The following is a 225,394-nucleotide window of genomic DNA, read 5'->3' on the forward strand; positions in this document are numbered from 1 at the left end:
CACGCCACCACCCACGTGTCGCTGCGCCAGGCCATTGAAGACCTGACGCCCACGCGCATGCGCGCCGTGCTGCGCCTGGCGGGTTCGTTCGCCAAGGCCCTGGGCCGGGGCGACCAGCCGGTGGCTGTGTCGGGCCTGAATCCGCACGCGGGCGAAAACGGCATCTTCGGCAGCGAAGACGCCGACATCCTGGCCCCCGCCGTGGCCGAAGCCAATGCGGCCGGAATCCTGGCCGCCGGCCCCATCCCGGCCGACGCCCTGTTCCCGCAAGCCGTGCGCGGCAAGTGGCAATTCGTGATCGCCTGCTACCACGACCAGGGCCACGCGCCCTTCAAGGCCGTGTATGGCGATGACGGCGTCAACATCACGGTGGGCCTGCCCGTCGTGCGCGTGTCCGTGGACCACGGCACCGCGTTCGACATCGCCGGCAAGGGCATCGCGCGCGAAGACAGCCTGATCCTGGCCGCCGAGCGCGCCGCGCATCTGGCCCCGGGCTGGACGCATGTATGGGAAACTGCGCGGGCACAAACCGGAGGTTGATTTCCATGGCGCCCGCCACGCACGACGCATTGCCCACTCTTGATCGCTCAGGCGACATCCCGCTGCACGCCCAAGTGGCGACGCTGCTGCGGGGATTCATCCGGTCGAACAAGCTTGCGGCGGGCGCCGTGCTGCCCAGTGAAGCCGCGCTGTGCGTACGCTTTGGCGTGGCACGCAGCGTGGTGCGCCAGGCGCTTGCCGCGCTGGCCACCGAGGGGCTGATCCAACGCGAAAGCGGACGCCCCGCCACAGTTGCCGCGCAGCAGGAACACCGCCGGCTGGTGCAGCGATCCACCGGCCTGTACGAGCAGTTCGCGCAGTCCGGCGTGACCTTGCAAACGCGCGTGCTGGCCTTTGCGCGCGCCGAACCGCCCGCCGATGTGGCCGCGTTCTTCGGCACGGAAAAATTGCTAATGCTGGAACGCTTGCGCCACGTGGCCGACGCGCCGCTGGCCTATGTGCGCACGTGGTTGCCCGTCGATGTGGTGCCCGGCCTGCGTGCCGAGGACCTGACCGACGCTTCCCTGCACGGCGTGTTGACGCGCCGCTTTGGCCTGCGCCCCGGCGCGGGACGCAACCAGATCCGTGCGGTGGCCGCCGACGCCAAGCTGGCCAAGCTGCTGGATACGCAAACGGGCACCCCCTTGCTGATGCTGCAAGGACAGGGCATGGACCAGCATGACCGGCCGCTGGAGTGGTTCACCACCTGGCACCGCGCCGAACAACTGGTGTTCGACGTGGACGTCAGCAACGGCCATGAAAGCGTGCATCCGCGCTTGCAGGATGCGCCAGCGTCCGTTGACGCTGATGACGGCGCATCGGCCACGCAACACGATCCCCTGGCGCGGGCAGAAGCCCTGGTCGCCGAACTGTCGGCGGAACTGGCCCGGCTACGCAGCCAGGCCTAGCCGCGCGGATGCGTCGGGCGCGTCACGCGCTGGCTGCCGCCATCACCTGCTTGGCCAATGCCTTGCGGTCCACCTTGCCCACCGCATTTTCCGGCAGGCGCTCCACCCACAAGACCTCACGCGGCACGTAGATGCGGCCCAGTCGCGCCTGAACCTCGGCCAGCAGCTCGGCCTCGACCCCGGCGGCCTGCTGCGCGCCCGGCATGGCATCCCCCTTGGGCTGTACGAAGATCACCGGCACTTCGCCCAGGTCATCATCCGGCGCGCCCACGACGCAGCACGCGGCAACAAAAGGCAGCCTCGTCACCACGCCTTCGATCAGGGCGGGGGAAATGTTCTCGCCCCCGCGAATGATCACGTCCTTGATGCGGCCCGTGATGCTGAGGTAGCCCGCATCGTCAAAGCGCCCCAGGTCACCGGTGCGCAACAACGTCGGCGCGCCATCGTCGCCGTTGTCCACGCCCAGATAGCCCAGCATCAAGCTGTCGCCCGCGATGCAGATCTCACCTTCGCCGCCAGGCGCGGCCTCGGACCCATCCGGCAGCCGCAGCGTGACGCTTTGCCCGGCCAGCACCGTACCGACCGACCCCACGCGGCGCGCGCCGGGCGGGTTCATCGTGGACGTGCACGTGGCTTCAGACAGACCGTAGGACACTACCAGCGGGCAACCCAGGAAGGCTTCGATGCGCCGATGCAGCGCTTCGGTGATGGGCGCCGATCCGCAACGCGCAAAGCGCAGGCCCGCCAGGCTGGCCGCGTCGAATTCCAGTTCGAGCATGCGGGCGTACATCGTGGGCACGCCCGTGATGATGGTGGGACGGAACGCGCGCAACAGCCCCGGCATGTCATCCGCGCGAAAGCGGCCCGCCAAGGCCACGCTGGCGCCCGCCAGCAGCGGCGCGAAAATCTGGTTGTTCAGCGCGTTGGTGTGATGCAGCGGCATCACGTGCAGCAGCCGGTCGTCGGGCGTCAGGCCGGTATGCGCCAACACGCCGCGCGCGTTGTTGATCAAGCCTCGGTGACTGAGCAACACGCCCTTGGGATTACCGGTGCTGCCGGAGGTGAACAGCAGCAAGCCGGGTGCATCCGGCGAGATCTCGTCGGTGCAACCGAGCGCCGACGCGTTGTCCGGACGCGCGGAATGTGCCGGGCGTGCCACGTCCGCCAAACTTGCCACATCCGCCATGTTTGCCACGGCTGTCGAGTCCGCCGCGTTTGCCACACTTGCCGCCTCCAGCACTCGCGACGGCGCCAAACCACTGGCCGCCGCGGTCGCCGTGTTGGCCTCGTCATGCACCAGCCATGTCAACCCCACAGCCGCCACGCGCCGCGCCGTTTCCTCAACCGACAACCTTGGCTCCAACGGGCAAGGGCACGCCCCCGCCGCCATCACGCCCAGTATCGTCAACACCTGATCCAGCGACCGCTCCATGGCCACCGCCACATAGCTGCCCGGCGCGACCTCGGCCGCGCGCAAGCCCCTCGCAATGCGCGCAACGCGGCCGTGCAGGTCGGCATAAGTCAGCGTGGTGTCGGCCGTGACGATGGCGGGGCGCGCGGCCCATTCGGGCTGGCTCCAGGCGCGCGCAAACGCCGCCACCAAGGTGGGTTCGGAAAGCGTCATGTCGGCCTCCCTCCCTAGCGCAGCGCGACGGCGGCGTCGCGTTCGAACTGACCGTCCGCGTCCAGCTCGCGCAGCGCGCGCGCTTCCTGCTCGGTTGGCGGCGCGGTGGGCTCGGCGCCGGTCGCGTCGAATTCAAAGCCGGTGCGCTCACGCACTTCCGACAAGCTGGACTCCGGATGCCACGATTGCAGCGCCAGCCGCCCGTCGCGCTTGATGAACACGGCAATGGGCGTCACCACCCCATGAAAGCCGCCCCACGACGTCATGAAGTCCAGCTTGGGCACGAAGGTGCGGCGCGAATGCTCGGTGCGCCACGTGCAGGCGCGCTTGGCCGTGGGCAGCATCACCGCGCCGCCCCCGCCGCCAGGCAGCCGCACCTTGGGTTCATGCCAGTCGCCAATGCAGGAGTTGTTGGCGCAGCCCGCGCCATCGATCTGCGCCGCGCCCAGAAAGGTCAGGTCCATGCGGCCGCGCGTACATAGGTCGTAGAAGTCTTCGTTCGAGAAGATCGACGCGGTGTGTTCGGCCAGCACCGGGTCGGAACTGGAAATGGGAATTTGCGAGGGGCGCGGGTTCACGCCGCCCGCCACGTTGATGTAGACGAAGTCCCAGTCGTAGGCGCGCTTGGCCAACAGGCAGGCCAGCATCGGCATGGTGGAATTGACGCCGCTGAAGGTGATTTCATCGGGGCGGATGAAGCGCGCCAGGTTCGTCACGATGTAGGAAAAGCCCGACCATTGTTCAGCCATGATTGCCCCCTTGCACTTCGGGCGCGGCGGCCAGGTGCGCTTGTAGATCGCTGTTCTTGTCCATATAGGCCTCTACGGCCGGGTAGTCGATGGCGTAGTCGGGCCAGCATGAACCGGGCCAGGCGCTGCCCGGCGCCACCGCATAGGCCTGCACCATGAAGTACGGCACCAGCGTGGATTCCGGCTGCGCCTCGAACACCGCGCTGTCGACGACCTTCTCGGCCACTACCAGCACGCTGCCGGCGGCGCGCGACATGATGCGGTCCCAATGCGCCGTGCCATACACGCGCACATTGCCCAACGCATCCACTTCAGACGCCTGGATCACCGCGAAGTCCGGGCGGATGGCGGGCACCACATAGGTTTTCTGGTCGCTGCCGTAGGGGTCGTCCAGGCAGGCCCAGCCGTTCAATTCCGGTAGCCCGCTGCCATGCAGCCCGCCGCAGGGCTGAAACGGCACGCCAAACGCCGCCGCCCGCAAGCCCGCCGTGAGGCTGGCGCAGGCGTGTTCTTCCAGTTCGATCTCGCGGCGTTCCACCGCGCGGCGATACCACGGCGCCAGGCCGAAGTTGCCTTCCATGGCGACGATGCCCGCGCGCACGCGGCGCAGCACGCCGGCGCGGCAGAGTATGTCGACGTCGTAGCCTGGCGACTGCTTGACCAGTTCCAGGTCGCGCTTGCCTTGCCGGATCAGTTCGCGCACGAACGCGAACGGCCCACGGTGCAGAAAGCTGCCACCCAGCGCGATGGACGCGCCATTGGGCACCAGCGCGGCCAGTTCGGCCACCGTGCACTGCTTGTTGGGTTGATTGAAGCCTGAAGCCATTGTCTTCCTCCTGCTGGTTCTTGTGCCGTTAGCGCGCTTCTAGATAGGCGGCCACGCGGTCCTTCAAGCCGGGCGCCGCCGCCGAACGCACCAGGCGCGCCAGATCGGCGTCGGGCGTTTCCTGCGACAGCGCGGCGTAGAGCTGAATGCGGCTGGCGTCCGTCAATGCCTGCGCCGTGTCCGACGCCTGCTGTTCGATGTCGGGCCATTCCTGCGCCACGGCGAGCCGGGTCGCAAAGCCGTCGCGCAACGCTTCTTCCGCGCTGAACGTGGCGGCCTGCTCCAGCACCACGCGGGCGCGTTCGGCGCCCACCAGCGCGGCAAAGCGGCGCGTGCCCAGCACCAGCCCGAACTTCAGGCCCGGCATGCGAAACGTGGCGTCCGGCGCGCTGATGCGCCACTTGCAGGCGCCGAACACATCAACGCCCGCGCCGAAATTGCGGCCATGCGCCAGCGCCACGGTCAGGCAAGGCGACGCGGCCAGGCGTTGCAGCAGGGTCTCGATACGCACGAAGCGCAGCAACAGGTCGCCCTCGCTTTGCGACTGCCAATCCCCGAAGTCAAAGCCCGCGCTGAAATTCTTGCCTTCGCCCTTCAGCACGATCAGCTTGGCGCCCTGCGCCTCGGCTTCGTCCAGGGCGGCGATCAGCGCGTCCACCAGTTCGGCGGACAGCGCGTTCATCTTGTCGGCACGCGTCAGCGTCAGCACATGCCGCGCGCCCTGTTTGTCGATACGCAGGACGCTCATGCCACCACTCCCTTCCTGGCCGCGCGCAGGGCACCCAGCACTTCATCGTTGTGCTCGCCCAGCGCGGGCGGACGCAGGCGCAGCGCCGTGGTCTGGCCGTCAAAGCGCACGGGCAGACCGAAGGTGCGCGTTTGCACGCCGTTGGGCAGTTCCACCGGCTGCACCCAGCCCATGTGTTCCACCTGCGGGTCGGCCAGCACTTCGGAATAGGTATTGATCGGCGCGCAGGGCACGCCCGCGGCACGGAAGCGCGACAGCCAGGTCTGCGCATCGCCCTCGGCGAAGATGGCTTCCAGGATCTCGCGCAAGGCGGTCTGGTTGCGGGCGCGGGCGCTGGTGTCGGTAAAGCGCGGGTCGGCCAGCAGGTCGTCGCGCCCCACGGTGGCGCACACGCTTTTCCACAATGCCTGGTTGCCGGCGGCCATGCCGAAATAGCCGCCCTGGCAACGGAACGCCTGATACGGCGCGTTGCGCGGATGGGCCGAGCCCAGCTTCACGGGGTCTTTGCCGCTGCCGAAGAATTCCGACGTCTGCAGGGCGGCAATGCCCAGCGTGGCGCCCAGCATCGGCACATCAATATGCGTGCCCTGCCCGCTGGCCTGGGCCGCGCGCAAGGCCGATGCGATGGCGAAGGCGCCATACAGGCCGGCCGAAAAATCCGCCACCGGCACGCCGCATTTCACGGGTTCGCCGCCGGCCTCGCCGGTGACGCTCATGATGCCGCTCATGGCCTGGATGGTCAGGTCGAAACCGCCTTCCTGCGAACGCGGGCCCGACTGCCCATAGGCCGAGATCGAGCAATAGACCAGCTTGGGATTGGCCTCGCGCAGTTGCGCATACCCCAGTCCCAGGCGATCCATCACGCCGGGCCGATTGTTTTCGATCAGCACGTCGACGGTCTGCGCCAATTCGCGCGCCAGGGCCAGGTCTTCGGGGTTTTTCAGGTTCAGCGTCACCGACTTCTTGTTGCGGTTCAAGGACGCGAAATTCTCGCTGTAGCCGTCGGAAATGGGCGGCCAGCTACGCAGCGTATCGCCGCCCTCGGGGTTTTCGACCTTGATGACGTCGGCGCCCATATCCGCCAACAACATGCCGCAAAACGGTCCCGCCGCGACGTTGCAAATTTCCAGCACGGTGATGCCGGCCAGTGCCGAACTGGGTGTCATGTCTGACCTCTCATTATGAAAATTCAATATTTGGGATAAGCGAATCAGTATAAGTGCGCCGCTTGCAGGATGGCATCATGCCAGGCAATCCATGCAGCTTTCCGGACGGTTCCTAGTGCAATCCCTAGGTCTTGCGCTTAATTGTTGACCAGCATATCACCCTGTGGAATTCTACGTAAACCATTTATTGAAATGCGAATCCTATATTTTAGGATTTATAAAAACGGACCGCGGCGCACCCCGCGCAGGACGGTCCGGCACACCAAGGAGACATACATGAAGCAAACGTGGCGCATTGCCCTGGCTGGCGTGGTCCTGGCGCTGGCCGCCGGACCCGCCCTGGCCCAGACCTGGCCGGCCAAGCCCATCCGCATGGTCGTACCCTTCCCGCCCGGCGGCGCCACGGATGCCGCGGCTCGCATCTATGCGCAGCACCTGGGAGACTTCCTGGGGCAAGGCGTGGTGGTGGAAAACAAGGCGGGCGCGGGCGGCGAGATCGGTGCCGAGTACGTGGCCAAATCCGCCCCCGACGGCTACACCCTGTTGATGGGTGCCGTGGGCAGCCACGCCATTCATGCCGCCATGCCCGACAAGCCCGGCTACGACTTCGGCACCGCCTTCGTGGGCGTGTCCATGGCCACCAGCATGCCCATGGCGGTGGCCGTCAACAGCAAGGTGCCCGCCAACAACGTGCAGGAATTGATTGCGCTGGCCAAGAGCAAGCCCGGCACCATCACCTTCGGTTCGGCCGGACCGGGCACCTCGCAGCACATGGCTGGCGAACTGTTCCAGGTGGTGACCGGCACCCGGCTCATGCATGTGCCGTATCGCGGCAGCGGTCCGGCCATCACCGATTTGCTGGGCGGCCAGATCGACATGGTCATCGAAACCCTGCCCGCGCTGTTGCCGCAAGTGGCCAGCGGCAAGATCCGCTTGTTGGGTGTGACCACCGCCAAGCGCGCCACGGCCTTGCCCGACCTGCCCACTTTGATGGAACAAGGCGTGAAGGACTATTCCGTCGCGACCGCCTACGCGCTGCTGGCCCCGGCCGGCACGCCGCCCGCCGTGGTGGACAAGCTGTCGGCCGGCATGCAGAAGGCCGCGGCCATGGAGTCCGTGCAGCAAGCCGCGTTGAAGCTGGGCGCCGATGCAGTGGCGACGTCACCGGCCGACACCAGCCGTGTGCTGAAGCGAGAAGTGGCCCGCTGGGCCGACGTGGTGCGCATGTCGTCCGCCAAATGAAGCCGCTTGACGCCTATCCGGGGCTGGACTCCTCTTCGGGTTCCACCGCCACCGACGTGGCGATCGTGGGCGGTGGCTCGGTCGCCGTCAGCTTCCTGTATCAGTTGCTGCTGTCGCGGCAAGCGGACAGCGCGGCCCGCCCACTGGCCATCACCGTGTTCGAACCGCAAGCGGTGTGCGGCCCGGGCGGCGCGTATCAGGACGACCTGCCCAGCAACCTGCTCAACATTCCCGCCGGCAACATGTCGGCGCGCGCGGACCTGCGCATGGATTTCGTTGACTGGCTGCGCACGCAGGATCCGGCCTGGTTGCGGGGGTATGGCGTGGAGGCCATTGAGCCGTCGGACTTTCTTCCGCGCCCCTTGTTCGGCGCGTATATGCGTGCCGTGTATGCGCGTTGCCGAGAGCTGGCACTGGCGCAAGGCGTGGCGCTTGCCCAGGTGCAACGCCGCGTGCAGCGCGTGTCGCCGTTGGCTGACGGCAGCGTACGGATCGAGTCCGATGGCACCGCACCGTGCGTGGCGCGCTACGCGGTGCTGTGCAACGGCAACCTGCCGTCGCAGGCCTTCCCTGCCTTGCAAGGCGCACCGGGCTACTTCAACAGCCCGTACCCCGTTGCCGATCTGGCGCGGGAGATTCCGCCCGACGCCTCCGTGTGCATTGTCGGCACCAGCCTGAGCGCGGTGGACGCGGTGGCCGCCTTGCAGCAATCGGGCCATCGCGGCCCCGTGCTTTGCGTGTCGCGCAACGGCCGCCTGCCCTCGGTACGCAGCCCGCACAACCAGGCCCCGGCGGCGCTGCGTCATTTCAATCAAGAAGGCATCCTGCGCCTGGCGGCGCGCCACGGCGGCACGCTGACGCTGGAGGCGATAGCCGGCGCCTTGCAAGACGAGGTGCTGGCGCTGCATGGCGCGTTGGACGCGGAAGAGGTCTTCGGGCTTGCCACGGATGCGCAACGCGCCTTGGACGAAGAAATACGCCGATCATCGCAAGCAGCCCGGCCCTGGCAGGCCGTGGCGGCAGCCACCAACGCAGTGGTGGAGCAGGTGTGGCATCTGATGCCGGATGCCGAACGCCAGCGCTTTCAATCGCGTTGGCGCGCGCTGTGGATGGCGCGGCGCGCCACGTTCCCGATGCGCAATACCCAGAAGCTGCAAGCCCTGCTCAAGACGGGCCAATTGCAGGTGCGCGCGGGCTATGTGGATACGCAATATGTCGATGTCGGCCAGGAAGCGGCCGGCGGCCGTTTCCACACCCGGCTGCGCGACGCCGATGGCGAATCCACGCAGCACAGCCACACCCTGATCAATGCCACCAGCTTTTCAGTGGATGTGGCGCGCACCGATGATCCGTTGATCGCCACGCTGCTGCGCGAGGGCCACGCGCGCCCCGATCCCTTCGGCGGCCTGGCGCTGGATTTCGACACGGGTTGTTTGAAGACCGCGCGGGACGCGGTACTGGGCCAGGTGTCGGTGCTGGGCAGCCTGGCGGGCGGCACGTACTTCTGGACCACATCCATGGATGTCAATGCCAGGTTGGCGCGCGACCAGGCGGTGCGCATTGCGACGGCGCTTGCCCAGCCGACAAAAATCACTGATTCAGATAGCCCCGCCGATACCCCATCCCTTGCGAAATGGACTGCGCACAGGCCGACACATCCGGCGCCAACTGCTTCATCCTAGCGGCGCTCAGGCGGTCAAGCGGGCCGGAAATGCCCACGGCCGCCACGGCTTGGTCCAGGCTGTTGAACAAGGTCACGGCCAGTCCGCCCACGCCTTCGCGCCATTCACCGCGGTTCACGGCATAGCCCGCGCGGGCGATCTTGCGCAGTTCGTCTTTCAGCAAGGGCAAGGACACGATGGTGGACGGCGTGTGGCGCACAAGCTGATCGGCGTAGCGCTCGACATAACCTTCGGGCTGATACGCCAGCAGCGCCTTGCCGGTGGCCACGGCATAGGCGGGCGCGCGTCCGCCCACCATGGAGTACGCGCGGATGGGTTGCGGGCTGTCGATCTTGTCTACATACACGACGTCAAACCCGTCCAGCACCGACAAGTGCACCGTCTCGCCCGTCTGGTCCGCCAGCGTGCGCATGAACGGCGCGGCCAGCTTGCGCACGTCCAACTGCGCAAGCTGGCGCGCCGCCAGCTCAAACAGTCGCACCGCGCCACGGTAACCGCCGCCGTCGTCGTCCTTGATGACGTAGCCGGCGTGGATCAAGGTTTGCAGCGTGCGATGCGTATTGCTGCGGGTCAGGCCGACCCGCGCGGCCAGGGCGTCGATGGTGCGCGGCGGATTGTCCACATCCGTCACCGCCTCCAACACCATCAGCCCCTTCAGCAGTGTCTTGTCCATCTTGATTTTTTTCCTAATATTTAGGACGCGAACATAGCATGAGACAAGCCCGCCGGACAACGCGTGGCGCGCGCGGCGCGCTTGGTAGTCGCCATCTGGTCGCCACCACCTGGTAGCCCCCTAGCCGCCGCCAGCGGTAATGGTCGCGCGCACCGCCGCGGACCGATCCCACAGGTTGGGCAGACGGGGTGACGAATAGCCGGACACAAACGGCTTGGGCTGCCCCGTTTCCGGGTCATAGACATGGCGCGACACCGCGCCGATATTGCCGCCATACAAATGCACGCTGATCGACACGCGGTCCAGATAGGCGTTGGACACGCGATGGATGTCGCCCTCGTCCGGAGACAGGTGCTCAACATCGCCGGGCTGCAAGGTGGTGGCATCGCCCACCGGCAGCACGCGGCCATCGGCATGTCGCACGTAACGCTGGTTGATCTCGGCCCCGCGCAGCATGCCCACGTAGCCCCAGACTTCGTGGTCATGCACAGGCGTGAATTGCCCCGGCCCCCACACGAAGCTGACCAGGGAAAATCGCTCCAAGGGGTCACAGTGCAGCAGGTATTGCTGGTAGTACTGCGGATGGGGCACGGTACAGTCTTCTGGCAGCCAATCGTCGTGGCGCACCAGGTCGGCAAAGGCATCGCGCAGCGCGGGCGTTTGCGCCAGCGCATCGGGCGTGGCCAAGCGCGTTGCGGTGGCAATAAAGCGGCGAAGCCGGTCCAGGCCGGCGGAAGAATCGGGCATCGCGGGTCTCCTGTTGTCGAGGCAAGCGTTGGGGCAATCGTTGGGGCAATCCCAGATGAGAAAAGCAGTATCCATCATTCGGGATGCTTGCGCACGTTGGGTTGCGGACGACGAGGGCTGAAACAAGCAAGCCCTGCTTGACAGCTCCGGGCCACGGCGCGCAGCGTATGCACTGTATTCAAGGGTTGAAATGGAAAACACGCATCACGATATTCCCCAGGCATTGCTGGATGCATTGCGCAGCGCGCAGCGTGTCGTGGTTTTTACAGGCGCCGGCGTGTCGGCGGAAAGCGGCATCGCGACATTCCGCGACGCCTTGACGGGGCTGTGGTCACGCTTTGATGCGCAAGCGCTGGCCACGCCCGAGGCCTTTCGTGCGCATCCCGACATCGTCTGGGGCTGGTATGAATGGCGGCGCGCGCAAGTGCTGCGAGCCGCGCCAAACGCCGCGCACCATGCCATCGCGACGCTGGCGCGCCATGTGCCTGAATTGACGGTCGTTACCCAGAACGTGGATGACCTGCACGAACGCGCGGGCAGCACGCAGGTGGTGCATCTGCATGGCAGCCTGCACGCGCCACGCTGTTCGGCTTGCGCCGCGCCGCAAGCCTGCGCCAACAATGCGCCCGACGAACCCGACGAGGGCCGGCGCATTGCGCCACCCGCCTGCGCGCGCTGTGGACAGCCCGTGCGGCCCGGAGTGGTGTGGTTTGGTGAGAGCCTGCCTGGCGATGCGTGGAGCATCGCGCTGCGCGCGGCAACGCAATGCGACCTGCTCTTCAGCATCGGCACATCGGCCCTGGTCTACCCCGCCGCGGAACTCCCGCAACGCGCGCTGGCGGCGGGCGCAACGGTGGTGCAGGTGAACCCGAACGTCACGCCACTGGATGCGCAGGCGCATTGCAATCTGCATGGCGCGGCCGCCGAACTGATGCCGTGCGTGCTGGCGGCGGCCTTTGCATAGCCATGCACTTTGCTTAAGCCTGGTGAATATTTGTGAAGATCTTTACGACCCACATCGAGTAGAAACGAGCTAGCGCAGCAGTCGAGGGGAAACCCCAAATCTCGCCGCGTCGCCATCGGGCTACAGTGGCGATCGTGGTTTCGACCGTGGAGATCATCATCCCTTTTTCCTGGAGACTTCCCGACGTATTCGTACGTGCGTCGGATGGTACGCTGCATCGTGTCGTGCGCCACGCCACGACCACGGACGCTATCGCCAAACTTGAGAGCATCCCCAGCAATTACCACCTGGATTGCGAATGCATGCTTGATAACGGCGAGGCCATTACGTGGATCGGAAGCAATCGATATCGCCAAACCAATGGCAACGCAATATTCACCGCTGAACCCGATGTAACGGCCCCGACCCGCGAACGCCGCAAAAGTGGCGCCGCCAAACGGAGCGAAGTCGGCCCCGCCCCCGCAGGCTCGCACAAAAGACGCGCCCATGGGCACAACCCCTTACCACTTGCTGTTGTCAATCTAAAAACCGGCAACGATTGGAGTTTGATACGCGCGTGGCGCGAGCACCTCAATATCACTACTGCTGATATGGCTGCCCGGCTTGGCGTGGATCATTCCATTTACATTGAATTGGAACGGCCCCGCCCGCGCCCTCGACAGATTGTGCTGGACCGAGTTTCCGAGGCGCTAGGCGTGTCACCCGACCAGCTTGATGATTCATTGTTTGGGGGCCGCTTCCTGTAGTGCCGCGCATGCATCGCGCACGCGCGGTACGCAGAAGCGTCCACACCACTTTAGCGCCGCAACACCGCCGGCCCGTGGAGGTACTGAGTATGCTCGGCACCGCAAGAAGATTGACCGATGTGCTTGTCACATCGCCCGACGGCACCTTGTACCGCATCGAACGCTTCGTTGCGGATCTGGATGCCTATTCCGCGTTGGGCACCTCGCGCTTCGATCCCAAGACGCACTGTATCTGCCGGACAAGCTCTGGCGAAAAAGTCACTTGGCTGGGCGGCCAGGCCTACAAGATGATCAAGAGCGGCGTAGCGTTGACCGCGGTAGACCGACGACGAGGTGGCTGATCTGTTGCGCAGGCCACGGCTGATTTCGATCCGCCTTGCGCCAGACAAAAAAAAGCGGCTTGATGGATGACCATCAAGCCGCTTTGCATTGTGCGTTGCCGTTCGCTTTTACGCTTCGGCTGAACCACGACATGTCGAATATCGCGTGTTCAAAATAAGTTGGTGCGCCCGGCAGGATTCGAACCTACGACCCCCTGGTTCGTAGCCAGGTACTCTATCCAGCTGAGCTACGGGCGCCCCGAAAGAGGCGTGTTTATAACATGAAAAAATGGGGCCGCGCAAATTGGGGGGAAATATTGATGTACTTTGCTATCGTGCCCCACTGCACTTACATCAAACGCCCTGCATTACTTCTGCATCGCTCCCATGCATTCCACGCCGAGCAAAACAAAAAGGCCTTCGATCAATGATCAAAGGCCTTTCTATTTTCTTTGACGGTAACTTCAGTGTGACCTGAAATCTGGTGCGCCCGGCAGGATTCGAACCTACGACCCCCTGGTTCGTAGCCAGGTACTCTATCCAGCTGAGCTACGGGCGCTCCGACAAAGAGGCAAAATTATATCAGAACAATTTCACCATTACTGCATTTTTGCTGCTTTTTTTTACTGCTTTTTTGCTTGTTCTACTCAAAGTTTTTTAGCGATTCATTCGGCTCAACATCAGCACAATCAAACCACTTTAAAACTTGGTGCGCCCGGCAGGATTCGAACCTACGACCCCCTGGTTCGTAGCCAGGTACTCTATCCAGCTGAGCTACGGGCGCGCGTTCAAGCAAGCCTTGAATAATAGCGTGAATTTTTGCGGCGTGCAAGTTTGGGTGCGGTCAGAAAAGCACTACTCTAGTGGCCGCTCAACATAACGGCCTTGAACGTGAAACACCTGCTTGCTGATCTGGAACAGCTAAACGACTTCGACGAAATCATCGACGTGCGCTCACCGCTGGAGTACGCCATCGACCACATTCCCGGCGCCATCAGCGCACCGGTACTGAACGACGAAGAGCGCGTGCAGGTCGGCACGTTGTACACCCAGGTCTCGCCCTTCGAAGCCTCGCGCATTGGCGCCGCGATCGTCGCGCGCAACATCGCGCGGCACCTGGAAACCACCTTCGTCGATCGGCCGCAAGGTTGGCGTCCGCTGGTGTACTGCTGGCGCGGTGGCAAGCGTTCGGGTTCGATGACGGTGATGTTCAACATGATCGGTTGGCGTGCCCGGCAATTGAACGGCGGCTACAAACGCTACCGAGGCGCCACGCTGCTTGCCCTGGATACTCTGCCCAGCACGCTGCGCTGCGTGGTGCTTGTAGGCCCCACGGGCAGCGGCAAGACGCGCCTGCTGCACGCGCTTGAATCGGCCGGCGCGCAAACGCTGGACCTTGAACACCTGGCCTCTCATCGCGGTTCGCTGCTGGGCGCCGTGCCGGGCGTTGCGCAACCTTCGCAAAAGCGTTTCGACACGCTGCTCGCCGCGCGGTTGCGTGCCTTGGACAGCACGCTCCCCGTGTTTGTTGAAGCCGAAAGCCGCAAGATCGGCGCCGTGGCATTGCCACCCGCGCTGCTGCAAGCCATGCATCAAGGCGCGTGCATTGAAGTGGTCTGCACCCCCGAAGACCGCGCGGCGTTTCTGCAGCAGGACTACGCGCAATTATTCGACAACGCCGATTGGCTCAAGGAACAGTTGCAACGCCTGCTTGGCCTGCACAGCCGCGACGTCATCAAGGGCTGGCTACAGATGGTGGACGAAGGCCGCCGCCTGGATCTGGCCAGCGACCTGATCAACCGCCACTACGATCCGGCGTATGCCCGCAGTGGCCACGCGCACTACACGCAACTGCGGCACGCGATGCGGATGACGTTCAGGCCTAACGATGCGGATGTGGTGGCACAGGCGCGCGCACTGTTGGCGGCGATGCAGATGGAAGCGATGCAGATAAAAGCGATGTAAAAGCGAAATGAAAAAACCCCGCAATCACTTACGCGATTGCGGGGTTTTTATCTTCAACGCTGTACTTAAGCCAGCGCCGAAGCTTATCTGGCGGAGACGGTGGGATTCGAACCCACGATGCAGTTTTTAGCCACATACTCCCTTAGCAGGGGAGCCCCTTCAGCCTCTCGGGCACGTCTCCGAAAAGAGAACGAGATTCTAGCACGAATTTTTTGGCCGTTGCCCGCAAACGGGGCCATCATGCAAAAAAACGTGCCGGACCCGTTGCCTTTATTCCTTGGCGCCCGGCGCCTGGTCCAGGCCGAACGCCTTGTGCAGCGCGCGCACGCCCAATTCCATGTACTTGTCGTCGATGATGACGGACGTCTTGATTTCGCTGGTGCTGATCATCTGGATGTTGATGCCTTCTTGCGAAAGCGTCTGGAACATCAGGCTGGCCACGCCCACGTGCGAACGCATGCCGATGCCCACGATCGAGACCTTGGCAACCTTCTCGTCGGTGGACAGTTCACGCGCGCCCACGGCGGGAATGACTTCGCGCTTGAGCAGCTCGATGGCGCGCGCGAATTCATTGCGATTCACGGTGAACGAGAAGTCGGTGGTGCCAGCCACGGACTGGTTCTGCACGATCATGTCGACGTCGATATTGGCGGCGGCGACCGGGCCCAGGATGGAGAAAGCGATACCCGGTTTGTCGGGCACCGCCAGCAAGGTGATTTTGGCTTCGTCGCGGCTGAAGGCGATGCCGGAGACTACGGCGGCTTCCATTTTTTCGTCTTCCTCAAAAGTAATCAGCGTGCCCGAGACCATTTCTTCGTCGAGCGGAATGAGCGGGTCGGTCAACGAGGACAACACCCGGACCGGTACACGGTATTTGCCGGCGAATTCCACCGAGCGGATCTGCAGCACCTTGGAACCCAGCGACGCCATTTCCAGCATTTCCTCGAAGGAAACGACGGCCATGCGGCGCGCTTCGGGCACCACGCGCGGATCGGTCGTGTAGACGCCGTCCACGTCGGTGTAGATCAGGCATTCGTCGGCCTTGATGGCGGCCGCCACGGCCACGGCCGAGGTGTCCGAACCACCACGGCCCAGCGTCGTGATGTGGCCTTCGGGGTCTATGCCCTGGAAGCCGGTCACGATCACCACGCGGCCCGCGTCGAGATCAGCGCGCACGCGCGCATCGTCGATGGAGCTGATGCGGGCCTTGGTGAACGACGAATCGGTGCGCACCGGCACTTGCCAACCGGCATAGCTGCGCGCGGGCACGCCTTCGGCCTGCAACGCAATGGCCAGCAAACCGCTGCTGGCCTGCTCGCCGGTGGCGGCGATCATATCGAGTTCGCGGCCGTCGGGCTGGGGCGAAATTTCGCGCGCCAGACCCAGCAGGCGATTGGTTTCGCCCGCCATTGCCGACGGCACAACAACAACTTGGTGGCCGGCGGCATGCCACTTCGCGACGCGACGCGCCACGTTTCGGATGCGCTCGACCGAGCCCATCGAAGTACCGCCATATTTGTGAACGATCAGGGACATCTCGTACTCTGGCTGGAAACCCGCCGCAAAGTGGTGACGGGCAAAACCATATATTCTAGCGCGGCGGTAAAAATTTGCTCAATTTGTGGGAATTTACGTTCATTGGGCGGTTATTTTCCCGTGAATTCCTGCTGAAACCACAATCGCTATCCGCGCGGCTCGACCCAGACCCGCCCCCGATGGCAGCGCACGACATGGCCTGCCTGCTCCACCCGCAACTGGCGGTCATGGCCCAGGCTGTGCAGCTCGCGCAATTGGCGCAGCAGGTCGCGCAGGCGCGCATCCGTGGGCATGCGCGCGCCGTTTTGTTGCAGCCAGAAGCGCAGCACCTGCGCCTGGCGCGCCGGCGACAATTCGCGCCAGGCTCTCAACGAAAAGCTGGCGCCGTCTTCGCTCGGTTCCAGCCGCGCAAAATCCTCTCGCGCGACCTCGTCCAGGATCTGGGCAGCTTCGGCCATGTGGGCGGCGTGCCGCGCCACAATGGCGCGCCAGCCGGGCCAGCGGCTGTCCAGCACCGGCGCCAGCAGTTCGCGCACAGCAGCGCGTGTGTAGCGCGGGTCGGCATTGGTGGGGTCTTCTACCGGGCGCCAGCCGCAGGCGTCTTCGACGGCAGCGGCGGCCTGCAAGATCGTGGCGCGGTCCTGCCCCAACCACGGACGCAAATAGGTGGTGCCATCGCGAACAGAGGCGTCGGACATGGCCGCCATGCCCACCACCCCCGTGCCGCGCAGCAGGCGCAGCAACACCGTTTCAGCCTGGTCGTTGCAGTGATGCGCCAGCAGCACGTGGCTGATGCCCTGCGCCCGCGCAAGCTGCGCCAGCGCCGCGTAGCGGGCGTCGCGCGCGGCGGCCTCGATCCCTTTGCCCGCGCCCTGCTCCACCTGCACGCGGGCTTCCTGGACCGGTAGCCCCAGCAAGGCACCCAAGGCATGGACCTGCCGGCCCCAGTCGTCGGCGGCGGCCTGCAAGCCATGGTGTACGTGCAAGAGCGCCAGGCCGATGCCCAATTCACGCGCGACCGCCGCCGCATGCACGGCCAGCATGGCGGAGTCGGCGCCGCCGCTCAAGGCCACGCCGATGCGTGCCGGTTGCGCTGGCAATGCGAGCAAGGCCAGTCGCAACGATGTCAGCAGCGCGGGCGCCAAGGGCAGCGCGACGGACGCGCAACGCAACACGCCCGACTCGGCCGCAAGGGGCGTGTCGGGCGTGGGTGGCGTGTTCATGATGCAGGGCGCGGGCAGCGCGGCCGGGGCGCCGGCCAAGCGGCCAGCGCCTTTGCCGGCGTTAGGCGCGCACTTCCTGGTAGGCGCCGTAGGACAGCAGGCGTTGCACGCGCTGTTCCACCAACTGCTCGGGCGTCATGCCTTGCAATTGGCGCAGGGCGTCGCCCAGCGCGCGGCGCAACAGGCGAGCCATGACGCGCGGGTCGCGATGGGCGCCGCCCACCGGTTCGTTGACCACGCGGTCGACCAGGCCCAGGTCCTTCAAGCGCGGCGCGATGATGGCCAGGGCTTCGGCGGCGTCCGGCGCCTTGTCGGCGCTGCGCCACAAGATGGACGCGCAGCCTTCGGGCGAGATCACGGCATAAGTGGCGTATTGCAGCATCAGCACGGCGTTGCCCACGGCAATCGCCAGCGCGCCACCGGAGCCGCCTTCGCCGATGATCGTGCAGATCACGGGGACCTTGAGCTCGGCCATGGCATACAGGTTGTGGCCGATGGCTTCGGACTGGCCGCGCTCTTCGGCGCCGATGCCGGGGTAGGCGCCCGGGGTGTCCACGAAGGTGAACACGGGGATGCCGAATTTTTCAGCCAGGCGCATCAGGCGCAGGGCCTTGCGATAGCCTTCGGGACGCGGCATGCCGAAATTGCGGGCGGCGCGTTCCTTGGTATCGCGGCCTTTTTGATGGCCGATGACCATGCAGGGCGTGCCGTTGAACCGCGCCAGCCCACCAATGATGGATTGGTCGTCGGCGTACATGCGGTCGCCGTGCAGTTCGTGGAAGTCGGTGAACATTTCGCGCACGTAGTCCAGCGTGTAGGGACGCTGGGGATGGCGGGCGACAAGGGCCGTCTGCCAAGGCGTGAGCTTGGCGTAGATTTCCTTGGCCAAGGTCTGGCTCTTTTGCTGCAGACGTCCGATTTCGTCGGAGATGTCTACCGCCGAATCGGCCTGCACGTAGCGCAGCTGCTCGATCTTGTTTTCAAGTTCGGCCAGCGGCTGTTCAAATTCCAGAAATGTATTGCGCATGTAGTGTGGTTCCGTAGATGGGCTGCCTGGTGTGCATCAGTACTGGACCGGTGTCGGTTCCAGACTGCGCCATAAGTACCAGGTTGCCACGGTACGCCAGGGCTGCCACGCCAGCGAGACTTCGCGAGCCTCGAAGCGCGAGACAGGCTCGCCACTGAAATAGTGTAGCGAGATTGCCTTGAGCAACCCTGGATCATCCAGCGGCAGGACGTCAGGCCGCTGTAGATTGAAAATCAAAAACATCTCCGCCGTCCAGCGCCCGATGCCCCGGATGGCGACCAATTCAGAAATAACGGCTTCGTCGTCCATCGCCGCCCATTTTTCGGGGTGGACGCGGCGTTCGCCGAAGTGCACGGCCAGATCCAGCACGTATTCGGCCTTGCGTTGCGACAGCCCCGCCTTGCGCAAGCCTTCCAGGCCCACGCGCAGCACGGCCACGGGCGTGGGGCGCTTGCCCACGGCTTCGATGAACTTGGTCCAGACGCCGTCGGCCGCCTTGGCCGAGACCTGCTGGCCGATGATCGCGCGCGCCAAGGTCACGAACGGCGTGCCGCGCGAGGTCAGCCAGACCTCGGGGTGCTGGGGGATGACCTTTTTCAGGATGCGGTCGCGCCGCATCAGATGGGCAACGGCGGCCTCCCAATATTCAGGCTTGGGACCGTCGAGATCGGGGGTGGACATATCGGGCGTATCCACTGGGCTCACGCCCGTCGCCATTGCGTCAAGCCACCGGGCTTGTCATCGAGTTCGATGCCGGCCTCGCGCAGTTCGGCGCGGATGCGGTCGGCTTCGGCGAAGTCGCGGGCGGCCTTGGCGGCGGCGCGGGCGTCAATCAGGGCCTGGATGGCCGTGGCGTCCAGCGTGGCGCGCTGGCCTTGCTCGATGGCCACCGCCGAATAGCGGGTGGGCGACTGGAAATACGTTGCCGGGTCCTGCTGCAACAAACCCAACAGGGACGCCAGCGCCTTCAACTGGCCGGCGCTGCGCGCGCTCTTGCCCCGGTTGGTTTCAGACGCCAGTTCGAACAGGGCCGCAACGGCGCCCGAGCTGTTGAAGTCGTCATCCATGGCCGCCTTGAAGGCCTGGGCCTGCGGCTCGTTCCAGTCGATGCCCTGGTCGTCGGCGGGCACGTTCTGCAAGGCCTGGTACAGGCGGTCCAGTGCGTTCTGCGCGTCGATCAGGTTGTCGGGCGTGTAGTTCTGCGGGCTGCGGTAATGGTTGCGCACGATGAAGAAGCGCACCATTTCCGCTTCGCGCGGGTTCACGCTGTAAGTGGCGGCATCAGTAGCCGGGTCGCCCTGGGCGATGGTCTGACGGATGGTGCGGAAATTGCCCAGGGACTTGGACATCTTGTCCGAATCAACCATGAGCGGGCCGCAATGCATCCAGATGTTGGCCAGCGTGCCACCGAACGCGCCTTCGGTCTGCGCGATTTCGTTTTCGTGGTGCGGGAATTTCAGGTCGGGGCCGCCGCCGTGGATATCCAGAGGCAAGCCCAACAGGGATTTGCTCATGGCCGAGCATTCGATGTGCCAGCCCGGGCGGCCCATGCCGTAAGGCGATTCCCACTTGGTGTCTTCGGGTTCTTCGGCCTTGGCCGACTTCCACAGCACGAAGTCCAGCGGGTCGCGCTTGGCCGAGCCCACCGCCACGCGCTCGCCGGCGCGCAGGTCGTCCAGCGTCTTGCCGGACAGCTTGCCGTAGCCGGGGAACCCGCGCACGGCGTAGTTCACGTCGCCGTCATCGGCCTGGTAGGCCAGGCCGTTCTGTTCCAGCTTGCCGATGATGTCCAGCATCTCGCCCACGTATTGCGTGGCGCGCGGCTCGCGGTCGGGCGTTTGAACGCCCAGCGCCTGCTCGTCAGCGTGCATGGCGGCGATGTAGAACTCGGTGACTTCGCCGATGCGACGGCCGGTTTCCACGGCGCGGCGGATGATCTTGTCGTCGATGTCCGTGATGTTGCGCACGTAGTCGACAGCCAGGCCGCTGGCGCGCAGCCAACGCTGCACCACGTCGAACGAGATCAGCATGCGGGCATGGCCCAGATGGCAGAAGTCGTAAACGGTCATGCCACACACGTACATGCGCACCTGACCAGCCTGGGCCGGTTTGAACGGTTCTTTGGTACGCGATAACGTGTTGTAGATTTGCAGCATGGCGCTTATGAAGTGTCTGATTGCTTTCCGCGGCGGAATCGGAAAAAGTTGCCAGGGCGGGACGATACCCGCGCAGCTTGCCGCCATCGAGGGCCATCATCGAGGACCGCTCTCGAGGACATACTGCCCCCGGCTTTGCGACCCTCTGATTTGCAGGCTCTGGCCTGAGCTCGGACTCATGCCGAACCAAAAACGCAACCGGGGCTAAAATGGCGGTCGTCAAGTATAGCAAGCGGCCCGGTCGCACGTATCAGTGCTGCCCGGCCACGACTTTTAACGGATACCCACGTGACGATCAAGCCGCGTTTTTTTGTCGCCCTGCTCGCCCTGGCCCTTGCCGGCGCGCCGGCTGGAACCGCCCTTGCCCAGTCCATGGCTGGCGGCGGCGGGGCCAACCCGAACGCCACACGCACCACCCTGGACCCCATCCCGCCCGAAGGCGGCTGGGACGCCCTGGCCAATTTGTTGGAAGCAGCGAAACCCGGCGTCGACACGCGGCTGACGCCGTCGGCATCGCAGATCACCACCCGCATCGAAACGCTGCTGAACCGCGGCGACAACGAAGAAGCGCTGGCGATGATCGAAAAGCGCCAGGCTGAAATCAAGGACCAGCGCGGCACCGATGTGCAACTGATGTTCCAGCACGCGCGCGCGCTGGCCGCCCTGGACCGACCGGGCGAAGCCATCGACATCTATACCGAAATGACCACGCGTTTCCCGGAGCTTCCGGAACCTTGGAATAATCTGGCCGCTCTATATGCCAGCCGCGGAGAACTTGAAAAAGCGCAAGACGCCCTGCAAATGGCACTACGCGCTGATCCCGGCTATGCCGCCGCCCGAGCCAATCTGGGCGATCTGCAACTTCTACAGGCCCTGCGCACTTACAAGAAGGCCGCCAGCGATGGCGTGCCGGGCATGCAGGAAAAGGCCCGAGAAGTCGAAACCATGCTGAAGGATAAACAAGGCAAATGATGTCCCGTTACTCCCCCTTTCACCTGCTGCGCCTGACGGCGTGCTCGTTCGCGCTGGCCGCATTTGCCCCAGCGCTTGTCAGCGCCGCCCCAGCGGCCTCCTCCACCACCACTACTTCTGAAGGCACAAAAGCCATGAGCACCAATCCGCGCGTCAAGCTCGTCACGAACCAAGGCGATATGGTCATCACCCTGGATGCCGCCAAGGCCCCCAAGACCGTCGAGAACTTCCTGACCTACGTCAAGGAAGGCTTCTACAACGGCACGGTGTTCCACCGCGTGATCGACGGCTTCATGATCCAGGGCGGCGGCTTCGAACCCGGCATGAAGCAAAAGCAGACGCATGCCCCCATCGAAAACGAAGCCAACAACGGCTTGAAGAACGACAAGTACACCCTGGCGATGGCCCGCACCAGCGACCCGCACTCGGCCACGGCGCAGTTCTTCATCAACGTGTCCAACAACGATTTCCTGAACTTCACGTCGCCCACGCCGAACGGCTGGGGCTATGCCGTGTTCGGCACCATCACCGAAGGCACCGACGTGGTCGAAAAGATCAAGAGCGTGAAGACCGGCAACAAGGGCTTCCACCAGAACGTGCCCAACGAAGACGTGATCATCGAGAAGGCCGAAATTCTTGAATAAGATTGCCCTGCCCGGCCAGATCTGGCTGGCGTCCGACCTGCACCTGGGGCCGGCCACGCCGGCCACGTCCGAGGCATTCCTGGCATTCCTGGAAGCCGCGCAAGCAGACGCCGCCGCCTTGCTGCTGCCGGGCGACATCTTTGACGCCTGGATCGGCGACGACGTCATCCGCGCCGCGCCACCGTGGCTTGCCACGGTGCTGACGGCGCTGCGCGAGACGGCCACGCGCATTCCCGTGTGGCTGGGCCGCGGCAACCGCGACTTCCTCATTGGGGAAGAACTGGCCAATGCCGTGGGCGCCAGGCTATTGCCTGAGCCGGCACTGCTGGAAACGGATTTTGGCCAGGTGCTGCTGACGCACGGCGACGAGTTCTGTACGGACGACGCCGCGTATCAGCAGTTCCGCAAGATGGTCCGCAATCCGCAATGGCAGGCCGAGTTCCTGGCAAAAAGCATCCCCGACCGCCTGGCGATGGCGCAGCAGGCCCGTGGCGAAAGCCAGGCGGCCAACCAGACGAAGTCCATGGAAATCATGGACGTCAATGGCGCGGCCATCGACGCGATCTTCCGCGACACCGGCGTGCGCATGCTGGTGCACGGGCACACCCACCGCCCGGCGCGCCATGTGCTGGACATCGACGGCAAGAAATGCGAACGCTGGGTACTGCCCGATTGGGACTTCGACCACGTGTCGCCCCCCCGCGGCGGCTGGCTCACCATCGACCGCGACGGGCTAGAGTTCTACGACCTGGAAACGTAGGATGGGTGTAGCGCGGCAAGGCAAGGATAAGAATCCCGATGCCCCATCGCGCAAACCCATCAAGCAGCGTAGGATTTCCGTAGCAAATGCCGATTGATGGGTTTGCGCGTTGTCCCGCCTTCGCCCTAGCCAGCAACGTCTCGCGCCACACCCATCCTACGATGGGTATGGCGCGGCAAGGCATGGATAAAACCCCCATTCGCACAGCAGCCGTAGGATGGGTGTAGCGCGGCAAGCCATGGACAAGAACCCCATTCCCCACCGCGCAAACCCATCAAGCAGCCCCCCACCGCAGAATAGCTGCAGCCCGGCAAAGGCACGTTTACTTACCGCGCCAACACCACCTCAGCGCGTAAATATCCACGCCGCCACAATCCCGCCGAACACAATGCGGTACCAGGCGAACACTCTATAAGTATGGTTCGCCACAAACCGCAGCACCGCGCGCACCACTACCATCGCGCTCAGGAATGCCGCGATGAACCCCACGGCGATGCCCGACAAATCATGCTGGGTCAGCACGCCGAAGTTCTTGTACATATCAAAAACCGCCGCCCCCAGCATCGTGGGCATGGCCAGGAAGAACGAGAACTCCGTCGCCGTCTTGCGCTGAATGCCGGCAATCATCCCACCGATGATCGTCGCACCAGACCGTGACGTGCCCGGGATCATCGCAAAGCACTGCGCCACTCCCACGCCCAGCGCCTGCTTCCAGGTGATCTGCTCCAGCGTGTGCGCCGACGCCCTTTCATCGGATGCCGTATCGTCCGCCGCGCCCGGCGCGTCGCCCGGCGTGTGACGGGTCTTGCGCTCGACATACAGCATGATCAACCCGCCCAGCACCAGCGTCACGACCACCACGCCGGGGTGATAGAACACCGACTTGATGGTCTTGATGAAGATCGCGCCGATGACGGCCGCGGGCAGGAACGCGATGATCAGGTTGCGGGTGAACGCGACCTCGCTCGCCACGCCGGTCAGCGTGCCGCGGATCAGTTGGAGCAGCCGCGCGCGGAACACCCACATCACCGCGAGGATCGAGCCCAGCTGGATCACCACTTCGAACACCTTGCCGTCGCTGGACTGGAAATTGATCCAGTCGCCCACCAGGATAAGGTGGCCGGTGCTGGACACGGGGATGAACTCGGTCAGGCCTTCAAGAATGCCAAGAATGAAAGCCTTGATCAGGTAGAGCGCGTTGTCAGTCACGTTGGATAAGGGTCCGGTTAATCGTTGGCCAGAGGGGCTTCGTCCGACAGCATTTCCTGCGGCCGCTTTTCAACGCGCACCAGCGCGATCCGGCGGCCGTCCATTTCCAGCACCTCAAAGCGGAAGTGCTGGTGATGGGCTTCGTATTCGCAAACATCGCCTGGTTTGGGCAGGTGGCCAAAGCGCGACAGCAGGTAGCCCGCCAGCGTCGAGAACTCTTGCGCGTCGTCCACCAGGCCCTCGGTTTCCAGCACCTGTTCAACGTGGTGCAGGTCGGCTGCGCCGTCGATCTTCCAGATGTCGTCGCCGTCGGCCACGATGTCGGGCAATTCGTCTTCGTCAGGGAATTCACCGGCGATGGCTTCGAACACATCAATCGGCGTGACCAGGCCTTCAATGGCGCCGAACTCGTCAGCCACCAGCACCAGTTGGCCACGCGAGCGCTTGAGCGTGTCCATCAGGCGCAGAATGCCGATGGACTCGTGCACGATGATGGGATCGCGCAGGCGGTTGCGGCGCACGCGGCCTTCGGTGATCAGGTCCGCGACCAGGTCCTTGGCGCGCGCGATGCCCAGTACTTCGTCCAGCGAGCCCCGACAGACGGGGAAGAAGCTGTGCGGCGCCTCGGTCAATTGGTGGCGAATCAGGTCCGGGTCGTCATCGATATTGATCCACGACACATCCGTGCGCGGCGTCATGATGGACCGGATGGAACGTTCAGCCAGGGTCAGCACGCCGCTGACCATGTTGCGTTCTTCCACGCCGAAGGCCGGCATGGCCGGGCCGTCCATGTTGGGCAAGTCGGCCACGTCGCTGGCGGGTGGGCGCTTGCCCAGCATGCGCAGCACCGCCGAGGCGGTGCGCTCACGCATGGGACGGCGGGCGTCCAGCTTGAGCAGGTTGCGGCGCGCCACCTGATTCAGCGCTTCGATGGCCACCGAGAAGCCGATGGCGGCATACAGATAGCCCTTGGGCACCTTGAAGCCGAACGCTTCGGCCAGCAGCGAAAAACCGATCATCAGCAGGAAGCCCAGGCACAGCACCACCACGGTGGGATGCGCGTTGACGAAACGCGTCAGCGGCTTGGAGGCGATCAGCATGATGCCGATGGCGATGACGACGGCGATCATCATGATGGCCAGGTGGTCCACCATGCCCACGGCCGTGATGACGGAGTCCAGCGAGAACACCGCGTCCAACACCACGATCTGCGTGACGATCACCCAGAAGCTGGCGTACACGCGCGGCCCGGACGACCCACCATGCTGCCCGCCTTCCAGGCGCTCATGCAATTCCATCGTGCCCTTGAACAGCAGGAACAGACCGCCCACCATCAGGATCAGATCGCGTCCCGACGGGGACAAGGGGCCCACCGAAAACAAGGGCGTGGTCAAGGTGACCAGCCACGACATGACGGACAGCAAACCCAGGCGCATGACCAGCGCAAGGCTCAACCCCAGGACGCGCGCGCGGTCGCGTTGCTCTGGGGGAAGCTTGTCCGCCAGGATGGCGATGAAAATCAGGTTATCAATGCCCAGGACGATCTCAAGGACGACCAGGGTAAGCAAGCCGACCCACGCGGCGGGGTCCAGCAGCCACTCCATCAGGAGCTCCAAAAGTTACACGACCGGTAATCGTACATGGAAAATTCGTGACATGCCGGTGACGCGCCCCCCTCCGTTTGCCTGATGGCCATTGGCTTTGCGCCATGCGCAGGGCTTGCGGGGGCGCGTCGCGTCCAACAAAAAAACCGGCCCGAAGGCCGGTCTTCTTGAAGCCGGAGATACGCCGGAATCAGGCCGGGATCAGGCCGCCGACGGCGCGTTCAGCGAGCCCAGCATTTGCGTGAAGATCTTGGGCGTGGCGGCCAGCACGTTGCCGCTGTCCATCCAGCCTTGCTCGCCGTCGAAGTCGGCGATCAGGCCGCCGGCTTCCAGCACCATCAGACTGCCGGCCGCCAGGTCCCAGGGCTTCAAGCCCACGCCGCAGAAACCATCCAGGCGCCCGCTGGCCACGTAGGCCAGGTCCAGCACGGTGGAACCCATGCGGCGCACGCCGGTGACGTTTTCCGCCATATGGCGGAAACGCTGCGAACCCTGCTCGGGGTCGCCAGCATTGGGCCAGTGCGCGCCCAGCAGCGCTTCATGGTAGCGGGTACGGCTCGAGACCCGCACGCGGCGATCATTCAGGAAGGTGCCGCTGCCACGGCTCGCCGTGAACAGTTCGTTGCGCGAGGGGTCATAGATGACCGCCTGCGTGACTTGGCCGCGCTGCGTCAGCGCGATGGACACGGCGTAGTTGGGCAGGCCGTGGATGAAGTTCGTCGTGCCGTCCAGGGGATCGATGATCCACTGGAACTCGGCCTGGTCGGGACCTTGCAGCCCGAATTCCTCGCCCAGCACGGCATGATCCGGGTAAGCGGCATGCAGTGTCTCGACGATGGACTCCTCGGCGGCGCGATCGACTTCCGTGACATAATCGCGCGGCCCCTTGCGAGCCACGCTGAGTCGTTCCAAATCCATGCTGGCACGGTTGATAATGGTGCCGGCACGCCGGGCCGCCTTGATGGCGATGTTGAGCATCGGGTGCATAAAATTCCGTACGTATGCGGTGGGTTCGCGTGATGATAGGCCACTTGCCGCCCCCCGGATCCATCGTCGCCCCAACGGGGAAATCGACCCAAAAAACCAGGAAGGCGCGAAGCCAAACGCGCCATTTTAAATGACTCAAGCATTTTCACGTGTTCGCTTCATTATGGTGAACCCCAGCCACCCCGGAAACGTGGGTTCGGCGGCCCGTGCCATCAAGACAATGGGCTTCTCCGAACTGGTCTTGGTGGAGCCTAAATTTCCAGATGTAACCACCCAGCCGGAGGCCGTGGCCTTGGCCAGCGGCGCGCTGGACGTGCTGGAAAACGCACGCATCTACCCGTCGCTGGAAGAGGCACTGGCCCCGGTGACCATGGCCTTGGCGCTGACCGCCCGGGTGCGCGACCTGGGTCCCCCGCCCTGCGACATCCGCCAGGCGGCCGACCTGGCCCGCGCGCATCTGGCCAGCACGGCCGAGGGCGTGGCCGCCGTGGTGCTGGGCACCGAGCGGGCGGGGCTGACCAATGCGCAGATCGCGCTGTGCCACCGCATCTGCCACATTCCCGCCAACCCCGAATACAGCTCGCTGAACGTGGCCCAGGCGCTGCAACTGGCCGCCTGGGAATTGCGCTATGCATTGTTGGTGGAACAGGGTGCTGCCCTGCTGCCCGCCTCGACCGCGCAGGAACCGTCGCGCGGCGCCGAACCGGCATCGGGCGAAGCCGTGCAGGCGTTCCTGGCGCACTGGGAAGAGGCGCTGGTCGGCGTGCAGTTCCTGGACCCCGCCCATCCCAAGAAGCTGATGCCACGCATGCGGCACCTGTTTTCCCGCCCCGCGCTGACCCGCGACGAAGTGGACATGCTGCGCGGCGTCTGCACCGCCATGTTGGCCACGGCACGAAAAGGCCAGGCAAAAAAATAGGGATGGGCGCAATGCCCATCCCTGTTTCTGGTCAGCCCCGGCGGCAAGCCTGCCGGGGCAGCCCAAACATCAGTCCACCTTGGCGCCCGAAGCCTTGACCACCGGGGCCCAGCCTTCGACTTCCGACTTGATGAACGCGCCGAACTCAGCCGGCGTGGTCTTCACGGCCACGGCGCCCAGCTTGTCATAGCTGGTCTGCACGGCGGGGTTGTCCAAGGCCTTCTGCATGGCGGCGTTCAGCTTGGTGATCACTTCCGGCGGCGTGCCGGCCGGCGCCAACAGGCCGAACCACGACGACACGTCAAACCCGGCAAAGCCCGATTCCTGCATCGTGGGCAGGTCCGGCGCGCTCTTGGAGCGTTCGCTGGTGGTCACGGCCAGGGCGCGCAGCTTGCCCGATTGGGCGTGCGGCCAGGCCGACGGCATGTTGTCGAACATGAACTGCACCTGGCCGCCGATCAGGTCGGTCATGGCCGGAGCGCTGCCCTTGTACGGCACGTGCAGCACGTCAATGCCGGCCTTCATCTTGAAGAGCTCGCCCGCCATGTGGATGGACGTGCCGCTGCCCGACGAGGCGAACGCCAGCTTGCCGGGGTTCTTCTTTGCGTAGTCGACCAGTTCCTTGACCGACTTCACCGGCACTTGCGGGTTGACGACCAGGATGTTCGGCACTTTGGCGCCGAGCGCCACCGGCGCAAAATCCTTGGTCAGGTCAAAGTTGACGTTCTTGTACAGCGTCTGGTTGATGGCGCTGGTCACGGCCACGAACAGCAGCGTGTAGCCATCGGGCGTGGCGCGCTGGACGTAGTCAGTGGCGATGTTGCTGCCGGCGCCCGGCTTGTTTTCGACCACGAACGATTGGCCCAGGGACTCGGTGAGTTCCTTGGCCATGATGCGGGCGATGACGTCAGTGGTGCCACCAGCAGAAAAACCGACCACGATACGGACGGGTTTGTCAGGGTAGGCAGCATGGGCGGTACCCATGGCAAGTGCGCTAGCGGCGGTGGCCAGAACGGTAGCGGCGAAACGCCGCAGGCCAGGCTTTTGACCTGTAGTCATAGTGTCTCCGTGCAGGTACTGTCCATCAGATGGACGATTTGAATTATTGGATGACGCATTTTGATCTATACACGACGGGTGCATCAAGGTAGAGTCCACGCTACGGACAATGGTTTTCCCTTGACTATTCCGGAATAACCCTAACTTTTCAGAGATTTGCATGCCAGACAGTGATGCCGCGGCGGCAGGCCCACGGACTTTGCGGCGCGGACTGGCCGTGCTGGCCGCCCTGCGCGACCAAGGTCCCGACGGCCTTAGCGTGACCGATATCGCCCGCTTGACGGGCATACAACGCCCCACCATTTATCGTTTGCTGGCCGCCCTGCTTGACGCCGGCCTGGTGCTGCCCGTGACGGGCACCAAGAAATATCGCGCCCAACTGGCAGTGGACCCGGACACGCGCTCGCGCGACCCGCGCGTGCGCCAACTGCTGCCGGTGCTGCGCCGCCTGGCCGACCGCACGGGCGACGCCGTCTTCCTGGTGGTGCGCGAAGACGACGATTCCATCAGCCTGCATCGCGAGATCGGCAGCTACCCCGTCCAGATCCTGGCCACCTACGCCGGCAAGCGCCAGCCGCTGGGCGTGGGTTCGGGTGGGATGGCCCTGCTGGCCGCGTTGCCGGACGACATCGCGCGCGGCATCGTGGAACGCAACTCCGGCCGGCTGGACGAGTACGGCGGCATGACGCCGCAGGAAATGTACCGACTGATCGACAACACCCGCGCGCGCGGTTATTCGGTCGTGGGCAACCACGCGGTGCGTGGCGCGCTGGGCGTGGGCTGCGCGTTGCTGGACGCCCATGGTTCGCCGCTGCTGGCGGTCAGCGTCACGGCCATCATTGACCGCATGCCAGCCCAGCGCCAGCGTGAAATCGCGGGCTGGATCAAGGCGGAATTGGCGCGGCTGGTCATGCAGGCCTGATCGGCCCACCGCGGGCAAGATAAGAAAACGGGCGCCCGGATGAACCGAGGCGCCCGCTTGCCTTGAAGACCCAGCGCTGGCGATCAGGCCGCCGCGTCGGTCTTGTCCGCCGTCTTGGGGTTCTGGATTTCGCGCAGCGGAATCGGCGGCTGGAAGCCGGCCGCTTCCAGCGACGTGCGGATCTGCTGGTACAGGCCCCAGCGCAGGTCCCAGTACTTGCTGGTTTCAGCCCAGACGCGCACGTTCACGATGACGCCGCTTTCCTTGTACTCAAACACCTTCACCTGCGGTTCGGGATCTTTCAGCGCATCCGGACGCGCGGCCACGATCTCGTTCAGCTTGGCCAGCACCGCTTCCAGGTCATCGCCATAGCGCACCGGCACCGGGATATCCAGACGGCGAGTTTGATTGCGGCTGTAGTTGGTGATGGTGGCGTTCCATACCGTGCTGTTGGGCAGGGTCAGGTGGATGCCGTCCGCCTGGACCAGGCGGGTAAGAAACAGGCCGACCTCTTCCACCGTGCCATCGGCGCCCGAGCTCAGGGCCACGTATTCGCCCGCGCGGATGGGCCGCAGGATCAGCAGCATGATGCCGGCCGCGATATTCTGCAGCGTTCCTTGCAAGGCCAGACCCACTGCCAGGCCGGCGGCGCCCAGCACCGCGATCAGGCTCGCCGTCTGCACGCCAAAGCGCGCCAGCACCGCGATGACCGTAAAGATACGCACCGCCCAGACGACCGTGCTGTAAAACATCGGCACGATGGTCGGGTCGATCTTGCTGGAGCGCGTGGCGGCGCGCCGAACCCAACTGCCCAGCAACGACGACACCCACCAGCCGATGATCAGGATCAACAGCGCGACCAGCAGATTGATGCCCATCTCCACCAGCCTGGGGGCCCAGGCGTTGAATTCGTTCAAGGCGTCTTCCATGGAATCTCCAGCAAAAATGACAACCGAAAACTGTATCAGATGACGGATACGCAAAGGGGCGCGCCGCAGCCTGGCTATGTCAAGCTTTGTAAGCGATGCGGCGGGGGTTTGTCAGCTAGTTTGTCAGCTTGTTTTCAAGCCGGCACGATGCGGAAATGATTGTCCCAGGACAGCTCGCGTGACGGCGGCAGCACGGGCGTTTCGTGGCCCGCGGCATCGGTACGCAGCATGGCGCCCAGGCCGCTGCTGACCAGAAAGCCGGCTTGCCGCGCCGGCGCCACGCCGCAGCCGTCGGCCAGATGCGTGGTGCCCAGGCAGCGGCCGCTGGCGGCGTCCCAATAGATCACCTGCCCACCCACCGGACTGGACGTGGCCACGATGCCGCCGCCCGCGTCCACCGACACCGAGCCCACGTAGTTGCGCATGTTGCGCAGCGTCTCGGCCGGCCCTTCGAACAGTTCCAGCGGCGCGCCTCGGCGATGCCGTCCCACCAGCGCGGGCCGGTCGGCGGCCGGCCCCATGTATTGGCAGCCGAACCACACACAACCGTCGCCCGCCAGCGCCAGATGCCGGATCGACAAGCGATGCAGCGCGGGCGCCAACTCCACTTTTTCCAGCAGTTGGCCACTGGCAGCATCGATGTAGGCCAGCGACGGCCGCATCGTATCCAGGTTGAGTTCCAGCTTGCCGTAGTCGGGATGCGTCAGGATGCCGCCGTTGGCCACGCACAGCGTCTTGCCGTCGGGCATCAGCACGACTTCGTGCGGGCCGATGCCGCCGGCGTCGAATTCGCCGACGCGCCGCCATGCCCCGCCCGGCGAAGCATCGTAGATGCCAAGCACGCCGCGCCCGGCCTCGAAGTCATTTTCCGTGGCGGCCAGCAGCCGCCCGCCATCCACGAATGCACCGTGGCCAAAGAAGTGGCGTTCCTCGGGCACCGGCAGCGCCTGGGGCTCGCCGCCCTCGCCCAGCGAAAACGCCACGGCGAAAAACCCCGGTTGACGGCCAAACACCACGGCGCGCTGGTTCGCGGAATCAATGGCAAAGCTGTGGCCGCGCGCGGGCATCGGCACCACCAGGCGGTCGTGCCCGGCCTCGTCCAGCAGCACGGCTTCGTCGCGCCCGCCACGCTTGCGCGCGCTCAGGTACAGAGGGCCGCCGTCGGCGGGCAGCGCCGCCCTCGCGGCGGCGGGCGACAGGCCCAACGCCACGGCCATCGACAGGAAGCGGCGGCGGTCAATCACCATCAAGCGCATTGAATCCGATGGTGACGCCCAAGGCGGGCGCCAGGTTCTGGTCGATGATGTCCTTGGCGTTCTTGATGGTCAGGGACGCCAGCAGCAACAGGCGGCGGCCCTCTTCATCTTGCAACGCCGCATCCAGCGGCGCCGGCACGGCTTGCACGGTTTGCGCGGCGGCCTGCAATTCGCCTCGCACCGAGCCGTCCATCCACTCCTCGCCCGCCGGCAAGGGGTAGGCGCCGGCCTGGTAGAACGCCTGCAAGCCGTCCAGGTTCGCGGCCAAGAGGCGCGTGGACAGTCCGCTGCGCCAGAATGCCGCGCGCTTGGGCCGCGCGGCATCGGGCGATTCGCCCAACACCGGCAGGATCTTCACGTCGCGCGCAAACTGCAAGCCGGTCGACAAGGCCTTCATGGCTTCGGCCGCCACTTCCTGCGGATTGCGGTACAGGTCGTTGGCCGGCAGCGGCTTGGAGAACTGGCGGCCAAAATCGCCCTGCGCGCTCCAGGCCTGCGCCACATCGCGCGATATCGTGGTGACGTTGGCGGCTAGCGCGCGCGCATAGCCGCACGCGTAGGCGAAGGCGGGCGTGGCGCTCTGCGCACTTTGCCTGCCTTCCTTCAGCAGCCCCGGGTCGCCGTACAACACATATTCCAAGGCGGGCAGCCCCTGCACCGCCACGCTGCGGCCGGCCAACGCGCCGGGCGCCAGCAAGGCTTCGTCCTTGGCGGCGATCAGTTGCTGCACTTGCCGGGGCATCACGCCGCGCGTGTCGGGCCAGAAGGCCAGCCGCTCAAAGCGGTTGGCCTGCACCAGCGGCCCGAAGCGCAGGATTTCGACGCCCGACCAGGCCAGCGCCAACTGCGAGAACGCCTCGCCCACACGCGCGGCGCCCGCCGCATCCGGCTTGGCGCACCAGCCACCCAGCGCGCCGTCCAACGCGGCGGCGGCATCCGCCATCTTGCCCACGGCCGGACGCGCGTAATCCCGTGCCAGCCGTTCGCCCAGGTCAGCCGGCAACGCAGCTTGAGACTCGGCTTGCGACTGAGCTTGCGCGGCCGTTGGTGCTGCCAACGATGCCGCCGACACCAGCACGGCGGCCACGGCATGCTTGAACATCGCATGCTTGAACACGCACGGCTTGAACACGACAGGCTTGAATTGGGTCATCACGGCGTATCTTGCCATTTACAGCGACTCCAGGAAACGGATCAGATCGGCGCGCTCGTCAGGCGTCATGGCCACCACCCGGTCGCGCGAGGGCTTGCCCGCGCCACCATGCCACAGCACGGCTTCCAGCAAGGTGCGGGCACGTCCGTCATGCAGCCAGGTGGCCGACGGGTTCACGGTCTTGGTCAGGCCGATGCCCCACAGCGGCGGCGTGCGCCATTCGCGGCCATTGGCCTGGCCGTCGGACACGCCATCGGCCAGGTCGTCGCCCATGTCGTGCACCAGCATGTCGGTGTAGGGCCAGATCAGTTGGAAGCGATGCTCCGGCTGCCTGGCGTTGCGGCTCGTCACGTACTTGGGCACGTGGCACGCCACGCAATTGGCTTCGTAGAACAGTTTCTTGCCCGCCAGCACGCGCGCGTCGTCCGCGTCGCGGCGTTGCGGCACGGCCAGGTTGGTGGAATAGGTGGTGACGAAGTCCATCAGCTTGGCCGGCACTTCTTCCGGGCCAAAGCGCGGCTGCGCCCCGTGCGGCATGTCCAGGCACGGTTTCTGCGCGGGCGTGCAATCGCCCGAATGCTTGGGGAACATCGGCGTGGACAAGCCCATGTCGTTGGAGAACGCCGCGGCGCTCTGCTGTTCGACGGTGGGTTGGCCGGCCTTCAGATTGAAGCGCCCCAGCGCGCGCTTACCGGTGCGCGCATCGGTCACCCAGTTGGGCTTGCCGACGATGCCATCGCGCTTGTCCGCCCCCACATTGGCCAGGATGTCGGCTTCGTGGATGGATTCCAGCAAGCCCAGGCCGATCATGGGCGGCGCCAGGCGTGGCGAGATCTGCGTGTCGGCGCGCATCGGGCCGTAGCCGGGGTTTTCGATACGGTAGGTGGGCTTCATCAGCGTGGCGGTTTCGCCGCCATTCAAGGCCACCGGAATAGGCTCGTATTCGATCTCCATGCGGCCTTCGGCGGGCAGCCCCGCCACCGCGAAGTTCTGCAACTGCACGCCGTACACGGGTTCGGGCAGCTCGGCGATTTCACCCGGGGCCAGCTTGGGGTGGCCACGGTCGGGGCCGTGTGGCACGGCCAGGCGCAGCAGCAGCGCCACGGCGTCCGTGCGTTCCAAAGGATCGAACCCGGGCACGGTGCCGCGTCCGTCCTTGGTATGACAGGCCTGGCATGAGCGCGCGTTGAATAGCGGGCCCAGGCCGTCGGACGCCTGCGTCGAGGCCGGCGCCGACACCCAGTCCTTGCGGAACAGGCCATTGCCAACCAGGAATTCCTGGCGGCCTTCAAAGCTGATATTCGCCGAGGGATGGGAAAAGATATCGGCGTTGATCAGTTTGTCGGTGGTCGCGGCGCCCGCCTGCATGGTTTCAAAGGATTCGACCTTTGAAAAATCGCGCGTGGGGGCGGTGATGGCGGTGACGCGCTTTTGGTCTTCGGGCGTGAGGTCATCACGCCCGGCAGTCACTTCAGTGGCGGCGGCGCCGGCGTGAGCCGACGCCGCCAGTACGGCGGCTAGTACGAGTTTCACTTGAATACGGCGTCAGGTTTGTCCAGGCTGTCGGAACCTTCGATGGCAACCTTGCCCAGCTCAAGCAGCGTGATCACGCGCTCCAGGCTGCGGGTCTGGTCCACCAGGCCGTCAATGGCGGCCTGCACCACGGCGTTGCCTTCCTTGTTGCCATCCGCAATCATCTGGTCGTAGGTTTCGACCGTTTCAGCGCGGGTCTTCATGGCCTGCATGGCGGCCACGGTGGCGTCCAGCTTGGCGCGCACTTCGGCATCCAGCTTCGGATCGCGCGCCTTGACCAGTTCGGACAAGCTTGCGCCCTTGACCTCTTTGCCGTCGATGCGGGTGTAGGTGCCCAGGTAGACATTGCGGATGCCGATCTGGTCGTAGTAGTGCGAATTGTGGGTGTTGTCCGAGAAGCAGTCGTGCTCTTCTTCGGGGTCATGCAGCATCAGGCCCAGCTTCATGCGTTCGCCGGCCAGTTCGCCGTACGACAGGCTGCCCAGGCCGGTAAGCATGGCAATCAGCCCTGCCTTGGGATCTTCTTCGACGGCCTTGCGCGCGGCGCCGTCCTTCTTCCAGTTACCCACCATTTCTTCCAGGTCGGTCACCAGCAGATCCGTCACGGCCTTCAGGAATTCAATGCGGCGCTCGCAGTGGCCGCCGGTGCACTGCTTGGGGTCGAAATCCGTGTGCGGGCGGTCGCCCGAATGACGCTCTTGCGGCGTGCCCTTGCGGTCGGCCGGCGCGGGGCCGGAGCCGTTCAGGTCCTGGCCCCAAAGCAGGAATTCGATGGCGTGATAACCCGTGGCCACGTTGGCCTCGTTGCCGTCGGCTTCGTGCAGCACTTCGGACAGCAGTTGCGGCGTGATCTTGCTGACGTCCACCGTCTTGCCGCCCACCGAGATCTTCGAATTGGCGATGACGTTGACGGCGTAGAAGGCGTTTTCGTCGTTTTCGGTGCCGTACGAGGCGTCGACATAGTCGATCAGGCCTTCGTCCAGCGGCCAGGCGTTCACGCGGCCTTCCCAGTCGTCAACGATGGGGTTGCCGAATCGATACGCTTCGGTTTGCTGGTACGGCACGCGGGCGGCCAGCCAGGCTTCGCGCGCGGCCTTCAGTGTGTCGGGGCTGGGCTTGGCGATCAGCGCGTTGATGGCCGTGCGCAGCGTCTTGGCGGCGGTCAGCGAGTCTTCATAGCCCGCCAGCGCAAGATCCGAATAGGTGGCGACCACGGCGCGAGGCTCTGCCGCCGCGTGGGCCGTTCCCCCGAATACCGCCGCGGCCAGCACCGCTCCCAACAACAACTTGCGCATCGACTTTCTCCCGTGACTCGAACGGTGTCCGCCCCCGCGGCGGGCCGTTCCGACTTCAGTTTTGAGGATGCGAGTGTAAACAATTTTCGTTTGATATTCAGCCCAAAGTCAGATACCTGACACTTTTTTGAACGGCTTTCGCGATGAAATCCGCGCAATATCAAGGGCCCGCCGCTACTATCCGGCAAGCTCTCTTCCCTTCCCTTATCCATGGAACTTCGACAACTCCGCTATTTCGTCCGGGTGGCCGAACTGGGCAGCATCGGCCGCGCGGCGCGTGACCTGGGCGTGGTCGCCTCGGCGCTGAGCCAGCAGATCAGCCGCTTGGAAAGCGAGCTGGCGACGCGGCTGCTGATGCGCACGCACACCGGTGTGGTGGCCACCGCCGCCGGCACTGCCTTCCTGCGGCAGGCGCGCTTGACGCTGCGGCACGCGGACAACGCCGTGGCCGCCGCGCGCGAGGCCCGGCTGGCCGGCATGGTCAGCGTGGGCTTCGCGCCCACCACTGCGTCACTGCTGGCCAAACCGTTCTACGCGGCCATGGCCGAGCGCTATCCCAATGTGCGGCTGCATCTGGTGGAAGGCTTGTCGGGCAACCTGGGCGAACAGTTGGGCAGCCGCCGCCTGGACCTGGCCGTGCTGTTTCAGAACGACAGCGGCCAGGGGCGCAGCGCCATCCCCGTGTTGGATGAACGATTGTTCCTGCTGGCCCGGCGCGGCATGTATGCGCTGCCCGATGGCGAGCCCACCACCATTGCCGAATTGGCGGGCCTGCCGCTGGCGGTGACCAGCAAGGCGCACGGCCTGCGCGCCTGGGTCGAGGCCGCCTTCGAACGCGCGGGCATCGAACCCTGGGTCGCGGTCGAGGTAGACGGCCTGACGACCTTGATGGATCTGGTGCAGGCCAACCCCATCGCCACCATCCAGCCCGGCGCGGCGGTCGCGCGGGCCGAGGCCGGCCTCTTGAACATGCACCCCATCGACGACCCCTTCCTGTACCGGCGCAACGCCGTCTACTGCATCGACGAAGAGGAATTGTCGCCGGCCGCGCTGGCTGCCCGCGTGGTGCTGGTGGACGTGATGCGTGCCCAGGTGCGGCATGGCGCCTGGCCCGGCGCCACCCTTCTGGATTCGTGATGCCCCCATGCCGGACGCATGGCTAGGCCGCTTCAAGACACACGGATAAAGTCGGTTCATGTTCGCTGCGGCATCGTGCCACGGCCAAAGACCTTCTCGATATCCGATGACGACTGACACCCGACGCCCGGGCGTGTTACCCCCTGGTGTACTCCCGATCTCTTCAATGCGGCCGCACTGTTCCGAACAGGAATGGCAGGCCCGCGTCGACCTCGCCGCCTGTTACCGGCTGGTCGAACACTACGGCATGGCCGACATGATGGCCAACCACATCTCGTCGCGCGTGCCAGGCGAAGACAACGCCTTCCTGATCAACCCCTACGGGATGATGTACGAAGAGATCACGGCGTCCAGCCTGATCAAGGTAGACCTGGACGGCACCATCCTGGCCAAGCCCGATTTCGGCGACCTGGACTACGGCATCAACAAGGCCGGCTACGTGATCCACAGCGCCGTGCACGCCGCGCGCCATGACGTGGACTGCGTGATCCACACGCATAGCTGGGCGTCCATGGCTGTGGCCTCGCTGGACTGCGGCCTGCTGCCGCTGACCCAGACCGCCATGCGTTTCCTGAAGATCGGCTATCACGACTACGAGGGCGTGGTGCTGGACCTGCAAGAGCAGGAATCGCTCTTGCGCGACCTGGGCCAGGGCGAGGCGCTGATCCTGCGCAACCATGGCGCGCTGACCGTGGGCCGCACGGTGGGCGAGGCCTTCAACTGGATGCACCGCCTGGAACTGGCCTGTCGCGCGCAACTGGCGGCCATGGCCACGGGCTCGCCCCTGCGCGCCGTCAGCCCGGCCGTGCTGGAAGAAACCTGGAACAACTATCAGCCCGGCACACGGCGCCCTTACGGCGTCATGGAATGGCCTGCCCTGCTGCGCAAGCTGGACCGCATGGACCCGAGCTTCCGAAGCTGACTGACTAAAGATCGGCTGAAGCCCCCCTTTTCTCAAAAGCGCTGGCCGACGTGGCGGCACGGCGCTGACACCGCCAACACAACAACCACGAACGGAGACAACATGAACACTGCCCGAGCCCTGCTCGCCGCCGCAGCGACGGCCTGCGTCTGTACCTCACTGCCCGCGACCGCCGCGGACTACCCCGACAAACCCGTCCGGGTCATCGTCGCATTCACCGCCGGCGGCACCACCGACACGCTGACGCGCAGCGTCTCCAATGTGCTGGCCAAGCAATTGGGCCAGTCCTTCGTGGTGGAAAACAAGCCCGGCGCCGGCGGCAATATCGGCACGGAATTCGTGGTGCGCGCCGCCCCCGACGGCTACACGCTGATCGTCAATTCCGTGGGGCCCATCGCCGTCAATTCCTCGCTGACCAAGCTGTCCTTCGACCCGCTGACCGACCTGCTCCCCATCGTGCAGCTTGCCACGGTGCCCAACGTGCTGGTGGTGCCGCCATCGTCGCCCGCCAAGGACATCAAGGGTTTTCTGAAATACGTCAAAGAAGCCAAGCAACTGAACTACAGCTCCACCGGGGTGGGCACGTCATCACACCTGGCCAGCTACATGCTGATGGACCAGTTGGGCGTAGAAGCCACGCACGTGCCATACAAGGGCGCGGATGCGGTCAACGACCTGTTGGCCGGGCGTATCGATTTCATGTTCGCCACCATTCCGTCGGTGATCGGGCAGATACGCGCGGGCAAGCTGCGGCCGCTGGCGGTCAGCACGCTGCAGCGCTCGGCCACCCTGCCCGACCTGCCCACCATTGCCGAATCCGGCTATCCGGGTTTTGACGCCGGATCCTGGTTTGGCTTCTTCGCGCCCAAGGGCACGCCGCCCGCTGTGGTGACCACCATCAACCGCGAAGTCAACGCCGCGCTGCCGGGCTTGCAGACGCAGATGGTGAACGAAGGCGCCGAACCCGTGGGCGGCACGCCGGCGCAGTTCGCCACCTTCATCAAGCAGGAACACGACAAGTGGGCCGCGCTGGTGCGCAAGTTCCAACCCAACCCGAACTGAACCCTGGCTCCAGCCTTGGACTCCACCCCCCCTATGCCGCAAGAAGAAATCCGCATCCTGTGTTCGCCCGCCGAGGCGGACACCTTGCGCCACGCGCTGCCCGCCGGTGACGGGCAGCGCTTTACGCTGTGCCACCCGCAAGCGGGCCAGCCCTGCGATGCGCAGGTGGCCTTTGTGTCGCGCGATATCACGGGTGAATCGACCAAGTTTCAGATCACGCCCGACACGGCGCGGTACTACGACGCGCTGCGCGATGCGCCCGCGCTGCAATGGGTGCATGTGCATTCGGCCGGCGCGGACCGCGAGATCTATCAACATCTGCACGCGCGCGGCGTGGCCATCACCACGTCGCAAGGCGCCAGCGACGCGGTGGTGGCGCAAACCGCCATAGGCGGCGTGCTGGCCCTGGCGCGCCGCCTGCCCTTGTTGGCGGCCGACCAACGCGCACGCGCCTGGCGGCCGCTGTTGGGCGCACGCACGCCGCGCGACCTGGCGGGACAGCACGCGGTGGTGGTGGGCTGGGGCGCCATCGGCCAGCGCATTGGCGCCTTGCTGCGCGCGCTGGGCCTGACCCTGACGGTGGTGCGCCATTCCGCCACGCCCGTGGCAGATGCCCGCCACACCGCCACGTATGACGCGCTGGCCGGCCTGCTGCCCCAGGCAGACTGGCTGGTGCTGGCCTGTCCATTGACCTCGGCCACGCGCGGGCTGGTCGACCGCCGTGCGCTGGCTGCCCTCCCCGCGCACGCATCGGTCATCAACGTGGCGCGCGGCCATGTCATCGACGAGCCCGCGCTGATCGACGCGCTGTCGGCGGGCCGCTTGGGCGGTGCGTTCCTGGACGTCTTTCAGCAAGAGCCGCTGCCACCGGAATCCCCGCTATGGGGGTTGGACAATGTCATCGTGACGCCGCACAGCGCCGGCTTTTCGGACGGCAACAGCGCCCGCGTGCGCACGCTGTTCCTGAATAACCTGCAACGCTGGGCTGGCGGCGAGCCGCTGGCGAACCGGCTGCTGGGCTGATTCACGATACGTCCCCTTAAATGGTGCGCCATGCACCAAAGTGGTTCATGCCAGGCACCAGCCCGAGGCTCGAGCAGCCACTGCCCCAGCGGAAACCCCATAAGAAGCCCCAGTAGGAACCCGACGCGCCAACCTGGCACGGGTTTTGCTTGATGACTGGTATGCAAGCTTGTCTACAAGACAGGCCCCGACGATCACCGTCGACCCCAGTTCAAACCAAGCCCTCCAGGAGCCCTCATGATCAACCGCAATGCGCCCTTTGCTTTCAACGCCACCCGCCGCCGCCTGATCCAGGGCGCCGCCATGGGCGCCGCGACGCTGGCCGCGCCCGCGATCGTGCGCGCGCAGTCGGGTCCGGTGATCCGCATCGGCTTCTGGCCCGTTGCCGCCGGCCTGCCGTTCTACGCAGCGGTTGAAAAAGGCTATTTCAAGGAAGCCGGCCTGAACGTCGAACCGCTGAAGTTCGCGGGCGCGCAGCAGGTCATGGAAGCCATGCTGGCCGGCCGCGCGGACGGCAGCGCCAACGGCACGGGATCGGCCAATCTAGCCATCGGCGAAATCGCCTCGCCCGGCCTGTTCAAGATTTTTGCGTCCAACCCCAGCAACGCCAAGAACGTGCTGGATGAGTTCATCGTCGCGAAAGACAGTCCCATCAAATCCATAGCAGACCTCAAGGGGAAAAAGGTCGGATCTGGACCCGGCATCCAGAACGCCACGCTGGCCAAAGCAGTACTGGAGCGCGCCGGCGCAACCGGAGCAACCGTGGTCGAGTTGGCAATCAGCCAGCACGTGGCCGCGGTTGCCGCCGGCCAGTTGGATGCGTGCTACACGCTGGAACCCACGGGCACGGTGGGCCGCCTGAACGGCACCACCCGCGTGCTGGAAACCGGCGTGATCGCCAAGTACGTGTTGGGCGATCCCATGGCGCCGTGGTTCGGCGGCTCGGCCTCGCTGACCACCGCCTTCCTGAAAAAGCATCCCGAGGAAAGCAAGAAATTCATCGCGGCCTATGCGCGCGGCATTGAACTGATCCGCACCAAGCCCGCCGAGGCGCGCCCCTTCATGAAGGGCTACACCGCCATCGAAGGCCCCATGACCGAAGAAGTGCCGCTGGCCGCCTACACGCTCTACAACGAGTTCACGCCGAGCGACATCCAGTACTTCCAGAAGTTCTTCGACCTGTTCACCGACAAGGGCATCTTCGCGCAAAAGGTCGACGTGTCGTCCATGCTTTACAAGGGTTGATCCATGACAGCAACGTCTGCAACGCCCACAACGCCCGTGGCCACCCCCACGAAGGCGCCGCCCCGCAAGTTCGACGGCTCGCGCTTGCTGCCGCTGATCGGCCCCTTGGCGCTCTTCGTCATCTGGGACCTGGTTGTGCGCCTGCAACTGGTCAGCCCCGTGCTCTTGCCCACTCCCAGCGCCACCATCGTGGCCTTGGTGAAGGGCCTGGCGGGCGGCCCGCTGCTGTGGGACTTCCTGTCGTCCTTGAACCGCACGCTGCAAGCCTTCGTCATTGCCGGCGTCATCGGCGTGCCGCTGGGCGTGCTTCTGGGCAGCAATGAAAAAGCGTATCGCAGCGTGGAGTTCCTGGTGGACTTCTTCCGTTCCACGCCGTCGTCCGCGCTGATCCCGCTGTTCCTGATGATCTTCGGCGTTACCGACATGAACAAGATCGCCATCGCGGCGTTCGCGGCCGTGCTGGTGATTCTGTTCAACAGCGCCTATGGCGTCATCAACGCGCGCAAGCAGCGCGTGATGGCGGCCCGCGTGATGGGCGCATCGCGCTGGCAGATCTTCAAGGACGTGCTGATCTGGGAAAGCCTGCAACCCACGTTCGTCGGCTTGCGCAGCGGTGTGTCGATGGCGCTGGTGATCGTGATCGTGGCCGAGATGTTCATCGGGTCCGACAGCGGCCTGGGCAACCGCATCATCAATTCGCAGCAGGTGCTGAACGTGCGCGAGATGTATGCGTCGATCCTGGCGGCGGGCGCCCTGGGCTATGTGCTGAACATTCTTTTTCTTGTGCTGGAAAAGCGCGTGGTCCATTGGAGCGGCCGATAAATGTCCACCGTCATCAACCCCATCATCGCCCCTGCCCCCACCGCCGCGCCGTTCGCGCCCGGCCCCTTGGGCACGCACATCACTATCCGTGGCCTGACCAAGTATTTCGCGGGCTGGCCGCTGTATGAAGACTTCAACCTGGACATCCCCAAGGGCAAGATCGTCTCGGTGTTCGGCCCCAACGGCTGCGGCAAGTCCACGCTGATCAACATGATCGCGGGCCTGATTCCCATTGATTCGGGCGAGATCCTGTTCGATGGCAAATCGCTGGCGCAAACCAAGATCGGCTACGTGTTCCAGAACTACCGCGAAGCCATGTTCCCGTGGCTGCGCACCATCGACAACATCGCCTACCCGCTGCGCCTGGAAGGCCGCAGCAAGGCCGAAGTGGATGCGCGCGTGGAAGAGTTGGTGGCGTCGTTCGACGTCAAGTTCGATCTGAAACGCTATCCGTATGAACTGTCGGGCGGGCAGCAGCAGACGGCGTCCATCATGCGCGCCCTGGCGCCGGGACCCGAGGTGCTGTTCCTGGACGAACCTTTTTCGGCGCTGGACTTCGAGATGACGCTGTTCATCCGCGAAAAGCTGCAAGAGGTGTTCCTGCAGACCGGCACGACGATGTTGCTGGTGTCGCATGACCTGGAAGAGGCCGTGTACCTGGCCGACCAGGTGCTGCTCTTGACCAAGCGGCCCACGCGCGTGGCTGAAATTCTGGACTACACCGACGCGCGCCCGCGCACCGTGGAAACCTTGTCCGAACCCAGCTTCATCCAGATGAAGAAACTGAGCCTGGAAATTTTCCAGCGCGAAGTGCGCAAGTAGGTCGGAAAATACGTCCTGCAAGCCAACGTTGGGCAAACTAGCAACACAGGTAAGTCAACACAGCGTTTATCGGGAGCCTCCGCCATGACCCAGGAAACCATCGATCAATACGTGCGCAGCGCCTTGGCGCTGTCGGGCTACGCCTTGCGCGAATCCACCACGGCGGAAGTCGTGCAGCAGTTCGCGCGCATCCACGACATTGCGGCAAGCTTCGTGGACGAGCCGCTGCCTGTGGAACTGGAATCCGCATCGGTGTTCCGTCCATGAGCGGCCCCGCCACCCACATCGCCCGCCAGATTGCCAGCGGCGAGCGCAGCGCCGTCGCGGTGCTGGACGCCACCTTGGCACGCATCCGCGAACGCGACACCCGCTACAACTGTTTTACCGCCATCACCGAGACGCGCGCGCGCCAGGAAGCCGCCGCCATCGACGCGCGCCGCGCCCGTGGCGAAGCGCTGCCGCCGCTGGCCGGCGTGCCCTATGCCGTCAAGAACCTGTTCGACATCGCCGACGAAGTCACCTTGGCGGGGGGCCGCGTCAATGCGGCGAATCCCCCCGCCAGTCACGACGCCCGCCTGGTCACGCGCATGCGCGAGGCCGGCGCGGTGCTGGTCGGCGCCTTGAACATGGACGAACACGCTTACGGCTTCACCACCGAAAACACGCACTACGGCCCCTGCCGCAACCCGCATGACGTCAGCCGCGTGGCGGGCGGCTCATCCGGCGGCAGCGCCGCCGCGGTGGCGGGCGGGCTGGTGCCGCTGACCTTGGGGTCGGACACCAACGGGTCCATACGCGTGCCGGCGTCCCTGTGCGGCGTCTTTGGCTTGAAGCCGACCTATGGCCGCCTGCCCCGCACCGGTTCCTTTCCGTTTGTGGGCAGCCTGGATCACCTGGGGCCGTTCGCGGCCAGCGCCAGCGACCTGGCCGCCGCCTACGATGCGCTGCAAGGGCCGGACGCCGACGACGCCGCCTGCGCGCAATACGCCGCCGAACCCGTGCTGCCCACGATTTCGACCGGCGCGCGCAAGCTGCGCGTGGCGGTGCTGGGCGGCTACTTCGCCGATTGGGCCGGCCCCGCCGCGCGCCGCGCTGTCGAGATCGCCGCGCGCGCCCTGGACGCCACCGCCATCGTTGAACTGCCCGGCGCCACGCAAGCCCGCGCCGCCGCCTTCATCATCACGGCGGCCGAAGGCGGCGCCTTGCATCGGCGCAAGCTGGTCACGCACTACGACTACTACGAACCCTATTCCCGCGACCGCCTCGTGGCCGGCAGCCTGGTGCCCGCGGCCTGGGTGCAGCAGGCGCAACGCATTCGCCACCGCGTCTACCGCGAAGCCTTGGCGCTGTTTGACCAGTACGACGTGCTGATCGCGCCCGCCACGCCCGTGTCCGCCACGCCCATCGGCACCGACTGGCTGACGCTGGCGGGCAAGGAACTGCCGGCGCGCGCCAGCATGGGCCTGTTGACGCAGCCCATCTCGTGCATCGGCCTGCCCGTGTGCACCGCGCCCACCTGGCCCGAAGCCGAGCAGGACGGCCACCTGCCGTTGGGCGTGCAACTGATCGGCGCGCCCTGGCGCGAAGCCGATTGCCTGGCCGCCGCCCATGCGCTGGAACAGGCCGGCGCGGCAAGCGTGCGGCCCGTCTGATCGCTTGGTAATCCCGCCCCCGACTACGCCCGATCGCCCTCATACCCTTTCCGCAATCAAGGCCCCGTTATGGAAACTGCTTTCGCTGCCATCGACATGCCGCGCACCCTGGCCGACACGGCCTATGGGGCATTGAAACGCGACATCCTGGATTTCCGGCTGGCGCCGGGCGACCGCTTCACCGAAACCGAAATCGCGGAACGGCTGCAGGTCAGCCGCACTCCGGTGCGTGAAGCGCTGTTCCGGCTGGAACGCGAAGGCTATCTGGAAGTTAGGCAGCGCAACGGCTGGCTGGTCAAGCCGCTGGACTTCAACACGCTGGATCATTTCTACGAACTGCGCAGCGTGCTGGAAATCGCCTCCGTCCATGCCTTGTGCGCTCCAGGGCAACTGCCCGCTCCGCTGCGCGCGCTACAAGCGCTGGCGGACACCTGGCTGGTCAGCCCAAGCGAACGCTCCAACGATGGGGAATGGCTGGCCGACCTGGACGAACGCTTCCACATCGACCTGGTGGCGGCTGCCGGCAACCCGGAAATCTCGCGCGTGCACCGCGCCGCCACCGAACGCATCCGCATCGTGCGCCGGCTGGACTTCACACTGCAGGACCGCATCGACAACACCTACGAGGAACATGGCGCGATCTTGCGCGCGGTGCTGGCGCGTGATGGCGCCAGCGCCACGCAACTGCTGCAAGCGCATATCCATGACAGCCAGACCGCGGTGCGCAAGATCACGCTGCACCGCTTGTACTCCACGCGGCATGCCAAGGCGGCATGAATGCGCGGCGATGCGGGGGGCCGGGGTTCACGCCCCGGGTTCATGGCCTGGGTTCATGTCCTGGGTTCATGCCCCGGGCTTGATCGCACCGGGGTTGATGATTCACCGCCCGCAATCACCCCGCTCGCAGCCAGCGCTGCAGCACACGCGAAATGACCGGGATGCAGATGAACACCATGATGGGCGTCAATATCACACTCGTGATCAGCACGCGCCAGAACACCGGCATCATGTTCAAGTGTTCGCTGACCAGAATCGAAAACACCAGCAGCACGGGAAAGTAAGCCAGCCAGATGCTCACGGCCTGCTTCCAGCGCGGCGGCGCGCTGGCCGACTTGGGCGCAAACCAGCCGTCGGTGCCGCTGACGCGGTGCTCATGGCTGGCGCGCACCAGGGTCGCGCCGCGTTCCAGCCACATGCGACGCGGCAAGGACTTTTCCCAGCGCAACAGGCTGGCCTCGTCGGTAAAGCGCAGCACGATCTGGTACTCGTCACCCCCTTCTGGCGGTTGCAGCACGCCCGACCCCAAAAACCCGGGGAACCCTGCCGCCAAGATTTCACCCTGGCGCATCCAGGACAGAAAATCGCTATAGCGTTCGGGCGCGATGTGACGGGTGACCAGCATGGTGACGGGGGCGGAAACAGCGGAACTGGACATGACGGAACTCCTCGGCAACGGTGCAGCTTGTTATGCAGTGTTAACCCTAGCAATCCCCGTGCCAGCCTTGCGGCGCAGCATTTCCCTGGTGTGAATGACCGTACAGCACAGCACCCGGAATTTTGCGCACCGCAGCACACACCATATTGGTGATTACCCCTACACAACGCACCACATCGGTGCATTCGGAGAAAGCTCATGGACATCAACCTGCCCGACGTCGTCGCCGAGGTCACCACCGCCTTCGAGCGCTACGAGACGGCGCTGGTCACGAATGACGTCGAAGAACTGGACACGCTGTTCTGGAACAGCCCACACACGCTGCGCTACGGCGCCAGTGAAAACCTCTACGGCTATGACGCCATCCGCGAATTCCGCGCGGGGCGATCGCCCCAAGGATTGGCCCGCCGCGTCCTGCGCACCGCCATCACCACCTACGGCAACGACTTCGCCACCACCAATATTGAATTCCAGCGTGAAGGCAGCGACCGCATCGGCCGCCAAAGCCAGACCTGGATGCGCACGCCCGCGGGTTGGCGCGTGGTGTCGGCGCACGTCAGCTTGATGGCATGACAGTTTCAAAGACACATTTCGCATCAAGACATCACGCGCCAGATGATTGAGCGCGTCACGCGCCAGGTCTACACTGGCCCTTCCATTTTCCGTTGGAGCATTCGCCCATGAGCACATACAAGATTGCGGTTTTTGTCGGCAGCCTGCGTGCCGCCTCGATCAATTTGCGATTGGCCCGAGCGCTGGAAAAGCTGGTTCCCGCAGACTTCAAGTTCGAGTATGTGAGTCTGGGTGACATCCCCCTGTACAACCAGGACAACGAAAACAACCTGCCCGCCCCCGCCGCCAAGCTCAAGCAGCAGATCGCCGACGCGCAAGGCATTCTTTTTGTATCGCCCGAGCACAACCGCTCGGTGCCCGCCGCCATCAAGAACGCCATCGATTGGGGCTCGCGCCCCTGGGGCCAGAACTCCTGGCCGGGCAAAGCCGTCGGCATCGTGGGCGCTTCCCCCAGCGCCGCCGGCACCGCGATGATGCAACAGCACCTGCGCAACATCCTGGCCGCCGAAGGCGCCAACGCGCTGACGACGCCGGAAGTCTTCCTGCAGTATTCCGACGGTCTGGTCGACGACCAATACACGATCACCAATGAAGGCACGCGCAAGTTCCTGCAAGGCTGGGTCGACCGCTACGTTGACTGGGTCAAGAAGATGAGCACCTGATTTTGCAGCGCTGATTGTGAACTGCTGATCGCCGCCGCTGCCGGCAGGGTCAAAACCCGCCGGCGCCGATCGCCCGATCTACCTCCGGGCGATCAAGCCCCCCGATACGTCGGGGGCTTTTTTATGTTGGGTCTTCCTGAAACTTATCCCCGCCATCTGTGGAGAAGGCTGAGGACAGTCTTGGGGCACAGTCAAAATATCCTGTCCCGCCAAGCACTTGCGCGTACTGATCAAACCCTGCGCAATCGTTCTTTTGGATGAGATTCGGCGGACTTATCCCCGAAAAAGCTGGATGTCCGACCAGCAGTTGTCGACACGGCGCGGCGCTTGTTCATTTGTCCCAGCATTCTGTGGAAAAGCATGAGGACAGTTTGAGGGCAGGTACAAAAACGTCATTCATATCAAGCACCTGCGGGGGCTGGTCAATAATGGCCCAACGGTGACCCCTTGGGCGCCAAGTTGTCCCCGCCAAATGTGGATAAGCCTGAGGACAGTGTGCGGGTAGTCGCTAAAAACCCTTGTGGGCCAAGCACTTGGTGGCGGCGGGCAATAAACGCCCAATAGCGGGTAGGCTGCCGTGACGGGCCGCCGGCCCCGGCCGATGCCGCGCAAGCTGGGGATAAAGGAACAGGCTTGTCCCCATGGAATGTGGACAAGCCTATGAACAGTCGGATAACAAGCCCAAAAACTTCTTATCCGACAAGCACTTGGAAGTGCTGCTCAAAGAAAGACCAGCCGAGGGATTACTCGTCGCCTTCCAGGCGCATGCCGATCTTCAAACCGACCTGCCAGTGGGCCACCTTGCCGTCCTTGATGTGGCCACGCACTTCGGTGACTTCAAACCAATCCAGGTTGCGCAGCGTTTCGGATGCGCGCTCGATCGCCTTGGCGATGGCGTCATCGGTTGAGGTGGTGGAAGAACCCACCAGTTCGATTTGCTTGTAGACATGATTCGACATAGCTCGTCTCCGCTAAGGGGGTGAGTCGTGAACTGTCGGTCTGCACGCGATGTTCCGGCGCTTACGACCGGCAATCCATTCGAACACACAGGATACCGCCGCGGCGCTATGGTGGTGTTACGAGTTCCGTCGCGTGGTCTCGACTGGCGACGGAGCCCGCTCCCGCAACCCAGCAAGGAGATCACCATGCCTGAACGAAAAACCCTGGAGCGAGCCAAGCAAGAGAAGCGTGAAGGCAAGTCCGCGTCCACGCAGGCCGGAGAATTCGTGCGCGAGGAAATCGAACACGTGCGCGAAGGCAAGCATGGCGTGCGTTCCACCAAACAAGCCATTGCGATCGGGCTGTCCAAGGCGCGCCGCGCGGGCGTGAAGGCCTCGCCTTCGAAGAACGCCAGTCCGTCGACGAAGCGCCACGCCAAGAAGGACTTGGAAGCCGCGCATGACGGACACGCCAAGTCCTCGACGCGCTCGCGCGCAACCACCAAGGCCTTGAAGAAGGAAAGCACCAAGCCCGCCTCGCGCTCGGCGCTGTCCCACCACGCCAGCAAGACCGCCAGCCGGCGCACTGCTGCTGACCGCTCGGCGGCGGCGAAAAAGGCGGCGGCCACCAAGGGCGCGGCCGGGCGTTCCGCCGCCGCGAAGAAGGCGGCGCGCACCCGGGCGAAGAACAAGGCAGCAGCCGGGTCGCAGCACCATGCCGCGCACTAGGCCTGCACTAGGCCTGCACTAGGCCTGCATTAGGCCCGCGCTAGGCCCGCGCTAGGCCCGCGCTAGGCCTGCGCTAGGCCTGCACACAGGCTAACCCGCGTCGAACTGCCGAAAGCGTTCTTGCAGAAACTCCCGCATGCGCTTCACGGCAGGCGACAGCAGCATGCGATGTACACACAACAGGTAGAGCGGCGACGGCTCGGTGACGTAGTCGGGCAAAAGCGCCACCAGGCGGCCGGCGCGCAGATCGGCCAGCACGTCGTAGCGCGACTTGTACGCCACGCCGTGCCCGGCCAGCGCCCAACGGCGCACCAGGTCGCCGTCATCGCCGACGCGGTCGCCCTTGACCGGTACCGTCATCGCCGTGCCTTCGTGCTCGAACGCCCAACGGTCATGCAGCGTCTCGCCCAGCACGAAAGACAGGCAGTTGTGCCGACGCAGATCGGCCGGGGTCTGGGGCACGCCGTGACGCGCCAGGTACGCGGGCGACGCGCACACGACGCGGCGGTTGTGTTCGGCCAGCGGCAGCGCCACCAGCGCAGAATCATTCGGCGTGCCGTAGCGGATCGCGATGTCCACGGGCTGGCGATACAGATCGGCCAGCCGGTCGCTGATGCGCACCTGGAAGCTCACGCGGGGATACCGGGTTTGGAAATCATCCAGCCAGGGCAGCAGCACGTGACGCCCCAGGTCCGAGGGGATGGAGACCGACAGCGTGCCGGATATGGCGGTCTTGTCGCGCGCCATGGCGTTCTTGCCGGCCTCCAGCGTGGCGATGGCTGAACGCGCGTATTCCAGATAGCGCTCGCCGTCCGTGGTCAGCCGCAGGCTGCGCGTGGACCGTACGAACAGCCGCGCGTCCAGCGTCAGTTCCAGGCGCTTGAGCGCGGCGCTGGCCACGGCGGGCGTCACGTCCAGTTCCCGCGCGGCGGCCGAGAAGCTGCCGTGGGCCGCCGCCGCCACAAAGATCCGTAGGTCTTCAAACCGCACCATGCTTGGCCCATTTTCAAAAAAATATTGAAACTGAGTGCGATGCTAGCCGGTTTTTCATCGGTGCGGACTGGGTAATGATGGTGGCGTTCTCAGTACACGTTCTCTATATCCGTACCCGGCACACGTACTCAACCTACGTTCCCAAACCTTCTGGAGCCCACACATGAACATCGAACTGAAAGGCAAAAAGGCGCTGGTGACCGGCTCGTCCGGCGGCATCGGCCTGGCCATCGCCATGGGCTTGGCCGAAGCCGGCGCCCAGGTCGTGCTGCACGGCCGCAGCGCGGACAAGCTTGCCCGCGCCGCCGAGGCCATTACGCAAAAATTCCCGGCCGCCAGCGTCAGCACCGTGCAGGCGGACCTGGCCACGGCCGACGGCGCGGCATCAATCTCCGCCGCCCACCCCGACGTAGACATCCTCGTCAACAACGCCGGCTTCTTCGCCCCGAAGTCGTTCACGGAAATCACCGACGACGACTGGCAGGACATGCTGGACATCAACGTCATGAGCGGCATCCGGCTGTCGCGCTACTACCTGCCCCGCATGCTGGCCGCCAACTGGGGCCGCATTGTTTTCATTTCCAGTGAATCCGGGGTGCAGATTCCCGCCGAAATGATCCACTACGGCGTCAGCAAGACGGCCATGCTGGCCGTGTCGCGCGGCCTGGCCGAGCTGACCGCCGGCACGGGCGTCACCGTCAACGCCGTGCTGCCGGGGCCGACGCGCTCGGAAGGCGTGGCCGACTTCTTCGCCGAAATGGCCAAGGAACAAGGCGTGTCGCAAGACGAGATGGAACGCAACTTCATCGCCCAGCACCGCCCCACGTCGCTGCTGCGCCGCCTGGCCACCGTGGACGAAGTGGCCAACATGGTCGTCTACACCTGCTCCACGCAGGCCAGCGCCACCAACGGCGCCGCGCTGCGCGTGGACGGCGGCGTGGTCCGCTCCATTCTTTGATTCCCCCAATACAACGAGCCTATCCATGAAAGCCATCGCCTATTTCAAGAACCTGCCGGCCGATCAGGCCGACGCGCTGCAAGACATCACCATCGACGAACCCGTGCCGGGCGACCACGACTTGCTGGTCGACGTACACGCCATCTCGGTGAACCCGGTGGACGTGAAGATCCGCGCCAACCGCGCACCCAAGGACGGCAAGCCGGAAATCATCGGCTGGGACGCGGCGGGCATCGTGCGCGCCGTGGGCGCCAAGACCAGCCTGTTCCAGCCCGGCGACCGCGTCTGGTATGCCGGTGCGCTGAACCGGCCCGGCGCCAACAGCGAGCGGCATGTGGTGGACGAGCGCATCGTCGGCCATATGCCCAAGAGCCTGGACTTTGCCCAGGCCGCGGCGCTGCCGCTGACCACCATCACCGCCTGGGAACTGTTGTTTGACCGGCTGCGCGTGCTGGACAACGCCGCCCCCAGCCAGGGCACCTTGCTGGTTGTTGGCGCGGCGGGCGGCGTGGGATCCATTCTGGTGCAACTGGCGCGCCAACTGACCGGCCTGACGGTGATCGGCACCGCCTCGCGTCCGGAAACCCAAGCCTGGGTGCGCGAGCTGGGCGCCCACCACGTCATCGACCACAGCAAGCCGCTGACCGAAGAACTCAAGCGCATCGGCGTGCCGCAAGTGAGCTACATTGCCGGCCTGACGCACACCGACAAGCACTTCGCGCAACTGGCCGAGGCCATCGCGCCGCAAGGCAAGATCGCGCTGATCGACGACCCCGCCGCCATCGACGTGCGCCTGCTCAAGGGCAAGTCAGCGTCGCTGCATTGGGAATTCATGTTCGCGCGCCCCCTGCACCAGACGCCCGACATGATTGCCCAGCACGAATTGCTGAACCAGGCCGCGCGCCTGATCGACAACGGCACGCTGCGCACCACGCTGGGCGAGCACTACGGCAAGATCAACGCCGACAACCTGCGCCGCGCGCATGCCTTCATCGAAAGCGGCAAGGCGCAGGGCAAGGTCGTCCTGGAAGGTTTCTGACGGCCTGCGCAGAACAGTTCTGCGTAATAGTGGGGTAATCCGGGAGTCCGATAAAAATTATCATCGGCTTCTGTGACAACCCCAGGCGGGCGCCCAAGCGCCCGCCCCCCCCCATCGCCAAGCTGACAATACGCTGAGCCGGCCCGCAGAAGGCACGGACATGCAGGCGGTGGGTACAAGGAGAGAGACAATGTTCAAGCTGACGCGCCGCGGCTTCATCGCGGCCGGCACCCTCATGATGCTTGCCCGGCCGCTGCGCGCCGCGCCCAAGCCCGTGACCCTGATCGTGCCCTACGCCGCCGGCGGCCCCAATGACAACTTCGCCCGGGTGCTGGCCGAAGGCATGAGCGCGCAACTGGGCGTGCCATTTGTCGTGGAAAACAAGCCCGGCGCCAACGGCATCATCGGCGCCATGCAGGTCGCGCGCGCGCCCGCCGACGGCAACATGCTGCTGATGGGCGGCTCGGGGCCCTTGTCGCTGAACATCCTGCTGCGCCCCAAGCTGCAATACCGGTTCGACAGCTTCGAGTCGGTTGCAATGATGTGCGACGGCCCCTTGACCATCACGGTGCCGGCCAAGATCGGCGTCAATTCCATTGCAGACCTGGTCGCCTACGCCAAGAAGGAAAACCGCGCGCTGACCTATGGCTCGCTGGGGCCGGGCAGCGTTACGGACCTGTATGGGCTGATCCTGGCCAAGACGCTGGGTATTCCCTTGATCGCCGTGCCCTACAAGAGCACGCCGACGAGCCTGATCGACCTGATCACCGGCCGCAATGATCTGTCCTACATGACGCCTATCGCGCTGGCTGATCACCAAAAGGCGGGCGCGGTGAAGATCCTGGCGCTGACGACCGACCAGCGCGACCCCGCCCTGCCCGACGTTCCGTCGGTGGCCGAACTGGGCTATCCGCAGTTGAAGGCCAGCTACTGGACCGCGCTGCATGCGCCCAAGGGCACGCCCGCCGACCTGATCCAGGCCTATTCCGCCGCGGTCATCAAGACGGTGCAGTCCGAGAGCTTTCGCCACATGCTGGTCGCGAATGGGCAGACCGAAAAAGCGGGCGGCCCGCAAGCGTTGGACGCGCAACTGGAAGCCGACCGCCAATACTGGGGCCGTGTGATCCAGGAAAACCACATCGTGCTGGATTGAGAACAAGCTTGCCGCCGTGCGTTCGGCGGCAGCAAGCATGTAGTGCCCACAAAAAAATGCCCGCAAACATCGCGGGCATTCAGCGGCAATAGAAGATGCCCGCCAAATATGGCGGGCATTGTCGTGGGCCCCGTATCCGCCTGCTTAAGGCGTAAGCCTGCCCGCGCTACTGAAGCCGGACCGGCGCGATCCGATGCGTGGCGGACTTGAAATTGATCACGGGCTGCGCCTCGCGGCACGTCGTCTTGCGGATCTTGCCGACGATCAGGTCATGCGTGCCCAGCGCCTCGGTGCAGACGATATCGCATTCGATGCTGGCCAGCGCGTCCGGCAATACCGGCGTGCCCTGCCCGTTCATCACCCAGCCGCCCTGCGCGAATCGGGCCATGCCCTGCGGCTGCCCCAGAAACGCCTGCATGACGGCCTCGTGCCCCTCGCCCAGCACATTGGCCACGAAGCGGCCATGACGCAGCAAGGGCTCCCGCGCCGATGACGTCTGCTGCACAAAGAAGCCGACCATCGGCGGGTCTGCCGAAATCGATGTCAGGCTCGACACGATCATGCCGGCCACCTGTTCGCCGTCGCCTGTCGTCACGGCGCTGATACCCGCCGGCAACGAGCGCATCGCCGCCTTGAAGTCATCCACGGACACCACCTGGTCATGCTCGCTGACCACCATGTGCGCACGGATATCACCCCGTTCATCGACCCATCCGTGGGTGGCCGCGTAGTCCACCATGGCGGAAAAATCGGCTTCCCACTTCGGATCGCCCGCGTGTTGCGACAAGAAGCGCAGCACCGATGGCGACAGGCGTACATGGCGCTCGTCCTCGCGCCGCCCGACCCGCGCGATGGCGTGTTCCAGCCGTTCGCGCGGCTGTGGATCGGCCAGCACGTCCAGCCGCCGGAAGTCCGACGGATGGCGCAGCGTGATCGCCCCCGCGTTGCTCAGATAGATCTGCATCTTGCGCTCCTTCAGGCAATGGCCGTCGCGCTGCCGACTTCCTTGCGGATGGCCGGAATGATCTTGTCGCCCCACAGCTCGATCTGCTTCAGCATCGTCTTCTGATCGAAGTCGCCCAGTTGCGTCTGCAAGGCGATGTGCTTGGGCCGCAGGATGCTGATCTCTTCCAGCATCTTGTCGATCACTTCGTTCACCGAGCCCACCGGCAGGTTCTTGCGCAACTGCTCGAAGGTGGGGTCGTTTTCCGACGGCACTTCCTTGACCATGTAGCCGTCGTCGCTTTGCGCGCGACGGAATTTCAGGCTTTCGGAAATGCGGCGTTGAAAGCGCGCGCAGTCCAGATAGGCGTCGATCTCGGCCTTGTTGTCCGACGCATAGCCACAGCGCAGAAAGCCGAACTTCACATCGCGATCCAGGTCGCGGCCATTGTCCTCGGCCACTTTTTCCAGGCGGCCGCGCAGCTCGGAAATGGCGTCGTTGCCCTTGAGCAGCGCGGTGACGAACAGGTTATGGTTTTCGCGCACACCACGGCCCAGCGTCACCGGATTGCCTGACGTGATCCACAGCGGCGGCATCGGGTCTTGCAGGCAGCGCACCGCGATCGAGCTGGGCGGAATCTTCAGGAACTCGCCATCGTGTTCAAAGATCTTCTGCGTGAGCCCTTTGGGAATGACGTCAAGAAATTCATTGAAGATCGCGCCCGAGTCCGCGATCTGCACGCCAAAGCGTTCGAACTCGAATTCCTGATAGCCCGAGCCCACGCCCAGGTCCAGCCGGCCATTGGACACGGTGTCCACGAACCCCACTTCAGCCAGAAAGCGCGCGGGGTGATACAGCGGCAAGATGCACACCGCCGTGCCCAGGCGGATGCGGTGCGTCTTGGCCGCCGCGTGCGCCACCGTCATCAGCGGCGACGGCGACAAGGAATAGTTGTTGAAGTGGTGTTCGGCGTACCAGGCGGCGTCGAAACCGGCCTGCTCCGCCACCACGGTTTGTTCGATGGAGTTGTTGATGACTTGCTTTGAGGACTGGTGGTAACCTCGCTGCTGCGCCAGAATGAACACGCCGAATTCCATAATATCTCCTCATTGATTGCTTGACGTTCTGAGGAAATTCTAGAGGCCGGCAGTCATCGGATGAATACAGGAAATGCGGCGTTCTGTGCTGCGTAAAGTGGAGGAATGATGGACAGGCTGCGCGCGATGGAGCTCTTTCTATCGATCTCCAAGACCGAGAGTTTCTCTGAAACCGCTCGGCAATTCGGGGTGTCGGCAACGTCGGTATCCCGCATGATCACCGAGTTCGAAAACGAGTTGAACGTGAAGCTGCTGCTGCGTTCCACCCGTCAGGTCGTGCTGACTGAAGCCGGCCAGGAATACGCGCAACAGCTTGAATCCATCTTGTGGAACATCAACGAGGCGCATCGCAACATCACCGAAATCCGCGCCGCGCCCAAGGGCATATTGCGCGTGCATTCGCGCATGATGTTCGGCCTGGGCGTGCTGCCGCCACTGGTTGCCGCCTTTCGCCAACAGTACCCCGACATCCATATTGAACTGGTGCTGACCGAGGCCAAGGCGGACCTGCGCCGCAACAACTTCGATATCGATTTCCGTATCTCACCACCCGTGGAAGCGGGCCTGAAGCGGCGCATCCTGTTCAAGAGCGAACGCTTCCTGGTGGCCTCGCCCGCATATCTTGCCAAGCGCCCCGCGCCCGCGCAGCCCACGGATATCGCGCAGCACGATTGCCTGGCCTATCTGCTGCCAGGCGATCAAACCTGCTGGCGCTTCAAGCAGGACGAGGCCATTGAAGAAGTGCTGATCAAGCCGCGCCACGTCACCAACAACGGCGTTGCACTACTGGAACTGGCGCTGCTGGGCGAAGGCATTGCGCTCCTGGATGACTACACCGTGCATAACGATATTTCGCGCGGCACGCTGGTGCGTCTATTCCCCGATTACCACGTCACCAACACGACCTTCGAAGAAGGCATGTACGCCACCATCCTGGACACCGCGATGATCCCCGTGAAGATCCGGCTGTTCCTGGACTTCGTGGCCTCGCATGTGTCGGGGTCGGCGCTGCGGTTCACGGCGTATAACAAGATCGCCGCCGCCGAAAGCCCCTGATCAGGGGCAGGGTTCATGGCAGTAATCCGGGGCGATGATCAGGGCCGAATGCGGCAATGCCCGCGTAGCGCGCCCACGGCGCCCGCCCCCCGTATGCGCAGCAAGGCCCCATCCAGCGGGCCCGTGGCGGTCAGGCGGCCACTGTCGCTGATGGTCGTGACGAAGATATCCGCCAGATCCGGACCACCGAAACAGAGCGATGCTGGGTGCGCCACCGGAAGGTCGATGCGGCGATCCAGCTTGCCGTCGGCATCGAACCGCGCAATGGCCGACGCATGCACCAGCGCGGTCCACAAGCCGCCATCGCGATCAAAGCAACAGCCGTCCGGGGCCGAGCCCAAGGGATCGGTGTCGATGAAAACTTCCGGGGATGACAAGCGGCCGGCCTCATCCATGCGGTAGCGAAACCCCTTGCGCTGCGCGCTATCGCACACATGGAAATGTTGCCCGTCCGGATGCATGACCGGGCCGTTCACCACACCCAGCCCTTGCGCAATGCGGCTGACCCGGCCTTCCGTATCCACGCGATACAAACCGCCCAGCGGCGCTTCGCCCGCTTGCCGGTGGATATGCATGGTGCCGGCCACGAAGCTGCCATCCGGTAGCGGCGCGCCATCGTTCAGGCGCAGATGCGGATGGCTGTCGTCGATGCGTCCAATCGTGCGCAACGCGCCGTCCGACAGCCGAAGCAGCGCAAAGCTTTCTTTCAGCGCCACGATGATTTCATCATCACCGTTAAGCGCGAACGAGCCCACCGGCGCGGGCAACAACCATTCACGCATGGTGCCACTATCCGGATTGATGCTTAGCAACTGCCCGCTGCGGCAGTCCAGCATCCACAAGACATTGCCGGCCGCGTCCCACACCGGGCACTCGCCCAGCGCCGCGCGAACCGTGCCGATACGTTCGATCTGCATCAGCCAACCGCCCCTGTTCTGCTCGTCCGGCGGACGAATTCCCAAGCCATGGTATCGGCTTGAACCGCGCGGGAATATGCCGCTTTCATGCAGAACACAACCAACATTTTTGGCCTGAATCCTGGGCAATACCCGTCCATATAATCCAAAAAAGGCCGGCCGCCCCGCGCTGAAAACAGGGCTAGACCGGTCCATCGGACTCTAGGAGACACGTCATGCAGCATGCCACCGGCGCCCTGCGCGCCCTCGCCTTTTCCCCGACCTACAAGGTGCCCACATGAGCGAGGCCACCGTCACCCTGGAAGTCAACGAAGGCGTTGCGCTGGTCACGCTGAACAGCCCGCCCGTCAATGCCCTGAACCGCGCCATGCGCCGCCGCATGGTCGCCATCTTCGACGAAATATCCGAACGCGACGACATACGCTGCGCGGTGCTGACGGGCCACGGCAAGGTGTTCTGCGCCGGGGCTGACTTGAAAGACCGTCCCAACGCCGACATCGCCGGCGACTTCCTGGAACACAACCGCATCACCCGCGAAACCGGCAACGCCATCAAGGAATGCGCCAAGCCCGTGATTGCCGCCGTCAATGGCGCGGCGCTGGGCGCGGGCATGGGGGTGATGGCCGCGTGCGACATCATGTACGCATCGGACAACGCCACCTTCGGCATGCCCGAGATCAACGTGGGCCTGGCGGGCGGCGCGTCCATGTTGCGCACGCTGGTGGGCCGATCAACCTTGCGCCGCATGTTCTTCACCGGCCAGCGTCTGAGCGCGCACGACCTCTTGCGCCGCAACGTGCTGGAAGACGTACTACCGCCCGACCAGTTGCTGCCGACGGCGTTGGCCCTGGCGCACGAAATCGCATCCAAGGCGCCGCTGGCGGTGCTGTACGCCAAGCGCGCGGCCAACATGGTTGACCTGATGCCGCAGCGTGATGCCTACCGCTTCGAGCAGGACTTCACGATGACGCTGGCCAAGACGGAAGACGCCCGCGAAGCGCGCATGGCTTTCCTGGAAAAGCGCCAGCCGCAATTCAAGGGACGCTGAACATGGCGCAGACCGCACAAGCGCACAGCGCCCAGCAACATAGCCCCCAACGACATAGCCCCCAACGCGCGGGCGCCGGGCTGGCGCCGTTTTTCAAGGCAAGCAGCATCGCCGTCGTGGGCGCGTCGGATGACGTCACCAAGATCGGCGGCCGGCCCGTGCAGATGTTGATCAAGCACGGCTATGCCGGCGCCGTGTACCCCATCAACCCCAAGGGCGGTGTCATCCAGGGCTTGCCCGCCTACGCCTCGGTGCGCGACACGCCTTCTGCTCCCGAGCTGGCTATCCTGGCGGTGCCCGCCGCCGCCACGCCCGCCGCGTTGCGCGACTGCGCGGCGCGCGGCACCAAGGCCGCCATCGTGCTGTCGGCCGGCTTCACCGAAGCAGGCCCTGCCGGCACCGCGCTGCAAGCCGAGCTGGTCGCCATTGCGCGAGAACACGGCATGCGCGTGCTGGGGCCGAACTGCCTGGGCGCGGTCAATGTGGCCGACCGCCTGATCGGCTCGTTCTCGATCGCGCTGGAAGAACACATGCCGCCCTTTGGGCACGCGGGTATCGTGTCGCAGTCGGGCAATGTGGGCAGCCACACCATGCAAAGCGTGGCCCGACGCGGCATGGGCGTCAGCCGCTTCATCGCGACCGGCAACGAGGCGGACGTGGACGTGGCCGACGGCATCGCCGCGCTGGCCGACGACCCGGACACGCACATCATCCTGTGCTGCATGGAGACCTGCCGCGACGCCACCAAACTGATCAGCGCGCTGCGCCTGGCGCGCCAGCGCGGCAAACCGGTCATCGTGCTGAAGATCGGCTCCACCGAAAAGGGCCAGCAGGCGGCCGCGTCGCACACGGGCGCGCTGACCGGATCCGATGCCGTCATCGACGCCGTCTTCCGCCGCCATGGCGTGTTGCGCGTGCGCTCGGTGGAAGCGCTGATCGACATCGGCCACGCGGCGTCGATGCTGATGCCGAACCGGCTGCCGCGCAACGACGCGGCAACTCTGGTGGCGGCCTCGGGCGGCTTTGGCATCATGATGGCCGACGCCATGAGCGAGGCCGGGATGACGCTGCCCGCGCTGGCGCCGCTGACGCAGCAACGCATCCACGAAGCGGTGCCCACCGCCAGCACCGGCAACCCGGTCGACGCGTCTGCGCAGATGTCGAGCCGGCCAGACATTCTGCTGAAGATGCTGACCGCGCTGCTGGAAGACCCTTCAGACAGTTCGCTGGTGTTGTTCATGTCGCTGTCGCTATACAACACGCGGCTGCGCGGCATCTACCTGGAAGCGCTGGCGCAGGTACGCGCCAGCCATCCGGATCGCCTGCTGATGATCATCAGCCAGGGGCCGGCGGACGCCATCGAACAGATCAACGCGCTGGGCATCCCCGTGTTCGCCAGCATCGACGCCGCCGCGACGGGCTTGTCGGGATTGGCACGGCTGGGGCAGTTGCGTGCGATGGGCGGGGCTGACATTGCGGCTGGGGCCGGTTCCACGGCGGCAACACCGCTTGCAGAGCCCGCCGACGCTTCGATTGCAGCCGTCGACAATTCGCCCCCCGCCCCTTCCGCCGTCGACCCCATCGTCTTCAAGAATGAGTTCCACGCCAAGCAGGCGCTCGGCAACGCGGGCATCGACGTGCCGCGCGAAGTGATTGCCACGGACGCCGACGCGGCGGTTCGCGCCGCCGACGCCATCGGCTACCCCGTCGTGCTGAAGATCACGTCGGAAGACGTGGCGCACAAGACCGAGGCGGGTGGCGTGGCGCTAAATGTGGCCGATGCGCAAGCCGTGCGCACAGCCCATGCGCGCATTCTTGCCAACGTGGCGCGCCACGCGCCCGCCGCCCGCATCGACGGCGTGCTGGTGGCGCCGATGCTGCGCGGCGGCACGGAGATGATCGCGGGCGTGTCGCAAGACCCGGTCTTCGGGCCGATCGTCATGGTGGGCATGGGCGGCATCTTCGCCGAAGTGTTGAACGACGTGGCGGTGCAGGCCGCGCCCGTCACCGAAGACGAGGCGATGGCGATGATCCGTTCCCTGAAGATGTTCCCGATTCTGGACGGTGCGCGCGGGCAGCCCAAGGCCGACGTGGCCGCCGCCGCGCGCAGCGTGGCCCGCCTGTCGGAATTCGCGTTCCGGCACCGCGACGACATCGCCGACATCGACATGAACCCCATTCTGGTACGGCCACAGGGCCAGGGCGTGGTGGTGCTGGACGCGTTGATGATTCCGCGCGCCGCACCTGAGCCTGCGCTCGCGCCGGCGCCCGTACTGCAAGGACAAGCATGAACTTCGAACAACAGGTGATCGTTCCCGACCCCGCCTCGGGCGTCGAGGTCTACCGGCAACACGCGCGCAACTGGCTGCGCGCCAATCTGCCGGATTTCATGCGCGCGGACAGCCTGGACTGGCGCGCGGCCACGCTGGCCGAAAGCAGCGCCTGGGAAGCGGCGATGCACCAGGCCGGCCTGGCCGGCATGACCTGGCCCAAGGCCTATGGTGGTCACGGGCTGACCCTGCGCGAGCATCTGGCGGTGAACAAGGAAATCGGTGCGCTGCCGATGCCGGAAAGCGTCAGCTCCATCGGCAAGGAACTGGCCGGCCCCATCATCATGGCCGTCGGCGACGAGGTCCAGAAGCAGGCCTTCCTGCCCGAAATCCTGACGATGCGGCAGTTCTGGTGCCAGGGTTTTTCCGAACCGGACGCGGGTTCGGACCTGGCGCGGCTGCGCACGAAGGCCGTGCAGGAAGGTGAGCATTGGCGCATCAACGGCCAGAAGATCTGGACCAGCGGCGCGGCCAAGGCGCATTACTGCCTGCTGCTGACCCGCACCGGCACCGTGGCGGACAAGCACCGGGGGCTGCTGATGTTCGCCGTGCCGATGGACACGCCGGGCATCCGCGTGGTGCCGATCAAGTCGATTGACGGCAAAGAGTCATTCGCCGAAGTCTTCTTCGACGACGTGATCGTGCCCGACAGCGCGCGCCTGGGCGCACCGGACGAAGGCTGGAACGCCGCCATCCGCGTGCTGTCGATCGAACGCGCCACCAACCGCATGTACCGCCCCTGGCGCTTCGAATGCGAACTGCGCCAGTTGATCGCGGCGTGCAAATCCGACATCCGGCTTGCCGCGACGCTGGACGATGGCTACGTGCAACGTCGCGTCGGCGACCTGGTCGCCGAGATCGACGGATTGAAGGGGCTGGTCGAACTGACGGTTGAACGCATGCTGCGCGGTGAATCCATCGGCGCGCGCGGGTCCTTGACCAAGCTGTATTGGTCCGAATGCCATCAGGCGTTTGCCGGCCTGGCGCTATCGCTGCTGTCGCAGGTGGGGCCGCATTCCAGCCCCTTGGCGCGGCGCGCCCACCAGGCCTTTACCAACGCGTATCTGTTCGCGCGCGCCGAGACGATCTACGCCGGCACCACGGAAGTGCAGCTGGATGTGATTGCGCAGCGCGTCATGAACCTACCCAAGGATTTGACATGAGTAGCGAAGAACTGCGTCCCGAAGAGTTCGCGCAAGCCGCCGACGCGGCCATTGCCGATGCGCTGTCGCGCCAGCATCCGCATGCGATGGCCGCCGTGCTTGCCCAGGCGGGCCTGTGCGGCGTGATGGCTGACGAGGCTGACGGCGGCCTGGGCCTGGACTTGGCGTTTGCCCTGCCCATCGCCCACGCGGCGGGCCGGCTGCAACTGCCCTTGCCGCTGGCCGAGCAGATCTTGCTTGCCCAAGCGTTGTCCGGCACGCCGCACGCCGCTGCGCTGGTGGCGGGCGAACGGCTGGCCGGCATTGCCTGGCAAGGCAGCTTGCAGGAAGGCAGCGCCCGGCTGGACCATGGGCCGGCGGACTGGGTGTTGGTGGCAGACGGCGACGGCGCGGCGCTGGTCGATGTCAGCGATGCCACGCACGAGCCTCAAGCAACGCTGGACCCGGAGCATCCGCAAGTGTGGTTAGCGCTGGAAGGCGCGCCGGTGCTGGCGCGACTTGATGCGCAGGCTTGGCGCGCGTTGCAAGGCTCGGCCCGGTTGCTGCTGGCCGAATTCGCCAACGGCGCGGCCGAAGGGGCGCTGCAAGCCGCCGCCAGCTACTTGGCTACGCGCGTGCAATTCGGCCGTCCGCTGTCGGCCAAGCAGGCCGTGCGGCATCTGCTGGCGCGCATGCGCCTGGTGCAGGACGTGTCCAGCGCCGCCATTCGCCGCGCAATGCACACCGACGAATTCGGCGCGCCGCGCGACACCCGGCCCGCGCTGGCCGGCGCCATCGCCAACGCCGCCTTCGTCATCGAGAAAGCCATCCACCTGCACGGCGGCATGGGCTTCACCTGGGAGCTGCCCTTGCACCCCGCGCTGCGCGCGGTACGCAAGCTGGATGCGGCGTTCAGCGGCTTGTCGCGCGCAACGGGCCGCGCATTCATTGAATCGGTGTAGGAAGAAACCATGCAACAGGATCTGGTTGGGCGCGTTGCGCTCGTCACCGGCGCAGGCGCCGGCATCGGCCGCGCCACGGCTCGCGCGCTTGCCGCGCGCGGCGCTGTCGTGGGCATCAACGATTTAAAACAGGACCTGGTGGATGCGGCTGTCGCCGACATCAACGCCGCCGGCGGCAAGGCGTTTGCGGTGGTGCAGAACGTATCGTCGCGCGAAGGCATCGCGCAGGCCGTGCGCCAGGCAGCCGAACATGGTTCGCGCTTTGACATCCTGGTCAACAACGCGGCCTGGGTACGCTACCAAAGCGCCGCCGAGATCCAGGCCGACACGATGGACCGCATGCTGGACATCGGTTTCAAGGCGGTGATCTGGGGCATCCAGGCGGCCGCCGAGGCGATGGACCCGGAACGCGGAGGCGCGATCGTCAACGTGGCGTCCACCGCCGCGCTGAAATCCGCACCCGCGTCGATGGTGTATTCAGGCATCAAGGCCGGGGTGCTGGGCATTACGCGCGCGGCCGCGGCCGAGCTGGGCGGACGCGGCATTCGCGTCAACGCCGTCTGCCCCTCGGCCGTGCCGACGGAAGGCACGCAGCGCAACCGCAACGCCGAACGCGACGCGCGTCGCATCGCCAGCACGCCGATGGGGAGGCTGGGCACGGTGGAGGACGTGGCCAGCGGCATTGCCTTCCTGGCCAGCGACGAAGCCCGCTTCATCACGGCGCAGGCGCTGGTGGTGGACGGCGGCATCACGTTCACCACGCTCTGATGGAAACGGTGCTGTTGACGGGCGCGGCCAGCGGCATCGGCCGCGCCACGGCCTGGCGGCTGGCCCGGCTGGGGCGACGCTGCGTGCTGGTGGACCGCAATGCGGAAGCGCTGGAGGGGTTGCTGGCGGCGCTGCGCGCGGCGGCATTGAGCGCCGATTCCTTGAACGCCGGAGCCGCGCACGTCTCTGGATCGCTGCCTGCCGCGTCGGCCACCACCAAGCTCGAACATCTTGCCCGCGTCGCGGACCTGACCGATCCTGGCCAGATCAACGCGCTGGCCGACGACATGCCGCCGCTGGATGCCATCATCAACAACGCGGGCATGACGGACGCCAGCAATCTGCCCGCCGTCGACCAAGCCGATGACAACTGGCAGCGGCTGCTGGACCTGAACCTGCACGCGCCGGCACGGCTGCTGCGCGCCCTGCACGGACGGTTGACGCGGCATGCACGCATCGTCAATGTGGCCTCAGGCGCGGGGCTGCGCGCGATTCCGATGCGAGGGGCGTATAGCCCCAGCAAGGCCGGACTGATCGCGCAAACCCAAGCCTTGGCCCTGGCGCACCCGGAACGTCGCGTCAGCGTGCTGTGTCCCGGATTCGTGCAAACAGAGCTGGTCGACGGACTGATCGCATCCGGCCGACTGGACCCCGTGCGCGCGGTCGCCAAGATTCCGTTGGGCCGATTGGCCGCCCCCGAGGAAATCGCCTGCGCCCTGGCCTTTCTGGCCAGCGACCACGCGGCACTCGTCTCGGGCGGCCGCTTGTCAGTGGACGGCGGATCGTCGGTGTTTGGCGGCAGCCAGGCCTATGCCCCCAGCGGCATCGCGCAAGCGTCCTGTGATACGCCGTTGTCCTTGACCGTGCATGGCCACTGGCCGGCGCTACGCGGCACGGACGTGCGCGACGGCTACCGCGCGATACTCGACGCCACCGTGTTGGCGAGCCCGCCCGGCGGGCGTCTGGCCGCCACCTTGGCCGCCGCCCGCCGCCATGGCGGGGGCGATGCGCCCGGCAGCCTGACGCTGCTCTTGCCACGCGCCGCTGACACGGATTGGGAACACGCGGGGGACGACGCCGCTGCACGCATGCTGATCGCCACGCTCGCCTGCGAATGGGGGCCGCGCGCGCGGCGCATCAACGCCGTCGAAATCGCCTCGGCGGAGCCGAACCCCGCGCTATCGCCGCTGCTGCGCTTCGTAGCCGGCGCAGAATCCCAATACCTGACCGGACAAACGCTATGCACCCACTAGACGACCGGGATGCCATTAAATCGCGCTTCATCGCCGCACGCGGCTACTGGCGGCCATGGACCGAGGCGCTACTGCGCGCCAACCCCGCGTTTCTGTCGCACTACGCGGACTACGCGGGGTATCCGGCGCGAACGGGGCCGTTGACTCCCCGCATGGTGGAACTGGTTTATGTGGCGCTGGACGCCTCGGCCACGCATCTGTACGAGCCCGGTCTGGCGACCCATCTGCGCATGGCACGCGAAGCCGGCGCCAGCGAAGCCGATGTGTTCGACGTGCTGCACCTGGTCACCGTGCAAGGCCTGAGCGCCGTGCTGCAAGCCGCCGACATGCTGCATCAAGCCGCCCCGGTCGCAGCCTTGCCCCCGGATGAAGCCCTTTGCGCCCGCATTCATGCGCGCTGGCCCGAGCAAGCACCAAGCCTGCTGCGACTGGCGGCGCAAGATCCTGGCTATGTGGCCGTGATGCTAGATTTTGTTGAAGGCGGCGCGCCGGCCGCTGGCTTGACACCCGCCGAGCGGCTATTGGTGCGCATCGCGCTGCACGCCTGCTTCACGCAGGCAGACCGCCAAACGTTGCAGACGCTGATCCCGCATGCGCTGGCCGAAGGCGTCGCGCGTGACGAGATCCTGCAAGTGATTCAGTTGGGCGCGCATCTGGCCGTGCATGGTGCGTCATTGGGCGCAACGGCTTACGCAAAGATGGCTGGTGGCGTTGCGCCACCGGCGGAAGGCCCCGTTTGACCCGTCAGGCCTGCCCTTCCCGTTTGGCGCGAGCGTGCGGATCGTTGATCTCCGCTTCCAGTTCGGCGATCAGCCAGTCGAACCAGCCCTTCTCGGTCCGCGCATAGACCACGGCGGCCGGCGTCTTGCCGTCGCGCCAGCCCGGTTGATGCGTGTCCATCCAGGAGGCCAGGCTCTTGTGCGGCGCCAGCAGGCCCGACAGCCATGCCCATAAATAATCAGGCACGTTGCGCCGAAAACCCTTTGCACTGGCGTACAGCGTGGGCTCAAGCGGCAGGCTGCCCGAGCGGGCCAGCTTCGCCTGCACCCGGCGCAGCGTTTCGGCCGCGGCCTGCAATTGTTCGGTGCTGAGCTTTTTCACGTAGGAACTCCTGGATTGGGTTGACGGATTATCGCCGGAGGAAGCGGCGCTTTCAAAGTCCGGCCTTCAGCGTTGGCCCCTGGGCGGCGTCAGCGCCATCAAGGCCGTTGCCGCCAAGCGCGCTCCCGGCTCCAGCACCTGCATCCCGGTACGCGTTTCGCCGGCCGCCGCCAGGTTGAAGGCATCCGCCACATTGGTGACCGGCTCCACGCACAGAAACTCCGACCCGGGCGCGGTATAGACAACAAGATGCGCGAACGCCGGGTCCGCGTGCAGCGCCAGTTCGTGGCCGTCGGCCCAGTGCAGCGTGGCGCGCCCTTCCCATTGCGACAGATAGGTATCGCAACCCTCGGCCGACCGGCGCACTTCGCGCACATGCTTGACCCGGCTGCCGGTGGGCAAGCCGTTCGCATCGGCGGGCCACAGGCGCCGCGCGTTCAGCGCCACGCGCTCGGCGGTGAAGTACGGATGGATACCCAGGCCACAGGGCATGGGCGAGTCGCCCTGGTTGATCAGGCTAAGCGACAGGCTCAAACCACGCGCATCCAGCCGATAGCGCTGCACGCACTCGAACGGCCAGGGCCAACCCAGCACACCCGCCGGCTGGTTCAACACCAGGTCGATACTGTTTGGCGTGTGATTGCGCACCTGCCACGGCTGGAACAGGCCCGCCCCATGGATGGCCTGCGGCCGGCCCGGCACCGATTCCAGCACGTGGCGCGCGCCATTGAACGTGAACACGCCGTCGCGAATGCGGTTGGAATACGGCGCCAGCGGGTAGGACCCCGCGCGCGGCCACTTTCCGGCCGGCCACTCGGTGGCGGTCAGCGGCACGATCCAGTCATGCGCCCCCGTGGACAAGCGGGTCAGCCGCCCCCCGCCCCCAGGCGCGAATTCGGCACGGTGCGCCCCACTGGAAATCGTTACGCGCTCAAGGGCGTTGACGGGGTCGGGAAAAGGAAAATCCGACATCTGCTGCTCCCACGGCCATCACAGGGCCGCGTCGTGCGATTGTGCCGCCGGCGGTCGGGCGCGGCAAATCCATAGCACCGAACGGGGCACAATCGAGAACTTGCCGGCGAGCCGCCGCGCAATCATCGGCCCGACCCCGATTACGACAAACAAGCGCCAAAACCATCCTGCCCCCCACCGCACGCCCCCGCCCGCCCCGATACAATCACGGGCATGAATTCAGCAACACAACCCACCGCCGCCGAGGCCCACGCGGGCCATACTCCCATGATGCAGCAGTACCTTCGCTTGAAAGCGGAGGCTGGCCCCTTGCTGCTCTTCTACCGCATGGGCGACTTCTATGAAATGTTCTACGAAGACGCCGAGCGCGGCGCGCGCCTGCTCAACCTCACGCTGACCAAGCGGGGTTCGTCCAACGGCACGCCCATCCCCATGGCCGGCCTGCCCGTACACGCCATGGAGCAATACCTGGCGCGGCTGGTCGCCATGGGCGAGTCCATCGCCATCTGCGAACAGATTGGTGACCCGGCTGCATCCAAGGGGCCGGTAGAACGCCGCATCGTGCGCATCGTCACCCCCGGCACCTTGACCGACGACGCGCTGCTGCCCGCCAAGGCCGACCGCGCGCTGGCTGCTGTGTTCGTGTCCGGCAATGCCCGCGCGCCGCGCGCCGGCCTGGCCTGGCTGAACCTGGCCAGCGGCGAATTCCGCGTCACCGAATGCGCGCCGGCCCAACTGGAATCCGAGCTGCATCGCATTGCGCCCGCCGAGATTATCTGCGCCGACAACGCCGTCTTTGAATTTCCCTTCGAAGGCGCGCGTTCGCGCGTGCCGGACTGGCACTTTGAAAGCGATGGCGCCCGCGCGCATCTGCTGGCGCATTTCAAGACCGATACGCTGGCGGGCTTCGATATTGAAGACATGCCGGCCGGCATCTGCGCCGCCGGCGCCTTGCTGCGCTATGCGGCGCGCACGCAATCGCAGGCGCTGGCGCACGTGCAAAGCCTGTCGGCCGAACGTCCGGGGCAATATGTGCTGCTGGACCCGGTCACCCGCCGCAACCTGGAACTGACGCAAACGCTGTCGGGCGAAGATGCGCCCACGCTGTTTTCGCTGCTGGACGCTTGCCGCACGCCCATGGGCAGCCGCCTGCTGCGCCGCTGGCTGCACCATCCCTTGCGCGAGAACGAACAGGCCCTGGCGCGCCAGCAGGCCATTTCGGCGCTGTTGGCCGGCCGCATGGACGTGGAACAAACGTTTGGGTCGGCCGGCTTGCTGGAAGCGCTGCGCGCCGCGCTGAACGCCTTTCCCGATATCGAACGCATCGCGGCACGTCTGGCGCTGCGCTCGGTGCGCCCGCGTGAACTGGCCAGCCTGCGCGACGCCCTGCAATCGCTGCCCGCGCTGCGCGACCTGGTCGAACCCATGGCGGGCTCGCCGCGCCTGGGTGAATTGGTGTCGCACCTGTCGGTGGACCCGGCGCTGGCCGCATTGCTGGTGCGCGCCATTGCGCCGGAACCGGCCGTCGCCATCCGCGATGGCGGTGTGCTGGCCACGGGCTTTGATGCCGAACTTGACGAGCTGCGCGGCCTGGCGGCCGATGGTGGCGATTTCCTGGTGCAACTGGAAGCCCGCGAGCGCGAGCGCACCGGCATCAGCAACCTGCGCGTGGAATTCAACCGCGTGCATGGCTTCTATATTGAAGTCAGCAAGGGCCAGACGGCCAAGGTACCGGAAGACTACCGCCGCCGGCAGACGCTGAAAAACGCCGAACGCTACATCACGCCTGAACTCAAGACCTGGGAAGACAAGGTCTTGTCCGCGCAAGACCGTTCGCTGGCGCGCGAGAAATGGCTGTTTGAGCAATTGCTGGATGTGCTGGCCGAACACGTGCGGCCCTTGTCGGACTGCGCCGCCGCGCTGGCCGAGCTGGACACGCTGGCCGCGTTGGGTGAACACGCGCGCCGCCACGACTGGATTGCGCCTGATCTTTCCGAAAACGCCGACATCGACATCGACGCCGGCCGCCACCCCGTGGTGGAACACGCCATTGAACGTTTCACCCCCAACGGCTGCCGGCTGGATCCGGCGCGCCGCATGCTGTTGATTACCGGCCCGAACATGGGCGGTAAATCGACCTATATGCGGCAGGTGGCACTGATTGTGCTGCTGGCACGCATCGGCAGCTTCGTGCCGGCCGCGCGTGCCCGCATCGGCAAGATCGACCGCATCTTCACCCGCATCGGCGCCGCCGATGACCTGGCGGGCGGGCGCTCGACCTTCATGATGGAAATGACCGAGGCGGCCGCCATCCTGTCGGCCAGCACGCCCAACAGCCTGGTGCTGATGGACGAGATCGGCCGTGGCACGTCCACTTATGACGGTCTGGCGCTGGCCTGGGCCATTGCCTGCCGCCTGCTGGCGCACAACCGCGCGCTGACGCTGTTTGCCACCCACTACTTTGAACTGACGCGACTGCCGGCCGAACAGCCCGCGTCGGCCAACGTGCACCTGGCCGCCGCGGAATCCGCCGCCGGCATCGTGTTCCTGCACGAAGTGCGCGAAGGCCCGGCCAGCCGCAGCTATGGGATTCAGGTCGCGCAACGCGCCGGCGTGCCGGCGGCGGTCATCCGCCAGGCCACGCGCGAGCTTGAACGGCTGGAAGCGCAAGGCGCGCCGACGCCGCAGTTGGGCTTGTTCTCGGCCGCGGCCGATGCCGACGCGCAAGCCTACGCCCAGGCCGAACGGCACGACGCCATCGAAGCCCTGGACGCGCTGCGCGAAGAGCTTGCCACCATCGACCCCGACAGCCTCACCCCGCGCGAAGCGCTGGACGCCCTCTACCGCCTGAAGAAGCACCTTCAATGAACCTCGACCAACCCTTGCCGCTCTTGGGCAATCAAAGCCCCAACGACTTCATGCGCCGCTACTGGCAGCGCAAGCCGCTGCTGATCCGCCAGGCCATTCCCGGCTTCAAGCCGCCCCTGGCCATCGCCGCCATCAAGAAGCTGGCGAAGCGCGACGACGTGGAATCGCGCCTGATCTGGCGCGAGAACGGCGAATGGCAAATGGAAAGCGGCCCCTTCGCGCGCCTGCCCAAGGACAACGAGGGCGACTGGACGCTGCTGGTGCAAAGCGTTGATCTGCTTAGCGATGCCGCGTCTGAACTGATGGGCCTGTTCCGCTTCATTCCCGACGCCCGGCTTGACGACGTGATGGTCAGCATTGCCAGCCATGGCGGCGGCGTGGGGCCGCACTTCGACAGCTACGACGTCTTTCTGCTGCAAGCCGCGGGCGAACGCGAATGGCGTTATGGCCGCCAGAAAGACCTATCGCTGGAACCGGGCCTGCCCTTGAAGATCCTCAGCAATTTCCAGCCCGAGGAAAAAGCGGTGCTGTCGCCGGGCGACATGCTGTATCTGCCGCCCCAGGCCGCGCACGACGGCGTTGCCGTGGGTGACGGCTGCATGACCATCTCGATCGGTTTCCGCGCCCCCACCCAGGCCATCCTGGCGCGCGGCCTGCTCGAAGCCGCGGCGGACCAGGTGATGGCGCGCGTGGGCTTGCTGGGCGGCCCCTATGGCGAACCCGCGCTGCCCGGCCCGAAACTGTCGGCGGTGTACCGCGACCCGGGGCAACCCGCCGTCGACACGCCGGCCGCCTTGCCCGATGCGCTGGTGGCCGCCACGCTGGAAACAGTTGAAAAGCTGCGTTTTGACGATGCGCTGGCATCGCGCTTTCTAGGCTGCTGGCTGACCGAACCCCACAACCAAAGTGTCTTTGACGCGGCGGATGGCATCGACGTGGATCTGGAAGAGGCCTGGCCCGATGCTGGCCGCCTGGTATTGGACCGCCGCAGCCGCATGCTCTATCGCGGCAAACAGCTCTTCATCAACGGTGAAACCGCCATGACGCCCGCCGACGCCGCACTACGCAAGCTGGCCGACGCCCGTAGCCTGGATTGCGCAGACCCCGCTTGCGCCAAGTTGTCGCCCGAGGCTCGCTCCTGCCTGGCGGATTGGCTGGATTCCGGCTGGTTGCACTACGTGGCGGCGTAGTATCCGGACACGCCGACGTATCGGATTCGAACAGAACGCAATCAGATCCCCTCCCGGGGACACATAAGGAAAGAGATAACACCAAGCTGAAAGGTTTGTTGCCGTTCGGATGCGACCTTTTTAACTTTCACACGCGCTGCGGCCCTGGCTTCCTGTAGCCTGAGTTCTGGTTTCCCCTAAGGGGGTTTCAAGAGTCGTCATCTACAGGAGTCCAAAAATGATGAGCAAAACCTTGATTATTGCCTCGGTGCTGGCCGTCTCGCTCAGCGCTTGCGACAAGAAGGAAGATGCCCCGGCGCCCGCGACCACCCCGGGGGCAAGCACGCCCGCCCCCACGACCACGCCGCCGGCCACCCCGGCTCCCACGCCCGGCACCACCCCTGGCGGCGGTTCCACCACCCCGGGCGGCTCGACCACCCCCGCGTCTTAATAAAACAGAGACGAACCCCCGCTCTGAAGACGCAAAAAAACCTCGGCAAGCAAATCGCCGAGGTTTTTTTGCGTCTGCATACCGCCTGCGCAAAATAAAAAAGGCCCCCGATTCGAAGCTCGGGGGCCTTGGCGTTTTTAAGCCGGCACGCAGGGCGCCGGCTTGACGCGATTTACATCTTGTCCTTCAGGACGCTCAGCAGTCGCTGGGCCGTGGCGCTGTTGTCGCGCGCGCCGTTGGCGTCCAGCACCGTCACCGTGGTTTGCTCACCGCTGCCGGCCAGGTGGATACGGTACTGCGGGGCTTCGGCCTTCTTGTCGCCCGAGAAGAGACGGCTGAAGAAGCCCGGCTGCTCGTTCTGCTCGCCCGTGTCGGTGTCGACGTAGCGAACGAAGTAGTCGCCAGCCGAGCGGTCGCGGTCATCAACAGCAAAACCGCCGCCGTCCAGGGCCACGCCAACACGGCGCCAGGCGCGGTCAAACGATTCGGCCACCAGCAAGGACGTGCCTTGACTGCGAACGTCTTCCTGCACCGCAGGCTTTTGCGGCGAGGCTTCCGCCTGCTGCACCAGCTTGCGGGCGCTGTCCACGTCGGAGCCCAGATAGACCAGCATGCGGGCAAGCATGGCGGCGTTCAGGCCCGGATCTTCCTGGCCGTTTTGCCATTGCACCTGGCCACCGTCGGCGCCAACGCGCTTTTCAAGCATCTGGCGATGGCTGACATAGACCTCGGTGTGGCCGTCGACGCGTTCGACGCGGGTGCGGAATTTCTCGCGCTCGCCGCTATCCCAAGCCGATTCCAACACGGCGCCCAGCGCTTGGCGCAGCCAGCTTTCCGGAATTTTGGCGCGGTTTTCCGCCCAGTCGGTTTCGATCAAACCGGCGGCCGGGTTGTTGTTGGCAACGGTAAAGCCGTTTTCAGTCCAGAAGTCGACCAAACGGGGGAAGACTTCTTCCGGCGGGCGCTCCACCACCAGCCAGCGCAGGTCGCCATCGCGCTCAACCCGCATGTCTTGGCGGTCGGGCAATACGTTGCTGGTCTTCGGGGCGGTGGCTTGCGCCTGGCCCTGCTGCTGGAATTGCGAGTACGTCGTCGAGCCCGACGCCGGCGCGCGATAACGCGGGTCGCTATTGGCCTGAGTCAGATCCGGCGGGATGCTCAGAGGCTCCCCACGCTGGGTGACGGCGCTCTTGTAGTCGACAGATTCTTCATTGCCCAGGAATTCATTGACCTCGCTGCAGCCGGCCAACAACACCAGAGACATCAATGCCGACAAACCGGCATGACGTTTGTTCATACGTATCCTCACGATATTTAGAGCAGACCCGTTTCCTGGAGCGCGCGACGCACGACTTCGTGGTTCTGCGTACCCAGTTCAACCAGCGGGAGCCGGTAGCCCAGTGCGCTGCGGCCCATTTCGGCCAACGCCCACTTGACGGGGATGGGATTGGCTTCAACGAACAAAGCCTTGTTCAGACGGGCCAGATAGGCATTAAGTTCACGCACCTTCGGCACGTCGCCCGCCAGCGCGGCGGCACAGAGGTCGCGCATGAGCTTAGGGGCCACGTTGGCGGTCACGGAGATATTGCCGCGCGCGCCCAGCAGGATCAGGGCGGCGGCGGTGGGGTCATCGCCACTGAAAACCTGGAAGTCGGCAGGCGCTTCACGCAGCAGCAGGCCACCGCGGGCGATGTCGCCGGTGGCGTCCTTGATGCCGATGATGCCGGGCACCTGCGCCAGGCGCAGGACCGTTTCATTGGACATGTCGGCCACGGTGCGGCCCGGCACGTTGTACAGAATGGTGGGCAGGTCCACGGCTTCCGCGATGGTGCGGAAGTGGCGGTACAGGCCTTCTTGCGACGGCTTGTTGTAATAAGGAACGACCGACAGCCCGGCATGCGCACCCACGGCCTTCGCGTGGTTGGCCAGATGAATGGCTTCGTCGGTGGAGTTGGCGCCCACGCCAGCGATGACCGGGATGCGGCCCGCGGCATGTTCCACCGCAACACGGATCAGTTCCGCGTGCTCTTCCATGGACACCGTGGGTGATTCCCCGGTGGTGCCCACCACCACGAGCGCGTCGGTTCCTTCCTGGACGTGCCAGTCGATCAGGGACCGGTAGGCTGCGTAGTCCAAGCTGCCGTCGGGCTGCATGGGAGTGACCAGGGCCACCAAGCTGCCCTGGAAATTAACGCCTGCGGCGGTTGCAGGGGATGCCATAAATGTAGGGCTCCAACGCCCCGCGGCAGGATGCCCCAGGGCCAGAATCAAGGAAACCGCTGAGTTTAACGGATATTGGATGAAATCCTACAGAAACCACTGAACGATAGTCGTTCCAAGTTCATACACCGGCCGCATCAAAAGCCAGAGCACATCGGTGACCAGCAACACGATGACAATCACCAGCCCGTAGGGCTCGATTTTCGAATATTGCCAGGCCAGGCGGTTGGGCAGCAGGCTGAACAGGATGCGTCCCCCATCCAGCGGCAGGATCGGCAGCAGGTTAAGCGCCATCAACACCAGGTTGATATTCACGCCCGCCACGCCCATCTGGAACCAGAAGGATTCCTGCATGCCGGATTCCAGCATCATGCGTAGTGAAAACGCCCACATGATCGCCATGACCAGATTCGCGGCCGGCCCCGCCAGCGCCACCCACAACATGTCGCGCTTGGGCCGGCGCAAGCGCCCGAAGTCCACCGGCACGGGCTTGGCCCAGCCAAACAGCATGCCCGGGCTGCCCAACAGTTTGGACGCCAGCAAAATGGCCATGGGCACAAGCAGCGTGCCGATCGGGTCGATATGCCGCGCCGGATTCAGGCTGACGCGGCCCGCTTCATAAGCGGTGGGATCGCCGAACATGCGCGCCACGTAACCGTGAGCGGCTTCGTGCAGCGTGATGGCGAAAATGACCGGGATCGCGTAGACGGCAATGGTTTGAATGAGGTCGTTCATGGCGAACCGGATTGTAGATGAACCGCGTGCCGGCGGCAGCCGGCACGCATGGGTAATGCTGGAAAAGGGGAATCAGGCAAGGCCGAGCGTGGCCGGGTCGCCGCGGCCCACGCGCACCACGACGGGATCGTCGCTGGTCAGGTCGATGACGGTGGTGGGTGACTGCGGGCAGGCGCCCGCGTCGATGATGGCGGCCAGATCGTGGTCGTAGCGTTCGCGGATGGCTTCGGCGTCGTTCAACGCGTCGGTTTCGTCCTTGGGAATCAGCGTGGTGGAAAGCAGCGGCGCGCCGACTTGCTCCAGCAGGCCAAGCATTACGAGGTTATCGGGCACGCGAATACCGATGGTCTTGCGCGACGGGTGCGATACGCGCCGCGGCACTTCCTTGGTGGCTTCAAGAATGAAGGTCCACGGCCCCGGCGTGGCAGCCTTCAACAAGCGGTATTGCTTGTTGTCGACCCGCGCGAAATGGCCGATTTCGGCCAGGTCACGGCACAGCAGCGTCAAGTGATGTCTTTCGTCCAGACCGCGTAGCCGGCGCAGGCCGTCCGCGGCGTCTTTGTCGTCCAGCCGCGCGACAACGGCGTAGCTGGAATCGGTGGGTACGGCCACGAGGCCCCCATCGTTCAGCCATTGGGCTGCCTGCTTGAGCAGGCGAGGTTGAGGATTCGCAGGATGAATAGATAAATGCAGAGCCATGGGATTATCCTAACACTCTTGAATGCCGCCCAACGACGGGCGGCGATGCAAAATGGCGGGATGCCGACCCGCCCGGAGAAACAGTATGCGCCTCGATGACTCGCGCGAAAGCGACAACGTTGAAGACCGACGGTCTCGCGGTCCCCGTATCGGCGGACGAGGAACCATCGGCATCGGTACGATAGTACTTGCCTTGGTGGCCATGTACTTTGGCGTGGACCCCAGCGTGGTCCTGCAGATGGCCGAAGGCCCGCCCGCCACGCAGCAAGCGCCCGCGACCCAACCGCCCGCCAACGACCCGCAAGCGCGCTTCGTGGCCAAGGTGCTGGGTGAAACCGAAGACACCTGGGCCGCCATCTTTCAAAAAGACCTGAACCGCCAGTACGTCGCGCCCAAGCTGGTGCTGTTCCGTGGCGCCACGCCCACCGCCTGTGGCACGGGCCAGTCCGCCATGGGGCCGTTCTACTGCCCGGGCGACAGCAAGGTGTATATCGACCTGGCGTTCTTCGATGAATTGCAGAACCAGTTCAAGGCGCCGGGCGATTTCGCGCAGGCCTATGTGATCGCGCACGAAGTCGGACACCACGTGCAGCATCTGCTGGGCATTTCGGATCAGGTGGATCAACTGCGCCGCCGCAACCCGGCCCAAGCCAATGCGTTGTCGGTGCGGGTGGAGTTGCAGGCCGACTGCTTTGCCGGCTTGTGGGCGCAGCGTGCCAATGCGGCTCGCAACATCCTGGAAGGTGGCGACGTCGAAGAAGCGCTGGGCGCGGCCACCGCCATCGGCGACGACCGCCTGCAAAAGCAGGCGCAAGGGTATGCCGTGCCAGACTCTTTCACCCATGGCTCATCCGCTCAGCGTGTGCGCTGGTTCAAGCGTGGCCTGGAAAGCGGCAACATCAAGCAATGCGATACGTTCGCGGCCAGCACGCTGTAGCCGTCGTCTGAACGCCCGATCCGCACCACCCTCCTTTGCTGTATATCCATACAGCAAAGGGTTTGCGCTGACTCCATCTTGTAAGATTACGCCCCCTCGCCCTGTTTGCGCGCATGAGTTCCTGCGCCATGCCGCGAGCGGTGCCGCGCATTCGGCGCGCAGTTCAAAGACCCTAGATCCGTTTTATGGCCAACAAGTTCGAACCGTTAATTACCGTTGATGAGGTGCAAGAGATCCTTGCCGAACCCAAGGAAACCGTAAAACCGATCGCCTGGCTGCCCAAGCCCGCCGCCAACAACATCCAGTGGATGGAGTTCAGCAGCGCCTGCAAGGTCAAGGGCGAAGTGCGCGACGACGTGATCTTTCGCGTCACCTACCGTGGCGCGCGTACGGTGGTGCACGGCCAGGCCACGATCTTCCTGACCGAAGCGTTCTGTGCCAGCCTGTTTGTCGGGCCGCACCGCGTGTTCGGCGTGGACACCGATGACTCCTTCCACACCAGCCTGGTGGGCGAAGGCCGGCCGCAGTTCCGCAAGCCGCTTGCGGACCGCAGCCACGAACATATCTGGGTGGACGAAGGCGAAGGCTATGCCGAGCCGATCGTGCCCGCCCTGCACAATATCGGCGCGCTGATGCAGTACTTCCTGCCGCGGGCGAACCTGACGCTAGTCGGCGGTTTTGCGCATCCCCTCAAAGGCCGCCAAATCGAACTGATCCTATGAGCAATTTTCTGGAAGCCTCCGGCTGGACCGTACTGCCGGCCGGTGAACACGCCATTCGCGCCGTCGCCCCCATGACCTTGGGGCTGGACGGCCAGCACGCGGCCTTCTTCATCGCGCACCCGGACGACGCCACGTTCTATCTGACCGACGCCTGTGAGACCTCGATGCACGCCTCCAGCTACGGCATCGAGATAGGCCCCAAACGCATCGACATGCTGAACGAAACGCCCGGCGTCAGCCTGGCGCATTTCGACCGCGACGGCGCCATCGTGGCAAGCGGCCCGAACGAGCAGTTACAGGAAGCCTTGTGGGACGCGGTGAAGCTGGCGATGGCGCTGTCGTTCCAATGCGCCAAGTGGATGCCCAAGTTCAGCCAACTGCGTTTTCGCGCCCAGGTGGGCCGCGCGCTGGCTGAAGGCGTGGGGGCAAACCGCATGGTCAAGGGCGCGCGCGCCAAGGGCAGCAGCGGCCACACGGCCGACTTCGCGTTCGCCGTCCGCGCGGCGGGCAGCACGGCGCTGACCTACATCGAACCGATTGCGCTGAAGGCCGGCAAGAAGATGGACTGGACGCAGGTCTATCAAACCCACGGCAAGATGTCAGACGTAAAGATGGCGGACGCGCGCAACTCGCGCATGGTCATCCTGGAAGACGGCGCCACGGCCGAGGAATTCAAAAAGGCCGTGACCATACTTGAGCAGTCCGCAACGGTGCAGACACTGGCCAAGACGCGCGATTGGCGGGAAGTCTTTTCCGGCTAGGACGGCATGTTCGTCAGGCCGTCGACGATTTCGCGGCCATGCAAGATGGCCGCGTGCACGGCTTCGCGTGGACTGTAGACAAATCCGCCGTCCGCAAAGCGCGGAACCGGATATTCGTCACCGCCTTCCAGCACGGCGCCTGCCTGAACCACCATTACCGATGCGATGAATACGGGGCCGCTGGGCAACGCTGGAATTTCAGCGTCCGCGCCCCGGGACACCTTGGCCGTCAGCCGGTATCCCTTGTAGATCAAGTTGTTTTGATGCACTTTCGGATGCCCTCGTTCTGCGGGTCAGCATACCTCGACCGTTCATGACAGTTCAGATATGTTTTGTAACCTCGGCAGTTAATAGAAACACTGTTGCATGGCAATAATTGCGTCCCCGTTTCTAGGCGGTCACCTCGTGGCGCGGGGTGGTGAACGCAATGGCAAGCCTGGCGCGGCTTTTCGGCTGGCGCTGCTTTTTGTCACGCGTTCGCGCCAAACGAATTACAGGGATTTCCCTAGGCCCTGTTGCGAAAGCGCATCTATGGACGAAATCATCCCTGTTGCCTGCATGTAATCGGACAGATCCCAGCCACGCCCCAGCATGATCATCCGGGTGTGCAGATCTGCAAGCACCTGAGCCTGTACCTGCTTGCCCAGATAGCGCAATTGCTTGCGCCGCAAATCCACGAAGCCCAGCTCGTAGTCGCGCGCCAGGCCCATCCATAGCCGATGTGCGCCAGGCGATTGGCGCGCGCCGCTGATGATGCACAAGCCCGCGTCCAGCCCCCAGCGGTAGACCGCCGTGGCCAGCCCCATGCCCTGATACGGCGCGGCGTATTTGGAATGCGGCGCGCGCACGAAAGGGTCTGCCCGCTTGCCCACTTCAATCAGCCGGTTGAAGACGGTGTAGCCCGCCACGCGGTCGCGCTGCACGTCCACCACATACACGTAGTATTCGCCGTCGGCTTCGCGGTAGCGCAGCACGATGCCCGGAATATCCGTTTGCACCTGCGGCAGTCCGTGCAAGCGATCCGAAGGCCGCTGCATCCGCGCGTGGATGGCATCGAGTTCACGCTCGACCTCTTCTGGCGCGTGATTGACGTCAATGCGAAGCTCCGTGACGAAACGGGTGGATAAACGAAATGCGTGCAGCGCCAACGTAGGCAAGGCCCCCTCCTGACGAAAGTTGATAAGGCTAATGAGAAAACCAGGGGAAAAAAACAATGCTCAAGAAGACTTGAACGTAAACAAGCCGACGAAAAAAAAGCCGCATTCGCGGCTGGAATGACAATGTTCAATGCGCCGTCATCGGCTCAAACCGAGAACGCGATAAACGAAGGCTTGCAGGCTATGCCGCGGCATGCGCGTCCCCCAGCAATCCATCATGGGCGGCCTGCGCATCCGGTGCGCCAAAGAAAGCCGGGAACTGCCGCGCGCCTTTTCGCGTAACCGCCAGCGCGCGCGAATCAAGGCTCTTTTCGATCCAGCCGCGCTCCACCAACGCGTTCAGCAAGGCCGCGCCCAGCGCGCCGCCCAGGTGCGAACGACGCTCGCTCCAGTCCAGGCAGGCGCAGGCAAAGCGGCGGCGGCGCTGCCGCGCTTGCGCAACGTCCACGCCGACCTGCGCCAGCGACGCCTCGCCCAGCGGGGTCAGTGTGTAGTCGCGGCCATCAGCCGTCAGCCAGTGGCGCGCGACCATGGCGTCGTGGATCCGCACGGCCAGCGTGCCGGCCATATGGTCATAGCAGGTGCGGGCTTCGCGCAGCGCGGACGGCGTATTGGGCTTGAAGGGCACGCGCTCGGCGCCCGCCACCACCAGCAAGGCTTCCAGCGCATGTCCCACTTCGCCGTTGGCCAGGCGATAGTAGCGATGCTTGCCTTGCACAGCCATGTCGACCAAACCCTGTTCACGCAGGCGCTGAAAATGGCTGCTGGCTGTGGACGCGCCGATATCGGCGGCGGCGGCCAGCTCGGTTGCGGTGCGCGCGCGCCCGTCCAGCAGCAGGCACAGCATGCGGGCGCGGGCGGGGTCGGCAATGGCGCCCGCCACGGCCGAGAGATTGATGTCGGCGAACTCGGATTCCATGATTCGCTATAGACCAAAGTGTTGTGTGCAGAGCGTAAGCATACTTCGGGACATCCCAACAAAACATCCCGATCATTCCGAAAATCATGTCTACATCGTCCGCGTTCTTCGGTTGGAAAGTCCTTGCCGCCACGTTCGTGCTGGCCATCTTTGGCTGGGGCGTGGGCTTCTATGGCCCGCCCGTATTCCTGCATGCCGTGGTGCAACGCACCGGCTGGAGCGTGGCGCTCGTGTCCGGCGCCGTCACGCTGCACTTTCTAAGTGGCACCGTGGTCGTCGCCAACCTGCCCCGCCTGTACCGCCGCATCGGCGTGCCGCAGGTCACCTTCGGCGGCGCGGTGTTGCTGGCGCTGGGTGTGACCGGGTGGTCAATGGCCGTGGCGCCGTGGCAGTTGTATGGCGCCGCGATGTTGAGCGGCATGGGCTGGGTGGCCTTGGGCGCCGCGGCCGTCAATGCGCTGATCGCCCCCTGGTTCGTGCGGCGGCGGCCGGCCGCGCTGGGCATGGCCTATAACGGCGCCAGCGTGGGCGGCATTGTGTTCTCGCCGCTGTGGGTGTTTTTGATCGCGCAGGCGGGCTTTGCCCACGCCGCCTGGTGGGTGGGCGCGGTGATGGTGCTGGTGATTGCGCTGCTGGCGCGCAAGGTGTTCGCGGTCACGCCGCAGCAACTGGGCCAAATGCCGGACGGCGACGACGCCGCCATGCCTGTTGCCGCGTCGTCCGCACCCCTGCCCCGCGTTCCGCGCCTGTGGCACGACCGCGCCTTTCTGACGCTGGCGGGTGGCATGGCGCTGGGGCTGTTTGCCCAGATCGGGCTGATCGCGCATCTGCTGTCGCTCTTGGCGCCGTTGCTGGGTGCGCAAACGGCCGGCATCGCAATGGGCCTGGCCACGGCTGCCGCCATCGCCGGCCGCACCATCGTGGGCGCGGTGATGCCCGCCGGCGCGGATCGGCGAGTGGTCGCGTGCGTGGCCTACGCCGTGCAAATCTGCGGGTCGCTCACGCTGATGCTGGCGGCCGAGCATCAATGGGCGGTGTGGGTGGGTGTGATCCTGTTCGGGTCGGGCATCGGCAATGCCACGTCCTTGCCGCCGTTGATCGCGCAAACGGAATTCGCGCGCGAAGACACCATGCGGGTGGTGCCGCTGATTGTCGCCCTGTCGCAAGGCGCCTACGCCTTCGCGCCCGCGCTGTTCGGCCTGCTGCGCGCCGTGCTGGACGCAGGCGGTCAGGCGATGATCGGCTTTCTGGCGGTGGCGGCCTTGCTGCAGGGCGCGGCCATCCTCTGCTTTGCGGCCGGGCGTGGCCACGCGGCGGCGCGCGTGGCGCCGCCTGCCGCCACTGCCGCCTCTGCCGCCTCTGCCCCCATCAAGCCGGCGGCCCCCGGCGCGCCACCAGCGCGGCCATGACCGCGTCGCCGGCTTCGTTGGCCAGCCCTTGCGCCACGCCCTCGCGGTCGGCCGGCGTCCGGTTCTGGCTGACCTTCCATTTGCCTTCGATGCGCGATATCGGGATCTCGACCCCGACAATGGCCCGCATCTGCGCCGCGATGAATGCCGCCGGCGCCTCGTCCACGCTCCAGGGTTGCACGCGCGCTTTTTCCTGGCTGGCGGTCAACGCGTCCAACTGCGCGCGCAACCAGGCCGGATCCTCCTGGATCACGGGCGTGCCCCACACATGCACCGCCACGAAATTCCACGTGGGCACCACCTTGTGCGTCTCGGCCTTGGTGGCGTACCAGGACGGCGTGATGTAGGCCTGTGGCCCATGGAATGCAATCAGGCATTCCTGCCCTGCCGCCAGATGCGCAAGCTGCGGATTGGCGCGCGCCACATGCAGGCGCAGCACGCCATGATCGCCTTCGGGATAGAGCAGACAGGGGATATGGTTGGCCATCAAGCCGCCCTCGCCGCTGGTCATGACGACGCCCAGCGGATGGGCGCGGATAAATTCGTGCTGGACGGCAAGATCGTCTTCACGGAAAGCGGATGGCAGGTACATGGCTGTCTGGCGTTGTCAGGAAAAAACACAACATAACGCCATCGTGGCCCCATGCACAGGGCCATCGCCTTACCGTTTTATGGAGCCACCCAGGGGCGCCCCGCCTGCTGGACTGGCTTATCGTCGGACGCGCTCGTAGGCCTGGTTCATGCGCTCCCGAGCCTCGGTTTCGCGCGCAAAGGCGCGATCGTAGCTTTCCAGACATCCCGGGGTGGGGTTCGGCCATTTGATTGCGGCGATGGCTGTCGTGAGCTCGTCGCGCGCACGCTGCCAGGCTTTGACAGCGGCGTACCATTCCTTGGCGGTGTCCATAGTGATCCCCCTACGTGCACGCTTTCAATCGTAGCGCCGCCTACCGCCGCAGCCGCGTTGTTCTCCCTGAAAAAAATGGATGAGCTCCAGTTCCTGACAGGGTTTACCCGCCGAAGACGCTTGCCGGAAGTGTTGCCGACGGCATCGCATCGCTGCGTTCGCAATCTGCGTAAAATTCGGCAGCTCCGACGGAGCACAAGGCAACCATGCGGCAATGGAATGCACCGGGATCGACACGCTGAGCAACACCCGGGCCATCTCTTAACGAACCGCGCATGGACTGCCAGCACACAGCGTTCCGGACCGCGATATGCCAGCTTGCCGCAAGCGGGGAACCTTGCAGGCGCCGCCCCGGTCCTAGCCCCGAGTTTTTTTTCAAGAATCACGATGTGATGAATATTGACGTCAACCCTCACTTACCCACAGCCACGGCTAATGCTACTGTTCCGCCTGTGCAAGGAGTACATGCAATGGATCAGAAAACGAAGCCCTGGGCCTTTCCCAAGCCTCATCCGGAAAACACCCCACGCGGTGAGCGCAACAAACAGGAGTTCGACGCTCCTGCCGAAGTCAAGAAACCCGCGCCTAAACCGCGCGCCAAAAAAGAACCGCCGGCCACAAGCCGGGCGCGTTCCTGATGCTGCCGGCCAGGACGCACGCCGCCCGCGCGGCGTTGTCCGTCCCATGCCGGCTCCACCGCCACCCGTTGCCCTGACGGACCCCGCGTCGACACCCCCACGACGCAATTGACGGTTCAAATCAAGCCCGGCCATACTCTGGCGGCCTCGACCGCTCAGGGATCCCATGACCGCTTCCATCCTGCTTGGCATCACCATCATGCTGGTCGCATCTTGGGGCGCGCTGGCCTTATGGATACGCGCGCCCTTGGCCCCCATGGCAAGGGGCTTGCTGACGCTGGCCTGGTTGATGCTGGCCTTGGCGGCCTTGGCCGCATTGGCCTGGCCCGCATGGCGTGCCGCCGGCTACGGCTTCGCGCTAGCCACGCTGGCGTTGCTGCTCTGGTGGCGCGGCATCCGCGCGTCAAACGATCGAAGATGGATCCCGGAAGTTTCACGCCAAACGTACGGCGAGATCGACGGCGACCAGGTCACGCTGCACAACGTGCGCAACTTCGACTGGCGCAGCCGCACCGACTTCACGCCCCATTGGGAAACCCGCCGCTACGCGCTCAACGCGTTGCAATCCGTGGACGTGGCGCTGTCGTACTGGGGCCGCCCGGCCATTGCCCACGCCTTGGTGTCGTTTGGTTTCGGTGATGATCAATACGTGGTGTTCTCGGTGGAAATCCGCCGCAAGGAAGGCGACCGCTTTTCCGAGATAGGTGGCTTTTTCAAGCTGTACGAGCTGAGCCTGATTGCCTCCACCGAAGAAGACAGCCTGCGCGTACGCACCAACGTGCGTGGCGAAGACTGCTACCTGTACCGCATCCAGATGCCGCCGGAAGATGCGCGTTCGTTGTTACTGGCGTATGTGGACCGCGCGAACCGGCTGCGCGACACGCCCCGCTTCTATCACACGCTGACGGCCAACTGCACCACCATCGTGTTCCAGATGGCGCGGCGCATCGTGCCGGGACTTCCGCTGGACTACCGCCAGCTGGCATCCGGCTACCTGCCCGAGTATTTCTTCGACCTGCACGTGCTGCAAGGCGCGGACAGCGCCGAGCAGTATCGCGAGCGGGGCCGCTACACCGACCGGGCACGCGCTCATGGGGATGCCCCGGGGTTTTCTCGAATCATCCGGCAGGACGTGCCGGGCATTGGTCCTTCGTAGCTTTTTTGCAGACGCACCATGACGACATTGAAGCGCCAGACGCTGCGTCTTTGCATTACTTCGCGGCCTTCTCCGCTGCCTTGGTCGCGGCCGGCGTGGCCCTGAACGACACGCCCAGACGATTGAAGGCGTTCATCAGGCCGATCGCGTAGGTCAGGTCCGCCAGTTCCTTGTCGTTGAATTCAGCGGCTGCCGCGGCATAGTCCTCGTCCGGCACGCCGGTATCGGCCACGCGCGTCACGCTTTCCGCCCAGGCAAACGCCGCGCGTTCCTGCTGCGTGAACACGGCGCCCGCTTCGTGCCACACCGGCACCAGCACCAGCTTGTCCACGGTCACGCCCTGCTTGATCAGGTCACGCGAATGCATGTCGATGCAGTAGGCGCAGCCATTGATCTGCGACACCCGCAGAAAGACAAGGTTGACCAAGGTCTTGGGCAGCCCGCAGTCATGCAGGTAGGCGTATACCGCGCCGAAGGCTTTGTAACCGTCGGGCGAAGCTTGGGCGTAGTCGAGGCGAGTGCTCATGGTGAATCCTGGATAGAGATATTTCAGAACCGCTATCGTGCACCTGCCTGGCCCAGCCGGATAGAGCCATAAATCGCAATATGGACTAGGTCATGACGGCGCACCGCCGCACAGCTTGCGCCAGACGGCATTGCCGTCCCGGATCTGCCGGCGAATAGAAGCCGGCGTGGCATCCACCTGCGCCGCCTCATCGAAATAGATCGGCCGCGCGTGCTCGCAATATTCAACGCCCACCCGGGCCGGCGCCACGCACCCAGTCACGCTTAAGCTCATCAGCAATGGCAGCGTCATCCATACGCGCCGTCTGGTCCTGAACATTCTTTACCTCCTGCCGAGCCTGATCGGCCTGCCGGTTGATTTGCGTGTCGCGCTGCTCGCGCTCGGCGCTGCGGCCGACGCTGCGTCCACGCAGGTAGGCCAGCAAAAACACAGCGGTCGCAGCCAACGCGGCCATCGCCATCCCCGTGAAACGCTCAAGCCAGGCGCGCATGTTCGACCTCCATCGTGGACAAGGCTTGTGCATACAACACTGGCCACGTCTGCGGATGCGGCTTACCCGGACGCCAGGTGCGCAGGTACAGCGCCCAAGCGCCGTCGGCATCGCCCACAGCGGGCAAACGCAACGGGTCCGTCCACAGCAACAGGCGCGCAAACGCGGCGGCGAGGATGTCGTCCGTTTCCAGGGCAGCGTGGACGGTTGCGGAGGCCGGGGCAACCCGACGGGCCGCGCAAATCCGCAGGGCGTTTTCGCGGCTGGTGGGATGCATCAACACGCCCCGCACGCCGCCGCTACGCTCGAACTGCCAGAACCCGCGCGCCGGTCCACCGACCTGGCGGCGATGCTGAAAGCGGCTTTCCTGCAAGCCGATGGCAAGGAGCAGGACGCGGGCTTGAGGCGTGTCCATGGCCGACGGAAGCAGCGCGAGCGCGGGCACGATGGCGGCATGGGTGATGGCATCAAGATCCATGGTTGTTCCCCCCGCCCCGCCGATGCACGCCGACGCCGAACAGCTTGCGGCGCGCATCCGCCAACCATTCCAGCACACCCTTTTTCCGCATGCTGGCCATCCAGCGCATATAGGCTCCCAGCACCCACCACGCGGGCAGGCCAGCCAGCAACATGCTGGGACCCAGGACGTAGAACTTGGCAAGCAAGGCATCGTCAGTGCCCGCGCCATGCTGGGCCAGCCAGGTCATGGATTGCATCAAGGCGGGCTTCCAGGTGATGACGGCGGCGGCAAGCGCAGGGCCGAAGAGGAAAGAACAGGCCACGGTGGATACCGTGCGGACGGTGAACTCACGAATACTATGCGGCGGCATGATCAAAAGGCCAAGCATGGCCGCGATCGCAGCCGGAATGCCATACGCCATCGCGACCTTCAGGGCGGCCAGACCGCCCAGACTGGTAGAGCCGGGTTCCATGTTGGGGTTGCTCCTGAAAAGTGTGTGCAGGATGGGGCCTCCTGTAGGGACGGGGAAAAGCCCGCGCACGGGCGTATTGAATCTTGAAGAATTGCCTCTACTCGAACGACGGCAACTCGACGAAAAGTGAGTCATCCGAAGGAACATCGCGCGTCCGAGACACCACCAGATCAGAGATCTGACCGAACTTTTCTCGAACGAGGCTGCGCCAAGCACGCAATTTCCTCGCTTCAATTTGGAATCGCGGCACCGCCGATTCATCCGCGTATGACACCGCAATCAACAAGCTTTCGTAGCCCATCGTCCGCGCCTTAGAGTCCATGTAAGCCTGCACCGCAAACCACTTTGCCGCCATGACACTCGCCAGATCAACCGGTTCAAGCGGCGGCGGAAAGAACTCGCCCCGTTCGTATCTCCATCCGTCCACGACCCCAGGACCGGCCGGCACCCAGTCATACCCCGGCGGGGTCAGGTTGGCGATGTCCATTTCTTCCACAATCTCGATGACTTCAGTCACCACATAGTCCAACACTCGTGCATATCGCTTCATTGCATGCTCCTGTTAATAGCGGATGACAATCAGGCCATTGCTGCCCGCACTGCCAGATCCTGTCGAACTGGTTCCGCGTCCCGCACCTCCACCTCCCGGGAAACCGCCACTACTTCCAATGAAAGGTCCATTTGCTCCTCCTGCACCACCGAATGGAGAGCCTCCCCCTATACCTCCGGTCGCGCCATTGGAGGTCATCGAGCCACCCGCGCCGCCCGCGCAACCCGGCGACCTAACCGCTACCACTCCTCCACCGCCAGTGCCGCCAGCTCCGCCGTCGCCCACGCCATTCGGTTTGCCGCCTGAGCCACCAACCGCAGAGAGAACCCCAAAAATTGTCGAGCCGCCATTACCGCCGCCCCCTCCACCGCCGCCACCTCCGCCGCCTACCCCCACGGAATAGGAAACTGCACTGCCTGGTGTCACGGAGACAATTGCGCGTGCGTACTCGCCAGCCCCTCCTCCTCCCGCAGCGGTGGCCCCGGCTGTCCCGACACCTCCACCACCTCCCCCCGCGCCCCACATCTCGACGTCGAGGAAATAAGTATCTGCGGGGACAGTAAACGTGCCACTACCCGACAGCGAAACAAGGGCTCGTGGAGCAAACTTGGGGACGGCCGCAGCCAGCGTCTGCGCCGTAATGACTTTGGTTGCGGAATCGCCAGCGAGTGCCTCAGCGATCGTGGCAACATCCGCACGGCCGAACGCCAGGTTGCCGCTTGCCAGCGTCTGCACCACGGTCTCGAACGCCGTGACCGGTTCGACCTTCCAGCCCACACCCCACGCCGCTACCGTTGCGCCCGTGGTGTTGTACTTGGCCAGCACTTCGGACACCGTCACGGTCGGGTAAGACCAGGGCTTGGTCGTGTCGCCGATCCAGATGCACGGGGCACCCGCCGCGTCCGAGCCGAACCGGATCGGCAGATCAGAGACGGCACTGCCTGCCAGCACTGTCGCGCCGCAGCGTCCCCATGCCTTTGTCGTTTGCAGATAGCCATGGATCAGCAGCGACACGGGGGGTACGCCATCCAGGTACTCGAACACATCCACGCGCAGGCGCAGCATTGTGTTCGCGCCTACCGCCGCCGCGGGCAGCGTGATCTTCATTGCACCGGTAATCGTGCCGGTGTGGGTGGAATACCCGCCACCATCGGGAAGCAGGACATGCGCCGTGCGGCCTGATGTGGTGTTCGCGCCGTATTGCGCGCCCAAGGTCGCACCCGTGTTCAGAAGCACCGGGCCGCTGAGGTCGCCACCCGCCTTCGGCAGCGCCTGGATATCTTCCAGCACCTGCGCCGGTGTCCTCGATACCAGCGCACCCGTTCCCGCACCCGTCACATACGAACCTGCCGCGACGGTGCCCAGACCCGTGCCGCCGCGCGCCACCGGCAAGGTGCCGGTCGACGCCTTCGACACATCCAGCGCCGTCACATTCAGCGCCACGTTGCCCGACCCATCAAAGCTCACCCCGCCCGCCGTGGCCCCGCCCGTGACGGAGAATAAGCGCGTCGTGGCCAGCTTCGTCGCGGTGGCCGCGTTGCCGACGGCGACCGACCCGGCCGACGACAACCGGCCCTTGGCGTCGACCGTGAACGTCGGCACCGCGTTGGCGCTGCCATAACTGCCGGCGGTCACGCCGCTGGGACTCAACGTCAGTCCCAGGGACACATTCGCGGATCCATCAAACGACCCCGCGCCCGTCGCGTCGCCGGTTGCGGCGATGGTCCGTGCCGTCGCCAGCTTGGTCGCGGCGCCCGCTGTCAGCGACGATGCCGTTCCCGACAAACGCGCCACCGGCACCGTACCGGCTTTCAGGTTGCCGGCGTTCAGATTCTGCTGCGCATAGCTCAGCGCATCAAAACTCGTCGCCGCCAGCGGCCGGCCAGTTACCGCCGCCAGGCCGTCCAACTGCTTGTACAGCCAGGCCAGCCGTTCGTCGGTGGTCTGCTGCACCTTGTTGAATTGCTCCACCGAAGGCGGAACGGATCCGATGAATGACCAGCCGGTCTTGTATTGCAGATCGGTAATGCCTTCGGTCAGGCCGTTCTGTGCCCAGGTTGATTTGAAGAGGTCGAAAAAAGTAGGGTCTGCCATCAGTAAATTCCTCGCGCCAGCACGCCGACGCCAAAGCCAAAGAAACCTTGCCCGCGAAAGCCGAAGGGCTTTTCGGTTGAGCCGGTGATGAGTTGCACGCCGACGCCGGCGGCTTGGGGCACCCACTTGTAGGGGTTGGCCATGAGTGGGTCGTTGGGGCCGGGAATGCGGCTGACCCAGATGCGGATCTTTGCGTTGCCGGCGTTTTGCACCACGACCCGCGTCACATCGAAGATCGGCTTGAGCGAACTGGCGATCTCCGGCGTGGTGCCGTGGCCGTTGTTCAGGGCGATCTTCCAGTACAGCAATTTGCGGTATTCGGCATCGAGCAAGGTGGTGGACCCGGCCAGGGCGCGCTCGTTGGCGCGACGCAAGCGCGCAACGCCGAAGCTGCCCACGTTCGGCTGCCCGTCGAAACCGAAGAACCGGATGTAGATCGCTTCATCAATGACGCGGGGCAAGCCCACGATCTCGCCGATGCCGTCCAACTGCCGGCCGACCGCCGTATCCAGCCAACGGTCTTCGTAAAGCGCGCGCAACGCGCCCTGCAGCCCCTGAGCGGGCTTGAGCAGCGCCTTGACCAGCGCTTCCAGTCGCCGCTTGGTTTGGAACTGCCCCAGCCAATGGCCCCAGGCCACGTGTGCATGGTCTTGGTTCAGATCCATCACGTCACCTCGATGCGCGACAGATCAAACGCCGCCACCTGAAAGTCCTGAATCGTGACGTTTGCCGCGCGGTAATCAGCGGGCGTCGGCTTGAAGGCAGGGTCGGTCGAATACGCCAGCGTCAGGTCCACGGATGCCAGCCCAGGCGTACGGAAAATTGCGCCGTAAAGCCGTTGCAGCACGACGTCTTCGCCGATGCTGGATGCCTCGCCCACCTCGGCCAGGCCGTCCGCAATGCGCTGAAAGCCATCGGGCGGGAACGCTTGTTCGGATGGCGGCAACAAGGTGGTGGCGCAGCGCACCCACAGATAGACGCGCTCGGGCCGGTCGAAACGGATCACCTGATCCGCGCCGTCCGCGTCCTTGACCACCCCCCGGCGCTGGCCATGGGTATCGATACCGGCCGCCACCACACGGAAAATGGCGTCCGCCACTTCATCATCCAGGCCGCCGTCGGCCACCACGTGCACGCTGTGCGGCGGCCGGCCCAGCGCGTCCGGCGTGTCCGTGCTGTTCATGAAGACTTTGACGGTGCGCACGCCGGCCACGCGGTCGCGCACGTTGGGGGCAATGCTGGGTAGCGTGGCCGCGCCCAGCCGAAACAGGCCCGTCGGATAGCGGGCGCGCAACTCGGCGGCGGTTTCCGCAAGACGGCCCGCCACGCCCTCTTGCAGGTTGTTGACGGCTTCCCACCCATCGACCTGCGTGATGATTCCGTTCAAGTCCCCCACGGCGGCGCCTTCGGCCGACGCGCCGATCGTGGTCGCCAAGGCGGGCGACCCCAGGCGGATCAATGACAAGTTGGTCGACCACGCAAACGCCGCCGACTGGCGGCCGTCCGAGTGGATACGCACGGCGGCGCCATCGCTAGAAACCTCCAGTCCGCTTGCGGCCAGCGCCGCCACCAATCCCGCCAGCACCTGGGGCAGGTTCGCGGTGGCGCCGCTGGTATAGGAATGGTCCACCCCATCAATCGATACCGTGTACGCGGTCTGCGGGGCAACATCGGGCTGCAACGTCACATCCGCCGCCGCGCCAGCCAGAATGCGCGTGGCGCTGTCCACCGCCCACACATTCTGGCTGACGCGATGCCGTACTTGCGCGCCCGCCGGCACCGTTGTGCCAGGCGCCCCGTACAACACCACATAGGCCCGCGAAGGTTCATCGCGGTAGCGCGACACGCCGGTGAACGACACGGACCGGTCCAGGGACACGCCCGTCGCCGAGCCCGGGTACATCGCGTAATACACGCCTTCGGCCTGCTCCCACAACGTGGCTTCGCGTTCCGCGAAGGTGTCGATCAGCAGGCCGGTAATACTGTCCGGGCGGGTTTCCACCGCGCCATTGAATCCGGCGGATTGCATGCGCGCGCGCAGGTCCGCCACGATCTCCTGGCGGATTTCGGGCAGGCGCGGGCGTACGAACCCGTCCGGTGTGACACCGTAGGCCATAGATACCTCAACAAAAGTAAGGGAAGGAAGGGACTAGGACGTGCTTGATGCCGTAGACGAGGACGCACCCGAAGACGACCCCAACAGCACCACGCGATCCAGCCGCCCGTAGGTCGTGTCGGCTTGGTAGGTAACGCGCAGCACGCGCAGTTGGCGTTCCATCTGCAACTGCATCGCCTGCACCTGGGTCACCCCCGGCACCGCGCGGATCCGGGCGCGGAAGATGGCTTCGATGCTGGCGCGGTCGGGCGACTTCACCAGCACGTCCTCGAAGTACGGAACACCAAAAGTGGTGTCCAGAAACCACTCGCCCAGGAAGGCGAGCAAGGTCGTTTTGATCTGCTGCGCGATACGGTCGGCGCCATCCACGAATGACGCGCGGCCAAGCAGATCCAGGTCCAGGTCGTGGTCATCGGACAAGGCAAGGTCCAGGGTCATCAGATTGGCCCCTCGGTTGTGCCGCCCGCGTAGGCGTGGCGATGCGTGTCGCCGATGCTCTTGCCGTTATGGGTGATCGCGCCGCCTTCGTAGGCCACGCCACCACGGATGCGCATCGACGCACCGCCCTGGCCGCCCTCGCCCGACATGCCTTGCGTATAGGTCAGCGGCCCGTTGATCGTGACCGGGGTGTTGAAGGTGGCTTGTTCCGCTTGCACCGTCCAGGTCTTGACGTGAAAAGTCAGGTCGCCCGTGGGTGACAGTTTCAGCGTGCCAGGTCCGTACTGGATGCTGACATTCTGCGTGTCGGCCGCGATCGTGCCTGGCCGCAACAGCGGCGAGGCAAACGCATCCGACAGATCAAACTGGCGCGGGTCATCCGGCGGGCCGTTATCGCCCGCCAGCCAGTTCTCCAGCGCGCGGGCGGAGAACGACAGCTTGATCGCGTCGCCCGGCGCCAGCGGCACCGAGATCAGCGCCTGCGCGCCGTTCACATCGCCCACCGGCCAACACACCGGCACGCGCACCACTTGCGGCGGCGGCAAAACGTCGCCATTGGCCAACCGCTTGGCCAGCGCGGGGCGGGCTGTGACGAACGTGCCGTCATAGGCGACGACTTCGCCCGGCAGCGTCGTGTAGACGTCCGCCAGCTCCGTCGCGATAAGACGGCGCATCAGGGTTACCGCGTTGTTCATGACTGCTCCTTTTTTGCGGAGGTTGGGTGGGGGTCGAGCAGGGTCAATTCCGTTTGCCAGTCGCCGCCTTCGCTATCGCCGGTATGGCGCACGGTTTCCGCGCGTTGAAAGGCCGCTACCGAACGGCTTTCCAACTTGACGAGATCACCGGGGCTGATGGTCGGCAGCAACAGCGACTTGACCTTCCAGCCGTCGCGCTGCTGCTGGCCGCTGGCGGGCGTGGCGGTGGCGGCGGGCGCAGCGGCACCGTCCTGCCCCGGCGCCTTTGCCTTCGATTTCGCCTTCTCGCTGGCGGCTGCCCGCGTGCGTTCGGGTTGGCCCAACAAGCCGGTGTCCACGGCCAGCACAACGGCTTGCCGCCGCGTGGTGCCCAGCCGCTGCACAACCTGCAACTGCTGATTCTGGATCGACCATTCCAGCCCGGTTCCCTGCGTGACCTTGTGCAGTGCCGTGCGTGCCGCGCCGTAGAAAGAAACGCCCTGCTCCCACCGACGGTCGGGCGCATCGTCGGCCATGAGCAACGGCAGGCCCATTTGCCGCGCGATGTCGCGGATGATGTCGCTGGCGCGCGCGCCAGGCCCCAAGCCGATCGAGACCGCCGTGTCGCGGACTTCGATATAGCCGTCCTTGACCGTCAATTCCGTCACCACGTTCGGCTGGTCATAGCGGGTATACGCATACACGATGCTGCCGGACGCCATCAGCAAGGGGCCGCCCTCTTCCGCATAGCCCGCGTACAGCACACAGCGCAGGCCGGGTTCTTCCAGCGTGCGGCGGGTTTGCGCGGCCAGGTTGTACACGGTGATCTTGGCGTCGTTGGGTTCTTCGGCGGCGGTCTTGGCGATGTCGAAGGTCATGCGTATGGGCGGCGCAATCTCCAGCCCTTGTCCGCCGGTCTTGCCCACCAGCAGCCGGTAAACGCGGTCAAACCTGGCCATTGGCCACCTCGTCGGCGTTGATGTAGAGCAGCGCCACCTCGCCCGACGGCAGCGCCGCACGGCTGATGGTGTCGCGCCGGTCGGGCGCCAAGGCCACCAGTTCGCCGGCGGGCACGGATAGATGCCGGTACCCCGCCAACAAGCGGGAATCCGGGACCACCGCAATGCCCGCCACGATCAGTTCGTTGTAGGCGTTCTCGATGGACAGCACCCATTGCCGCGCCTCGCTGTTCCACGACAGGCGCAAGAAGTAAGTCATGCCGTCCAGCTCCGTTTCAGTGAGGCTGTCGTTGGCGTCCGGTACGAGTATCTGGATCATGCGCTCAGAATTCCTGACGAGTTGAAAATGTCGCGTTGCTTCTGGCTGGCGGGCACGCCGTTTTGCTTACCGGCGTTGGCTTTGGTGGTTCCGGCCTTGTCCGTTGCGCTGCCCGAGGTTTTTTCCGGCGGGATATCCGCCTGTCGCAACGTCACCTTGCGGATGCGCTTGAAGCTGGCGGATAGTTCGAAGCGGTCGCCGGCGCCGTTGCTGCGCCCGATGGAGCAGCTTTCCATCACGAAGTCGGCGTAGACATCCAGCCCGGTCGTGATGGTGATGGGCAGGCGGTCCGCATGGATCTTGCGCAGCGCGTCCTTCGCGCCGATCAACTTTGACCGGCCGGCGCCCAAGGCCGCGCCGCGCAGGCCGCCCAGCAAGCTGATGTCAGCCGCCGTCACCCAGCCGTCCAGCGTCAGTTGCTCGGAATCCGCCACCACGTGGTCCGTAACGGGCGGGCCGTCTTCCACGGCAAACGACGTCGCGCGGCTGGTGAGCGTGGTCTTTTCGTTGACCAGCGCGTCCAAGGGCAAGGTGCCGATGCTGCTGCCGCCATTCCATCCGAAGATCATGGAAACAAAGTTCATTGCGACTCCTAGGTGGTGGCCTCAACGGGAGACGCCAGGTCCCACGCATTCGTCAGGTAGTTAAAGTTTCGGTACAGCCCCTGATCCACGCCTTGGGCAACCGCCCCGCGCACGGCCTGGCTATCGCCCCCCGACACGTTGACGACAATGTCGTTGCGGTTCTGGTACATGAATGGCGCGCGACCGGGCAGCGGCCCGGGGCCGAACACGTTGGCTGGAGGCACGACCGGAAGCGAAACACCGCTTGCCACGGCCCACCATGCAGCTTGGTCGCTCGGCAACGCGCCCGACTGCAAGCCCTGCTGCCCACCCTGTTGCCCCTCCGACTTCCAACCGTCCATCACCGACGCCTGCGCGTCCGGTTCGGATTTCAATGCGTCCGGCACCAAGCTCAGGAACCAGTCCTTGGCCACCTTAAGCTTGTCCAGCACCCAGGTCTGGATGGCGTCGCCGATCTGTTTGATCGTGGCCATCATCCGTCCGCCCATGTTCGAGAAGAACGTCCACAAGCCGTTGAACGCACCCGCCCAATGCGCGATGGCGCCGTCCCAGTCGCCCTTGAAGGCGGCCACGACGCCGTTGACAAGCGCGGTCCAGAACTGCCAGATAGCCGCGATGTATTCGATGACCGGCCCCAGGAAGGAGTCAAGGGCCATCGCCATCAGCGCATCCCAGGATGCCGAGATGTATGCCTTGATCACATCCCAGTTTTCCCAGACCTGCCACAGCGCGACGGCCAGCATCCCAATCAACGAAATGATCCGGCCGATCGGCGTCATGGCGAAGGCGTTCCACAGCATCGGCACGACGACTGTTGCCAGGTTCAGCAAGAATCCGCCGATCGGGGACAGGATCTGCCACAGGCCATAGGCCAGCACGCCAATCGTTCCGAAGCGCTGGATCCACGGCCCCAGCGCCTCGCCCGCGCCTCCCAGCAGGTCCTTCACGAAGCCCAGCACGGCCGACACGGCATTGAGCTCGTCCTGCCATTGCTCCACGCCGCCAATCCAGCCGCCCAGCACGGAATCGCCGCCGCCCAGCCAGTTGGCGATGTCTTCCCCGATCAGATAAATCGTGGTCAACACCGCCGCCATGCGCAGCATCGGCGCGAGTGATCGGCTCCATACCGACAGCATCTGCATCGCGCCCGCCGGCCCACGGCGCATCGCCATCGCGGCATCCAGCCCGAGCGCGGCGCGCGTGGCGGCGACCAGCGCTTGAAACAGGCCGACCGACAATACGCTGGCACGCCGCAGCCAGTTGCCCAACGAGACCAGCCCGATGCTGGCGCCGGTCAGTGCCAACAGCTTGACGACCGCGTCGATGTTGTCGGCCAGAAACAGGATCGACGCCGTCACCCCGTTCAGCACGCTGCGGCCTGCCGGCAAGGCCTGTCCGACATAGCGCTGCAAGGCGTCGTTGAACACCGTCATCGCTGCCGTGATGGACGCGGGCGCGGCCTCGGCTTCCGTGCGCATGGCGGGCAACTGCGATTGCAGCGCGGGCAATGCGCGGTCGGCCGAGACCTGGCCGCCTTGCACCTGCTGGCGCAACTGGACACGGTCCACATTCAGGCCGGCAGCCAGCGCGTCCTGCATGCGGCGAGGCAGCGCGTTGTATTCCTCAAGGCCCAGCCTGCCCTGTTCCACCATCTTCAACAGCGCCGCCACGACACCGCCCCGGTCCTCGGCCGGGGTCTGCGACAGGCGCATGGCCAAGGCCACGGCCTCGGTGATGCCGGCAGCGTCACGCGGGGAACGCCCGTGGTCTTGCAGCGTCTGCGCGGACCGGGCATAGGTGTCGACGTTGTCGGCATACGGCGTGCGGCTGGCGCGCGACACGCGGGCCAGGTCGCGGTCGGCCTCGACCGCTTGCGCGCCCGATCCCGCCGCTTGCCGCAGGCGTTCCTGGATCTGCACCCAGGCGTCGATGCCGCTCAGGATGCGCTTGAGCGGCGATGCGCCAAGCGTCAGTTCAACAACGCCGCGCAAGCCGCCCAGCGCGGTCGCGTGCTGGCGGGGCGCCGGGATGCCGCCTTGCGGCCGGGCCACGGCGCTTTTCGCCTGCGGGTTTGTTGCCTGCGCACTTGTGGCTTGGCCGCTTGTTGCCAGCCCGCCTGTTGCCTGTCCGCTTGTCGCCCGCCCGCCTGCTGCCTGGCCGCTTGTTGCCTGTCGGCTTATCGTCGGTCCGCTTGTCGCCAACACGCGTATCGCCTGCTGCGTGCTCACCACGCTGGGCAACACGCCCGCCAACGCGCGTCGCATGGCGGCGCTGGCCCGGACGGTTGCGTCAGCCATGGATTGCAGCATGGCTTCAAACGCCTGCTGGTAAGCCTGCAAGCCGCTTGTGTCCACGTGGTGGCGCAGCAGCGTCACCACCTCTCGTACCACGATCATCGTTACCTCGCCTTGTTATCTGCCGCAGCCTGCGCGGCCTGCTGGGCATCCATCAGCGCATTGAGCTTCAGGATGTCCAGCAGATCGATGTCGCCGCGCTTGGCGGCGTCCAGGCTGACATGGCGGGCCAGGATGGGCCGCCAGATGATCAACTCTCTTTCGAAGCCTGCGTCGAACCGCCCGACAGGCTCGCCAGCTTCGCGCGGGCCGGACCAAAGCGGCCGGCCCAACGCGCCAAAGGGCCGGCGAAGTTGTGCTCAAGAATGTGGAACAACAGCTCCAGGATTTCGGCGTAGTCGGCAAAGGCCAGGCCGCGATGGGCGGACGTCAGCTTCTGGGGCTCGCGGCCGGCCAGCTCGAAACTGACCAGCTCCGGGTCGATCAGGCGCTCGGCCCAGCCGCCCAGGGCGTCGCCGCCCAGCTTGGCCGAGAGCTCCCGGAAGGCATTCAGCATCGCGCTTTCGTCGCGGCCTTCGCTGGCGCCTTCCACGTTGAACACCGAGGTCAGCATCGACCCGGCGGCCGGCAGCACTTCCTTTTGCAAGTCGCCCAGCAGCTTCAACTGGCGGAAAGGATCGAACCGCGAGATCCGGAAGATAGTGGTGCCGATGGTCACTTCCTTGACGGCGCTCATCAGGTATTGCCCCCGATCACGTTGATGGCCGGGCCGGTCTCGATCGTCCATTCGCGGTTGCCCACCTTGGCGCCGTAGCCGGCGTCGGGCATCTTGACGATCCACGCCGAATCCGAGGCATGCAACGACGTGCCGCGCAGGTCGGTCACCGACACCGGCACGGCGCCGTTGCCCTCGGTGGCGCGGTCGGCCTGGTGCAGCGCGGTCAGCGCGGCGTTGCTGGCGCTGGTCTGCATCAGCGTCAGCGTGATGCGCAAGCGCGAATCGCGCGACATCGAGCGCGCCACCTCGCCGTCGACCCCGACGACGGAGGCAATGCCTTCGCCGATTTCGGCGACGGTGACAAAGGTGTCTTCGGCAAGGCCCGAGATGGGCAGCGCGCCCATCACGATCTTCACCTGGTTGGGTGCGTAGGTTTTGACAGACATGGATAGGCCCCGATTACAGTTGTTGGTAGGTGAGGTTGCCCTTGATTTCGGCAACATGGATGGCGCCGGCAAGGCGGGCGCTGAAGCTCAGGTCGCGCAGGATGCGGTTGGCCTTGTCGTTCGTCGACACGCTGGCCGCGCGCGGCACGTTGATGACAAAGCCGGGAATCTTGCGGCCCGCGTCATCGATTTCATCGGGCGCGACCAAGCCACGGCTTTGGCCCAGCAGCAGCGCCTGGCGGATGCCGTTGACCAGCACCTGGATGCCGGCGTCGGTGTACGGCACCTTGCCGTTGGCGTTGATCAGTTGCGACGCCACGTTGATCTTCACTTGCTCGGCCAACCAGTCGCGGCCACGGATCACATCGATCCATTCGCCCGCGGCAACCTTGCCGTTTTGCGTCACGGCAAAGTTGCGCATCTGCTCGAAGGTGTTGGCGTTTTTGGCATGCGCGGCCAGCGCCTGGCCTTCGGTCAGGCTGTCATAGCTGACGCCTGAAAGCCGCGTGTTGGCCCACGTCTCACCGCCCGGATAGAAGGTGAAGCGGTTGGCGGCGACGGCGGCGTCCAGGGCTTCGCTGGCGGCCTGGCCGTGGTACCAGACATGGGTGCGGAAGAACTGCTTCTGCTGGCATTGGGACGCGATGTCGTTGGACGCGGCGGCATCGATGATGCCGGCCTGGGCGCTGGACACACCGAACAGGCGCTCGTTCGATTCCACCCACTCGGCGGCGTCCAGCACATCGGCTTCGGCACGGCTGGCCAAGGACACGCCGTACCAGTCGCCGTTTTCACGCAGGCAGGCGTTCAACGCGGCCGACGGGGTTTCGGTGCTGACCGGCGCGGCCAGTTGCAGGTTGCCCTTCACGGCGATCGCAACCGCTTGGCCGGTCTCGGCAGCGGTTACCGTGACATCGGCGCCCGTGGCGGCTGCCGTCACCGGTGCATCGGTGTCGGCGATGACGGCGGCCAAGGCGGTGGCCAGGGTCTGGGGCGTGCTGTCGGGCAGGCCCGACGTCGCCACGTCCACCTTCTGCACCGCGCCTTGCGCATCGCGCCACGACAGCGAAACCAGGTACTCCGACACGGCGGCGCGCGTAACGGTCACACGCGACGTATCCACTTGGCGGCGGCCCACGAAAACGCGCGCCACGGTCGGGATCTGCTTGAACGCATCGCGCACAGCGATGTAAAGCGGGTCGGTCGGCGCCATGCCCATGTCCAACAGCTCGCCCGGCTCGGTCAGCGCCAGGATGCGGTTGACGGCCAGCGCGTGCGCGCCAAGAATCAAGAGGTCAGAGAAGTTCTGCTCCTTGATCGCCGTGGTGTTCAGCGAGATCGCCACATTGACGATCCGGTCGATTTTTGCCATTTGCGGCTCCAAAAAAAAACCGCCCAAGGGCGGCGGGGACTACGTTAAGAAGGCCTGCGACGCTATTGCGCCGGGTCGGTCTTCGCGGAGAAAGAGGTTTCCAGGGTGGGCGTGGTGCCGCCCGTGGTCGTGATCGTGCCGGTCACCGTTTCAATGACGCCGACAAAATCGGTATAGGTCTGCGCATAGCGGATGCCCAGTTCAAGCACGCCCAGGCGCTCACTTGCCGCGCCGGCGCTGTCAGGCGGCACGCGCTCTATGCGGCCGGCCTGAAACAAGGCCAGGCCCAGCGCTTCGGCTTGTTCTTCATAAACGGGATGGCGCAAGACCAGGCCCATCTTGTCCAACGCGCGATACGCATCCACTCCCACGCTGCGCAGCTCGACGGTGGCATCGCGATGGTCGTGCACCGGCTGGTTCCCGTCGTCATCGACACGGCCCGTCTCGACAGGCCCGGCCTGCACCCAGCGCACGGCCATGGCGATATATGGCGACGGCGGGAAGGTCTCGGTATCGTCGGAATGCGCCACCGGCACGCCGCCGGCAGCGGCGCTTATCAGCGTAAGGATTGCGTTGTCGGGCGTCATGTCGGCTAGTAAAAGGTTCGGAAAAAACAAAAGCCCGCGAACCGTTGAAGGTAGGCGGGCTGCATTTCGTGTGGGCGCAATGCCCCGCGGCTATTGTCTCAAATCCGGTCCCAAATGCGCAGGGTTTTTATGAAGTACGTGTCCCAATTCCGACCACGCATAAGTCGCGGATTTTGTATTGCCGCCACAACGATGCACATGGCCGGCATCCAGCAAATGGTCCAGCACCCGGCGGGCGCCACGCCGCATGGCTTCTTGCGAGGCGGGCGTCAACGGCATGCCTCGGCTGACGTGCCGCAGTATTTCCGCCATCCTGAATTCACGACCCGGGTACGCGGCCAGCAGATCAATGACCTCGTGCGCGTACTTCATTTGAATTCCCTCCAGACCTGTTGCTTGAAGCTGCCCAGCGCTACCTTGTAGTAAGGCAGCGTGACGCCGAGGGCGCGGCAGGCCTTTTCCTGACGCAGATGCGCGGGCAGGTCCGCGTAGTCGGCGCGACGCGTGGTTTCCGCCTGCACCACGCGCCGCTCAACCAGCGGCAACGCTTCATACAAGGCATGCACGCGGCGCGCGCGTTCGTGATTCACCGGAATGCGCAGCGGCTCATCGTCGTCCTCGTGACCGGGTAGCGGCGGAAACGCGCACACGTCCGGCGCGTCTTGCATCATGCGGCGCGGGCCCGGCCAGTCGCCTTCCCATTGCGATCTGGCCCAATTGCGGATTTCGTCTTCCACCCAACGCGGTAAGCCTGCTTGCATGCCTGCCTTTGCTTCCATTGTCTTGTTGCCTCGTACTTGATTGCGGATCGCGGAACCGCTTGGGTGTCCCGTGTCGCATCCCCTCTTGTGTTCCGTTTTGTGTTCCGCTTCGGGTCTCATTTTTTGTCCCGCTTCGCATCCCGTTTCGTGTGCCTGTGTCATGCGCCCTCCGGCTCGGTGGTGTGCCTGGCGTGCGTCAGCATCTCGGCGATGGCCTTGGTGGGGTGTCCGCCAAGCGCGATGCGCGCCTCCCATCGGTCTATCCATTCGCGATGCGACCGGCTGCGCGGCTCCAACAGCTTTCCCGCCCCCATCTTTTTCAGCGCGGCTTCTGCTTGCGCGCGCGTGGCCAGCGTCTGGCCTGGCGCGGGCAGTGCCGCGCGCGGTGGCGGAATGTCGAGCCACGCGCCTTTGCTAAGCTCCTCGGTCAAGGTCCTTTCCCACCGCGTTTTGATGGCGCCGTAATTGCTGTTGAGCAGGTCCACCGTACTCACCCCAACCGCCGCCCAGTACACAGCGGGGTGTGACCAATCACCGGTCTCGCCGCGCCGCCGAGCCGACACGCCGCGCACGGCTTCGTGATACGCCAGCTCGGGGATCAGCCACGGGCAGCACAGCTTCAGAAATTCCGGCAACGTCGGCGGCCACTCGCGCGTCAGGCACGCCGTCAGCCCACGCCTGACTTGCGCTTCGGTCAGCCCCGACAACTTTTGATTCCAGGAATCCTTCAACTCGCGCGGCGTCAGGCCTTCCCACTGCTGCGCAAACTTCGCGCCGTACAGCAGGTGCATTTCATTGACGACCAGCGCGCCCAGGCTGGTGGACGATTCAGCGACTTGCATCGATCACCCCCATGTCGATCTCGCCACGTACCCGGCCTTCAGCCAGCACGCTGCGCAGTTCAGATGACCAGTCGGCGCGTTGCCCTGCGCGGCTGCTTGCGGCGATGCGCGGCCTATCGCGCGGTGGGTACAGCCCCAGATAGCCGCTGGCGATGCTGTGGGCGATGACCTCGCACGCGGCAATGCCCTCGGCGCGGTAGCCCGCAAGCTGTTGCAACTGCCGCCGCGCGCCCTCTTCGGTAATCGGCTTCTTGCGGGCTTTGCGATCCACTACCCAACTGACCCAGTCAGCGCGGTCCAGCCATTCGGGCAATGCAACGCCCGTGGCGTCAAAACCTGCATTGCGCTTGCATGGCCCAGGTTCCTTTTTTTTCTGGCTTTGGGTTCCTGGTTCTGGTTCATGGTTGGTTGCACGGGTGTTCAACGGCTGTTGCGCCGCCCCGTCCTGCTGTGCCGCTTCCAATGCCACGTTTTCTGCCACGTCCTCTGCCGCTTTCACCGGCCGGCAAGCCAGCCGCGCCCGCTTGGCCGCGCTGGCCTTGCCAGCCGCGGACTTCGCTTCCTTGTTGCCGTGGTAGCGGGCAATCTCGGCATCGCAACGCGCATGCCGCCAGCCTTGCTCGGTGTCCACGAAAAATTCGCCCAGCACCTGGACCACCGCGGCCTGCTCTTCGTCAGAGCGCGCAATCAACAAGCGGCAGAGCTTGTCGACGTCCCCGCACAAGGGGGCTTCGGTGTCGTAATAGAGTTCGATCAAGTCGCGATAGACGCTGCGTTCGATGCGCGTCAGGTGCCGCGTGGCGCTATTGAAATCGCCAATGTGATGGGGGTAGTAGTTCATTGCGCCTTGTGCCCTTCGGCCAGCTCCGGCCAGATTCGAATGCAATCCGTGGGACGCAAATCGCGCCGGGTGACCCAGCCGCACGTGGCCAGCTCAATCAGAGCGCAATGCTTGACCGGCACCGGCCGGCGCCCGGTGCGCCACTGGTAGACCAGCGCGGGCGATACCCCCACGCGCCGAGCCAGCGCCGCAGCGGTAATGGCTCCCTCGCAATCGAAATAGTCATGTAGGTTCATTGCCAAAACTATAGCTACGCTACATCTTATTAGCAAGCCATGCTATAGTTTAATTTGCATAGCATTGCTATATGAAAATGTGGACTATCGAAGAGGAAGCCGCCGCGCTGCGCGCACGCTTTGAAGGCGTGAACCGCGCGGCCTTTGCTCGTGACCACCAGGTGAAGGGCGGCCAGGCGATGATTTATCAACACATCACCGGCCGCCGTCCCATTGGGATTGAAGCGGCCATGGCCTATGCCGAAGGGTTTGGCTGCACGCTGGCTGCGATCAGCCCGCGCTTGGCAGCCGAAGCCAAGAAGGCCGCATCGCTGTCGGCGGCCGCGCCACTTGCCGCCCCGGCCACGGACGTGGCATGGCCCTTTGCTTCGGTGCCGCAGTCGCTGATCAAAGGCTTGGCCGACGATCAGCTCAAGCGCCTGGAAGGCGCGCTGCTATTGGCGCTGGGCCAGATGGGCGTCAAGACGAAAGCGGCGGCCGCGCAATCCAAGTCCCCGCAATCCAAGCGCGGCGCCCTATTGAATATCGACGCGATCGCGGACGAATTTCCCATGGCACCGGTATCGGCAGCGCCCTGGGATCCGGACGGCATCACCACGCATCAGGCCGAACGCATGCAGGCGCTGCGCATCAGCACCGCCGCCAACGTCGGCCACGTCGCGCACGCGGGCTATTCCGCCAACGACCAGGAATTCATGCCCGTCCCCGAGCTGGATGTGCGCCTGGCCGCCGGCCGGCTTGGCATCGAAAACTATCACGAGACCGAGATCGGCGAAATCCTGCTGCGCCGTTCATTTCTGGAATCGTTCAAGCTGCCGATCAACCGCATGAAGATCGTGTATGCGCAAGGCGACAGCATGGAACCCGTGATACGTAACGGCGGACCCATGCTGTTCTTCGAAGACCCCATCACCGACCCGCGCGAGATCGACCCGCGCACGGTCTACGCCATCAACCATGGCGGCAAGATGATCGTGAAATGCATCGCGCGGGAACGCGAAGGCGGCTGGCTGGCCAAGTCCTTGAACCCGGCTTATGCGCCTTTCGCGCTTGAGAAAGAAGACGGATGCGAGGTTCGCATCGTCGGGCGGATCTTGTGGTCGCCTTATGACTTGCGCAATGGGGTGGATGAGCGCTTGCTGTAGGGGTACGCCGAGGCTACACCTTTTAGGGGGGCTTGTAGGTGTAGCCCCGGTGACACCTTACTTCGCGGCCTTGTAGCGATTCCGCAGGTCGCGAATCTGATCGTGATTTCGCAATACGCCAGCCTGCTGCCGCTCCACGATCACGCGAATTTCTTCCGGCAGCGGTTCCTTCAGCGCGTCAGCATAGGCCGCCTTGGCCACGTCCTCGCCGCGCTCACACTCTTCCAAAATCGCCAGATCGGTGCGCCCGGCCACGGCGGCCTTCAGGTTGGTCCAACCGCGATGCACCGCGCCCGCGACCGTGCCACTGTCCTCGGGTACGCCACCCAACTGCGCGATCACGGTTTGCAACTCCGCAGCCCCCGCGGCGCAATCTTGTGCCCGGTTCCTGAATAGCAACTGCAGCTCGGGGTCCTTCGTATCATCGGCCGCGGCTTCAAAGCCCTTCTGTCCGTTCTTCGAGGTTTCGATGAGGTGGTTCAGTGTCTTGATGACGTGGTCAGCCATGTCCGGTCTCCTAGAGGATCTATCAAGCCGCGTGGGCGGCTTGGGAAACATGACGACAGCAAGTTCCATTCCCGGACTGGCTTGAATGCGGGCGGCGCTTTGTGAATCCCTTAGGCGCCCATCAGAATGCCAAGGCGGCTATCCCAGGTATCTCCGTAGCCCTTGCCGGGGACGGCGATGTGGATCAACGGCCTTTTAAGGTCGTTTGTAGAAAAGGCAAAATGGACATTCTTGAAAGCGAGTCCACCGTTGCCTGAAACCTCGGTCCATTTCAACTGCCACTGCCTGATATAGGAAAAGTCGAGCACCTCGCCCGGATCCTTCGCCCCCGATACCATGCAGAGTTTTCGGGTTGTGGGGTCGAACGCAATGACGACCTTTTTGTCTTTATCGCTAAGAATCAGCTCGCTGTCGACACTGTTTTCAGGAAAGGACGTACCGAGTCTTTGATTATGTTCGCGAAACTTGGCCAACAGCGCGTCATGCCGCTTCTTTTGGCGATGGATTGCCCAAGCAATCAGAGCAACGATGGTTAGGGCAAGAGAGATCCAATCAAACATGGCGCTGATTTCCGTGGGCGTATGAAGGTGTATCAGCGTTAACGGCAGCCAGGGCAAGAACTTGAATGAATCGGGCAAGAACAGGAAATCGCGGACACGATGCAGGCGGTTCATACCATAGTGCGTCAAGCCGGCTTGGACGCGGCCGCGCACGCGCGCGGCAACGTGGCGCGCGGGGTTGCTCAGCCCCCCCCCGTCGCTTCAGACCTCGCCTTGCATCGCAGGCCTGGCCTTGATCGTGCTCAGCCATGCCTGCACCTTCGGATGGGCGGCCACCGGCGCGCCCAGAAAGGCGGTGTAGCCGACCACCGACGCCACCGCCAGGTCAGCCAGCGAGTACTTGTCGCCCACCATCCACGGCTGGCGCGTCAGATGCGCATCCAGCAGCCCCAACAGCGAATCCAGGTCGGCGATGGCCCGCTCGGCCTGGCGGGCATCGCGGCTTTGCTCGTCGCCGTGGGCGACGACATACAGGCGCGAGACCACCGCGCCATACGTCACGTAGGCCCACGTGCACCACGACATGGCGGCCAGCCGCTGCGACGTGCCGGCCGCGGGCCACAAGCCCCGCTCGACGCCCCATTGTTCACCCAACCACAGGTGGATGGCCAAGGCTTCGAACAGCGGCGCACCATCCACGGTCAGGGTCGGCACCTTGCCGTTGGGGTTCAAGGCCAGGAATTCCGGGCGGCGCTGCTCGCCGGCCTGGATATCCACCTTGACGCGTTCGTGCGGGACCTGCAGTTCGGCCAGGGCGCAGGCGATGGGGGAGGCGCTGGACTGGGGGTACCAATGGAAAACGATAGACATGGACAAGCTCCGGATTTGGGGGAGTGCCGCGGCCCCATGGCCGCTGACGACGGACGAACTGTAAAATCCATTGCGGACAGCTTCCGCCCTTGATACAGGCTATCGTTGCCCGATGCTCAGCTCCAGCAACCGCCTCCTGCGCCTGCTTTCCCTACTGCAGACCCGCCGCCATTGGGCCGGCGCCGACCTGGCGCAGACCCTGGCGGTGCATCCGCGCACGCTGCGCCGCGACATCGACCGACTGCGCGAACTGGGCTACCCCATCCAGGCCAGCAGCGGTGTGGCGGGCGGTTACGCCTTTCGCGCGGGCAACGCCCTGCCGCCCCTGCTGCTGGACGACGACGAGGCGCTGACGGTGGCCATCACGCTGCGCACCGCGGCCACGGGCACGGTCGGTGGCGTGGAAGAAGCTGCGCTGCGCGCGCTGGTCAAACTAGAGCAGGTGATGCCCACGCGCCTGCGCCACAAGCTGGACGCGCTGCGGTCGGCCATCGTGCCGCTGCCGAGCCGGGGCCCGGTGATTGATGCGGGACTGTTGGCCGCGCTGGCCGCCGCCTGCCGCGACCAGTTGCGCGTCAACTTCGACTACGCGGACAGCCGCGGCCAGCCCAGCACGCGTCAGGTCGAGCCGCAGGGGCTGGCGCACACGGGGTATCGCTGGTATCTGGTGGCGTGGGATCCGGCGCGCGACGATTGGCGCACATTCCGGCTTGACCGAATCACCGGCGCGGTAGCGCTGGGCGCGCACTTCGCGCCGCGTCCGGCGCCCGAAGGTGGCGACCTGCGCGCCTATGTAACGCGGGCGGTGGGCCAGGCGCCCAACGCCGAAGAGGCACGCATCGTGCTGCATGCGCCGCACGCGGAGATCGCAGCGCGCATTCCCGCATCGGCCGGCCAGGTCGAGGCGTTGGACGATAGCCGTTGCCTGCTGCGCTGCACCGGCCAGTCGCTGGATGCGCTGACGTATTGGCTGCTGGCGCTGGAAGTGGAATTCGATGTGCTGGCGCCGGCGTCCCTGGCGCAGCGCTTTCAGATCGCAGGCGAACGGGTCGCCCGCATGCTGCAACGGCGGACAAGAAAAAAGCCGCTCTAGGCGGCTGATTTCATGCTGTTTCCAGCGAATTCTTTGGGGTGGCTGATGGGGCTCGAACCCACGACAACTGGAATCACAATCCAGGACTCTACCAACTGAGCTACAGCCACCTCTGGGTACTACTTCAGTAGCACTTTTCAGTACTACTTTCTTCTCCCCCGCCGCGCTTCAAACTGAAGCTCAGCAACGAAGAGGCCGAACTATAGCATATTTTTTGGGGCCGTCAAAAGCCCCTTATATCCCTCCCCATTGCCAACGCCACGCACCTTGCTATCCTTCCGCATGGCTCAACCCGGGAGGCCGACTTTTACGTCATCGCTATGGATCGCATACACGCAATTTTGATCGATTACTGGCCTCATCTGGTGTTTGCCGTCAGCATCGTGGCGGGGACGGGCGCGGCGGTGCATGCCGCGATGACCAAGCAGGACGTCCGGGCGGCCATCGGCTGGGTGGGGGTGGCGCTGTTTTCGCCGCTGTTCGGCGCCCTGTTTTATTTCGTGGCGGGCATCAACCGCATTCGCAAGACACGGGTGTCGCAACTGCGTGACGAAACCATGGTGGTGGACGCCGAACAGGTCGACACCTTGCCCGTGGATGTGGCGGCGGTGTCCGGCCCGCAGTTCGCCTCGCTGAAGATACTGGGCGACCACGTCAGCAGGTTTCGGCTGTTGGGCGGCAATGCGGTGCAGCCCCTGGCCGGCGGCGATGAAGCGTATCCGGCCATGATGCAAGCCATCCGCGACGCGCAGCACGCCATCGCGATGCAAAGCTATATTTTCGACAACGACGAGATCGGTCGCGAAATGGCGCAGGCGCTGATCGAGGCGCAGGCGCGTGGCGTGCAGGTGCGGGTGTTGATCGACGCCATCGGCTCCAAGTATTCGCGCCCGCCCATTGTGCGCATGCTGGCGCGAGGCGGCGTGCCGGTGGCGCGCTTCATGACGAATCCGCTGGGCGTGTTGCGCATGCCGTATGCCAACCTGCGCAGCCACCGCAAGGTGCTGGTGATAGACGGGCGCGTGGGCTTTACCGGCGGCATGAACGTGCGGGCGGCCTTTGTGACCGCGCTGGCGGGCGATGCCGTCAACCACGACACGCACTTCCGCGTGGAAGGGCCCATCGTGACGCAGCTGATGTCGGTGTTTGCGCACGACTGGAATTTCACGACGCATGAATCGTTGCCGGCACGGCCCTGGTTCGATCCGCACGCGCTGCCACCCACCGGCAACGTGCCGATGCGTTGCGTGCCGTCGGGGCCGGACCGTGCGCTGGGCAGTTCGCACAACATTTTGCTGGGTGCGTTGGCCGTAGCGCAGCGCCACGTGCGCATCCAGTCGCCCTACTTTCTGCCCGACCAGACGCTGATCGGCGCACTGGCCACCGCCGCGCGGCGGGGTATTCAGGTGGATATCGTCATCCCCAACAAGAACAATCTGCGCTTGGTGGACTACGCCATGTCGGCGCAACTGGACCAGGTAGTACGCACCGGCTGCCGCGTGTGGCGCGCGTTGGGCACGTTCGACCATTCCAAGCTGATGACCGTGGACGACGCCTGGGCCTACGTGGGTTCCTCGAACCTGGATCCGCGCAGCCTGCGCCTGAATTTTGAGCTGGACAGCGAGATCTACGACCCTACCGTGGCGCGCTGGATCGGCAACCGGATCGATGGGCTGATCGCGAATTCCAAAGCGGAAACCCTGGAAACCCTGACCAGCACGCCATTCGCCAAGCGGCTGCGCAACAAGGTCATCTGGCTGGCCACGCCCTATCTGTGACGCATCAAAAGCGTCCACGCTGATCTTGCAAGATGCGCTACGAACTCACCGACCTCCGCCTGTTCCTTGCCATCGCCGAGGCGCAAAGCCTGTCGGGCGGCGCCAATACCGTCCACGTGACAGCGTCATCCGCCAGCTACCGGCTGAAGAACCTGGAACTGGCGATGGGTGTGCCGCTGTTCAAGCGCGAGGCGCGCGGCATGGAGCTGACGGCGGAAGGCGCGTTTGTGCTGAAGCATGTGCGCTCGCTGCTGGCCGGCGTGGAGCGCATGCATGGTGAAGTCAGCGGCTTTGCCAGCGGGCTGAAGGGCAGCGTCAAGCTGTTCGCCAACAGCAGTTCGTTGAACGGGTTCATCGTGCCCAGCCTGAGCCGCTTTCTGTCGGCCAACCCGAATGTGAACATCCTGCTGGAAGAGCGCTCCAGCAACACGATCGAGGCCGCCATCGCGGGGCAGGAAGCGGATATCGGCATCTTCGCCGGCCATGCCGAATCCGCCGGAGTGCAAGCCATCCGCTATGCGATCGATGAACTGATCATCGCGGCGCCGCTGAATCATCCTGTGGTGCAGCATTCACCGGTTCGCTTCCCGGCGGTGCTGGACCTGGATTTCGTCTGCATGAGCCGCACCAGCAGCAACTACATCTTTTTGCGCGACATGGCCAAGCTGGCGGGCAAGACGCCCAAGGTGCGCATCCACGTGCATACCTTCGACGCCGTGCTGGCGATGGTTCAGGCCGGCGTGGGCGTGTCGCTGGTCCCACGCAGCGTGGCCGCCACCGCGCTGCGCGAACAGCGCATTGCGGCGGTGGCCATCAGCGAACCGTGGGCGCTGCGCGAATTGACGCTGGTGACGCAAGCCGACGAGCCGCTGTCACCGTTCGTGGAGCAGGTGGCCGAGTACCTGCTGGACGACCCGATCGTTGCCGCAACGCGCGACTCGGATTGATCGCCCCTTTGAACGGCTGCACCTCGACGGCCTGGCGCCTGGCCCTCGTCTGTCGCTTGGCGGGTCATCATCTGCTCAGCCCCGGATCAAGCCTTGATCAGCCCTTCCCGCCTCGCTTGGTGGCCAGGAATTCGTTCATGAACTTCTGCGGCTCGCCGGTATTGAAGGCCGCGCCGAATTCCGCGACGCTATCCTCGATGGCAGCGTCCACCGACATCGTTTCCCAGCGGCGCAGCAACTTCTTCTGCTGACGCAACGCCGCCGGCCCCAACGCGGCGAAGCCTTGTGCCAGCTTGTTCACCTCGTCATCCAACTGCGCTGCCGGCACGGCGGCATTCACCAGCCCCCAGTCCTGCGCGCGGCGCGCGTCGATCAGTTCCCCCGTCAGGAGCAGCCAGGCGCTGTTGGCCGCGCCGATCAATCGCGGCATCAGCGCCGCATGAATCACCGACGGGATGCCGACCTTGACCTCGGGCATGCCGAACTTTGCCTCGTCGGTGCAGATGCGCAGGTCGCACGCCAAGGCGAATTCCAGCCCTCCGCCCAGGCACCAGCCGGGGATGCGGGCAATCACCGGCACGGGAAAATGCCGGACGGCGTTGCACAGGTCACGCAAGTTCGAGATAAAGCGCTGGGCGCTGGACTCGTCCAGCGCGGCCATTTCGGCGATGTCCGCGCCGGCCACGAAGGCGCGGTCGCCAGCGCCACGCAGTACCAGCACGCGCACCGATTCGTCGTCGCGCAGGTGCGTGAGCGCTTCGCGCAGGCCATTGATGACGGGCGTGCTCAAGATGTTCAGCACCCCGGCGTCCTGCATGGTCAGCGTAGCGATGCCGGCCGCGTCGATCTGGACGCCAGCGTGGGGAAAGGACAGATTGTTGGTATTCACAAGCGCTCCTCTTACTGCATTTTTTCGAATTTAATGTCTTCGACCACCGACTTCCAGTGCTTGTTCGACTGCGCGATCAACGCGCCGAATGCTTCCCGCGACATCGGGCTGGGCACCGCGCCCTGCCGTTCGATGGCGTCCACCGTTGCCGGGTCCGCCAAGGCCTGGCGCACCGCCGCGTTCAACTTGTCCAGCACAGGCGCGGGCGTGCCGGCCGGCGCGGCCAGGCCAAACCACGACGGGTTGTTCATGGCTGGCAGCCCGGCCTCTGCATAAGTGGGCACGTCAGGCAGCACTTTAAGCCGCTGTTTGGCCGCCACCGCCAAGGGCCGGATGCGCTGTGCCTGGATCAAGGGATAGGACGACGGAATATTATCGAACACCACCTGCACCTGTCCGGCAACCAGGTCGTTCAGTGCGGGGCCCAGGCCTTTGTAGGGAACGTGCAGCATGCGCGTGCCGGTGGTCTTCATGAACAGTTCGCCATTCATGTGGCTCAAGCCGCCGTTGCCGGAAGAGCCGAAGGCGTACTTGTTGGGATCGGCCTTGAGCAACGCCAGAAACCCCGCCAGGTCTTGCGCCGGCAACGCCGGGTTCACCACCAGCACGTTGGGCACGTCGGCCAGGTTGCTGATGGGTGCAAAGTCGCGGACGGGGTCGTAGGCGCTCTTGGCATAGACGTTGGGGTTGACGGCGTGCGAGCTTTCAACCGCCATCACCAAGGTGTAGCCGTCGGCCGGCTGCTTGGCGGCGTAGGCCGATCCGATGCTGCCGCCCGCGCCCGGCTTGTTTTCAATGATGACCGACTGGCCCAACTGCGCGCCCAGCTTGTTGCCCACGACGCGGGCGATGATGTCGGTGGTGCCGCCCACGGCATAGGGCACGACAAGGCGGATGGGCTTGTCGGGGTACTCGGCGGCGGCCAGCGCAGGGGCGGTCAGGCAAGCCAGCAGGATCGCAAGCGGCAGTTTTTTTATGGATGTCATTGTTGTCTCCTCAGTGTGGTTCAAATCGTGGCCGGACTGCCCAGTACGGCGCTCGTGTGTTCACCCAGCAACGGCGGCGCCGCGCCCAAGGCATCAGCCGGCGTGCCGGCCAGCAGCGGGTTGCGCACCAGCCGCATGTCGCCCAGCACGGGGTGGGTAGCGGTCTGGACCAGTTGCCGATGCAGGACTTGCGGATGCGCGAAAACTTCGTCCAGCGTGTGGATCGGCCCCCATGGCACGCCCGCGCCGTCGAACGCGGCGGTCCAGTACTGGCGCGGCGCGGTCGCCAGGGCCCGCGCCACCTGCGTGCGCAAGCTGTCCAGGTGCGACAGGCGCGCGCTGTTGGTCGCGTAGCGCGCATCGAGCGCCCATTCGGGATGACCGGCCACATCGCAAAAGCGCGCAAACTGGGTGTCGTTGCCAATCGCCAGGATCAAATGGCCATCGGCGCACGCGAACACTTCATAGGGCGCACAGTTGGGGTGGGCATTGCCGCTGCGTTTGGGCGCCACGCCGGACACCAGGTAGTTGGCGCCCTGGTTGGCGTTGAGCGCCACGGCCACATCCAGCAGACAGATATCCAATGGCATGCCCTGCCCCGTCTGATCGCGCTGACGCAAGGCGGCCAACACGGCGGACGTGGCGTACATGCCCGTCATCAGGTCAACCACGGCGACCCCGGTGCGCAGCGGGCCGGCACCAGGCGTGCCGTCAGGCTGGCCGGTGTAGCTCATCAGCCCGCCCATGCCCTGGAACACGTAGTCATAGCCGGGCTTGTCGGCCATGGGGCCGGACTGGCCGTAACCGGTAATGGACAAATAGATCAGGCGCGGGTTGATGCTCGCAAGCGAGTCATAGTCCAGGCCGTACTTGCGCAGCCCGCCTGCCTTGTAGTTTTCGACCAGGATGTCAGCTTGCGCGACCAGTTCACGCACGCGCGACGCACCCGCTTCCGAGGCGAAGTCGATGGCAACTGATTGCTTGCCCCGGTTGCACGCCATGAAATAGGCGGACATGGCCGCGCCGCCGTCGTTGGATCGCAGGTCGGGCGGGCCCCAGCCGCGCGTATCGTCGCCACGCGCCGGGTGTTCGACCTTGATGACCTCGGCGCCAAGATCAGCCAGGTTCTGGGTGCACCAGGGGCCGGCAAGAATGCGCGACAAGTCCACGACTTTGATGCCGCGCAAGGCGTTGTGAAGCATAGCGTCTCCGTTTCAACTGCTTGCGGAGAAGTATGTTCGCGGCCTCAAGCCCTGAGAAGTTGAATGTTTCGAACGCTGCGTTCGTGGTGCTTCAAAGCTGCGCCATCAACCGTCCGACGCGGGCGTGGGCGCCGGGCGCACGGCGAATACCGCATTGGCTTTGAGCATGACGCGCCCTTCTACCTGCAAGAGGCAATTGGCGTAGATCAAGCGCCGGCCTTGCTTGTCGATATGCACGTGTGCTTGCAGCCAGTCGCCCGGCTTGACCGCGTTCAGGTATTCCACGGACATCTGCACCGTCACGACGGACACCTGCAATTGCTGGGCAATGGTGTGCCCCAGGGCGCTATCGGCCAGCGTGGCAAGCAGGCCGCCGTGCGCCATGCCGTGCATGTTCGTATGCGCCTCGTTCACGCGCAGGGCCAGCACGCTGTCGGCATCGCGCCGGTACAGGGTGCCAAGGTCTGCCAGATGCGTCATGAAGCGGCTGCTTGGGCGCCACAGCGCAAAGCCCTCGGGAATGGAATCAGTCATGGAATTGTCAGTGCTTGGATTGGATGCCTGAAAGTAATCTAAGAGTAAGATTTACGCCACAACACACCTACACATGGCAGGAGCAGTGGAAGATGGCGAAAGTCGGCATGGTTGGAATCGGCCTCATGGGCCACGGTATTGCAAGCAATCTGGTCAAGCATGGTCATACGCTGACCGTACTTGAGCATCCGGGCAATCAGCCCCTGGATGCGCTGAAAGCCGCTGGCGCGACCAGCGTGGAAAGCGGCGCCGCACTGGCGGCCCAGTCGGATGTGATCATTCTGTGCGTGACCGGCAGCCCGCAGGTAGAAGCCGTGCTGCTGTCCGAAGGCGGCGTGCTGCAAGGCCTGCGCGCGGGCACCGTCATCATCGACTGCTCGACGGCCATTCCGTCGTCCACCGTGAAAGTGGCGCAAGCCGTGGCCGATTCCGGCGGCCGCTTCCTGGACGCCCCGATGACGCGCACGCCCAAGGAAGCCGCCGAAGGCCGGTTGAACCTGCTGGTGGGCGGCGACGCGGCGCTGTTCGAAGAATGCAAGTCCATCCTGGCCTGCTTTGCCGAAAACATCACGCACGCCGGGCCCATTGGCGCCGGGCATCGCATGAAGCTGCTGCACAATTATGTGTCGCTGGGCGTGGTTGCCCTGCTGTCGGAAGCGGCGGCGTGCGCGCTGCGCTCGGACATTGACCCGGCGGTGTTCGCGGAAGTCTTGAGCAAGGGCGGCGGCGGCGGCGTGGCATTGGAACGCATCAAGCCGTATCTGCTGGAGCAGGACCCGTCGTCGCTGCGCTTTTTCATGTCGAACGCGCAGAAGGACCTGTCCTACTACAACACCATGGCAGCCGAAGCCGGCGCCGTGCGTGAAATCGGCGCGGCCGTGCAGCACACGTTCGACCAGGCCGTCACGCAAGGCGGTGGCGAACGCTATGTGCCTGAGCTGGTGACGCTGCTGAAAGACCGCTAAGCGGAAAAACCGGCGGGTAAAAAACCGCCGGGTTAAAGACCACTACGTCAGCGCACCACGGTTGCCGGCATACGCGCCAGGCCGCGCCCCGGCAACCGCAATGAAATCGCAGCCGCCAGCAGCAACAGCACGCCCGCCGACCCAAAGGCGACCCAGTGCGTGTGGAACGTATCGAAGGCCCAGCCACCCAGCCAGGAACTGATCATGCCGCCGATCTGGTGGCCCAGGTAGGTCAGCCCGTACAGCACGCCCACCAACCGAATGCCATAGACGTCCGCCAGAATGGCCGACGACAAGGCAATGCTGCCCGCCCACACGATGCCGCCGATCGTGGCTGCCGCATAGAGCTCCCAGTGCGCGCCCACCATGACCAACGCAAAGAACCCCAACCCACGCACCAGATAGATGGCGGCCAGGATGTTGCGCCGTTCCACCTGGTCCGACATGCGGCCCAGCACCAGCGTGCTGAAGATGGCGACCAGGCCGATCAGGCCGATGCCCAGCGAACTGGTGGTGGCGTCAAAGCCGTGGTCCATCAACATCGGCATGCCGTGCGTGCCCAGCAGGTTCATGCTGTAGCCACAGGCGAACAGGCCCAGCGCCACCTGCCAAAACGGCAGCGTGCGCAAGGCGTTGCGCACATTGGGCGCGGAGGCCGTCGTGGTGGCCGAGGCCGTGCCTTTTGTCGCTTTGGCGGGCGCTTTGTCTTTAATGATTTGATGCGGCAACAGGTCCGTGTGCTCGGGCGCCACATCGCGCATCACGAACAACGCGACCGGCACCGTCAGCAAGGCGAACAGCACGGAAAACGCCAGCAGCGTTTCCTGCCAGCCCACGGCGGATATCGCGAAGGTCAGCGTCGGCGTCATCAAGGCGATGCCCGCCATGGACCCGGTGGACAGGAAGAACAGCGCCATGCCGCGCTGGCGCGTGAACCAGCGGCTGATGATCGGGGTCAGCGCCACGGGGCTGGTGAAGGCCAGGCCCACGGAAAGCGCCACGCCGAACGACAGCAGGAATTCGATGGGGCCGCGCGCAAACACCGTCCACAGCGACGACGCCACCACAATCGCCGTGCCGGTCAGCAGTACGAAGCGCGTGCCGCGCACGCTGACCAGATACCCCGCCAGCGGCATGGCCAGGCCGTAGCAAAGCATGCCCACCGCCACGATGCCCGACAACAAGCTGCGCGAAAATCCCAAGCCTTCCGCCATCGGCAGGAAAAACGGCCCGATGCCCATGCGCAGGCCCACCGTCAACAGGGTAAGCACCGCGGCGGCGCCAACGATGTTCCAGCCGAAATACCAGCCGCCCGACTCTTGCTTGTCCAACATGCCTCTCCTTGATGTCACTTTTTTGGCCGCACGCGCGCGCCGGGGCTTACAGACACCACAGGGGAGGCGCGGACGAAAATCCGCTGTCGACACGGGGGTGGAGAAGGATGGCGCGCAGTGGGCGTGTTCTTGCCGGCGGCCACAGGCCGGCCGGACGCGACATATTACTCCCGGCTATAAGTAGGAATGACGCGCGGCAAAAAAAGCGGTTCGGTGAGCGGTCGGCGCGTCCGCCAAAGCATGGGTTCCCACGGCAAAACGCACGGTCAGGGCTTCTTTTCCAGGAACGCCTGCAAGGCAGGCACCGTGTTCAGCACGTGCTGACGCATCGCCGCTTCGCATCGCTCGGGGTCGCGCGTATGCAGCGCGTCAATCAATTCCTGGTGCGATTCACGCACGCGCAGCACGCGACCCGGCTGCGCCGTCCACAGGCGCATATAGGGTTCGACCACGGAATGCAGCTCCGAGATCTGCCCCAGCAGACGCGGCTGCTGACAGAAGCTGCACAGGTATTCATGGAATTCCCGGTGCGCGGTGGTCCAGTCCAGGTAGTCGCCGGACCCTTGATCCAGTTGCTCAAGCATATTGGTCAGGCGGCGGACGTGTTCGGCGTTCATGTGCAGCACGGCATTGCGCATGGCAAGGCCTTCCAGCACCGAGCGCATTTCAAACACTTCCAGCATTTCCTGCTGGTTCAGCCCGCGTACTACCGCGCCGCGATTGGCGCGGATTTCAACCAGGCCTTCCGAGGCCAGTCGCCGCAACGCGCCGCGTACCGGCATGCGACTGGTGCCAATTTCAGCGGCGACCACATCGGGCACCAAGCGCTGACCTGGGGCATAACGGCCCAGGCGGATCTCGCGCTGCAAATGCAGGTACGCCTCGTCTTCGGCGCTGATCGCTGTCTTTTGAAACTGCAGCATCGTCGTCCCCGGGCTTGGAAAGCCGCCATGATAGATAAACGCAAAAATAACACAAACTGGATCCAGTGATCCATGGATGCAAACACTAATAGTCCGAGCCAGCGCGGTCCCGTCTAATTGCCTCCGGACGGCACCGCCACGGGCTGTCCGCGCCGGAACGGGCACAGACCCGCCCGGCGGCAGCTCACTTCATCACGCGATCAAGGGGAATCCATGAAACTTCGTCTCATCCGGACGCTGGCCGGCCTGGCCGCCGCCGCCTTCGCGACGCAGGCCGGCGCACAAGCCGCCTCGGCAACCACCCAGGCCACCGATTGGCCGCAGCACCCCGTGCGCGTCGTCGTGCCTTTCCAGGCCGGCTCCGCCACGGACCTGATCACGCGCCAACTGAGCGCCGCGCTGTCCAACGAACTGGGCCAGCCCTTCGTCGTGGAAGCCCGCCCGGGCGCCGCGGCGGCGATTGGCAGCGCCTCGGTGGCGCGCTCGGCGCCCGACGGCTACACCTTGCTGATGGGTGGCCCCGCCGCCGTCGTCGCCAACCGCTTCCTGCAAAAGCGCCTGGCCTATGACCCGGACGCGTTCGAGCTGGTGTCCCTGGTGGCCTACACCCCGAACATCCTGCTGGCCAATCCACAACAGCCGTTCAAGACCCTGCCGGAAATGGTCGCCTATGCGCGCGCCAACCCGGGCAAGCTGACCTACGCATCGTTTGGCACGGGCACCACCTCGCACATGGCGGGCGAGATGCTGAAGTCCATTGCGGGCATCGATATCCTGCACGTTCCGTACAAGGGCGCGGGCGAAGCCATCCCCGCCTTGCTCTCGGGCCAGGTCTCCATGTACTTCGACACCATCATGACGGGTCTGCCTCAGGCCAAGAGCGGCGCGCTGCTGGCGCTGGGCATGTCGAATGCCAAGCGTTCGGCACTGGCGCCAGACATTCCCACCATCGCGGAACAAGGCTATGCCGGCTACGACATCGCCCCCTGGTATGGCCTGGTAGCGCCCGCAGGCACGCCCGCGCCCATCCTCGACAAGCTCAACCGCACCGTGAACAAGGTGCTGGCCGACCCGGCATTGCGCGGTAAGCTGGCGGAAGCCGGCGCGGAGCCGCGTGGCGGCAGCCGCGAGGAATTCGCGGCCTTCATCAAGGCCGAGATTCCGCGCACCAAGCAGTTGATCGACCAAGCCGGCATCACCGCGCAGTAATCCTTTCTACGAGTCCCAGCATCCATGTCCCCCTCCTTCGATTGGTCTTTTCCGTACGCTTCCCGAAAAATGCCGGTCCTGGCCGCCAACGCGGTCGCGACCAGCCAACCGCTGGCCGCGCAGGCGGGGCTACGCATGCTGCTGGCCGGTGGCAATGCCGTTGACAGCGCCATTGCCACCGCCATTGCCTTGACCGTCGTCGAACCCGTCATGAACGGCATCGGCGGCGACATGTTCGCGCTGGTCTGGCATGACGGGCGCCTGCATGGCTTGAACTCCAGCGGCTGCGCGCCGACCGCCTGGACGCCCGAATACTTCAACGGCCGCGACGCCATGCCCGGCACCGGCTGGGGCACGGTCACCGTGCCCGGCCAGGTAGCCGGCTGGAAGGCGTTGTCAGAACGCTTTGGCAAGCTGCCCTTCGCCAAGCTGTTCGAACCCGCCATTGCCTATGCCGAAGAAGGCTTCCCCGTGTCGCCAACCATCGCCCGGCAATGGGCGACGCAAGCACCCAAGCTGGCGCACGAGCCCGGCTTTGCCGAGGCATTTCTACCGGAAGGCCGCGCGCCGCAAGCGGGCGAATGGTGGCGTTTTCCTGCCCAGGCCAAGACCCTGCGCGACATCGCCGAGAGCGGCGGCGACAGCTTCTACCGCGGCGAACTCGCACGCAAGATCACGGACTTCGCCAGCCAGACGGGCGGCGCGCTTAGCGCTGCCGACCTGGCCGAACACCGCCCCGAGTGGGTCGCTCCCATTTCGCAATCGTTCCGTGACGTTGAATTGCATGAGATCCCACCCAACGGCCAGGGCATTTCGGCGCTGATGGCGCTGGGCATGCTGGAACAGTTTGATCTGGAAGGCATGGGCGTGGACAGCGCCGACTACTACCACGTCAGCATCGAAGCGATGAAGCTGGCGTTCGCAGACCTGCATCATCATGTGGCCGATCCGCGCCACATGCGCACCGACGCGAAAGCGCTGCTGGACCGCGCCTATCTGGCCGAGCGCGCGCGCCTGATTTCCATGGACCGCGCCAGCGTCCCCACCGCCGGCACGCCCGCCACGGGTGGCACCGTCTACCTGACCACGGCCGATGCCAACGGCACCATGGTGTCGTTCATCCAATCCAACTACCACGGCTTCGGCTCAGGCGTCGTGGTGCCGGGCACCGGTATCAGCCTGCACAACCGCGGCCTGAACTTCGTACTGACGCCGGGCCATGCCAACCAGGTGGCCCCGCGCAAGAAGCCCATGCATACGATCATTCCGGCGTTCGTCACGCGCGGTGGCCAGCCCTTGATGTCGTTCGGCGTGATGGGCGGGTCCATGCAGGCGCAAGGGCATCTGCAGATGGTCACGCGCCTGGCCGCCTTCGGCCAGAATCCGCAGGCCATGAGCGATGCGCCCCGCTTCCGTGTGGAGAAGGGCCCGGTGGTGAATGTGGAATCGCACCTGCCGGACGACGTGGTGCAAACGCTGCGCGACCGTGGCCACAACGTGGCCGTGGCGCCCGCCGACAGCCTGGAATTTGGCTCGGCGCAATTGATATGCCGCCTGCCCCAGGGTGGGTACGTGGCGGCATCGGATTCACGGCGCGACGGTCAGGCCGTGGGGTTTTAAGTCGGGGAGTTCAGGCCAGACTCCAGGCGGTCTTGTCCGGCCGCTGAAGCGCCGGGAAACCGCCTTCGCCCAATTGGCTTTGCACCGCGTCGGCGCCGTACTTGATCAAGTCGGCGTCGCGTTCGATGCCCAGTTTTCTCATGGCGCTGCGCTTCTGCGAGCTGACCGTCTGGACGCTGCGGTGCGACATCTGGGATATTTCGGTCACTGTGGCGCCCGCACAGAACAAGCGCACGATTTCGGCTTCGCGCTTGGTCAGCCGGCCACGCCCCAGCACGAACGCCTGGTTGACGATCATGTCCTTGATGGTGGGCGAGTAATAGGTTTTGCCCTGGTACATGGCGTGCACGGCGTTGATGATGTGGCTGGTTGAATCCGACTTGCTGAGCACGCAAAGGTTTTCGTAAGCCAGCAACGCGCGGATCAGCGTGGGGTTGTCGATCATGGTCAACACCGCGACGCGCAGCGCGGGATACCGCCGCCGCAACAGCGCGATCAGGCCCAGGCCGTCTCCGTATTTGCCGCCAGGCATGGTGTAGTCGGACACCACGACGTCGCAGTGTTGTGTTTCCAGCCGCGCGACCAAGTCAGTGGAGTTCTCCGCGCATCCGATCACATCGATGGCGGGGTCCAGCCCTAGTTCATAGCTGACCCCAAGCGCCACGGCGGGGTGGTCGTCCGCGACGATCACGCGAATGTATCGTGATGACATTGTTGCATTTCCCTCTTCCAGATCGGGACCCACCGGGCAACATATTCCCTCGCACGCCGGAGGCTGCGCCCGGTGCAAGCAAGTTATTTTGTTCATCGGTTGGGTTGCATGGGCGTTTCGCCATTGTGAAGCCGCTATATCGATAGACCGATATAGTGCTGCGCCAAGGTCAATAAGAGAATAGGAATAATACGAAAGTACCCCATGTGCCACTTTCCCGCGCAGGAGTCAGACGTAACCCCATCACGCCCCGCCTGCTTTCGCGACTATCGTCAAGGTACGCATACCCGCAACAGGCCATATCAGCAAGCCCATGAAGAAAAAAGACCGCGACGAAACCGCTTATTGCGCCCCCTCGCGCAGCGCTTTCCTCAGTGATGACGAAGCCCCCGCACTTGCCGCTCTCAACACCCCGACTCTGCGACACGAACACCGCACACGCACCGTCACCGAGTTGACCGGCGCCGATCCAGCACGCATCCGTACCTTGGCCAACGCCTTCATCCAGGCCAATGACCTTGACCTGCAACGCCTGCGACTGCTTCATGCCCGCGACGACCGTGCCGCCCTGCGCCACTTGGCACACCGCATCAAGGGAGCGGCCCAGATGACGGGCGACACGCAATTGAGCAGGCTTTGCTCGGTGTTGAGCGGCGCCTGCATGAACCCTGACGACCATGACTTGTCGCTGGACGCCATCGTGGCGCAGCTAGACCTGGCGCTGCAAGAATTCGCCGATTCCTGCCAGCAAATGGCCGACGACGTGATTTCGCGCTAGCAGCGTTGGCGCCCCTGCCATGCCCACGCGCCGCGACGATGCGGGATTCGTAATCGTCATATAGGGCTTTCATAGTCCTCATAGAGCTTGTCCCCCTCGCGCTCCGTATAGTCGTTCGATTGCCCCGTGACCGGCCAGAAGCCAGTGCCTGCGCCAGTAGGGTCGGGCAACCACACACCGGCAACTTCGAATGATAAGAATGAATACGCGGCAACCTGATACGCGAGGGTGCTTGGCGGCGCATGCCGTTTCTCGTTTCTTTTTTGCTCACCGATTCGCACCCCGATTCGCACCCCGATTCGCTCACCAAACGGCTCACCGCCTTTCCGTTTGCGTGCTCTTGCTTTGCGCTCAGCCTGCCTGGGCGCAAATCCCTAACGCGGGCCGCCCTGACGTGGGCCGCCCCAACGCTGGCCGCACCCTCCGCGACCTGGAGGCCACAATCCCCACGCCGCCCCCCGCGTCAGAGGCGCCTGCGCTGAATGTTCCCGCCCAACGCGCCCCTGCGGACACCGCCGAAACCGAAGCCGCCAAAAACAGCCGGGTCTTGGTCAACGGCTTCCTGCTGGACGGCAACCACGCTTACGACGAAGCCACGCTACAGGCCCTGTTGGCCGATCTGCTCGGGTCGGAACAAGACCTGAACGGCTTGCGCGCCGCCGCGCAACGGCTCTCGGCACACTATCGGCATGACGGCTACCTGCTGGCGCGCGCATACCTGCCCGCGCAGGAAATCCAGGGCGGCCTGGTTCGCATCCGCATCGTGGAAGGAGCCTACGGCAAGGTCCTGCTGAACAACACATCGCGCGCGCGCGATGGCGTGCTTGCGCCCCTGCTTGATCCCTTGCACCCAGGTGATGCAGTACACGGCCGTAGCCTGGACCAGGCGCTGCTGCTGCTGAACGACTTGCCCGGCGTGGTCGCGACCGGTACGTTACGGGCGGGCGCCGAGCCTGGCACAACCGACCTTGTCGTCAACGCCGAACCCGGCCCCTGGATTGCCGGCAGCATCGACGCCGACAACTTTGGCGGCGCCTACACGGGCGAATACCGCCTTAGCGTGGCGGCCAGCCTCAACAGCCCCTTGGCCTTGGGCGACCAGTTCGACGCGCGCCTGCTGTCCAGCGACCGCGAACAGCGCTATTACCAATTGGACTACCAGCTTCCCCTAGGCCCATGGTCGACCCGCGTCGGCGTGGGTGCGTCCAACATGCGCTATGAACTGGGCCGCGAGTTTGCCGTGCTGCAAGCCCACGGCAGCGCGCAGACCTCACAGCTTTATGTACGGCAAAGCCTGCTGCGCGGCCGCGACGTCAATGTCCAGGCCTTGGTGCAATACGAACACAAGCGCCTGCGAGATAGCTACGACTACTTCGACCTGACCCGCGCCCATCGCATCGGCCTATGGACCGCCGCGATCAACGCCAGCGTCCGCGATTCGCTATGGGGCGGCGCCAGCAATGGGGTTTACCTTGGCGTATCACACGGCAAGCTGCGCTTTGGCGACGAGACGCAGCGGCGTGACGACCAGCTTGCCAAACATGCAGCCGGCGGCTTCGGCGTGGTCAACCTCAGCGCAAGCCGCCTGCAACGCGTGGCCGGCCCCGTGCAGTTATACGGACGGGTGCGCTCGCAGTGGGCCAGCAAGAATCTGGACAGCGCTGAGAAATTCAGCCTGGGTGGCCCCTATGGCGTGCGCGCCTACGCATCGGGCACCGCCAGCGGCGACGAAGGCTGGCAAGCCACCGGCGAACTACGTTACCTGCCGCTGCCCGGCCTGCAGTTCTCCGCCTTCTTCGATACGGGCTCCGTGCAGGTGAACAAGCGCGCCTGGACATCCGAACGCAACCACCAATGCTTAAGCGCATTCGGCGTGGGCATCGCGCATGGCGGTGCCCAGCACGCGGTCAACGTCAGCGCCGCCTGGCCCTTGCGTCAAGGCAACGAGGCCGCGAAAAACGACCGGCAACCCCTGTTCTGGGTGCAAGCCACCCGCTACTTCTGAGTCTTACCCACCCGCTGCGCCCACGCACGGCAAGCGTGCGGGCGCGGCAATTTCCCAGGAGGAAAACATGAACAAGACTTTTGCATTGGTTTGGAGCGAAGCACGGGGGGCTGGGTTGCCGCCAGTGAATGCGCGCGCCGGCGTGGAAAATCGTCGGGGGGGGTGCGGATGTCTGTTGTTGCGCTGGCGTTGATGGGAGTTGTTGGCGTGGCCGGTGCACAAGACCTTCCGAAGGACGGGGTGATCAAGCATGGAACCGGTGATATCGCTATCGACGCGAACAAGAACACCATGCGGGTCAACCAGAAGACGGACAAGCTGATCATCGACTGGCAACGGTTTGACGTTGGGGCGGGTAAGCAGGTGGTCTTCGATCAACCTGGGCGATCTTCGGCAGTGCTCAATAAAGTGCTAGGCAACGGCTTCAGCAACATTCAAGGAAACATTAACGCCAACGGACGTGTGTTTCTGGTCAATCCCAACGGCATTTCTTTTGGCGCGTCTTCGCGGGTAAGTGTGGGCAGCCTGGTAGTAGCGGCCAGCGATCTGGCTCATGATGATTTTCTCAAGGGAGGGCCGATGCGCTTCGTCAGTTCCAAACGAAACCGCATCTCCAATGCCGGCGAAATCGAGGCGCAAAGCGGCGGCAGCGTGATACTGATGGGCAAATCCATCGTCAACTTCGGTTCGATTCAGGCGAACCAGGGCGAGATCGCGCTGGCGGCGGGCGACGTCTTCACCCTGGCTCTCGACGGCGATTCGATACTGAGCCTGCAAATTGATCAGGCTGCATTGAACGCCGAGCTGCACAACATCGGCACGCTCACAGCCAATGGTGGCCAAGTGCATTTAACCGCTCGAGATCGCGCCGACATTCCCTCGCTAGTCGTCAATAACGATGGCCTGATCGAAGCAAATTCACTCGACGGAACACGCGGATCCATCGTTCTGGATGGAGGTGAGTCTGGAAACGTCAACGTCGGCGGAGTACTTTCCGCCAACGGTGGCGCGACGATGGCCGGCGGTACGGTGTCGGTGAAGGGCAACGCCATAGTCATCCAGCCTGGTGTTGAAGTCGACACCCGGGGTGCATCCGGGCAGACCGGCATGTGGTCGATCTCCGCCAACAATATGAGCGTCGCCTCGGCAGCCAAGCGAGGCAGTGCCGCGCTCAGCGCGAATACTGTGGTCAAGAGCCTGGCGACGACCAACATCTCGTTGATCAGCGCAAGCGGCGACGTGATCATCGACGCCCCACTTGAATGGGATGGCGCTAACTCGCTGACCTTGCAAGCCGCGCGGCATCTGGACATCAACGCCCCGCTGACCGCCCGTGGAAACGGCGCGGGCATCACCGCGAAATCGCTGGATGGCGACCTGCGCATCAATGCCAACATGACGCTGGGCGGCGACAACGCGGCGCTGGCCTTTCTTTCGAAGTCCAACTTCGCTCTGCGCAAGGGCGTGTCCATTGCGCTGACCGGCAAGGGCAGCAGCTACGAAACCCGCGAAGGCCGCTACACCGTCATCAACCAGGCCAGCGAATGGGAAACCATGAACAATGACTTGAGCGGCCGCTACGCGCTGGGCAAGAGCATTGAGGCTGGCGGACGGGTCTCCCCCATCGGTAACGACCACGAGGCGTTCACCGGTGAATTCGAAGGCTTCGGCCACACCTTGAGCAAATTCGAGGTCAACGGCGGCAACCATGCAGGCCTTTTCGCACAGTCCTCCGGCCACATCCGAAACCTGAACCTGGAAGACATTTCGGTGACCACCGCGCGCGACGCACAATCGCCCGACAAGGCCGCTGGTGCACTGGTGGGCACCCATTCAGGAACCATCGCCAACGTGCACGCAGTGGGGGTACGCATGACCGACCTGGGCGCAGGTCGAGGTGCGGTCGGCGGTTTGGTGGGCCGTGGCAACGGCGGGTTGATCGAACACGTGAGCGTTACCGGATCCACGCTGCAAGCGAAGGGAGGGCGCGTGGGCGGCCTGATCGGCGACAACAACGGCGGCTACATCAACGACTCCCGCGCGGATGTCGCCGTGCAGGTCTCGGGCAACGTCCATGCCGGCGGATTCGCCGGGTATCACGGCGCGGGCGGCACCTTGTACAACGTGCAAGCCCGGGGGGCCGTCACGCACAGCGGCGATTCCGGCAACGGCCACTTCGGCGGCCTGGTCGGCGCGAACGAAGCCACCATTGCCGAGTCCGCCGCGTTCGGGCGGGTCCAGGTGAACGGCGGATCGGCCTTTTCCGTGGGCGGCTTGGCCGGTTACAACGGCGGGGTCATCGAGAAGGTCGCCGCAAGCGGTCACGTCAGCGGCGGCGACCACAGTGCTGTGGGCGGACTGGTGGGCTACAACAACGGCATGCTTACCAACGCCGAAGCCAAAGGCAACGTCGCCGGCAAAGACCGAGCTAACGTGGGCGGCCTGGCGGGCGTGAATCGCGGCATGATCCGTCAAGGCGTGGCGCGCGGCACCGTCCGAGGGGAAACCCATAGCCGGATAGGCGGCCTGGTTGGCACCAACCTGGTCGGCGGCGAAGTCCTGGGCGGCACCGCCCATGGCAACGTCAGTGGCGGCCTGTTCGTGACCATGGGTGGGCTGGTGGGCGTGAATGAAGGGCTGATCCATCAATCGCATGCACGCAATACCGTCAACTACTGGTGGGGGCAGTGGTTGCTGCAAACGCGCGGCGCGGTGGTGGGCCACAACACCGGGACCGTCTGGTAAGGCGCGTTGAGGCCATGACAAAAGGCGGCGCATTCCGAGAGGATTGCGCCGCCTTTGCGTGACAAGTTCGATGCGGGGTGCGCGCGGCAAGACTCTGGAGAATTCGGGCTCAGGGAAACTCGAAGGTGAATTCCGCCGCGGCGTTGGCCTCGCCGCTTTCCACGTCTTGCCGGTTGCGTGCTGTGCGGATATAGCGTGCAGCCAAGGACAACTGCGCACCGTCACCCTGTGTCGTCATCACGTACTCGGGGCCATACGCGCCGCCAACGGGGCCGAATCGTATACGCCGGTCTTGGCTATCAGTGACGATGACGCCGAATCCTTGAGCGGGCTTCTTGCCATTGGCAGTCGTGTCGTACAAGGCCAGGACCGAATCCGTGCCCGCCACCAAGCCGCTCTTGGCCCTGAACTTGACCTGTGGCCGCGCAAACGCGCTGCATTGGTTCAAGCTGATCTGAAACGGCTTGGGCGCCGACACCGAACCTTCGGCGGGAAAGTCGGCGATGAAGGCGGGCAGCATTTCCACCTGAACGTCTTGATGCGCGCCGGCTTCGCAAGCGTGAAAGATGTCAATGGTATCCCCAGTATGGCCACCCATATTGAAAACCTGGTCGCCCATGTATTTTTCGGTCAGCGCGCAGATCTTGGCGGGCGGTACCGTGGGGGGGTAACCCTGCCAGGACGGCATGTCACTCAGCGCCCCTCGCACGGCATATCCTTCCTCCGCCGTGAAAAACGTAAGAACGAGTCCGACGCCGGGCGCCACCCCGGTCACTTTCATACGGCGTGGCAAGTGCTCGGGCCGAACCAGCAGCACCAACTGCTGTACATACTCGAACTCAGCTGCGTGTGCCTGATGATCACGTTCTGCCACGATGTCGACGACGTCCATCACCAAGGGCACATAGACAGGCGCCTCCAGTTCCCGCAACTTGAAGAGCAAGCCGATTCCTGGGACATTGGTCTTGGCGGCTTGGCCGGCCATGTTGGACGCGTTGGCCCACATCGCCGTCGTGGCCACCTGGTACTTGCCTGTCGCGCCAGGCATCCTGACCAGGCGAGAGCCAATCCTCATCGGAGTGCGCTTTTCGTACAGCACCTGCCCCTTCTGTGATTGCGCTGTCAATGGTTCTACGGGTTCCCATCCGCTAGATAGCCCACCGCTGAAATTGGTGCAATTAGCAGCCAACCACGCGTCCTGTTGGGCGCTTGACGCGGACTGCGGTAGCGCGCCCAGCACTACCATCACGGCTACCACCACCAGCGCCGCCCATGCACCCTGCTCCGCCGGATGGCGTAATCGTCTCTTTCCCATGTCATTCTCCGTACATGCCGGGCGGCGCTCTGGCCGTGCCGTCCGGACTGAGTGAATTCATTGCGTTCCGCGCGCATTCCCCCGGCGCAGCGCCGCCCTCGCTTCGATGATTTCGCCGTCGTCGTTCGCCGCGTAGTAACGCAACGCCGCTTCTCCCAGGCGCGGCGCGGCGCCCGCGGGCAACGAGAACCGCGTGCGAGCCAGCGGCGCGACGGTCAGGCCGGTTAGCGTGATGGGGGTGATGGGGGTGATGGGCGAACCGCCGCCCGCGCCCGCATCCGCCTCCAACTCCACCCGAGCCAACGACACAAAATACGGCGTCTCGTTATGCGCCTCGATTTCGCGGTCAGCCGCGTGATACGTCCATGCCACCTTGCCGATGGCCTCGCTGGCCGACCCCGGCAGGCCTTCGGGCCGATACAGCACTTTCATCCGCAACCGAACCGCAAGCTGCAACAAGTTTTTCTGCGACGGATCGCGCGCCGGCACTTCCAGGAAATTGATCCAGAAGACAGACTCCCGGTCTTTCGGCATGGGTTCCCCCGTGTGCCGCAACAGCAGGCTCATGCGCCCTGTGGGATCCAGCCGGAACACGGGCGGCGTCAGCAGGAATGGCACGGTTTCGCGGCTGGGGTCGGCGGTGAAATCGCCGGAATCCAGCCAGCTTTGCACCAGGATGGGATGCTGCCCGGTGTTGCCGGTGCGTAGCGTCAGCGACTTTTGCCCCGCCGGATAGATGAAGCGCGTGCCGGTCACGACCAAATCCGCCTGCACGGCGCGAACGGGCGCAATCACGCACGCCGCCACCGTCGCCAGCATCAACACCCCACGCCACCCGGCAAGCACGCGCGCGCTCATCGGAGGGACAGCGGCCCGACGCCGCCTTGCTGTGCAGGGGCTGGCTGGTCTTGAACACATTCCAATTCCAGGATGTCGTAGGCGCTGTCGCCGCGCGTGTGGCGAGCGGGCAATTCGTAGTCGATGTGACAGCTTTCGCCAAGGCCGGCTCCCCATTCGATACGCACGGTTCCTTGGTCGCTTTCCGCGCGCATGACAATGCGGCTGCCCTGCCCCACCGCGCCCACCGCGGTGCGGGTTCGCGGGTCGATGGCTTCGGCGCCGAAGGGCAAGGGCGACCCGTCGGCCAGCTTGCTAAGGATCAACACCTGACGCGCGCGCAGCGTGGGGTAGACCAGCTTGATGATGGCGCCCGCGCGGGGCGCGATATTCAACGAACTGGTCTTGAGCTCGATGTCCACGGGCAGGTCGGCGGGGTCCACGTCCACCGAGTTCAAGCGGTAGGGGCTCAGGCTGCCCACCACCGCGTAGCCGCTGCCGTCCACGCGGTTGACACCATAGCCCACGCGCATGCCCTCGGCGTCCTTGGCGTGAACCAGCGCCACGGTTTCGCCCATGGTCTGCGCCAGCGTCACCCCGCCGCCGTGCACAAGCATGGCGCCGTTTGCGCTCAGGGACGCTTGCCGATACCCCCGGCCCTGCCCCACGCTGGCCGACACCGAACCTTGCGGGAAGTTGTAGCCCACGCCCGCGTCCGCGGAATTGGCGTTGCTGCGGCCATTGTGGGCGGCCGACACCGAGTATGAGCCCGCGCCGCGATCGTCCAACGGGCCGCTGACGCTGGACGACAAGCGCGCGCCGTCACGGCTGTCACCGGTGTAGACCCCGCTCAGGCGTGGCGCGCGGGAAGTCATGTCCCGGCGACCCAGCGGGATGGCGACGCTAAGCGTCACCTGCGTGCTTTTCGCGCTGCCCCCTCCCCCCCAATAGCTACCCATGCCGGCGCTATGGACCCGTTGCAGCGCGATGGAATACGACACGTCTCTCCAGTCGTTGTTGTAGCCAACCGAGTAATTGACGTCGCTGCCGGCCCGTGACCAGTAGTTGGCGGTGGACGCCGACGCATACATGCTGCCCAGGCTTGCGCCCAGGTTCTGGCTGACGTTCAGGTCGAAGCGGCTGCGCATGCGGCCATCGCCCTGGTAGCGATAGTTGCGCGACACATTGCCCAACGCCACCGCGTCGCGCAGGCCCAGGTAGCCGCTGGTGGAATAGCGGTAAGCCAAAAGCGAAAGGTTCGTGCCACTGTTGGGCAGGTCTTTGCTGTAGGTGAGCCGGTAGCTGGCGCCGGCGCGCTTGCCTTCAAGCGGCACCTTGGCGCGGGCGGCCGTCAGGTCCGCGGCAAAGGCACCCAGGGTGGTGCTCATCGCCGCGCCCAGCAACGCTGAGCCATAGTGGTCGGTAAACGCCAGGCCACCGTAGCCGGTAATGGCATCGCCCATGCCGCGTTTGAGCGTGCCTTGCAGCACATACGGCGAGGGGCCGCGCAGACCCCGGTCAGCAGCCCGGCCGGCCGTCAGGCTGTACTGGGTCACGCCGGGCCGCAATAGTTGCACGATGGTCGCGAACGGCACGACGAAGCTGCGCGTGCTGCCGTCGGCTTCGGTCACCTGCACGTCCAGGTCGCCGCCATAGCTGGCGGCGCGCACGTCCTCGATGGCGAAGGGGCCGGGGGCAACGGTGGTTTCATAGATGAGAAACCCACGTTGATAGACAGAGACCTTGGCGTTGCTGTTGGCGGTGCCCCGGACGATGGGCGCGTAGTGGCGCAGGGTTTCGGGCAGCATGCGGTCATCGCTGGATAGCTGCACACCCCTGAACGACACGGCGTCGAACAGTTCCCCGCTGGTGGAACTTTCGCCCAGCAGCAACTGCGATTGCCACGCGGGGATGTCGGTCTGCAGGTAATAGGAACTGGCTTGGTACTGCGCGCCGCTGGTTTGCGACCAGAACGCCGAACCGGTATGGCGCAGCCGCAGCGCGCCCAGGTTCAAGCCCGCGTTGATGCCCGCATAGCCGCGCGTCATGCGCCGGCCCTGGCTTTCGGTCGTGAAGACGTTGGCGTTGTAGTTCAGACGCGCGGCGGTGATGCCGCTATCCCATTGGGAAGGGTCCACCCAGCGGTTCGACACCGCCAAGCGTTGCAGGTATTCCGGAAACGTCACGTACAAGCCAAGCTGCGCCATGTCGACGCGGATTTTTGCACCGGGCACGTAGCGCGACAGATCCTCACAGGACAGCTCGCGGGGCAAGGGTTCAACGCCTTCAGCGCGCGACACCTTGCCCAGGTCCAGCCCGCCACGTTCCAGCATGGCGGCGTTGTAGCAAGGCACGGCGCTGTCCTGGCCGGGCACGTTGCGAAATTCAATGTCGTCAACCCCGCGCCATTGCCCGTTGAAGTAGAGGTCCAGCCGGTGCATGCCCGGATCGGCAAAGTTCGCGCGTTGAAAACGGCGAGTGTCGATGGAGGGGCCACCCACTTCCTGCATCAGCATGTAGGAGTCGAAAATTGCGACCTCGTCTTGCGCCCATGCGTTGGCGGCGGCCATGGCGCACGCGGCGGCCAGCAGGCAGCTTCCGGCGCGGGCGGTCGCCCGGACACGGCGCCGCGTTCGCAAACGCGCGCAAGCGGAATGGCGAACGGAAGTCCGCGCAAGTCTAATGTTCATCAAACCGGAAAAGCTCCACCGACTAGGGCCGAGAGGAAAGCTCAATCAAGCAGGAGCTTGTTGAGGGTGCGCCGTCCGCCGAAGTCGTTGATGGCTTCGTACTGAACGGTGGATTGCGCTTCTTGCAAGCCGGCCGCATTCGAGGCCAGCGCGAAGTTCGATGTTCCAAACGGGGCCACCATGCCGTTGTCGACGGCAATGGTTCGTTTGCCCGACACCAGCCCGATACGCGCAAACGACACATGAAACGGCGTGGGGTTGGTGACTTCAAGCTGACGTTTTCCGCCGGTGGTGCGCACCAGTTTCCACGTCAGTTTGTCGGGCGCGGTGGCCGCCTCGTCCGGTATGGATGCGGGCCGGAAGAAAATCTTGATACGTGTGTGAAATGAGAACAGCAACACGTTCACGGCGGACGGATCGCGCGGCGGCGTTTCAACGACGTTCAAATAAAAAAGGCTTTCCCGGTCAGAGGGAAGCGGCTCTTTGGTGTAGGTGATGCGAATATTGGACGCGCTGTTCGGTTCAATCCGCATGACGGGCGGCGTCAACACAAACGGCACGCGGATGTCGGCGGGCAGCGCATTTTCCTTGCCGTCGTCAATCCAGTTTTGCGCAAGCACGGGCGTAGTTCCGTTGTTGCGGATGATCATGATGGAATCGCGCGCGTCGGACTTGATGACCAGACGCGTGCCTTGCAGCACCAGTGCGGCCTGGGCGGGAACCACCCAGGCGCACAGGACCAAGGCGAGCGATAGCACGTGCGCGAACGCATGACGGGCAAACGCCCCGGTGATCGTCGTCATGGCAGTGTCGCGCTTAGTTGTAGCGCAGCGTGTAAGTCACATACGAATCGCCGTCACCGAAGCCGACCGACGTGGCAGTGGGATCTTCGGGCACGTACTTCGCTGAGTAATACAGCACAGCCTGGTTGTTCTTGACCTCGGCAACTTGCGGGTCGGTGTCGGTGATGCCCAGGCGGATAGGCGCGGTGTTGACGGGAGCTTCGGTGCGATTGTTGCGGATCTGGATCTGCACGCCGGCTGCCGGCGATGCACCCACCAGCTTCAGGTTGCCAGTGACCTTGTCGACGTTCGGGTGATTGGAATGGAATTGCAGCCTTACCTTGGTGTCGTTCGCGCAATCGGCCGAGCCGTGCACCTTGATCTGGAAGTCTCTTTCAGGCGCGGAGCCGTTGACAACGTCTTCAGGCTTGACGGTGCCGAAAGAGGGCACATCGGTCACGCCGTTGGCGCCGCCCGCGCTGCCTTCAACGTCGCACGTTACGTCGTTGATCGAGCCGAAGAAATTGACGGTACCCCCCGCGGCGAAACTCGCCCCCGGGGCCAACACTGCCACTAGCAAGCCGGAGGCGGCCAGGGATGTCACGATACTGCGCTTCATGCGATTTCCTCTATTCAGGGATAAGAATGGCGATGGCACTTTCGTGCCAAGCTAAGCGTGCTCGAATGACCCGCAAAACGACTGCGTGGTGGATCATTGCGAGTCCCTGAACGATACGATTTGAGCGCGCGAAATTAACTAGGAGGAAGCTTAATTGGCGCTCTGATAAATCAGATATTTCGCGTTGAATCCGGGGCGTGGGTGCGAACTGTATTGCTGCGTTGCAAAACATGCTTTTCACGTGCCATACAGCGTTTTCAGAGAATATTGCTGCGACGCGCAAGCACCGCGACAGCCTTGCTCAACGGCGACATCCACATGTCGGATTCAGGCTACGGCCGACCCCAACGTGCGTTGGCTTGCCGACATCGATATGGCCGCGCGCGACCGGGCGCCAGGCTCATGCCTTGCTCGTGACCCGCAGCGTGGCTTACACGGCCGGTGCGCGGGCCTTTTCCGACATCCGTCCGTACGAAATCAGCATCGAAGCCAGTGCCTGAGCGGCCGGCGCCAAGGGCACGGCCGCGCGCTGCACCACGCACAGATCGGAATATGGAATCGGTTCGGCGATGTCCAGGGCCGATAACTTGTATTCGAAGCCGCTTTGCTGCAAAACGAATTCGGGCCCCAGGAACAGGAAGTCGGAGCTCGTGATCAGGTTCAGCGTGTCCAGCAGGGACTCCACCGAAATCGCGATGTTTGGCTCGGGCAGCCCGTTCAGCTTGAACCAGTCGCCCAAACGGTTCGACGGCGTGCCTTCCTCGCCCAAGCGGGCGGTATTCACCCAATCGCTGCCCACCAGTTCCCGAATCGACGTTGCGGGCCTGAGCGGGTGCCCCTTACGGCACAAAATGCGCGGCCGCGAGGCGGTGAGCCGATCGCTGCGCAAGTCCGTCATGTCGCTACGCTTGGACACCAGCGTCACCGCAAAGTCCAGCCTGCCTTCGCGTATGCCCGACAGCAAGGTCGTGGACGGTCCGCTGGCCACATGCACGCTGACGGCGGGATGCTGGTCACGCAACTGCGCAATGCATTGAGGCAGAAAGCGCGCAAACGCCTCGGATGACGCGCCGACATTCAATCGCCCGCTCAACTGTCCGCGCAAGGATTGAAAGTCCTGTTCCGCCCGTTCGCATTCGCCCAGGATGATGCGGGCGCGCGCCAGCAAGGTATTGCCGTGATTGGTCAGCACGATGCCGCTATTGGCGCGCACGAACAGCGCCGCGCCCAGGCTTTGCTCCAGCCGGCGGATCTGCTTGGTCAGCCCGCTTTGCGCTACGTCCAGCGAACGGGCTCCCGCCCGGATGCTGCCGTGCTCGACGACAGCCAAAAAGGCCTTGAGTTGGTCCAGAGTCATAGCGTTTACGCCGAAAACCTTTGGTTATCGTGATGGCTTTTTTTGCATCTTACGCCATCCCCCTCGGCTTCCTACACTGGCCTCACCGATTCCTGATCACGACCCCAATCTGGTGAGACGACCTTGAGCAAAGACCTATTTTCGCGTGGCGAAGAAATCCGTAACGAAGTCCTGGGCGCAGCGTATGTAAGCAACTCCGCTGCCGCCACCGATGCTTTCAGCGAACCGATGCGCGCCTTTGCGATCCGCAACCTGTGGGGCGACATCTGGGACCGCCCGGGCCTGGACCGCCGCGCCCGCAGCCTGGTCAACCTGGGCATGCTGGCCGCGCTGAACCGTCCCAACGAACTGAAGATCCATATCCGCGGCGCGCTGAACAACGGCCTGACCCGCGAAGAAATCGGCGAAGTCTTCCTGCAATCCGCGCTGTACTGCGGCGTGCCCACCGGCAGCGAATGCACGCGCATTGCCAAGCAGTTGTTCGCCGAGCTCGACGCCGAAGCGGCCAAGCCGTGACCCGCGTGTCCGCGATTCCAAAGGTGGCGACCGTGATGCCCTATTCAGAGATCGTCCAACAACTGTTGGTGCAGTTGATCGGCCCGGATCCGAAGATCGGATCTTATGTCCATGGCGCCCTGCTGGCGGGCGATGGCGAGCCCATCACCATCACCAACCCCGCCGACGAAACCACGCTGTTGCGCTACGCCGACGCCAGCCCGTCGCAGGTGGACGCGGCCTTGCAAAGCAGCCAGTCGGGCTTTCTGGCCTGGGCCGCGCTGTCCGCCCAGCGTCGTGGCGAACTGCTGATGGCGCTGTCGCAGGCGGTCAACCAGGTTGCCGACCCGCTGGCGCGTCTGGAAGCCGCCAGCACCGGCAAAGCCATCAAGGGTTGCCGGGCGCAATTGGCGGCCGTCGCCGAGACGTTTCGCTATTACGCGGGCTGGACCGACAAGTTCGGCGGCAATGTGGTGCCGGTGCCGGGCGGGCAGTTGAACTACACCCTGCGCGAGCCGCTGGGCGTGGTGTTCGCCATCATGCCGTGGAATTCGCCCCTGTACCTGGCCGCATGGAACATTGCGCCGGCCCTGGCAACGGGTAACGCCGTGCTGATCAAGCCCTCGGAGCTGACGCCCTTGTCGTCGCTGGTGCTGGCCCACCTGGCCGTGCAGGTCGGCTTTCCGCCCGGGGTGATCAATGTGCTCAACGGGCTGGGGCAAACGATAGGCGAGCCCGTCATTGCGCATGATCACATCAAGAAGATCGTCTTCGTGGGGTCGGTGGGCACGGGCCGCAAGGTCAATGCGCAAGCCGCCAAGCGGCCGATTTCCTGCCTGCTGGAGCTGGGCGGCAAATCCGCCAACATCGTGTTCCAGGACGCCGATCGCAAGGCGGCGGTGAACGCCGCCGTGGTGGCAGCCTTTGCGAACACGGGGCAAAACTGCGCGGCCGGCTCGCGCTTGCTGGTGCAACGTCCGATCTACGACGACTTCGTAACCGAACTCGCGCAGGCCGCCAAGCAATACAAGATTGGCGCGCCCCTGGATGAATCCGCCGACAGCGGCCCGATCAACAACCTGGCGCAACTGAACCGCATTGAATCCCTGATTGCCGTGGGTCTGGCCGAAGGCGCGCAATGCGTGGCGGGCGGCAAGGTGGCGGCGCGCGGCCACGGCTACTACGTCGAACCCACAGTATTGAAGGACGTAAGCAACACCATGCGCATTGCGCGCGAAGAGGTGTTTGGCCCCGTTGTCGTCGCCATCCCCTTCGACACCGAAGAAGAAGCCATCGCCATCGCCAACGACAGCGAGTTCGGCCTTGCGGGCGCCGTGTGGACCCGCGACATCGCCCGCGCACATCGCGTTGCGGCGGGCGTCAGGGCTGGCATTTTCTGGATCAACATGTACCGAGACATGCATGTCTCGACGCCCTTCGGCGGCTATGGAAGCAGCGGCTACGGGCGCGGAAGCGGCGTCGAGGCCTTGTACGAATACACCCAGACCAAAAGCGTCTGGATCCCCGTTGGCGCGGGCGCTTGAGCCCCGCCAACCCCTCACTCAGAGAACACGCATCATGTCGGACATCAAAGCAATTGGCGTTATTGGATTAGGAAAAATGGGGCGCGGCATGGCGGCGTCGCTCAAACGCGCGGGCTTTCAGGTCACGGGGCTGGACGCAAACCCCGAGCTGGCAGCCCGCGTGGCGCTGGAAGAAGGCATCAACGCCGCCGGCACGCTGGCGCAACTGCTGGCCGACGTGCAAGCCGTGGTGCTGTCTTTGCCTAATTCGGCCATCGTGCGCAGCCTGGTAGAAGGCGAGGAAGGCATCGCCGCCCTGGCGCCCGCCGGCCTGCTGTTGATCGACACGACGACGGCCGATCCCACCGTTACCCAGGCCCTGGCTGTCGTCCTGCAGGCGCGCGGCGTCAGGTTCGTGGATGCGCCGGTCAGTGGCGGCCCGCGCGGCGCGCAAAGCGGCGAGCTGACGATGTTCATCGGCGGCGCGCCCGCGGACCTCAGCGCCGCCGAACCGGTACTGTCCGCACTGGGAACCAAACGGTACGTGATTGGCCAGGTGGGTGCGGGCGATATCGCCAAGCTCATCAACAACCTGCTGGTCGCGTCGCACCTGCTGACCGCCAGCGAGGCGTTCAAGATTGCCGAAGCCGCCGGGGTGAACACCGCGCAATTGATCGAAGCCGTCAACGCAGGCTCGGGCCGTAGCGGCGTGACGCTCTACAACTATCCCAGCCGCATTCTGAACAAGGGCTTTGATTCCGGCTTCACCATGCAACTGATGCGCAAGGATGTGCGCCTGGCCATCGACATGATGGCGCAGGCCGGACTGGCCCTGCCCATCAGCAGCGAAGTCGGCGCGGTGTGGGCCGCCAGCGCCGCCAGCATCGACGACGCCGAAGATTTCAACCGCATTGTCGAACTGGACACGAACAACGTGGACACCAAGAACGCCATCGCCTACGGCTGACACCTATCCTGCCGACCGGACCGAAGGTGCATAGACGCCTCGGCCCGGGTGTCGTTGTCATCACCAACAGCAAGCTATCAAGGGGAAAATATGAAGATCAAAACATTGGCATTGGGCCTGGCGCTGGCGCTATCCACAGGGCTGGGCGTGAACCCGGTCCAGGCAGCTTATCCAGAAAAACCCATCCGGCTGGTCGTGCCCTTTCCAGCAGGCGGCACGGTCGACACCGTCGCCCGCATCCTGGTGCAGGGGTTGGGCGAAAGGCTGGGCCAGCAGGTCGTTGTGGATTACAAGGCGGGCGCGGCCACCATCATCGGGGCTGAATCCGTAGCCAAGTCCGAGCCAGACGGCTACACACTGCTGCTTGGCACGGCAACCACGTTTTCCGTCAACCCGATCCTGTACAAGAAGCTGCCCTATAACGAGCAGACCAGTTTCACGCCGTTGGGGATCATCGGTTCGACTGGCCTGGTGCTGTTGGCCAACGACAAGGAAAAAGCCTCGACCCTGCCTCAGTTGATCAAGAACATCCAGGCCAACCCCGGCACCTATTCCTATGGCTCGCATGGCAACGGATCCACCGTTCATTTTGCCGGTGAAATGTTGTGGTCCGCGGCAGGCGTGAACGTCATGCATGTGCCCTACAAAGGCAGCGCGCCGGCCATCACCGACCTGATGGGCGGCCAGATTCCCCTGAGCTTCGACGCCATTCCCGCCGCCGCGTCCGCCTTGAAAAGCGGCCGCATCAAAGCCATTGCGGTCACCACCGAAAAACGCTCGCCGCTGATGCCGGACGTGCCGACCATCGCGGAAAGCGGCTACCCCGGGTTCAAGATGGAATCCTGGTTCGCCGTGGTCGGCCCCAAGGGGTTGCCCGCCGATGTTCAGAAAAAGCTGGAGCAGGCCTTGGCGGATACGTTGGCCGACAAGACGACCTCGGACAAACTGCTGGCCGCCGGTATCCAACCCGGTTTCGAGTCCGGCAGCTACTACGCGCAGCGGGTCAAGGCAGACATCGCGAAGCTGCGTCCTATTGCCACCGCCAACAATATCCAGAAGAACTGAACCCACGCCCGGGCCACCGCAACACCCTGGCCGTCAAGCCAGATCCGGCAACCCGGGCAGCAGCTTGTCCAGCGTGATGGGGTAGTCGCGCACCCGCACGCCGGTGGCGTTGTACACCGCGTTGGCGATGGCCGCGCCCACACCGCAAAGGCCCAGTTCCCCTACCCCCTTGGCCTTCATCGGCGACGAAATCGGGTCGGTTTCATCCAGGAAAATGACTTCCTGGCTGGGGATGTCGGCATGCACGGGGACTTCGTAGCTGGCCAGGTCGTGGTTCACGAAATAGCCCGCGCGATTATCCACCGCCAATTCCTCCATCAGCGCCGCGCCCACGCCCATCGTCATGGCGCCTATCACCTGGCTGCGCGCGGTCTTGGGATTGAGGATGCGCCCCGCCGCGCACACGGCCAGCATGCGGCGGATGCGCGTTTCGCCGGTGGCGGCGTCCACCGCCACTTCGACAAAGTGCGCGCCAAACGTGGACTGCTGGAACTTCTTGTCCAGGTCGCCGAATTCCAGCACGTCTTCGGCGACCAGCTCGCCGCCCGCCGCCACGTCGCGCAGCGTGGCGGTGCGGCCGCTGGCGTCGGTGACCGACCCGTCCGCGAACACCGCGCCGTCGGTCGAAAACCCAAGCCGTTGCAGGATGGCGGTGCGCAGCTTGTCGCAGGCCGCGTACACGCCGGCCGTGGAACTGTTGGCGCCCCATTGGCCGCCCGACCCCGCTGACACGGGAAACGATGAATCCCCCAGCCGCACGATGACTTTGGCCAGCGGCACGCCCAGCATCTCCGCTGCGGTCTGCGCAATGACGGTGTAGCTGCCGGTGCCGATGTCGGTCATGTCGGTTTCCACGATGACCTGGCCGGCCGCGTCCAGGCGCACGCGCGCGGCCGATTTCATCACCAGGTTATTGCGGAACGCCGCCGCCACGCCCATGCCCACCAGCCAGCGCCCTTCTCGCCGCGTGCCTGGCTGCGCGCTGCGGTCGGCCCACCCGAAGTGGTCCGCGCCCACACGCAGGCATTCAATCAGGTGCCGTTGCGAGAACGGGCGTTCGGGCTTGGCGGGGTCCACCTGCGTGTCGTTGCGCACGCGGAATTCCACCGGGTCCACGCCCGCGGCCTCGGCCATTTCGTCCACCGCGATCTCCAGCACCATCAGGCCCGGCGCTTCGCCCGGGGCGCGCATCGCATTGCCTTCGGGCAGGTCCAGCTCCATCAGGTTCAGCGCGGTCAGCCGGTTGGCGCCGGCATAGAGCAGGCGCGTCTGCTGCACGGCGTCTTCGGGACCGCCGCCGGGCAGATCGCCTGACCAGCTTTCGTGGCCGATGGCCGTGATCTTGCCGTCTTGCGTAGTGCCGATGCGCACCCGTTGGATGGTAGCCGGGCGGTGCGTGGTGTTGTTGGCGATCAAGGGCCGCTGCAACGCCACCTTCACCGGCCGCCGCGCCGCGCGCGCGCCCAACGCCGCCAGCAAGGCGTCCGCCCGCACGAACAGCTTGCCGCCGAAGCCGCCGCCAATGTAGGGCGAGATCAGCCGCACTTTCTCGCGCGGGATGCCCAGCGTGCGGGCCACGTCGCTGCGCCCCCAATCGATCATCTGATTCGACGTCCACAAGGTCAGCGAGTCGCCCTCCCAGGCCGCCATGGACGCATGCGGTTCCATCATGCAATGGGATTGGTCCGGCGTGGTGTAGAGGTGGTCGATCTTCACCGGGGCTTGTGCGTAGGCGCTTTCGAAGTCGCCGACGCGGTCTTCGCGCGGGTTTTTCTTGCCGTCGTTCTTGCCGGCCTTGCTACCCGATTCCTTTTCCGCCGCCAGGTCGAACGCACCGGCCGCGCGTTCATACTGCACGCGGATCAAGCGGCTGGCGGCGCGCGCCTGCTCCAGGTTTTCGGCCACGACCAGCGCGATGGCCTGGTGATAGTGCTGGATGTCCGGCCCGCCCAACAACACGGCGGTGTTCATCTTGCCCTTGCCCAGCTTGCCGGCGTTTTGCGCGGTAACGACCGCCAGCACGCCCGGCGCGCGGCGTGCCGCCTCGATGTCCATGCTGCTGATGCGGCCCTTGGCAATGGCCGCGCCCAGCACGTAACCCACGGCGGCCTGCGGTGCGGCGTCATGCTGTTCATAGGCGTAGGGCGCCTTGCCCGTGGTCTTCAAGGGGCCGTCGATGCGGTCGACGGCATGGCCCACGATCTTCAATTGATCAATGGGATTTTGGGTGGCGGGAGTATCGAATTTCATCGCGTCAGGCCCTCGCTTGCGCCAGCACTGCACTCAGGGTTCTTGCCGCCAACGTCAGCTTGAACGCATTGTCCTCGGTGGGTCGGGCGTTTGCCAGCAGACGGTCGGCCACTGCACGGGCGCCTTGCGGTATCGCGGCATCGGCCGCATCCAGCCGCCACGGCTGTGGCGCCACGCCCCCCAACGCCACGCGGCCGCTGCCGTCTTCCTGCACTACGGCGGCGACGGACACCAGCGCGAAGGCGAACGACGCGCGGTCGCGCACCTTGCGGTACACATGGACGCCGCCCATGGGCTTGGGCAAGTTCACTGCCGTGATGAGCTCGCCGGGTTCCAGGTTGCTGTCGATGTGCGGCGTATCGCCAGGCAGCCGGTAAAAGTCCGCGATTGGAATCACGCGCGTGGCGCCGTCGGGGCGCACCGTTTCTACCTGGGCGTCCAACAGGCGCATGGCCACCGCCATGTCGCTGGGATGCGTGGCGATACAAGCTTCGCTGGCGCCGATCACGGCCAACTGGCGCGTCACGCCGCCCATGGCCGAACAGCCGGTACCGGGAGCGCGTTTATTACAGGGCATGTTGGTGTCGTAGAAGTACGGGCAGCGCGTGCGCTGCAGCAGATTGCCAGCGGTGGTCGCGCGGTTGCGGATCTGCCCGGAGGCGCCCGCCAGAACGGCGCGCGACAGCACCGCGTAATCGCGCCGCACCCGCTCGTCCGCTGCCAGGTCGGTGTTGCGCACCAGGCTGCCCACACGCAAGCCGCCGTCCGGCGTCTCTGAAATCTGGTCCAGGCCCAAGCCGTTCACGTCGATCAGATGCGTGGGGGTTTCCACTTCCAGTTTCATCAGGTCCAGCAGGTTCGTGCCACCCGCGATAAAGCGCGCGCCGCGCACCTGGGCGGCGCTGGCGGCGGCGTCGGCGGGGGTGCGGGCGCGCTCGTAGGTAAAGGGCCTCATGCTTTGCTCCCCGCCACCTCGGTGATGGCTTCAAGAATGTTCGCGTACGCGCCGCAGCGGCAGATATTGCCGCTCATGCGTTCGCGGATTTCCTCCGCGCTCAAGAGCGGGCGCTCGGTCAGGCTGGCGCTGACGTGGCTGGGCACGCCTTGCGATACCTCTTCCAGCATCGCCACCGCCGAACAGATCTGCCCGGGCGTACAGTAGCCGCACTGGTAGCCGTCATGCTTGACGAAGGCGGCCTGCATCGGGTGCAGTGCCGTTGGCGTGCCCAGCCCTTCGATGGTGGTGATCTCGGCCCCGTCGTGCATGACAGCCAGCGTCAAGCAGGAATTGACGCGGCGCCCGTCCAGCACCACCGTACAGGCGCCGCACTGGCCGTGGTCGCAGCCTTTCTTGGTGCCGGTCAGGTGCAGGTGTTCACGCAGTGCGTCCAGCAGCGTCGTGCGCATGTCCAGCGACACCTCGCGCGCCGCGCCATTGACGCGCAAGGTCACGGTGGTGGACATGGCTTGCATGCCGGCCTGCGTGGCCTGCTGGGCGACCGTCATCGATGGCGTGGCCATCGCGGTGGCAGAAACGGCGCCTGCCTTGAGCAGGTTGCGCCGGGTAATCTTGATGGCAAGCGAATTTTCCAAGGCAGCCTCTTTGTCTTAGTCGGCAACGCGGACCACGCCGCGCTCCAGGTCGTCGGCCAGCAAACCGCATTCCTGTAGCGGATGCGTGCTGGGCGGGGTGGTGTGCCGGATGCGCTCTTGCGTCAATTCGGCCAGGATGGATACCGCGATTTCCGGCGGTGTGCGGCTGCCGATGGGCAGGCCCACCGGCCCGCGCAGGCGCGCCACCTGCGCTTCTGTAAAGCCAAAATGTTCAAGCAGGCGCTTGCGGCGATGGTCGTTCGTGCGCCGTGAACCCAGCGCGCCCACGAAGAATGCTGGCGAGGGCAGCGCTTCCAGCAGCGCCATATCGTCCAGCTTGGGGTCATGCGCCAGCACGATGATCGCCGTGCGGATGTCCGGCGCCAGGGCTGCAACGGTATCGTCGGGCATCGTCGTCAACAGCCGCGTGCCAGGCACATTCCACGACGCGGCGTATTCCTCGCGCGGGTCGCACACGATCACTTCAAAACCCAGCGCCATCGCCATGGGCGCGATGTAGCGCGCGATGTCGCCCGCGCCCACCAGCAACAGACGCCATTGCGGCCCGTGCAGCGTGGTCAGCGTTTTGCCGTCCCAATGGAATTGATCGCCCGGCCGGGCAGGCGCCAAGGCCGCCATGCCGGCGTCCAGGCTGAGGGTTCTTTTGACCAGTTCACCCTTGCCCAGGCGTTCGGCCAGGCCTTGCAGCAGCGCGGTGTCTGGATCGGGTTCGATCAACAATTCCAGGATGCCGCCGCAAGGCAGGCCGAAGTTCAACGCTTCGTCGCGGGTGGCGCCGTAGGTCAGGGCGTAGGGGCGTGGCTGCCAGAGCTCGCCGCGCCGCATCTTGTCGATCAGGTCGTCTTCAATACAGCCGCCCGACACCGATCCCGCGATGCGCCCGTCGTCGCGCACTGCCAGCCAGGATCCGCGCGGCCGGGGTGAGGCGCCCCAGGTATTGGCCACCGTGGCCAGGATGAATCGGTGGCCCTGATGGCGCCAGCTCTCGATTGCGGCTAAAACCTGCAAATCCAGGCTATCCATGATCATGCCCTCCAGATATCGAACTCACTGTAGCAGCGCGCCACCCGGCAAGAAAAGAGGCAAAATCTGCATACTCTGATGAGCAATACTCAACAACGATCTAATGCGCCAAGCCGCTGAAGCGCGAACGCAGCAAGTCCCATGCCCAGCCCCTTACCCGACAGCCCCCCTACACTGGCCCCTTCAGGCGTCCCTTTACGCGCCCCGTCTACTGCCCCGCCCGCATGCGTGGGCGTGCTGCTGGCTGCGGGCCACGGGCGGCGCTATGCCGCCATCGCGCCGGGCCAGGACAAGCTGTTGGCGCTGCTGGGCGATGGCACGCCAGTTGCCCTGGCGTGCGCCCGTGCGCTGCGGCAAGCCACCGCGCGCACCATTGCGGTGCTACGCGCAGACCAAACGGCGCTGCGAGCATTGCTGGAATCGGAGGGATGCGAAATTGTGGTGGTGAAGGCAGACGCAAACGGCATGGGCGACAGCCTGGCCACGGCCGCGCGCCACTTGATGCAAGCGATGCAAGCCCAGGACGATTCGGCCGAATCCGCCTGCCTGATCGCCTTGGCCGACATGCCGTGGTTGCGCGCCGACACCTGTTTGCAAGTGGCTGCCGCAACACGCCGGCACCGCATCGTGGCGCCCACGTGGCAGGGGCGCCGCGGGCATCCGGTTGCATTCGCCCGCGACCTGTGGCCTGAGCTTGCCGCGCTTTCGGGCGATGTGGGCGCGCGCAGCGTGCTGATGCGACATCCGGTTCATGAATTGGTAGTTGACGACCCGGGCGTGCTGGCGGACGTGGACGCGCCGGAGGACTTGGTGTCCAAGCGTTGACGCGCTGCTTTCATCGCATCTCAGACATCCAACGCATCTCAGACACCCAACGCATCTCGGGCATCCATCCCATCTCAGACATCTTTACCGCGTCCTCGATGGCGTCCTCCATGCCGTCCTCTACGGCTTGTCCGCAATCCCCGCGTCACGGATGATCTTGGTCCAGCGTGTCTCTTCCTGCTTCACGTATTCACCCAGCGCGGCGGGCGTGCCCACATTGGCGACCAGCCCTTCCAATTCCAGCGCCGCCTGAAAATCCGCCTTGCCCGACACTTTCTTGATGGCCGCGTTGAGCTGGTCGATGACTGCCTGGGGCGTACCTTGCGGTACGAAGACACCATACCAGCTATCCACGAAGTAACCGGCTTCACCCGCTTCCGCGACGCTGGGCACGCCCGGATACGCGGGCGAGCGGTCTTTGGTGGTGACCGCCAGCGCGCGCAGCTGCCCGTTCTTGATCTGGCCGCTAACGCTTGCCGAGGTAGAAAAGATCATGTCGATCTGCCCACCTATCAGGTCGTTGATGGCCGGCCCCGCGCCCTTGTACGGCACGTGCAGGATGTCGACCTTGCCCAGGCTCTTGAACAATTCCCCCGCCAGATGCGCCGACGTGCCGTTGCCGTAGGAACCGAACGTCAGCTTGCCGGGATGTGCGCGCGCATAGGTCAGCAAGTCCTGCACGCTTTTGAATTGGGACTTGGGCGACACCACCAGCACATTGGGCGACTTGCCGATCAACGCGACGGGCGCGAACGCCGCCTCGGTGTCGTACGGCAGCTTCTTGTGGATGGCCGGGTTGACCGCATGCGCGAACGTGGCCATCAACAGCGAGTAGCCATCGGGCGGACTCTTGGCCACGTTTTCCGTGCCGATGATGGTGCTGCCGCCCGGCCGGTTCTCAACGATGACCGACTCGCCTAGCTCATCGGTCAAGCCCTTGGCCAGTTGGCGCGCAATGATGTCCGTGCCGCCGCCCGGGGTGAACGGCACCACGATGCGCAGCGGCCGGTCCGGAAACGCCGCGTGCGCCTGCGGTGCGCAAAGGCTTGCCATTGTCAGCGCCGTGGCGGCCACGGCCTTGGCGGATAGCCATGCAAAATACTGGGTCTTCATGCTTGTCTCCTGATATTTTCCTGCGCCGGTCTGGGTGCGGCGCCTGTGCAAAAAAAGGGGCGGCCGGATGGCCGTGCCCGGTCAGTCCTGCAACACCACGACGCCATCGGCCGCGCAAACGCCCTGCCCCAAGGGCTTGACGAACAAGGGATTGATCTCGGCTTCGATCAACTGCGCCTGCAAGGCGGTGGCCATGCCCGCGAACGCCAACACCGCCTGAATCAGCGCGGGCACATCCGCTTTGGGACGGCCGCGATAGCCGTCCAGCAAGGGCCAGGTCTTCAGGCGTTGCAAGGCGGCAAGCACCGCGTCTTCCGTCAAGGCCGCGCCATCTTCCGGCAGCAGCAGCAAGGTCGTGTCGCGCACCAACTCGGCCACCACCCCGCCCATGCCCAACAGCACCGCCGACCCCAGCGGGTCGTGATGCAGGCCGACGATGACTTCGGCGGCGCCCGTCACCATCTCTTGCACCAGAAAGGCCTGGGGCGGCTGGCCCGTATGCCGCTGTACGTCTTGCGTCATCTGCCGCAGGCGGTCTGCGATGTCTTCGGGCGCTACGTTGACCGCCACGCCGCCCACATCGCTTTTATGGCTGATCTTGCTCGACAGTAGCTTGAGCACCACGCGTGGCCCCAAGGTGCCGGCGGCGCTTGTTGCTTGTGACTCGGACGTGACCGTGATTTCGCGCACGCCGGGAATGCCGAACCGGACGAACAGCGCCTTGGCCTGGGCCTCATCCAGCGAGCCCCGCTCCATGCACGAGATCGGTTCGGTGGCCTTGGACGGCACGTGCGCAGGCACAGCACGTTTCTTGCCCCCCTGCACGCGCCACATGGCCGACAGCGCCGCGCCGATGCTCTCGGGCGCCGGGAACGCGGGGATGCCGTAGTGGCTGAGCACCTCGGCCGCGCGCGGCGCGTGTGGACTGATGAAGGCCATCAAGGGCTTGCTGCTCAGCGCAAGCGAATCGCGCAACGCATTGGCCATCAGTTCAGGCTGCGCCACGCCAGACGAACCCACCACAACCACCAGCGCATCGTACTGATCGCTTTCCAGCACGATGCGGATGGCGTTGCGCAACAGGTCCGGCTGCAAGCCTGCCAAGGTCACGTCGATGGGGTTGCGGTCCAGCGCGGCGTGGTCGCCGGTTTGCAGCGTCCGCAAGGCGGCGCCGGTGGCCGCATCAGGCGCGGGCAGTTCAAAACCCGCCACACCAAGGCTGTCGGCCACCAGCGTGCCCGCTCCGCCAGTTGACGTCAGCACGGCCACACGCTGGCCGCCCAGCTTGCGTTCGCTGGCCAGCGCGGCGGGAATGTCCAGCAGGTCTGCAAACGTCTGCGCGCGGATGATGCCCACGTCGTCGAAGAGCGCGTCGTACATGGCGTCGGCGCCCGCCAACGCACCCGTGTGCGACGCGGCGGCCTGGGCGCCGGATGCCGAGCGGCCAATCTTGAACGCCACAATCGGCTTGCCCGCCGCGGCCGCCTTGCGCGCGGCGGCGCGGAAGGTCTTGGGGTTACGGATGCTTTCCACGTACAGCGCGATGACGCGCGTGGCGGGGTCGTCCGCCAAGGCATCCACAAAATCGGCCAGGTCCAGGTCGACCTCGTTGCTGGTGGAGATCAGCTTGGACAAACCGATGCCACGCGCCGCCGCGCGCGACAGCAGCGCACCCAGGATACCGCCGCTTTGCGACACCAGGCCCACCGCGCCGCTGTGCAGATGATCCAGTTCCAAGGCGCCGCTGGCAGACAGCGTGATGCGGTCCGTCAGGTTGACCAGGCCTATCGTGTTGGGGCCCAGGATGCGCATGCTGCCCGCCGCATCGCGCAGCTCGCGCTGACGGCGCGCACCCTCTTCGCCCGTTTCGGAATAACCGCTGGCCAGCACGATGGCGGCGCCCGTGCCGATATCGGCCAGGTCCCGCACGGCCTGCTGCGTGTGCTGGGCGCTGAGCAGCACGATGGCCACGTCCGGCGCTTCCGGCAAGGCGCGCACATCGGGATAGCAACGCAGCCCGGCAATCTCGGACGCCTTGGGATTGACGGGATAAATGCGGCCCTGGAAGCCGTGCTTCTGCAAATAGGCCACGGGCCGGCCCGAGGTCTTGGCCGGGTCCGCCGATGCCCCCACCACTGCCACGCTGCGCGGTCGCAGCAGCTTTTGCAGGCCGTTCATTGGCCTTCTCCCGAGGCTTTGTTTGTCGTGGCCTGGGCCGTATTGGCCCGGGCCGTATTGGCCTCGGCCATCTTCGCCAGAAACGCCGCCACGGATTCGCGGTGTTCGGTGCTGGTGTAGCAAATGCCCTGCGCCTGGCTGCCCATCGCGAACACCTGGTCCGCCGTCAGCTCGGAACTCTGATCCAGAATCGACTTGCTGAGCGCCAGCGCCGTGGCCGAGCCTTGCGCCAGTTCGGCCGCCCAAGCCTGGGCCGCGCGCACTTCATCCCCCGCGGGCGCCAGGCGGTCGGCTATCCCCAAGGCCAAGGCTTCATCAGCCAGTACCTTGCGGCCGGAATAGATCAAATCCTTGGCGCGGGCCAGCCCCACGCGGCGCGGCAGAAAGTACATGCCGCCGCCATCCGGAATCAGCCCGCGCGCAATGTAGCTCCAGGTGAACGACGCCGCTTCGGATGCCACGATGAAGTCGCAGCTAAGGGCGGTGTCCGCGCCCAGCCCGGCGGCCGCGCCATTGACGGCCGCGATGGTGGGCTTGGGCATGCGATACAGCAGGCTCACCGCATGGTGCACCCGCTGCTGCCGCGACCAGCCGTTGAAGGCGACCTCGCCCGAGGGGGCGTCCATGCGGCGCTGCATCCCCGAGATGTCGCCGCCCGCGCAAAAGCCCTTGCCTTCGCCGGTCAGCACCAATGCCCTTGTGCCACGGTCGGCGCTTACGACCTCCAGCGCGTGGATCAATTCGGCGCGCATGGCGTCGCTGATCGCGTTGCGCTTATCCGGCCGGTTCAGCGTCAGCGTCGCCACTCCGCCGTCCAATTGCAGTTTGATGAATTCGTAGTCCGCCATCTTGCTTGCTCCGTCCTGGTAGATGGGCCAGCCAGTCCCGGTATCGGGTTTTTCTTGGCTGGCGATATCGACACGGTAGGCGCTACAGTTGGCGAAAACACGCACCTATTTCCATCTGGTGGAATTGCTTATGACAACTCGGACATCCGAAATTTCGACCGATACCTCGGCCGCCGCTACGCAACGTTTCGATGGCATCAGCCAGAACCGCTCTCTGGCTCGTGGCCTGGACATCCTGCGGGCGTTCAAGCCCGGCACCGACCTGCTGGGCAATGGCGAGCTGGCCGAGCGCACCGGCTTGTCGGCGGCAACGGTCAGCCGCCTGACGCAAACCCTGGTCACCAGCGGCTTTCTGGAATACGAACGCGGTGCGCGCGCCTATCGGCTGGCCGCGCCCGTGCTCAGCCTGGGACACGCGATGCGCGCCGCCTCGCCCGTGTTGAACGCGGCCACGCCGTTCATGCAGGACGTGTCCAACAAGCTCAAGGTCAATATCGGCCTGGCCTGCGCGGACCGCACGGAAATGGTTTACCTGGAATCCATCCGCTATAACCGCAAGGCCTCGTTGCGCACCATTGTGGCGGGCCAACGGGTACCGATTGAACTGACTTCGCTAGGCCGCGCTTATCTGGCCACCCTGGACGCCAGAACGCGCCAGGCGCTGCTTGAAGAAATAATGCGGGGCTATCGCAGCGCGTCGTGGAAACCGATCAGCGCCGAGGTCAACAAAGCCTTTGAGAAAGTTGCCGCCACGGAAGTTTGCCTGGCGTCGTGGCAGCCGGGGGTGGTCGCCATGTCCACGCCCCTGGCCGTGCCCGGTGGGCAAATGCTGGCCTTGAACCTCAGCCTGATTACGGATGACACGGCATCAGCGATAGAACGGCAGTATGGCGCGGCGCTGCTGGCGTTGAGAGACAAGATCGTTCATGAGTTGGAACGTCGTGCGCCGACCGGCTAGCAAACCGGGAATCAACCCCGGACGCCGGTCACGGCCTTAATGCGGCGGATGCTGCGTAATTGTTCTTCAGTACAGCCGCCCTCGTGACCGCCTTGCGGGTCGCCCTGACCCGGAATATTCCATTTCAGGAAAACATCCTTTCTGATCAAAACGATTATTCGTGAATGGGAGGGATATTCCACGCAGATTATTTCTTCTCGTATTTTTTGCGATGGCCAGAGCACAAGTAATGAAGCCACATGCACAAGCACTGCCCTATTCAGCATTCCGGATTTACACCTCTACAGGAACGGCGCAGTGTAGAGAGTGATGCGTCCTCCGTCTTTAGGAAAGGCAATCAAACCAGACAGAAAGTATCTAACCCATTAACTATTTCAATTTATTCCGCAATAAACCCGGAAAGATAATATGCACAGATAATGCATCTTAATAAATCGATTACCCGGCCGCGGCACTCAAGGTGTTTTTATAGACCTTTCCGTCTTTCATGATCAGCCGCAAATTTTTGGCCGGATCGCCCAGAAAATCCAGATTGCGCGCAGGGTCTCCATCGGCCACCAGAATATCGGCCAATGCGCCCACCGCGATACGGCCCAGCGCATGCGGATACGGATTGCGTTCACCAGACAGCCCCAGCAGTTCGCCGTTCAAGCCCGTGGCTTGGGCAAGCAGCGTCAGGGGGTCGTAAAAACGCACCAGCTTGGCCAGTTGCCGCCCTTGGCTGGGCGTATTCTTGGCGTTGAACAAAATGTCCGTGCCCCAGCCCGTCTTAATGCCGTATTTCTGCGCAAGCTCATAAGCGTTGACCGTGCCTTCAGAGACGCGCAACTGGTTCGCGCGCCGTTCGGCATCCGGATAGGTGTTGGCGTCTTCGTCCTGCAAAAACGGTTGCAGGCTCCACCACACGCCCTCGTCGCGCATCATGCGTGCACTGGCGTCATCAGCCAGTTGGCCGTGTTCGATGCATTTGACGCCGGACTTGATCGTGCGCTGGATGCCCTTGGGCGTGTAAACGTGCGCCATCACATACGTGTTCCAATCCGCCGCGGCGTCGACCGCCGCGCGCAGTTCGACCTCGGAAAACTGCGTGCTGTCCAAGGGGTCGTAAAGCGAGGCCACGCCGCCGCCCGCCATGACCTTGATCTGCGATGCGCCCAACATCAGTTGTTCACGCACCCGGCGCAAGACTTCGTCGGCACCGTCGGCAATCATCGCGACGCCCACGCTTTCCACCAGGCTCAACGGCGCGTTGGCCGCGCGCGGCACTTCGCTGCGCAAACGGAAATCGCCATGCCCCGCTGTCTGGGAAATCATGGCGCCGCTGGGGTAGATGCGCGGGCCGGGCACCATGCCTTCATCGATGGCGCGCTTCAAGGCGAACGCGGGGCCGCCTGCGTCGCGAATGGCGGTAAAGCCGCGCATCAATGTGCGCTCGGCTTCTTCGGCGGCCGCGATGTACAGGTAACCCAGGTCGGCCGTCATCGCCGTGGTTTGGGCCACGGCCGCCAGCATGGAATGCCAATGCACGTCGATCAGCCCGGGCATGACGAGCTTGCCTTGGCAGTCGATGATTTGCGCATCGGCAACGGATACGCCAGCGGCCGGCAAGTCGGTAATCACATTGCCCTTGATCAACACCTGCACGCCCGCTTGCACCGCCTTGCCGGTGCCATCGAACAGGCGCAGGTTGGTCAGCAGCAAGGGGCGATCAGGCGTGGCGGGATGGCGGAAGATATCGGTCGCTGCGGTCGCGGTGCGCGCGCTCATGAACGGCATCGCCATGGCCGCCACGCCGCCCATGAACTTGCGACGCGACATATCCGCCATCACGCGCTGGTAGATCAAGCGGCACGCCACGCTGCCGCAATGGCAGGGGCGTCGGCGGCTGAATAAATATGTCTGGGGAATGTCGCGCTGGACTGCGGTGGAGCGGACCATCGAGTTCTCCTGAATATGAATGCGCGGCCAAAGGTGGTCCGATGCTACTCAATAAACAGGGGCTTGGCGACAGGATGAAAGCGGCCGATATATAAAGCGGAATCGGAAGGCATGATGCGACGCCTTCCTGGCCTTGGCGCCTACTGCGCCATACGGCGCAAGCGTTGCAGTTCCGCCTGATTCAAACGCCGTGCCTCCAGCTCGGCATAGTCGCGTTCGCCGGCGTCGTAAGACCCTTCATGAATGCAGCGGCTGCGCATGAATTTGCAGTTGTCGCTGACCACCCGCTCGGACGCGGCGGCGGAGGCCGAGTCGGGTTCCGATGAGCCGGGAAGTATCGATGAACACCCGGAAACAAGCGCGGCAAGCACGAGCGCCACAGCGGGGCGGCCCAGCATTTGAATCAACATTTTCCTCATCCTTGAATCGCTGCGGTAGCCACCTTTATAGCAAGCTCCCGCGAGGAAGGTTGTTCCAAGCCGCCCTATGACTCCAAGGTGTGGGACAAACAATAGATATCCGACCATGCGGCAGCCATGTCGCCAACGCCGCGCAGTTCCTCGGCGTTGAGTACTTCGCCCTCGCAAAGCGCCACGGGATGGATTTCATAGCCGTGGACGACGTAGATCCAATCCGCGACCCGGTCCATTCCGCCCCGTATCGCTTGCTCGGTGGTCGCTGAGAGGGGCGGCGTCTGCGTCATGAGCAGGTGCGCGCCGGACAGCCCGGGGCGCGAGCAGGCCAGGGCCGCATGCGCCTTAAGGTAAGCCCGCAACTCGTCTTGCCTGCCTGGGTGCGGCGACAAGCGGATGGTCAGCGCATACCGCGCCAAGCCGCCCCCGGTGCTATCCAGCACCTTGCATTGGCTGCGGATCATGTTGCGGTGCTGCGGCATCAGCTTGGTGGACCAGGGCGTGGGACGATTGAGCCTGTCCAGGTAGGCGGGAGAACTCAGCGTTTCGTAGGCGTCCAGTTCGTACATGACGAAGAACCCTTCCCCACCATGCGCGCTGACCCAACGAGACCCGCGCAGAAACCCCGGCACGCGCATGCGCTCCGGGAAGTGTTCGTGCGAGTGCCAGTCCTCGAATTCCGAACGCCAGGCCGGCGCCATGTCCCACCACATCGCGATGGCGGCTTGTCCCAGAAGCGCCATGATCAGCGCTTGGCCCGCAGCGTGGCCAATTCCGTGGTCACTTGCTGCATCACGTCAGGGCCTATCTCGCCGGCGAATTTTTCCACCACGGGCTTGACCGCCTCGCGCAGTTGGCTGACCTGTTCCGGGGTCAGGCCGTTGACCTGCATCCGCGTCTTCAAGTCGTCGATGGCCACGGCTTCCTTGGCCTGCGAGATCTTGCGTTCCTGCGCCTTGGCCTCGGCGGCGGCGTCCAGGATGATCTGGCGTTCCGCCTGCGACATGCCGTCCCACGTCTTCTTGCTCATCAGGAAGGGCATGCCGGTATAGATATGGCGCGTCAGCGACAGGTACTTTTGCACCTCGGCGAACTTGGCGGATTGAATGACGCCAACGGGGTTGTCCTGCCCATCGATCGCCTTGGATTCCAGCGCGCCATAGACCTCGCCAAAGGTCATGGGAACCGGATTGGCGCCCAGGGTCTTGAACATGTCGATATACACCGGCGCCGCGATCACCCGGATCTTCAGGCCTTGAAAGTCTTGCACCGAGGCAATCGGGCGCTTGCTGTTGGTCATGTTGCGAAAGCCCAGATCCCAGATGCCCAGCCCGATCAAGCCGTGGTCAGCCAGCCCACCCAACAGCCGCTGGGCCACGGGGCCATCCGACACCGCATAGGCTTCGTTTGCATCGTTGAACAGGAACGGCAGGTCGAACACCATGAACCGCTTGTCGATGCCGGCCAGCAGGCCCGTCGCCATCGAGGTGAAGTCCAGCGTGCCACCCCGCACGGCCGACAGATTCTGCGGGTCTCCGCCCAGCACGGCGTTCGCGTAGATCGACACCTTCATCTTGCCGCCGCTTTTCTCGGCGACCAGGTCCGCGAATTTCTGCGCGCCCTGGCCTAGCGGATGGTCCTGCGCCAGGCTGAACGCGAACTTCAAGGTGCGCGCCTTGATCTCCTGCGCGGCCACGGTGGCGCTCAACGACAGACACGCCAGCAGCGACGCGGCGGCGCTTACGGCAAAGCGGAACAACGGTTTCCTGGTCTCCATCACAAACCCCTTTATTTGTTGATGTGGGTAACGGGTAATCGAATGCGGGTTATTCGGCTGCGAGCATAGGGCATAATTTTGAATGCCATTCAAAATTTGGCCGAATTCAAAATTTGAATTTTCGGCACGGCAAACCTCTGGGAGCAAGCGATGAGCGGGGCAATTGAAAAGACACTGGCGTTGCTTGAATACCTGGCCGCTCACCCTGACGGCGTAGCCTTGGCCACCGTGGCCGACGACCTGAACCAGTTGCGCAGTGGCTGCCATCGCACCCTGCACGAATTGATGAAGTACGGCTATGTGCGGCAGACGCCCGTGCGGGGCGAATATGCCCTGACGACCAAGCTGGCCTCGATGGGGCTGAGCTTTCTGGGCCGTTCGGGCGTGGTCGATATTGCGCAGCCGGTCATTGACCGCTTTGCCCTGGCCACCGGCGAACTGGTGCGGCTGGCAATCGTGGACGGCAAGCGGCTCACCTTGGTAGCCAAGGCCCAGGGCGCGAAATCCGGGCTGCTCTACGATCCCGACATGGGCATCGACCTGCGCCTGTCGTGCAGCGCCGCGGGCCATGCGTGGCTGATGACGCTACCGGAAGACCAGGCCATTGCGTATGTCACCGAGCAAGGGCTGGGCAAGCCGCGTGATTTCGGGCCGAATGCGCCGACATCGATACGCGCCTTGCTGGCCAGCCTGGACGGGCATCGCCGGCGCGGGTACAGCATGCTTCAGGACGTTTATGCGGCAGGAATGAGCGCGATGGCCGCGCCGGTGCGCCGCCCAGGGCACGCCAGCACCGGCATCCTGATTGTGGCCGGCCCGTCGCAGCGGCTGACGCTGAAGGCAATGGAGAAATTCGGGCCTGCCTTGTTGCGCGCCGCCAGCGAGTTGGCGCAGGCCGGAGAGGCCTCGCCTTTGTTGCGCTCGGCCCGCGTGGGCACGTGGGGAAATGGCCCGGTGGGTGACAGCGGCAGCGATGACAAGGACGCGGGCCGCACGCGCTGACTCGTTTCCCGGCGACTCACTGCTCGCGCGCTCACTTCCCCGCGTCGTCGCCGGCGTTGCGGCCCTGCATGGGAAAGCGCTTGCGGAACATCGGTGAGGCCAGGCTGGCCAACGCCAGTTCCTCGGTGGCGGCCAAGAGGTCGGGGCCCAGTTCCACCATGCGCGCTTCGGTCAGGCGCATGGCGGGGCCGGCAATACTCAGCACGCCGATGGCGTCTTCGCCCTGGCGCTGCACGGGCGCCGCCATGGCGGTCATGCCCGGTGCGAACACTTCGTTGATCATCGCGTAGCCGCGCTTGCGCGCCGCATGCAACATCTTGGTCAGCGCGGCAATCGTGGTGGGCGCATTCGGGCCGTATTCCTCTGGCGACCCGAAACCTTGCCGCGACACCAGATCCAGCGCCCGTTCATCCGACATCGTCAACATCCAGGCATGCCCCGACGCGCTGCACGACAGCCTGGCGTCCGAGCCCATTTCCGGGTCGTAGCGCAAGCCATGGCGCGCGCCTTGCGCCTTGGCAACCCAGGTCAGCCGTTCGTTATCAACGATGGCCAGGCGCACGAGCTCACCTGAGATATCCGCCAGGCGATCAACCAGCGGCTGGGCGATATCGACGATGCCGGTCGCCGCCAGATAGCTCAGGCCGATCGAGGCCACGCGGGCCGTCAGCGCGTAGTCGCCATGATCGCGAATCTGCCGGACGTAGCCGCAACGGCAAAGGTCGGTCAGCAGGCGATGGGCCGCGCTTTGGGGGATCTCAAGTTGCTGCGCTAGCGAGGCTAGCGGCACGCCTTCGGGTCTGGAGGACAAGTACTCCATGACGGCAAGCGCGCGTTCGAGGACTCCGGCCATGTCATCTCAACAAGTAGTGGGGTGATGGATGATAACCCTAGGTGGAAAACTATTCCACTCGGAATTACATTCCACTACCGAGTCGTGAAAGACATCGAGAACATTCCAATAAAACCAGGAAGGAGACAACGATGAAGAACCCCCTTTTCCGTTTGGGTTTGATGGCTGTCCTGTGCACGGCCGCCATGACGGCCACCGCGCAAGACATCCAGGAACGCACGATCCGCTTCGGCCACCTGAACAATACCGATCACCCCGTCAGCGCCGGCGTGCAGAAGTTTGCAGAACTGCTTGCCGCCAAAAGCGGGGGCAAGCTGAAGGTCAAGGAATTCCCGGCCTCGCAGCTTGGCAATGAAATGCAGCAGCAGTCCGGCCTGCAAGGCGGCGTGCAGGAAATGGCGGCCCCCGCGTCGACGTCACTGGCGGGCATCGTCAAGGAATTCGGGTTGGTTGACCTGCCCTTCTCGGTCACCGACTTCGGCCAGGCCGACGCGCTGCTGGACGGCCCCTTGGGCAGTGCCCTGATCGCCAAGCTGCCCGAGAAAGGCCTGGTTGCGCTGGGTTTCTGGGACTTGGGCTTTCGCAACGTCACCAACTCCAAGCACGCCATTACCAAGCCGGAAGACTTGGCCGGGCTGAAGATCCGCGTCATTCCCAACCCGGTGTTCCTGGACACGTTCAAGGCCTTCAACGCCAACCCGGTGCCGATGCCGTTTGCCGAACTCTATGGCGCGCTGGAAGCCCGGGCGGTGGACGGCCAGGAAAATCCGTACTCGGTGATCCTGTCGAACAAGTTCTACGAAGTGCAGAAGTTCGTCAGCGCGACCAACCACGTTTACGCCGCGAACATCGTGCTGGTCAGCAAGAAGTTCTGGGACAAGCTGTCGCCCACCGAGCAACGCATCATGCAAGAGGCCGCCAACGAAGCGCGCGGTTATCAGCGCAAGGTCAGCCGCGAAGCCGCGCAAAAGGCCGTGGCGGAATTGCAGGCCAAGGGCATCCAATACAACACGATCGAGCCGGCGCAAAAGGTCCGCATGCAGCAGGTCGTGAAACCGGTTGTCGCCCACTTCACCGGTAGCTATGACCCCGCCATCGTCAAGCTCTACAACGACGAACTCGCCCGCATCCGCAAGTAAACGCACCGGCTTATCCATCATGAAGATTCTTGTTTTGCACGGCCCGAACCTCAACCTGTTCGGGCGCCGCGAGCCGCACATCTATGGCACCACCACCCTGGCGGAAATCAACCAGCGCCTGAGCGTGCTGGCCGGTGAACTGGGCGTTGAACTGGCCACGCTGCAGTCCAACCACGAGGGCGCGCTGATCGATTTCCTGCACGAGAACATCGACGTGGCGCAAGGCGCGCTGGTGAACCCGGCGGGCCTGACCCAACATGGCGTGCCGCTGCACGACGCCATCAAGGCCATGCCCTTTCCCACGCTGGAAGTGCATATGTCGAACATCGCGGCGCGCGAGGCGTGGCGAGCGCATTCAATCATCTCGCCCGCCGTGCGCGGCACGGTGCAAGGGCTGGGGCCGCATTCGTACCTGACGGCGCTGCGCGGCCTGGTGGATATCGTTCGGGACGCCAAAGCATGACGCGGCGTGACCCAGCTCCGATCCAACTCCGATTCGCGTAGGGGCCGGACCATGGCATTCATAGACAGATTCATTGGCGCCGTCTGCCGCGTGCTGGAAATGGCCATTGCCCTGCTGCTGGCGGTGATGGTGGTGCTGGTCTTCGGCAACGTGGTCGCGCGCTATGGCTTCAATTCCGGCATCACGCTGTCGGAAGAGCTCTCGCGCTGGATGTTCATCTGGCTGACCTTCCTGGGCGCCGTCATCGCCCTGAAGGAACGCGGCCACCTGGGCATGGACATGGTCGTGGCCAAGCTGCCACCGGCGGGCAGGAAGATCTGCCTGGTGGTCGGGCAGCTCATCATGCTTTACATCGTGGGCCTGATGTTCGAAGGCAGTTGGAAGCAAGCGGTGATCAACGCGGACGTCAGCGCGCCCGTCAGCGGTTTGCCAATGGCCATCGTGTATGCGTCGGGCCTCGTGTTTTCGGCCTTGGCCGGCTTGATCATCGCCGTGGATCTCTACCGTGTGTTGACGGGCAAGCTGCGCAACCAGGACCTGATCATGGTCCAGGAATCCGAAGAGGCCGCGCAGCTCAAGCAGATTCTGGACGACGCCAAGCATGGCGCCACCGGGAGAAGCGCATGACCATCGCCATTTTTATCGGATCGCTATTGGGCGTCATGGCCTTGGGCGTGCCCATTGCCTTTGCGCTGCTGGCCAGCGGTGTCGCGCTCATGTGGCACCTGGATATCTTTGATTCGCAAATCCTGGCGCAGAACGTCATTGGCGGCGCGGATAGCTTTCCGCTGCTGGCCGTGCCGTTCTTCATGCTGGCCGGCGAAATCATGAACGTGGGCGGGCTGTCGCGGCGCATCGTGGATCTGGCGCTGGCACTGGTCGGGCACGTCAAAGGCGGGCTGGGTTACGTCACCATCATGGCGGGTTGCCTGCTGTCTGCCTTGTCGGGTTCCGCCGTGGCCGACGCCGCCGCGCTGACGGCATTGCTGCTGCCCATGATGGCCAGCGCTGGCCATAAAAAATCCACAGCGGGCGGCCTGATCGCGGCCACGGGGGTGATCGGCCCGGTGATTCCGCCCAGCATCGGCCTGGTTATCTTTGGCGTGGCGGCCAATGTGTCCATTGCCAAGCTGTTCATGGCGGCCATCGTTCCCGGCCTGTTGATCGGCGGCGCCTTGTGGCTGACCTGGGCCTGGCTCGTGCGGCGCGAAAAGCTGGTCCCGCCGCCGCGCAAATCGGCACAGGAAATCGGTACGGCGTTTCGCAAGGCGCTGTGGGCGCTGATGCTGCCCGTCATCATTCTGGTGGGTTTGCGAATGGGGGTATTCACGCCGACGGAGGCCGCCGTGGTCGCCGCCACGTATGCGCTGCTGGTGTCCACGCTGGTCTACCGCGAACTGAAGCTCAACCAGTTGTACGCGGTATTCGTTGGCGCCGCCAAAACCAGCGCCATCGTCATGTTCCTGATTGCGGCCGCGATGGTGAGCGCCTGGCTGATCACCGTGGCCGAGCTGCCCGCCAGCATCGTTGAAATGCTGCAACCCTTCATCGGCAACAAGATCCTGCTGTTGGTGAGCATCATGGTGCTGGTCATGGTGGTGGGCACCGCCATGGACATGACGCCCACCATCCTGATCCTGACGCCGGTGCTGATGCCCGTGGTGCGCGCGGCCGAGATCGACCCGGTGTATTTCGGCGTGATGTTCATCATCAACTGCTCGATAGGGCTGGTGACGCCGCCCGTCGGCGCCGTGCTCAACGTGGTGGCGGGCGTCGGCAAGATGAAGCTGGGTGACGTCATGCGCGGCGTGGTGCCGTTCATGGTCGCGGAATTCCTGGTCATGTTCCTGATGATCGTCTTCCCGGCCCTGGTCATGGTTCCCGCGCGCTGGTTCGGCGGGTAGCGGGTCCGACAGGATTGCGCCGCCGGGACCCACCCCGGCGGCACTTAATAGGAGAGTTTTTGCAATGTCCAACCTAGCCCAGTACCGGCGCCCCTTCTGGGACACCCAGCCCGCGTATCGCTTCGACCCTTACGGTTCGACCCAACTGCGCTCGCCCAACGAGCCCTTGATCGTCGTGCCGCAGACCTTGTCCGAAATTACCGGACCCACCTTCGGCGCGGACTTCGTCGGCCAGGGCGACAACGACCTGACCCGCATCGCCCAGGCCGACGCCATCGGCGAACGCATCATCGTGGCGGGCCGCGTGCTGGACGAGAACGGCCGGCCGGTTCCCGATGCCTTGATTGAAATCTGGCAGGCCAACGCCGCCGGCCGCTACCTGCACAAGCGCGATCAGCACGATGCGCCGCTGGACCCGAACTTCAGCGGCGAAGGCCGCACCGTCACCGACGCGCATGGCCGCTATCAGTTCAAGACGATCAAGCCGGGCGCCTACCCCTGGGGCAATCACTACAACGGCTGGCGGCCGCAGCATATCCACTTTTCCTTGTTTGGCCGCGCGTATGCCACGCGCCTGGTCACGCAGATGTATTTCCCCGGCGATCCGCTGCTGGAATTCGACCCCATCTTCCAATGCGTGCCGGACGCCAAGGCCCGCGCCCGCCTGGTCGCCACATTTGACTGGGAAACCACAGTGCCTGAATACGCGCTGGGCTACCGTTTCGATATTGTGCTGCGTGGCCGCAACGCCACCCCGATGGAGTAATGCATGCTCTACCCCACCACTTCGCAAACCGTCGGCCCCTACCTGCATATCGGCCTGTCTGGACTGAACTGTACGGACCTGACCGCCGGCCACCCCGATCTTGGGGCGCCCCCGGTCGTCATTGAAGGGCGCGTCACGGACGGGCAAGGCAAGCCCGTGCCCGACGGCATGATCGAGATCTGGCAAGCCGACGCGCAAGGCGTGTACCGGCATCCGGATGATCCGCGTTTTTCCGGCATGGACGCCACAAAGTCCGGCTTCACGGGCTTCGGACGCTTGCCGACCGAGCCGGATGGTTCGTTTCGCATCACCACCATCAAACCAGGGCGCGTTGCCGGCCCCGACGGCACGCTCCAGGCTCCGCACCTGGTCGTGTCGCTGTTCATGCGTGGACTGCTCAAGCATCTGTCAACGCGGATGTACTTTCCGGACGAGGCCGCCGCCAACGAACAGGACTGGATTCTGCGCCAAGTCCCCGCCGCGCGGCGGGCCACGCTGGTCGCGCAAGCCGGGGACGATGGCATACTGCGCTGGAACGTCAACCTGCAAGGTGCGGGCGAAACCGTTTTCTTTGATATCTGACGTGTTCTCAATCGGCGCACCATGACGACTCTTTCCAGCCTGACCGAACAGATCTACTGCGATCGCGACATCATGGCGTGCTTCTCGGGCGCGGCAACGATCAGGCGGATGCTGGAGGTGGAAGCGGCCTTGGCCCGCGCCCAGGCGCGCTGCGGCGTCATCCCCGCCAGCGCCGCGCGCGGCATCGATGGGGTCTGCCAAGACTTCCGCCATGCCGATGACATCAGCGCCGTCGTCGACCTGGATGCCATCGCCACGGCTTCGATCCTGGCTGGCAACATCGCCATTCCGTTCGTCAAGCAACTGACCGCCGCCGTGCATCGTGTCGATCCCGAGGCGGCGCGTTATGTGCATTGGGGCGCCACCAGCCAGGACATCCTGGACACCGCGCTGGTACTGCAACTGCGCCAAGCCATTGCCCAGCTGGATCAAGACTTGAGCGCGGCGCAAGCCGCATGCGCCACGTTGACCCAGGCGCATCGCAACACGGTCCTGGTTGGGCGGACGTGGATGCAGCACGCGCTTCCCACCACCTTTGGCCTGAAGACGGCGGGTTGGCTGCAAGCCCTGGAACGCGGGCAGCGACGCTTGCGGCAGGACGCCAAACACATGGCGCTGCTGCAATTCGGCGGCGCTGCCGGCACGTTGGCCAGCCTGGGCGCGGCGGCACCCACCGTCGCCCTGGCCTTTGCCGAAGAGCTGGGTCTGGCAATGCCCGACATGCCTTGGCACACGCATCGCGACCGGCTCGCCGATATGGCCGCCACGCTGGGCGTGCTGACCGGCACGCTGGGCAAGATCGCCCGCGATGTCTCGCTGATGGCGCAAACCGAAATCGCGGAACTGGCCGAACCTGGCGGCCCGGGTCGCGGCGGTTCCAGCACCATGCCGCACAAGCGCAACCCCGTCGCCAGCGCCGCCATCCTGGCCGCCGCGACCCGCGTGCCGCCCCTGGTGTCGACCATGTTGTCCGCGATGGTTCAAGAGCACGAGCGCGCGCTGGGCGGATGGCAGGCCGAATGGGACGTGCTACCCAAAATCTGCGCCTTGGCGGGCGGCGCGCTGCGCCATCTGGTGGGCATGCTGAACGGCCTGGAAGTCAGCCCCGCGAACATGGCCCGCAATCTTGACGCCACCCACGGCCTGATTCTTGCCGAGGCATACGCCTTGGCGCTAGGCGCGCGCATCGGCCGCTTGGAGGCGCACGAACTGATCGAACAGGCATCCAAGGAAGCCGTGCGCAGAAACTGCCCGCTGAAAGTCGCGGTGCGGGACACGCTGGCAGCGCACGAGGCGACGCGGGATTTGCTGGACGAGGAAGAACTGGATCGATTGAGTGATCCGGTGAATTACCTGGGGCAAGCGCCTGCGATGTGCGATGAAGTGCTGGCGGCGTGGAAGACGCGTGGGGGAGAGGCGATGCTGGGGGGCTGACGGGGAGTCTGCGGTGGGAGGGGCCAAGGGAATTGGTCTGATATCCGAGCCGTTTCGCGGAAAGTGCGTTGTGTATTATTGTGTAGCCCATAACATGGGCTCATGAATAGCGCCGACATCATCAAACGACTTAAAGCGGATGGCTGGTATCTCGTGCACAGCGTCGGATCACACCACCAGTTCAAACATCCAACCAAGCGCGGCAAGGTGACCGTGCCTCACCCGCGCAAAGACCTTCCAGCGCCGACAGCGCACAGCATTCTCAAGCAAGCCGGCTTGAGATAGGCGCGGGCCGTTAGGAGAACCTAGTGCTTTACCTCATTTACGTACACAAGGAAAAGGGCAGCGCCTACGGAGCTTCCTTTCCGGATTTTCCGGGCTGCCATGCGGCGGCGACCACGCTCCAAGAGTTGCCGTCCGCAGCGCAGGAAGCGGTTGAAGCCCATTTTTTCGGTGAAACGCAGCCCATCCCCTCACCCAGTGCGCCGGATGTATGGATGCAAAAGAAGGCGTTTCAGGGCGGCTTCTGGATGCTCGTCGATATTGACCTGTCCAAAGTCAACACCAAGGCCGTCCGGCTCAACATCAGCCTGCCCGAAAACCTTGTGCATAGGATTGACGCAGTGGCCAGAGCGCGTCGGTTGTCGCGCTCTGCCTTCCTCGCCCTGGCAGCGGAACATGAAATGGAAGCGGCGTAGCGGCGCTGTCTCGCCATCGCGTCGCAGATTGACATTTCCGAAACGCCACACTGTCGGCAAACCCCCGCTATCAAACGGACAGTACCTATGCGTACCTATCAAGGCTCATGCCATTGCGGCGCCTGCCGCTTCGAAGTTGATCTGGATCTGGATCACGTGCGCAGTTGCAATTGTTCGATCTGCAAGCGGCGCGGCGCGCTGATGCATCGGGTGCCCGCGACAGCGCTACGCATGGTCACTTCGCTGGAAAACCTGAGCACCTATCAGTGGGGGGCCGAGACCGCCACCGACTACTTCTGCGCAAGCTGCGGCATCTTGCCGTTCCGCATACCCAGCCAGCCCACGCCCGCAGAGCGCGCCCAGGGCATGCTTGCCTTCGATGGTTGGGCGATCAATGTCCGTTGTCTTGAAGGGGTGGATCTGGCGGCCGTTCCCATCAAGTTCGTGAACGGTGCGGATCTGACGATCTAAACGGCGATGGGCGGGACGTAGCGATCAGAAAGCAAAAAGCCGAATCCCATGTTTCAAAGGATTCGGCCCTATCACTGCATCCCGTCTGCCTGCTTGCGCAAGCAGCTCAGGAATTAGATCGCTTTGATCATCGTCGCCTGGGGGCCTTTCTGGCCTTGGCCGGCGACAAACGACACGCGTTGGTTCTCTTCAAGAGACTTGTGTCCGTCACCCTGGATTTCAGAGTAGTGCGCGAACAAATCTTTACCGCCCAGTTCCGGGGAAATAAAGCCGTAGCCCTTGTCGTTGTTGAACCACTTCACGATGCCAGTTTCTATCTTCAATGTATGTCCTAGATGTACAGGGAAAAAATATTCCCGGGGCCACTATGGGTGATTACCGGGAACAAAGATATCGCTGTTTCGAAATGACACAATTGCGCGATTGGGCTTTCTGCCCTGCTGCGGTCGAAGCGGCGCCTATAGGGCTGTCAGCGCCAAGTCCCTCTGTCATAAAAAAAAAGCCCGCCTACAGAGGCGGGCTGATTCGCACGGGTTGATCGTCAGATAGTGACGTCCACAACCTTGGTGTGATTCATGCAATGCGCATTGATCTTGTACAGGAAGATGAGGTATCCGATGCCCAGCGTGATGATCGAGATGATCGCCCAAATGACGATATTGCCGATGATGCTGGCCAAGTCGATCGTGCACTCCAACCGCCCCACGCGACGGCCGGAATCGTCAAGCACCGCCGTCCGGCTGATGATGAACCGCTGCATGTAATACGGAAACACGAACAAAGCCAGACCGAGCGTGACGATGCTCAGGAGGATCCAGATAATCCCGTGGCCGATGATATCCCCGACGGTGAGATCCGATTTCAACTTCAATTGCTTCATGGTGTGCCCAGGCTCTCGATGAAAGTTAACGCTGCACGTTTTACCATTTTTTTAAAAATGTTTCAAAACGCACCAACCGACATCGAGCTGCACGCCTGGGCAATCTCCAATCCTTGGTCAAAGGATGCTCAGCAATTTCCCTTCTTGGCCTGTCCAGGCGGGCAGAATCCGCCACCACCACCGCCACCGCCATGCGGGTCCACGATCACGGCGCCGTCGGGTGTATAGACAGCGCATCCGCCAAGCAGGCATGCGACGACGGCCAGGGCACAGAACATCTTCATCTTTAGATCCAAAGGGTTAGGTCGGCGCAAGTGTATTTCGGACCCTTGCAACCATGCCCCTACTTTTGTAACGATGCGCCGGCCTGTTACGCCGCAACGTCCTGGCTTTGCTCAAGCATCAAGCTCAAGGTATTCAAGAACAGATCAAGGCCCAGAATGCCCAAGCCGATGGTCGACAGCACGGTATTGCCCGCAGCATCCTTGATGACAACCTTCTCGGTCCAGGCGTTCAGGTCGACGTTGCGCAGGCTGGATACCGGCACCTTCTGCCCCTGCACTTCCAGCGCGTCGCCGGTGACAACGATGGGCTGGGTGGTGATGCTCAGGAACTTGCCGCTCATGCGCTTGCGCCAGACCTGACCCGTGCTGATGTAGTTGAAGGTCACCGCCCCGCCCGAGGCCAGGGTCTGAAGGACGACAGGCTGGCGCTCGCGCAGGTAGAGCTCGCGGAACAGCTGCTGGAAGTCCATGAAGCCCGACAGGTGCAGGCTGATCCAGTTAAAGGATTCTTTCGCGTTGCGGCGATAGGCCAGGTTGGTGGCCAGGCCGCTCATCACGGTCTGCCCGGAACTGAACAGGTACAGATCTTCGATGTCGGCAAAAGGCGTGTACGTCTTCTGCGCGCCGACGATACGGGCCACGCCCTTCTCATAGATCTCATAGCTAGGCTGACGCAACTTCTTCTGCCACACGCTGGCCGCAAGCGCGCCGAGCCCGCAGAAGGCCAGGAAACCGGCGGTGCCGAAGAAAAGCGGGGGATTCTTCTGAGGCACGATGGTGCTCAGGTAGACAACGAAACCAGCCAGTGCCAGGCACGCGATGCCCAGTATCACCAGAAAGTAGACAAAGAACTTGCCGTGCCGAAACGTCTTGATCAGTTCGCCTGTCGAGGGCTGAGAGTGCTGCGTTGCCATGTACTGCCACATCCTATTGTTGAGAGCGGTCCGTTATTAGATGCGGGCGGAGTGCCCGCCAGGGACCGCGCCGGATTGTAAAAGAACCGGCTCACGTGCGCGGGGTTCGCTTGTAGATAGAAGTGGCGGGCAGCCAGCGCCGCCGAACCAACGCTTGCACTTTAGTTGATTAAATCAACCAATTGCACGAGAATGGTTGCTTTCCGACCGAGATGCGATCATGACTTTGCAGACCCCGCTGACCCGCCTTCTGGGTATCCGATATCCCATCATTCAAGCCGGCATGAGCTGGGCCTCGTCCAACGCGGAACTGGCGGCGGCTGTCTCGGCCGCGGGTGGCCTTGGCGTGGTGGCGTCCGGGCCGATGTACCCGGAGGCGCTGCAAGCCGCGCTGCGCAAGCTGCGCAGCCTGACCGATGCCCCCTACGCGGTGAACATCCCGCTCTACAACAAGCGCGCGCGCGAGCATTTGGACATCGCCATCGCGGAAGGCGCCCCTATCATCATCGCCTCGCAAGGCGGGCCGCGAGAGCACCTGGGCCGCGTCCATGATGCCGGGATGAAATGGCTACAGGTCATTGCCAGCCCGGTCCATGCCGAGAAAGCCCAGGCTGCCGGCGTTGATGGCGTGATCGCGGTCGGGTTGGAGGCAGGCGGGCACCCCGGCCCCGAAGAGATCACCACCCAAGTGCTGCTGCGGGCGACGGTGCAGCGCGTAGACCTACCGGTGGTTGCCGCTGGCGGCATCGCGGATGGCGCGGGGATTGCCGCCGCGCTTTGCCTGGGTGCGGCCGGCGCGCAACTGGGAACGCGGTTTTTGCTGACGCCCGAAGCGGGCGTGCACGCCGCCTATAAAGCGGCCGTGATGGGCGCAAACATCAGCGATACCACCCTGGTTGGCCGAGGGCGCTCACCGGTGCGCATGCTGCGCAACGCCTTTGCCCAGCAGTACCTGAACGCCGAGCGATCCGGCAGCAATGAACAACTGGACGCCCTGTTCGCGCAAAGCACCTTGAAGCAAGCGGCGCTGGAAGGCAATGTCGAACTGGGCAAGGTCGAAGCCGGGCAAAGCGCCGGATTGATTGATGATCTGGTGCCGGCCGGCGAGTTAATGCAGCGCATGGTGGAAGAAACGTTGGTAGCGATCCGGCGGCTTTCCGCGTTGGGCTGAGCGGCGGCCGTGGCAGAGTCCAGAGCCAGTTGAACTGGGCGAGCAGCAACTTCATGCTCTACACCGGCTCCCGAAGATTGAGATCACCCAACCTTCGGGGCCCTTCATTTCACGTCTGAAGTCGTGAACCACCCGACTCCTTCGCCAAGCCGACTTCTTCGCCAAGCCTACTTTTTCAACAAGCCCGCACCTTCCACCAGCTTGCGCATGGCGACCTGATCCTTCTCCACGAACTGAGTCGCCTCTTGCGGCGTCATGGTCCAGAGTTCGACGCCCTGGGCGTCCATCAGCTTGCGATATTCCGGCGACTGGTTCACGGCCTGCACGGCTTTGTTCAATGTCTCCAGCACCTGGGGCGGCGTGCCCTTGGGCGCGGCCAAGCTGTACCACGACGCCGATTCCGCCCCGCTTACCCCCGCTTCCGCCAGCGTGGGCACATCGGGAAACAAGGCCGAGCGCTTTGGGTTGGCATAGGCCAGCGCCTTGAGTTTGCCGCTGCGAATGAACTGCACGCTGGCCGCCAGATTCAACACGGCCATGTCGACCTGCCCGCCCACCAGATCATTGATGGCCGGGGCAGCACCGCTGTACGGAATATGCATGATGTCGACCTTGGCCTGCTGGCGGAAGAGCTCGCCGCCCAGATGCGGCGAACTGCCCGGCCCCGCCGACGCGTAGTTGATCTTGCCCGGTTCCTTGCGCGCCAGGGCGATCAGCTCCGGCAAGGTCGACACCGGCAAGGATGAACGCACCACCAGCATGTTGGGCTGGTTGGCCACGATGCTCACAAAGGCAAAATCCTTGATGCCGTCGTACGGCGTCTGCTGCATCAAGGGCGTCACCACATGCGCCGCCGACGTACCCAGCAACAAGGTATAGCCATCCGGTTTGGCCCGCGCCACGAAGTTGGCGCCTATGGCAGCGCCGCCGCCGGCCTTGTTCTCCACGATAACCGCCTTGCCCAGCTGCTTTTCCAGCTCGCGCGCCAGGGCTCGTCCCAGCACATCGGCGGGGCCGCCCGCCGCATAAGGATTGACCAGCGTGATCGGCTGACTGGGATAGCTGTCCGCCGCCAGGCTCGCACTGCTGCATACCGCGCTGACGGCCAGGCCGCACAGCAATCGCTTCAAGGTATTCATCGTTGTCTCCTGATCCTCATTGGGATGCATTTTTGTATTGCTAGATGGCGCCAAGCTGCCTCAGCGCCGTGATTTCCTCGATCGACAGCCCCAGCCTGGCGCGCAACACCTCGTCGGTATGCTCGCCCAGCAAAGGAGGCCGTTCGACCTGTGGATCTTCATACCCCTCGAATTTGAAGGGCACCGGCACCGCGCCAAAGCGGCCGATGCGAGGATGCTCATAGCTTGCGACCATGCCGCGCGCGAGCACGTGCTCGTTATTCAGAATCTCGCCAACATCAAGAATCGGCCCGGCCGGTACGCCAGCCGCATCGCAACGGCGGCAAAGCTCATCGCGGTCCAGCTTGGCAACCGCGCCCTGCAAGCCGGCCATGACTTCCTCACGCCGGGCTACGCGCACCGCGTTGCGGGCCAAGTCCTCATCAGCGCTCCACTGGGGGAGGTCCAAGAGGTCGCACAGCGGTTTCCAATGTTGATCGCTGCCGGTGATCTGCACCCACTTGCCATCACGGCATTCAAACGCGGCCGACGGCACGCGCCCAGGATGTTCCGTGCCCATGCGCGGCGGCACTTCACCCAAGGCGAAGTAGCGCGCCGCGGCCAAAGACAGCAGGCCGACCTGCCCGTCCAGCATGGAGAAATCCACATGGCAGCCGCGCCCGCTACGCTCACGGCCAACCAGGGCCGACAAAATGCCTATCGCCGCCCACAGTCCCGAGGTCAGGTCAGCCACCGGCAAGCCTGGCTTGACCGGTCCGCGACCGCGCTCGCCGGTCAAACTCATGATGCCGCCCATCGCCTGAAACACGGTGTCATAGCCCTTGCGCGCGGCATATGGCCCGGTCATGCCAAAGCCGGTGCACGAGAAGTAAATCAGGTCGGAGTTCTCGGGCGCGATGTGCGCTTTGTCCAGGCCATAGCGCGCCAGGGTGCCCACCGGAAAATTCTCGACCACCACATCCACGTCCTGAGCCAGCCGGCGTATCAAGGCCTGGCCCTCGGGCTTGCGAAAATTGACCGTGATCGATTGCTTGCTGCGATTGAAGGCAAGGTAATAGGCCGACTCATCGCCGCCCTCGCCATGCACCTTGGGTTCAAAACCGCGCGTCTCGTCGCCGCCTTCGGGTTGCTCGACCTTGATCACCGTGGCACCCAGTTCGGCCAATATCATCGACGCGAAGGGGCAGGCCAGCACCCGCGACAAGTCCAGGATGGTGACGCCATCAAGCGGCTTCATCGCGCCGCCCCTTGGCGAAAGCCGCGCATGATGACATTGGCATCGCGGCCCACGCCCAGCGCCTCTTCCAGCGCAAGATCCGCGCAACGATGGAACGCGCGCTTGGTGAGGCCCATGGCGGCGGGGTCCCAGCTGGCGACACGCTCGGCCAGTTCCAATGCTTGCGGCAAGACGTCGGCGGCCGGCACTGCCCGGTTGGCCAGGCCCAGAGCCAGTGCCCGATGGCCGTCGATGGACTCGGCCATGGCCACCAGTTCGAAGGCCTGCTTGCGGCCCAATTGCCGTACCAAATTGGCCATAACCACTGCCGCCACGATGCCGTGGCGCAACTCCGGATAGCCAAAGCGCGTGTCCTCGGCCATCACCACCATGTCACACGCCAGCGCCAGGCCTGCGCCGCCGCCCAGCGCATTGCCATGCACGGCGCCGATCACAGGCTTGCTCATGCGCGAGAAAACAAGATGCAGGTCTGTGGTCAGGCTTGCGCGCGCCAGCACGGCCTCGGGGTGCTCAGGCGTCAGCGCCGAAAACTCCGTCGTATCCGCGCCAGCGCAAAACGACTTGCCATTACCGGTCAACACCACGGCGCGCACCGATTGGTCTTGATCGGCCTCGCGCAGGCTGGCCAGCAAGCCGGCCGTCAAGGGGGTGTTCAAGGCATTGTGCTTTTCCGGGCGATTCAGCCGCAACACGCGCACCGTGCCGTGATTCTCGATTATCAATTCAACCATGTCTTGACCTCTATTTAATTGATTTAATCAACTTTATGAGCATAAGAAAGCCTGTCACAGACAGGCTGCCGCCTTAGCGCGGCTGTACGCCGCGGCCGCGGCGTGTCGGCACTTCGGCCTTCAAGTCATTCAGCATATCCAGCATGTGCGACGTCATCTTGTCCAAGGCGCGCTCCAGCACCTCGCGCTCGTCTTCGCTCAGCACGGCCAGCATCTCCTCGTTGCGCTCAATGGCGGCCGGAAATACCTCTTGGTAGAGCTTTTTTCCAGCGCGCGTCAGGTCCAGGCTTACGCCACGCGCATCCAGGGCATCGGCGCTGCGCTTGATCAGGCCGCGCTCGATCAGGTCTGACACCGTACGGCTGGCCTGGCTTTTGTCGATATTGGCTTCACGCGCCAGCGCGTTCAAAGACATATCGGGCGTTGCACCCAGCAATGCGACGATCCGCCACTCACGCGGACCCACGCCGTAGCGGCTTTCGTTCAGGCCCGCGGCAATGCGGCTGGACACATAGGCCAGCCGGTTCAAGCGGTAGGAAAAAAGCTCCTTGAGCGTGGCGGGCGTGGCGCGGCGGGTGGAAAGCTTGCTTCTGGTTGCCATGGAATTCTCTTGGAGCGGTTGCGGTGACGAGGGCATCATATACAAACGCCGCTCAAGCGCCGGCCTTGATCAGCGGATGGAAGCCGCTATCCGCCACGCGGCTGTGCAGATCGCGCCCCAGCACCTCGCGGCAGCGTTGCGACACGACGGCCAGCCCGTCCAGGTCCAGACCAGTGCGCACGCCCATGGATTCAAACAGACTGACCAGGTCTTCGGTTGCCACATTGCCGGTATGGCCGCCGCCATATTTGACCTTGGCCGGATGGCCGCCCACGCCGCCGATGGCGCAATCAAACCAGCGCACGCCGGCGTCCAGGGCGGCCACATAATTCACCAGACCAGTTGCGCGGGTGTCATGAAAATGGGCCACCAACGTGAGCTGCGGCAGTTCACGTTGCAACGCGCCATACAGCTCGCGCACCGCTTGCGGCGTGGCCATGCCGGTGGTGTCGCCCAAGGTAACGATGTCCACACCCAGCGCCGCATAGCGCTCGGCGTCGCGCAGCACGCTATCGGCCGATACCGCGCCCTCAAAGGGGCAACCAAACGCCACCGAGATCGTGCCTATCATGCGGAAACGGCCCCGGCCCAAGCCGGCCATCTCGGCGATGTTGCCCCATTGATCAGCGCGGCTGCGCTTCAGATTGCGCTCGGAGTGCGACTCGCTGGCCGAGACCAGCAGGCTGATCTCATTGGCGCCATGGCCCTGCTCAAGATCGGCCAGCGCCCGCTGCACGGCGCGCGCATTGGCGCAGGTCGCCTTGTACCAGACGCCGTTCCGACGCGGCAGCGCCGCCAGCATGTCGCTCGCATCGGCAAACTGCGGCACCACCTTGGGATTGGAGTACGAGGTGGCCTCTACCCGCTCAAAACCCAGCGCCGCAAACGCGTCGACCAATTCAATCTTGATCTCGGTCGCAATGAAATCCGGCTCATGCTGCAAGCCATCGCGGGCAAAACATTCGCACAGCACCACATCGCGCGTCATGCTTTTTCCTCCAGGCCAAACAGGCGGATCGCATGGGCGCGCAACTTGATCTTCTGCACCTTGGAGCTGCCTGTCATGCCTATGTTCTCGAAGGTATCGACGATTTCCATATAGCGCGGCACCTTGAAATTGGCGCAACGGCTTTTGCACCAGGCGATCAACTCGGCAGTCTCGGCCTGCTGGTCTTCGCGCAAGAGGACAAAGGCGGCCGGCACTTCGCCCAGACGGGTATCGGGCACCCCCACCACCTGGGCCATGCGCACGGCCGGATGACCATGCAAGACCTCTTCAACCTCGGCCGGCGCCACGTTCTCACCACCGACGCGGAACATATCCTTCAGACGACCCACCATGCGCAAACGCCCTTCGGCATTCATCTCGCCCAGGTCGCCGGTGCTAAGCCAGCCATCGTCGCTCAAGGCGCGTGCGGTGGCCTCGGGCATCTTGTAATAGCCCTTCATCACACTCCAGCCACGGGCCTGGATCTCGCCCTGCCCACCGGGTGCGACCACCGCGCCGGTGGCCGGATCGACCAGGCGGATTTCCATGCCGGGATGCGGCAAGGCCCAACCGTGCGCGCGCAGGGAAAACTCATCGTTCCAGGCCGACATGACGATATTGGGTGAGGCTTCGGATTGCCCATAGGCATTGCACACCGAGGGCACGCCCATCACATCGCGAATCTTCTGCATCACCTCGGGGCCAGCGGCGGCCCAACCGCCACGCAGATGAATTCGCTGGGGATCAAAATCAGGATGGCCCATCAGCATCAAAAAGATGGTGTCGTTGCCGGAGGTCAGCGTGCAGCGCTCTTCATCCAAGACACGCAAGGTCTCACCCACATCGAAACTCGGCAAGGTCAGCAGGCAGCACCCCGTCACCAGACTGACCAGAATGGACAGCGTGGTGCCTGCCACATGGAAATAAGGCCGGATACTGAAATAGCGGTCTTCCGGCCGCACGCCTATGCGCTGCGCCACGGCTGCGGCATTGCCCAGCATATTGGCGTGGCTGAGCATGACGCCCTTCGGAAAGGAAGTCGTGCCCGAGGTGTATTGGATCAAGAGCACATCATCGCTTGCGACGGCGTGCAGGGCTGCATCAAAGCCGGCCGCGTCGGCACGATCCGCGCCTTCGATAAATTCCGCCCACGAGGTCGTGCCCGGCAGGCTACGTTCACCCAGTACCACCACCTTGCCCAATACCGGCAGCGCCGCACCGGGCAGACGCTGAGTCAGGGCAGGCTCTACCCGTTGCAGCAGATCCAGAAAGTCTATGCCCAGAAAGGTGTCGGCCGTCAGCAGCAGCTTGACGTCAGCCTGTTGCAGGCAAAAGGCCAGCTCTTCCGTCTTGAACCGGGTATTGACCGGCACCGTCACCGCGCCGATCAAGGCGCATGCGTAGAACAACTGCAACCAGTCGCCCCCATTGCCAAGAAAGATGCCGACATGGTCACCACGGCGCACACCGGCCGCATACAGCGCCCGCGCGCGTAGCCGGGCACCGGCCGCAAGCTCATTCCAGCTCAAACGTTCCCCCGGTGCGACAAAGGCCTCTTCAGGGCCACGTGCCGCCACCGTCTGCGCCAAACCGGCAGCCAGAGTCATCGCCTTCATGCCTGGGGCTCCTTGCCAAAGCCGGCAATGGCGCCTTGCCAATCCGTGCCACGCAGGTTTTCTTCGATGGCCAACAGTTCAATGGCCATCGCGCCTTCGCGCGTCGTGGCCAGGCCTTGATCGATGCTGCGTTTGGTCAGACGCATGGTCAAAGGCTGGGCACGGGCCATGGCGGCCGCCATGGCTTGCGCCTCCTGCCTGAGCGCATCGGGCGCATACACATGGTTGACCAGGCCGACCTCGCGCGCTTCGGCGGCGTCGAAGCGGCGGCCGGTAAACAACAGCTCTTTGGCCATGCGAGCGCCAGCAATACGCGGCAGACGCTGCGTCGCGCCGACCGTGCCCCACCCCACTTCGGGATAGCAGAATACCGCCTCGGTGGAGGCCAGCACGAAGTCACATGCGCCGGCGATCTCGCAACCCGAACCAAAGGCCGGACCATGCACCACCGCCACCACGGGTTGCGGCAGGCGCTCAATGGCGGCATAGGCGGCAAAGCCCTGAACCCGGCGCGCCGTCAGCTCCTGATGGTTCATGGTTTTGCGTTCCTTGAGATCGGCGCCAGCGCAAAAGGCGGGGCCGTTGCCCATGATCAGCGCCACGTGCACGCCTGGGTCAGCGGCAATCGCCTCCATGACCTGCACCAACTCCGCGCACATCTGCGAACTGAGCGCGTTACGGCTCTCGGGCCGATTCAACGTCACCGTGGCAACACGGTCCTGCACCTCAAACAGAATCGTGTGATAAGTCCGGGTCATGCCTGCTCCTGAATGTTCTGTTCTAGTCACCGCAAGAAGCCGCGGCCATGAATCGACTATATGCCTTTTAGTTGATTTAATCCACTATTTATTCGAGACCCGTTACGTCCTCGGTCTGACCGGATATTCCGTTCTTTTTCCTGCGGCGTTGGGGCTGGAGACCCTGGCCCCGAATGCGCCCGTGGCTTCGGGCGGTCAGTGCAACATGTCGTCCAGCGCCTCAGTTGGAGTCTTGAACCCCAACGTCTTTCTGAGACGGGCGTTCAGCTTGGCGGCGGCTTCGTCGAGGTCGCGCTGTGTATAGCTCGCCAAGCCCGGGCATGGCGGAACGTTCGCGGGGTTAGCCGGTTATTTCGCCTTCGCGCGCACGGCGTTGCAATCGAGTTCCAGCACCACTTTTCCCGTTCCTTTTTCTGTCACCTTGGACGCCAACTGCAGGTCTTTAGGGTTGCCGCGATCTTTGCAGGCTTCGTATGCGTAGCCTTCCGCCAACGCGAGATTTGCCCCAGGATCGGAACCGTGCCCGTGCATCCATCTACCGAAGGGATCCTTCCTGGAAACCTGGTAGGTCGTAGCGCCAGAAGATGCGACTGCCTGAGGCTGGCCCTTCTTTTTCTTGGCGCGCTCCGCGTCGCAGTCCAGATCCACGATCACCTTTCCCGTCGCCTTTTCCGTCACTTTCGCCGCGCGGTTCCAAAGTTTGGGGTTGCCGCGGTCCATGCAAGCGCGGTTCGCGGCTCCTTCAGCAGCGTAAAGCTCCGTACCCGGTTGATTCGCCGCGGGGCCCTTCCAGACGCCCAAAGGATCCTGCCAGGTGGCGATGTATTGGGCCGCAACCGGACCAGTCAGCATCATCCCCACGATGCCCGCACCGCATAGCCATCTCTTCATGACGATCCCCTTGGTTCTTTTTCGAACGAATAGGGTAGTCGCGGAAGCGGTCTAAGTAACTCCACCGAAAAGGGTAATCCCTGCTGCTTCGTGGGTATCGGGAGGGAGAGGGCTAGACACTTTGGAAGAACGGTTGGACATCAGCATCTCAACATTCTTTGCCGGGGCTAAACCATTGATTTAATTGTTATTGATGGCGCGGCAGGAGGGGCTCAAACCCCTGACCCCAAGATTAGAAGGGCCCGTGTGAAATGCTACTAACGCATTGATATCACGGGCTTCTTAATTTATATCGTTAGAACTATTGTGTGATCTACACGACGAGTTTATGCGGTTTTCCGGCCATCCGTTCTAATGCCATGCCCTACTTCAAGCGAGGATTCATGTGATGGGGACTTAAGTTTCCGACACTGAGTCCGTTCATTTGAACGTACTCCACAACCCGAGCATCTAAATGAGCCAACCACCTTCGTCCCGGCCGCAAGGGGGAATCGATCCCGCGGCATTAATTGTTGCCTCCGTCGCTTTGCTGGGGACAACTATGCTTGGAGCGGGCTCTTTCTCTATTCTATCGAGCGTTCTCGGCTTGACCATCATCGTTGTAATCTACGCCTACGATGAGCACTGCAAACGCACATTTCCGCAGCAAGCGGGCTTCGCGATGGTCATTGGATTTGCTGCCACCGTAGCTCTTGGCGCTCCAGCCGAACTGATAAATTTGCTCCCTACTCCACAGGAATGCCTCGACAAAACTGATCAGAAGTGCATCGATTACGTCGAAGGAATTTCCGAGCAAATAAACTCTACGCTGTTTTTTATGTGGATCGCCTCGACGCTTTTCGTATTAGCCTGCGAAACCGAGCGAGGCCGGCACATTCCAGTTCAAAAGGTCGCGTGACCGCATCGAAGGCGAGCGGTACTACCAAGGTTGGTAGATGCAATGGATATTTGCGCTCATGCCTAGTACCGCGCAATCTGTCTGGCTTCCAGCCTACTGCTACGCCTGAGTGCTTATCGCGGTAGCTGGGAGTTCGTAGTAGCGATGCTCAACCTCGCTAACAATGTTCGCCTCATCGACTTATCCTTGACTGTGATTAGCATTATTACGTTTCAAGACACACCCAAACCAGGATGCAACATGGCACTCAGGCCCCACGTAAAAGAGCGCGTTCAATTTCTGTTTGAAGCTACCATTTGGGTCATCGCACCATTTACATGGCTCATGTACGCAACAGCGACTGGGCTAAATAAAGCGGATGACTGGATCCGCTCGACGACCGTAATGGTCCCATTTGCTTACCTTATCGCTATACCGGTGCTATACGCGCTAGTGTTCGGTACTCTTCCTATAGCCCACATTCGCGCACACCGACGGGGCCTACGCTCGTTCCAATTTCTCGCTGGCAGCGAATATGCAGAAAATATTGGAATGTCATTCAATCGAGTCGCTGAGAGCGACGAGGAAAGGGCAGCAAATCAAAAGCATGACAAAGCTGTTCGAAAACTGGTTCATATCAGAGAACACGCGCACCTGCGGTTTCTCAGCGACCTAACTCGCCAATCTAAAATAGTCGCCGACAATGTGAGGACGCGCGCGGGGCTTTTTCTGCTTGGCGGTATCGTGATTGCTTTTTCAGGCGTCGGCTTCTTTTATGCCCAAACTCCACGCACCTACACAGGAAAGGAACTTTCTGAGATTCTCGCCACTCTCGCGCCGAATTTTGGAGTGTTATTTTTTATTGAATTTATCGCTTTGTTCATGTTCCGCCAATATCGCCCACTAATGGACGAGTTTCGACACTACGAAGCGATCCAAAGGCGTCGTGAAGAGGTCGGAGCCTTGCTTAGCCTTCTTGAAGAGCACGATGTTGAAGTAAATCCCTTAGAGCTCGCGCGCGAAGGCTTCTATTTCTCGATAGGAGAACTTCTAGAAAATGGGGAAACCACTGCATTACTGGAGACGCGGAAGCTAGATCGAGATGAAGCGGTGGGCTTATGGAGCAAAGTTATTGACGCGCTCCCTCGAATGAAGTCCTAAATGGACGCGAGTACAAAAAACAAAAGACCCATAGCTTTCGGTTAGGGGGCTTCTATGACACAGCCTCCCGACAGCATCGTGCTCATGAGCCATGAGTCTGAAAGATGAATTCGTTCGCCCAAATACTAAACTCACCAAGAGGGTTGACCCTAATCCCGAATAAGTCCGAACCAGAAGTAGGAATCTCCCGCTCCTTGGAGGTAGCGCGTTGCACCACAAACTGTGTCACAACAGAAACCCAAGCCGTCTGAACCTAGGCACAGCGCCGGTACAAATTCGAATTGGCAGCGGTCGCGGTGTTTCCCATACGCGGCTACCGCATAGCAATCATTGGATTTTTCGAATCGGCACCGCACTGACTGCGTTAATTTCCGTTGGTTCCCAACGGCTGAATCTGATGCTCGGTGTCGTCTTGTTGAGTGGTCAATTCCATCTTTTCCATGGGGATCTCCTGCAAGTCGCGGGCGAAGAAAGCTGCATCGACGTCGGCTGAGCATCAGCGGAGGACGGGAGCTACCGGTGTTCAATACTGGCGAATTCCCGGGTACTCGATCAAAGCCGAGCTTAGAGCGAACCAATAATAATGGCGCTGCACACATCAGTCTTTAGTCGTAGTCGATCGTTTCGGAATTTGCCACCGCAAAGTCTGGAGGTAACGATCCCGAAACACCATCTTCAACCCGGCGAGCAAGCGGGGCCTCGGCCCGCATCGGCTTAGTCCCTGAGTACTCGGGCGCAAAAAGCTGGGCGATATCGGCATGGGTTCAAGGTTGCCCGATGGCTGGGAAGTTCTCGACCACTTGAACTTCGGCAACAGCATCAGCAAGTAGAGGAACGCCATAGCACGATAAGTTCGAACATCCGCATGCATCCGACACAAAACGTGATTTTATGCGCGTCGTCCGTGCCTACACCTGTGATGAATGTCGGGAATGGTCGACGCGCCTTCGCGTTGTCGTTGCCCGCGCGCTGGTCCGCGCAAGCGCCAGCAGGCCACATTTTTTCGCAACTACGAAGAGGTTAGAGGCGTACGCGCGACACGGGGGTGGGCATCAAGTTGGAAGGACGCTCAATCGGCCTGGATTCTCACGCTGGCTAAGAACTCATAACCTGCCAGATCTCCCAAGACCCCGTAAAACCCTGTATTCCCTAAAGATTCTGGCGCGGCAGGAGGGGCTCGAACCGTTATATTAGGTGCGGAAGGCTAAACGCGCGCCCCATGCGACGCAAGCTACTAAATAAAAAGAGATTTCCATCCAGCGCAAGCATGCAATCAGCTGCATGCTTGGGATCGAAGCGACAGGGTAATCCCCCGCAAAAGCGATGAGGTCAGAAGTAGAATTTTCTCGTTGAGGAGTTCTACCGCATGAAGAAGTCGAGATTTACGGACAGCCAGATCATTGACGCCATCAAGCGCGTGGAAGCTGGTCTTGCCGTTCCTGAGCTATGCCGGGACCTAGGCATCAGCTCGGCTACGTTCTACAAGTGGCGTTCCAAGTACGGCGGCATGGACGTATCGCTGATGGCACGCATGAAGGAATTGGAGGCCGAGAACGCGCGGCTGCGCAAGATGTACGTCGAGGAGAAGCTCAAGGCCGAGATCGTGACGGAGGCGCTAGAAAAAAAGTGGTGAGGCCATCTCGCCGCCGCGAGATGGCCCAACGTGCAGTGCAGGATCGCGGCGTATCGATCCGGATGGCCTGCGAGGCGTTCAGGGTCAGCCAGACTTGTTATCGGTACGTCGCCAAGGCAGACGCTGAGAACGAGGAGATCGCCAACTGGCTGCAACGTCTGACCGACAACCATTGCAACTGGGGCTTTGGTCTGTGCTTCCTGTATTTGCGCAATGTTCGAGGCTTCGGCTGGAACCATAAGCGTGTGTACCGGATCTATCGCGAGCTCGAACTGAACCTGCGTATCAAGCCGCGCAAACGACTGATGCGGCAGACGCCTGAGCCCCTGACCGTGCCCACCAATGTGAACCAGGTATGGCCGATGGACTTCATGCATGACCGGCTTGCCGATGGGCGCAGCATCCGCGTGTTCAACGTGATTAACGACTTCAACCGCGAGGCGCTGGGCATTGAAGTTGACTTCTCGTTGCCGTCCGAGCGCGTGATCCGCACGCTCAAGCAGATCATCGGCTGGCGGGGAAAGCCCTTGGCCATTCGGTGCGATAACGGACCCGAATACCTGAGCGCGGCAATTGTCGATTGGGCCGAGGCATGGGGCATAAAGCTCGAATATATCCAGCCGGGCAAGCCGCAACAGAATGCCTACGTCGAACGGTTCAACAGGACCGTGCGCTACGAATGGCTGTCCCAATATCACTGGGACGATCTGGACCATGTACAGCGCGTCGCCACGCAGTGGATGTGGTCCTACAATCACGAACGCCCAAATATGGCACTGGGCGGCTTCACCCCCAAACAGCGGCTAGCCATGGCTGCGTAGCGTTCCTACTTCTGCCAATTGTGGATTCAGACGGTCAGTGCAACATTGCGTCCAGCGCTTCAGCCGGGGTCTTGAATCCCAACGTTTTTCTAGGCCGGGAGTTTAGCTTGGCGGCAACTGCATCAATCTCGCACTGCGTATAGTTTGCCAAGCCTGTTCTTTTTGGGAAGTACTGGCGTAGCAGGCCATTCGTATTTTCGTTGGTGCCTCGCTGCCAGGGGCTGCCCGGATCGCAGAAGTAAACGACCATATTGGTGGCAATACTAAAGTGCCTGTGCGCTGACAACTCAGCACCGCGGTCCCGGGTTAGGCTTTTCCTTAGTTGAGCAGGCAGCTGGCGCATCTGCTCAACAAGGGCTCGAGTGACGGTTTCGGCCCGCTTGTCTTCGATCCTGCAAAGCACGGTGAACCGCGTGCTTCTGTCGACGATCGTGGCAATGGCGCTCTGATTTGCTCCCGAAATAAGATCGCCTTCCCAATGCCCTGGCAATGCGCGGTCTTCGATCTCCGCAGGACGAGAACGAATTGAGATGCAGTCGGGAATGCCGCCTGAAATGGCCGCCCGATGGGGTCTGGCATGGCGGAACATTCGCTGAGTCCGCAGGTGCTTTTTTAGTTCTTCACGCAGTACGCCGCGGGCTTGAACAAACAGCGATCGATAGATTGTTTCGTGCGAAACACACATGATCTTTCCGTCAGGAGAGTGACGCTTCAGCCATCCTGAAATCTGTTCTGGCGACCAGTCAGCCTCCAACAGGCGTATCACGATACCGCGCAGCTCCGGTTCACTGGACAGCAGGTAAGGCTTCGGTCGCAGACCACGCTTCAAGAACTGCTTTTCAGCATCGTACGCTCGGTACTTCCCTGGTCCACCATTGCGGCCGACCTCTCTCGAGATCGTCGATGCTGAGCGGCCCAACTGGCGACCAATAGCTCGATAACTTGCGCCACTGGCCAACCCTCGAGAGATCGACTCGCGCTCTTCTGCTGACAGGCATTTTGCACGGCGCGTCCTGGTCCTAGGCGAGATGCCTCCGTGGGTACAGGAGATATGAAAAGACAGTCGCAGGAGGCTTAGATATGTCGCGTGCAATGGAGCTCATCGGGGTCCCCTTGCGCCATAGCTCCCAAATCCTAGACTTCCTCTCCGTAGTCATGGCGCCGTAAATACTGACCATTGCACACCTCTATCCATCAGGCTTTCAATAGGGTGTTGCACTGACCGTCTGAATCCACAATCGCTAAAAATGGGGGGATTACCCAACGGCCCAGAGATCTTCTGATGCCTACTGTATGACCGAAGCCAAATGGCATTTCGGTCCAACACATCAACCCTGCACGTCGGCTCAAAACGCATTCATCGAGCAGGCTAATCATACATGTCGCACTGAAGCGATCAAAGCGCGCCGGTGTCGAACGTCGATAGGTTTACACGATTACCCATCAGTTGGCCGACTCCAACAAAGCCCGCACGCACAAGTCGTTGGATCGTCTTCCGCCGGGGGCCGTAAGCTAAGGCGAGTACCGATTTTCTCTGCCAGCCTCCATTCGACAAGCAGTTCACACAACCGCATAGATCGAATACCCAATTTTGGGTATTCGAAAAATAGGCAGATTCCGTAGAATTTGCCCACCGTTAACGTCGGACATCCAAATTCCGAGACTGACCCAAATTGCTAAAGAACGGGATTTTGACCACGTACTGCGACGAAGACCAGGATGAGTGTTACGCGCTAGAACCAATTAGCCTTTAGGAGGCCAGCATGAACGAATCCGAGAAGTTGCCCTTTGCACTGGCGGTCCCCTCTGCGACATCTGTTTTGACACCGGATGATCAGCAGTGGGCCGATTTTTTTGCAAAAGAGGAGGCTTACATTGCATATGTGATGCCGGCTGGAAGAGCCCTTCCTTTAGCGGGACCGGCCTCGACGAATTGCGGTACTTATTGCGGGACAGTGGGGAATGGCCTCGACGACATCAGCAATGACATCTCAGAAGACACTGCGTGATTCCGACCAATTCGGGAGGATAATTATGTCTATCACGCGGCTTCCCAAAGTTCTAATAATCGCAGACGATGATGATCTCCATGCGCAAGCGTTGTGTCGGCATTACGAAGCTGAAAAGTCAGCCGTGGCCTACCTGCTTAATTCTGCGCACTTTCCTCAACGAGTGAAGCTGTCCTATACGACCTCGGAACAATCTACTGTCCTGAAACTTGCATCAGGTAGTGTCCTAGTGGAGGAGGAGATAACAGGGATATGGTACCGACGGCCGAAACCACATGAAATAGATCAGGGCATCAGAGAAGACAGAGCCAGGAAGTTTGCCGCTGCGGAAAGCAGAACCTTGTTCCAAGGTTGGCTGTGTCGCTGTGGAAACAAAGTTGTAAATCCTGTTGCCGCTGATAGGCTTGCCCACTTTAAGCCGTTGCAGCTAGCCAAGGCCCGATCGGTCGGATTGAACGTACCGGCAACTTTGATCTCTAACGATCAGTTGGAAGTGGCGCAGTTTTTGGATCGCTGGGACAAGAGAGTTATATTCAAGATATTGACTACAACACCATGGCAGGTTACTGAAACGAAAAGCTGGCAGTCCGAATATAATTCGATGCTCGGCTTGATATCCCTGGCCCCCGTGATTTGGCAACAACGTATAGAACGGGGGCGGGACTTTAGAGTGACAGTTATAGACAATGACGTAGCGGTAGCTGAAATCATTCCTGACCGAGCTAACGCACAGCTCGATTGGAGGTTGGATGTCAGCGCCAGGGTAATTCCTGCGGTGCTATCTAATGAAGTTTGCGAAAGGCTGCTGCGCTTGACGCGAGAGCTTGGTCTTCGCTATGGAGCCATTGACCTAAGAGAGGATAATGACGGCAAGATGTGGTTCTTCGAAGTGAATCCTGGCGGTCAGTTCCTCTTTAACGATGTTCACGGAAAGGTTCCCGTTCTGCCGCTAATGGCAAAAGCTCTCGCTCAATCGACAAATGGCAGTTGATCGAAAGTTAGGGACTGCGGAGCTCCTCTAATTCAAAGCAGCATATGACAAACTCGGCGAGCGACACGCAACCTCGCTCCACGCTGCGGAACGACGCCTCGTATGTCAATGCTCAAAAAGAATGAGACGCTCGGGACGAGCGCATGCACCTTAGGGAGATGTGTGACGTAGAGGATTCGAACATATATTAGGGTCGGGCTGGTGCCCCCTGTGCCTATATCGGGAACAGCCCATTACACCTTCAGGCTTGCGGCCCGTAGCGGACATCGAATCCACAGGTACAAAGGGCTGTCCTTGGTGAAGCACCACGCGCGGTTCTGACCTGAGGTTGCCCGTGCGAGCAGCACGCTGCACTTTTATGCTAGCGTCTCAAACAACGTTTGCTTCGAGTGATTTCAATCGCCCTCGATCCCATCCTCTTCGCTGGCATCCCATTCACTGTCAACGCGCTTGTCGTAGGCACCCACCCCTAGATTTTTCAGCGCGGCCATACCCCAACGTTCCGCAGCGAACTGATCAAGCTCTGCCAAACGTCGGCGGCAATTGTTGGGCCCCCAATACGGCGAAGACATTAGCTTTCCACGGTAGTCAACCCGTCCCAACAGTTCATTGAAGTTGACCTGCACGATTTCTCGCATGGCGTCCAACTTTTCCTGAAAGCATACATTCTTTAGCCTTCGGTTATCTCGGGCGGGAAGAAGGGTCAAGTTGCCCAGAGAATGCAAATACGGCTTCATGGATAGGTTGTACTCCCGGAAGGCCTTCTTGGCTTTAAGGGTAGCGCCTTCGAGGAATCGATCATCCGGCTTCTGCGGGTATATATGTTCGATATCCCATGCAGCCCGGAATTCGTGCCAATTTCCAGATAGAAACACTGGCAACTGCGCATCGATATGGAACTTATTTTTACTTCTTCCGCCCCTACCAAGGGCTGTACCGTACTGCCAAAAAAAGTATTTCAGGAACGAACCGAGATCTCCGTAGACGTTCGTCTGATGCAATGCCGACGCAGCGAACTCCCCATCGTCATACGCATCAGCGTAGATGGGATCCAGTACGAGTGCTTCCTGCCTGTCCCACAGAGTCGCGCGGGGCCAGAAGAGTCGATGATTGAGTTCCTTTGCCGTCGAGATTTTGGCGCCTGTGGCATCCTCGAGCTCGCCGTGGAATAGCTGGCGGGCAATGCGCCATTTCTGAGTACGTCGATAGTTTGCCCTTCTCATGGCTAGCGCGTCGCGGAACGAGGCAATTTCGCAAAACCGGATAACGTCATTGGCCTCTTGCGGCATCTTCAGCAACGCCGCCACAATCACAGGCTGATACTCGGCTTCCCGATTTAGACGCGCAAAATCCAGCAGCGCTGCTTCAACCGGGTCGTTGCCTTTGCTCACGTCGGGTGAGACTACTCTTGCCCAGTGTTCGGCGACGAGTGCGAGAGAATCGATGTACCGGAGGATATAGGCAGCCAAGTCAACGGGTTCAAGCATCTCTACCCTGGCTATGAGCACATCAAGGACGCGGGATGAACTGTCGAAATTTTCTTTATCGAAGAGAATCCAGTGCACGCGCAAGAGTCGGTCCGCATCCAATTCTTCGAGTGGGGCGTCGGCCTTGGCTCCAGGCTTCCTCTTTGGGCAGATAATTCGATAAAGCTTATCGTAGCTTCGCGAAATCCGATCAATCAATGCAGCACGATCCGCGTCCCCCTGTACGAGGGCAACTACTTCGATAAGCTTGTTCTTGACCAAATCAAATTGGGATACCTTGCGCCCTCGTAGATTGATCCGCTCAAACAGGGCAGTTGCACCCTCCAGCTTAGGTGCGACGTAAACGATTAACTCACACGCTTCAATCTCGGCTGCGGTGACCTTACCTGGGAGCATTTCGCTCAGGCGTCGGTATGCACCGATCAACAGGTTCTGCGAAAGCGTCTCGGGGTGAACGGGTTCGCCGCTGACCAGTCGCTCGACGATCGTGCCGTCATCAGTTGACCTGCTCTCCAGCCACAGTCGGTTTACGGCATTCGACGGCTGAAATATGGCCGCCTGCTGCCGCACCGCGGCCAACGCCAACATCAGCGTCGTCAACCGTTGCTGTCCGTCAACTATGCCCAACCTTCCCTCATTCATATACACGACTGAAAGTCCCAAAAACAAAGCTTGCCTCTTATGGCTCGCATTGCGCAGATCTGTAATGAACTCGTCGACTTGACTCTCACGCCAATCGTATGGACGCTGAAACGCAGGGATAAAGAAATTCGTGCGCAGCAAATCTTGCACTCTGAACAGCTTCGACGTGCCAGGCTGCCACATCTCTCCGATTGGGGAATCCATTTATCACCTTACAAGTCATCGATAGGGGGCTTCCCGACCACGAGAGCCATGGGAGCCGCAGCGAGGATGCTTCCTCTGGCCCGGAATGATACCGTCATTTACATTTCAGCCGTTTTTGATAGATCTGGAATCGACAGCAACCGCTGCATTGCTCACTGGTACACGTTGTGCAGGATGGGGTTCACGCATCAGACGCCGCTCCGTTCCAGCACTTCCTCCATCCGGACGACCGTGCGCCGGAGCTTTTCCCCTTGGAAGTCAATTTGTTGTCACGCGGACAACTTGCCCAATAGTCTGCAATCCGTTGAAATGTTGCATTCCGTGACAATGGGGCTCGTATGAGATGTGCAGTTGTCGACAATTCAACCCTAACTGCGGTTGAACGGCTTTTAGGACGAATCACCGTAAGCAACCTGCACGCTATCGAAGGAGACGTAGCCGCGTTTCAGCACCTTATTCAGACAATTCTGTTTTACGACAAAATCTTCTATGTGGATGACTACAAGGAACCGTATCGGGAAATGCGGCAGAAATCGTTCTCCTACATGACACCGATACTCCCGCTGACGTAGCTCACGATGCCTTGATTAGAAAAAGCTCTGAGCTAACAGACGGGCTCACTTTCGGGGTGAGGGTCACGGGGCCATCATCGCAGCGGATAGTGCAACCGGCCGTGTCCCGCAGCCAGCTTCGATGATGGTGAATATGCAGGCTGATGCGCTTAGTGGAACCCGAGAAAATGGGTGAGGTTGTGGGCATATCAAGGGGACTTATTGCACGATTTCCAGGGAGGCTAGGCAAGACACCCCCAAAGGGGGGGGAAATCGCGGACTAGCGGGTGCGTACTATCCCCTCGGAAAATCGCATCAGAATTCGACCCGTACCGCCCGGCTATCATTGCTGCCTCACCTTTCGGGAGCACTCATGAAAGCAATACTCGCCGCGATGTTCACGGTGCTGTTGACCGCCTGCGCATCCAAGATCGTTTCGTACACACCCGTGCCCGCTCCGGCTGATCCGCTCGCGGTTATCGAGCAGGTGCTAAGCGAGCAACCGCAGAAGTACCGCCCGGAAGGCGTGAAGGCCACAGGCACGTACGTTGAGTTCGGTGATGGGGTTATTGCAGAGCAGTCCGCGTGGAACCCGGCACGGGCAAAGGCCAAGCGAACCACCGTCCGGCTGTACTACACGTCTATTGCAGAGAACCGGCTACGTGAGCGCGGGCGCTGGTGGATCGTGCAGTCACTGAACAAGCAAGGGTCGCTGTTGGCTTCAGCCTGGAGCGACGACAAGGACGCGGCGTTGCGCTACATCGCGGCGCTGGAAGCCATGAGGGACCGAGCGGCTGCGAGTGCAAACTGAGTGCAAATCGGAGTGCACTCAGAACCGGGAGTGCAAATTCACAATGGCATCTCAACATTCCTTGCCGAGGCTAAACCATTGATTTATTAATTATTGCTGGCGCGGCAGGAGGGGCTCGAACCCCCGACCCCGGGCTTAGAAGGCCCGTGCTCTATCCAGCTGAGCTACTGCCGCGCAGTCTTTTGATGACCCGGAAGATGTCCGGGCGCCGCATTTTACCTTGTTGCCGAAAAACTTGTGACGCGGCCCACCGCACTGGCCTCTACCCCCCCCACGCCCCCTACTCGTCCTCGATATCCGCGTGCGTGGACACCCACAGCACCATCGCATCCGCCTCGCTCAGGCTGATCACCCGGTGGCCCATGCGGCTGTCTATATAGAAGCTTTCGCCCGCCTTCAATCTCGCCGGTTCGTAGAACTCGGTGTACAGCATGACTTCCCCTTCCAGCACGTAGACGAATTCTTCGCCGCGGTGGCGGCTCCAGTCCTGGAATTCGTCGAACGAGCGCGCCTTGACGCGGGTGTGAAACGGCATCATGCGCTTGTGCGACAGCGCGGTGCACAGCAGGCGGTGGTCGTAGTACGGGGTTTCGTACTGGCGGCCTTCGCCTTCGCGGCTGAGGCTGCGGCGGCCGGTGCCCATGTGGGCGTCGGACGCGGAGAAAAGTTCGGCAACGTCCAGGTCCAGGCCGGCGGCGATCTTGATCAGGTTGTCGTAGGTGGGCGACAGCAGACTGTTTTCGATTTTCGACAGCGTGGACGCGGCGACGCCGGTGGCTGCCGCCGCCTGCTTCAGGGTCCAATTGCGCGCCTGGCGCAGGGCCCGCAGCCGTTGCGCCAATGCGCTTTGTTTGTTGCCGTGCATCCTGTGTACCTTGTCATGCCCGCGATGAGCGCTCCCGCCACCAGTCGCGCGCCTGGTAAGACCAATAAGTCAGTTGAACCGCCGCCGTGCCCAGCCCGCCGCCGTTCCACGCCAGCCCAAAGGGTTCGAATAACTTGTAGCGCTGCGTGTCGCCGGTGATCCCTTCGGCCACGACTCGCCCGCCGATTGATGTGGTGTTCATGCCGTGCCCGCCGAACGCCGTGCAATACCAGACGTCTGGCGCCAGTTGGCCAATCTGCGGCATCAGATGCCGGGCGTAGGCCATGCGGCCCGACCAGGCGGTTTCCACGCGCAGCCCCTGCAATTGCGGGTAAACAGACAGCAATTCGCGGCGCAGGGACTCGGCCAGATCGGGTGGGTCGTCGACACGGGTGGTGATTCTACTGCCCCAGCCAATGCGGCCGCCATCCAGCACGCGGTAATAGTTGCCGGCGCGGCGGTCGTCGCCGATGGCGGCGGTGCTGCGGATGGCTTCAAGCACGCGATCGCCCAGCGGTTCGGTCAGCATGATGTAGGTGGCGATGGGCAACATGGCCCGGCGCAGCGCGGGTACCACGTCGCCGGTGTAGCCGCCGGTGGCCAGCACCACGGTGCGCGCGTCGATCTGGCCTTGCGCCGTCTTTAGGTGCTTGACGGCACCGACCAGCGTGACGCCGGTCACGGGGGAATCTTCATGGATGCGCACGCCCAAGCGCACGCATTCGCGGGCCAGCGCGCGCGCGTAGTTCAAGGGGTGAAAGTGAAACGAGGCCGGGTCTTCGACGCCTTGGTGATAGACGTCGGACACCAGTCGTTCGCGTACCTGGCTGCGCGTCAGGAAGCGCACGTCGCGCCCGAAGTCGCGGCGCTGGGCGTCGCACCACTGGTTAAGCGCGTCGGTGGCTTCGTAGCGCACCACGCGCAGTCGGCCATCGACCTTGTGCGCGTCGGCGATGGCCAGCGTGCGGATGTTGTCGCGGATGATCTCCACGCCTTCCATCGACAGCCGGTAAAGCTGGCGGTAGTGGTCTTCGTCCACGTGCCGCTTGATGGCGTCGGCGCCGGCCGAAAACGCGGGCGATACCGAGCCGCCGTTGCGCCCCGACGCGCCCCAGGCGATGCGCCGCCCTTCCAGCAACGTAACGCTGCGCCCGCGCCGGGCGAGTTCCAGCGCGGTCGACAAGCCGGCCAAGCCGCCGCCCACCACGCAGACGTCGGTGCTGGCCACGCCGGCCAACGGCGCATACCGCGTGTCCGCGTCGGACAGCGTGCGCTTGTAATAGGTGTCGATGTACTCGGAGGCCATGCCGGTGGGGGTCCGTGTCAGTGCAGGCTTGCGCCTTGCAGGCCGCCCGTGAGGCGCTTTTCCAGCCAATTGGCCAGGCGCAGCAACGGGTAGCAGTAGATGAAGTAGATGGCGGCAATCATGCCGTAGATGAACAGCGATTTCGCAGGAAAGGTAATGATGAATACCTCGCCCTGGCGCGTCAGTTCGGTAATGCCGACCACCGACAGGATGGCGGTGCTTTTGATCAGCATGACGTAGACGCCGCTCATGGGTTGCACGATCAGGCGCATGGCTTGCGGCAGGACGACCAGCCGCAGGATCTGCAAGGGCCGCAGGCCGAGTGTCATGGCGCCTTCGGTCTGGCCGCGCGGCACGGACTGGATGGCGCCCATGACGATTTCAGCGACATAGCAAGACGTGTACACCGACAGCGACACGAAGGCGGCGGTGGCGGAATCCCAATGCAGCAGCGCGATGCCGGTGCTGGGCAGCACAAAGTAAAAGATATAAAGCTGCACCAGAAACGGCGTGCCGCGCAGCACGTGGATGTACAGGCCCAGCAATTGATGAATACCACGGATGTGATAGCTGCGTATCACCCCTATCACAAAGCCCAGCAGCGATCCGGCGATGATGGCCACGAACGATATCTTCAGCGTCTCCCAGAAGCCCTTCAGCAGGAAGGGCAGCACGACGCCGGCGGTGGAAAGATAGGAATCCAGCATGCTTACCTCGCGTTCCAGGCCGGGCCGGCCAACCAGAGGCTGACGCCTCGCGACAACAACAGCATGACGCCGTAGATCAGCAGGTAGCCCGCGGCAATCGTCAGGAAGCTTTCGCTGGGCACGATGCGGTCGCTGTTCATCTGCACGCCGGCTGCCACCAGTTCGAATACGGTGATCAGCGACAGCAGGGACGTGTCTTTGATCAGCACGGCGGTCTGCCCCAACAACGGCGGCAGCGTGTTGACGAAAGCCTGCGGCAGCACCACGTAGCGCAGCCGCTGTTGATAGTTCATGCCGCAAGCCTTGGCGCCTTCGATCTGGCCGCGCGGCACGGATTCAATGCCCACGCGGATGATTTCGCTCATGTAGGCGGCGTGGTGCAGCGTCATGGCCATGATGCCCAGCACCATTTCGCTCCAGCGCCCGGCGCCCGGTATCACCATGGGCACGGCGTAATAAACCAGGTAGATCTGCACCAGCAAGGGGGTGGACCGGATGAACTGCACGTAGGCCGCCACCGGGCGCCAGATGGCGCCTCGGCGCGACATGTGCAGCAAGGCCAGCGGCACGCCGGCCAACACGGACAGCACCAGGCTGGCGCCCGCCGCGATCAGCGTGTTGGCCAGGCCCGTGGCGAACTCGCCCGTGTACTGGCTGACGATGCGCCAGTTGTAGTAGTCGATCAGCCAATCCATGGGCGCTCCGGTCTCCTGGTTATGTGGCGCGATTTATTGGTGGTCTTTCTTCCAGTCGGTGGAGTACCAGTACTTCACCTGCTCGGGCAGCGTGTTGTCGGCGGTCTTCAGCGTTTGCCAGTTATCCAGCCAGAACTTGAGGCGGAAGGCATTGGGGCCGACGGCAAAGGCCAGCGGTTCACGCACCATCACGCCGTCCAGCACGCGCAGGTTGCCGAAGTCCACCAGGAACTGGTTGGCGGTGGACATGGACATGATGCCGGCGTCCAGACGACCGCTGGACAGGGCCTGGCCGACCGGCGCGCTGCCGCCCGAGAACTCTTTCATGGTGGCCTTGGGCAGCATCTTCTTGCCCGCTTCGGCGTAGGTGCTGGCGCCCAGCACACCGACGTTCAGACCGTCCTTGTTCAGTTCCTGGTACGACTTATAGGGCGAGTCCTTTTGCACCACGGCAACGGTTTCGGCATAGAACATCGGCGCCGAGAACAGCACCTGCGCCGCGCGTTGCGGGGTGGGCGTCATGTCGGCGGCCACCATGTCGGCCTTGCCGGACAACAGCGCCGGCAGCAGGCCCTTCCATTCATAGTCTTGCAGGACCAGCTTCACGCCCAGGTCGTCGGCCATGCGCTTGGCCACTTCCACAGCCAAGCCGGTGCGCTTGCCGGATTTGTCCATGAAGCTCATCAAGGGGCCCGAGGTCTGCACCGCCACGCGCAGCTCGCCGCGCTTGATGATGTCGCTTAGTTCGTCGGCTTGCGCGGGCAGCGCCACGGTGGCGCTGGCGATGGCGATGCTGGCCAGGCCCAGCCATTGTTTGATTTTCAGCATTTCGATATTCCCTTGTGGTGGATGACGTCGTTCCGGGCTTGGCATGGGTGCTGCCGCATGGCCGGCAGCGCCCGGATTTGCCGGACCGGCCTGTGCTTGGATTGCTTGAACAGCTTGGAATGCGTGGACTACAGAATCTTGTCCAGGAAAGCGCGCGTGCGCGGCTCCTTGGGATGAACAAACACCTCGTCGGGCGTACCGATTTCCACGATGCGCCCGGCGTCCATGAACAGCGCGCGGTCGCCGACGTCGCGCGCGAATCCCATTTCGTGGGTCACCACCGCCATCGTCATGCCGTCGCGTGCCAGTTGCCGCATCAGTTCCAGGATGCCGCCCACGGTTTCGGGGTCGAGCGCGGACGTGGCTTCGTCGAACAGCATCAGCTTCGGGTCCATGGCCAGCGCGCGGGCGATGGCCACGCGCTGCTGCTGGCCGCCGGACAACTGACTGGGATAGCGCTCGCCAAAGTCGGCCATGCCCACGCGGCCCAGCAGGTCGCGGGCGTAGCGTTCGGCGTCGGCGCGGCTGCGTCCGCGCACCACGCGCTGGGGTAGCGCCACGTTGTCCAGCGCAGTACGGTGTTGGAACAGGTTGAAGTGCTGGAACACCATGCCGACATTGGTGCGCCAGCGGTTGACGTCGGTGGCGGGGTCCGTCAAGGACACGCCGTCCACGCGGATGGTGCCGCTATCAATGCTTTCCAGGCCGTTCAGTGTGCGCAGCAAGGTGCTCTTGCCGGACCCCGAGGGCCCGACCACCACCATGACTTCACCCTTGTTCAACTGGCAGTCGATGCCATCCAACGCCAGATGCGGGGGCTGCCCGTCGCGATGGAATGTTTTGGTGACTGCCTGGACATCCAGTAAAGCGTCTGCCACTGATGCACCTCGAAAACCGCGCTTAAGCGGGTTTAGCAAAAAAGTTTCGCAATTCACGCTGGAGTTTCGTATAGTAAATTTTTTTCCCGAATCGCCACTTAGGCATAACCCTTAAGCGAAGCCATGACTTCGCTGGCAATCCAAGGAACCGGCATGGACACCCCCCAAGACATCCTGCGCGCGCTCGGCCTGAACCCCGACGCGCTTACCGGCGGCACGCTGACCGCGCGCAGCCCGATCGACGGCGCTGAACTGGCGCAGGTGCATGAGCACACGGTGGCCCAGGCCCATTCGGCCATCACGCGCGCCCGCCAGGCCAGCCTGGCATGGCGCGACGTGCCGGCCCCGCGCCGGGGCGAACTGATACGCCTGTTGGGCGAAACCCTGCGCGAGAACAAGACCGCGCTGGGCCGCCTGGTGAGCCTGGAAGCCGGCAAGATCGTGGCTGAAGGCGAAGGCGAAGTGCAGGAAATGATCGACATCTGCGACTTCGCCGTCGGCCTGTCGCGCCAGTTGTACGGCCTGACCATCGCGTCCGAACGCCCCGGCCACCGCATGATGGAAACCTGGCATCCGCTGGGCGTCATCGGCGTGATCAGCGCGTTCAATTTCCCGGTGGCCGTGTGGTCGTGGAACGCGGCGCTGGCCATCGTCTGCGGCAACGCCGTGGTGTGGAAGCCGTCTGAGAAAACGCCGTTGACCGCCCTGGCCTGCCAAGCGCTCTTCGCGCAAGCCATGCAGCGTTTCGGTGACGCGCCCGCCGGCCTGTCCGAAGTGCTGATCGGCGGCCGCGAAGTGGGCGAAGCGTTGGTGGATTCGCATACGGTGGCGCTGGTGTCGGCCACCGGCTCCACCCGCATGGGCCGCCAGGTGGGCCCGCGCGTGGCGCAACGCTTTGGCCGCGTGCTGCTGGAACTGGGCGGCAACAACGCCATCATCGTCGGCCCCACCGCCGACCTGGACATGGCCGCGCGCGGCATCGTGTTTGGCGCCATCGGCACGGCCGGCCAGCGCTGCACCACCACCCGCCGCCTGATCGTGCATGAAAGCGTGGCCGACGCCCTGGTGCAACGCCTGCACAAGGCCTACGCCAGCGCCCCCATCGGCAACCCGCTGGACAGCGGCAACCTGGTCGGCCCGCTGATCGACCGTGGATCGTTTGACGCCATGCAAGACGCGCTCAAGGCCGCGCGCGAGCAAGGCGGCAAGGTCACGGGCGGCGAACGCGTGCTGGCGGATGACTTCCCCAACGCCTGGTACGTGCGCCCGGCCATCGCCGAGATGCCCGGCCAGACCGACGTGGTCTGCCACGAAACCTTCGCCCCCATCCTGTACGTGATGCGCTACCAGGAGTTCAGCGACGCGCTGGCCTTGCAGAACGGCGTGCCGCAAGGCCTGTCGTCGGCCATCTTCACCAATGACCTGCGCGAAGCCGAAACCTTCCTGTCGGCGTCCGGCTCCGACTGCGGCATTGCCAACGTCAACATCGGCACGTCCGGCGCGGAAATCGGCGGCGCGTTTGGTGGCGAAAAGGAGACGGGCGGCGGCCGCGAATCCGGCTCGGATGCCTGGCGCAATTACATGCGCCGCGCAACCAACACCATCAATTATTCGCGCAACCTGCCGCTGGCGCAGGGCATCAAGTTCGGCGAGTAAGTCGACTGGAAAGCCTTGAAACTCAAGGCTTGAAACGCAAGGCCCCGCGCGGTTGGATCCGCACGGGGCCTTGTTGCGTGGGGCTTGGGCCACACGGGCACACGGGCCACATGGGCCACGTCCGCCACCCCATGTCGACATCCTGCGTAACACCTGTTTATTACATGGCCTACATCCGATAAGCCTGACTTACAAACAGTTGCGGCAGGCGATGCTACATTTCTTCGTCACAAGAAAAGCACACTGTTCCCATGTCCCTACGCCGTCTTGCACACCCTCACTTCGCCCTGCGCACCCTGACCGCCGCTGTCGCCCTGAGCGCCGCCGGCTCGGCCGCAGCCGGCGTGTCGTACCGCCTGGACCGCCCGTCCGCCGCCCCTGGCGAGACCGTCACCATCGAAGCCGTGTACTTCAACGACGGCAGCGCACGCGCCACCTGGGAAGCGCCGCCTGAGCTGGTGCTGCAATGGCGCAGCCCGGACGGCCAGATCGTGCGCAGCCTGGCCAAGCTGTCCGGCGACCGCGCCAGCTACAGCGTGCCCGTGAACAACTTTGCCCGCATGGCATGGACCGCCGTCGTGCCCAGCACCGCGCACGGCCTGCAAGCCGTGTCCATTGAAGGCGAACCGTCCTTGATGGCGCTGGACGCCACGGGCCGCGAACGCGGCACGCTGGCCAGCACGCCGGCCCAAGGCCCGGTGGTGGATGCGCGCAGCGGCCAGCCCGTGCCGGTGGCCGCCGTGACCGCGGCGGGTGCCTCGCCCGATGCCGGCCCCGCGCCCGACGCGACCGTTGCGCCGACCGTTCAGCCGCAAACCGCGTTCGACCAGTTCCGCAGCTCGATCTCGGAATACAAGCCTGTGTACTTCGACATCGGCACCCGCGACCGCACCACCGCGCGCTTTCAGATCAGCGCCAAGTACCGGCTCTTCAGCCCGTCAGGCGACCGTCCGGCGACCTGGGGCGAGAACTTCTACCTGGCCTACACGCAGACCTCGCTGTGGGATTTGCAGGGCGATTCCATGCCCTTCATCGACACCACCTTCAACCCCAGCGCCTTCTGGCTGTCGGACAGCATCTGGCAATCCGCCAACCAGAACTGGCGCTTTGGCATGAATACCGGCGTGGAGCACAGTTCCAACGGCAAGGATGGCGAAGATTCACGTTCGGTCAACGACGGCTATATCGAACCGCGCTTTCACTACCGGTTTGACGGCGGCAGCACGCTGACCTTTGCGCCCAGGGTCAAGGCTTACTTTGGCGTGGCGGATGAGAACCGGGACTACGCCGATTATGCCGGGCACGTTGATTGGCAATTGCGTTGGGCGCAGGACAACGGCGCGGTGGTGTCGGCGATGTACCGCCAAGGCGATCAGAAACGCCGGACGACGCAGTTGGACTTTGCGTGGCCGCTGCAACGCACTTGGTTGAACATGAACGGGTATCTGCACTTGCAGTATTTCAACGGGTACGGGGAGACGTTGCTTGGGTATAACCAGCGCAATGAATCGCAGTTCCGGGTGGGGTTGTCGTTGGTGCCTTGAGGGTGAGGGGTGTGTGCGTGGGTTAAGGGGATGGGTGTTTGCGTGCGGTGTGGTGATGGGTTGCGCGCGTTGGGGGGCGGGGTTCTTTTGTCGTTTTCCCCGCGCTTCACCCATCCTACGATGCCAGCGTCAGTTCGAGTTCAGGGATTCGTAGACTAGGGTGGCCAGCGTCAGGTCTTCCAGGGCGCTGCCGACGGCTTTGAAGACCGTGATTTCCTGGTCATTCTTTCGGCCGGGGCGGGTGCCGGTGGTGAGTTGGTGCAGGGTGCCCTGGATCGCGTCGCGGGTCAGGACGCCGGCGTCGAAGGCCGACAGCAGGTCGCCGGATTTGGTGGGGGCTTCGTCCGTATCCACGTAGACCGTCGTGCCGTCAAAGCAGGCCGGATCCGTTTCACGCATCTCGGGCGTGAAGCTGCCAATCAGGTCCAGGTGCGTGCCGGGGCGCAACCAGGCGCCTTGTATCAGCGGCACGGTGGACAAGGTGGCGCAACTGATGATGTCGGCCGCCCGCGCGGCGGATTCCAGGTCGGTCGTGGCCTGGGCGTCGAAGCCTTGTTCACGCAGTTTTTCCGCCAGCGCCTGGGCGCCGGCCTCGCGCACATTCCACACCATCACACGCTGGATCGACCGCACGGTACGCATGGCTGGCGCCACCAGGCCCGCGATGCGGCCCGAGCCCACGATCAGCAGCGTGCTTGCATCCTTGCGCGCCAGATAGTCCGCGCCCAGCGCGGCCGCGCCCGCCGTGCGGTAGACGGTGACGATGTCGCCATCCACCTGCGCGATCGGCACGCCGGTCGTGGCGCTGTACAGGTTGTAGGTGGCGTGCAGGCCGGGCAGGCCCTGGTGCGTGTTCTCGGGAAAGATGTTGATGATCTTCACGCCGAAATAACCTCGGTCGCTCCAGGCCGGCATGATCAGCGTGGTGCCGTGGGCCGTGCCCGACTGGATGGCGTGGACGTGCCGCGCTGGCACGGTGGCGCCCTGGCGAAAGGCCTCGCGCAGGGCGGGAATGACGGCGTCGAATGACAGAGCGCCGCGAGTCTGTTCGGTGTCGATAAAGCGCATGGGATCAGTGCCTGAAGAGGGTCAATCAATCAAAGAGCCGAAGGCAGTCTAGCAGCGTGGGCCTGGGGGCGTCCCGCAGGGGTGACGGGCTGGCCATCAAGGGCTATCAATCTTTGCGCAGGCGTCATAACACCCCGTTATCGGGTGCGGCGCACGGCACGCGACGAAATTCAATAAAGCCTAGTCATATCAAGCATTTGCACCGGCGCAAGCAGGTTTCATTGCAATGCCTACGTAGTGGATTTCCCTGGGTCCCCGCAGCCTGAGCGCACTGGCATTCTTCGACCACCCCAAGCCCAAGGGCGCATCAAGAGAGGTCGTTATGCCAAGTTCCGTTCACCCCGCCACAGCCGCAGTCCCGACGGGTTGCCGTGCCAGCGGGCCGAAGTCCGCGAGCGGAGCTGCCCGCGCATGATCCGGCAACTGCTTAACCGCCTGTATATCTCGCTGCCCGTCCTGCTGGGCGTGATCGTGGTGTGCTTCGTGCTGCTGCAGGTAGCGCCCGCGGATCCCGCCGCGGTCATCGCCGGCCCCACCGCTACCGCCGATGAACTGGCCCAGGTGCGCCAGGAGCTGGGGCTGGACAAGCCGCTGCTGGTGCAGCTGACGGGTTATATGTGGCGCCTGGCGCACCTGGATCTGGGCCGGTCCATGATTTCCAACGTGCCGGTGATCGACGAGATCGGCAGCACCATCGGGGCCACGGTCGAACTGATGCTGGCCAGCGTGATCTGGTCGATTCCGCTGGCGATCTTGCTGGGCACCCTGGCCGCCTACCGCCGCGGCAAGCTGATCGACCGCTTCGTCATGACCTTGTCCGTCATCGGCGTGTCGCTGCCGGTGTTCTGGGTGGGGCTGCTGCTGGTGCAGCACGTGGGCGGCGCGGGCATCCTGCCTTATATCGGCCGCAATGGTCCGCTGTGGACGCTGGCCGGGCTGGAATCCATCGCCCTGCCCGCGCTGACGTTGGGGTCGGTACTGATCGGACCGGTGGCGCGCATCACGCGCACCGCCGTGATTGAAACGCTTAGCGGCGACTATGTGCGCACCGCGCGCGCCAAGGGCGCGGGCGAACGCCGCGTGGTGCTGCGCCATGCGCTGCGCAACGCGCTGCTGCCTATCGTGACGCTGGTGGGCCTGCAAGTGGGCAACCTGCTGGGCGGCGCGGTGGTGACCGAGCAAATCTATTCCTGGCCCGGCGTGGGCCGCATGGCGGTCGGCGCCATCTTTGCCGGCGACTTCCCCCTGGCCCAGGGCGCGATCCTGGTGACGGCGCTGGGCTTCATCATCATCAACCTGATCGTGGACCTGCTGTACGGCTATCTGGATCCGCGAGGACAAAAATCATGAGCGCAGGTTCCACTTCTTCGATGGGCGCATTGCCGCCCCAGGCCATGGCCACGCCGCTTGCGCGCATTGCCGACCGGCTGCGCCGCGACCCCATTCTGCTGTTGTCGCTGCTGGCGGTGATCGCGATTGTGCTGACCGCGCTGTTTGCACCGTGGCTGGCGCCGCATGACCCGTATTCCACCAACATGTCGATGGCGCGCAAGACGCCGGGCTGGGTGTCTTCCGACGGCATCACGTATCTGCTGGGCACCGACGTGCAGGGCCGCGACATCCTGTCACGCATCATCTACGGCGTCCGCGCCACCTTGTTGCTGAGCGTGCTGGCGGTGATCGGCGGCTCGGGCATCGGCGCCGTGCTGGGCATTCTGGCGGCCTACTACCGGCCGATGGAAGGCGTGATCATGCGCGTGGTGGACGTGCTGCTGTCGTTTCCCGCCATCCTGTTCGGGCTGAGCCTGTCGGCGTTGCTGGGCCCGGGCACCCTGGCGATGGTGCTGGCGCTGGGCGTGTCCGCCATCCCCGGCATGGCGCGCATCGCACGGGGTTCGGCCATGGTGGTGATGAAGCAGGAATACATGGAAGCCGGCCATGCCATGGGCTTTGGCAATTTCTACCTGATCACGCGCTACCTGCTGCCGAACTGCTCGTCCATGCTGATGATCTACGCGACGCTGCAATTGGGCCACACGATCCTGCTGGGCTCGGTGCTGTCGTTCCTGGGCCTGGGCCCGCAGCCGCCCTTCGCGGAACTGGGCAGCATGGCCGCCGACGGCCGCAAGTTCCTGCAGATCTTCCCGCACATATCCACCATTCCCACGATGACGATCTTCTTCATCGTGCTGGCCTTCAATCTGCTGGGTGACAGCCTGCGCGATGCGCTGGATCCCAAGCTGCGTTTCTGAATCGCGCCTGACCACACAACACATCACATCACAACGGGGAAAAACCACCATGACGCTCATCAAAAGCCTGGCCGTCGCGCCCTTGGCGCTGACCTGCCTGCTGGCCGCGCCCACACACGCCGTCGCGCAATCCGACAAGACGGTGCTGATCCTGCGCGAACTCGACACCGACAAGTACGACCCGCACCGCACCACGGCGCGCGGCGCGGCGGAAGTGCTGTTCATGGCCGCCGACACCATGGTGGGCCTGGACTACGACATGAAGACGCCGGTGCCGGCGCTGGCCAAGAGCTGGACGGTGTCGCCCGACGGCCTGACCTACACCTTCGCGCTGCGTGACAACGTGACGTTCTGCAGCGGCCGGAAGATGACGGCCAAGGACGTGGTGGCCAGCTACGAACGTTGGCTGAACCCTGAAACCAAGGGCCTGGAGCGCTGGCGCGCCGGCCCGGTGGACAGCATCACCGCGCCCGACGACGTCACCGTGGTCTACAAGCTGAAGAAGCCCTACAACGAGCTGCTGCAGCAGATGGCGCACTACATGCACTCGGTCATCAATATCGACCAGGTCAAGGAACTGGGTCCGGACTTCGGCGTCAAGGCCTTTGACGGCACCGGCCCGTACTGCTTCCAAAGCTGGTCGCCGCGCAACGAAGTGGTGCTGACCAAGCACGCGGGCTACAACTGGGGGCCGTCGATCTACAAGGACCCCACTCCCAAGGTCGACAAGATCATCTGGAAGATCGTGCCCGAGGAAAGCACCCGCCTGACCGCGCTGCAAAGCGGCCAGGCTGACCTGTCACGCTATCTGCCGCAATGGGCCATCAAAGACCTGAAGGCCGACAAGCGCCTGTTCGTGAGCCGCGCCGATCCGTTCTACTGGACGTTCTTCCTGGGATTCAAGATCGACAAGCCCATGCTGACCGACGTGAACGTGCGGCGCGCCATCAATCTGGCGATCAACCGCAAGGCGCTGACCGAAGCCATCACCTTCGGCGAAGCGCAGCCCGCCACCAGCATGCTGGCCACCAACACGCCCGCGGGCAGCAACGACGCCTTCCGCTACGACCCCGCCGCCGCCAACAAGCTGCTGGACGAAGCCGGCTGGAAGAAGCAGTCCGACGGCTACCGCTACAAAGACGGCCAGAAGCTGTCGCTGCTGCACTACGGCATCAACGGGTACTGGAAAGACATCATGGAAGCCGTGCAAGGCGACATGAAAAAAGTCGGCGTGGACCTGCGCGTGCAGTTGTTTGATTCAACGTCCGCCTGGGGCAAGCTGGCCACGCAGGAATTCGATGAGTTCAGCATGAGCTTTGGCTACATGAGCACGGGCGAAGCGCTGAACAGCTACTTCCTGTCCACCAGCATCCCCACGCCCAACCGCATGAACTGGAAAGACGCCGACACCGACAAGTGGCTGGCCGAAGGCAGCGCGGCGCTGGACCCCAAGGAAGGCGACGCCATCCTGTCCAAGGCCTTGACCAAGATCTCGGACGCCGCTGCGTGGATTCCGCTTTACCACGACTCGCTGTACCTGGTGGGTGGTGTACGCATGAAGCCCATGCGTGCCCACGGCATCTTTGGCGCCGCGGCGTACAAGGGCCTGGACATCGCATTCAAGTAAGCCTGCCGGCGGCGCGCCACCCGGCGCGCCGCCCTTTCCGACTTTCCCGTTTTTATTCATGCCGTACAGAGAGCCTGCCGTGAGCGACGCCCATCAAGCCCGTATTACCCATTTCAAGAATCTGTCCACGCTCGTGGCCTGGGACGCGGACCTGGGTTCGCACGTCTACATCGAAAACGCCGATCTGGTGATGCGCGGCAACACCGTCATCCACGCCGGCACCGGCTATACGGGCCCGGCGGACAGCGTCGTGCCGGGTAGCGGCCTGATGGCCATGCCGGGCCTGGTCAATGTCCACACCCATCCCTCATCCGAACCCGGCAACCGCGGGCTGCTGGAAGAGTTGGGCAGCGACAAGCTCGGCCAAAGCTCGCTGTACGAATACATGCCCGTGTTCCGCATGGGCATTGAAACCGCGCAATATTCCAACCAGGTCGCCGTGTCCGAGATGCTGCTGTCGGGCGTGACCACCTTTGTCGATATGTCGCTGCCGCGTCCGGGCTGGGCCGACGTGGTGGCGGGCACCGGCATCCGGGGCGTGCTGGGGCCGATGTTCCGCTCGGCCGCCTGGCGCACCACCGACGGCCACTCGGTGGAGTACACCTGGGACGAAGCCGCAGCCGTCAAATCCTTTGAAGCCGCGCTGGACGTGGTGGACAGCGCCATCAAGCACCCCAGCGGCCGCCTGTCCGCCATGCTGTGCCCGTCGCAGGTGGATACGTGCTCGCCCGAACTCTTGAAAGAAGCGCACGCCGCCGCGCGGCGCCTGGGCATCCCCATGCAGATCCACGCCGCGCAAAGCGTGGTGGAATTTTCCGAGATGACGCGCCGCCATGGCCGCACGCCCATCGAATGGCTGGACGACCAGGGCCTGCTTGACCCGGACCTGATCATCGGCCACGGCATTTTCCTGAACGACCATCGCACGCTGTACTGGCCGCACGCCGATGACTTCGGCCTGCTGCAACGCTCGGGCGCGCATGTGGCGCACTGTCCCACCGTGTTCGTGCGCCGTGGCATCGCGTTGACATTCCTGGGCCGCTACCTGCGTGCCGGCATCAACGTGGGCCTGGGCACCGACACCTTCCCGCACAACATGCTGGATGAGATGCGCCTGGCCTGCTATGTGGCCCGCCTGCAGGCCGGCCATTTCCGCGCGGCGTCCACCGAAGAGGTATTCAACGCCGCCACCGTGAACGGCGCGAAGATGCTGGGCCGTGACGACATCGGCCGCATCGCGGTGGGTGGCAAGGCCGACTTTTCGCTGGTCGACCTGTCGCATCCCTACATGCGCCCCGGCCGCGAGCCGCTGCGCAGCCTGATCTATTCGGCGGGTGACCGCGCCATCCGCGATGTCTATGTGGATGGCGAACAGGTGGTCAAGAACGGCCAACTGCTGACCATCGATATCGAACACTGCATGCAGGAAGTGGAACGCGCCCAGGCGCAGACGATTGCAACGGTGTCGCAGCGCGACTATGCGGGCCGCGACATCGACGCCATGTCGCCGCGCGTGTTCCCCAGCCGCGCATAACGGAGAGCGTTGATGAGCGAAACACTACTGGCCGTACAGGGCTTAAGCGTGGAGTTCGGCGCCCGCGGCAAGCCGTACCGGGCCGTGAAGTCCTTGGACTTCACTATCGGCCGCGGTGAAACGGTGGCGCTGGTGGGTGAATCGGGCTCCGGCAAATCGGTCACGGCGCTGTCCCTCTTGCGCCTGATCGAACGCGCTGGCGGCCGCATTGCCTCGGGCGCGGCGCGTTTCGTGCCGCGTGATGGCCAGGAAGTGGACCTGTTCACGTTGCCGGAATCGGCGCTGCGGCGTATCCGGGGCAACGAGATATCGATGATCTTCCAGGAACCCATGACGTCGCTGAACCCGGTGATGACGGTGGGTGACCAGTTAGCCGAGGTCTATCTGCTGCATCAGGACATCTCACGCGAGGAAGCCTGGACCAAGGCAGAGGCGATGCTGGTCGCGGTGAAGATGTCTGAGCCGCAACGCCGCATGACGCAATACCCCGGCGACCTGTCCGGCGGCATGCGCCAGCGCGTGATGATCGCGATGGCCCTGGCCTGCCGGCCGCAATTGTTGATTGCGGATGAACCCACCACCGCGCTGGACGTCACCGTGCAGGCCGAGATCATCGACCTGATCCGTGACCTGCAACGCGATGTGGGCATGGCGGTGCTGTTCATCACGCACGATATGGGCGTGGTGGCCGAGATTGCCGACCGCGTGGTGGTGATGCGCCACGGCGACAAGGTCGAGGAAAACACCACGGAAGCGTTGTTCGACGCGCCGCGGCAGCCATATACGAGGGATCTGCTGGCGGCGGTGCCGAAGCTGGGCGATGGTTCGCCCGACGAGGCCGTGGTGCAAGACCGGCCGGCCGTGCTGGAAGTCTCGGGGCTGGCCAAGCGCTTTCCCGTGAAGTCCGGCGCGTTTGGCAAGGTGGTGGCCAACGTGCACGCGGTGGAAGGCGTGTCGTTCACGCTGCGCGCGGGCGAAACGTTGGCGCTGGTGGGTGAGTCCGGTTCCGGCAAATCCACCACGGGGCGCTTGTTGATGAAGCTGGTGCAGCCGACCGAAGGCGTGATCCGTCTGGCGGGCCAGGACGTCACACACATGTCGCCCGACAAGATGCGCGACATGCGGCGCCATATCCAGATGATCTTCCAGGACCCCTATGCGTCGCTGAACCCGCGCCTGCATGCCTGGGATCTGGTCAGTGAGCCTTTGAAAGTACATGGCGGCCACACGCGCGAACAACGTCGCGAACGCGCCGCGCAACTGCTGGAACGGGTCAACCTGCCGCGCGAATTCCTGGACCGGTACGCGCACCAGTTTTCGGGCGGACAGCGTCAGCGCCTGTGCATTGCGCGCGCCCTGTCGGTGAACCCGAAGATCATCGTGGCCGATGAACCGGTGTCCGCGCTGGATGTGTCGGTGCAGGCGCGCGTGCTGGATCTGATGAAGGAATTGCAGGCCGAGATGGGCTTGTCGTATCTGTTCATCTCGCACGATATGGCCGTGGTGGAGAAAGTGAGCCACCGTGTAGCCGTGATGGTCATGGGACAGATTGTCGAGATCGGACCCACGCAGGAAGTGCTGCACCGCCCGCGCCATCCGTACACGCAGAGCCTGTTGTCGGCGGTGCCGATTCCCGACCCGGCGCGCCGTCACCAACGCACGATGCGCGCCGCGCGGGAAATTCCCAGCCCGATCCGCAAGGTCGGCGACAACCCCCATGTTGCGCAATTGGTGCAAGTCGCCCCGGGGCATTTTGTGCAGCAGGCGGCGTGATGGGTTACGCGCGATAGACGGCGTGATTCTTGTCATCGCCTTGCCGCGCTACACCCATCCTACAAAGCGTAGGATGGGTGTAGCGCGAGAACACCACCAAAAGAACCCAATCCCCCAACGCGCAAACCCATCACCCAGCCCGCCGTAGGATGGGTATAGCGCGAGAACGCCACCAAAAGAACCCAATCCCCCAACGCGCAAACCCATCACCCAGCCCGCCGTAGGATGGGTGTAGCGCGAGAACCCCATCAAAAGAACCCAATCCCCCAACGCGCAAACCCATCACCCAGCCCGCCGTAGGATGGGTATAGCGCGCGAACGCCATCAAAAGAACCCAATCCCCCAACGCGCAAACCCATCACCCAGCCCGCCGTAGGATGGGTGTAGCGCGCGAACGCCATCAAAAGAACCCAATCCCCCAACGCGCAAACCCATCACCCACCACCCGTAGGATGGGTATAGCGCGCACGATTCGACATCCGTGAACCGCCTGCTGATCGCGCGTAACCCATCTCCCCCCATCACCCAAAAACCCTTCCCACCGCCATCCCAACCGCTGCCTGCGTAGGCTCCACCACCGGCAACTGGCAAGCGTCTTCCAGCCGACCACGCAGGTCTGCCATGCCGGCGCAGCCCATGACCAGCACCTCGGCGCCCTGCTCATCGCGCAGCGTCTTGCCCACCGCCACCATGCGCGCCAGCGCCTTTTCCGCATCGGCCAACTCGCTGACTTTCATATCCAGCGACAACTCCGCGCAGATACGATCCGCCACCCCCATCGACCTGAAATACCGCAAATGCCTGGGAATCGACGCCCTTGCGATCGCAATCACCCCGATGCGGGTCGCCATGCTCATGGCCGTCAGCACCGAACATTCACCAATACCCAGCACCGGCACCCGCACCAGATCCCGCAACCCATGCAGGCCGGGGTCGCTGAAGCACGCCACGATGAACGCATCGGTCGCAGCCGCCTCTTGCAAGAACAAGCGCGCCATCGGCGCGATGCAGGCGTCGGCTTCGGCCTGGGTCTGGATGCCGGCCGGGCCTCCCGTGGAAGTCAGGCAGCGAAACGTCAACGGCAAACCTTTGAACGGTGCGACCGCGCGTTCGATAGCTTCCGTCACACCAGTCAAGGAGTTCGGGTTTACGAGAGTGATGCGAGCGTTGGACATGATTGAGTAGAATCCCTGCAAAGAAGCGGGCACGCGCCTTGCGCACACCGCTCAGGTCAAGAGGAAAGAAAGCAGCATGTCGGAATTACCCCGGAATGTCCGGTCTGGCCCACTAAACCTGCGGCAGATCGAGGTGTTTCACGCCATCATGATCACAGGCTCGCTCAGCGCCGCGGGGCGCCTGCTGCATGTGACGCAGCCCGCCATCAGCCGCGTGCTGGCGTCGATAGAATTGCGCCTGGGCTACGCGCTGTTTGAACGGTTCAAAGGCCGTCTGCATCCCACCAAGGAAGCGCGCAAACTTTTCCAGGAAGTGGAATCCATTCAGGCGGGCGTCAACCGCTTGAACGACATGGCCGCAGGCCTGGCGGGCCATGGCGGCGGCCTGGTCAGCGTGGTATCCAGCCCCAGCTTCGGCGAATGGCTGATTCCCGCTGCCACCGCAAAGTTCTGCGCCCGCAACCCCGGCGTGCGCATCCGCTATCGGCCGCTGGGCATGGACGCGCTGCTGCCCCAACTGCTGCTGGGGCATGCGGACATTGCCATCTCCACCTTCAAGCCCGAGCACCCCAACCTGATCACCAGCGAACTCGCGCAAGGCGAAATCGTCTGCGTGCTGCGCGCCGGCCATCGGCTGGCGCGCGAAAGCGTCATCAAGCCGGAGATGCTGGCGGGCGAAATGCTGGTGGGCTACGGCCGCGACACGCCACTGGGCGATACCCTGCACAACTACCTGGGCCAGCAGATCACGCCCGCCATCGAAGTGCGCTCGTCCCAGACGGCGTGCTCGTTCGTGCGCCAGGGCGTCGGTGTGGCCCTGGTGGATTCTTACGGCCTCACGGATACGCTGATGCACGGCATCGTGGTGCGTCGTATCGAGCCAGCGATTTCGCTCTCGGTGCACGTATCCCATTCCCGGATTGAACCTCCGCCGTCCATTGCCAAGGCCTTCCTGGCGCAGTTTTCCCAGATCGTCAAAAAGGAATTGCCTGCCATGACGCAGGCAATCATCAACCGGGCTTAAACCACGTCCGGCACGGGCAGCGGTTCGCCTGCGCCGGTACGTTCGGTGATCAGCTTGTAGTGTTGCGGGCTGCGATGCTTGGCGAAGTTGAAGACGTGTTCACGGAAAGTCTGGCCCATGCCCAGGTCGATCTTCGCGGTAATCACTTCGTCTTCCTCGCCGCTGGAACGCGCCACGATCTCGCCCGACGGCGCCACGATCATCGAACTGCCGATCATGTGGTGGCCGTCTTCATGGCCGCACTTGGCGGCGGCGCCCACCCACACCGCATTCTGATAGGCACTGGCCTGCAACACGATCTCGTGCGTGGTGGTGCGCCAGTGCGCCGGCTCGTCCCAATGGATATTCAGCGAAGGCGTGTTGTAGCCCAGCACGATCAGCTCGGCGCTTTGCAGCGACATCACGCGGTACGTCTCAGGCCAGCGGCGGTCATTGCACAGGCACATGCCGATCTTGACGTCGTTGGTCTCCCACACGCCAAAGCCCAGGTCGCCCACTTCAAAGAACTTCTTTTCCAGATGCTGGAACGGCGCGTCGACCTTGTGGTCCGAATGCCCCGGCAGATGGATCTTGCGGTACTTGCCGATGATCTTGGCGCTACGGTCCACCAGGATGGCGGTATTGAACTGGCGGCCTTCCGGCGTCACTTCCGCATAGCCCAGGTAAAAGCCGATGCCCAGCTCGCGCGCCGTGTCGAATAGCGGCTGCACATCGGCATTGGGCATGGATCTTTCAAAGAAACGGTCCACGGCTTCCGCGTCTTCCATCCAATAGCGCGGGAAGAAGGTCGTCAGCGCCAATTCCGGGAACACGACGAATTCCGCCTTGCGGGCAGCGGCCTCGCGCATCATCTCGACCAGGCGGCGCACGACCACCGCGCGGGTGTCGGCAAGGTTCACGGCGCCCATCTGGGCGACCGCCAGGCCCATTTTGCGGGCGGGGGAAGCGTTACTCACGATGTCAATCTCCAGGAGTTCTTATCGAATGGTGTTCAAGTGCAGTGCGCCGCGGATCGCAGCTCAATCTACGGCTCAACCATGTTGGGGAAAATCTTGCGCAGCAAGGCGGCGCGCGGCGAGATCTCACGCGCTTTTTGCAGCGGGGCAGGCAGGCCGCGCGCAATGAAGCGCCCGCGTCCACGTTCGGCATGCAGCGCGCCGTCTTCCACAATGACCTCGCCCCGGCTGATCACGGTGGTGGGCCAGCCGGTCACCGTGCGGCCTTCATACGGCGTGTAGCCCACGCTGTCGTGCAGGCCGTCGGCGGTCAGCGTGACAACACGCTCGGCGTCCCAGATGGCGATGTCGGCATCCGAGCCGACCGAAATCGTGCCCTTCTTCGGATACAGGCCGTACATGCGAGCGTGGTTCGTGGACGTCAGTTGCACGAACTGCTGCAAGCTCAGCCGGCCGCTACGCACCCCTTCCGAAAACAGCAACGGCATGCGCACTTCCAACCCCGGCAGGCCGTTGGCAATCTGCTTGAACGTGGTGGCATCGCCTGCAGGCAGCTTGCCCGACTCGTCATAGCGGTACGGCGCATGGTCGGACGACAACAACGCCAACGTGCCGCTGTCCAGGCTCTGCCACAGCGCCTGCTGCGACACCGGATCGCGCGGCGGCGGGCTGCAGCAGAACTTGGCGCCTTCGACGCCGGGAATATCAATGTCTTCGGCGGTCAGCAGCAGGTAGTGCGGGCAGGTCTCGCCGTACACGGGCGCGCCCAGCGTCTGCGCCGCGTGTATCGCCTGCGCCCCGCCCTGGGTCGACACGTGCACGATCAGCACCGGCACTTCCAGCACGGACGCCAGGCTGATCGCCCGCTGCGTGGCTTCGTTCTCGGCAATCGGGTCGTGACTGACCGCGTGATACTTCGGCGCCGTATGGCCCGCGGCCAGCAGATGACGCGCAATCCAGCTGATCACGTCATTGTTCTCGGCGTGCACCATCGGCAACGCGCCCTCGCGCGCGGCAATCGCGAACACGTCCAGCAACTGCTTGTCGTCCAGCTTCAGTTTGTCGTAGGTCATGAAGACCTTGAACGACGTGATGCCGGCGCGAATCAGCTCGGGCAAATCGTGGTTGAGCGTCTGCGGCGTGGGGTCGGAGATGATCAGGTGATAACTGAAATCGATGACCGACTTCGCGGCGGCCGATGCGGCATAGTCATCCGCCACCTGGCGCAGCGACTGGCCACGGTGTTGAGCCGCGAACGGCACGATGGTGGTATTGCCGCCATGGGCCGCCGACACGGATGCGCTGTACCAGTCATCCGCGCACAGCACGCCCATGCTGGACAGTTGTTCAACGTGGCAGTGGCTGTCGATGCCACCGGGCATGACCAGTCGGCCAGCGGCGTCGATGGCGCGTTTGCCTGGCGGCAGCGTCGCGGAAATCGCGGTGATAACGCCGTCGACGATACCGATATCACCCATGAAATCGGCATCCGCCGTGATGATGCGGCCATTGTGCAGAGTCAGATCGAAGTCGGTCATGTGGGGTCGGGACGCAAGGATTGCATGCCGCGACGCGCCGGATGGCGGGCACGGCTGAAGGTGAGAAGCATGCATGCGTCCGGAGAAAACCGATACCGCAGGGAAACGCAGCGCGTTGGGCGGCGGCGGGGGTGGGCGTTGTGGCTAAGGGGTTGATTGGATTGATGATTCGAGGGTGGGCGGGGATGGCGACAGGGGCCACGCATAACCGTGGATCATGGGCGCTGTGCAAAGTTTTATATCGGGTTTCCCCTCGATATCGGGGCATGTGCCGTTTGAGCGGAGCGTTGAAGCAGCCGTTGGTGGGGGGGGTGATGGGTTGCGCGCGTTACGCAGCCGATTTCGCGTGGCGGGTGTGCCGCGCTTCACCCATCCTACGAAGTACGACCAGATGCCAAAAGAGGCCGCCCGCGCGGCCGGCTTTGGCGGCCCTGCACACTCTTCCGCTCCCCAACCAGCCTCACAGAAGCATGCCAAGCACACCACCCGCCCCAGCGCCCGACAAGTTTCCGCGGCGCAGCTCGGGGTGGCGGTGGCCTGGTGGCGCGGGGAGTCGATAAGCCCGAGGGAATCCGAAGGCAGCCGCCGCAGGCGGCAACGAGGATGACGACGGGGCAGTCCGGAGCGAAGGCTCCGGACCGCAATCGTTGACCCGCGCCGCCAGGACGCCGCCGCCCCGGGCGTCTCAAGAACCATGCTCCGGGCATATCAAGAACCATGCCCAGGGCTTCTCAGGAACCACGCCCCGGGCTTCTCAGGAACCACGCCCCGGGCTTCTCAGGAACCACGCCCCGGGGCGTCTCAAGAACCACGTCCCAAGCATCTTAAGCCCCCCGCACACCAAGGGCATTCCCTCACGCCCTCCACACCAAGCCTCCCGTAAACTCCCCCCAAAATCCGCCCCGCGCCGCCATAAAGCCCCATCATGTTTGCCGACCTGAACCACCTATCCCACCACGCCGCCTGGCGCCGCCAGTTGGAAATGCTGCTGGAATCCGCCGGCGAAGGCATTTACGGGATTGACCTGCGTGGCCGTTGCATCTTTATCAACGGGGCCGGCGCCACCCTGCTCGGCTACACCCCTGACGAAGTTGTCGGTCGCAACATGCACTACCTCATCCATCACTCCCACGCCGACCGCGCCCTGATGCCCGTGCATGACTGCCGCATCTTCCAGGCCTTTCGCGAAGGCCGTGGCGTGCGCGTTGACGACGAAGTGCTCTGGCGCCGCGACGGCTCCTGCTTTGACGCCCAATACGCCTCCTACCCCATCCGCAACGACGGCGAAGTCGTCGGCGCCGTCGTCACGTTTTCAGACATCACCGACCGCAAGCGCATCGAACGCGAACTGCACAGCACCCAGGCCCTGCTGGAACGCCGCGTTGGCGAACGCACCGCCGAACTCAGCAACGCCCATGATTCCCTGCGCCGCCTGTCCTCCCACCTGTCCACCCTGCGCGAAGAAGAGCGCGCCCACATCGCCCGCAACATCCATGACGACCTGGGCGCATCCTTCACCGCCCTGCAACTGGACCTGAACTGGTTGCGCCGCCAACTCGGCGCCACGCCCCAACTGCAAACCCACGTTGACCGCATGCTGGAAGTCACCCAGACCGCCATGGGCGCCACCCGCCGCATCCTCAGCGACCTGCGCCCCGTCGTCCTTGACCACCTGGGCCTGTGGGCCGCCCTGGAAACCCTGCTGCAAGACCTGCAAACCCGCACCGGCCTGCAATGCCGCTACCTGTGCCCCCCCGACACCGAACGCCGCCGCCTGGACCGCAACGCCGAAATCGCCGTCTACCGCATCGTCCAGGAACTGCTCACCAACGTGCAACGCCACGCCTGCGCCCGCAGCGTCAGCGTCAGCGCCGTCTGGAGCGACGACGGCCTGCTGCTGACCGTGGAAGACGACGGCATCGGCATGCAACTGCCCGAAGCCCGCCACACCTTCGGCATACTTGGCATGCGTGAACGCGCGCGCGGCATCGGCGGCGACCTTGCCCTGGACAGCGCCCCCGGCGCCGGCATGCGCGCCCGCCTGCGCCTGAACCCCACCTGCGCCTGAATCCCGCGTCTGAACCCGACTTGACCCGCCCCATGGCCCTGAACCTGCTCATCGTCGACGACCACCTCATCATCCGCCGAGGCCTGGCCCGCATTCTGGAAGAAGACCCGCGCGTGGCCCTGGTACACGAAGCCGCCGACGCCCCCTCCGCCCTGCGCGCGCTGCGCCAGACCCGCTACGACGCCATGGTGCTGGACGTGGCCCTGGGCGAACGCGACGGCCTCGACGTCCTGAAAACCGTGCGCGCCGACTACCCCGCCCTGGGCGTCGTCATGCTGTCCGTCTACCCCGAAACCCAGTTCGCCGTGCGCGCCCTGCGCACCGGCGCCCACGCCTACCTGAACAAAGGCTGCGACCCCGACGAACTGCTGTCCGCCCTGATCAACGCCGCCGCCGGCAAGCTCTACGTCACCCCCACCGTGGCCGAACTGCTGGCCCACACCGTGCGCCAGGACAGCACCCGCCCCCCGCACGAACAACTATCCAACCGCGAATTCCAGGTCTTGCAGTTGCTGGTGGCCGGCCGTTCGGTATCCGCCATCGGCGAACAGTTGGCCCTGTCGGTCAACACCATCTCCACCTACCGCAGCCGCATCTTCGAAAAGCTTGGCGTGCGCACGCTGGTGGAACTGGTGGCCTACGCCAACACGCACCACCTGGGTGCGCTGTAGCCGCCAGGCGCACCAGCACGGCGCAGCGTCGCACCGCGTAGTAGACCCCCTACACGCATATCGTCGAACCGGGGATACCGGCCCCGCGCGCCCGGCCCCATGATGACTCCAATCCCCCCCTGGCCGGAGCCATCCCATGTCCCTATTCAGCAATCCGTTCGACGCCAACAGCCGTCTTGCCTGCGGCTGCGGCCGCCACGCCTCGCAAGCCGAACATGACCGCGCCGTGCAGTCCGTCACGGACAACGCCGTGGACCAGGCAGTGATGCGCGCCCTGTTTCCGGAAGACGGCCTGCGCCGCCGCTTCCTGCGCGCGGTGGGCGGTGGCACCGCCATGGCCGCCATTGCGTCGATCTTCCCGCTGGCCGCCGCCCGCGAAGCCTTCGCGCAATCCACCGGCCCGCTGGAAAAACAAAAGCTGAAGGTCGGCTTCATTCCCATCACCTGCGCCACGCCCATCATCATGGCGCACCCCATGGGCTTCTATGCCAAGCAAGGGCTTGACGTGGAAGTGGTCAAGACCGCCGGCTGGGCCCTGGTGCGCGACAAGGCCATGTCCGGCGAATACGACGCCGCCCACATGTTGTCCCCCATGCCGCTGGCCATCTCGCTGGGCGTCGGCGCCAGCCGCGCCGTGCCGTGGACCATGCCCGCCGTGGAGAACATCAACGGCCAGGCCATCACGCTGTCCATGAAACACAAGGACCGCCGCGACCCCAAGGACTGGAAGGGCTTCAAGTTCGCCGTGCCGTTCGACTACTCCATGCACAACTACCTGTTGCGCTACTACCTGGCCGAACACGGCCTGGACCCCGACACCGACGTGCAGATCCGTTCCGTGCCGCCCCCTGAAATGGTGGCCAACCTGCGCGCCGACAACATCGACGGCTTCCTGGCGCCCGACCCGGTCAACCAGCGCGCGGTCTACGACGGCGTGGGCTTCATCCACACGCTGTCCAAAACCATCTGGGATGGTCACCCCTGCTGCGCCTTCGCCGCCAGCCAGGAATTCGTGAAGACCATGCCCAACACCTACCAGGCCTTGTTGAAGTCCATCATCGAAGCCACCGCCTATGCCCGCAACCCCGCGCATCGCAAGGAAATCGCCGCCGCCATCGCCGCGCCCAACTACCTGAACCAGCCGGTCACCGTGGTCGAACAGGTGCTGACCGGCACCTACGCCGACGGTCTGGGCAAAGTGCTGACGGACCCCAACCGCATCGATTTCGATCCCATGCCGTGGCAGTCCTTCGCCGTCTGGATCCTGACGCAGATGAAGCGCTGGGGCCAGGTCAAGGGCGACATCGACTACCAGAAGGTGGCCAGCGAAGTCTTCCTGGCCACCGACGCCGTGCGCCTGATGCGCGAGGCCGGCCTGACCCCGCCCGCCGAAACGGCCAAGACCTTCAGCATCATGGGCAAACCGTTTGACCCCGCGCAGCCCGAGGCCTACCTGGCCAGCTTCAAGATCCGGAGAACCTGATGCGGTCAGTGCAATATTGGCGGGCGACGTTTCTGTCCGTCGCGCTGTTCCTGGCGTTTCTGCTGCTGTGGCACGCCGCCACGCGCCCCGACACGGGCGACGTGACGGTGGACCCGGCCTACGCCGCGCTGGTCGGCAATGCCGCGGCCAGCGGTTCCAAGACGCCGTTTCCCGGCCCGGCCGACGTCGGTGAAAAGCTGTGGCAACACATCAAGGACCCGTTCTATGACCGTGGCCCCAACGACAAGGGCATCGGCGTGCAACTGGCTTATTCGGTAGCGCGCGTGCTGGCCGGCTTCAGCCTGGCCGCGTTGGTGGCGATTCCGCTGGGCTTTCTGATCGGCATGTCCAAGACCGTCTACCGCGCCTTCGACCCCTTCATCCAGGTGCTCAAGCCCATTTCACCCCTGGCCTGGATGCCGCTCGCGCTCTACACCATCCAGGACGCCGACACATCCGCCATCTTCGTCATCTTCATCTGCTCGCTATGGCCCATGCTGGTGAACACGGCGTTTGGCGTAGGCGCCGTGCGGCAAGACTGGCTGAACGTGGCGCGCACGCTGGAAGTCTCGCGCCTGCGCACCGCCTTGCAAGTGATCTTGCCCGCCGCCGCGCCCACCATCATGACCGGCATGCGCATATCGGTCGGCATCGCCTGGCTGGTGATTGTGGCAGCGGAAATGCTGATCGGCGGCACCGGCATCGGCTACTTCGTGTGGAACGAATGGAACAACCTGTCGATTGCCAACATCATCTGCGCCATCTTTTTCATCGGCCTGATCGGCATGCTGCTGGACACCGTGCTGGCTCGCGCCGCGCGGCTGGTCAGCTATCGGGAGTAACGCCATGAGCCATGCATTCTTGCAAGTCCAAGGCTTGGGCAAACGCTACCCCGGGCGCAACGGCCAGCCCCAGCCGCCCGTCTTCGAGAACGTTGATTTCGACATCGAGCAAGGCCAGTTCGTCTGCGTGATCGGCCATTCCGGCTGCGGCAAGACCACCATCCTGAACGTGCTGGCCGGCATCGACGACACCAACGAAGGCGTCGTCATCATGGACGGCCGCCAGATCTCGGGCCCGTCGCTGGAACGCGGCGTGGTGTTCCAGGCGCATGCGCTGCTGCCCTGGCTGACCGCGCTGCAAAACGTGGAATTCGGCGTGCGTTCGCGCTGGCCCGCCTATAGCCGCGAGCAAGTGCGCGAACACAGCCTGCGCTACCTGGACATGGTGGGCCTGGCGCAGGCGGCCAGCAAGAAGCCCAGCGAACTCTCGGGCGGCATGAAGCAGCGCGTGGGGATTGCGCGCGCCTTCGCCATTCAGCCCAAGATGCTGTTGCTGGACGAACCCTTCGGCGCGCTGGACGCGCTGACGCGCGGCACCATCCAGGACGAGCTGCGCGGCATCGTGCAGCAAACCCGCCAGACCGTGTTCATGATCACGCACGACGTGGACGAAGCCATTCTGCTGTCGGACCGCATCCTGCTCATGAGCGCGGGCCCCTACGCCCGCATTGCCGAGTCCGTCAGCGTGGACCTGCCGCGCGACCGGACCCGTGCCAGCCTGCATCACGAACCCCGCTATTACGACATTCGCAACCATCTCGTCGACTTCCTGGTCGACAAGGCATCCCACAAGGAGGGAACCCCATCATGATGTCCCGCGCTGAAGTGACCGAACTGGTCGTTACCCGCAAACTGGAAAAAAAGCTGTCCTGGAGCGCCATCGCCGAAGCCGTTGGCCAGAGCAAGGAATGGACCACCGCCGCGCTGCTGGGTCAGATGACGCTGACCGAGGAACAGGCGCTGGCCGCCGCCCGCATCCTGGACCTGCCGGATGACGCCGTGGTGCAGTTGCAAGTGGTGCCCTACAAGGGTTCGCTGCCCACCACGGTGCCCACGGACCCGCTGATCTACCGCTTCTATGAGCTGATCAACGTCTACGGCACCACGTTCAAGGCGCTGATCCATGAAGAGTTTGGCGACGGCATCATGAGCGCCATCGACTTCAAGATGGACTTGCAGCGCGAAGCCGACCCCAAGGGCGACCGCGTGCAGATCGTGATGAGCGGCAAGTTCCTGCCGTACAAGATGTATTGATGGCTTGACCTGCGCGCCCCGCATCAAGACCGGGGCGCGCTTGGGTTGCTGCGTTGGTTGCTGGGTTGGCTTGCGGGCTGGCCTAGCCTTCCACCGCAAGCTCTTCCCAACCCAGCTCGCGCGTGCGCTGCAAGGTGGCCGTGACTTGCGCCGCGGCCTCTCGCGCCGCTTCAAGCAGGTCCTGGCCAGTCAATAGCTTGGCCGTGAGGCTGGCCATGAACACGTCGCCGGTGCCATGCACCGACGGCGGGATGGCAATCTCCGGATGCGTCACGACGTTGAGCGTGTCGCGCGTGACCACCGCCAATTGCAAGGCACCCGGCGCCGCCGCCATCGGCGCGGCGCTGGTCACGACAATCCACTGCGGCCCCAGCGCGATCAGTTCACGCGCCGCCGCCACGACCTCGTCCATCGTCGCCAAGGGCCGGCCCACCAGCATTTCAAGTTCAAAGTGATTCGGCGTCATGCCATCGGCCAGCGGCACCAGCAAGTCGCGGTACTGCGCGACCAGGCCCGCATCCACATACAAGCCGTCGTTGCGGTCGCCCATGACGGGGTCGATATGCACGCGCAGATCCGGCCGCGCGGCGCGCAAGGCCGGCAACCAGCTTGCCAGCAGGTCCGCCTGCCCTGGCTGCCCCAGATACCCGCAGACCACGGCGCGCGCCACGCGGGTCACGCCACGCTCGTTCAGCCCCTTCAACAAACCGGCGAACCAGTCCAAGGGCACCGCGCCGCCGTGCAGCGTCGGGTAGTGCGGCGTGTTGCTCAGCACCACCGTGGGCACCGCGATGGCGCGCAGGCCCGCGCGGCGGAAGATCGGCATGGCGGCGTTGTTGCCGACATAGCCGTAGACGACTTGGGATTGGATCGAAATGACGTCCACCTGCGCGGTGAAGGCGGGCAACGCTGCGCCGGGCGTGGGGGCAGCGGAAATGGCGGTCATACGGCGGGCTCCTGACAGGAACTTAAGGTTGCATGCCGGCGAGGGGCCGGCTGCGCAACATTCTAGTCCGCCGCGCGGGGTTCGCTGGCGCAGGGCAACCTGGCGCAGGGCCTACTTGCCGCGCAGCCCCCCTGCTGATCGGCTTACCTTCACGCCGTGCGGCTGATGAAGTAGATCTTCTTCACGAACTGGTCCACTTCCCAGCGACCCGTATAGCCTTCGGGCATGACGAAGGCCTGGCCCACCGTCAGTTCATGCACCGTGCCGTCCGGGTCCACCAGCCGCGCCGCGCCTTCGATGATGGTGCCGAACTCGATGTAGCCAGTGGTGTTGGCCTGGAACACGCCCGCGGTGCTTTCCCACACACCGGCTTCGGCCTTGCCGGCATTGCCCTCGAAGAAGGTCTCCGACATAAAAGCCGTGTCACCCGAGATCGGGCGGCGGGGCTTGCCCGGCGCCGGGTTCTTCATCGGGCCGGCATCAATGCGGACTAGCCGCGAGGGGGCGTGTGTCATGGCTTGCCTTGGGTTCAATGCGCCGCCACCACCAACACTTCAGCCATGGCGCGGCTGACCGTGCGCATGCGGTGCGGCAGTTCGGAATCAAAGTAGAGGGAATCGCCGGTCTCCAGGCGCAACTGGCGTTCGCCCACGTGGACCTCGATGGCGCCCTTGAGCACCAGCAGGAATTCTTCGCCCGGGTGCGGAAACACCGCGGTGGCGTCGGGAAATTCGCGCGGCGGATGCACCACGAAGGGCTCCATCGCCTTGACCTTGCGGCGTCCGGCCAGCGACTCGTAATGGTATTGCGAGCCCAGCCCCCCGCGTTGCAGGGCCTCGCGGTCGGCCACGCGCACCACGCTGACCACTTCGTCCTGCGCGGCGTCATCCGCGCCCACAAGCTGCGACACGCCCACGCCATAGGCTTCGGCCAGGCGCAGCACCGTCGAAATCGACGGTTCGCTCAAGCCGCGCTCAAGTTTGGACAGATAGCTTTTGGTCAGCCCGGTGCGCTGCGCAAGCTGTTCCAGGGACAGGGCTTGCTGACGGCGCAGGGTGCGTAGGCGGTGGGGCAGATCGATCATGGGCGGGAGGGCAAAAATCCGACCGGTAAGCATGCCCGAAAGCGGCGCCGCCGTCGAGCGCTCTGCGCCTGCACGGTGCTTGCCTTCCCGTGCTTCACCTGGACGCCCTACGCCTGATCGGCCTTCTTCCCCCCGGCCCTGTGGTTTACGCCAGCACGTCCGGATGCGAACGCAGCGCGCGGCGCGCGTAATAAGAAAACCCTACCTGCGACCGCTTGGGCGTCAAGATCCAGTCATGCGCCTCGCGGCCCAGCTCGGGCGGAATGGGTTGGATCTTGCCGGCCGACATCGCCAACAGTTGCATGCGCGCGGCACGTTCGAACTGCAAGGCCAGCACGCAAGCCTCTTCCACCGAGCCCGCTGCGATCAACATGCCGTGATGCGACAGCAGAATGGCGCGCTTGTCACCCAGCGCGGCCGAGATGATCTCGCCTTCTTCATTGCCCACCGGCACGCCCGGCCAGTCCTTCAAGAACGCCACATCGTCGTACAGCGTGCAGTTGTCCATGTGCGACACCTCCAGCGGTACCTCCAGCATCGACAACGACGCCACGTGCAGCGGGTGCGTATGGATGATGCAGTTCACATCGGGCCGCGCGCGGTAAATCCACGAATGAAAACGGTTGGCCGGGTTGGGCATGCCGCCGCCCTCTTGCACGCGCAGATCCTCGTCCACCACCAACAGATTGCTGGCCGTGATCTCGTCAAAGCCCAGGCCCAGGCGTTGCGTGTAATAGCGGCCCGGCTCCGTCGTGCGCGCGGTGATCTGCCCGGCCAGGCCCGAGTCATGCCCGCCGTCGAACAGAATGCGGCACGTCAGCGCCAGCCGTTCGCGCAGGCTCCACTGCGGGGTGTCGAACTGGCGCTGCATCTCGGCTTGCGCCCGCGCGATCAGTTCGTCTTTTCCCAGATGCATCGTATCGTTCATCATGTCTCCGTCATGCCGTGTTCAACCACGGCGTAAGTCCTGAATTTCTTGCTGAATCGCTTTCTGAATCGCTTGCTGAATTCGTTGCTGCATTACTTGTTGAATTCGTTGCTGAATTACTTGTTGAATGGCATCCCGGATTGCAGCCTGACTCGCAGCCCGGGATGCAGGCCATCAATCCATCTTGATATCGGCGCGCTTCACGATGTCGGCCCATTTTGACTTCTCGGCCTTGATGAAGCGCTGGTATTCGTCAGCCGACCCGGTATACAACTGCGTGCCCTGGGACGCCAAACGGTCTTTCAATTGCGGGGATGCCAGCGTCTTTTGCAAGGCCGCGTTCAAGGCGGCCAGCACCTCGGGCGGCGTGCCGGCCGGCGCAAAGAACGCATTCCAGGAACTGATCTGCAAAGCCGCGTCGCCGACTTCGGCGCTGGAGGGCACAGCCGGCGCCGCCGCCAAACGCTCGCCCGACGCCACCGCCAGGGCATGCAGCTTGCCCGACGCCACGTGCGGCATGATGACCGAACTGGCGTCCATCACCACATCCACCTGCTCGCCCACAGCGGCGTTGACCGCTTCGCTACCGCTCTTGAACGGCACATGCACAATGTCCACGCCGGCCGTCAACTTCAGCAGCTCCAGACCCAGATGCGGCGAACTGGCGTTACCCGCCGAACCAAAATTCAGGCGTCCGGGATTGGCCTTTGCATAGGTCACGAAGGCGTCGAACGTGGAGGCCGGTACACCCGCCCGCACCGCCAGCACAAACGGCGACCCCGACACCAGGCCCACCGGCGCGAAAGCGTTCGCGTCGTAGCTGAGCTTGTTGTAGATCAGCGGGTTCACTACCTGCGTGCCCACCGTTCCCATGAAAATCGTATAGCCGTCGGGCGCCGCCGTGGCTGCTACTTGGGCGGCGATGACGCCACCCGCGCCGGGGCGATTTTCGATGACGAGCGTTTGCCCCAGGACATCGCCCATGCCCTTGCCCACCTGCCGCGCGACGATATCGGTAATGCCACCCGCGCCGAAAGGCACGATCAGCCGGATGGTGCGTTCCGGATACGCAGCCTGCGCGCCGCTCGTCAAACCCAGCGCTATTGTTAGCGCGGCTATCCTGCGAAAAACCTTCATGCCATTCCCCTTGATTGCGCCGTGTCGGCTTTAATGACACAAAGTGTCCTATAGGGGATTGAGTTTCCGCAAGGGGAAAGTGATTGGGGGATACCCTGAGCAGCAGGAATAAAGTTCGCCTTTTTTCGTTGAAGTTCGCCTTTTGGCTTTGGTGGTCAACACCTGCTATTGCGCGGGCATCTCCTCGTATTTTGTGCGGATGGACGGCCTGCAGGCTGAAGAAAGGCGAACTTTGCAATAGTCGCGATCAAATTAGCGCGACAGCCCAAGCCGGCAGATCTGGGATATGCCCGTACGGGCATTGGGGAGGAGACATGGACGTCTCGAGCACTCGGCTAGCCTCGCACCATGCTCTGTATCGTCACCCGCACCTACTACGTGGCGAGAAGCGCCATGACCGAGACTCAGGTCCCACGGACCGCACCCTCCGAAATTTCGAAAGCGCGCAGGCGCGTTTCAAGGACTGAAACTTCTTTTGAAGACCGTTCTCGGCCAGAACAGGACATTAAGCCAGCACAAGCAAAAATCGAGACGACCGGGAAAAACTCGGCCGACCAGTTGGCTACCAAATTTAATGTTCTGCTAGTAATTTTTTGTGTAGGCTAGACCCCAGGTTTCCGTAGTTGCGTGACTTTATTGCCCGATAGAACCCCGTTTTTGAAACCGGTCCGCCGATCTCAATGTATGGAGAAGTCGTCATCATGAAGCTCATCCGCTGTGTGAATTCACTCTCGTCTGTCCTGTATCCCTCTGGAAAGCCATTGAAGGGCAGTCGCCTAGCGTCGGCCGCATTGGCGACATTGTTTCTTGCCACATCAACCTCGGCTTGGACACAACAGGCGCCCAAGCCTGCTGAAGATGCGACCAAACAGGCGAACGCCGCGCTGCTGAAAGAGCTGCCATTTTCGGACAAGACTTCTTTTGAATTGGCCCACAAGGGTTTCATCGCCCCGCTGCCGGCGGCGTTGATCAAGGGCGAACAGGGCAACCTGGTGTGGGACCCCACCAAATACAACTTCATCAAAGAAGGCTCCGACGCCCCGGATACCGTCAACCCCAGCCTGTGGCGGCAATCGCAGCTTCTGAACATTTCCGGCCTGTTCCAGGTCATGGACGGTATCTACCAGGTGCGTAACCTGGACCTGTCCAACATGACAATCGTCGAAGGCAAGGACGGCCTGACGATCATGGACCCGCTCATTTCCACCGAGACCGCCAAGGCCGCGTTGGATCTCTACTACCAACATCGGCCGAAGAAGCCCGTCGTCGCGGTGATCTATACGCACAGCCACGTTGACCACTACGGCGGTGTGCGCGGCGTGGTGGACGAGGCCGACGTGAAGGCTGGCAAGGTCAAGATCTATGCCCCGCTGGGCTTTCTGGAACACGCGGTGGCGGAGAACGTGATGGCCGGCACGGCCATGAGCCGGCGCGCCAGCTACATGTATGGCAACCTGCTGCCGCCCAGCCCGACGGGCCAGGTAGGCGCCGGCCTGGGCACTACTACTTCGGCCGGCACGGTGACCCTGATCCCCCCGACAGACATTATCGAAAAGACGGGCGAAACGCGCACCATCGACGGGCTGACGTATCAATTCCTGTACGCGCCTGGAAGCGAAGCGCCCGCCGAAATGCTGTACTACATCAAGGAAAAGAAGGCGCTGAACACGGCCGAAGATTCCACCCACACCCTGCACAACACCTATTCTTTGCGGGGCGCCAAGATTCGTGACCCGCTTGCCTGGTCGAAGTACTTGAACGAAGCCTTGGCCATGTGGGGCGATGACGTGGAAGTCATGTACGCCATGCATCACTGGCCGGTGTGGGGCAAGAAGGAAGTGCAGGAACAGCTGGGCATGCAACGTGACATGTACCGGTACATCAACGACGAGACCTTGCGGCTGGCCAACATGGGCTACAACAAGGAGGAAATCGCTGAACAGGTCAGGCTACCGAAGGCGATTGCCACCAAGTTTTCCAACCGGGGTTATTACGGCTCGTTGAACCACAACGTGCGCGCAACGTACGTGCTGTACCTGGGGTGGTTCAACGGCAACCCTGCCACGCTGCATACACTACCCATCGAGGAAGGCGCAAAGCGCTATGTCGACATGATGGGCGGCACGGATGCGCTGCTGAAGAAAGCCCGCGAGTACTACGCCAAGGGGGATTACCGGTGGGTCGCCGAGGTGGTGAACTATGCGGTCTTTGCCGACCCGAAGAATCAGGCTGCGCGCGACCTGCAAGCCGATGCCTTGGAACAGATGGGCTATCAGGCTGAAAGCGGCCCGTGGCGCAATTTCTATCTGACGGGCGCCAAGGAACTACGCGAAGGCGTGAAGAAGCTGCCCGTTCCGGATACCGCCAGCCCTGACACCGTGCGAGCTATGACGCTGGACATGCTCTTTGACTATTTCGCCGTTCGCTTGAACCGTGAAAAAGCCGAAGGCAAGCACGTCGTGCTGAACGTAGACTTCACCGATACCAAGCAGCAGTACACGCTGGAGATGGTGAACAGTGTTCTCAATCACACGGAAGGCAAACTGGCGAAGGAGCCCAGCGCAAGCGTGTCGCTGACCCGCAACACGCTGAACGACATCATGTTGAAGCAGACGACGCTCAAAGATGCGCTTGCCAAGGGAGACGTCAAGATCACCGGAGATCAGGCCAAGCTGAACGATGTCTTTGGTTCGCTGGATGACTTTGAATTCTGGTTCAACATCGTGACGCCTTAAGGCGGGTATCTCAGGGACGAACGAGGCCGACGTAGGTGTGCGTCGGCCTCGCCGCTTTTACAGCTCGGATCTCGCGAGTGTCCGCTTTGGGTTGTGCATTCAAGTTGACACTGTCATGGATCAGGCCGGTGCGGCAGGGGCAACGATCGTCAAACCACCGCACGAAACGTTCTGGGGCGGTTACTCGGGGTACTTTCAGGACGGCAAGACGCCGCCCCGGCGTCCGCCTTCAACCTGGCCTCAATCGATGACAATATTCTCCCGCTTCACCACAAGAGAAAGCTGATCGACCTCACGCCCGATGCGCGTGGACAATTCCTTCGGATTGCTCATGACGACGCTACCCTGCGCACTCAGTGTGGTATTGGCTGCGGGCTGCTCCATCGCGCGCTTGGACTGCTCGTACAAGGTCTCTACGATCTGGGCAGGCGTGCCTGCCGGGGCGAACAGGCCCAGCCAGAAAGTGACATCGATGTTCGGATAGCCTGCCTCGGCCATCGTCGGGATATCCGGCATTTGGGAAATTCGTTGCTTCTGCGTGACTGCCAGGGCTTTCAACTTGCCGGCCGCCACTTGCGGTGCGCTGGCCAGCGTATCGAAAGACGTGTTCACCTCGCCCGCCATGACCGCCATGCTGGCTTGCGCGGCCGATTTGTAAGGGATATGGGTTGCCTTGAACTGGGTGTCATTGCTCAGCCGCGCAAACGCCAGATGGGCCAGGTTGCCTTGGCCTCCCGACCCATAGGTGAGCTCGCCCGGATTCTTCCTGGCGTACGCAACCAGATCCTTGACCGACTCGATGGAATTCTTCTTGGCCCATTCGGGGTTGACGTTCAGGATGAACGGCGCGTCCAGTACCAGGGCGATGGGAGCGAAATCCTTGGTCTTGTACTGGGAGTTCTTGTAGATCAAGGGATTGACGGTGATGCTGCTGCTGTTGGTGGCCAGCAGCGTGTAGCCATCCGGCGCCGCACGGGCCACCTCGGCCGCCCCGATCGATCCATTGGCGCCGCCCTTGTTCTCAACGATGACGGGCTGCTTGAGCGTCTTGGACAAAGAATCCGACAGCAGGCGAGCCATCGTGTCCGTGATCGAACCGGCCGGGAACGGCACGATGATCTTGATGGCTTTAGTGGGCCATGCGTTGTCCTGCGCGAACGCGGCAGGTGACCCCAACCCCAATGCCGACGCCACGGCGACATGAGCGGAAGTGATGAGGAAGTTACGGCGGGAATTGGATGTAGTCATTGTTTGTCTCCACGAAAATTAGATCTTGTGTATTGCATCGTGCTTGCGCGGCTTGTCAGGCCGCCTTCCTGGTTGCGGTGTTTCCTATGATTCCGTCTCGTTCCAGTGTCTGTTGCTGATCCGCGCTCATGCCCAACACGCGCGAAAACACATCGCCATTGTGCTGCCCGAGCGTAGGCGCCGGACGCACCGCCGCGACCGTCACGCCCGGCTCCCTGAACCAGGGCGTGGTCGCCAGAAACTCGCCGATATAAGGGCGGGACGTCGCCTTGAAAAACTCACGGGCTTTGAGATGCGGGTCATCGAGCACCGTCCAGATCGGCTTGACTTCTCCTGCGCTTATGCCGGCCTGCTGTAGTTCGGCCATGGCGCTTTGCGCGGAGCGCGCGCGGGCCCATGCGTTGATCCTGCGGTCTATCTCTTCATGCCGGATCCGTCGGCCTGCCGCCTTCTCCAGGACAGGGTCCAGGGCAAGATCCGCCGCCTGCATGACCGCCAGCAATGCCTGCCATTGCGCATCGCTCGTGATGCTTACCACCACCCAGGCGTCATCGCCCGCGCACTGGTAGATCCCCTGCGGGGCATGTAGAGGATGCGCATTGCCGCTGCGGGGCGTGGTGGTGCCGTGCACGGACTGCTCAATGAGGAACGGTGCTGTCATGGGCAGCATGCATTCCACCTGAGACAGGTTGACGTGGCGCCCCTTGCCCGAGCGTTGCTGCACGAACAGCGCCAACAACGCCGCCGCGCCCCCGTTGAAGCCACCCACAGGGTCACCATAAGCGTAGGAGGTCAGCGCCGGTGGGTCCTGCGGGAAGCCGGTGTAATGCGGCAGGCCGCTAGCCTGCTCCAGCGTGCCGCCATAGGCCCTGATCGTGCTCCATGCATTGCCCGATCCGAATGCCGGCATGGATACCATGACCAAGCGCGGATTGACCTGGGACAGCACGGTGTAGTCCAGCCCAAGTTTGGGCAATACCTCGGTCGAGTAGTTCTCGATGACGATATCGGCCTTGGCCACCAGATCGAACAGGACCGCACGCCCTTCAGCACGGGTCAGATCTAGCGTGATGCCCAACTTGTTGCGGTTCATCAGCGCAAAGTTCGAGTTCTTCTCGTAGAGCTTTTCCTGATAGAACTCATCGGTGTAATGCGTGCCCCGCCACCAGTCCGGGTAGCCCGTGCTTTCCACCTTGATGACTTCCGCGCCAAAGTCCGCCAGCGTCCTTGCCGCCAATGGCCCGGCCCACCCCATCGTCAGGTCCACCACCCGGATTTTTCTTAAGGGCGGCGCGTCCGGCGCGGCCCTGGCCAAGCCGGCGGCCGGCGTCAGGCTCTGCGCTTCACGGTAGCGGGGGCCGTCAGCGTCCAGAAGCGCTGCCTTACCGCCCGGCAGGGGCCCCGCATCGCCCATGGGCAGCGGAACGACCGGCCCCTCGAATTCGGCCGCCCCCGCCTTGACGGGAACAAAAGCGCCGCGTTCGCGATGCACGCCTTGTTGAAGCAGCTCTGCCATGGTGGGCACGATGACCGCGGGAAATTTCTGCTTGCGCAGCACATCGAACCATTCCTCGGCTGTCCTGGCGCGCAGGCTGGGAATCAGGAACGCATCGATTTCGTCCGCATGGACCATACGGGTCGGCCCGCTGGCAAAACGCGGATCCGCGGCCAGGTCCGGGTGGCCGATGGCGGCGCACAGCGCTGCCCACTGCGGGCCGGTATGGGCGAACAGCCCAATCCAGCCCTGCTTTGTCTCGTAGATGCCGGCGGGATGCGCGGTGCAGAACCGATTGACACCCAGCCTAGCCATGGGATGCCGGCCATCCTGCACCATGCCGGCTTCCATCTCCACCAGCGAAAACGCAATCTCATGGATGCTCAGCAGATAACGCCGGCTGCCGTCGGATCGCCCCAGCAACGCGGCGGTCGCGCTTGAGAATGCCGCGACACCGGCGGCAATGGCGGTCTGAATGTCGTGCGGCAGATGGGGCGGGCCCTGCTTCGCGCCACTGCAATACACCGAGCCGGCCAGGGCGCGGCACACGGCCTCGGTTCCCGCGAAACCACTGTAGGGGCCGGACTCGCCGAACCAGGTCAGACATACCTCGATGGGCGCAATGCCCTGGCTGTCATTTCCATCGTCCGCGTACGCGGGGCGCTTCAGAACCTCCAAGCCTTCGTCCAGCGCCCGGGCGTCAAGAATCACATCGCAGGTCCGCGCAAGCCCTGACAGCCAGGCGGTATCCGCGCCAGTCTTTCCACGACGGGCCACGCTGCGCTTGTTGGTATTGAGCCAGGCATGCAAGGCGCTTGCGGGCTCGCCATTGGCCTCGTTCAACAGGGGCGGCATGCGGCGCAGCGTGTCGCCGTGGGCGTCCTCCAGCTTGATGACCTCGGCGCCAAAATCCGCAAAAAGCTTCCCGGCATAAGCCACTGCCGCTCCGCAGCCAATTTCCAGCACGCGCAACCCAGAGAAGGCGAGCCGGCTTTCAGATGTATGCATAGTCGCAATCTGTTCCAAGAGACTTCGCCTTGATTACCAGGTATCGACAAAGGCGCGGCGGGCCCGGCCGGCGCGCACAGATGCCGACGCGATGCCTTGGCGTATCCACGTGCGCGTCTGCGCGGGGTCGATGACTGCGTCGATCTCCGTCGTGGACGCGACATTGATGGCGTGCCCGCGCTCGTAGGCGCGAGCCACCAACTGGTCGTAAAGCGCCTGGCGCTCCGGCCCCTCGGGGACGTTTTCGAGTTCCTTCTTGAAGCCTAGCCGGATAGACCCTTCCAGGCCCATGGGGCCGAATTCGCCCGTTGGCCACGACACCGCGCAACTGGCCGAGCGAAAGCCCCCGCCGGCCATGGCCATGGCGCCCAGGCCGTAGCCCTTGCGCAAGGCAATTGCCAAGATGGCGACCCGCAGCTTGGCCGCGACCACGAACATGCGCGACACATGCCGGACTTGCGCCTTGGCCTCTTGCTCCGGCCCGACCATGAATCCCGGCGTATCGATCAACGAAATGATGGGCAGGCCGTGGATATCGCAAAGATTCATGAAGCGTGCCGCCTTGTCGGCCGCATCGGCATCGATGGCGCCGCCCAGGTGATGCGGATTGTTGGCGATGATCCCTACAGGCTGCCCTTCCACACGCGCCAGGGCGGTGTGCATTCCCTGGCCGAACCCCGAACGCAGCATCAATACACTGCCGACGTCGGCAATGCCTTCGATGACCTTGCGGCTGTCGTAGACACGCAAGCGATTCTCCGGCACCACATGACGGAGGTGGCGCGGGTCGGGCGCCACCCAGTCCTTGGTGCGGCCCTGGAACATGGACAGATAGTGTTTCGCCGCCACGACGGCCTGCGCCTCGTTGTCGACCAGGATGTCGATGACGCCATTGGCGAACTGCACCGGCGCGGGGCCGACGTCCTCTGGCCGGAAGATGCCCAGGCCTCCGCCTTCGATCATCGCCGGGCCGGCCATGCCGATGTTGGCGCTCTTGTCCGCGATGATGACATCGCAGACCCCCAGAAAGGCGGCGTTGCCCGCGAAACAGCGTCCGGAAACTATGCCGAGCAAAGGCACTTCGCCACTGAGTTCGGCAAGCGCCGCGAACGACGGCTGATACAGCCCGGATACGAACGGAAAATCGACATCGCCCGGCCGACCACCGCCGCCTTCGGCGAACAACACCATCGGCATTTCATCGCGGCGGGCACGTTCCACCAGCCTGTCGGTCTTGATGTGATTGCGTTTGCCCTGCGTGCCCGCCAGCACCGTCGCGTCATAGGCCATCACGGCGGTCAGCGACCCGTCGTAGCCGAATGCGTCGCCGTTGACGTTGCCAATGCCGGTGACAATGCCGTCCGCTGGCGTGTTGGCGATCAGGTCTTCCTTGCTGCGGCGGCTGGCCTGCGCGGCAATGACCAGTGCGCCAAACTCCACGAACGAGCCTTCATCGCACAGATCGTCCACGTTCTCCCGTGCGGTGCGCTGGCCTCGCGAACGGCGCTTTGCCAAGGCCTGCGGGCGCGCGTCATCATAAAGCGACGCATGGCGGTCGAGAACGGCTTGCAGGTCCGGACGCACGGCATCCAGATCGATCGCGTCTGTCACGACCTCGGTGTCGACACCACTCGATTCCTCTTCCAGCAAGACCAGGATCTCGCCTTCGAGCACATTGCCGCCACTGACGGCCGGCACCTCGACGACCCTGCCATTGAAATCGGCGACGACGCTGTACTCCATTTTCATCGCTTCGATCACGGCGATGGGTTGGCCCTTGAGCACAAAAGCGCCAGCGCTCACAGACACCTCGACCAGGCGGCCGCTCAACGGCGCGCGCGATGCCGAAAGCCCTTCCGGCACGGCGGCCTGCGCGGCCTGCGGCAGCTTGGCCGCCGAAGCGCCGCGCGCCCCCGAATCCCCGATCAGGTTGTCCTTGGCCTGCTGCTCTTGCGCATACTGCTCGGCCGCTGCAAGCAGTTCCCCGAGGATGGACTCGATGTAGCGCGTATGGTTGCGCTGCGACAGGAAGTCCTCCCGTGCCACAAGCGCCTGCAAAAGATGGATATTCGTGGCGACACCGGCAATCCGGAACTCGGCCAGACAGCGGCGCAAACGCCGCAGCACTCCCGAGAAATCGTCACTGCTGCTGAACACGATCAGCTTGGCCAGCAGCGTGTCGAACGCCGGGGCGGGCGAGTACCCGCTGTAGGCATGAGTATCGACGCGCACTTCGGGGCCGGCGGGCGGCTCGAAACGCTCCAGCCTGCCATGCGCCGGGCGTGCCATGCCCGTGGCATCGGTCGATTCCGCATTGATGCGGACCTGAATGGCATAACCGTTCAGCCTCGGCGGGTTGCTTGGGTCCACGCCCAGTTCGGCCAGGCGCTTTCCCTGCGCGACCCCGATCTGCAAGGTCACCAGATCCACGCCCGTAACCTGCTCGGTAATCGTATGTTCGACCTGTAGCCGGGGATTGGCTTCGATGAATACAAAGTCCGTCTGCACCCCCTGCTCGTTTTCTTCGACCAGGAATTCAAAGGTTCCCAGGCTGCGGTACTCCACCCTGGCCGCCATTTTCTGTGCCGCGGCAAGAATGGCGGCGCGCAGAGGGGCGGTCAGCACCGGGCTGGGCGCGATCTCGACCACTTTCTGAAAGCGGCGCTGCAGCGTGCAATCCCGATCGCCAAGCGCGACCACCGACGCACCATCGCCGGCGATCTGCACTTCGATATGACGCGCGCGATTGACCAGACGCTCCGCGTACAGCGCGTCTACACCAAAGGCCGACATGGCTTCCGACCGGCAGCGGGCATAGAGCTCGGCGATATCGGCTTTGGACTTGACGACGCGCATCCCGCGTCCGCCGCCTCCGCCGACCGCCTTGATGACGATCCCAACCCCGCCCTGCTCGTCGAAGAACTGTTCGACGTCCGCAAGTGTTGCACCACCCGGCGTGGCGGGCATGACGGGCACGCCGCATTCGCGGGCCAGTTGCAAAGCGCGGCCTTTGTCTCCGAACAGAGCCAGGTGATCGGCGTTCGGGCCGATGAACGTGATTCCCGCCGCATCGCAAGCCAGGGCGAAATCCGCCCTTTCACTCAAGAAGCCATACCCCGGATGGATGGCATCGCAACGCTCGGCCGTGGCTGCGGCAATGATGGCGTCGATATCGATATAGGCCGCCGGACCGGAGCCGTTCAGCGCAACCGTGGTATCCGCAAGAATTCGATGCCTGGAGTTTGAATCGTCCTGGGAATACACCGCGACGCTTTCCAACCCAAGGTCGCGCACGGCGCGAATGACTCGCACGGCGATTTCGCCACGATTGGCAACCAACACTCTCTTCATGGTGATCCTATGTCTCTGCTCTAACTCTTATGCTCAAGTCCTTGAGCTGCTGCCCGTAGCCATTGCATGTTCCTGCCAGACGAGGCGCGCCTGCGGGCAGGCGCCGAAAAGCACTAACATGGAAACGCATACGCGCAATCGCAGCCCAGCTTGATCCGGCGGTTGTCGTTAACTTGATGAGGATGGTAGGTGCCGTGCAACAGCCGGACAATTCACATTTTTCTCTGACCCCTATAGCCGTTCGGCATGTGTCTCGATAAAGGCAGGCGGTAATGGAACTCAGGCAGTTAAGAACGGTTTTGGCGATCGCGGAAACCGGCAGCCTCACCAAGGCGGCGGAACTGCTGCACGTTGTGCAGCCCGCCCTGTCCCGACAGCTGAAGCAGCTGGAAGACGAACTGGGCATTCCGCTTTTCGAGCGCAACCGGCTCGGGATGGTGCTGACCGTGCCTGGCCGCCGGTTTGTCGATCAGGTGCGGGTTTCCCTTAAGGGGCTCAACGAAGCCCGGGCCGACATCGGCGCCGCAAAATCGGATCTTCTTGGCACGGTGTCCATCGGCATGCTGCCCAGCCTCGCGACTGCGCTTGCCGGCCCGCTCGTCGTCGCGCTGCAGCAGCAGTACCCCAATCTGCGCGTGCGCATCGCCACCGGCTTCTCGGATTTCCTGCAAGAGGGCCTGGAGGCTGGCAAGCTTGATATCTGCCTCATGGGCGACTATCTGCAATCCGAACTTCTGCAGACCTCGCCCGCTTATTCCGAACCCATATATGTCTTCGGCATGCCGGGATCCGGATTGTCCCAGGACACCCCGATGACGCTCGAGGCCGTCTCCAGAATGCCCATGGTGGTTCCGGAAGCGCGCAGCTTGCGCAACGTGATAGACCGGGCCTGCACCATCCTGGGCGTCAACCTGAATCTGGTTGCCGAGTCGGACAGCACGGCGGTCATTCTCGATCTGGTGTTGCGCGGCGTCGGCTACACCATCCTGCCAGCCATCCCCATCATGACGATGCTGGCCGAAAAGCGCATCGAAGGCGCTCCCATCATCAGCCCCACGCTGCAACGCACCGTGATCATCGGCACCGCCGTCCTGAACCGCAACCCTCGCCTGGCCAATGCGCTGCATGCCGAGCTGATCCGCCTGCTCGAGCCCTACATCAAACAGTTCGACCACGTCGGCGCACGCTGGCTGGCTGACTGAATCCCCCCTCTGCACGCGAGCCCGGCACGCACCGGGCCACGGCCGAGCTATGCCCAATCGCTATGCCCCTCGTCAAAATTAGTTAATTGTCCCGAGACGGATCGCCCCCCTAACAT

At 63.8% G+C, this 225,394-nt stretch carries 215 protein-coding genes, 6 tRNA genes and 2 pseudogenes (1 of these 223 only partly in view); 97 read left to right on the forward strand and 126 right to left on the reverse strand.

Going from position 1 to position 225,394, the window contains the following annotated elements:
- A protein-coding gene (pdxA, locus tag P8T11_RS10465; RefSeq protein ID WP_050448674.1) for a 4-hydroxythreonine-4-phosphate dehydrogenase PdxA crosses the window boundary here: on the forward strand, positions 1-540 show its 3' portion. It extends 513 nt beyond the left edge of the window; 540 of the gene's 1,053 nt are visible here — the last part of the coding sequence; its start codon lies off the left edge, out of view; its stop codon occupies positions 538-540.
- A gap of 5 nt (positions 541-545) precedes the next feature.
- A complete protein-coding gene (locus tag P8T11_RS10470; protein WP_268082004.1) occupies positions 546-1,448 on the forward strand; it encodes a GntR family transcriptional regulator in 903 nt (300 codons plus the stop codon).
- A 22-nt stretch (positions 1,449-1,470) separates the two neighbouring features.
- Here the strand turns inward: P8T11_RS10470 and P8T11_RS10475 are convergent, their stop codons facing one another.
- The 5 genes from P8T11_RS10475 to P8T11_RS10495 are packed head-to-tail and all read right to left on the reverse strand — an operon-like array spanning position 1,471 to position 6,561.
- A complete protein-coding gene (locus P8T11_RS10475; protein WP_268082003.1) occupies positions 1,471-3,072 on the reverse strand; it encodes a class I adenylate-forming enzyme family protein in 1,602 nt (533 codons plus the stop codon).
- Positions 3,073-3,086: 14 nt separating this feature from the next.
- Complete coding sequence (locus tag P8T11_RS10480; RefSeq protein ID WP_268082002.1) at positions 3,087-3,821, reverse strand: CoA-transferase subunit beta; 735 nt, start codon at positions 3,819-3,821, stop codon at positions 3,087-3,089.
- Complete coding sequence (locus P8T11_RS10485) at positions 3,814-4,647, reverse strand: CoA transferase subunit A (RefSeq protein WP_268082001.1); 834 nt, start codon at positions 4,645-4,647, stop codon at positions 3,814-3,816. The genes P8T11_RS10480 and P8T11_RS10485 overlap by 8 nt, the downstream gene beginning before the upstream one ends.
- Before the next feature lie 28 nt (positions 4,648-4,675).
- On the reverse strand, positions 4,676-5,395 hold the full coding sequence (locus tag P8T11_RS10490; RefSeq protein ID WP_268082000.1) for an enoyl-CoA hydratase/isomerase family protein: 720 nt from the start codon (positions 5,393-5,395) through the stop codon (positions 4,676-4,678).
- Entirely contained in the window at positions 5,392-6,561 is a 1,170-nt protein-coding gene (locus P8T11_RS10495; protein WP_268081999.1) for a CaiB/BaiF CoA transferase family protein, read from the reverse strand. The genes P8T11_RS10490 and P8T11_RS10495 overlap by 4 nt, the downstream gene beginning before the upstream one ends.
- Positions 6,562-6,837: 276 nt before the next feature.
- Between P8T11_RS10495 and P8T11_RS10500 the strand changes: the two genes are divergently transcribed.
- Together P8T11_RS10500 and P8T11_RS10505 are read left to right on the forward strand one after the other, a co-directional pair.
- Complete coding sequence (locus tag P8T11_RS10500) at positions 6,838-7,803, forward strand: Bug family tripartite tricarboxylate transporter substrate binding protein (RefSeq protein WP_268081998.1); 966 nt, start codon at positions 6,838-6,840, stop codon at positions 7,801-7,803.
- Positions 7,800-9,485 (forward strand): FAD/NAD(P)-binding protein, encoded by a 1,686-nt coding sequence (locus P8T11_RS10505; RefSeq protein ID WP_268081997.1) that lies wholly within the window; start codon positions 7,800-7,802, stop codon positions 9,483-9,485. The genes P8T11_RS10500 and P8T11_RS10505 overlap by 4 nt, the downstream gene beginning before the upstream one ends.
- Here P8T11_RS10505 and P8T11_RS10510 read toward each other — a convergent pair.
- A complete protein-coding gene (locus P8T11_RS10510; RefSeq protein WP_100856630.1) occupies positions 9,394-10,158 on the reverse strand; it encodes an IclR family transcriptional regulator in 765 nt (254 codons plus the stop codon). The two genes, P8T11_RS10505 and P8T11_RS10510, sit on opposite strands and share 92 nt — an antisense overlap.
- Positions 10,159-10,278: 120 nt before the next feature.
- Positions 10,279-10,905, reverse strand: a complete 627-nt coding sequence (locus P8T11_RS10515) for a cysteine dioxygenase (RefSeq protein WP_268081996.1) — start codon at positions 10,903-10,905, stop codon at positions 10,279-10,281.
- A gap of 190 nt (positions 10,906-11,095) precedes the next feature.
- Between P8T11_RS10515 and P8T11_RS10520 the strand changes: the two genes are divergently transcribed.
- From P8T11_RS10520 to P8T11_RS10530, 3 genes are all read left to right on the forward strand, one after another.
- Positions 11,096-11,869, forward strand: coding sequence for an SIR2 family NAD-dependent protein deacylase (locus tag P8T11_RS10520; protein WP_268081995.1), 774 nt, complete (start codon positions 11,096-11,098; stop codon positions 11,867-11,869).
- 146 nt (positions 11,870-12,015) lie between these two features.
- A complete protein-coding gene (locus tag P8T11_RS10525; protein WP_268081994.1) occupies positions 12,016-12,615 on the forward strand; it encodes a helix-turn-helix domain-containing protein in 600 nt (199 codons plus the stop codon).
- Between the two features lie 89 nt (positions 12,616-12,704).
- Positions 12,705-12,956 (forward strand): hypothetical protein, encoded by a 252-nt coding sequence (locus tag P8T11_RS10530; RefSeq protein ID WP_326494526.1) that lies wholly within the window; start codon positions 12,705-12,707, stop codon positions 12,954-12,956.
- A gap of 160 nt (positions 12,957-13,116) precedes the next feature.
- Here the strand turns inward: P8T11_RS10530 and P8T11_RS10535 are convergent.
- The 3 genes from P8T11_RS10535 to P8T11_RS10545 form a co-directional block, all read right to left on the reverse strand.
- A tRNA-Arg gene (locus P8T11_RS10535) sits at positions 13,117-13,193 on the reverse strand.
- Positions 13,194-13,417: 224 nt separating this feature from the next.
- A tRNA-Arg gene (locus P8T11_RS10540) sits at positions 13,418-13,494 on the reverse strand.
- Positions 13,495-13,642: 148 nt separating this feature from the next.
- Positions 13,643-13,719 (reverse strand) — tRNA-Arg (locus P8T11_RS10545).
- A 107-nt stretch (positions 13,720-13,826) separates the two neighbouring features.
- On the opposite strand from P8T11_RS10545, the gene mnmH reads away from it, so the two are divergent.
- Positions 13,827-14,900, forward strand: a complete 1,074-nt coding sequence (mnmH, locus tag P8T11_RS10550) for a tRNA 2-selenouridine(34) synthase MnmH (RefSeq protein ID WP_268081992.1) — start codon at positions 13,827-13,829, stop codon at positions 14,898-14,900.
- A gap of 88 nt (positions 14,901-14,988) precedes the next feature.
- Here mnmH and P8T11_RS10555 read toward each other — a convergent pair.
- The 6 genes from P8T11_RS10555 to cysS form a co-directional block, all read right to left on the reverse strand.
- A tRNA-Ser gene (locus tag P8T11_RS10555) sits at positions 14,989-15,081 on the reverse strand.
- Between the two features lie 89 nt (positions 15,082-15,170).
- Positions 15,171-16,436 (reverse strand): aspartate kinase, encoded by a 1,266-nt coding sequence (locus tag P8T11_RS10560; protein ID WP_268081991.1) that lies wholly within the window; start codon positions 16,434-16,436, stop codon positions 15,171-15,173.
- A gap of 146 nt (positions 16,437-16,582) precedes the next feature.
- Complete coding sequence (gene tilS, locus P8T11_RS10565) at positions 16,583-17,659, reverse strand: tRNA lysidine(34) synthetase TilS (protein ID WP_268082390.1); 1,077 nt, start codon at positions 17,657-17,659, stop codon at positions 16,583-16,585.
- Between the two features lie 61 nt (positions 17,660-17,720).
- On the reverse strand, positions 17,721-18,686 hold the full coding sequence (locus P8T11_RS10570) for an acetyl-CoA carboxylase carboxyltransferase subunit alpha (protein WP_006225512.1): 966 nt from the start codon (positions 18,684-18,686) through the stop codon (positions 17,721-17,723).
- Positions 18,687-18,722: 36 nt separating this feature from the next.
- Positions 18,723-19,367, reverse strand: a complete 645-nt coding sequence (locus tag P8T11_RS10575) for a DNA-3-methyladenine glycosylase family protein (RefSeq protein ID WP_268081990.1) — start codon at positions 19,365-19,367, stop codon at positions 18,723-18,725.
- A 20-nt stretch (positions 19,368-19,387) separates the two neighbouring features.
- The gene (gene cysS / locus P8T11_RS10580; protein WP_268081989.1) at positions 19,388-20,842 is read right to left on the reverse strand and encodes a cysteine--tRNA ligase; all 1,455 of its coding nucleotides are present in this window, start codon (positions 20,840-20,842) and stop codon (positions 19,388-19,390) included.
- A gap of 288 nt (positions 20,843-21,130) precedes the next feature.
- Between cysS and P8T11_RS10585 the strand changes: the two genes are divergently transcribed.
- From P8T11_RS10585 to P8T11_RS10595, 3 genes are all read left to right on the forward strand, one after another.
- Positions 21,131-21,814, forward strand: a complete 684-nt coding sequence (locus P8T11_RS10585) for a tetratricopeptide repeat protein (RefSeq protein WP_268081988.1) — start codon at positions 21,131-21,133, stop codon at positions 21,812-21,814.
- A 134-nt stretch (positions 21,815-21,948) separates the two neighbouring features.
- Positions 21,949-22,458: a peptidylprolyl isomerase gene (locus tag P8T11_RS10590; protein ID WP_326494525.1), complete on the forward strand. Its 510-nt coding sequence runs from the start codon at positions 21,949-21,951 to the stop codon at positions 22,456-22,458.
- Complete coding sequence (locus P8T11_RS10595; RefSeq protein WP_268081986.1) at positions 22,451-23,218, forward strand: UDP-2,3-diacylglucosamine diphosphatase; 768 nt, start codon at positions 22,451-22,453, stop codon at positions 23,216-23,218. The genes P8T11_RS10590 and P8T11_RS10595 overlap by 8 nt, the downstream gene beginning before the upstream one ends.
- Positions 23,219-23,563: 345 nt before the next feature.
- Here the strand turns inward: P8T11_RS10595 and P8T11_RS10600 are convergent, their stop codons facing one another.
- The 3 genes from P8T11_RS10600 to P8T11_RS10610 form a co-directional block, all read right to left on the reverse strand.
- Positions 23,564-24,427: an undecaprenyl-diphosphate phosphatase gene (locus P8T11_RS10600; RefSeq protein WP_268081985.1), complete on the reverse strand. Its 864-nt coding sequence runs from the start codon at positions 24,425-24,427 to the stop codon at positions 23,564-23,566.
- Positions 24,428-24,444: 17 nt separating this feature from the next.
- A complete protein-coding gene (locus tag P8T11_RS10605) occupies positions 24,445-26,031 on the reverse strand; it encodes a TerC family protein (RefSeq protein ID WP_268081984.1) in 1,587 nt (528 codons plus the stop codon).
- 201 nt (positions 26,032-26,232) lie between these two features.
- Positions 26,233-27,018, reverse strand: coding sequence for an inositol monophosphatase family protein (locus P8T11_RS10610; protein WP_268081983.1), 786 nt, complete (start codon positions 27,016-27,018; stop codon positions 26,233-26,235).
- A gap of 130 nt (positions 27,019-27,148) precedes the next feature.
- On the opposite strand from P8T11_RS10610, the gene P8T11_RS10615 reads away from it, so the two are divergent.
- Complete coding sequence (locus P8T11_RS10615; RefSeq protein WP_268081982.1) at positions 27,149-27,937, forward strand: RNA methyltransferase; 789 nt, start codon at positions 27,149-27,151, stop codon at positions 27,935-27,937.
- Positions 27,938-28,006: 69 nt separating this feature from the next.
- On the opposite strand, the gene P8T11_RS10620 is transcribed toward P8T11_RS10615, so the two are convergent.
- A complete protein-coding gene (locus P8T11_RS10620; protein ID WP_050448648.1) occupies positions 28,007-28,996 on the reverse strand; it encodes a Bug family tripartite tricarboxylate transporter substrate binding protein in 990 nt (329 codons plus the stop codon).
- Between the two features lie 160 nt (positions 28,997-29,156).
- Here P8T11_RS10620 and P8T11_RS10625 point away from each other — a divergent pair, with 160 nt between their 5' ends.
- Complete coding sequence (locus tag P8T11_RS10625; RefSeq protein WP_268081981.1) at positions 29,157-29,918, forward strand: IclR family transcriptional regulator; 762 nt, start codon at positions 29,157-29,159, stop codon at positions 29,916-29,918.
- Positions 29,919-30,001: 83 nt separating this feature from the next.
- On the opposite strand, the gene P8T11_RS10630 is transcribed toward P8T11_RS10625, so the two are convergent.
- From P8T11_RS10630 to P8T11_RS10650, 5 genes are all read right to left on the reverse strand, one after another.
- Positions 30,002-30,847, reverse strand: coding sequence for a mechanosensitive ion channel family protein (locus P8T11_RS10630; RefSeq protein ID WP_268081980.1), 846 nt, complete (start codon positions 30,845-30,847; stop codon positions 30,002-30,004).
- Between the two features lie 134 nt (positions 30,848-30,981).
- Complete coding sequence (locus tag P8T11_RS10635) at positions 30,982-32,094, reverse strand: DUF1513 domain-containing protein (protein ID WP_268082389.1); 1,113 nt, start codon at positions 32,092-32,094, stop codon at positions 30,982-30,984.
- Positions 32,084-33,205 (reverse strand): imelysin family protein, encoded by a 1,122-nt coding sequence (locus P8T11_RS10640; protein ID WP_268082388.1) that lies wholly within the window; start codon positions 33,203-33,205, stop codon positions 32,084-32,086. Before P8T11_RS10640 ends, P8T11_RS10635 begins: the two co-directional genes overlap by 11 nt.
- Before the next feature lie 69 nt (positions 33,206-33,274).
- A complete protein-coding gene (locus P8T11_RS10645; protein ID WP_268081979.1) occupies positions 33,275-34,789 on the reverse strand; it encodes a di-heme oxidoredictase family protein in 1,515 nt (504 codons plus the stop codon).
- Entirely contained in the window at positions 34,786-36,084 is a 1,299-nt protein-coding gene (locus P8T11_RS10650) for an imelysin family protein (RefSeq protein WP_268081978.1), read from the reverse strand. The genes P8T11_RS10645 and P8T11_RS10650 overlap by 4 nt, the downstream gene beginning before the upstream one ends.
- Positions 36,085-36,294: 210 nt before the next feature.
- Here P8T11_RS10650 and P8T11_RS10655 point away from each other — a divergent pair, with 210 nt between their 5' ends.
- The 10 genes from P8T11_RS10655 to P8T11_RS10700 all read left to right on the forward strand — a co-directional run bounded on the left by P8T11_RS10655 (position 36,295) and on the right by P8T11_RS10700 (position 45,546).
- A complete protein-coding gene (locus P8T11_RS10655; RefSeq protein ID WP_268081977.1) occupies positions 36,295-37,221 on the forward strand; it encodes a LysR family transcriptional regulator in 927 nt (308 codons plus the stop codon).
- Positions 37,222-37,387: 166 nt separating this feature from the next.
- The gene (locus P8T11_RS10660; RefSeq protein WP_268081976.1) at positions 37,388-38,143 is read left to right on the forward strand and encodes a class II aldolase/adducin family protein; all 756 of its coding nucleotides are present in this window, start codon (positions 37,388-37,390) and stop codon (positions 38,141-38,143) included.
- A 102-nt stretch (positions 38,144-38,245) separates the two neighbouring features.
- Positions 38,246-39,205 (forward strand): Bug family tripartite tricarboxylate transporter substrate binding protein, encoded by a 960-nt coding sequence (locus tag P8T11_RS10665; protein WP_268081975.1) that lies wholly within the window; start codon positions 38,246-38,248, stop codon positions 39,203-39,205.
- Between the two features lie 33 nt (positions 39,206-39,238).
- The gene (locus P8T11_RS10670; RefSeq protein WP_268081974.1) at positions 39,239-40,228 is read left to right on the forward strand and encodes a D-2-hydroxyacid dehydrogenase; all 990 of its coding nucleotides are present in this window, start codon (positions 39,239-39,241) and stop codon (positions 40,226-40,228) included.
- A 237-nt stretch (positions 40,229-40,465) separates the two neighbouring features.
- Positions 40,466-41,473, forward strand: a complete 1,008-nt coding sequence (locus P8T11_RS10675; RefSeq protein WP_268081973.1) for an ABC transporter substrate-binding protein — start codon at positions 40,466-40,468, stop codon at positions 41,471-41,473.
- Positions 41,474-41,476: 3 nt separating this feature from the next.
- Positions 41,477-42,295, forward strand: a complete 819-nt coding sequence (locus P8T11_RS10680; RefSeq protein WP_268081972.1) for an ABC transporter permease — start codon at positions 41,477-41,479, stop codon at positions 42,293-42,295.
- Positions 42,296-43,117 (forward strand): ABC transporter ATP-binding protein, encoded by an 822-nt coding sequence (locus P8T11_RS10685; RefSeq protein ID WP_268081971.1) that lies wholly within the window; start codon positions 42,296-42,298, stop codon positions 43,115-43,117.
- Positions 43,118-43,201: 84 nt separating this feature from the next.
- Complete coding sequence (locus P8T11_RS10690) at positions 43,202-43,384, forward strand: DUF4089 domain-containing protein (protein WP_100856655.1); 183 nt, start codon at positions 43,202-43,204, stop codon at positions 43,382-43,384.
- Positions 43,381-44,769: an AtzE family amidohydrolase gene (locus P8T11_RS10695; protein ID WP_268081970.1), complete on the forward strand. Its 1,389-nt coding sequence runs from the start codon at positions 43,381-43,383 to the stop codon at positions 44,767-44,769. Before P8T11_RS10690 ends, P8T11_RS10695 begins: the two co-directional genes overlap by 4 nt.
- 69 nt (positions 44,770-44,838) lie before the next feature.
- Complete coding sequence (locus P8T11_RS10700; RefSeq protein ID WP_268081969.1) at positions 44,839-45,546, forward strand: GntR family transcriptional regulator; 708 nt, start codon at positions 44,839-44,841, stop codon at positions 45,544-45,546.
- Positions 45,547-45,661: 115 nt separating this feature from the next.
- On the opposite strand, the gene P8T11_RS10705 is transcribed toward P8T11_RS10700, so the two are convergent.
- Positions 45,662-46,204, reverse strand: a complete 543-nt coding sequence (locus P8T11_RS10705; protein ID WP_268081968.1) for an antibiotic biosynthesis monooxygenase — start codon at positions 46,202-46,204, stop codon at positions 45,662-45,664.
- A gap of 198 nt (positions 46,205-46,402) precedes the next feature.
- Between P8T11_RS10705 and hpxZ the strand changes: the two genes are divergently transcribed.
- Complete coding sequence (gene hpxZ, locus P8T11_RS10710) at positions 46,403-46,777, forward strand: oxalurate catabolism protein HpxZ (RefSeq protein ID WP_268081967.1); 375 nt, start codon at positions 46,403-46,405, stop codon at positions 46,775-46,777.
- 107 nt (positions 46,778-46,884) lie between these two features.
- Positions 46,885-47,439: an NADPH-dependent FMN reductase gene (locus tag P8T11_RS10715; protein ID WP_050449268.1), complete on the forward strand. Its 555-nt coding sequence runs from the start codon at positions 46,885-46,887 to the stop codon at positions 47,437-47,439.
- 743 nt (positions 47,440-48,182) lie between these two features.
- Here P8T11_RS10715 and P8T11_RS10720 read toward each other — a convergent pair.
- Positions 48,183-48,398, reverse strand: a complete 216-nt coding sequence (locus P8T11_RS10720; protein WP_050449258.1) for a dodecin — start codon at positions 48,396-48,398, stop codon at positions 48,183-48,185.
- 186 nt (positions 48,399-48,584) lie between these two features.
- Here P8T11_RS10720 and P8T11_RS10725 point away from each other — a divergent pair, with 186 nt between their 5' ends.
- Complete coding sequence (locus P8T11_RS10725) at positions 48,585-49,106, forward strand: DUF6496 domain-containing protein (protein ID WP_268081966.1); 522 nt, start codon at positions 48,585-48,587, stop codon at positions 49,104-49,106.
- A 90-nt stretch (positions 49,107-49,196) separates the two neighbouring features.
- Here P8T11_RS10725 and P8T11_RS10730 read toward each other — a convergent pair whose 3' ends face one another.
- The gene (locus P8T11_RS10730) at positions 49,197-50,099 is read right to left on the reverse strand and encodes a LysR family transcriptional regulator (protein ID WP_268081965.1); all 903 of its coding nucleotides are present in this window, start codon (positions 50,097-50,099) and stop codon (positions 49,197-49,199) included.
- 163 nt (positions 50,100-50,262) lie between these two features.
- Here P8T11_RS10730 and P8T11_RS10735 point away from each other — a divergent pair, with 163 nt between their 5' ends.
- From P8T11_RS10735 to P8T11_RS10745, 3 genes are all read left to right on the forward strand, one after another.
- On the forward strand, positions 50,263-51,057 hold the full coding sequence (locus tag P8T11_RS10735) for an SDR family NAD(P)-dependent oxidoreductase (protein WP_268081964.1): 795 nt from the start codon (positions 50,263-50,265) through the stop codon (positions 51,055-51,057).
- Positions 51,058-51,082: 25 nt separating this feature from the next.
- Positions 51,083-52,096 (forward strand): zinc-binding alcohol dehydrogenase family protein, encoded by a 1,014-nt coding sequence (locus tag P8T11_RS10740; protein WP_268081963.1) that lies wholly within the window; start codon positions 51,083-51,085, stop codon positions 52,094-52,096.
- A gap of 190 nt (positions 52,097-52,286) precedes the next feature.
- Complete coding sequence (locus P8T11_RS10745) at positions 52,287-53,249, forward strand: tripartite tricarboxylate transporter substrate binding protein (protein WP_268081962.1); 963 nt, start codon at positions 52,287-52,289, stop codon at positions 53,247-53,249.
- Between the two features lie 166 nt (positions 53,250-53,415).
- On the opposite strand, the gene P8T11_RS10750 is transcribed toward P8T11_RS10745, so the two are convergent.
- Positions 53,416-54,213 (reverse strand): flavin reductase family protein, encoded by a 798-nt coding sequence (locus tag P8T11_RS10750; protein WP_268081961.1) that lies wholly within the window; start codon positions 54,211-54,213, stop codon positions 53,416-53,418.
- Positions 54,214-54,224: 11 nt separating this feature from the next.
- Positions 54,225-55,289, reverse strand: a complete 1,065-nt coding sequence (locus P8T11_RS10755; RefSeq protein ID WP_268081960.1) for an LLM class flavin-dependent oxidoreductase — start codon at positions 55,287-55,289, stop codon at positions 54,225-54,227.
- Positions 55,290-55,397: 108 nt separating this feature from the next.
- Here P8T11_RS10755 and P8T11_RS10760 point away from each other — a divergent pair, with 108 nt between their 5' ends.
- Entirely contained in the window at positions 55,398-56,345 is a 948-nt protein-coding gene (locus tag P8T11_RS10760) for a LysR family transcriptional regulator (RefSeq protein ID WP_268081959.1), read from the forward strand.
- 38 nt (positions 56,346-56,383) lie between these two features.
- Here P8T11_RS10760 and P8T11_RS10765 read toward each other — a convergent pair whose 3' ends face one another.
- Complete coding sequence (locus P8T11_RS10765; RefSeq protein WP_268081958.1) at positions 56,384-57,262, reverse strand: SMP-30/gluconolactonase/LRE family protein; 879 nt, start codon at positions 57,260-57,262, stop codon at positions 56,384-56,386.
- Positions 57,263-57,539: 277 nt separating this feature from the next.
- Between P8T11_RS10765 and P8T11_RS10770 the strand changes: the two genes are divergently transcribed.
- The 7 genes from P8T11_RS10770 to P8T11_RS10800 are packed head-to-tail and all read left to right on the forward strand — an operon-like array spanning position 57,540 to position 65,505.
- The gene (locus P8T11_RS10770) at positions 57,540-58,310 is read left to right on the forward strand and encodes an enoyl-CoA hydratase/isomerase family protein (protein WP_268081957.1); all 771 of its coding nucleotides are present in this window, start codon (positions 57,540-57,542) and stop codon (positions 58,308-58,310) included.
- A 2-nt stretch (positions 58,311-58,312) separates the two neighbouring features.
- On the forward strand, positions 58,313-60,601 hold the full coding sequence (locus P8T11_RS10775) for an acetate--CoA ligase family protein (protein WP_268081956.1): 2,289 nt from the start codon (positions 58,313-58,315) through the stop codon (positions 60,599-60,601).
- Positions 60,598-61,803, forward strand: a complete 1,206-nt coding sequence (locus P8T11_RS10780; RefSeq protein WP_268081955.1) for an acyl-CoA dehydrogenase family protein — start codon at positions 60,598-60,600, stop codon at positions 61,801-61,803. The genes P8T11_RS10775 and P8T11_RS10780 overlap by 4 nt, the downstream gene beginning before the upstream one ends.
- Positions 61,800-62,744, forward strand: coding sequence for an acyl-CoA dehydrogenase (locus P8T11_RS10785; RefSeq protein WP_268081954.1), 945 nt, complete (start codon positions 61,800-61,802; stop codon positions 62,742-62,744). The genes P8T11_RS10780 and P8T11_RS10785 overlap by 4 nt, the downstream gene beginning before the upstream one ends.
- A 9-nt stretch (positions 62,745-62,753) precedes the next feature.
- On the forward strand, positions 62,754-63,512 hold the full coding sequence (locus tag P8T11_RS10790; protein ID WP_268081953.1) for an SDR family NAD(P)-dependent oxidoreductase: 759 nt from the start codon (positions 62,754-62,756) through the stop codon (positions 63,510-63,512).
- Positions 63,512-64,765: an SDR family NAD(P)-dependent oxidoreductase gene (locus P8T11_RS10795; protein ID WP_268081952.1), complete on the forward strand. Its 1,254-nt coding sequence runs from the start codon at positions 63,512-63,514 to the stop codon at positions 64,763-64,765. The genes P8T11_RS10790 and P8T11_RS10795 overlap by 1 nt, the downstream gene beginning before the upstream one ends.
- A complete protein-coding gene (locus P8T11_RS10800; protein ID WP_268081951.1) occupies positions 64,753-65,505 on the forward strand; it encodes a carboxymuconolactone decarboxylase family protein in 753 nt (250 codons plus the stop codon). Before P8T11_RS10795 ends, P8T11_RS10800 begins: the two co-directional genes overlap by 13 nt.
- Before the next feature lie 4 nt (positions 65,506-65,509).
- On the opposite strand, the gene P8T11_RS10805 is transcribed toward P8T11_RS10800, so the two are convergent.
- Both P8T11_RS10805 and P8T11_RS10810 read right to left on the reverse strand, forming a co-directional pair.
- The gene (locus tag P8T11_RS10805; RefSeq protein WP_268081950.1) at positions 65,510-65,866 is read right to left on the reverse strand and encodes a hypothetical protein; all 357 of its coding nucleotides are present in this window, start codon (positions 65,864-65,866) and stop codon (positions 65,510-65,512) included.
- Positions 65,867-65,932: 66 nt separating this feature from the next.
- Positions 65,933-66,838 (reverse strand): aldose 1-epimerase, encoded by a 906-nt coding sequence (locus P8T11_RS10810; protein ID WP_268081949.1) that lies wholly within the window; start codon positions 66,836-66,838, stop codon positions 65,933-65,935.
- Between the two features lie 213 nt (positions 66,839-67,051).
- Here P8T11_RS10810 and mutS point away from each other — a divergent pair, with 213 nt between their 5' ends.
- The 3 genes from mutS (at position 67,052) to P8T11_RS10825 (ending at position 71,326) form a co-directional block, all read left to right on the forward strand.
- On the forward strand, positions 67,052-69,706 hold the full coding sequence (gene mutS, locus P8T11_RS10815; RefSeq protein ID WP_268081948.1) for a DNA mismatch repair protein MutS: 2,655 nt from the start codon (positions 67,052-67,054) through the stop codon (positions 69,704-69,706).
- Complete coding sequence (locus P8T11_RS10820) at positions 69,703-70,896, forward strand: cupin domain-containing protein (protein ID WP_268081947.1); 1,194 nt, start codon at positions 69,703-69,705, stop codon at positions 70,894-70,896. Before mutS ends, P8T11_RS10820 begins: the two co-directional genes overlap by 4 nt.
- Before the next feature lie 217 nt (positions 70,897-71,113).
- A complete protein-coding gene (locus tag P8T11_RS10825; RefSeq protein ID WP_268081946.1) occupies positions 71,114-71,326 on the forward strand; it encodes an endopeptidase in 213 nt (70 codons plus the stop codon).
- A 172-nt stretch (positions 71,327-71,498) separates the two neighbouring features.
- Here P8T11_RS10825 and bamC read toward each other — a convergent pair whose 3' ends face one another.
- The 4 genes from bamC to P8T11_RS10845 all read right to left on the reverse strand — a co-directional run bounded on the left by bamC (position 71,499) and on the right by P8T11_RS10845 (position 74,980).
- Complete coding sequence (gene bamC, locus P8T11_RS10830) at positions 71,499-72,623, reverse strand: outer membrane protein assembly factor BamC (protein WP_268081945.1); 1,125 nt, start codon at positions 72,621-72,623, stop codon at positions 71,499-71,501.
- 17 nt (positions 72,624-72,640) lie between these two features.
- A complete protein-coding gene (dapA, locus tag P8T11_RS10835) occupies positions 72,641-73,546 on the reverse strand; it encodes a 4-hydroxy-tetrahydrodipicolinate synthase (RefSeq protein ID WP_259245901.1) in 906 nt (301 codons plus the stop codon).
- 87 nt (positions 73,547-73,633) lie between these two features.
- The gene (locus tag P8T11_RS10840; RefSeq protein WP_268081944.1) at positions 73,634-74,281 is read right to left on the reverse strand and encodes a site-2 protease family protein; all 648 of its coding nucleotides are present in this window, start codon (positions 74,279-74,281) and stop codon (positions 73,634-73,636) included.
- Positions 74,282-74,353: 72 nt separating this feature from the next.
- Complete coding sequence (locus tag P8T11_RS10845; protein WP_268081943.1) at positions 74,354-74,980, reverse strand: L-threonylcarbamoyladenylate synthase; 627 nt, start codon at positions 74,978-74,980, stop codon at positions 74,354-74,356.
- Between the two features lie 85 nt (positions 74,981-75,065).
- Between P8T11_RS10845 and ypfJ the strand changes: the two genes are divergently transcribed.
- The 3 genes from ypfJ (at position 75,066) to P8T11_RS10860 (ending at position 77,400) form a co-directional block, all read left to right on the forward strand.
- Positions 75,066-75,917: a KPN_02809 family neutral zinc metallopeptidase gene (gene ypfJ, locus P8T11_RS10850; RefSeq protein ID WP_268081942.1), complete on the forward strand. Its 852-nt coding sequence runs from the start codon at positions 75,066-75,068 to the stop codon at positions 75,915-75,917.
- Positions 75,918-76,102: 185 nt separating this feature from the next.
- Positions 76,103-76,639, forward strand: a complete 537-nt coding sequence (locus P8T11_RS10855; protein WP_268081941.1) for a hypothetical protein — start codon at positions 76,103-76,105, stop codon at positions 76,637-76,639.
- Entirely contained in the window at positions 76,636-77,400 is a 765-nt protein-coding gene (locus P8T11_RS10860; protein WP_100856746.1) for a DUF1828 domain-containing protein, read from the forward strand. The genes P8T11_RS10855 and P8T11_RS10860 overlap by 4 nt, the downstream gene beginning before the upstream one ends.
- Here P8T11_RS10860 and P8T11_RS10865 read toward each other — a convergent pair.
- The 3 genes from P8T11_RS10865 to P8T11_RS10875 all read right to left on the reverse strand — a co-directional run bounded on the left by P8T11_RS10865 (position 77,397) and on the right by P8T11_RS10875 (position 79,476).
- Complete coding sequence (locus P8T11_RS10865) at positions 77,397-77,669, reverse strand: hypothetical protein (RefSeq protein ID WP_100856747.1); 273 nt, start codon at positions 77,667-77,669, stop codon at positions 77,397-77,399. The two genes, P8T11_RS10860 and P8T11_RS10865, sit on opposite strands and share 4 nt — an antisense overlap.
- Before the next feature lie 222 nt (positions 77,670-77,891).
- Positions 77,892-78,557, reverse strand: a complete 666-nt coding sequence (locus P8T11_RS10870; protein ID WP_268081940.1) for an N-acetyltransferase — start codon at positions 78,555-78,557, stop codon at positions 77,892-77,894.
- Between the two features lie 181 nt (positions 78,558-78,738).
- Positions 78,739-79,476 (reverse strand): ArsR/SmtB family transcription factor, encoded by a 738-nt coding sequence (locus P8T11_RS10875; protein WP_268081939.1) that lies wholly within the window; start codon positions 79,474-79,476, stop codon positions 78,739-78,741.
- An 86-nt stretch (positions 79,477-79,562) separates the two neighbouring features.
- Between P8T11_RS10875 and P8T11_RS10880 the strand changes: the two genes are divergently transcribed.
- Positions 79,563-80,885, forward strand: a complete 1,323-nt coding sequence (locus tag P8T11_RS10880; protein ID WP_268081938.1) for an MFS transporter — start codon at positions 79,563-79,565, stop codon at positions 80,883-80,885.
- Here P8T11_RS10880 and P8T11_RS10885 read toward each other — a convergent pair.
- Together P8T11_RS10885 and P8T11_RS10890 are read right to left on the reverse strand one after the other, a co-directional pair.
- Positions 80,845-81,477 carry an FMN-binding negative transcriptional regulator gene (locus P8T11_RS10885; RefSeq protein ID WP_268081937.1) on the reverse strand — a complete coding sequence of 211 codons (633 nt, stop codon included), beginning with the start codon at positions 81,475-81,477 and terminating at the stop codon, positions 80,845-80,847. The two genes, P8T11_RS10880 and P8T11_RS10885, sit on opposite strands and share 41 nt — an antisense overlap.
- Before the next feature lie 117 nt (positions 81,478-81,594).
- Complete coding sequence (locus P8T11_RS10890) at positions 81,595-81,789, reverse strand: hypothetical protein (RefSeq protein ID WP_268081936.1); 195 nt, start codon at positions 81,787-81,789, stop codon at positions 81,595-81,597.
- Between the two features lie 470 nt (positions 81,790-82,259).
- On the opposite strand from P8T11_RS10890, the gene P8T11_RS10895 reads away from it, so the two are divergent.
- Both P8T11_RS10895 and P8T11_RS10900 read left to right on the forward strand, forming a co-directional pair.
- Positions 82,260-82,427 carry a hypothetical protein gene (locus tag P8T11_RS10895; protein ID WP_167401052.1) on the forward strand — a complete coding sequence of 56 codons (168 nt, stop codon included), beginning with the start codon at positions 82,260-82,262 and terminating at the stop codon, positions 82,425-82,427.
- Positions 82,428-82,593: 166 nt separating this feature from the next.
- Positions 82,594-83,583 carry an Lnb N-terminal periplasmic domain-containing protein gene (locus tag P8T11_RS10900; protein WP_268081935.1) on the forward strand — a complete coding sequence of 330 codons (990 nt, stop codon included), beginning with the start codon at positions 82,594-82,596 and terminating at the stop codon, positions 83,581-83,583.
- 55 nt (positions 83,584-83,638) lie between these two features.
- On the opposite strand, the gene P8T11_RS10905 is transcribed toward P8T11_RS10900, so the two are convergent.
- From P8T11_RS10905 to P8T11_RS11015, 23 genes are all read right to left on the reverse strand, one after another.
- Entirely contained in the window at positions 83,639-84,109 is a 471-nt protein-coding gene (locus P8T11_RS10905) for a carboxymuconolactone decarboxylase family protein (RefSeq protein ID WP_268081934.1), read from the reverse strand.
- A gap of 223 nt (positions 84,110-84,332) precedes the next feature.
- Positions 84,333-84,599: a hypothetical protein gene (locus P8T11_RS10910; protein WP_268081933.1), complete on the reverse strand. Its 267-nt coding sequence runs from the start codon at positions 84,597-84,599 to the stop codon at positions 84,333-84,335.
- A complete protein-coding gene (locus P8T11_RS10915; protein ID WP_268081932.1) occupies positions 84,583-85,077 on the reverse strand; it encodes a hypothetical protein in 495 nt (164 codons plus the stop codon). Before P8T11_RS10915 ends, P8T11_RS10910 begins: the two co-directional genes overlap by 17 nt.
- The gene (locus P8T11_RS10920; RefSeq protein WP_268081931.1) at positions 85,067-85,531 is read right to left on the reverse strand and encodes a hypothetical protein; all 465 of its coding nucleotides are present in this window, start codon (positions 85,529-85,531) and stop codon (positions 85,067-85,069) included. Before P8T11_RS10920 ends, P8T11_RS10915 begins: the two co-directional genes overlap by 11 nt.
- A gap of 97 nt (positions 85,532-85,628) precedes the next feature.
- Positions 85,629-86,081, reverse strand: a complete 453-nt coding sequence (locus tag P8T11_RS10925) for a hypothetical protein (RefSeq protein WP_268081930.1) — start codon at positions 86,079-86,081, stop codon at positions 85,629-85,631.
- A 12-nt stretch (positions 86,082-86,093) separates the two neighbouring features.
- A complete protein-coding gene (locus tag P8T11_RS10930; protein WP_268081929.1) occupies positions 86,094-88,175 on the reverse strand; it encodes a hypothetical protein in 2,082 nt (693 codons plus the stop codon).
- A complete protein-coding gene (locus tag P8T11_RS10935; protein ID WP_268081928.1) occupies positions 88,175-88,840 on the reverse strand; it encodes a DUF2612 domain-containing protein in 666 nt (221 codons plus the stop codon). Before P8T11_RS10935 ends, P8T11_RS10930 begins: the two co-directional genes overlap by 1 nt.
- Complete coding sequence (locus tag P8T11_RS10940) at positions 88,840-90,291, reverse strand: hypothetical protein (protein ID WP_268081927.1); 1,452 nt, start codon at positions 90,289-90,291, stop codon at positions 88,840-88,842. The genes P8T11_RS10935 and P8T11_RS10940 overlap by 1 nt, the downstream gene beginning before the upstream one ends.
- A gap of 33 nt (positions 90,292-90,324) precedes the next feature.
- The gene (locus P8T11_RS10945) at positions 90,325-90,729 is read right to left on the reverse strand and encodes a hypothetical protein (RefSeq protein ID WP_268081926.1); all 405 of its coding nucleotides are present in this window, start codon (positions 90,727-90,729) and stop codon (positions 90,325-90,327) included.
- The gene (locus tag P8T11_RS10950) at positions 90,729-91,424 is read right to left on the reverse strand and encodes a Gp138 family membrane-puncturing spike protein (protein ID WP_268081925.1); all 696 of its coding nucleotides are present in this window, start codon (positions 91,422-91,424) and stop codon (positions 90,729-90,731) included. The genes P8T11_RS10945 and P8T11_RS10950 overlap by 1 nt, the downstream gene beginning before the upstream one ends.
- Positions 91,421-92,362, reverse strand: a complete 942-nt coding sequence (locus tag P8T11_RS10955) for a phage protein (protein WP_268081924.1) — start codon at positions 92,360-92,362, stop codon at positions 91,421-91,423. The genes P8T11_RS10950 and P8T11_RS10955 overlap by 4 nt, the downstream gene beginning before the upstream one ends.
- The gene (locus P8T11_RS10960) at positions 92,349-92,681 is read right to left on the reverse strand and encodes a phage baseplate plug family protein (protein ID WP_268081923.1); all 333 of its coding nucleotides are present in this window, start codon (positions 92,679-92,681) and stop codon (positions 92,349-92,351) included. Before P8T11_RS10960 ends, P8T11_RS10955 begins: the two co-directional genes overlap by 14 nt.
- Complete coding sequence (locus tag P8T11_RS10965) at positions 92,678-93,265, reverse strand: phage baseplate protein (protein WP_268081922.1); 588 nt, start codon at positions 93,263-93,265, stop codon at positions 92,678-92,680. The genes P8T11_RS10960 and P8T11_RS10965 overlap by 4 nt, the downstream gene beginning before the upstream one ends.
- A gap of 8 nt (positions 93,266-93,273) precedes the next feature.
- Positions 93,274-95,661, reverse strand: coding sequence for a tape measure protein (locus tag P8T11_RS10970; RefSeq protein WP_268081921.1), 2,388 nt, complete (start codon positions 95,659-95,661; stop codon positions 93,274-93,276).
- A 2-nt stretch (positions 95,662-95,663) separates the two neighbouring features.
- Complete coding sequence (locus tag P8T11_RS10975; protein ID WP_164741192.1) at positions 95,664-95,813, reverse strand: hypothetical protein; 150 nt, start codon at positions 95,811-95,813, stop codon at positions 95,664-95,666.
- Complete coding sequence (locus tag P8T11_RS10980) at positions 95,810-96,346, reverse strand: phage tail assembly chaperone (protein ID WP_278072171.1); 537 nt, start codon at positions 96,344-96,346, stop codon at positions 95,810-95,812. Before P8T11_RS10980 ends, P8T11_RS10975 begins: the two co-directional genes overlap by 4 nt.
- Positions 96,295-96,723, reverse strand: a complete 429-nt coding sequence (locus P8T11_RS10985) for a phage structural protein (protein WP_268081919.1) — start codon at positions 96,721-96,723, stop codon at positions 96,295-96,297. Before P8T11_RS10985 ends, P8T11_RS10980 begins: the two co-directional genes overlap by 52 nt.
- Positions 96,724-96,736: 13 nt before the next feature.
- The gene (locus P8T11_RS10990) at positions 96,737-98,095 is read right to left on the reverse strand and encodes a DUF3383 family protein (RefSeq protein ID WP_268081918.1); all 1,359 of its coding nucleotides are present in this window, start codon (positions 98,093-98,095) and stop codon (positions 96,737-96,739) included.
- Positions 98,096-98,157: 62 nt separating this feature from the next.
- Positions 98,158-98,682 carry a phage neck terminator protein gene (locus P8T11_RS10995; RefSeq protein WP_268081917.1) on the reverse strand — a complete coding sequence of 175 codons (525 nt, stop codon included), beginning with the start codon at positions 98,680-98,682 and terminating at the stop codon, positions 98,158-98,160.
- Between the two features lie 368 nt (positions 98,683-99,050).
- Entirely contained in the window at positions 99,051-99,443 is a 393-nt protein-coding gene (locus P8T11_RS11000; protein WP_268081915.1) for a hypothetical protein, read from the reverse strand.
- Between the two features lie 158 nt (positions 99,444-99,601).
- Positions 99,602-100,285: a hypothetical protein gene (locus P8T11_RS11005; RefSeq protein ID WP_268081914.1), complete on the reverse strand. Its 684-nt coding sequence runs from the start codon at positions 100,283-100,285 to the stop codon at positions 99,602-99,604.
- Positions 100,272-101,126 (reverse strand): YdaU family protein, encoded by an 855-nt coding sequence (locus P8T11_RS11010; RefSeq protein ID WP_268081913.1) that lies wholly within the window; start codon positions 101,124-101,126, stop codon positions 100,272-100,274. The genes P8T11_RS11005 and P8T11_RS11010 overlap by 14 nt, the downstream gene beginning before the upstream one ends.
- The gene (locus P8T11_RS11015) at positions 101,123-101,362 is read right to left on the reverse strand and encodes a transcriptional regulator (protein ID WP_268081912.1); all 240 of its coding nucleotides are present in this window, start codon (positions 101,360-101,362) and stop codon (positions 101,123-101,125) included. Before P8T11_RS11015 ends, P8T11_RS11010 begins: the two co-directional genes overlap by 4 nt.
- Before the next feature lie 71 nt (positions 101,363-101,433).
- Here P8T11_RS11015 and P8T11_RS11020 point away from each other — a divergent pair, with 71 nt between their 5' ends.
- Positions 101,434-102,507 (forward strand): S24 family peptidase, encoded by a 1,074-nt coding sequence (locus P8T11_RS11020; RefSeq protein ID WP_268081911.1) that lies wholly within the window; start codon positions 101,434-101,436, stop codon positions 102,505-102,507.
- 57 nt (positions 102,508-102,564) lie between these two features.
- On the opposite strand, the gene P8T11_RS11025 is transcribed toward P8T11_RS11020, so the two are convergent.
- The 3 genes from P8T11_RS11025 to P8T11_RS11035 all read right to left on the reverse strand — a co-directional run bounded on the left by P8T11_RS11025 (position 102,565) and on the right by P8T11_RS11035 (position 104,384).
- Positions 102,565-103,014, reverse strand: coding sequence for a PA2169 family four-helix-bundle protein (locus tag P8T11_RS11025; protein WP_268081910.1), 450 nt, complete (start codon positions 103,012-103,014; stop codon positions 102,565-102,567).
- Positions 103,015-103,124: 110 nt separating this feature from the next.
- Positions 103,125-103,688: a hypothetical protein gene (locus P8T11_RS11030; RefSeq protein WP_268081909.1), complete on the reverse strand. Its 564-nt coding sequence runs from the start codon at positions 103,686-103,688 to the stop codon at positions 103,125-103,127.
- Between the two features lie 87 nt (positions 103,689-103,775).
- Positions 103,776-104,384, reverse strand: coding sequence for a glutathione S-transferase family protein (locus P8T11_RS11035; protein ID WP_268081908.1), 609 nt, complete (start codon positions 104,382-104,384; stop codon positions 103,776-103,778).
- Positions 104,385-104,496: 112 nt separating this feature from the next.
- Between P8T11_RS11035 and P8T11_RS11040 the strand changes: the two genes are divergently transcribed.
- Positions 104,497-105,477: a helix-turn-helix transcriptional regulator gene (locus tag P8T11_RS11040; protein WP_268081907.1), complete on the forward strand. Its 981-nt coding sequence runs from the start codon at positions 104,497-104,499 to the stop codon at positions 105,475-105,477.
- A gap of 34 nt (positions 105,478-105,511) precedes the next feature.
- Here P8T11_RS11040 and P8T11_RS11045 read toward each other — a convergent pair.
- Positions 105,512-105,587: transfer RNA gene (locus P8T11_RS11045), tRNA-His, on the reverse strand.
- Positions 105,588-105,797: 210 nt separating this feature from the next.
- Between P8T11_RS11045 and cls the strand changes: the two genes are divergently transcribed.
- Together cls and P8T11_RS11055 are read left to right on the forward strand one after the other, a co-directional pair.
- Positions 105,798-107,255 (forward strand): cardiolipin synthase, encoded by a 1,458-nt coding sequence (cls, locus tag P8T11_RS11050; RefSeq protein ID WP_268081906.1) that lies wholly within the window; start codon positions 105,798-105,800, stop codon positions 107,253-107,255.
- Positions 107,256-107,287: 32 nt separating this feature from the next.
- Positions 107,288-108,202: a LysR family transcriptional regulator gene (locus P8T11_RS11055; RefSeq protein ID WP_268081905.1), complete on the forward strand. Its 915-nt coding sequence runs from the start codon at positions 107,288-107,290 to the stop codon at positions 108,200-108,202.
- Between the two features lie 97 nt (positions 108,203-108,299).
- Here the strand turns inward: P8T11_RS11055 and P8T11_RS11060 are convergent, their stop codons facing one another.
- The 4 genes from P8T11_RS11060 to P8T11_RS11075 form a co-directional block, all read right to left on the reverse strand.
- Positions 108,300-109,091, reverse strand: coding sequence for an enoyl-CoA hydratase (locus tag P8T11_RS11060; RefSeq protein WP_268081904.1), 792 nt, complete (start codon positions 109,089-109,091; stop codon positions 108,300-108,302).
- A gap of 11 nt (positions 109,092-109,102) precedes the next feature.
- Positions 109,103-110,077: a Bug family tripartite tricarboxylate transporter substrate binding protein gene (locus P8T11_RS11065; RefSeq protein WP_268081903.1), complete on the reverse strand. Its 975-nt coding sequence runs from the start codon at positions 110,075-110,077 to the stop codon at positions 109,103-109,105.
- A 20-nt stretch (positions 110,078-110,097) separates the two neighbouring features.
- The gene (locus P8T11_RS11070; RefSeq protein ID WP_268081902.1) at positions 110,098-111,279 is read right to left on the reverse strand and encodes a CaiB/BaiF CoA transferase family protein; all 1,182 of its coding nucleotides are present in this window, start codon (positions 111,277-111,279) and stop codon (positions 110,098-110,100) included.
- Positions 111,280-111,384: 105 nt separating this feature from the next.
- On the reverse strand, positions 111,385-111,813 hold the full coding sequence (locus tag P8T11_RS11075; RefSeq protein WP_268081901.1) for a PaaI family thioesterase: 429 nt from the start codon (positions 111,811-111,813) through the stop codon (positions 111,385-111,387).
- Positions 111,814-111,905: 92 nt separating this feature from the next.
- Here P8T11_RS11075 and P8T11_RS11080 point away from each other — a divergent pair, with 92 nt between their 5' ends.
- Positions 111,906-112,778: an NAD(P)-dependent oxidoreductase gene (locus P8T11_RS11080; RefSeq protein ID WP_268081900.1), complete on the forward strand. Its 873-nt coding sequence runs from the start codon at positions 111,906-111,908 to the stop codon at positions 112,776-112,778.
- 47 nt (positions 112,779-112,825) lie between these two features.
- Here P8T11_RS11080 and P8T11_RS11085 read toward each other — a convergent pair whose 3' ends face one another.
- Together P8T11_RS11085 and P8T11_RS11090 are read right to left on the reverse strand one after the other, a co-directional pair.
- A complete protein-coding gene (locus P8T11_RS11085; RefSeq protein WP_268082387.1) occupies positions 112,826-114,109 on the reverse strand; it encodes an MFS transporter in 1,284 nt (427 codons plus the stop codon).
- Between the two features lie 269 nt (positions 114,110-114,378).
- The gene (locus P8T11_RS11090; RefSeq protein WP_268081899.1) at positions 114,379-115,035 is read right to left on the reverse strand and encodes a GntR family transcriptional regulator; all 657 of its coding nucleotides are present in this window, start codon (positions 115,033-115,035) and stop codon (positions 114,379-114,381) included.
- 213 nt (positions 115,036-115,248) lie between these two features.
- Between P8T11_RS11090 and P8T11_RS11095 the strand changes: the two genes are divergently transcribed.
- Together P8T11_RS11095 and ggt are read left to right on the forward strand one after the other, a co-directional pair.
- Positions 115,249-116,244, forward strand: a complete 996-nt coding sequence (locus tag P8T11_RS11095) for a Bug family tripartite tricarboxylate transporter substrate binding protein (RefSeq protein ID WP_268081898.1) — start codon at positions 115,249-115,251, stop codon at positions 116,242-116,244.
- 24 nt (positions 116,245-116,268) lie between these two features.
- A complete protein-coding gene (gene ggt, locus P8T11_RS11100) occupies positions 116,269-117,864 on the forward strand; it encodes a gamma-glutamyltransferase (protein WP_268081897.1) in 1,596 nt (531 codons plus the stop codon).
- Between the two features lie 10 nt (positions 117,865-117,874).
- Here the strand turns inward: ggt and P8T11_RS11105 are convergent, their stop codons facing one another.
- The gene (locus P8T11_RS11105; protein ID WP_050449782.1) at positions 117,875-118,576 is read right to left on the reverse strand and encodes a response regulator; all 702 of its coding nucleotides are present in this window, start codon (positions 118,574-118,576) and stop codon (positions 117,875-117,877) included.
- A gap of 313 nt (positions 118,577-118,889) precedes the next feature.
- Between P8T11_RS11105 and P8T11_RS11110 the strand changes: the two genes are divergently transcribed.
- The 3 genes from P8T11_RS11110 (at position 118,890) to P8T11_RS11120 (ending at position 124,104) form a co-directional block, all read left to right on the forward strand.
- The gene (locus tag P8T11_RS11110) at positions 118,890-119,354 is read left to right on the forward strand and encodes an Hpt domain-containing protein (RefSeq protein ID WP_268081896.1); all 465 of its coding nucleotides are present in this window, start codon (positions 118,890-118,892) and stop codon (positions 119,352-119,354) included.
- A 394-nt stretch (positions 119,355-119,748) separates the two neighbouring features.
- The gene (locus P8T11_RS11115) at positions 119,749-121,359 is read left to right on the forward strand and encodes a ShlB/FhaC/HecB family hemolysin secretion/activation protein (RefSeq protein ID WP_268081895.1); all 1,611 of its coding nucleotides are present in this window, start codon (positions 119,749-119,751) and stop codon (positions 121,357-121,359) included.
- A gap of 168 nt (positions 121,360-121,527) precedes the next feature.
- On the forward strand, positions 121,528-124,104 hold the full coding sequence (locus P8T11_RS11120) for a filamentous hemagglutinin N-terminal domain-containing protein (RefSeq protein ID WP_277550416.1): 2,577 nt from the start codon (positions 121,528-121,530) through the stop codon (positions 124,102-124,104).
- Positions 124,105-124,213: 109 nt separating this feature from the next.
- Here the strand turns inward: P8T11_RS11120 and P8T11_RS11125 are convergent, their stop codons facing one another.
- The 6 genes from P8T11_RS11125 to P8T11_RS11150 all read right to left on the reverse strand — a co-directional run bounded on the left by P8T11_RS11125 (position 124,214) and on the right by P8T11_RS11150 (position 131,704).
- Positions 124,214-125,179 (reverse strand): fimbrial protein, encoded by a 966-nt coding sequence (locus P8T11_RS11125; protein WP_268081893.1) that lies wholly within the window; start codon positions 125,177-125,179, stop codon positions 124,214-124,216.
- A gap of 297 nt (positions 125,180-125,476) precedes the next feature.
- On the reverse strand, positions 125,477-126,265 hold the full coding sequence (locus P8T11_RS11130) for a fimbria/pilus periplasmic chaperone (RefSeq protein WP_268081892.1): 789 nt from the start codon (positions 126,263-126,265) through the stop codon (positions 125,477-125,479).
- Between the two features lie 8 nt (positions 126,266-126,273).
- Complete coding sequence (locus P8T11_RS11135; RefSeq protein WP_268081891.1) at positions 126,274-128,826, reverse strand: fimbria/pilus outer membrane usher protein; 2,553 nt, start codon at positions 128,824-128,826, stop codon at positions 126,274-126,276.
- Positions 128,827-128,987: 161 nt separating this feature from the next.
- Positions 128,988-129,749, reverse strand: coding sequence for a fimbrial biogenesis chaperone (locus P8T11_RS11140; protein WP_268081890.1), 762 nt, complete (start codon positions 129,747-129,749; stop codon positions 128,988-128,990).
- 13 nt (positions 129,750-129,762) lie between these two features.
- Entirely contained in the window at positions 129,763-130,347 is a 585-nt protein-coding gene (locus P8T11_RS11145) for a fimbrial protein (protein ID WP_268081889.1), read from the reverse strand.
- 430 nt (positions 130,348-130,777) lie between these two features.
- On the reverse strand, positions 130,778-131,704 hold the full coding sequence (locus tag P8T11_RS11150; protein WP_050449283.1) for a LysR substrate-binding domain-containing protein: 927 nt from the start codon (positions 131,702-131,704) through the stop codon (positions 130,778-130,780).
- A gap of 123 nt (positions 131,705-131,827) precedes the next feature.
- Between P8T11_RS11150 and P8T11_RS11155 the strand changes: the two genes are divergently transcribed.
- From P8T11_RS11155 to P8T11_RS11170, 4 genes are all read left to right on the forward strand, one after another.
- Positions 131,828-132,220 carry a carboxymuconolactone decarboxylase family protein gene (locus P8T11_RS11155; RefSeq protein ID WP_100856808.1) on the forward strand — a complete coding sequence of 131 codons (393 nt, stop codon included), beginning with the start codon at positions 131,828-131,830 and terminating at the stop codon, positions 132,218-132,220.
- 35 nt (positions 132,221-132,255) lie between these two features.
- Positions 132,256-133,743 (forward strand): aldehyde dehydrogenase family protein, encoded by a 1,488-nt coding sequence (locus P8T11_RS11160; RefSeq protein ID WP_268081888.1) that lies wholly within the window; start codon positions 132,256-132,258, stop codon positions 133,741-133,743.
- 43 nt (positions 133,744-133,786) lie between these two features.
- Complete coding sequence (locus P8T11_RS11165; protein ID WP_268082386.1) at positions 133,787-134,689, forward strand: NAD(P)-dependent oxidoreductase; 903 nt, start codon at positions 133,787-133,789, stop codon at positions 134,687-134,689.
- Between the two features lie 90 nt (positions 134,690-134,779).
- On the forward strand, positions 134,780-135,754 hold the full coding sequence (locus tag P8T11_RS11170; RefSeq protein WP_268081887.1) for a Bug family tripartite tricarboxylate transporter substrate binding protein: 975 nt from the start codon (positions 134,780-134,782) through the stop codon (positions 135,752-135,754).
- Positions 135,755-135,787: 33 nt separating this feature from the next.
- Here P8T11_RS11170 and paoC read toward each other — a convergent pair whose 3' ends face one another.
- The 4 genes from paoC to P8T11_RS11190 are packed head-to-tail and all read right to left on the reverse strand — an operon-like array spanning position 135,788 to position 140,641.
- Complete coding sequence (paoC, locus tag P8T11_RS11175) at positions 135,788-138,004, reverse strand: aldehyde oxidoreductase molybdenum-binding subunit PaoC (protein ID WP_268081886.1); 2,217 nt, start codon at positions 138,002-138,004, stop codon at positions 135,788-135,790.
- Positions 138,005-138,008: 4 nt separating this feature from the next.
- Positions 138,009-138,959: an FAD binding domain-containing protein gene (locus tag P8T11_RS11180; RefSeq protein ID WP_268081885.1), complete on the reverse strand. Its 951-nt coding sequence runs from the start codon at positions 138,957-138,959 to the stop codon at positions 138,009-138,011.
- The gene (gene paoA / locus P8T11_RS11185; protein WP_268081884.1) at positions 138,956-139,597 is read right to left on the reverse strand and encodes an aldehyde dehydrogenase iron-sulfur subunit PaoA; all 642 of its coding nucleotides are present in this window, start codon (positions 139,595-139,597) and stop codon (positions 138,956-138,958) included. The genes P8T11_RS11180 and paoA overlap by 4 nt, the downstream gene beginning before the upstream one ends.
- 15 nt (positions 139,598-139,612) lie before the next feature.
- Positions 139,613-140,641 (reverse strand): XdhC family protein, encoded by a 1,029-nt coding sequence (locus P8T11_RS11190; protein ID WP_268081883.1) that lies wholly within the window; start codon positions 140,639-140,641, stop codon positions 139,613-139,615.
- 228 nt (positions 140,642-140,869) lie between these two features.
- On the opposite strand from P8T11_RS11190, the gene P8T11_RS11195 reads away from it, so the two are divergent.
- On the forward strand, positions 140,870-141,466 hold the full coding sequence (locus P8T11_RS11195) for a nucleotidyltransferase family protein (RefSeq protein ID WP_268082385.1): 597 nt from the start codon (positions 140,870-140,872) through the stop codon (positions 141,464-141,466).
- Between the two features lie 120 nt (positions 141,467-141,586).
- Here the strand turns inward: P8T11_RS11195 and P8T11_RS11200 are convergent, their stop codons facing one another.
- From P8T11_RS11200 to P8T11_RS11210, 3 genes are all read right to left on the reverse strand, one after another.
- A complete protein-coding gene (locus tag P8T11_RS11200) occupies positions 141,587-142,579 on the reverse strand; it encodes a tripartite tricarboxylate transporter substrate binding protein (RefSeq protein ID WP_268081882.1) in 993 nt (330 codons plus the stop codon).
- A gap of 81 nt (positions 142,580-142,660) precedes the next feature.
- Positions 142,661-144,757 (reverse strand): acetate--CoA ligase family protein, encoded by a 2,097-nt coding sequence (locus tag P8T11_RS11205; protein WP_268081881.1) that lies wholly within the window; start codon positions 144,755-144,757, stop codon positions 142,661-142,663.
- A complete protein-coding gene (locus P8T11_RS11210; RefSeq protein ID WP_268081880.1) occupies positions 144,754-145,605 on the reverse strand; it encodes an enoyl-CoA hydratase/isomerase family protein in 852 nt (283 codons plus the stop codon). Before P8T11_RS11210 ends, P8T11_RS11205 begins: the two co-directional genes overlap by 4 nt.
- A gap of 130 nt (positions 145,606-145,735) precedes the next feature.
- Between P8T11_RS11210 and P8T11_RS11215 the strand changes: the two genes are divergently transcribed.
- Entirely contained in the window at positions 145,736-146,563 is an 828-nt protein-coding gene (locus tag P8T11_RS11215; protein WP_268081879.1) for an IclR family transcriptional regulator, read from the forward strand.
- 438 nt (positions 146,564-147,001) lie between these two features.
- Here P8T11_RS11215 and P8T11_RS11220 read toward each other — a convergent pair whose 3' ends face one another.
- The 4 genes from P8T11_RS11220 to P8T11_RS11235 all read right to left on the reverse strand — a co-directional run bounded on the left by P8T11_RS11220 (position 147,002) and on the right by P8T11_RS11235 (position 150,691).
- The gene (locus P8T11_RS11220) at positions 147,002-148,501 is read right to left on the reverse strand and encodes a metal-dependent hydrolase family protein (protein WP_268081878.1); all 1,500 of its coding nucleotides are present in this window, start codon (positions 148,499-148,501) and stop codon (positions 147,002-147,004) included.
- A 140-nt stretch (positions 148,502-148,641) separates the two neighbouring features.
- Positions 148,642-148,911, reverse strand: coding sequence for a hypothetical protein (locus P8T11_RS11225; protein ID WP_268081877.1), 270 nt, complete (start codon positions 148,909-148,911; stop codon positions 148,642-148,644).
- A 74-nt stretch (positions 148,912-148,985) separates the two neighbouring features.
- Positions 148,986-149,657 carry a hypothetical protein gene (locus P8T11_RS11230; RefSeq protein WP_268081876.1) on the reverse strand — a complete coding sequence of 224 codons (672 nt, stop codon included), beginning with the start codon at positions 149,655-149,657 and terminating at the stop codon, positions 148,986-148,988.
- Between the two features lie 2 nt (positions 149,658-149,659).
- Positions 149,660-150,691, reverse strand: a complete 1,032-nt coding sequence (locus P8T11_RS11235) for a TRAP transporter substrate-binding protein (RefSeq protein ID WP_268081875.1) — start codon at positions 150,689-150,691, stop codon at positions 149,660-149,662.
- Positions 150,692-150,841: 150 nt separating this feature from the next.
- Between P8T11_RS11235 and P8T11_RS11240 the strand changes: the two genes are divergently transcribed.
- Positions 150,842-151,693, forward strand: a complete 852-nt coding sequence (locus tag P8T11_RS11240) for an IclR family transcriptional regulator (protein ID WP_268081874.1) — start codon at positions 150,842-150,844, stop codon at positions 151,691-151,693.
- 31 nt (positions 151,694-151,724) lie between these two features.
- On the opposite strand, the gene P8T11_RS11245 is transcribed toward P8T11_RS11240, so the two are convergent.
- Positions 151,725-152,546, reverse strand: a complete 822-nt coding sequence (locus P8T11_RS11245) for an IclR family transcriptional regulator (protein WP_268081873.1) — start codon at positions 152,544-152,546, stop codon at positions 151,725-151,727.
- Positions 152,547-152,677: 131 nt separating this feature from the next.
- Here P8T11_RS11245 and P8T11_RS11250 point away from each other — a divergent pair, with 131 nt between their 5' ends.
- From P8T11_RS11250 to P8T11_RS11295, 10 genes are all read left to right on the forward strand, one after another.
- Complete coding sequence (locus P8T11_RS11250; protein WP_418910309.1) at positions 152,678-153,685, forward strand: TRAP transporter substrate-binding protein; 1,008 nt, start codon at positions 152,678-152,680, stop codon at positions 153,683-153,685.
- A 19-nt stretch (positions 153,686-153,704) separates the two neighbouring features.
- Entirely contained in the window at positions 153,705-154,148 is a 444-nt protein-coding gene (locus P8T11_RS11255) for a type II 3-dehydroquinate dehydratase (protein WP_268081872.1), read from the forward strand.
- A 60-nt stretch (positions 154,149-154,208) separates the two neighbouring features.
- Positions 154,209-154,775 (forward strand): TRAP transporter small permease, encoded by a 567-nt coding sequence (locus P8T11_RS11260; RefSeq protein ID WP_418910334.1) that lies wholly within the window; start codon positions 154,209-154,211, stop codon positions 154,773-154,775.
- Positions 154,772-156,052 carry a TRAP transporter large permease gene (locus P8T11_RS11265; RefSeq protein ID WP_268081870.1) on the forward strand — a complete coding sequence of 427 codons (1,281 nt, stop codon included), beginning with the start codon at positions 154,772-154,774 and terminating at the stop codon, positions 156,050-156,052. Before P8T11_RS11260 ends, P8T11_RS11265 begins: the two co-directional genes overlap by 4 nt.
- 64 nt (positions 156,053-156,116) lie before the next feature.
- Entirely contained in the window at positions 156,117-156,818 is a 702-nt protein-coding gene (gene pcaH / locus P8T11_RS11270; protein ID WP_268081869.1) for a protocatechuate 3,4-dioxygenase subunit beta, read from the forward strand.
- 3 nt (positions 156,819-156,821) lie between these two features.
- The gene (gene pcaG / locus P8T11_RS11275; RefSeq protein WP_268081868.1) at positions 156,822-157,400 is read left to right on the forward strand and encodes a protocatechuate 3,4-dioxygenase subunit alpha; all 579 of its coding nucleotides are present in this window, start codon (positions 156,822-156,824) and stop codon (positions 157,398-157,400) included.
- A 21-nt stretch (positions 157,401-157,421) separates the two neighbouring features.
- On the forward strand, positions 157,422-158,834 hold the full coding sequence (locus P8T11_RS11280; protein ID WP_268081867.1) for a 3-carboxy-cis,cis-muconate cycloisomerase: 1,413 nt from the start codon (positions 157,422-157,424) through the stop codon (positions 158,832-158,834).
- Positions 158,835-158,936: 102 nt separating this feature from the next.
- Complete coding sequence (locus P8T11_RS11285; protein WP_268081866.1) at positions 158,937-159,119, forward strand: type II toxin-antitoxin system HicA family toxin; 183 nt, start codon at positions 158,937-158,939, stop codon at positions 159,117-159,119.
- Between the two features lie 23 nt (positions 159,120-159,142).
- Positions 159,143-159,532, forward strand: coding sequence for a type II toxin-antitoxin system HicB family antitoxin (locus tag P8T11_RS11290; protein ID WP_268081865.1), 390 nt, complete (start codon positions 159,143-159,145; stop codon positions 159,530-159,532).
- Positions 159,533-159,619: 87 nt separating this feature from the next.
- Positions 159,620-160,003 (forward strand): GFA family protein, encoded by a 384-nt coding sequence (locus tag P8T11_RS11295; protein WP_268081864.1) that lies wholly within the window; start codon positions 159,620-159,622, stop codon positions 160,001-160,003.
- Between the two features lie 113 nt (positions 160,004-160,116).
- Here P8T11_RS11295 and P8T11_RS11300 read toward each other — a convergent pair whose 3' ends face one another.
- The 3 genes from P8T11_RS11300 to P8T11_RS11310 form a co-directional block, all read right to left on the reverse strand.
- Entirely contained in the window at positions 160,117-160,320 is a 204-nt protein-coding gene (locus P8T11_RS11300; RefSeq protein WP_172616244.1) for a cold-shock protein, read from the reverse strand.
- Positions 160,321-160,544: 224 nt separating this feature from the next.
- Positions 160,545-160,883, reverse strand: a complete 339-nt coding sequence (locus P8T11_RS11305) for a DUF6693 family protein (RefSeq protein WP_268081863.1) — start codon at positions 160,881-160,883, stop codon at positions 160,545-160,547.
- A gap of 370 nt (positions 160,884-161,253) precedes the next feature.
- The gene (locus P8T11_RS11310) at positions 161,254-162,081 is read right to left on the reverse strand and encodes a hypothetical protein (protein ID WP_268081862.1); all 828 of its coding nucleotides are present in this window, start codon (positions 162,079-162,081) and stop codon (positions 161,254-161,256) included.
- A gap of 220 nt (positions 162,082-162,301) precedes the next feature.
- On the opposite strand from P8T11_RS11310, the gene P8T11_RS11315 reads away from it, so the two are divergent.
- Positions 162,302-163,252, forward strand: coding sequence for an NAD(P)H-dependent flavin oxidoreductase (locus P8T11_RS11315; protein WP_268081861.1), 951 nt, complete (start codon positions 162,302-162,304; stop codon positions 163,250-163,252).
- A gap of 167 nt (positions 163,253-163,419) precedes the next feature.
- Here the strand turns inward: P8T11_RS11315 and P8T11_RS11320 are convergent, their stop codons facing one another.
- The 8 genes from P8T11_RS11320 to P8T11_RS11360 form a co-directional block, all read right to left on the reverse strand.
- A complete protein-coding gene (locus tag P8T11_RS11320) occupies positions 163,420-164,391 on the reverse strand; it encodes a Bug family tripartite tricarboxylate transporter substrate binding protein (RefSeq protein WP_268081860.1) in 972 nt (323 codons plus the stop codon).
- A gap of 40 nt (positions 164,392-164,431) precedes the next feature.
- Positions 164,432-165,628, reverse strand: a complete 1,197-nt coding sequence (locus P8T11_RS11325) for a CaiB/BaiF CoA transferase family protein (RefSeq protein WP_268081859.1) — start codon at positions 165,626-165,628, stop codon at positions 164,432-164,434.
- Positions 165,625-166,359, reverse strand: a complete 735-nt coding sequence (locus P8T11_RS11330) for an enoyl-CoA hydratase/isomerase family protein (protein WP_268081857.1) — start codon at positions 166,357-166,359, stop codon at positions 165,625-165,627. Before P8T11_RS11330 ends, P8T11_RS11325 begins: the two co-directional genes overlap by 4 nt.
- Before the next feature lie 73 nt (positions 166,360-166,432).
- A complete protein-coding gene (locus P8T11_RS11335; RefSeq protein WP_268081856.1) occupies positions 166,433-166,960 on the reverse strand; it encodes a MarR family winged helix-turn-helix transcriptional regulator in 528 nt (175 codons plus the stop codon).
- Between the two features lie 52 nt (positions 166,961-167,012).
- The gene (locus tag P8T11_RS11340; RefSeq protein ID WP_268081855.1) at positions 167,013-167,948 is read right to left on the reverse strand and encodes a hydroxymethylglutaryl-CoA lyase; all 936 of its coding nucleotides are present in this window, start codon (positions 167,946-167,948) and stop codon (positions 167,013-167,015) included.
- Entirely contained in the window at positions 167,945-169,564 is a 1,620-nt protein-coding gene (locus P8T11_RS11345) for an AMP-binding protein (protein ID WP_268081854.1), read from the reverse strand. Before P8T11_RS11345 ends, P8T11_RS11340 begins: the two co-directional genes overlap by 4 nt.
- Entirely contained in the window at positions 169,561-170,322 is a 762-nt protein-coding gene (locus P8T11_RS11350; RefSeq protein WP_268081853.1) for an enoyl-CoA hydratase/isomerase family protein, read from the reverse strand. Before P8T11_RS11350 ends, P8T11_RS11345 begins: the two co-directional genes overlap by 4 nt.
- A 348-nt stretch (positions 170,323-170,670) precedes the next feature.
- Positions 170,671-171,213 carry a hypothetical protein gene (locus P8T11_RS11360; protein ID WP_268081852.1) on the reverse strand — a complete coding sequence of 181 codons (543 nt, stop codon included), beginning with the start codon at positions 171,211-171,213 and terminating at the stop codon, positions 170,671-170,673.
- A 454-nt stretch (positions 171,214-171,667) separates the two neighbouring features.
- Between P8T11_RS11360 and P8T11_RS11365 the strand changes: the two genes are divergently transcribed.
- The 3 genes from P8T11_RS11365 (at position 171,668) to P8T11_RS11375 (ending at position 175,705) form a co-directional block, all read left to right on the forward strand.
- Positions 171,668-172,111, forward strand: coding sequence for a UbiA family prenyltransferase (locus P8T11_RS11365; RefSeq protein WP_268081851.1), 444 nt, complete (start codon positions 171,668-171,670; stop codon positions 172,109-172,111).
- Positions 172,112-172,351: 240 nt separating this feature from the next.
- Positions 172,352-173,251, forward strand: a complete 900-nt coding sequence (locus P8T11_RS11370; RefSeq protein WP_268081850.1) for a hypothetical protein — start codon at positions 172,352-172,354, stop codon at positions 173,249-173,251.
- Between the two features lie 1,366 nt (positions 173,252-174,617).
- Positions 174,618-175,705 (forward strand): IS3 family transposase gene (locus P8T11_RS11375; protein ID WP_268081849.1). Its coding sequence is split into 2 segments (ribosomal slippage): positions 174,618-174,870 and positions 174,870-175,705, totalling 1,089 coding nucleotides; the frame shifts between segments, so codons are not numbered across the junction.
- Positions 175,706-175,739: 34 nt separating this feature from the next.
- Here the strand turns inward: P8T11_RS11375 and P8T11_RS11380 are convergent.
- A pseudogene (locus P8T11_RS11380) lies at positions 175,740-176,883 on the reverse strand (IS30 family transposase).
- A gap of 585 nt (positions 176,884-177,468) precedes the next feature.
- Here P8T11_RS11380 and P8T11_RS11385 point away from each other — a divergent pair.
- Both P8T11_RS11385 and P8T11_RS11390 read left to right on the forward strand, forming a co-directional pair.
- Complete coding sequence (locus tag P8T11_RS11385) at positions 177,469-177,714, forward strand: hypothetical protein (protein ID WP_268081847.1); 246 nt, start codon at positions 177,469-177,471, stop codon at positions 177,712-177,714.
- Between the two features lie 25 nt (positions 177,715-177,739).
- Entirely contained in the window at positions 177,740-178,705 is a 966-nt protein-coding gene (locus P8T11_RS11390) for an MvdC/MvdD family ATP grasp protein (RefSeq protein WP_268081846.1), read from the forward strand.
- A gap of 395 nt (positions 178,706-179,100) precedes the next feature.
- On the opposite strand, the gene P8T11_RS11395 is transcribed toward P8T11_RS11390, so the two are convergent.
- A complete protein-coding gene (locus tag P8T11_RS11395; RefSeq protein ID WP_268081845.1) occupies positions 179,101-181,038 on the reverse strand; it encodes a DUF262 domain-containing protein in 1,938 nt (645 codons plus the stop codon).
- Between the two features lie 924 nt (positions 181,039-181,962).
- On the opposite strand from P8T11_RS11395, the gene P8T11_RS11400 reads away from it, so the two are divergent.
- A complete protein-coding gene (locus P8T11_RS11400) occupies positions 181,963-182,400 on the forward strand; it encodes a hypothetical protein (protein ID WP_268081844.1) in 438 nt (145 codons plus the stop codon).
- Positions 182,401-182,497: 97 nt separating this feature from the next.
- On the opposite strand, the gene P8T11_RS11405 is transcribed toward P8T11_RS11400, so the two are convergent.
- The 7 genes from P8T11_RS11405 to P8T11_RS11435 all read right to left on the reverse strand — a co-directional run bounded on the left by P8T11_RS11405 (position 182,498) and on the right by P8T11_RS11435 (position 187,679).
- Positions 182,498-182,574: transfer RNA gene (locus P8T11_RS11405), tRNA-Arg, on the reverse strand.
- 106 nt (positions 182,575-182,680) lie between these two features.
- On the reverse strand, positions 182,681-183,265 hold the full coding sequence (locus P8T11_RS11410) for a helix-turn-helix domain-containing protein (protein WP_259245787.1): 585 nt from the start codon (positions 183,263-183,265) through the stop codon (positions 182,681-182,683).
- A gap of 13 nt (positions 183,266-183,278) precedes the next feature.
- A complete protein-coding gene (locus tag P8T11_RS11415; protein ID WP_268081842.1) occupies positions 183,279-184,571 on the reverse strand; it encodes an NAD(P)/FAD-dependent oxidoreductase in 1,293 nt (430 codons plus the stop codon).
- Between the two features lie 17 nt (positions 184,572-184,588).
- Positions 184,589-185,278: an amino acid ABC transporter permease gene (locus P8T11_RS11420; protein WP_268081841.1), complete on the reverse strand. Its 690-nt coding sequence runs from the start codon at positions 185,276-185,278 to the stop codon at positions 184,589-184,591.
- A 2-nt stretch (positions 185,279-185,280) separates the two neighbouring features.
- Positions 185,281-185,973, reverse strand: a complete 693-nt coding sequence (locus P8T11_RS11425) for an amino acid ABC transporter permease (protein ID WP_268081840.1) — start codon at positions 185,971-185,973, stop codon at positions 185,281-185,283.
- 33 nt (positions 185,974-186,006) lie between these two features.
- The gene (locus P8T11_RS11430; protein ID WP_268081838.1) at positions 186,007-186,801 is read right to left on the reverse strand and encodes an ABC transporter substrate-binding protein; all 795 of its coding nucleotides are present in this window, start codon (positions 186,799-186,801) and stop codon (positions 186,007-186,009) included.
- Between the two features lie 128 nt (positions 186,802-186,929).
- Positions 186,930-187,679, reverse strand: coding sequence for an amino acid ABC transporter ATP-binding protein (locus tag P8T11_RS11435; protein ID WP_277550394.1), 750 nt, complete (start codon positions 187,677-187,679; stop codon positions 186,930-186,932).
- Positions 187,680-187,832: 153 nt separating this feature from the next.
- Between P8T11_RS11435 and amaB the strand changes: the two genes are divergently transcribed.
- Together amaB and P8T11_RS11445 are read left to right on the forward strand one after the other, a co-directional pair.
- Positions 187,833-189,335: an L-piperidine-6-carboxylate dehydrogenase gene (amaB, locus tag P8T11_RS11440; protein WP_268081837.1), complete on the forward strand. Its 1,503-nt coding sequence runs from the start codon at positions 187,833-187,835 to the stop codon at positions 189,333-189,335.
- Positions 189,336-189,586: 251 nt separating this feature from the next.
- Entirely contained in the window at positions 189,587-190,879 is a 1,293-nt protein-coding gene (locus tag P8T11_RS11445; RefSeq protein WP_268081836.1) for a phospholipase A, read from the forward strand.
- 129 nt (positions 190,880-191,008) lie between these two features.
- Here the strand turns inward: P8T11_RS11445 and P8T11_RS11450 are convergent, their stop codons facing one another.
- Complete coding sequence (locus tag P8T11_RS11450) at positions 191,009-191,947, reverse strand: ornithine cyclodeaminase family protein (protein WP_268081835.1); 939 nt, start codon at positions 191,945-191,947, stop codon at positions 191,009-191,011.
- A gap of 411 nt (positions 191,948-192,358) precedes the next feature.
- Between P8T11_RS11450 and P8T11_RS11455 the strand changes: the two genes are divergently transcribed.
- The 5 genes from P8T11_RS11455 to P8T11_RS11475 all read left to right on the forward strand — a co-directional run bounded on the left by P8T11_RS11455 (position 192,359) and on the right by P8T11_RS11475 (position 199,133).
- Positions 192,359-193,297, forward strand: coding sequence for an ABC transporter permease (locus P8T11_RS11455; RefSeq protein WP_268081833.1), 939 nt, complete (start codon positions 192,359-192,361; stop codon positions 193,295-193,297).
- Positions 193,294-194,199 (forward strand): ABC transporter permease, encoded by a 906-nt coding sequence (locus tag P8T11_RS11460; RefSeq protein ID WP_268081832.1) that lies wholly within the window; start codon positions 193,294-193,296, stop codon positions 194,197-194,199. Before P8T11_RS11455 ends, P8T11_RS11460 begins: the two co-directional genes overlap by 4 nt.
- A gap of 49 nt (positions 194,200-194,248) precedes the next feature.
- Positions 194,249-195,826 carry an ABC transporter substrate-binding protein gene (locus tag P8T11_RS11465; RefSeq protein ID WP_268081831.1) on the forward strand — a complete coding sequence of 526 codons (1,578 nt, stop codon included), beginning with the start codon at positions 194,249-194,251 and terminating at the stop codon, positions 195,824-195,826.
- Between the two features lie 79 nt (positions 195,827-195,905).
- Complete coding sequence (locus tag P8T11_RS11470; RefSeq protein WP_268081830.1) at positions 195,906-197,360, forward strand: amidohydrolase family protein; 1,455 nt, start codon at positions 195,906-195,908, stop codon at positions 197,358-197,360.
- 12 nt (positions 197,361-197,372) lie between these two features.
- Positions 197,373-199,133 carry an ABC transporter ATP-binding protein gene (locus P8T11_RS11475; RefSeq protein WP_268081829.1) on the forward strand — a complete coding sequence of 587 codons (1,761 nt, stop codon included), beginning with the start codon at positions 197,373-197,375 and terminating at the stop codon, positions 199,131-199,133.
- Between the two features lie 521 nt (positions 199,134-199,654).
- Here the strand turns inward: P8T11_RS11475 and P8T11_RS11480 are convergent.
- Positions 199,655-200,308, reverse strand: a complete 654-nt coding sequence (locus P8T11_RS11480) for an aspartate/glutamate racemase family protein (RefSeq protein ID WP_268081828.1) — start codon at positions 200,306-200,308, stop codon at positions 199,655-199,657.
- A gap of 76 nt (positions 200,309-200,384) precedes the next feature.
- Here P8T11_RS11480 and P8T11_RS11485 point away from each other — a divergent pair, with 76 nt between their 5' ends.
- Positions 200,385-201,332, forward strand: coding sequence for a LysR family transcriptional regulator (locus P8T11_RS11485; RefSeq protein ID WP_268081827.1), 948 nt, complete (start codon positions 200,385-200,387; stop codon positions 201,330-201,332).
- Here P8T11_RS11485 and P8T11_RS11490 read toward each other — a convergent pair.
- The gene (locus tag P8T11_RS11490; RefSeq protein WP_268082382.1) at positions 201,329-202,261 is read right to left on the reverse strand and encodes an N-carbamoyl-D-amino-acid hydrolase; all 933 of its coding nucleotides are present in this window, start codon (positions 202,259-202,261) and stop codon (positions 201,329-201,331) included. The two genes, P8T11_RS11485 and P8T11_RS11490, sit on opposite strands and share 4 nt — an antisense overlap.
- Positions 202,262-202,356: 95 nt before the next feature.
- Positions 202,357-203,826 carry a dihydropyrimidinase gene (gene hydA / locus P8T11_RS11495; protein WP_268081826.1) on the reverse strand — a complete coding sequence of 490 codons (1,470 nt, stop codon included), beginning with the start codon at positions 203,824-203,826 and terminating at the stop codon, positions 202,357-202,359.
- 925 nt (positions 203,827-204,751) lie between these two features.
- Here hydA and P8T11_RS11500 point away from each other — a divergent pair.
- From P8T11_RS11500 to cynS, 6 genes are all read left to right on the forward strand, one after another.
- Complete coding sequence (locus P8T11_RS11500; protein ID WP_268081825.1) at positions 204,752-205,894, forward strand: sensor histidine kinase; 1,143 nt, start codon at positions 204,752-204,754, stop codon at positions 205,892-205,894.
- A 32-nt stretch (positions 205,895-205,926) separates the two neighbouring features.
- Positions 205,927-206,565 carry a response regulator gene (locus tag P8T11_RS11505; RefSeq protein WP_050450344.1) on the forward strand — a complete coding sequence of 213 codons (639 nt, stop codon included), beginning with the start codon at positions 205,927-205,929 and terminating at the stop codon, positions 206,563-206,565.
- 136 nt (positions 206,566-206,701) lie between these two features.
- Entirely contained in the window at positions 206,702-208,048 is a 1,347-nt protein-coding gene (locus P8T11_RS11510) for a CmpA/NrtA family ABC transporter substrate-binding protein (RefSeq protein WP_268081823.1), read from the forward strand.
- Positions 208,048-208,890, forward strand: coding sequence for a nitrate ABC transporter permease (gene ntrB, locus P8T11_RS11515; RefSeq protein ID WP_230695894.1), 843 nt, complete (start codon positions 208,048-208,050; stop codon positions 208,888-208,890). The genes P8T11_RS11510 and ntrB overlap by 1 nt, the downstream gene beginning before the upstream one ends.
- Before the next feature lie 4 nt (positions 208,891-208,894).
- Positions 208,895-209,701, forward strand: coding sequence for an ABC transporter ATP-binding protein (locus P8T11_RS11520; RefSeq protein ID WP_268081822.1), 807 nt, complete (start codon positions 208,895-208,897; stop codon positions 209,699-209,701).
- Entirely contained in the window at positions 209,701-210,144 is a 444-nt protein-coding gene (gene cynS, locus P8T11_RS11525; protein WP_268082381.1) for a cyanase, read from the forward strand. The genes P8T11_RS11520 and cynS overlap by 1 nt, the downstream gene beginning before the upstream one ends.
- 82 nt (positions 210,145-210,226) lie before the next feature.
- On the opposite strand, the gene pdxK is transcribed toward cynS, so the two are convergent.
- From pdxK to P8T11_RS11550, 5 genes are all read right to left on the reverse strand, one after another.
- Positions 210,227-211,090: a pyridoxine/pyridoxal/pyridoxamine kinase gene (gene pdxK, locus P8T11_RS11530; protein WP_268081821.1), complete on the reverse strand. Its 864-nt coding sequence runs from the start codon at positions 211,088-211,090 to the stop codon at positions 210,227-210,229.
- 149 nt (positions 211,091-211,239) lie between these two features.
- Positions 211,240-211,605: a cupin domain-containing protein gene (locus P8T11_RS11535; protein WP_268081820.1), complete on the reverse strand. Its 366-nt coding sequence runs from the start codon at positions 211,603-211,605 to the stop codon at positions 211,240-211,242.
- A gap of 14 nt (positions 211,606-211,619) precedes the next feature.
- Entirely contained in the window at positions 211,620-212,174 is a 555-nt protein-coding gene (locus P8T11_RS11540) for a helix-turn-helix domain-containing protein (RefSeq protein WP_100856886.1), read from the reverse strand.
- 145 nt (positions 212,175-212,319) lie between these two features.
- Positions 212,320-213,102: an aldolase gene (locus tag P8T11_RS11545; RefSeq protein WP_268081819.1), complete on the reverse strand. Its 783-nt coding sequence runs from the start codon at positions 213,100-213,102 to the stop codon at positions 212,320-212,322.
- 174 nt (positions 213,103-213,276) lie between these two features.
- The gene (locus P8T11_RS11550) at positions 213,277-214,239 is read right to left on the reverse strand and encodes a Bug family tripartite tricarboxylate transporter substrate binding protein (RefSeq protein WP_268081818.1); all 963 of its coding nucleotides are present in this window, start codon (positions 214,237-214,239) and stop codon (positions 213,277-213,279) included.
- Positions 214,240-215,000: 761 nt separating this feature from the next.
- On the opposite strand from P8T11_RS11550, the gene P8T11_RS11555 reads away from it, so the two are divergent.
- The gene (locus tag P8T11_RS11555; RefSeq protein WP_268081817.1) at positions 215,001-216,974 is read left to right on the forward strand and encodes an alkyl/aryl-sulfatase; all 1,974 of its coding nucleotides are present in this window, start codon (positions 215,001-215,003) and stop codon (positions 216,972-216,974) included.
- 100 nt (positions 216,975-217,074) lie between these two features.
- Positions 217,075-217,260, forward strand: a pseudogene (locus P8T11_RS11560) (hypothetical protein); the annotation flags it as partial.
- Here P8T11_RS11560 and P8T11_RS11565 read toward each other — a convergent pair.
- The 3 genes from P8T11_RS11565 to P8T11_RS11575 are packed head-to-tail and all read right to left on the reverse strand — an operon-like array spanning position 217,215 to position 224,076.
- Positions 217,215-218,222 carry a Bug family tripartite tricarboxylate transporter substrate binding protein gene (locus tag P8T11_RS11565; protein ID WP_268081816.1) on the reverse strand — a complete coding sequence of 336 codons (1,008 nt, stop codon included), beginning with the start codon at positions 218,220-218,222 and terminating at the stop codon, positions 217,215-217,217. The pseudogene P8T11_RS11560 and the gene P8T11_RS11565 sit on opposite strands and share 46 nt — an antisense overlap.
- Positions 218,223-218,277: 55 nt before the next feature.
- Positions 218,278-220,743, reverse strand: coding sequence for a CaiB/BaiF CoA-transferase family protein (locus P8T11_RS11570; protein ID WP_326494523.1), 2,466 nt, complete (start codon positions 220,741-220,743; stop codon positions 218,278-218,280).
- A 15-nt stretch (positions 220,744-220,758) separates the two neighbouring features.
- Entirely contained in the window at positions 220,759-224,076 is a 3,318-nt protein-coding gene (locus tag P8T11_RS11575) for an acetyl-CoA carboxylase family protein (RefSeq protein WP_268081815.1), read from the reverse strand.
- Positions 224,077-224,348: 272 nt separating this feature from the next.
- On the opposite strand from P8T11_RS11575, the gene P8T11_RS11580 reads away from it, so the two are divergent.
- The gene (locus P8T11_RS11580; protein WP_268081814.1) at positions 224,349-225,278 is read left to right on the forward strand and encodes a LysR family transcriptional regulator; all 930 of its coding nucleotides are present in this window, start codon (positions 224,349-224,351) and stop codon (positions 225,276-225,278) included.
- Positions 225,279-225,394: the final 116 nt, after the last annotated feature.

It is taken from the genome of Achromobacter spanius (genome assembly GCF_029637605.1).
GTDB lineage: Bacteria > Pseudomonadota > Gammaproteobacteria > Burkholderiales > Burkholderiaceae_B > Achromobacter > Achromobacter spanius_E.

What these genes read in the sequence shown, in the direction of transcription:
- P8T11_RS11160 (WP_268081888.1), top strand. Translation starts at nt 132,256, where the DNA reads ATGCCCTATTCAGAGATCGTCCAACAACTGTTGGTGCAGTTGATCGGC.
- P8T11_RS11350 (WP_268081853.1), bottom strand. Translation starts at nt 170,322, where the DNA reads ATGACCCGGACTTATCACACGATTCTGTTTGAGGTGCAGGACCGTGTT.
- P8T11_RS10505 (WP_268081997.1), top strand. Translation starts at nt 7,800, where the DNA reads ATGAAGCCGCTTGACGCCTATCCGGGGCTGGACTCCTCTTCGGGTTCC.
- P8T11_RS10620 (WP_050448648.1), bottom strand. Translation starts at nt 28,996, where the DNA reads ATGACTACAGGTCAAAAGCCTGGCCTGCGGCGTTTCGCCGCTACCGTT.
- P8T11_RS11580 (WP_268081814.1), top strand. Translation starts at nt 224,349, where the DNA reads ATGGAACTCAGGCAGTTAAGAACGGTTTTGGCGATCGCGGAAACCGGC.
- P8T11_RS11370 (WP_268081850.1), top strand. Translation starts at nt 172,352, where the DNA reads ATGGCACTCAGGCCCCACGTAAAAGAGCGCGTTCAATTTCTGTTTGAA.
- P8T11_RS10760 (WP_268081959.1), top strand. Translation starts at nt 55,398, where the DNA reads ATGGACAGGCTGCGCGCGATGGAGCTCTTTCTATCGATCTCCAAGACC.
- P8T11_RS10770 (WP_268081957.1), top strand. Translation starts at nt 57,540, where the DNA reads ATGAGCGAGGCCACCGTCACCCTGGAAGTCAACGAAGGCGTTGCGCTG.
- P8T11_RS10780 (WP_268081955.1), top strand. Translation starts at nt 60,598, where the DNA reads ATGAACTTCGAACAACAGGTGATCGTTCCCGACCCCGCCTCGGGCGTC.
- P8T11_RS10480 (WP_268082002.1), bottom strand. Translation starts at nt 3,821, where the DNA reads ATGGCTGAACAATGGTCGGGCTTTTCCTACATCGTGACGAACCTGGCG.
- P8T11_RS11090 (WP_268081899.1), bottom strand. Translation starts at nt 115,035, where the DNA reads ATGCTGCAGTTTCAAAAGACAGCGATCAGCGCCGAAGACGAGGCGTAC.
- P8T11_RS10960 (WP_268081923.1), bottom strand. Translation starts at nt 92,681, where the DNA reads ATGATCCAGATACTCGTACCGGACGCCAACGACAGCCTCACTGAAACG.
- P8T11_RS10705 (WP_268081968.1), bottom strand. Translation starts at nt 46,204, where the DNA reads ATGTCCAGTTCCGCTGTTTCCGCCCCCGTCACCATGCTGGTCACCCGT.
- P8T11_RS11140 (WP_268081890.1), bottom strand. Translation starts at nt 129,749, where the DNA reads ATGACGACGATCACCGGGGCGTTTGCCCGTCATGCGTTCGCGCACGTG.
- P8T11_RS11330 (WP_268081857.1), bottom strand. Translation starts at nt 166,359, where the DNA reads ATGGTTGAATTGATAATCGAGAATCACGGCACGGTGCGCGTGTTGCGG.
- P8T11_RS10950 (WP_268081925.1), bottom strand. Translation starts at nt 91,424, where the DNA reads ATGAACAACGCGGTAACCCTGATGCGCCGTCTTATCGCGACGGAGCTG.
- P8T11_RS11465 (WP_268081831.1), top strand. Translation starts at nt 194,249, where the DNA reads ATGACGCTCATCAAAAGCCTGGCCGTCGCGCCCTTGGCGCTGACCTGC.
- P8T11_RS11535 (WP_268081820.1), bottom strand. Translation starts at nt 211,605, where the DNA reads ATGACACACGCCCCCTCGCGGCTAGTCCGCATTGATGCCGGCCCGATG.
- P8T11_RS10905 (WP_268081934.1), bottom strand. Translation starts at nt 84,109, where the DNA reads ATGAGCACTCGCCTCGACTACGCCCAAGCTTCGCCCGACGGTTACAAA.
- P8T11_RS11220 (WP_268081878.1), bottom strand. Translation starts at nt 148,501, where the DNA reads ATGGTCCGCTCCACCGCAGTCCAGCGCGACATTCCCCAGACATATTTA.
- P8T11_RS10785 (WP_268081954.1), top strand. Translation starts at nt 61,800, where the DNA reads ATGAGTAGCGAAGAACTGCGTCCCGAAGAGTTCGCGCAAGCCGCCGAC.
- pcaG (WP_268081868.1), top strand. Translation starts at nt 156,822, where the DNA reads ATGCTCTACCCCACCACTTCGCAAACCGTCGGCCCCTACCTGCATATC.
- P8T11_RS11080 (WP_268081900.1), top strand. Translation starts at nt 111,906, where the DNA reads ATGGCGAAAGTCGGCATGGTTGGAATCGGCCTCATGGGCCACGGTATT.
- P8T11_RS11485 (WP_268081827.1), top strand. Translation starts at nt 200,385, where the DNA reads ATGTCGGAATTACCCCGGAATGTCCGGTCTGGCCCACTAAACCTGCGG.
- tilS (WP_268082390.1), bottom strand. Translation starts at nt 17,659, where the DNA reads ATGAACACGCCACCCACGCCCGACACGCCCCTTGCGGCCGAGTCGGGC.
- P8T11_RS10995 (WP_268081917.1), bottom strand. Translation starts at nt 98,682, where the DNA reads ATGACGCCCGACAACGCAATCCTTACGCTGATAAGCGCCGCTGCCGGC.
- P8T11_RS10590 (WP_326494525.1), top strand. Translation starts at nt 21,949, where the DNA reads ATGAGCACCAATCCGCGCGTCAAGCTCGTCACGAACCAAGGCGATATG.
- cynS (WP_268082381.1), top strand. Translation starts at nt 209,701, where the DNA reads ATGTCCCGCGCTGAAGTGACCGAACTGGTCGTTACCCGCAAACTGGAA.
- P8T11_RS11420 (WP_268081841.1), bottom strand. Translation starts at nt 185,278, where the DNA reads ATGCTGGATTCCTATCTTTCCACCGCCGGCGTCGTGCTGCCCTTCCTG.
- P8T11_RS11025 (WP_268081910.1), bottom strand. Translation starts at nt 103,014, where the DNA reads ATGGCTGACCACGTCATCAAGACACTGAACCACCTCATCGAAACCTCG.
- P8T11_RS11295 (WP_268081864.1), top strand. Translation starts at nt 159,620, where the DNA reads ATGCGTACCTATCAAGGCTCATGCCATTGCGGCGCCTGCCGCTTCGAA.
- dapA (WP_259245901.1), bottom strand. Translation starts at nt 73,546, where the DNA reads ATGGCATCCCCTGCAACCGCCGCAGGCGTTAATTTCCAGGGCAGCTTG.
- P8T11_RS11310 (WP_268081862.1), bottom strand. Translation starts at nt 162,081, where the DNA reads ATGGCAACGCAGCACTCTCAGCCCTCGACAGGCGAACTGATCAAGACG.
- P8T11_RS11040 (WP_268081907.1), top strand. Translation starts at nt 104,497, where the DNA reads ATGCTCAGCTCCAGCAACCGCCTCCTGCGCCTGCTTTCCCTACTGCAG.
- P8T11_RS10485 (WP_268082001.1), bottom strand. Translation starts at nt 4,647, where the DNA reads ATGGCTTCAGGCTTCAATCAACCCAACAAGCAGTGCACGGTGGCCGAA.
- P8T11_RS11055 (WP_268081905.1), top strand. Translation starts at nt 107,288, where the DNA reads ATGCGCTACGAACTCACCGACCTCCGCCTGTTCCTTGCCATCGCCGAG.
- P8T11_RS11475 (WP_268081829.1), top strand. Translation starts at nt 197,373, where the DNA reads ATGAGCGAAACACTACTGGCCGTACAGGGCTTAAGCGTGGAGTTCGGC.
- P8T11_RS10685 (WP_268081971.1), top strand. Translation starts at nt 42,296, where the DNA reads ATGTCCACCGTCATCAACCCCATCATCGCCCCTGCCCCCACCGCCGCG.
- P8T11_RS10880 (WP_268081938.1), top strand. Translation starts at nt 79,563, where the DNA reads ATGTCTACATCGTCCGCGTTCTTCGGTTGGAAAGTCCTTGCCGCCACG.
- P8T11_RS10930 (WP_268081929.1), bottom strand. Translation starts at nt 88,175, where the DNA reads ATGGCAGACCCTACTTTTTTCGACCTCTTCAAATCAACCTGGGCACAG.
- P8T11_RS11480 (WP_268081828.1), bottom strand. Translation starts at nt 200,308, where the DNA reads ATGTCCAACGCTCGCATCACTCTCGTAAACCCGAACTCCTTGACTGGT.
- P8T11_RS10735 (WP_268081964.1), top strand. Translation starts at nt 50,263, where the DNA reads ATGAACATCGAACTGAAAGGCAAAAAGGCGCTGGTGACCGGCTCGTCC.
- P8T11_RS11225 (WP_268081877.1), bottom strand. Translation starts at nt 148,911, where the DNA reads ATGTTGATTCAAATGCTGGGCCGCCCCGCTGTGGCGCTCGTGCTTGCC.
- P8T11_RS11215 (WP_268081879.1), top strand. Translation starts at nt 145,736, where the DNA reads ATGACAACTCGGACATCCGAAATTTCGACCGATACCTCGGCCGCCGCT.
- P8T11_RS10820 (WP_268081947.1), top strand. Translation starts at nt 69,703, where the DNA reads ATGAACCTCGACCAACCCTTGCCGCTCTTGGGCAATCAAAGCCCCAAC.
- P8T11_RS11335 (WP_268081856.1), bottom strand. Translation starts at nt 166,960, where the DNA reads ATGGCAACCAGAAGCAAGCTTTCCACCCGCCGCGCCACGCCCGCCACG.
- P8T11_RS10700 (WP_268081969.1), top strand. Translation starts at nt 44,839, where the DNA reads ATGGAAACTGCTTTCGCTGCCATCGACATGCCGCGCACCCTGGCCGAC.
- P8T11_RS10670 (WP_268081974.1), top strand. Translation starts at nt 39,239, where the DNA reads ATGCCGCAAGAAGAAATCCGCATCCTGTGTTCGCCCGCCGAGGCGGAC.
- P8T11_RS11190 (WP_268081883.1), bottom strand. Translation starts at nt 140,641, where the DNA reads ATGGATAGCCTGGATTTGCAGGTTTTAGCCGCAATCGAGAGCTGGCGC.
- P8T11_RS11325 (WP_268081859.1), bottom strand. Translation starts at nt 165,628, where the DNA reads ATGAAGCCGCTTGATGGCGTCACCATCCTGGACTTGTCGCGGGTGCTG.
- P8T11_RS11005 (WP_268081914.1), bottom strand. Translation starts at nt 100,285, where the DNA reads ATGCAAGTCGCTGAATCGTCCACCAGCCTGGGCGCGCTGGTCGTCAAT.
- P8T11_RS10840 (WP_268081944.1), bottom strand. Translation starts at nt 74,281, where the DNA reads ATGAACGACCTCATTCAAACCATTGCCGTCTACGCGATCCCGGTCATT.
- P8T11_RS11430 (WP_268081838.1), bottom strand. Translation starts at nt 186,801, where the DNA reads ATGCTGAAAATCAAACAATGGCTGGGCCTGGCCAGCATCGCCATCGCC.
- P8T11_RS10725 (WP_268081966.1), top strand. Translation starts at nt 48,585, where the DNA reads ATGCCTGAACGAAAAACCCTGGAGCGAGCCAAGCAAGAGAAGCGTGAA.
- P8T11_RS11170 (WP_268081887.1), top strand. Translation starts at nt 134,780, where the DNA reads ATGAAGATCAAAACATTGGCATTGGGCCTGGCGCTGGCGCTATCCACA.
- P8T11_RS10500 (WP_268081998.1), top strand. Translation starts at nt 6,838, where the DNA reads ATGAAGCAAACGTGGCGCATTGCCCTGGCTGGCGTGGTCCTGGCGCTG.
- P8T11_RS10920 (WP_268081931.1), bottom strand. Translation starts at nt 85,531, where the DNA reads ATGGAACCCGGCTCTACCAGTCTGGGCGGTCTGGCCGCCCTGAAGGTC.
- P8T11_RS10720 (WP_050449258.1), bottom strand. Translation starts at nt 48,398, where the DNA reads ATGTCGAATCATGTCTACAAGCAAATCGAACTGGTGGGTTCTTCCACC.
- P8T11_RS11320 (WP_268081860.1), bottom strand. Translation starts at nt 164,391, where the DNA reads ATGAATACCTTGAAGCGATTGCTGTGCGGCCTGGCCGTCAGCGCGGTA.
- P8T11_RS11070 (WP_268081902.1), bottom strand. Translation starts at nt 111,279, where the DNA reads ATGCTTCACAACGCCTTGCGCGGCATCAAAGTCGTGGACTTGTCGCGC.
- P8T11_RS11395 (WP_268081845.1), bottom strand. Translation starts at nt 181,038, where the DNA reads ATGGATTCCCCAATCGGAGAGATGTGGCAGCCTGGCACGTCGAAGCTG.
- P8T11_RS10635 (WP_268082389.1), bottom strand. Translation starts at nt 32,094, where the DNA reads ATGGTGATTGACCGCCGCCGCTTCCTGTCGATGGCCGTGGCGTTGGGC.
- P8T11_RS11015 (WP_268081912.1), bottom strand. Translation starts at nt 101,362, where the DNA reads ATGAACCTACATGACTATTTCGATTGCGAGGGAGCCATTACCGCTGCG.
- P8T11_RS11125 (WP_268081893.1), bottom strand. Translation starts at nt 125,179, where the DNA reads ATGAGGATTGGCTCTCGCCTGGTCAGGATGCCTGGCGCGACAGGCAAG.
- P8T11_RS10890 (WP_268081936.1), bottom strand. Translation starts at nt 81,789, where the DNA reads ATGGACACCGCCAAGGAATGGTACGCCGCTGTCAAAGCCTGGCAGCGT.
- P8T11_RS10990 (WP_268081918.1), bottom strand. Translation starts at nt 98,095, where the DNA reads ATGGCAAAAATCGACCGGATCGTCAATGTGGCGATCTCGCTGAACACC.
- P8T11_RS10660 (WP_268081976.1), top strand. Translation starts at nt 37,388, where the DNA reads ATGCGGCCGCACTGTTCCGAACAGGAATGGCAGGCCCGCGTCGACCTC.
- bamC (WP_268081945.1), bottom strand. Translation starts at nt 72,623, where the DNA reads ATGAACAAACGTCATGCCGGTTTGTCGGCATTGATGTCTCTGGTGTTG.
- amaB (WP_268081837.1), top strand. Translation starts at nt 187,833, where the DNA reads ATGGACACCCCCCAAGACATCCTGCGCGCGCTCGGCCTGAACCCCGAC.
- P8T11_RS10970 (WP_268081921.1), bottom strand. Translation starts at nt 95,661, where the DNA reads ATGATCGTGGTACGAGAGGTGGTGACGCTGCTGCGCCACCACGTGGAC.
- P8T11_RS10625 (WP_268081981.1), top strand. Translation starts at nt 29,157, where the DNA reads ATGCCAGACAGTGATGCCGCGGCGGCAGGCCCACGGACTTTGCGGCGC.
- P8T11_RS11345 (WP_268081854.1), bottom strand. Translation starts at nt 169,564, where the DNA reads ATGAAGGCGATGACTCTGGCTGCCGGTTTGGCGCAGACGGTGGCGGCA.
- P8T11_RS10740 (WP_268081963.1), top strand. Translation starts at nt 51,083, where the DNA reads ATGAAAGCCATCGCCTATTTCAAGAACCTGCCGGCCGATCAGGCCGAC.
- P8T11_RS11280 (WP_268081867.1), top strand. Translation starts at nt 157,422, where the DNA reads ATGACGACTCTTTCCAGCCTGACCGAACAGATCTACTGCGATCGCGAC.
- ggt (WP_268081897.1), top strand. Translation starts at nt 116,269, where the DNA reads ATGTCCCCCTCCTTCGATTGGTCTTTTCCGTACGCTTCCCGAAAAATG.
- P8T11_RS10665 (WP_268081975.1), top strand. Translation starts at nt 38,246, where the DNA reads ATGAACACTGCCCGAGCCCTGCTCGCCGCCGCAGCGACGGCCTGCGTC.
- P8T11_RS10690 (WP_100856655.1), top strand. Translation starts at nt 43,202, where the DNA reads ATGACCCAGGAAACCATCGATCAATACGTGCGCAGCGCCTTGGCGCTG.
- P8T11_RS11265 (WP_268081870.1), top strand. Translation starts at nt 154,772, where the DNA reads ATGACCATCGCCATTTTTATCGGATCGCTATTGGGCGTCATGGCCTTG.
- P8T11_RS10935 (WP_268081928.1), bottom strand. Translation starts at nt 88,840, where the DNA reads ATGGATCTGAACCAAGACCATGCACACGTGGCCTGGGGCCATTGGCTG.
- P8T11_RS10895 (WP_167401052.1), top strand. Translation starts at nt 82,260, where the DNA reads ATGGATCAGAAAACGAAGCCCTGGGCCTTTCCCAAGCCTCATCCGGAA.
- P8T11_RS10825 (WP_268081946.1), top strand. Translation starts at nt 71,114, where the DNA reads ATGATGAGCAAAACCTTGATTATTGCCTCGGTGCTGGCCGTCTCGCTC.
- P8T11_RS10715 (WP_050449268.1), top strand. Translation starts at nt 46,885, where the DNA reads ATGAGCACATACAAGATTGCGGTTTTTGTCGGCAGCCTGCGTGCCGCC.
- P8T11_RS11365 (WP_268081851.1), top strand. Translation starts at nt 171,668, where the DNA reads ATGAGCCAACCACCTTCGTCCCGGCCGCAAGGGGGAATCGATCCCGCG.
- P8T11_RS11550 (WP_268081818.1), bottom strand. Translation starts at nt 214,239, where the DNA reads ATGAAGGTTTTTCGCAGGATAGCCGCGCTAACAATAGCGCTGGGTTTG.
- ypfJ (WP_268081942.1), top strand. Translation starts at nt 75,066, where the DNA reads ATGCGCCTCGATGACTCGCGCGAAAGCGACAACGTTGAAGACCGACGG.
- P8T11_RS10520 (WP_268081995.1), top strand. Translation starts at nt 11,096, where the DNA reads ATGGAAAACACGCATCACGATATTCCCCAGGCATTGCTGGATGCATTG.
- P8T11_RS11385 (WP_268081847.1), top strand. Translation starts at nt 177,469, where the DNA reads ATGAACGAATCCGAGAAGTTGCCCTTTGCACTGGCGGTCCCCTCTGCG.
- hpxZ (WP_268081967.1), top strand. Translation starts at nt 46,403, where the DNA reads ATGGACATCAACCTGCCCGACGTCGTCGCCGAGGTCACCACCGCCTTC.
- P8T11_RS10530 (WP_326494526.1), top strand. Translation starts at nt 12,705, where the DNA reads ATGCTCGGCACCGCAAGAAGATTGACCGATGTGCTTGTCACATCGCCC.
- P8T11_RS11205 (WP_268081881.1), bottom strand. Translation starts at nt 144,757, where the DNA reads ATGAACGGCCTGCAAAAGCTGCTGCGACCGCGCAGCGTGGCAGTGGTG.
- P8T11_RS10615 (WP_268081982.1), top strand. Translation starts at nt 27,149, where the DNA reads ATGACTCAAGCATTTTCACGTGTTCGCTTCATTATGGTGAACCCCAGC.
- P8T11_RS10980 (WP_278072171.1), bottom strand. Translation starts at nt 96,346, where the DNA reads ATGGACGATCGAGACCGGCCCGGCCATCAACGTGATCGGGGGCAATAC.
- cysS (WP_268081989.1), bottom strand. Translation starts at nt 20,842, where the DNA reads ATGCTGCAAATCTACAACACGTTATCGCGTACCAAAGAACCGTTCAAA.
- P8T11_RS10515 (WP_268081996.1), bottom strand. Translation starts at nt 10,905, where the DNA reads ATGCCCGATTCTTCCGCCGGCCTGGACCGGCTTCGCCGCTTTATTGCC.
- P8T11_RS11030 (WP_268081909.1), bottom strand. Translation starts at nt 103,688, where the DNA reads ATGAACCGCCTGCATCGTGTCCGCGATTTCCTGTTCTTGCCCGATTCA.
- P8T11_RS10790 (WP_268081953.1), top strand. Translation starts at nt 62,754, where the DNA reads ATGCAACAGGATCTGGTTGGGCGCGTTGCGCTCGTCACCGGCGCAGGC.
- P8T11_RS10875 (WP_268081939.1), bottom strand. Translation starts at nt 79,476, where the DNA reads ATGGAATCCGAGTTCGCCGACATCAATCTCTCGGCCGTGGCGGGCGCC.
- P8T11_RS11235 (WP_268081875.1), bottom strand. Translation starts at nt 150,691, where the DNA reads ATGGAGACCAGGAAACCGTTGTTCCGCTTTGCCGTAAGCGCCGCCGCG.
- P8T11_RS11425 (WP_268081840.1), bottom strand. Translation starts at nt 185,973, where the DNA reads ATGGATTGGCTGATCGACTACTACAACTGGCGCATCGTCAGCCAGTAC.
- P8T11_RS11390 (WP_268081846.1), top strand. Translation starts at nt 177,740, where the DNA reads ATGTCTATCACGCGGCTTCCCAAAGTTCTAATAATCGCAGACGATGAT.
- mutS (WP_268081948.1), top strand. Translation starts at nt 67,052, where the DNA reads ATGAATTCAGCAACACAACCCACCGCCGCCGAGGCCCACGCGGGCCAT.
- P8T11_RS11245 (WP_268081873.1), bottom strand. Translation starts at nt 152,546, where the DNA reads ATGGCCGGAGTCCTCGAACGCGCGCTTGCCGTCATGGAGTACTTGTCC.
- P8T11_RS10925 (WP_268081930.1), bottom strand. Translation starts at nt 86,081, where the DNA reads ATGAAGCGATATGCACGAGTGTTGGACTATGTGGTGACTGAAGTCATC.
- P8T11_RS11520 (WP_268081822.1), top strand. Translation starts at nt 208,895, where the DNA reads ATGAGCCATGCATTCTTGCAAGTCCAAGGCTTGGGCAAACGCTACCCC.
- P8T11_RS11565 (WP_268081816.1), bottom strand. Translation starts at nt 218,222, where the DNA reads ATGACTACATCCAATTCCCGCCGTAACTTCCTCATCACTTCCGCTCAT.
- P8T11_RS11000 (WP_268081915.1), bottom strand. Translation starts at nt 99,443, where the DNA reads ATGCAAGCAGGCTTACCGCGTTGGGTGGAAGACGAAATCCGCAATTGG.
- P8T11_RS11120 (WP_277550416.1), top strand. Translation starts at nt 121,528, where the DNA reads ATGTCTGTTGTTGCGCTGGCGTTGATGGGAGTTGTTGGCGTGGCCGGT.
- P8T11_RS10965 (WP_268081922.1), bottom strand. Translation starts at nt 93,265, where the DNA reads ATGAACTTTGTTTCCATGATCTTCGGATGGAATGGCGGCAGCAGCATC.
- P8T11_RS10795 (WP_268081952.1), top strand. Translation starts at nt 63,512, where the DNA reads ATGGAAACGGTGCTGTTGACGGGCGCGGCCAGCGGCATCGGCCGCGCC.
- P8T11_RS10845 (WP_268081943.1), bottom strand. Translation starts at nt 74,980, where the DNA reads ATGGCTCTGCATTTATCTATTCATCCTGCGAATCCTCAACCTCGCCTG.
- P8T11_RS11250 (WP_418910309.1), top strand. Translation starts at nt 152,678, where the DNA reads ATGAAGAACCCCCTTTTCCGTTTGGGTTTGATGGCTGTCCTGTGCACG.
- P8T11_RS11400 (WP_268081844.1), top strand. Translation starts at nt 181,963, where the DNA reads ATGAAAGCAATACTCGCCGCGATGTTCACGGTGCTGTTGACCGCCTGC.
- P8T11_RS10650 (WP_268081978.1), bottom strand. Translation starts at nt 36,084, where the DNA reads ATGCGCAAGTTGTTGTTGGGAGCGGTGCTGGCCGCGGCGGTATTCGGG.
- P8T11_RS10855 (WP_268081941.1), top strand. Translation starts at nt 76,103, where the DNA reads ATGGCCAACAAGTTCGAACCGTTAATTACCGTTGATGAGGTGCAAGAG.
- P8T11_RS10680 (WP_268081972.1), top strand. Translation starts at nt 41,477, where the DNA reads ATGACAGCAACGTCTGCAACGCCCACAACGCCCGTGGCCACCCCCACG.
- P8T11_RS11075 (WP_268081901.1), bottom strand. Translation starts at nt 111,813, where the DNA reads ATGACTGATTCCATTCCCGAGGGCTTTGCGCTGTGGCGCCCAAGCAGC.
- P8T11_RS11505 (WP_050450344.1), top strand. Translation starts at nt 205,927, where the DNA reads ATGGCCCTGAACCTGCTCATCGTCGACGACCACCTCATCATCCGCCGA.
- P8T11_RS10640 (WP_268082388.1), bottom strand. Translation starts at nt 33,205, where the DNA reads ATGTTCAAGCATGCCGTGGCCGCCGTGCTGGTGTCGGCGGCATCGTTG.
- P8T11_RS10885 (WP_268081937.1), bottom strand. Translation starts at nt 81,477, where the DNA reads ATGTACCTGCCATCCGCTTTCCGTGAAGACGATCTTGCCGTCCAGCAC.
- P8T11_RS11180 (WP_268081885.1), bottom strand. Translation starts at nt 138,959, where the DNA reads ATGAGGCCCTTTACCTACGAGCGCGCCCGCACCCCCGCCGACGCCGCC.
- P8T11_RS11240 (WP_268081874.1), top strand. Translation starts at nt 150,842, where the DNA reads ATGAGCGGGGCAATTGAAAAGACACTGGCGTTGCTTGAATACCTGGCC.
- P8T11_RS11230 (WP_268081876.1), bottom strand. Translation starts at nt 149,657, where the DNA reads ATGGCGCTTCTGGGACAAGCCGCCATCGCGATGTGGTGGGACATGGCG.
- P8T11_RS11490 (WP_268082382.1), bottom strand. Translation starts at nt 202,261, where the DNA reads ATGGGCCTGGCGGTCGCCCAGATGGGCGCCGTGAACCTTGCCGACACC.
- P8T11_RS10610 (WP_268081983.1), bottom strand. Translation starts at nt 27,018, where the DNA reads ATGCACCCGATGCTCAACATCGCCATCAAGGCGGCCCGGCGTGCCGGC.
- P8T11_RS11095 (WP_268081898.1), top strand. Translation starts at nt 115,249, where the DNA reads ATGAAACTTCGTCTCATCCGGACGCTGGCCGGCCTGGCCGCCGCCGCC.
- P8T11_RS10490 (WP_268082000.1), bottom strand. Translation starts at nt 5,395, where the DNA reads ATGAGCGTCCTGCGTATCGACAAACAGGGCGCGCGGCATGTGCTGACG.
- P8T11_RS11150 (WP_050449283.1), bottom strand. Translation starts at nt 131,704, where the DNA reads ATGACTCTGGACCAACTCAAGGCCTTTTTGGCTGTCGTCGAGCACGGC.
- P8T11_RS11135 (WP_268081891.1), bottom strand. Translation starts at nt 128,826, where the DNA reads ATGGCCGCCGCCAACGCATGGGCGCAAGACGAGGTCGCAATTTTCGAC.
- P8T11_RS11065 (WP_268081903.1), bottom strand. Translation starts at nt 110,077, where the DNA reads ATGACATCCATAAAAAAACTGCCGCTTGCGATCCTGCTGGCTTGCCTG.
- P8T11_RS11545 (WP_268081819.1), bottom strand. Translation starts at nt 213,102, where the DNA reads ATGAACGATACGATGCATCTGGGAAAAGACGAACTGATCGCGCGGGCG.
- P8T11_RS10955 (WP_268081924.1), bottom strand. Translation starts at nt 92,362, where the DNA reads ATGGCCAGGTTTGACCGCGTTTACCGGCTGCTGGTGGGCAAGACCGGC.
- P8T11_RS10560 (WP_268081991.1), bottom strand. Translation starts at nt 16,436, where the DNA reads ATGTCCCTGATCGTTCACAAATATGGCGGTACTTCGATGGGCTCGGTC.
- cls (WP_268081906.1), top strand. Translation starts at nt 105,798, where the DNA reads ATGGATCGCATACACGCAATTTTGATCGATTACTGGCCTCATCTGGTG.
- P8T11_RS10630 (WP_268081980.1), bottom strand. Translation starts at nt 30,847, where the DNA reads ATGGAAGACGCCTTGAACGAATTCAACGCCTGGGCCCCCAGGCTGGTG.
- P8T11_RS11410 (WP_259245787.1), bottom strand. Translation starts at nt 183,265, where the DNA reads ATGCACGGCAACAAACAAAGCGCATTGGCGCAACGGCTGCGGGCCCTG.
- P8T11_RS11145 (WP_268081889.1), bottom strand. Translation starts at nt 130,347, where the DNA reads ATGAAGCGCAGTATCGTGACATCCCTGGCCGCCTCCGGCTTGCTAGTG.
- P8T11_RS11500 (WP_268081825.1), top strand. Translation starts at nt 204,752, where the DNA reads ATGTTTGCCGACCTGAACCACCTATCCCACCACGCCGCCTGGCGCCGC.
- P8T11_RS11110 (WP_268081896.1), top strand. Translation starts at nt 118,890, where the DNA reads ATGAAGAAAAAAGACCGCGACGAAACCGCTTATTGCGCCCCCTCGCGC.
- P8T11_RS11010 (WP_268081913.1), bottom strand. Translation starts at nt 101,126, where the DNA reads ATGAACTACTACCCCCATCACATTGGCGATTTCAATAGCGCCACGCGG.
- P8T11_RS11340 (WP_268081855.1), bottom strand. Translation starts at nt 167,948, where the DNA reads ATGACGCGCGATGTGGTGCTGTGCGAATGTTTTGCCCGCGATGGCTTG.
- P8T11_RS10510 (WP_100856630.1), bottom strand. Translation starts at nt 10,158, where the DNA reads ATGGACAAGACACTGCTGAAGGGGCTGATGGTGTTGGAGGCGGTGACG.
- P8T11_RS11450 (WP_268081835.1), bottom strand. Translation starts at nt 191,947, where the DNA reads ATGCGCTTTATCGACACCGAACAGACTCGCGGCGCTCTGTCATTCGAC.
- P8T11_RS11200 (WP_268081882.1), bottom strand. Translation starts at nt 142,579, where the DNA reads ATGAAGACCCAGTATTTTGCATGGCTATCCGCCAAGGCCGTGGCCGCC.
- P8T11_RS10775 (WP_268081956.1), top strand. Translation starts at nt 58,313, where the DNA reads ATGGCGCAGACCGCACAAGCGCACAGCGCCCAGCAACATAGCCCCCAA.
- P8T11_RS11305 (WP_268081863.1), bottom strand. Translation starts at nt 160,883, where the DNA reads ATGAAGCAATTGAAGTTGAAATCGGATCTCACCGTCGGGGATATCATC.
- P8T11_RS11020 (WP_268081911.1), top strand. Translation starts at nt 101,434, where the DNA reads ATGAAAATGTGGACTATCGAAGAGGAAGCCGCCGCGCTGCGCGCACGC.
- hydA (WP_268081826.1), bottom strand. Translation starts at nt 203,826, where the DNA reads ATGACCGACTTCGATCTGACTCTGCACAATGGCCGCATCATCACGGCG.
- P8T11_RS10475 (WP_268082003.1), bottom strand. Translation starts at nt 3,072, where the DNA reads ATGACGCTTTCCGAACCCACCTTGGTGGCGGCGTTTGCGCGCGCCTGG.
- P8T11_RS10915 (WP_268081932.1), bottom strand. Translation starts at nt 85,077, where the DNA reads ATGGATCTTGATGCCATCACCCATGCCGCCATCGTGCCCGCGCTCGCG.
- P8T11_RS10655 (WP_268081977.1), top strand. Translation starts at nt 36,295, where the DNA reads ATGGAACTTCGACAACTCCGCTATTTCGTCCGGGTGGCCGAACTGGGC.
- P8T11_RS11510 (WP_268081823.1), top strand. Translation starts at nt 206,702, where the DNA reads ATGTCCCTATTCAGCAATCCGTTCGACGCCAACAGCCGTCTTGCCTGC.
- P8T11_RS11360 (WP_268081852.1), bottom strand. Translation starts at nt 171,213, where the DNA reads ATGAAGAGATGGCTATGCGGTGCGGGCATCGTGGGGATGATGCTGACT.
- P8T11_RS10575 (WP_268081990.1), bottom strand. Translation starts at nt 19,367, where the DNA reads ATGTCCACCCCCGATCTCGACGGTCCCAAGCCTGAATATTGGGAGGCC.
- P8T11_RS10945 (WP_268081926.1), bottom strand. Translation starts at nt 90,729, where the DNA reads ATGACCCTGGACCTTGCCTTGTCCGATGACCACGACCTGGACCTGGAT.
- P8T11_RS10940 (WP_268081927.1), bottom strand. Translation starts at nt 90,291, where the DNA reads ATGGCCTACGGTGTCACACCGGACGGGTTCGTACGCCCGCGCCTGCCC.
- P8T11_RS10470 (WP_268082004.1), top strand. Translation starts at nt 546, where the DNA reads ATGGCGCCCGCCACGCACGACGCATTGCCCACTCTTGATCGCTCAGGC.
- P8T11_RS10800 (WP_268081951.1), top strand. Translation starts at nt 64,753, where the DNA reads ATGCACCCACTAGACGACCGGGATGCCATTAAATCGCGCTTCATCGCC.
- P8T11_RS11445 (WP_268081836.1), top strand. Translation starts at nt 189,587, where the DNA reads ATGTCCCTACGCCGTCTTGCACACCCTCACTTCGCCCTGCGCACCCTG.
- P8T11_RS10495 (WP_268081999.1), bottom strand. Translation starts at nt 6,561, where the DNA reads ATGACACCCAGTTCGGCACTGGCCGGCATCACCGTGCTGGAAATTTGC.
- P8T11_RS11035 (WP_268081908.1), bottom strand. Translation starts at nt 104,384, where the DNA reads ATGTCTATCGTTTTCCATTGGTACCCCCAGTCCAGCGCCTCCCCCATC.
- P8T11_RS10605 (WP_268081984.1), bottom strand. Translation starts at nt 26,031, where the DNA reads ATGGAGTGGCTGCTGGACCCCGCCGCGTGGGTCGGCTTGCTTACCCTG.
- P8T11_RS10695 (WP_268081970.1), top strand. Translation starts at nt 43,381, where the DNA reads ATGAGCGGCCCCGCCACCCACATCGCCCGCCAGATTGCCAGCGGCGAG.
- P8T11_RS10900 (WP_268081935.1), top strand. Translation starts at nt 82,594, where the DNA reads ATGACCGCTTCCATCCTGCTTGGCATCACCATCATGCTGGTCGCATCT.
- P8T11_RS10765 (WP_268081958.1), bottom strand. Translation starts at nt 57,262, where the DNA reads ATGCAGATCGAACGTATCGGCACGGTTCGCGCGGCGCTGGGCGAGTGC.
- P8T11_RS10810 (WP_268081949.1), bottom strand. Translation starts at nt 66,838, where the DNA reads ATGTCGGATTTTCCTTTTCCCGACCCCGTCAACGCCCTTGAGCGCGTA.
- pdxK (WP_268081821.1), bottom strand. Translation starts at nt 211,090, where the DNA reads ATGACCGCCATTTCCGCTGCCCCCACGCCCGGCGCAGCGTTGCCCGCC.
- P8T11_RS11285 (WP_268081866.1), top strand. Translation starts at nt 158,937, where the DNA reads ATGAATAGCGCCGACATCATCAAACGACTTAAAGCGGATGGCTGGTAT.
- P8T11_RS10750 (WP_268081961.1), bottom strand. Translation starts at nt 54,213, where the DNA reads ATGCAGATCTATCTGAGCAACGCGGGGGCGATCACGCTGCGCCATCCG.
- P8T11_RS10745 (WP_268081962.1), top strand. Translation starts at nt 52,287, where the DNA reads ATGTTCAAGCTGACGCGCCGCGGCTTCATCGCGGCCGGCACCCTCATG.
- ntrB (WP_230695894.1), top strand. Translation starts at nt 208,048, where the DNA reads ATGCGGTCAGTGCAATATTGGCGGGCGACGTTTCTGTCCGTCGCGCTG.
- pcaH (WP_268081869.1), top strand. Translation starts at nt 156,117, where the DNA reads ATGTCCAACCTAGCCCAGTACCGGCGCCCCTTCTGGGACACCCAGCCC.
- P8T11_RS10675 (WP_268081973.1), top strand. Translation starts at nt 40,466, where the DNA reads ATGATCAACCGCAATGCGCCCTTTGCTTTCAACGCCACCCGCCGCCGC.
- P8T11_RS10860 (WP_100856746.1), top strand. Translation starts at nt 76,636, where the DNA reads ATGAGCAATTTTCTGGAAGCCTCCGGCTGGACCGTACTGCCGGCCGGT.
- P8T11_RS11455 (WP_268081833.1), top strand. Translation starts at nt 192,359, where the DNA reads ATGATCCGGCAACTGCTTAACCGCCTGTATATCTCGCTGCCCGTCCTG.
- P8T11_RS10730 (WP_268081965.1), bottom strand. Translation starts at nt 50,099, where the DNA reads ATGGTGCGGTTTGAAGACCTACGGATCTTTGTGGCGGCGGCGGCCCAC.
- P8T11_RS11210 (WP_268081880.1), bottom strand. Translation starts at nt 145,605, where the DNA reads ATGGCGGACTACGAATTCATCAAACTGCAATTGGACGGCGGAGTGGCG.
- P8T11_RS10910 (WP_268081933.1), bottom strand. Translation starts at nt 84,599, where the DNA reads ATGCGCGCCTGGCTTGAGCGTTTCACGGGGATGGCGATGGCCGCGTTG.
- P8T11_RS11255 (WP_268081872.1), top strand. Translation starts at nt 153,705, where the DNA reads ATGAAGATTCTTGTTTTGCACGGCCCGAACCTCAACCTGTTCGGGCGC.
- P8T11_RS11105 (WP_050449782.1), bottom strand. Translation starts at nt 118,576, where the DNA reads ATGTCATCACGATACATTCGCGTGATCGTCGCGGACGACCACCCCGCC.
- P8T11_RS10570 (WP_006225512.1), bottom strand. Translation starts at nt 18,686, where the DNA reads ATGCGCAATACATTTCTGGAATTTGAACAGCCGCTGGCCGAACTTGAA.
- P8T11_RS10755 (WP_268081960.1), bottom strand. Translation starts at nt 55,289, where the DNA reads ATGGAATTCGGCGTGTTCATTCTGGCGCAGCAGCGAGGTTACCACCAG.
- P8T11_RS11460 (WP_268081832.1), top strand. Translation starts at nt 193,294, where the DNA reads ATGAGCGCAGGTTCCACTTCTTCGATGGGCGCATTGCCGCCCCAGGCC.
- P8T11_RS10985 (WP_268081919.1), bottom strand. Translation starts at nt 96,723, where the DNA reads ATGTCTGTCAAAACCTACGCACCCAACCAGGTGAAGATCGTGATGGGC.
- P8T11_RS11540 (WP_100856886.1), bottom strand. Translation starts at nt 212,174, where the DNA reads ATGATCGATCTGCCCCACCGCCTACGCACCCTGCGCCGTCAGCAAGCC.
- paoC (WP_268081886.1), bottom strand. Translation starts at nt 138,004, where the DNA reads ATGAAATTCGATACTCCCGCCACCCAAAATCCCATTGATCAATTGAAG.
- P8T11_RS11575 (WP_268081815.1), bottom strand. Translation starts at nt 224,076, where the DNA reads ATGAAGAGAGTGTTGGTTGCCAATCGTGGCGAAATCGCCGTGCGAGTC.
- P8T11_RS11315 (WP_268081861.1), top strand. Translation starts at nt 162,302, where the DNA reads ATGACTTTGCAGACCCCGCTGACCCGCCTTCTGGGTATCCGATATCCC.
- P8T11_RS11415 (WP_268081842.1), bottom strand. Translation starts at nt 184,571, where the DNA reads ATGGCCTCCGAGTACATCGACACCTATTACAAGCGCACGCTGTCCGAC.